Genomic DNA, 202,658 nt, shown 5'->3' with positions numbered 1-202,658 from the left:
ATGTGGGCTGGGTTTCTTAAGCATTCCCCATTGAATCAAAAGTCCCCGCCAATGGCGAGGACTTTGTCAGCAGTCTGACGCCCGCTGGAAACAGCGGGCGTTTTGCTTTGCCGGTCGATACGAAAAAGAAACGTTCAGCCCTTTGGCGGGATGACCTGTTCGGACGCCTGTTGGGCAGCGGCGGCAATCGCTTCTTTCTTCTGTTCCGGTGTGGCGTCGTCCGGCACATCGACCTTCACATTGCGCGATGCCATGTGGATGCCGTTTTCCTTGAACATCGCCAGAACGCTTTGATAGACGGTTTTGCGGATGGTGAATTGTTCGCCGGGTTTGGCGGTATATTTAAGCCCGATCACCATGTTGAATTCTTCCATCCGGCGCACGCCCTGAGATTTCAGTGGCTCGATAAAGCTGTCACCGATCAACGGGTCTTCAAGCAGTTCGGCAGACAGCCTTTTGACCAGCTTCTTGATCTTGTTGACGTCGGTTTCAAACGGCACACGGAATTCAAGTTTGACGATCACCCAGTCGCGGCTGTGATTGATGATCGATTTGATTGCGCCAAAGGGCACGGTTTGCAGGGGGCCACGATGATGGCGCAACTGCATCGACCGGATCGAGATATTTTCAACCCGTCCGCGCAGATTATCGACTTCGATATATTCGCCAAGCCGGAAGGCATCATCAAGCAGGAAGAAAACCCCTGCGACAACGTCGCGTACGAGCGCCTGACTGCCAAAGCCGATGGCAAGGCCAACAACGCCAGCACCGGCAATCAGCGGGCCGATATCAACCCCAAGGGCGGACAATGTCACCATCACCACCATGATGACGATGACGGTCAGCGCGAAGTTTTTCAAAAGCGGTAACAGGGTTTCAATCCGCGATAACCCGGTGCCGCCCCCTTCGCCGTCGCTATGTCCGCCGCCCGCGCCGCTTTGGCTCATGCGCTCGTCAAGGAACGCCTTGATCAGGGACCAGACCAGATCGGCGATCAGCAGGATCATGATGATCTCGGTCGAGGCATCAAGCGCTCGCGCGATGATCCCGGCATCTTCGGCAAGCGCAAGTCGATCAAATCCCCAGATACGCCAGAAACTGGCAAGAACAAAGACGATGGCCAGAAGCCGCACACCGCGTTTCAGAACCGGGGTAAAGACCGGAAGGTCCGGCTGAACAGGTTTGAATTCTTCCCCGGCTTCAATTGTCGCTGCTTCGGCGCGGGCATTGATGGCATCTGCTTTGGCCTCGGCCATTCTGGATTTTTTGCGATGCTGGCTTTCGATGATGTTGCGGAAAATTACATCAAACAGGCAGGCAATGCCAATCGCCAGCAGGCACTTCATGAAACGGTCTGCCGCCAGAATGGTCGTCGCGCCGAGTGCCATCAGATAGGCGCAAACAATGACGGGCCATAAGCGGGAAAGCGATACGGGCAGGGCAATCTTTTCAACTGCGCCCATGAGCCGGTGAGTAGCGAAATAACGCGTCAGCGAAACCGTCGCGATGCAAAACGTCAGAACACTGATCACGACCGCGATATCAAAAAGAATGATGTCGCTATGGACCATTGCCGGTGACTGCCGGAAAACCCCGGCCAGCGCAAAGGCAAATAACGACACGCCACTTGCGATGGTGATGGTACGTGCCAGTGTCGCTGCGGTCTGCGGATCGACATCGATCATCCGAAGGCCTTCAGCCTGCGGCGCAAACAGGAATTGCAGCACGATCATGACAAGACGCAGAGCAAAGAACGCGGCGAGCATCGACAGAAGCGCTCCCTTCATCAGGGGCGGCCAGTCAAAAATCATGAAGGCACCGATTGAGCCGATGGCAAAGACCGTCAAAGACAGTAGCGACAGGACGGATAAAAGCGCCATCTGACGCAGTCGGTCGAAAAATCGGGTGGGGTGTTGTGCTTCAAGATAACTACAGAGTGGGGCAGCAGCCCGGCGATACAGGAATTCGACGATCAATCCGACACCGACAAAGATCACGGTAAACAGCGCAAGGCGCATCAGCCCCCTGCGGCCGATATCTGATGACAGAAAATCGCCGGTTTGTGCCATTTCATCGGGAAAGGTTTCAAGGCCGGTAATCGTATCTGCAATCTGTTCGCGGGTGCGCGCCACCCCGGCATCAAGGAAGTCGTAATAGCTGAAGGTCGTTTCAGCCGTATCGGAGAAGGCATCATCGGATGGATCGGTTTTTTCCGTGGTCTGTTCTTCGTTTTGAGCGGCCATTGTAGCCAAGGCAGGCTGTGCATGTGCCCAGTCTGGCATGCCCGCCACAAGCAGCCAGAGGCCGAAACACATCAGGATTTTTGTTGTGATTTTCATAATGTCCCGCCCAACGTCCTGTTCGTAAAAACGAATTCCTTTTGGCAAGATGATACAGCCAAACAGGGGTATTAAGGAATGGTTTTACAGCATCGGCCCATATGCACGCAGGGCTTGGGGCAATAAAAAACGCGCCGGGCATCTGCGCGGCGCGTTTTAAATCATCGGGTGTCAGACCGGTTCGGGTCTGCGCCATCCGCCTTGATCAGGCAGCGACAGCAACGCCCTTGTCTTTGAGGTGCTGGGCCAGTTCGCCCGAGGCATACATTTCACGAACGATGTCGCAACCGCCAACGAATTCGCCTTTGACGTAAAGCTGCGGAATGGTCGGCCAGTTCGAGAAGTCCTTGATGCCCTGACGGATTGCCGGGTCGACCAGAACGTTGATGTCCTTGAACGGCGCGCCGAGTTCGGCAAGGACCTGAACGACGGCGGCCGAGAAACCGCATTGCGGGAACATCGAGGTGCCCTTCATGAACAGAACGACGTCGTTATCGTTGATGTCTTTCTGGATGCGATCAAAAACCGGATTGTCGGTCATGTTGGTTGTCCTTGGCTGCAAAGGCGGCGATCTCTCTGCCGCGATATTTCGGGTTATGGTTTTATGGCCGAAGATATGGCTGGAAGGGGCGGTTCTGTCAACTCTTGCGGCGTAATTGCCGTGCAGTCCGCAGATTATCCCAGGTGAAAATGCCAAGTCCGATCCAGACCAGCGCGTAAGTTATCATATGCGCCTGGGTAAAAGTTTCGCCGAGCAACAGAACCGCGACAAAGAACTGGATCGTCGGATTCAGATACTGCATCAGGCCAAGCGCGGAAAATTTCATGTTCCGGGCGGCAAAGGCAAACAGCACCAACGGAATGGTTGTGACAGCACCCAGCGACACCAGCAGGGCATCATGGCCGATTCCCAGATTGGTGAAGGCCATGGTGCCCGATGCATTCAGCCAGACCAGATAGCCAAATGCCATCGGCGACAGGAGCAGACATTCGACAAACAGACCGGCAATCGGATCGGCCGGAACAAATTTGCGGATGACGCCATAAAAGCCGAACAGCAACGACAGACTAAGCGCAATCCACGGCAGTGATCCGAAAAACACCAGAAGGTTCAGAACCCCGGCAAAGCAGATCAGTACCGAGACGATCTGAATGCGATTAAGCTTCTCGCCAAAGAAGATGCGACCAAGGATCAGCATGATCAGCGGCATGATGTAATAGCCAAGGCTGGCTTCAAGCGCATGTCCGATATGGACCGACCAGATATAGATCACCCAGTTCCCGGCGATCAGCAGGCTGCTTATGAATAACAATCCCATGGTGCGCTTGGACGACAGCAGGTCCCACAATCGCGCACGACGTTTCAGGACAAAAACCAGTGTCAATGTCAGGATCGCCGACCATAGGATGCGATGGGCGAGAATTTCAAACGGGCTCGCGAAATCGATGATTTTGAAATAGAAGCCCAGAAAGCCCCAGATGACAAAGGCACCAAGCCCCGCCAGCGGTCCGGCACCGATCAAAGCCGGTTTTTGGGATGAGGACATCGTTATTGAACCATGGTCATTTTGTGGGGCCAAACGGCAGGTGCCCGATGGGCAGAACGATATTCAAGCCTGAACCGGAGCGGAAGCCCGGATATTGATCCGGGTTCGAATACGGGTAGTCATTCTGGTCTAGGTCGGGAATTATCAAGGGCACCGAAGCTGATCGGTGCCCGTAATTTTCTGGCGGCCTTGCAAGGATGGTGGCAAACGCAAGGCGGCCCCGTGCGTGCGGCCGGAACTTATTCCGGTGCGGAAGTCTGAAGCGCAAGGGCGTGCAGGTCACCGCCCATTTTGCCTTTGAGGGCCGAATAGATCATCTGGTGCTGCATCACGCGGGTTTTACCGCGGAAGGACTCGGACACAACGATTGCCGCATAATGATCGCCATCACCGCGAAGGTCCTCGATGCGGACCTGTGCATCGGGAAGGGCTTCCTTGATCATCGTTTCGATTTCGTGGGCTTCCATGGCCATGGCGCTAATTCCTTATAATTGGTCGAATACCCTTGCGCCCTGTTTGGCGCATTCATCCGGGTGCCCGGCGATATTTGTTAATTCTGGTATATGTTGTCCCTGTAGGGGCTGTCAATTTCTGCAAGCGGTAATGCGCTTCGCGCGGTCAAAGATATGGTGGTGCTTGTGTTTTGCGGCACATTGCGCTACGAAATGCGCGGTTGCACACACCGGCCGTTCGCGGGGCTTTGGCTCATGGTAAAGTGATGCAGACGATTTTATCGGTTCCCCGTCTTCTTGTGACGTCGGACCGGCAATGCGGACACCCGGCCTCCTGTCAGGAGACGAAAATGACCCAACCCGTTCATAACCCGCCCGAAAAGTCTGAACAGACACCGGTCGAGCTTGCCGATTTTGCGAAAATCGCATCGGGCGATCCGGCGGAAATGCTTAAGCAGCAGGCAAAACGCCTGCGCAAGGCACTGGCCAGCCGTAAGATGACGGTTTCCCACACCGGAAGCCTGGAGCTTCTGGCGCAAAGCCATGGATTTCGTGACTGGAACACCGCGATTGCCATGACGCGCAAACGCGAACCGGTCCGGATCGCCGATCTTGGTATCGGCAAACGCTTTGCCGGGTCCTATCTCGGCCATGCGGTGTGCGGCCAAATCCGCGGTGTCACCAGAACCCCGGTTGGCGGTGTTTACCGGATCGAGGTTCATCTGGATCAGCCTGTTGATGTCGTGACGTCGGAACGTTTCAGTGCCTTGCGACAGCGCATCGCGTCACGGATCAACGAGGATTGTGAACCCGTGCTTGCCAATGGCACGCGCGGCCCCGGTCTTTCGGTTGATCTGCTGCTGTGACTTTGACGCGGCTTGTTGCTGACATAAATGATGAAACCCTCCGGCTGCTTCCCAAAGTTGCCGGAGCCTACATTCTCGTGATTGATCTTTCTGCTGATCTGGTTTTACGGAACAAACGCTTCGCCGGGGCCATCCTGCGCCGGGGCACTTATCTTTATTGCGGTTCTGCCAACGGATCGGGTGGCATTGCGGCCCGTGTCAAACGTCATTGCCGGACGGAGAAAAAACAGCATTGGCATGTCGATGAACTGACCAACGGCACCGGGCAATTGGTTGCGATGCTTGTCATGCCCGATGGGTGTGAATGCGATTTGCGTGCTGCTTTGGGTATGGTACCGGGCATTTCCATTCCGATTGCCGGGTTTGGCAGTTCGGATTGCGCGCGTTGCCCTGCACATCTGCTGGCGGCGGAAAGCCATGCCGTTGCGATGACGGCAATCGAGCAGGTCCGAAAGGCTTTCACCTAGTCCTTGCGGTTGCCTGCCATACCGTCAATCAGCGGACGGAAGCCCGATGCAACAATCTTCGGGCCGATCCTGCGCATAAGGGTATTGCGCAACCAGACACCGGTCTTGCCGCGGATTTTGGCGAAACCCATGCGTTGCAGGGATTGTTGCTGGACCCAGTGTGCTTCGGGCAGTCGGCCAGCCTGCCAGTCGGCAAGCGCGATTGTGATGTCGGGTTGTTTGCGAAGGGCATTGGCCAGTGCCAAGCCATCCTTGATCGATTGCGTCGCCCCCTGTGCCATGGTCGGAAGGGTGCCATGTGCTGCATCCCCGATCAGTACCACACGCCCCGCAACCCATTCGGGCATGACCATTTGCTGAAGACGGCCTTCGTGAATGATGGTGTCCGTTCCGATTGTGCCTAGCATATCGCGCACAGGACCATCAAACCGGGCAAAATGGGCGGCAAGCTCGCTTGTCGGCAAGTCGTGTATTCTTTCGCCCGGATCATAGGTGCTGGCATAGATATAAAATCGGCTATCCCCCACCGGCATCACCAGAATAACCTGCCCGTGACCGATGATGAATTTGGGCGCGGTCAGGCCAAAGGGATAATCCGTGATCCAGCGCCAGCAGATATAGTCGGTCGGCTGTGGGACATGTTCCGGGCCAAAAACCAGGCGTCGAACGGCTGAATTGATCCCGTCCGCACCGATCGCAAGATCAAAGCTGCCGGTCGTGCCGTCGGTAAAACGAACCTGTGCCTGATCGGGTGCGTTACTGATGTTGGATACGGAAAGACCAAACCGGATGGTCGGTGTTGTCAGTCTGGCGCACAGGATTTCGTGAAAGTCGCTGCGGGTCAGGGCCTGAAATGTCGGCCAGCCGAGCTGTTCGGTTTCAAGTGCAAACAGTTTCCGGTCACGATGATCGAAATAATCCAGTCGTGGAAAGGCACAGGATTTGTCGGCAACATCCTGATCAATGCCAAGGTCCCGAAGGGCCGTCACCGCATTGCCGGGCAGGTGCAACCCCGCCCCGGCCGGTTTCCAGCCATCAAGGGTTTCGGCAATCGCAATGTCATGTCCGTCGCCTTGCAGGGCAATGGCCGCAGACAAACCGGCGATGCCGCCGCCGACAATCAGAATGTTCATTTTATGCCTGTAACTGGAATGGAGTGATGTTCGGATCAGCCGCCCGTCATGCTCATATGGCGGCCGACTGCGGGTTTCTGGCCCTTGCGGTCGATGACGAAATCATGGCCCTTGGGTTTCAGCAGCATGGCTTCGTCAAGTAGACGGTCAAGGGTTTCGGGTGCGCCCGAGCGGAGGGCCGCGCGCAGATCAACGTGGTCTTCCTGCCCAAGGCACATGTAAAGCGTACCGGTACAGGTCACGCGCACGCGGTTGCAGCCCTCACAGAAATTATGGGTAAGCGGTGTTATGAAACCAAGACGCCCGCCGGTTTCGGCAACCGTGACATAGCGTGCCGGGCCGGGGGTGACATATTCGGACGGGATCAGAGTATATTCCTGTTCCAGCCGTTCACGAACGGCGGTCAGCGGCAGATATTGATCTGTGCGATCCCCGTCAATATCGCCAAGCGGCATGGTTTCAATCAGGCAAAGATCAAAGCCTTCCTTGCCGCACCAGGCGACAAGACGGGAAATTTCGTCTTCGTTGAAATTGCGAAGGGCGACCGTGTTGATCTTGATCTTGAGTCCTGCCTGTTTGGCAGCCTCAAGCCCGCTTAGCACCTGTTCAAGGCGGCCACGGCGGGTGATTTCGGCGAATTTCTGATGATCAAGACTATCAAGCGAGATGTTGAGCCGTTTGACGCCAAGACGTGCCAGATCATCGGCGTAGGTCGCAAGCTGGCTGCCATTGGTCGTCATGGTCAGTTCGTCAAGCCCACCGGATCTAAGATGACGCGACAAATCCCTGATCAGGTCCATGATGCCACGGCGCACCAGTGGCTCGCCCCCGGTCAAGCGCAGTTTGCGTACACCGCGCGCAATGAAGGCCGAACAGAGCTGATCGAGTTCTTCAAGTGTCAGGACTTCGGATTTTGGCAGAAAGATCATGCTTTCGGCCATGCAATAGGTGCAGCGGAAGTCACAGCGATCCGTCACCGATACCCGAAGGTACGATACATGGCGGCCATATTTGTCAATCAGCGGTCTGGTCATGGCGGCGGCGCTTGTTTCTGTTTATTGGTCTGGAAACGCTATGTAGTGCGCAAGTTCGACTTTCGCACAGGGGGGATTGATTTGGCCACCCCGATTTGTGATGAAATCATCACCTTTCCGTCAGATGACATCAGAAAAACCGCGGGAAATATCCGCCGCGGTGTTTCTATCTGTCAGGAAATTCAGGAATTATCGAATGCCTATTCCCAGTTTTCGGCTTCGCGGATGTGGAGGGTCGCGACGTCGCGATCAAGCGATGCCATGACATTGCGTAGCGTCTCGACATTCTCGCTGCCAAGCTTGGCAACCAGTTCGGCCGAACGTTCCGGCTTGGACAGGGCGGAACGTACATCGCGGAACAGGGCGCGCAGCAATCGTACACAATGTTCCTCGGTAAAGGTCCATGCATGATCGCCATGTGGCATGTTGTCATTGACCAACTGGATCATCCAGTTTTTACGCCGCTCGTAATCCTTGAAATGCAGGGCCATGCGTGAGAAGACCAGATTAAGCCGGTTGGCGACCTGTGGCTCTTCGGCAAGGTGATCCCAGTAATCTGTCGGATCACGCAATTCATCTTCTTCGTCGGCATGCTGTTCAATGATGGTCTGTATTTCGCCATCAATTTCCTGCAGCATATCCATGCCAACCATCATGCGGATGACCTTGAAGAAGGGTTGCAGGATTTCGCGCGACAGTGCCCCATGTTCCAGATCGCCCGCTTCGCGGCCTTCAAGCTGATGGGCAAAACGGCTGACCAGAAGGCGGCCCAGCGGATCGTGGCGGACAGCGGCATTCTGGCGGGTCTTGACGGTATCAAGATCGGCTTCAAGCGTCATCCATGCCGCGTCAAACAGCTTATTCTGCCCGCGCAATGTTTCCAGCGCGCTTGAAATCTGTTCGGCGCTGAGGGTGCCGCCATGCGCCTTGGCCTGTTCGATGAGGCCGGCGGCAAATTGTTCGAGTACGGCGAATGCGGCGGAGTGGTGACGCTGTTTGAAGCTGTCCCGCGGTGGTTTGACGATTGCAATCATTTACCCGTTCCGACCTTGTTATCATTTAAATCAGATCACCGGATTGATTCGCCCGGTAGCCGATGGATGCGATCTTGCGTATCAAATTCCGTCAAGACGCCGAATTATTCAATCTTTTCATTTCAGCAAGTTCCGTGCCATCGCAGGCGGTTACGTGCTGTTATTCATAGCCGACGGCAGCCTCGACAATTTCAAGCACGACATGGCGTGGGCGGATGATCTGGCGTCCGGCTTCTTCGAAATTGACGGCGATCCTGTCGCCGTCTACCGCCTGAATGCGACCAAGGCCCCAGTCGGGCTGGCCAGGATGGCGGACAATGGTGCCAGGTGTGAGCAGAAAATCCATGATCAAGCTCTTTTGTCTGATGTTGGTCTTTTTAATATAGTCAGGCAATAGGCCCGGAACAAATAATGCACAATGATGATAGTCACATCTTTTGAGGCCCGTCGATGATGGGCAAAATTTGCCGGTCTGCAAATGCGGCAAAAATCCGCAGGTTAAAGAAGGTTTTAACACATCAGGCTGCAATCTGGGCGCGGTTTACACCGACCGTGATCCGATCATGTCCCAAATATCGACCGGGCGACCAGATGTGAGCCACGTATTGTTTTGGGGAAGCAGTGCGGACCTGTTGAACAGAATTCTTGGAGATACCCGTTACATGGAACAGGACAGAGCAGTGGAACTGATCCTGATCGAGCTGATCAGCTCGCGCATTTGCCACGACCTTGTCGGGCCTGTGGGGGCTGTGAATGCCGGTGCCGAACTGATGGGTGAGGCCGGTGTTGCCGATGACGAGGCACTTGCGCTGATGCGCAAAAGCGGGCTTGAGGCCGCGCGCCGGTTGCAATTGTTCCGTCTGGCATTCGGGCGCGCAGGCAACAGCGTTGACACAAAATCGATGCGCGATGCGGTTGCCCAGAGTTTCGAGGCCGAAGGCAAGGTGACCCTTCTGTGGGATCAAACTGGAATTGGAATTGATCCAGCTCATGGAAGGCTTGTGCTCAATATGGTGATGTTGGCCCGTGAAGCTTTGCCGTTTGGTGGGGATATTGTTGTTACATGCGAATCCGGGGGGCGGATTTCGGTCAATGCAACCGGAAAACGTGCCGCGTTTCGCCCCGATGTGGAAAATGTCATGAAAAATGAAGTGGCCCCGGAACAGCTTGATCCCCGGACCGTACATGGCTTTTTCCTGCGAAATCTTGCGCATCGGACTGGTGGTGCGCTTTCAGTCTTGCAAGAGGACGGAAATGTTGCATTGATCTATGATTAAAAAAAACACATGCGGGTCTGGTAATACGGTGTGCTAGGTTCTACGTAAGTAACGGATTGAACGTGTGTTTCGCGCACTGGTCGTGGGGATGGGCGTTCCGGTTCCGGCAAACAGTATGATTGTCGGAGATGTGGAGGGGGTTTATGGACGATCTTTTAAGTGAATTTCTGACAGAGACTTCGGAGAGCCTTTCGACGCTTGACGTCGAGCTGGTCAAACTGGAGCAGAATCCGAACGATCCGGATATTCTGTCGAATATTTTCCGCCTGGTGCATACCATCAAGGGGACATGCGGATTTCTTGGGTTGCCGCGACTGGAAGCAGTTGCGCATGCCGGTGAAAACGTGCTTGGCAAGATCCGTGATGGCGAACTGGTTGTAACACCGGATGCGGTGACGCTTGTTCTTGAATCCATTGATACGATCAAATATCTGCTGAGCGAGCTTGAGCAGAATGAAACCGAACCGGATGGCAACGATGCAGATCTGATCGCGCGTCTTAACCTTTTTGCCGATACCGGTACGATTATGGGCGGAAGCGCCGCACCGGCAGCCGCCGCCCCGGTCGAGGAAGAAGTCGCCGAAGAAGTGCCGATGACCGATGATGAGCGGTTGCAGGCAATTTTCGATGCAACCGAAGTCGACCCGGATATTCAGGAGCCGGAACCTGCTCCTGCGCCCAAGAAACCCGCACCGGCAGCCGCCCCGCCCGCAGCAGCAAAGTCGCAGGCAGTTGCCCCGGCCAAGGCCGCTGCGTCCGAGGGGCCAAAGGCCGAAGCGCAGCGTGGCGAGGCCAAGGAAAGTTCTGTCGCGGCTCAGACGATCCGTGTGAACGTCGAGCTGCTTGAAAACCTTATGACCTTGGTTTCCGAGCTTGTTCTGACCCGTAACCAGCTGTTGCAGATGGTTCGCGGCAAGGATGACAGCGAATTTACCGTTCCCTTGCAGCGCCTGTCGCACATCACTACCGACCTTCAGGAAGGTGTGATGAAAACGCGTATGCAGCCGATTGGCAACGCTTGGGCGAAACTGCCGCGTATTGTTCGCGACCTTGCGCTTGAGATGAACAAGAAAATCGATCTGCAGATGATCGGTGCCGATACGGAACTTGACCGTCAGGTGCTTGAACTCATCAAGGATCCGCTGACCCACATGGTCCGTAACTCTGCCGACCATGGTCTTGAAGATATTCCGGGGCGTCGTGAAGCTGGCAAGCCGGAAACCGGTACGGTTACGCTGAATGCCTATCACGAAGGCGGCCACATCATCATCGAGATTTCCGACGATGGCCGCGGTCTCAATATTGAACGGATCAAGGCCAAGGCGATTGCCAATGGTCTTGCAACCGAAAGCGATCTTGACGGCATGGCGGATTCGCAAATCCACCAGTTCATCTTCAAGGCCGGTTTCTCGACCGCCGAAAAGGTGACCTCGGTTTCGGGGCGTGGTGTCGGCATGGACGTGGTCCGTACCAACATCGAAAAAATCGGTGGTACGGTTGAACTGAAATCGGTCGAAGGCCGTGGTTCGACCTTTATCATCAAAATCCCGCTCACCCTTGCCATCGTTTCGGCACTGATCGTTGAAAGTGGCGGCGAACGTTTCGCCATTCCGCAGATCAGCGTTCTGGAATTGGTCCGGGCTTCAAGCAATTCCGATCATTCGATCGAACGCATCCACGATACGCCTGTCCTGCGTCTGCGCAACCGTCTGCTGCCGCTTGTCACGCTCAAGAAAATTCTTGGTCTTGATGACGGCGAAACAACGGTCGATGACGTGGATGAAGAAGCCTTCATCGTCGTCACCCAGGTTGGGACCTATTCCTTCGGTATCATCGTTGACCGAGTGTTCGACACCGAGGAAATCGTGGTTAAACCGGTCGCACCGATCCTGCGTGACCTGTCTCTGTTCTCGGGGAACACCATCCTTGGTGACGGTAGCGTGATCATGATCCTGGATCCGAACGGCATTGCGACCCGCACCGGCGAAATCACCGTTGGTGGTTCGCAGGGTGTCGAAAGCAAGGCGCGCTCCGATACCGGTGATCGCGAAACGACGTCCATGCTGGTCTTCCGGGCTGGCGGTGCAGAAGTTCGTGCCGTACCGCTGGCACTGGTTGCCCGCCTCGAAGAAATCGATGTCGAAAACATCGAATATTCGAACGGTCGTCCGCTGGTTCAGTATCGTGGTAAGCTGATGCCGCTGGTCTTCATTGATGGTTCCTATCAGATGAAAGCCGAAGGCCGTCAGCCGACCCTGGTCTTCCAGGATCGCGAACGGACCATGGGCCTTGTGGTTGACGAAATTGTCGATATCGTCGATGACGTCCTTAATGTCGAACTGACAGCCGATCAGGATGGTCTGGTCGGGTCTGCGGTGATCGACGGCAAGGCAACCGATCTGATTGATGCTGGCTACTATCTTGAACTGGCGTTCTCGGACTGGTTTGGTCATGAGGATACCGGCGGCGAGAAAAAACGTGTGCTTCTGGTCGATGACAGCCCGTTCTTCCGTAACCTTCTCACACCGATGCTGTCGGTGTCCGGTTTCCGTGTCATTGCGGTCGAGAATGCCGAGCAGGCGCTTGATCTTAAAAATCGCGGTGAAATGTTCGACGCGATCATCAGTGATATCGAAATGCCGGGCATGAACGGCTTCGAATTTGCCGAAAGCCTGCAGAATGATGAACATTGGGGGGATACCCCGATCATCGCGCTGTCCTCGCACACCAGCGAGGAAGACTTCGAACGGGGTCGTCAGGTTGGCTTTAGCGACTATGTCGCGAAATTCGATCGAGATGCGCTGGTATCAACGCTGATCCAGACGCTGAGCGCAGTGTAAATCGGGGAAAAGTCCAATGAGCGATAAAAAGGCACTCGTCCCGAGCAAAGAACAGAGCACGGCCCTTGACCTTGGCGGGGCGACGAAGGATTTCGTTACCGCCTATATCGGCAAGCAGTTGTTCGGTATTCCGGTTCTGACGGTTCAGGATGTTCTTGGTCCGCAGCGCATCACGCGCATTCCGCTGGCTCCGCCCGAAGTGGCAGGGTCGCTGAACCTGCGTGGGCGCATTGTCACGGCGATTGATGTTCGCAAACGTCTGGGTCTTCGTGAACGCGAAGACGACGTGCCGGGCATGAGCATAGTGGTCGATCAGGGTGGTGAACTATACAGCCTGATGGTCGATCAGGTCGGAGAAGTTCTGAGCGTTCCGCAAAAAGCGTTCGAGCAGAACCCTGCGACGCTCGATCCGCGCTGGCGCGAATTTTCCGATGGCATTTTCCGGCTCGACAAGAAGCTTCTTGTCATTCTGGATGTGACCCGTCTGCTTGATTTCACGGTTTCTGTGAAACAGGCTGGCTAGCTATGTTAGTCTGTACCGGGTGCAAAATGCATCCGGTACAATGCCGGTTTTGGCTTAACGATCTAATTTGCGAGAAGGAAGTCGATGAAGAGTTGTCTCGTCGTCGATGATTCGAAAGTCATCAGAATGGTGGCACGCCGTATCCTGGAAGAAATAGGATTTGCGGTCATTGAGGCTGTGGATGGGCAGGAGGCAATTGATCGATGCCTTGAAGCCATGCCAGACGCGGTGTTGCTTGATTGGAACATGCCGGTGAAAAGCGGGATTGATTTCCTGCGGGAACTGCGCGCAGCCCCTGGTGGTGATGAGCCCGTTGTCGTGTTCTGCACTACAGAAAACGATCTCGAGCATATCCAGGAGGCCATTACGGCCGGTGCGAACGAGTACATCATGAAACCGTTCGACAGCGAGATCATCCAGGCAAAATTTGAGCAGGTGGGTCTGATTTAAGGTTCCTGTCAGCGTCGCTGTGCATTTGCCTTGGTTTTTGGTCCGGTTGCTCTAACGGGAACGTCGGTACGTGGAAGACACGCCAATTCATCCACCCTATAAAGTCCTGATTGTCGACGATTCCGCAATCGTGCGTGGTCTGGTAACCCGCATGTTGCAGGAAGACGACGATATCGAGGTCGTCGGTTCTGTTGCCAATGGCGAAGACGCGCTTGGCGTCATGCGTCAGGAGATCGGAATCGAAGCGGTCGTTCTCGACATTGAAATGCCGGTCATGGATGGTCTGACGGCATTACCCAAGCTGCTTGAAATCGATCCGACGGTTCGCGTGATCATGGCATCGACCCTGACCAAGCGAAACGCCGATATCAGTTTTCAGGCCATGACACTGGGTGCTGTGGACTACATTCCCAAACCGTCTTCGGCCAAGGACCTTAATGTTGGCGAAGGCTTCCGGGCCGAGTTGCTCGACAAGGTCAAGGCCTGGGCTGAACAGCGTCGCAAGATGCTGGGGGCGGATCAGGCACGGCTTGAAGAAATCCATGAAGAACAGGTCGTCGTTGACGATGTGGATACCGCCGAACGGCATGAAGAGTTGCCGGAATCTGCTGCACCGGAAGATGACGCCTCCGCAACAGAAAAGCCCGCTGGCGATGCTCCGGCACCGTTCCGGGCCGAACTGTCTGCGGAGCATCAGATATTGCAAAAGCCCGGCCGGGTTCAGCGCAAACGATTCACCGCTGAACTGCGTCCGCGTCCGACGCACCAGCCCGGTCGTCTTGGCCCGATGTCGACCCGCCCGATGCCTCAGCCCCAACATCCTCAGCACGTGCAGCCGGTATCCCCGGCACAGGGGCAGGGCAAAGAAGGCGGGGCCACGACCATTAACCGTGATGCGGCTACACAAACAACCAACATGCCTGCGCGCGATCCGGGTCGTCTGATCCGCGAGGCGGCAATTGCAGCCGGTGATGCCAAGGCGACAGGCGCGAATGTCAAACCGTCAACCCGCCAGACATCGGGCGGTGCTGTTGGTGGTGGGGCAGTGGCGCGAAATGCGCCGGTCAAACAGGCACCACAACGTGCCGCCCCGGCCGCACGCAGCCCAGCCGCCGCGGCGGCAGCGCGCGCCAAGGCGCCGACCGGTGCCGCTGCACCGGCACCTGCAAAACGGGTGATCACGGGCGGACAGATCAGTCTGCTTCCCGAAAAACGGCTTAATGTCGAAGCGATTGCCATCGGAAGTTCGACCGGTGGTCCGCAGGCCCTGTTCGAGGTTCTGCGTGGTCTTGCCGGAGTGCGTCAGCCGATTTTCATTACCCAGCATATGCCTGCGACTTTTACCACGATCCTTGCCGAACACATCACCCGCCTGACCGGGCTTAAATGTCAGGAAGGCCAGACGGGCATGCAAATTCAGGGCGGACAGGTTTACCTTGCCCCCGGGGATTACCACATGGTGATAGAGGGCCGTGGCAACAGCAGGAAAATTGTTCTGAACCAGAACCCGCCAGAAAACTTCTGTCGTCCGTCGGTTGATCCGATGCTCCGCAGCCTTGTGGAAAGCTACGGTGGTAATATACTCACGGCTATCCTTACAGGTATGGGACAGGATGGTATGCTGGGTGGGCGTGCTGTCGTGGGTGCCGGGGGGATGGTTGTTGCACAGGACGAGCAGACAAGCGTTGTATGGGGAATGCCCGGTGCCGCGGCACATGCAGGCATTTGTTCGGCGGTTCTCCCCGTGGGTGGCATCGCGGCCTATATCAAAAAATTTGCAGGGGGTCGTTAAGCCGAGATGATGAGGCCGGAAGACTTCGATTTCGTCAGCAGACTTATAAAGTCAAAATCCGGGCTCGTTCTGAGCCAGGATAAGACATATCTGCTCGAAAGCCGGCTGATGCCGATTGCACGCAAGCGCGGGCTTAAGGACCTGACCGAGCTGATCGCGGCATTGCGCGGCGGTGACCGCGTGCTTGTCGAGGAAGTCGTCGATGCGATGACAACCAATGAAAGTTTCTTCTTCCGCGATACCAAGCCGTTTGACCAGTTCCGGCATGTCGTTCTGCCGCACATGATCAAGGAGCGCGCGTCAAAGCGCCATCTGCGCATCTGGTGTGCGGCGGCATCTTCGGGGCAGGAACCCTATTCGCTGGCGATGATCCTTGAAGATTTCAAATCCCAGCTTTCCGGCTGGCGGGTTGAAATTATCGGAACCGACATTTCGCGCGAAATCCTGACCAAGGCGCGTGCTGGTTTGTATTCCCAGTTTGAAGTTCAAAGGGGGCTTCCGATCCAGCTTCTGGTCAAATATTTCCAGAAGAAAGAAGACCAGTGGCAAATCTCGCAGGAAATCCGCTCCAAGGTTCAATACAAGGAATTCAACCTGCTTGAGGATTTCCGGCCGCTGGGTCAGTTCGATATCGTCTATTGCCGCAACGTTCTGATTTATTTTGATCAGCCAACCAAGACAGATGTGCTGGCGCGTATATCGGCATTGATGCCCGATGATGGCTTCCTGTTCCTTGGCGGGGCGGAAACGGTTCTTGGGATTTCCGACAAGTTCAAACCGCTTGCGCGTCAACGCGGCATCTATCAGTTGAACCGTCCGGGGGCACCGGATGTCGATGTTTCAGCACTTGAGAAAATTCAGGCGGGTGCCAGTGCGGCGGCTGGGGCGGCGAGTGGTACCGCGACAGGCGGTTTTGCGTTTCCCAAGCCGAAACATATGCAAACTGCCACTGGTGGTGCGACCGCCAGTGCAGGTGCCGGAGCCACAACCCCGCCACGTCCCGGGCTTTCGACCGGAACCACGGCACGCCCCACGACCCCAACGGGCACCGGCACAGCAACCCGTCCGTCAACAACGGGAACAACCGGTACTTCCGGCAGCACATATTCACGTCCTTCAACCGGCACTACCGGGACGGCAGGATCAACTGGGACGGCTGGATCGACATATCGCCGTCCCCTGGGCACAACAGGCACCGCCGGTTCAAGCGGCACGGGCAGCAGTCCGCCCGCAAGGCCTTCAACCGGAACCGGAAGCACGGGCAGCGGAACAACCCGCCCGTCCACGACCTTTGATCGGTCGCGCTTTGGCAAGCCGGAAGACAAGAAATAGAAATCAGGATGGTTGCCGTGTAACGCGCACCCGCCAAAAGCAAAACGCCCCGACGATCCATCGGGGCGTTTTTGACTTCGTGCGCAGCGGAACGCGATAAAGTTGCGTTGCGTTCAGGCGGCAGCACTACTGTTTACATCCGGATCGCGCAGGACATAGCCCCGGCCCCAGACTGTATGGATGTAATTGTCGCCCTTGGTGGCGGACTGGATTTTCTTGCGCAGCTTGCAGACGAAAACGTCGATGATCTTGAGCTCCGGCTCGTCCATACCGCCATAGAGATGGTTCAGGAACATTTCCTTGGTCAATGTCGTGCCCTTGCGCAGCGACAGCAATTCAAGGATGCCATATTCCTTGCCGGTCAGATGCAGCGGTGATCCATCAACATCAACCGTGCGTGCATCAAGGTTCACATTCAGTCTGCCGGTGGCAATCATCGATTGTGCGTGGCCGCGCGACCGGCGAACGATCGCCTGAATGCGTGCCAGCAGTTCAACCTTGTCAAACGGCTTGGTCAGATAGTCATCCGCGCCAAAACCAAGGCCTTTGACCTTGTCTTCGGTTTCGGTCAACCCCGACAGGATAAGCACCGGGGTTTCAACGCGTGCGTCGCGCAAACGTCTGAGAACTTCATAGCCGTCGATGTCCGGCAGCATGAGATCCAGAAGAATAATATCGTAGTCATACAATTTACCGATCTCGAGGCCATCTTCCCCAAGATCCGTGGTGTCGACAACCATGCCCTCCGATTTCAGCATCAACTCGATGCTGTCAGCAGTGGCGTTGTCATCTTCGACAAGCAGCACCCGCATGTTCCGCTCCGTTACCGTGTTCCGCAAAAAATCCGTGTTAATCCGGCTAATTTCGACAAGCGCCCCAACGATTGCCGTGTGGAATTTTATTCCATTCCGTTAACGATACGTTGCTTTGCGACTCGTGGCAAGCAGGCGAGTCGCATGTTGTTAACTTTTTTTCATCGATAAAGGCAGATGGTGCGGGGAATGTGAAGTTTCCCAACGGTTTGCGCCGTTAACGACCATGATTGCCGATACCGGATTTTTAATGGTAATTCCGCATATACGGGTTTTTAATACCGTTTATGCCACTTATATCTGGTGCGACGCGGTCGAATTTGCCACCCTTTGACATGGGACTGCGATAAAATTCCTGATCGCATCACATATCGGAACCCATCAAACAGAAAAGCGCAAACGTGTTCCAGATTGGCCGAAATATTGTCGCCGAACTTCGCCGCATTCCGGATTACCGGACTGTCGGGCGGGTAACGGCTGTTCTTGGCCTGCTGGTTGAAATTGGCGGGGTCGAAGGGGCGCTTTCGGTGGGGGATCGTTGCAAGGTCAAACGCCGTGATGGTGTGGCCGTAATTTGCGAAGTTGTCGGTTTCCGGAATGAACGAGCACTTTTGATGCCGTTCGGGATGCTTGATGGCATCGGGATTGGCTGTGAAGTCGAACTGGCCGACACCCAACCACAGGTCTATCCCGATGAAAGCTGGCTGGGGCGTGTGGTCAATGCGTTCGGCCAGCCGGTCGATGGCAAGGGCCCGCTTACCGAAGGACCGACACCATACCCGATCCGCAATGCACCGCCATCGGCCCATTCGCGCCAGCGTGTGGCGGGGAAGATTGATCTGGGTGTGCGGGCGATGAATACCTTTCTCACCTGCTGCCGGGGGCAGCGTATGGGCATCTTTGCCGGGTCCGGGGTTGGTAAATCCAGTTTGCTGTCGATGATGACCCGCCATACGACATCCGATGTTTCGGTTGTCGGCCTGATCGGTGAACGTGGCCGCGAAGCCCGCGAATTCATCGAAGACGATCTGGGCGAAGAAGGCCTTCGCAGGTCTGTTGTCGTGGTTGCCACTTCGGACGAGCCGCCACTGATGCGACGTCAGGCTGCCTATATGACCATGGCGCTGTCCGAATTCTTCCGCGATACCGGGCGTGACGTGCTGTGCATGATGGATTCTGTGACCCGTTTTGCCATGGCGCAACGCGAAATCAGCCTTTCGGTCGGCGAACCACCCGCGTCAAAGGGCTATACCCCGACGGTGTTTGCCGAATTGCCGCGCCTTCTGGAACGTGCCGGGCCGGGCGGGCCGGGGCAGGGATCGGTGACCGGCCTGTTTACCGTTCTGGTCGACGGGGATGATCATAACGAACCGATTTCCGATGCGGTGCGTGGTATTCTTGATGGCCACGTCGTGCTGGACCGCGCAATCGCCGAACAGGGTCGGTATCCGGCGATCAATATCCTGCGCAGTGTTTCGCGTACCATGCCCGGATGTAATAGCGAGTATGAAAACCAGATCGTTTCGCGCGCCCGTCAGCTGCTGGCAACCTATGAAGACATGGCGGAACTGATCCGTCTGGGGGCCTATCGTCTGGGAACGGATCCCAAGGTGGACGAAGCCATTCATTACTTCCCGCTGATCGAGGAATTCCTCAAACAGCGTAAAACCGAATGTACCCGGCTGGCCGATGGTTATGCAGAATTGGCACGTCGTCTTGATCTGACACCCGCCCAACAGGAAGTCCCGGATGCAGGTGGCCAACCGGCAGCCAACCCGCAGGGCGCAACCGTTATGGAACGCAACCGGCTTCGCCCGCAGGTCAATAGCCGTTCAACCGCGACGAATGCGGGTAATGATCTGAATGCGGCCAAACGTGCGCTTCGCCGCGATCAGCAGTAATCACATGATCATGCTGATGCCGCATCCGCCATATTTCAGGTAACTGACCGCGATGGCCAAGGATTTCAAAACACTGATCCGTATGCGCAAATGGGCGCTGGATGATAAACGCCGCGAACTTGGCGAAATGCAGGGCATACTGACCAATCTTCTGGCGGAAAAGGATGCGCTTGAAAAGGCCGTGATAGCCGAGCAGAAGGTTGCCGCCGAAAACCCCGAACTGGCCGGTTTTGCCTATGGCCCCTTTGCCAGTGCCGTCGTGTTCGAGCGCGAAGCACTGGTAAAGCGGATCGCAGAACAGGAAGCCAAAATCGACGCGTTCCGCGATGAGGTCGCGGATGCGTTCAAGGCCGTCAAGACCGCGGAAATCGCCGAACGCAACCGTGTCGAAGCAGAACGCGCCGAAGAAGATCGCAAGGAACAGGCCGAACTTGATGAAATCGGTGCACGTTCGGCAACGCGTGATGACGGTCTGATCTAAGCCTGATCAGGCTGAAATATCCACACCCGTGTCAACACCCGTCACCGCGCGAAGTTCATCTGGCATCAGGGAAAACACGGTTTTGGGTGTGCCCGCGGCCAGCCAGATTATCTTTTTCGCAAGCAGCTTTTCATCAATCATGGTCTCGACCGGGCCGACATGTCCAAAGGGCGGAACACCGCCGATGGCGTAACCGGTATGGGTACGGACTTCGTTGGCATCTGCCTTGCGGATATCAAGGCCAAGCAGATGGGCAACCTTGGTTTCATCTACCCGGTCGGCACCGTTCATGATGATCAGTACCGGTTTGTTGCCTTCGGTCATGAAAACCAGTGATTTGCCGATATCACTGACATCGCAACCAATAGCCGCCGCGGCATCCGCGGCCGACCGTGTGCCATCAGGGAATTCGAGAACCTTGACATGGCCAAGGTGGTGATTGTTGAAGGCGTTCTGCAGGCACGAGGGCGGTGAAACCTGTTTCATTTGGCTGCTCCCAGCTCTTTGGCTTTGCGTTTACGTTTCTGATTGATCAGATTGAGCGTCTCGACACCCAGGCTGAATGCCATGGCGAAGTAAATGTAACCTTTTGGAACATGGATTTCGACACCGTCAAGCAGCAGCACAAACCCCACCAGAATCAGGAAGGCCAGCGCCAGAATTTTGACCGACGGGTGCTTTTCGACAAAATCGCTGATGGTGCCGGCTGCTGCCAGCATGACGAGAACCGACAGGACAACCGCGATCATCATGATCGAAAGATGATCAACCAGTCCAACCGCCGTAATCACGCTGTCGAGCGAGAATATCATATCAAGCAGCATGATCTGGGTGATGGTCATCGCAAAACTCGACATGATCTTGCCGGGGCCGTGTTCTTCGGGTTCGTCAATTGTATGGTGAATTTCCTTGGACGCCTTGGCGATCAGGAACAGGCCACCGATAATCAGAATAAGGTCACGTCCGCTGACTTCCTGCCCGAAGGCGGCAAACAGCGGGGCGGTCAATTCCATCACCCAGGCGATACAGGCCAGAAGCACAAGCCGCATGCCCATCGCCCCGATAAGGCCGATGCGGCGAGCCGATTTCTGTTGATTTTTCGGGAGTTTGGAAACAATCACCGACAAGAAAACGATGTTATCGATGCCCAGTACGATCTCAAGCGCGGTCAAAGTCGCAAGCCCCATCCACATATGCGGATCTGTGACCCATTCAAACATGATCTTTTCGTTCCTATGTCACGGGTGCCAAAACCATCGGCAGAGATTAAGCCCAGACACCTGCCATCTAACGCAAGCGTGAATTGATTTTAGACTGCCAAGATTGGAAAAATGATGGCAACAAAAACAGACAGGTATCGCCGATGGTGCCAGATTGCTTCAATCAGGTAGTATTGACCGGCCCTTCAGCAACAAGGATTTCCAGTATGCGCGCTTTTTTCGCCGGTCTGAGCATCGTCACAGGCCTTGCAATGGCCATGGTATCGATGCCCGCAAAAGCCGACCCGGCCCCCGATATCGGCAATTGGCAGTCCGTTCTTGATCAGGCGCGCGGCCAGACCGTGTATTTTCATGCCTGGGGTGGGGAGCCGCGCATCAATGATTATATCGCGTGGGCGGGTGCCCAGGTGCAGGAGCGATACGGTGTGAATGTGGTACAGGTGAAACTTTCCGACACGGCCGATGCAGTGGCAAAGGTGTTGTCGGAAAAGACGGCTGGCGTCGATGATGGCGGGGCGGTCGATATGATCTGGCTGAATGGTGAAAACTTTGCCGCCATGAAACGCAATGACCTTCTGTTTGGGCCGTGGGCCGAACAGACGCCGAATTTTGCCTATGTCGATGTCGAAGGCAAGCCAACCGTAATCAACGATTTCACGGTTCCGACCATGGGCTTTGAAGCGCCGTGGGGTATGGCGCAGGTCAGCTTCTATTATGACACCGCACGCCTTGATAGCGTACCGAAGTCAGCCCAAGCCTTGCTTGAATGGCTGGTCAAACATCCGGGACGCTTCACCTATCCCCAGCCGCCGAATTATATGGGCTCGACCTTTCTGAAACAAATCCTGACCGAGCTGGTTGAGGATCCGAAAGTTCTGCAACAGCCCGCCAATGAAACGGACGCCAAAAAGGTTCTGGCACCTCTTTGGGGATATCTCGAAGACTTGCAACCGCTATTGTGGCGCAACGGGCAGGCCTATCCGCAAAATGGTGCCTCGCTACGTACGATGATGGCCGATAACCAGATCGATATCGCGTTTTCGTTTAGCTCGGGCGAAGTCTCATCGGCAATCGAGGCGATGGAACTGCCCGATACAGTGCGATCCTATGTGTTTGACAAGGGTACGCTTGGCAACACCAACTTCGTTGCCATCCCCTATAACGCATCGGCCAAGGCCGGGGCGGTCGTGCTGGCCGATTTCCTGATGTCACCCGAAGCCCAACTGCGCAAACAGGACCCGCAATACTGGGGAGCTGATACGGTACTGGCGATGGATAAATTGCCAGAAGACATGCAAAAGGCCTTTGCCGATCTGGATCTTGGCATTGCGTCTCTGTCGCCTTCCGAACGTGGCACGGTTCTGCCGGAACCGCATCCAAGCTGGATGGAACTGGTTGAAACAGAATGGCAGAAGCGCTACGGCGTGGTGCAATAAGCCCAAATGCTCCGGCTTTTCCCGGCTTTTACCCTTATCCTGATGATCGGCCCGGTCTGTGCCGGGCTGATCGGGACGATATTACCGGCATTCGGGTATCTTCCGGCGCTTGGCGGCGATGTAATATCGATTGATCCTTGGCGGGATTTGATCAATCAGCCGGGGCTTGGCATTTCGATCCGGTTGTCATTGATCAATGGTTTGATCGCAACACTGATCTCGTTTCTGGTTGTCATACTATTTTGCGCCGCATGGCAGGGAACGCGGATTTTTGGTGTGATGCAGCGATTGCTGTCCCCGATCCTCTCAGTGCCACATGCAGCCGCGGCCTTTGGGCTGGCTTTTCTGATTGCACCAACCGGCTGGATCGTTCGGGCGATCGCGCCGCTTGCCGGATGGGAACGTCCACCCGATATTGTGACCTTGCAGGATCCGTTGGGGATTGCCCTGATTGCCGGGCTGGTTGCCAAGGAAATTCCGTTTTTATTGTTGATGACGCTGGCGGCCCTGCCGCAGGCAGATGCCGACCGGACGCGGCAGGTGGCCTTGACACTTGGATATGGTCGCGTGGTTGGCTGGCTTAAAGCCGTTCTGCCACGGGTCTATCCGCAAATCCGTTTGCCGATATTGGCGGTGCTGGCCTATTCGACCTCGGTCGTTGATGTCGCGATGATCCTTGGCCCAACAACACCCGCACCGCTGGCGGTGCGCATTCTTGGTTGGCTATCCGATCCGGACCTGTCGCGTCGTTTTCTGGCCTCTGCCGGGGCCATGTTGCAATTTGTCCTTGTAATGATCGCGATGGCGATCTGGTGGGGAGGGGAAAAGCTTGTGGCGTGGTGGGGGCATGTCTGGGCCGAAGGCGGCATGCGCGGGCGACGCGATGATACCGTTCGAAGCTTTGCCGCCGGGACGGCAATCCTCTCGGCGGCTGCCGTGTTTCTGGGTTTGGCAAGTCTTCTGGTCTGGAGCTTTGCCGGGTACTGGTCCTTTCCGGAGTTTCTGCCGCGCAGTTTCAGTCTGCGTCTTTGGATGCGCGAATATGCCATGTTAGGTGCGGCACTTTGGACCACACTGATGATTGCGGTTCTCTCGGTCGGGGTTGCGATTACCCTGGTTCTGGGATGTCTTGAAAACGAAACCCGACGGTTTCAAAAACCGGGACAGGGGGCGATGTTATTGATTTATCTGCCGCTTTTGATGCCGCAAATCAGCTTCATGTTCGGGCTTCAGGTGTTTTTTACCGGTATCGGGCTGGAACGAACGTTGATTTCCGTGGTGATCGTTCATTTGATCTTTGTGCTGCCCTATATCTTTCTATCGCTTGCCGATCCGTTTCGCGCCCTTGATCCGCGATATTTGCAAACTGCCTTATGCCTTGGTGCATCACCGGCGCGGGTATTCTGGTTGGTGCGCCTACCATTATTGACCCGCGCGGTTCTGACCGCCTTTGCCGTCGGCATTGCGGTCAGTGTCGGGCAGTATCTGCCAACCCTTCTGATCGGTGCGGGGCGGTTTGCCACCGTCACGACCGAGGCGGTGGCACTGGCATCGGGCGGCGACCAGCGGATGATCGGAATTTACGGGCTGTTGCAAATGATCCTGCCCTTTGCCGGTTTTACCCTGGCCCTTCTGATCCCGGCGGTTTTATTCCGCCACCGGCGCGGCATGGAAAACCGAAACAGGATATGATCAGCCGATGAACAGCACACAAACCAATAACAGCACCCTCGCCCCCGCCACTGCCACAGTGCTTGAATTACGCCGGGTTTCCATTCGCCTCAATGGGCGTGTGCTGGTTGATATCGATACCATCATCAAATCGGGCGAGATCGTGACGCTGATGGGGCCGAGCGGCTCGGGAAAATCCAGTCTGCTGGCCTATATTTGCGGAACGTTGTCGGTGGGCGGAACCGCCGGATTTGAGGTCAGCGGGCAGGTTGTCCTGAATGGACGGGGGCTGGATTGTCTGGCACCACAGGATCGCCATGTCGGTATCCTGTTTCAGGATGATCTTCTGTTTCCGCATTTATCGGTTGGCGGCAATCTGGCGTTTGCCCTGCCATCAAGTGTTCAGGGGCGGGTAGAACGCAGAACGCGTATCGAGGACGCGCTGGAAAGTGCGGGGCTTGGTGGTTTTGCCGATGGTGATCCGGCGACGTTATCCGGCGGGCAGCGTGCGCGTGTCGCCCTGATGCGGGTGTTGCTGTCCGAGCCCGGCGCACTTTTGCTCGATGAACCTTTTTCAAAGCTTGATGCCGAGTTACGGGATCAGATCAGGACATTTGTTTTTGAACAGGCACGGTTGCGTGGTTTGCCAACCCTGATGGTGACCCATGATCCCGATGATGGGGCGGCAGCCAGCGGCAGGATCGTAAATCCGGTATAGCATGCACGCGGTTCTTGCATGATTTTCGCGCTGGTCAATCGGTGCGTTTGGTCCTAAGAGAAGCGCACCGCAAAGAATTGTCTTGGGCCCGCAACACGAAATCAAAGGCCCATGCGGCATTGGAGAATGTCGTGAATGTTTCCAGAAGAAATGTATGCGATCGTCCCGGATGCGCTTGATCGTGCAACCTGTGATCGACTGATTGACGGATTTTCGCAAAAACTTGACGATGGCGGCCTTGTTCAGGGCCAGTCGGCAAGCCATATCCGCCGGTCACAGATCACCTGGTTTAACGAGACACAGGAACCGACCGTCATGCGCCGGATCGTTGACATGGTTGCGGATGTAAACCGCAATGTGTTTGATTTTTCTTTGTCGGAATTCGCCGAAGACGCACAGATTGCCTGCTATGCTGGGGATCAGCGCGGTCACTATGACTGGCACAGCGACGTTGGCGCATCCGATATTGCACGCCGTCGCAAACTGACCATGGTGATCCAGCTATCCGAACCCGACCAGTATGAAGGCGGTTTGTTGCAGCTAAACCCGGCGGGGCATGTTTTTGATGCGCCGATGGAACGTGGCACGGCGATCTTTTTCCCGAGCTTCGTTCTGCACCGCGTCGCCCCGACGACAGCGGGCCTGCGTTATTCCCTTACCCAATGGGTGCATGGAACGCCGTTTCGTTAAGGCCACAAAAATAGGCTTTCCCGAAGTTCTTGCATGGCATCCGATTGTTATTCGGGCGGTATTGTTATTTCAGACCAGTCCTGGGTGACTTCTGCCTGTATCGTGCGTTCCAGATATGTAGATAAAACCACATAGCTGCGCGTGGTTTTAACTCCTCGAAGAATATAAAGCTGTGAAAGCAAAACCTCCAGTGCATGGGCGTCTGTAGTGCGCACTTTCAAGATCACGCTGGTATCGCCCGCAACGGAATGAATTTCTTCAACTTCCGGGAAGTTGGCTATTTTCATCATCCGCTCGCTTTTTCCCCAGCCATCGGTATCTACATGTACAAAGGAAACCATAGGTTTGCCGATGGCCGGGCCGTTTAAAATTGCCGACATACGCTCAATGATGCCGTGACGGCGGAGGCGTTTGACCCGTTCATGCACAGCAGGAGCCGATAAGCCGACGATTCTTCCTAGTTCGGCATAGGTTTGTGACGAGTCTTCGACAAGCGCGCCTAATATTCTTCGGTCAAATGTATCGAGCTGCTGCCCCGGTAAATTATTTTGCTGAAGATTATTCATAATTAACCATGTTCCGTAATTTGTCTCTTTTGCCAAATTAAATACTGCATATTCTTCAATTTCTGAACATTAGAAAGGACAAGCAAATGCAGATGCAACAGTGTAACCCGTCAGGGAAAATTTATCCGGCAACATCAGATTATGTTCATGCGATGAAGATTAACGGACTGAACAGTATTTTGTTTGTCAGTGGAACAATGGGGCTTCGTCTTGATGGCGTGCCCGGCGCTGATATCGACGAGCAACTCGTTCTAGTATGGAAAAATATCAAGGCTATTCTCGCCGATGCGGGAATGTCGATTAATAATGTTGTAAGAACGACCAGCTATCTGCGTGATCCTGCTTATACGCATGCCAATCAGGAGGCACGCGTTAAGGCCCTTAACGGTCGTGTTGTTCCAACCACAACAATCGTAGCACAAACATTAAGTGCGGGCTGGTTGGTGGAAATTGAGGTGATCGCCTGTGTGTGAAGTCTGGATCAATACCGTTCCAACCGGTCCAGAAGGCGTGGGTTGTGCCATTTCGGCTGCCGGTCTTCGAGTGCGGCTTCGTGGTGCTGGACGCTGGCATTGTCGGCCTTTTGCTTGTCAAGGCGCAGATTGATCCAGCGCGGAATGATTTCGTTGTTGAAATCTTCCATGAGAAGCACGGCTGCGGTTTCGAAATTATCAAACGGGATACGCGCGATTTCGGCGAAATATTCCGCAAGGCAATCGGGTTTTATGATCAGGCGGTCCGGGACATAACGCAGGGTCATACGGGCCGGAAACACGGTTTCGCATCCGCTCAGTTCGCTTTGCAACGTCACGACATAATCAAGCTGTGCACCGGGATTATGTTCTGTCAGCAACAGGTTTCGACGTTCAAATATTTCCAGCATCAGGCCTACCTGCGTTTATTCGTTTGATAATCAAGATTACCCCCGCCTTTCGGGAACGAAAAGGCTTCTTTTCCGGGGCAGGTGGGGCGAATGGCCGCTTATGCGTCAATCCCGCGATGCCGGTTGACAACTGCTTCGTTGACCGGCGGGGCAATTTCAACAAAGCGCGAGCCATCCTGAAAAATCAGATGCCCCTTGTAGCCGGAGATTTGCAAAGCCTCGCGGAAGATGCCGCGAATATCGTCGCGATTATCAGATTGCAGTGGATTTTCAGTGCGCACGATCAAATCGAACTTGCTGTCTTCGCCTTTGACCAGACCGTCAAGCTGGGTGTGGCCGACTTCGCTGAAAGACAGGTCGAGCAGAAAGCGCGTGCCGGGTTCTTCCCTTTCGCCTTTCTCGTTTTCGTCGTCGCCATGTCGCCATGCCAGACGAACCTGTTCGATGCGTTCCCCCATCTGAAATGGCATCGGCATCACACGCCAGCCATCCGGGCGTTCGTCGGCGGCCATGCCCCGCAATCTGCTGAAATCGCCTTCGAGCTTTTTAAGGATATCGTCGCCGTTCCCGTCAATCGATGACAGGCTGTTGCTGGCGCGATCCCCCAACCAGCCGCGTGCTGTTCCCCCGGGGCCGGTCATGGCGGCAAAAAAGAACATCATCGTGGTGGTCAGTTTCGGTCCGGCCTGCGGAATATTGTTCAACAGAGCCGCTGCCGCGCCCGGATCGTGTTGTGCCAGTGCGGTCACCGCCTGCTGCAAACTGCCCCAGTCTCGTGACAGGGCTGCGTTCTGCCCGCGTGCAATCAATTCTGCCTCTGTCATCGGAGGGGCTTGAGTGCCGCGTCCGGCGGCGGTATTGGCATCGACACTAAACGACAGGGTCGCACCAACCGGGGCTGGAACCGGCAATTTGATGCCGACAACACCGGCAGATATGCGAAGGGCGGTAAAGCCGTTCGGCAACATCCGGGCTTCGGCGCTATCGGGTGGCAGAACCGTCCCGGTCAGCACCAGCGGGGTTGCTGTTCCGGCCGCACCTGTACCGCCTGCGACAACCTGACCTGAGATACCCGCACCCGATGGCGTTCCCAGCGCGCCGCCGGTTGTTATAGCGGGTGTCATGGTGCCCGTTGCATTCATGTTGGCAATCTGGGCGGCCTTGCCGGCACTGACGGCACCCTGACCGACAAAGATAACCTGTGTCTGGCTTCCGGCGGGCAACTGACTGCCATTGGGCAGGGTCAGGCTGCTTGTTGTGATGGCGTTAAAGGCCTGGCCGGGGATCAGAACGTTGCCATTGATCCCGGTGGTCGGCAATCCGCCGCCAGTTCCGGTTGTGCCCGGTGTCAGCGTTTGCGGCAGCACCTGAAGGCGAAGGGCGGCTGCGGGATCGCTGCCCTGCTGCGGCTGTCCCTGGGGCATGATCCGCACCCAAAGAAAGTCCCCCAGATTGGTTGGAAGGGGTGTTGGCAGTTTTATATTAACCTGCCCCAGACTGGTCAGAAGAGTCAGTTCATTACCCGAACGCGACTGAACAGACGCCTGAAGCAGGCTTTCGACCGGCAGTTTTGCAATGGCATTGGCGACCTGCTGGGCAGCACTGACCTGAGAAGGCGGCTGTGGACTACCCGATGCCCCGCCGGCCGTCGCACCGCCCTGACCGCCAACGGCAGTGCCTGGTGTTACGGCTTGTGGCGGGAGAGTCATGGCGTCAGCCCTCCAGCAGCTTTTGCGTGATCGCTTCCATATCGTGGGCGGCATCGCAATTGGGATGGCGCATCAGAAGCGGGGTCTGTGACCGAATGCATTCGGAAACACGCGGATCGGCACGTACAACACCCAGAAGTGGCGGGCTGATTTTCAGGAAACCTTCGCAGGCTTTAAGAAGCTTGTTGTAGATCGCCTCGCCTTCCTTGCGGTCCTTGGCCATATTCACCACCACCCGGATATCGGTTTTGGGTCGCGCCATATGTGTGACCTTGATAAAGGCATAGGCATCGGTCAGCGATGTCGGATCACCGTTGGTGATGACAATCACCGTATTGGCAAGGCTGGTCATCTGACGCACACCCTGATCAACACCCGCGCCAAGGTCGATCAGGACCTTGTCGTAACTTTTACCGGTCTGGATCAAATCATCGGATAGGGCCTGAAGACGGGTCACGGGCAGATTGGCAAGACTGCCCGATCCGCTGCGCCCGGCAATGATGTCAAAGCCGCCATCGGGGAAGGGGGTTACGGCATCGCGCAAACCGATCCGTCCGGAAATCACCCCGCCCAGATCATGTTTGGGCATCAGGCCAAGCTGGATGTCGATGTTGGCAAGGCCAAGATCACCATCAAACAACAGGGCTTTTTTGCCTTCGCGCACCAGCGAATGGGTCAGGGTAATGGCAAACCAGGTCTTGCCCACGCCCCCCTTGCCAGATGCGATGGCAAGGACGTTGCGGCCTTTGGCGCGCGGAGCAGTTTTGGATACTTCATCAGACTTGGCAGTCATTTCACGACCTCGGAGAAACTCGGTTTCGCGTTCTCGGCGCGATGGGACGGTATCAGAAGTTTGGCCAGGGCGACGGGGCTTATTGCGGTTAGACCGTCTGCGACCTGGGCCGTCATACTGACATTGCAAAGGGAAAGATTTCCTGAATCTGCACCTTATAACGCGCCGCCAAGGCGCGATGCAACATCCAGTCGGGAAATCACCATGCGCGCAACGCCGCAATCGGCAAAGGCATTGGCGATATCGGCACATTCGTCGGCATCAATCCCGGCGGGATTGACCAGTACGGGTTCGCTTGGCACAACGGACATGAAATCGCCCAGTGCCTTGATGTCGGCATCGACATAGGGATTGCAGCTTGCCGTGTCGACCAGAACCATGTCGGCATCCCGCATACGGGCAAACTGGGCTTTGAATTCTTCGGGTGTTTTGACCAGTGACAGATTGATGTTCAGGATACGGGTGAATGCCTCAAGCTGGGCCACACCGCCTGCGCGTTTGTAATCGGTGGTCAGAACCGCGACTTTTCGCTTTTTCATCACTGCACGGGCAGCAGTTTTGGCAACCGCCAGCGTTTTGCCGCAACCGGGCGGGCCGACAAAGGCCAAGGCACGCGGCGTGTTTTTTTCCGGCAACGGCGAAAAATCAAAAATCTCGTCCAGTGCCGATGCCAGTAATTGCTGTGCGGTAGTGGCACCGCTTTCGCGGCCCATAAGATCACAAAGCCGCAAACGCAGCCGTTCGGGCAGATTATGACGGAGAAGGGCCTCTTGTGCGTGATCAAACAGTTCCTGATGACCCGGAGGGCCTTGATCCGCGATATCGAAATCCATATCCGGATCACGATCAAGGGCCGCGGTCAGCCGCACGCCCGTGCCCGGGATATCCTGGGTCGATACGATAATGGCATCCGATCCCATATGCTCTTTGACCAGTGCCATCGCCTCGGTCATGGTCGGGGCGCTGAACGTCTTAAGGCGCATATGCTGTCCCCTCGCAACGGATCATCATATCTGCCCCATGGTTTTGAGTTGGGCCTTGGGATGGATTTCGTTTTGCGACATGACAACCGTGGTGGGCCGGAACCGTTCGACAATGGATCGGACATAGGGACGAATGCCGGGACTGGTCAAAAGAACCGGGCTTTCGCCCATCATGCCAAGTCGCTCGAACGTGGTGCGAACCTTGTTGATGAATTCCTGAAGCTGGCTTGGCGGGATCGACAGTTGCTTTTCCTCGCCAGAACCAACCAGACTTTCGGCAAATATCTGTTCCCACTGCGGTGACAGGGTCACCAGCGGAATCACGCCATCATGGTTGGTATTCACATCAGACAACTGTCGTGCCAGGCGGGATCGCACATGTTCGGTCATGAAGGTCGGATTGCGCGTAAAGGCGGTGGATTCCGCAATCCCTTCAAGAATGGTCGGCAGATCGCGGATCGATATGCGTTCGGTCAGAAGGTTTTGCAGAACGCGCTGAACCCCGCCCACGGAAACCTGACCCGGTACGATGTCCTCGACCAGTTTTTTCTGGTCGTCGTCGAGCTCGTCCAGAAGCTTCTGGGTTTCGGCATAGGACAGAAGTTCGGGCATGTGGTCCTTGATCACCTCGGTAATATGGGTGGTGATCACGGTTTGCGGATCAACAACGGTATAGCCACGGAACATGGCTTCTTCCTTCATGCCCTGTTCGATCCACATGGCCGGCAGGTTGAAGGTCGGTTCCATGGTTTTTTCACCGGCAAGGGTGATTTCCTCGCCGCGCGGGTCCATGACCAGCAGCATGTTGGGACGAAGGTCGCCACGACCTGCCTCGATTTCCTTGACGCGCAGAACATAGGTGTTGGCGGGAAGCTGCATATTGTCCTGAATACGGACACTGGGCATGACAAAGCCCATATCGGTCGCCAGCTGACGGCGTAGTGCCTTGATCTGATCGGTCAGTTTCTGGCCGCGTTCGGTGCTGATCAGCGACAGCAGGCCATATCCCAGTTCAAGCCGCACATAATCCATGCGAAGCGCATTGGCGATCGGTTCTTCTGGCGGCGGGCCTGCGGCATCGGCGGCGGTCTGGGCTTCTTCCATCTGGGCGTTGGCGGCGGCTTCTTTCTGCTTTCGGCCCAAATGCCAAGCAAGATAGCCCAGCACAATCGCCAGACCAAGGAACCAGACCATCGGAATGCCTGGCAAAAGCGACATGCCGGCCATCATCGCCGAGGCAACACCAAGAGCTGCGGGGTAATTGCTTACCTGTCCGAAAACGGCCTTTTCAGTTGCGCCGTCAAGGCCGCCCTTGGTGACCAGAAGACCAGCGGCCGTCGAGACGATCAGGGCGGGAATCTGCGACACCAGACCATCGCCAACAGTCAGGATTGTGTAAGTTTCAGTGGCTTCGGCCAGTGATAGGCCCATCTGGGCGGTGCCAATAATAATGCCGCCGATCACGTTGATGAAGGTAATCAGGATACCTGCAACCGCATCACCGCGGACGAATTTGGATGCACCATCCATGGAACCGAAGAACGAGCTTTCATCTTCCAGTTCCTTGCGGCGTGCCTTGGCCTGCGCTTCGTTGATCAGACCCGATGACAGATCGGCGTCAATCGCCATCTGTTTACCGGGCATGGCATCAAGGGTGAAACGTGCAGCGACTTCGGCGATACGACCGGAACCCTTGGTGATAACCACAAAGTTGATGATCACAAGGATGGCAAAAACAATAATCCCGATCACGAAATTGCCCGAGATCAGGAAACTGCCGAATGCCTCGATCACCGCACCGGCAGCATGGGTGCCTTCGTGTCCGTGGCCCAGAATCAGACGCGTGGTTGCAATGTTTAGCGCCAGTCGAAGCGACGTCGCGACCAGCAGGATCATCGGAAAAGAGTTGAATTCCAACGGTTTCTGGATGAATAGCGACGTCATCAGGATCAGCACCGAGAAGCTGATCGACAGGGCGAGCAGGAAGTCGAGTAGCCAGGGCGGCATCGGGAACATCATGACCACAAGGATCAGGATGAAGCCAAGCGCCATGGCGATATCGCCACGTTTCATGGCCGACCGGACGCGTGACTGGATACCAGCCATATTCAGGCCGCCCGCACTTTGGGGGCCTTGTGACCCGTCAGATCCTGCCGGTGTGATGTCTCGACCGTCGGCCATGTTGACTTCTGGTTACCCTATGTTGCGCGATCCCGGGAATGCATCCCTTGTTCTGATATGGGGTGCACCGGTCGTTTTGTAATAATCAGTCCTGACCATTGCCAGGTTGCGGCACGGCAAGGCCTTCGTCGGTATATTGACGAAGCTTGTTGCGCAGTGTGCGGATCGAAATGCCGAGAATGTTTGCCGCATGGGTGCGGTTGCCAAAGCAATGTTTCAGCGTATCGATGATCAGATCGCGTTCGACATCTGCAACCGTGCGACCGACCAGGGCTGCCGTGACCGATGAATCCGCGTTGGTTTGATCGGCGCTATCCGCATCATGGTCGATCGGTGCTGCCGGGCAGGGTGCTGCATAATCGTCGTGATGATCAGGCAGCGGGGCAGGTGCGTATGGTGCCTGCTGTGCCGGGGGAACCGGACGATAGGCCGCACCACCATAAGCCGCATTGGCATTGGCATAGGCCGAACTTGCGCGGGACGGCGCACTGGGGGCTGGCTGCGAAGGAGCCGGGGCAGGTGCCGCTGTTTCGGGGGGCGGAGCAGACTGCCAGCCCGGTTCGCTACTTCCGGCACCCGAAAGCATGATGGCTTCAGGGCCGATTTCCGTCGGACCGGCAATCAGGACGGCGCGGTGCATGGTATTTTCAAGTTCGCGAACATTGCCACGCCAATGATGGCTACGCAAACGCGTGATTGCCAGCGGACTGATCGGGCGGATCGGTACATCGTTGGCTTCGGAATATTTTTTAACAAAAAATTCCGCCAGAACTGGAATATCGTCAGGCCGTTCGCGCAACGAAGGAATATCGAGATTGACGACGTTCAGGCGGAAATAAAGATCTTCACGGAAGTTGCCCGCATTGACTTCGGCCTCAAGATTGCGGTTCGAGGTCGCAAGAATACGGACATCAACCTTGACCGGGCTTTTACCGCCCAGACGGTCGATTTCCTTTTCCTGAATGGCGCGCAGCAGCTTTGCCTGAAGGCGGACATCCATTTCGCTGATTTCATCAAGCAAAAGGGTACCGCCATTGGCTTCTTCAAACTTTCCGATGCGTCGGGCCTGTGCGCCGGTAAATGCACCTTTTTCATGGCCAAACAGTTCGGATTCAAGAAGGTTGTCGGGAATCGCGGCACAGTTCACGGCAACGAATGGTTTGTCCGCCCGGTTGGATTTACGATGAACAAAGCGCGAGATGATTTCCTTGCCGGTACCGCTTTCGCCCGTAATCAGGATGGAGGCGGAACTGTTGGCGACCTGGGTTGCGAGACGAAGGGTTTCCGCCATGCGGGCATCGCGATGGATCAGGGCATGGCTTTCTTCGGTGACGGCCTCGAAGATGGCGGCAATCAGGTCGGCTTCGGGGGGCAGGGGGATGAATTCCTGGGCACCGGCCTTGATGGCATTGACCGCACCATTGACGTCATTGCCGATGCCACACGCGACAACCGGGACATTGATCCGTTCACGATGCATGGCTTCGATCAAGGCTGCAACATCAAGGGTGATGTCAGCCATAACCAGATCGATCCGGTTGCCTGCGCGCAGGATATTCAGCGATGTCGTGACACTTTCGGCCAACTGGACTGTTGCGCCGCGTGCCATCGCGATCTTGCTGGCTGCGCCGATCTGACCGCCCAGTCCACCAACGATCAATACCTGCATAGTCTCATCTCTTTCCGCTTCGTTCCCAATGGCAATTTCAATTGGTGGGTTTCACCGATCAATCGAAATAGCTGACCCGTTTTGACGGGGGCAGGATGGAGTTGATCAGCATTTCCAGACGACGGGGGTTTTCCTGTCGCCCGATGGAGACGGCCCCCACCATATAGACCGAATTCAAAAGTTCTTCTTCGCCCGAGTTGCGTTCAAGTTTGGCAGCAAGCGGCATAAAAACCATGTTTGCCAGAACAGCACCATAGAAAGTCGTCAGAAGTGCAACTGCCATGGACGGCCCGATCGAGGACGGATCATCAAGGTTGCCAAGCATCTGCACCAGACCGATCAATGTCCCGATCAGCCCCATGGCCGGCGCGATATCCCCAGCCTTTTTCATGATGTTCGCACCTTTCTGGTGGCGACCGATGGTGGCGTTCATGTCCTTGCGCATGATGGCTTCGACTTCTTCGGGTGGTGTGCCATCGACGACAAGCGACAGTCCCTTCCAAAGATATTCCTCGCTTTGCAGACTGTCGAGATGCCCCTGAAGCGACAGGACCCCGCCCTTGCGGGCGATTTCAGCCAGTTGCAGGATTTGCAGGGCAGCATCGGCAGGGTTGCGCGATTTGTGGAAAATCGTGCGCATCAGAACCTTGCCAGCCCCCAGGAATTCGCCCAGCGCAAAACACACAGCGGTAATCGCAGCCGTGCCGCCGATCACGATCAGAACGGATGGAATATCAATAAATGCCCCGGGCGATCCCCCCAATACGATCGCCGCGATAATAAGTGCGAAGCCAATAGCCAGCCCCGCAACCGTCGCGATATCAAACGACGTTTTAGTCCCCCCGTCCGCCATACCCGCTCATCCTCTCAAAAGACTAGTTTTTCTCGGACTTGATGATTTCCGTCATGGTTACCCCCAGACGGTCTTCGACAACCACCACTTCGCCGCGTGCGACCAGACGGTTGTTTACATAAATATCAATAGCTTCCCCAACCTTGCGGTCAAGCTCTACGACTGCACCACGCCCCAGTTTTAGCAACTGGCTTACCTGCATGGTTGCTTTTCCAAGGACTGCCGAAACCTGAACGGGAATGTCGTAAACCGCTTCGAGATCCTTGGATGTCTTCATGGCATCGCTGCCGATCTCGGCGGCGGCCAGAAGTTCGGTACCTTCGCCCTCTAGCTCGATATCATCATTATCGAGTTCCGAGAGTTCAAGATCGTCATCATCGGCCATTTTCGTCTCCTGATCCTTGAGCTTCCTGCGTCACATCGGCTTCTGTTTCGTCCCGGGTATCGGGTTTACGATCTTCCTGCAACGGGTTCCCATCCTGTTGTCGCGGATCGCTTTTCTCCTCATCCCGGATCTGAGTGTGCGACGCATCATCCTGGGGGGATGTTGGCATATTAACCTGTTCTGTGCCATGACCTTCTTCGATCTGGCCTGTCGGTTGACCGGCTTGGTGTGATCCGGTTCCACCATCCCCGATATGATTATCACCTGTCGGGGCGGCCTGCATTTCGGAAGTATCAGGTTCTGTCGCATCGGTTGGTGTCAAATCATGCCCCGAAACGGTTGTTTCCGGTTTCGTCGACGGGGTTTCTGGACTTGCCGGGCGGGGGGCGGGCGGAAGGTCGGCAAGCCGGGTGTTCTGGACATCAGGATCGCCCATGTCATTTTCTTCAAACTCATGCTCGTCGCTATGATTTTGAAGAACACGTTCGACGATATCGTTGATTTCGGCCCAGATGCGTTTGGTTTCCCGCACAGCCGTTCCGTCACCCCACGATACATGGCAGTCACCCAGATCAATATCGGGCTCGCCAACAACCGCGACCTTACCCGAGAAACCCCGCGACTGTGCGATTTTTTCAACACTTTCGGAAACCATGTCGCTGATATCGGGGTGGACCTGAACGATCACCTTGGGAACATCGAACAGATTGGCAAGGCACTGACGGACTATGCTTTCGATTTCAGTCAGTTCGAACTGTTTTGACCAGGCTGGGGCGATTTTGCGCATGATGCCGACGGCAACATGAATGGCATCCTCGTTGATGCGGGCATTGGCGCGTTTCTGCTGCTCGTCAATTTGCGCAAGTTTTTCGGCAAGTCGTGCGGACGTATCTGTCAAAGCTTGTTGCAGGGATGACTGGATTTCCGCGCGGCCTTGCTCGACACCGCGCGCAAAGCCTTCTGCGTCGGCGGCCTCGCGCGCAGCTGCCTCGGCCTCTGCAATCATCTGGGCGGCCTGTTCTTCGGTATAAACCGCCGGAGGCGGAGGCGGGGCTTCGTCCTCTTTCTTCTTTTTCTTTTTGCCCAGAGAATAATGTTCATCATCCGAACCGGACGAACGAATGACGTTATCGGCATCATCGAAACTGAGCGAGAATTTGAATTTTTCAATGGCCGTCATATCGAACCGCTGGTTTGATTTGTGCGACAAGCAGGCCGGTGGCCTTATGCCAACCTGCCCATGAATGAACCTTCAGGCATATCAGGTTTCCTGATAAAGCCAGTTGCGAATGATCGACAGGGCCTCTTCCGGGTGCTTTTCGACAATTTCACCAATTTTCTTGACCGAAGATGCTTTAACCCGGCCCTCGACCATCGACAGGTTGATCAGTTCTTCGCCTTCATCACTCATCCCCGGCGCCATCGGTACGGGGGATGGGCCTGTCAATGCGGGGGTGCCGTCTGCGGACATGTCTTCAGACAGCAACTGGCGCTGTGCCATGTCGGCAGCACTTGGTAGTGTTTCGAACGCACGGGTCAGCAGCGGTCGAACCACCAGCAGGATCACGAGGATCGCGACAATCGCCAGCACCAGCATTTCTGCGATGCGGAAGATTTCAGCCTTATCAAGACCAAGGAATGTTTCGACAGCTTCATCCGCGAAGAGGTCTGCTGTATCGGCAAATCTCATATTGATCACTTCGACCTGATCACTGCGCGCCGGGTCATAACCGATTGCGCTACGAACGAGGGCCGCAATCTTTTCCAGATCTTCAGGCGAGCGCTCCTGATAAAGCCGTTCGCCGTTTTCATCTGTTGTGTAGGTGCCATCGACCAGAACCGCCACAGTCACACGCGAAATTTCGCCGATTTCCTTGACCTTGGTGGTCGTGGTTTTGGAAATCTCGTAATTGACAGTTTCCTCGGAACGGGTTTCCTGACTGTTGGTGCCTGCACCCTGTGCTCCACCAAGATTGGGATCCGGAAGATTGTTTTGCAGCGTAACCGGGTCTGCACCCTCTGTCTCGCTGTTGGTCGAGTTTTCATCAATCGTCTGGCTAGAGCGCACCACCCGTTCGTCGGGATTAAATCGCTCGTCCGCTGTCGTCACCTTGTTGAAGTCCATTTCGACCGACACCTCGGCACGAACTTCGCCATAGCCAAGGGACCGGGAAAGAAGATCTTCGATCGTGTTGCGCAGACGCGTTTCGTTGCGGATGCGCATCTCATCTGCGGTCTGGGTCAGGAAGGTTGAAGATTGTTCTTCACCCTGACCACGCGCCAGAAGACGACCGCGTTCATCAATGATGGAAACCTTGCTTGGTGTCAGCTGGGGAATAGCCGCAGCAACAAGATGCTGGATCGCTATAACCTGTTCGGGTTTAAGTTCCCCACCGGCCATTTTAACTGCAATTGATGCGCTGGCTTCCTGGGTCTCGCGCGAGAACATCTGACGTTTGGGCAAAACCAGATGTACACGGGCCTGTTGAACGGACTGTATGGAGGCTATGGTACGGGCCAATTCGCCCTCAAGGGCGCGAACATGGTTAATGTTCTGTTCGAAACTTGTTGCACCAAGGCCGCTGCCACTATCGAACACTTCGTACCCGACGGAGCCGCCGGTCGGCAACCCGCTTTCCGCCATTGACAGGCGCATGCGATTGACCTGATCGGCGGGAACAAGAATTTCGGTGCCGTTATTCAGAAGCTGGTAGGAAACCTGCTGTTCTTCGAGACGGTTGACGATCTGGCTCGCATCCGCCGGGTTCAGATCACGATATAGCAACTCCATATTCGGTGCCGAAACACGCAGAATAAGGAATGCAAAAAACACAAGCAGCAACACCCCGACGCCACTGATTGCCATCAGGCGTGTCGGTCCAAGACCTTTAAGCGTTTGCAATAAACCGCCCACGTTCGACTGCTCCGGATCGATTGTTACCACTGTCCCCAATACCGGCAGATGTCCGCACAATAGCTACCAGTATCATCAACGAATAGAAGCGCATATTGAAGAACAGGTTAACAACCGGCAATTATTGCCCAGTAATGTGTTCAAAATTCGCCAGCGATTTGAATCATTTGAATCTTTGGCGCGTTCAATCTGCTGCCCCCTATGTAGGTATTCTGTTCCCAAAAAAGAAGCCCGGCTGAAAAAAGCCGGGCGAGTCCCTGTAAACATGCAGTGCATCGGGGCAGGAAAACCGCCCCGATGGCCTCAATCAATTACTGTTTGATACGGATCAGCTCGCTGAGCATTTCATCGGTCGTGGTGATCGTCTTGGTGTTTGCCGAGTAGGCGCGCTGGGTCACGATCATGTTTGTGAACTCCTCGGCAAGGTCGACGTTCGACGATTCAAGCGCGGATGCCACAACGTTACCTGCACCATTCAGACCCGGCTCACGCAGCAGATAGTCACCCGATTCACGTGTCTGGCGATAAACGTTGCCAGTATGGTTTTCCATCTCGTCAGGTGCCTCGAAGGTGGCGATCGCCAGTTTGTAAATCGGGCGTTTTACGCCGTTGGCAAATTCGACCTGAAGGAAGCCATCTTCGGTAAAGCCATAGTTAACCATCGAACCTGCCTGCGCACCGTTCTGGTTAATGAAGCGGGTGTCATACTCCACGAGGTTACCGTTCGAGTCCGAACCTGCACCAAACTGCGTGATACCGTTCGTCAGGCCAACTGTACCGAGATCAATTGTGATCTGGTTCGCATTTGAACCATTGCTCCAGTTAACAGCAATATCCTGATCCACTAGATTTGTTGTTCCGGCATTATCGGTAAAGGTCCGCAGGCTACCATCACCGTTAAAGGTAATGATACCGGACTGGATCAATCCGTTAGGATGAAGGGTCGGATCAAGTTCGTCCGCACCAGTGCTGCCTGTCAGTTCAAACCCCCAGCGGTTTTGGCCGAGTTTGATAACCTGCAATTCGACAACATGTGCCGAGCCAAGGGAATCATAGATTGTCACGGGCATCCTGTTGTTTTCAGCAACAGCTCCTGACGCCAGATTACCTCCTGTATAGGTTGCTGCCAGTGTCGCCGGGAACGGGCCTGTAAAGCCAAGGGCGGTCAGAGGGGTGTTGTTGTTGTTGGTAATCACAACATCCTGATCGGCAAACGAACCGTTAATGGTCAGGGTATCGTTGGCACCGGTTGTGGTGGCCGTCGCACTGACGCCCGTCACCGCGCTGATTTTTGTCGCGATGTCTGCCAGCGTATCCGTGCCGGTTATCGTTATTGTCGTGGTGGTACCGTTATAGGTGATATCAAAAGAGTCACCGGCGGCAATACCGGCCTGACCGGCAAGGGCAGCCGTCCCGTTGATGCCCAACGTTGTCGAAACATTCGACCCACCGGTCAGCGGTGTTTCGTTGGCATTGAGGTTTGCCCCGAACTCGATGGTTGTGGTTGACGCCGCTGCTGTCAGGATCGAGTTGATATCAAGAACCTGCAAATCAGAGATCGCCGAACTGTTCGACGTCGTTGCCGTTCCGGTCGGGTCAAGAAGACCACCGTTACGATCCGTCGCCCAACCCTGAACGTAATATCCGGCGGTATTGCGCAGATAGCCGTCATCATCCGGTTTGAAATCACCTGCACGTGTGAAGAAAATCTCGTTGTCTGAACCGGGAGTATTCGTATCACGGACAACAAAGAAACCATCACCGGAAATTGCTGCGGCTGTATTTGACGAGGTCGCCTGCAACAGGCCCTGTTTGCTGATCAGGGCCGTCGGATGGAACCGCACACCACCAGGGGTGTAACGGGTGTTGGTCGCAGATTCCGTGACAAGCGTTGAAAAACGCCCGACGGTACCCTTGTAACCAACCGTGTTGAGGTTCGAGATGTTATCCGAAATGACGCCCAGGTTTTGCGACTGGGCATTCAGGCCGGATACACCGGAAATCATAGCACCAAAAAGGCTCATTGTATTTCTCCTGCACCTACAGGGTGTTGATCAAAATCCGGATGAAAGCCCTCAGGCTGCTTCGTCCTGTTCGTCTGTTCCGGCATTATTGTTGTCGCCGGTTTCGGTTCCGGTATCCGTGCTGTTCGCGCCAAGTTTGACGTTGGTCAGCGTTCCGAACGGTACAGAAACGTCACCGATACGCAGATAAATATCGTCATCACCAATATCGACGCTGTCGACATTGCCAATGATGCCAATCGCCATCGAGGCCGGTTTACCTTTTTCGTCCTTGAACGTATCACCGTTGGCTGCCATCGGTTTAAGCACGAGGGTATAAGCACCTTCGGCCTGCGCGACGCCGCTATTGTTTTTGCCATCCCAGGTAAAGTTCTGGAGGCCGGAAATGTCGGTGAGATCTTCGGAATAAACCGTCTTGCCGTCTTGATCCTGAACCTGCAATTGCAGGCGCGGAACTTCTGGCGAGATGTTGTATTTGTATTTGAGCTCGCCACCCTCTTCGAGCCAGTTGGTATCACCAACAGCCTCGATTTCTGCCCCGACATAGGACAGGGCGGAAAGCTGACGCTGCTGGCTTTGCATCGCAAGCAGGTTTTCAAGGTTCTTGTTGCTCTGGATTCCTTGCTCCACCTGGGCGAACTGGCTGAGCTGGTCGGTGAATTTGTCACTTTCCATCGGCGAGGTCGGATCCTGGTTCTTGAGCTGGGTAGTCAACAGCGTCAGGAACGTGTCGAAGTTCTGGGCCAACTGGCTGGCGGAGCTGCTTGAGGCAGCATTTGTATTGTTTCCTGCCACGCCAATATTGGTAGTTGATGAAACGGTCATGGTCCTGTTCCCCTACCTTTCCTAAATCCGGATATCAACGAGGCCGTTGGGATTTATCCCATAGCCAATCGCGACATGCTCAGCGAGCTCGGCACCACTCATGACATCGCCTTCATCAGGCATGCTGCCAGAATTGTTTGCCATTCTGGATTGGCCGTTGCCTTCTTGGCTTTGGCCGCCTTCGTTCCTGTGCTCGAAGGTGAAACTTTGGCTGTCTGCGTTCAGGCCAGCATCCTTGAGCGCCTGTTGCAGAGCACGTGAATCCTGACGGAGCATGTCGAGTGTTTCGCGTGTATCGGCCTGAATGACGCCCTGAACACGGCCATCATGGCTGATTTCAAGTTTCACATCGACCCGCCCCAAATGTTCGGGGCGCAGTTGAACCGAAATTTTGTCCACACCCTCGCTGGCGGCATTGCGGATATGAACCGCGACCTGCTGTTGCACCTGCTGGGCGGGGGCGCTGCGCGCCGTATGCGCGGTTTGCCCGGCAGAATTGCCTTGGGTCAGGTTGCTGTTGCCGGTAAGCGTTCCATTGGCTGTCTGACTTGTACTTTCGCCTGATCCGGTTGCATTGATGGTTGTTGCTGCATTACCGGTCGTTGCGGTCTGTGCCTGTACGCCTGGTTGCATATTCGGCACATTTGCCGCAGCAGCCATTGCCTGCTGAGCGGCCTGACTGGTGCCGTTCGCAGCCGTCGCATTACCCGTCGAAGCAGGGTTTTGCTGAGCCGCGCTGCTGTTTGCGTTCGCAGCACTGGTGCTGGTGCCCGAGTTCTCTGTTTTTGTGCCGGATTTTCTATTACCTTCGCCGCTCATGGCATCAACGACCTTGGCGATAAAGCTGTCATTGTCGTCGGCAGCGGAGCCGGTTCCATCCAGACCGTTAAGAGCAGATTTTGCCGTCGCACCCGCTGCGGGTTGCGACAGGGCGGTGGAATTCATCAATCCGTCGGTGGTGCCCTCGGCATTCTGCGCCGGATTTGCTGAAACAGGCTGAGCCGTTGTTTCTGCGACTCCCGTCGCTGTTCGCGTAACCGTACTTCCAGATGTTTGCGGGGGAGCAGCCGGATTGATAGCGGGTACCGCGACCATATTCGGATCAATCGTCTGCTCATCTTGCGAAGCAGGATCTGCAGAAGCGACGGTTTCGTCTTTCACCTTCGCAGGCTGATCGGCATTGGCCGCTTCTTCATTCTGCCCGCCAGAAGCTTCTTTGGGATCATTCGTTGGTGCCGTTTTGGTTTCATCCAGATCGTCGCGTGTGTTGTCACCCTTTTTATCGGCTACATCACGTGCCGGGTTGGCATCATCACCGGTGTCCGCTGCGTTGACATCGTCATAACGATCACGGTCATCATTATTGACAGGGGTATTGGTCCGCGGTGCATCGGGTTTGGTATAATCATCGCGCGACTTGCTGTTTGCGGTGTCGCTGCGTCTTGCCTCTATATTCTCGCGGATTTGTGCCTGGGCATTTTTTGCCGTGTCATGTTGGACCTGGGCGTTGCGTTCTGCCCAGTTGTCAGTGATCTGCTCCATCACGTCGCCAAAGGATACGTCGCTGCTGGCAGACGCAGTTTGGCCCGGAATGGATACGGTTGGAGATGCCGATCTGATAATCGCAGAGCTGTTCATGACATGGTCCTTCTTAAAACAGTGTCACAACATCTGCAAAAGACGGGCCAGTTTTGAGCGTTAAGAAACTGTATATAAAACAGCTACTTGGTCTATGGCTCAATCAGAAGGTATTTTTTGCCGGGCTTTCTTTTCCTTAAACGTCATCAACAAAAAAGCCCCCGAGTGGGGGCTTGAAATGGTACGCGGACACGGTACTACGCCAAGTAAATCTAGGCAGAAATTGACAAACCGGAAGGCCGCGGCCGATTCTGATTCTCGTCAGTAGATGCGTGGGAACGCTGATGCGGAACAGGTTGCGTTTGTGGACGAGGCTGGCTTTGCTGAACTGCCATAATAGCCTGGCGCATATCGTCTTCACTTTTGTCTGCAAGAGCGGCCCAGGAATCACGCAAAGGCGTCAAAAGGCGGATAACTTCATTTGCCGCGTCGGCGCTATTGTGGCGATCAACATCAATCAACCGGATCATACAGTGGGTATATAAACGTTCAAGGTTGGCAGCGATTTCACCACCTTGATCCATATCCAGTGTGTTCGACAGATGTGCAATAAGTTCCTGTGCCTTGCAATTGGCATTGCAGCGTCTTTGGATATCTTTGTCTTCGATCGCGCGAAGAGCTTCCTGCAAGCACGACAGCGTCTTCTCAAACAGCATGAAAACCATCTTGGCGGGGGATGCTGTATTGACTTGCTGATTCTTGTACGTCTGTGCTGCACGTTCGTTCATGCTACACTCCTTGGTCTGCTAGGCGTCCTGTCAGTGTGCATGTATGTCAGCAAAAAGTTAATTATTATCTTTGCCCGCTGCCATCAATTCATCGAGAGAACTCTGGATGTTCTTCATGCGGGCCAAGGCAGTTTCCATGTTGATGAACCGGTCCATCAGGTTTTCACGCTGGCTTGCCAGACGCTCATCAATCCGATCAATCTTGTCTTGATAGGATGTGTTCTGGGTTTCGAGTGCAGTGATTTCCTGGCTTAGGGTGCCGGATTCATCTTTCAACAGCGAATCGAGTTCGAAAAATATCTGAGCCCCGATGCCTTTGGTTGTGTTCACTGTTGCGGTGCTTGCGGCATTGCCATCACCGCTATAGATCAGTCGTAAACCATCGACTGTTGTGATGGTATTCCCGTTAATCGTGGCGCTCTTTCCTGTGGTTGTAACACCGTCAACGGTAATATCATATGTAACACTATTCAGTGTGCCACCGGATGCATCTATATTGAAGCTGTATTCCGCAGCATTAGTTTTCCCACTGAAGCCTGTCATGGTCAAATCCGAATTGTCGGATTTGCTGCGGAACAGGAAGAGCTCCATGACTTCATCGGGCTCTTTAAGAAGAGCATCGTTCAGTTTGGTTTCGTCAATCTGCAGTGTGTTATTGAGCAATGGATCCTGGTTCGTGCCATACGCAATAAAATCAATGCCGATTTCAGCCAGAACCGAATAATCATCCTTGTCGGCCCTGTCGGTCACGCCCTGGGCAAATGAACCTGCAATTTGCTGTAACGCGGATTCAATGGTTTTAACTGTCGAATTGCCCAGCAGAGTAGCATCTTCGGATGCCTCGCCTGTGGTCGGATCAACAAATGTTTTTTCGTTGATAAAGGATTGCACGGCATTATATGCGTCAACAAAACCCACGATGGCCGTTTTGGCCTGATTCAAGTCCTGTTCAACATCTATTTTGATCTTTGTTCCGGGTTCCGCATCATAAAGGCTGATGCTCAGCCCGTCGACAAGATCCGAAAACTCGTTTGAAGAACGGCTAACTGTAACCCCGTCAAGTTTGATCAGGGCATTGTTTCCACCATCAATCACGTTTGCCGCGTTGATGGTAGTTGGATCACTTAGAACGCCAAGATTTTGCAGAACTGCACCAGTGTCATCGCTAAAGGAAATCCGATTGTCTTCGCCTTCTGATGTCGAAGTAAAGATCAGTGTGCTTTCCGTCGGCGAGACTTTGATTACAGAGGCCTGAACGCCTGTGCTGTCCTTGAGGTTGTTAATCTTGTCGCGAATATCCTGCAAGGTATCACCAGCATTCACGGTAATTTGCGAGCTTCCTGTGCCGCCGGTAATCGTAAATTGGCCTGTACCGGATATTCCTGTCGCATCTGCGCCAGCTGCGACACCAATCGTGTCACTTGAAAGCTTGTGTTTGGTCGCGATTTGATCGACTTCAAAAGAGTAGGAGCCGGTTGCCGCAGCATTGGATGCGGTGATACCGATCAACTCGCCTGCAGTGGTCGAACTGTCGGTCGATGCATATATCTGTTTTGACTCGAAAATATTCTTCGATTTGTCAAAGCTGGTCGCCCCATAAAGATTCGCCATGGAATCCTTGAGCGTCCCCATCAATTTCTGAAGATCTTTCAGAGCTTTCAGTTTGTCGTCATTGGACTCAATCCGTTTTTCCAGAGAGTCCGCAGGAATGCGACGTGCAGCGATCATCTTGTCGACAACATCAACGAAGTCGATGTTCGAAGATCCGCCCGAAAGTTGGATTCGGCCGTTGTCGCCAACATAGATGTTATTCAGGTTTACGCTGCTCATTTGGTTAGCTCCCTGGGCACGTCGGTAGGCAACTATTGCACTTCTTGCCTTAACACGGTTTTCTACGCAAGAAGCGTGCCTTTTCCGGAAAGCCCGATCGCTGAATTAAATTTCTTCGTCAATGATACTGCCAAGATATTCCCGGATTTGCGAGAATAAATGCTGCAACTCTTTTGACGGAATTTCACGAAGAACTTCGCCGTTTGACCGATCCGTAACTTTGGCGATGACACGTCCGGTATCCTGATTGAAGTTCAGTTCGATACGGGCATTGGCATCGGCAAGTTCAGGGATATCAAGTGACGACAAAGCTTTTTGAAGTCTGTGTCCGGCATCTGCCTGAGCGGGGCCTTTGGTGTCGAATGAAGGCTTTGCTGAAATCGAAACAGACTGGCCAGCTGCATTGTTTGACGCAGTAGGTGCTGAACCAGAAACTGATCCTGCAGAACGTTGGTTTTGATATGCGCTTACAATTTCCATCTGACCCTCCTATGCCGCCTTTGCGACAAAGGATAATCCGGATGAAGGATGGGAGGTAAACTCCCATCCTTCCTCGGATATCCGGATTACTGCAGCAGACGCAGCAGGTTCTGCGGCATCTGGTTTGCCTGAGCCAACATCGCAACACCAGACTGAACCAGAATCTGTTTCGAGGTGAACGCAGTCATCTCGGCAGCAACATCAAGGTCCATCAGGGTGGAACGAGCCGATTCAGTGTTTTCCTGCGTAGAAGCAAGGTTCTGACCGGCGAAGTCCAGACGGTTCTGGTAGGTACCAATCGCAGCACGTGCGCGCTGCAGATCGTCGATCGCGGTTGTGACAACTTCAACAGTCGCCTGGGCACGTGCGGCCGTGGTGATGTCCACAGTAGCAGCATTCAGGGCCGTACTGGTACCAGCGGCACCCGTGCCCAAGGTTGCAGTGTCAACTGCCGTCAGGGTAATTCCAAGACGGTCGTTTGCTGTGTTACCACCGCCGACCTGGAAGTCGATGCTTGCGGGCAACTGCTGACCACTATTGGCAGCCATGTTGACCGTGCTAGCCGTTGTATTAATAACCGCACCACCAATGGTAAAGCCGGTTGCTGTGCCGAAGTCATTCGCCCCGCCAACGCCAGCCCCAACAACGTCAACGTTATCGGTGAAGTTATCGTTGATGTCGATGGTCAGGCCAAGCTGGTCGAAGTTCAGGGTGCCGGTATCACCTGCGGTCATGGCTTTGCTGCCACCGGTCAGGTAATCGGTCACATCAATCGACTGGGTCAGCGGCGCATCAGCACCGGCAGTCAAGTCGATATTTGCGGTAACGGTCATGATGATCTGGGTGCCACCACCGCCGACGGTAACTTCGTTGATCGAAACCGAGAAGTTGTTGTCGGTTACACCGTCCTGTTCACCGTCCGATGCCCACAGATTGTTATCGGTAATGCCAAAGCCGCTGAAACCGGTTGCCGGGGTCAGTGCCGCACCAGAGCCACCGGTATCAAGATCGGCATAGTTAAGGGCAACATCGCCACCATCGCCAAGCAGCTGAATGCCGTTGAAGTTGGTCGAGGACGAAATACGATCAATCTCGTCACGGAGCTGGGTGAATTCGTCGTTGAGGAAGCCGCGTTCGGTATCGGACAGGTTGCCCGAGGAAGACTGAACAGCGAGCGTTTTCATGCGAACGAGAATGTCATCAATGGTTGCCATGCCGCCATCGGCGATCTGCAACATCGAGTTGGCCTGGCCAACGTTGGTGGATGCTGTTTTGAGTGCCTGAGTGGTTGCATTCAGACGGGCACCGATAGCCATGGAAGCCGCATCGTCACGTGCGGAAACAACACGCGTACCAGACGACAGTTTCGACAGCGAACGGGTCGCCATTTCATCAGAAGCCGAAAGGTTACGGTGAGCAACGTTGGCAGCATAGTTGGAAATAATATTAAGAGCCATGGTGTAATCTCCTACTTGGATAGCTCGGAACGGCATCTTGCCATTCTTGAACCTGGCAACAGCGCCAGATAGTTCCCAAGGATCTTCCTGATCAATGAAAACTGGACTTCTTGTATTTCGAAATATACCTATGGATGGGGCGCCTGTCCAGAGAAATTTTTCTTTGTGATTCGTCTTTTAAAATCAGTTGCTTGCGGGTTTTTGGGGAAGGTGTTTACCGGATATTCTCTCAACGAGAAGGCGTATTTTGCTGTGGATAGTGGCGTCGTTTTGTGTGGTTTTGCGAATCGTGACCAATGCCTATGTATAGGGTCGCTTGGTGTTGTCGCCGATTGCTAATGAAAAAGAGCGACAGCATTTGCCATCGCTCTTTGTTGGTTCCAGTTTTTAATCCGGTATTAATTAACCTTGCAGCAGACGCAGCAGGTTCTGCGGCATCTGGTTTGCCTGGGCCAACATTGCGACACCGGACTGGACCAGAATCTGTTTTGATGTGAACGAAGTCATTTCCGATGCTACATCAAGGTCAAGCAGGGTAGAACGAGCCGATTCAGTATTTTCCTGCGTAGAAGCAAGGTTCTGACCAGCAAAGTCCAAGCGGTTCTGATAGGTGCCGATACCTGCCCGTGCGCGCTGCAGATCATCGATTGCTACGGTTACGACTTCAACAGCTGCCTGGGCGCGTGCGGCTGTGGTGATGTCCACAGTAGCAGCATTCAGGGCCGTACCTGTACCGGCGGCACCCGTACCGAGCGTCCCGGAATCAACAGCTGTCAGTGTAATTGCCAAGCGATCATTTGCGGTATTGCCCGCACCAACCTGGAAGTCGATGCTTGCAGGCAGTTGCTGGCCATTGTCGGCGGCGATATTGACCGTGCTGGCCGTCGTATCAATAACCGCACCGCCAATGGTAAAGGCGGTTGCTGTGCCGAAGTCATTCGCCCCGCCAGTGCCAGCGCCAACAACGTCAACGTTATCGGTGAAGTTATCGTTGATGTCGATGGTCAGGCCAAGCTGGTCGAAGTTCAGGGTGCCGGTATCACCCGGGCCCATGGCTTTGCTGCCACCGGTCAGGTAATCGGTCACATCAATCGACTGGGTCAGCGGCGCATCAGCACCGGCAGTCAAGTCGACATTTGCGGTAACGGTCATGATGATCTGGGTGCCACCACCGCCAACAGTAACTTCGTTGATCGAAACCGAGAAGTTGTTGTCGGTTACGCCGTCCTGTTCACCGTCCGATGCCCACAGATTGTTATCGGTAATGCCAAAGCCGCTGAAACCGGTTGCCGGGGTCAGTGCCGCACCAGAGCCACCGGTATCAAGATCGGCATAGTTAAGGGCAACATCGCCACCATCGCCAAGCAGCTGAATGCCGTTGAAGTTGGTCGAGGACGAAATACGATCAATCTCGTCACGGAGCTGGGTGAATTCGTCGTTGAGGAAGCCGCGTTCGGTATCGGACAGGTTGCCCGAGGAAGACTGAACAGCGAGCGTTTTCATGCGAACGAGAATGTCATCAATGGTTGCCATGCCGCCATCGGCGATCTGCAGCATCGAGTTGGCCTGGCCAACGTTGACGGTTGCTGTTTTGAGTGCCTGGGTGGTTGCATTCAGACGGGCACCGATAGCCATGGAAGCCGCATCGTCACGTGCGGAAACAACGCGCGTACCGGATGACAGTTTGGACAGCGAACGGGTCGCCATTTCATCAGAAGCTGACAAGTTACGATGCGCAACGTTGGCAGCATAGTTGGAAATAATATTAAGAGCCATTTTTCCCTCCTACATGGATCCAAAAGAATGGCTCCAAGCCATCCGATCCGTCGGCGTCATTGCCTTGCATTCTTGTCAGCAAAGATCGTGCCAGTTGAGCTAGGCAAAAATTACAGGTCGTGTTGTACCGAGTATTTGTCGTTAGGCATGATGTGCTGCCATGCCACCTGTCGAACGGTGTCAATCAGGATTGGTGCGCGCAGATTGGTCGACATTGTTATGCCTTTGCCATCCGTCGCACTTCTCACTGTCACAACCATAATAATTGCAACATCTTTATGCTCTATCGCCAAGCTCTTCAGCGCGATCTCCAAGTCCTTGTCCGAATAGACACCGCTTTCCATATTATAGGGGGCTACGATAAAGGATAGATTGGCGTCTGTGAGGCTTTGGTAAAGTTTGAATTGATCCAGCGACGTGTTGGGGATGTTGGCGATGCCAAACACATGATGTTCGGGAAAACCAAGCAATCCGACGGGCATATAAATGCCCTTGTCCCAACTGAATTCGATATTGCCAAAGCGTGTTTCAACAATCACGGACTCAGGTATTTCTTTTTCGGCGACTTTTTCGGAATCCATAACCGATTTTACTCCGGCGTTTAGAAGTTTCGGCCTCGCATGGCCGTGAAGTTAATAGCCCACGATAATCCGATTATGGATCATTAGCGCAAATAGTTGGCCAAGGACAATTCTGAAGCACGCGAGATTGCGATGAAGCTGGCGTTCAACGCCGTAGAGTATTGGGCTGATTCGGCCACCACTAACGGTACATCGACACCTTCAATGTCACTTATTGCCTGTGATGCAAACACTTTGTAATCTTGGTGCCGTGTTTCAACACGTTCAATATTTGCGATGTTAAGGCCAATTTTTCCCTGAACATTTGGCAGATTATCGATAGCGTCGGTGATATGACCCAGTGCAACATTAATCGCATTCTGGTCGGTTGTGCCTGCCGCAATCCCCAAGCCCTGGATCAGGCTTTGGAATGCGGGGTCATCGGCAAGTACGCCATAAGAGACATTATAACCATCATCAACGCGTGACGAGAGGATCTGTTGGTCGCCAGCATAATAAGAAGTATCCGGGCGCGGGTTGGGGATTTTCGTCATGCCCAGCACGTCAAGCAGGTCGCCACCGGCAATTTCGGTGATTGTGATTGACCCGTTGCCCACATTTTCGATGTTCAGCCGCGGGCCTTCATGTTCGTCGAGGCCGCGTAACGTTGCAATTGCACCATCGGTTGTGTTGCCATTGATCGCTGCGCGCAAGTCGCCGATTGTCCATGTAGCCGGATCATAGTCAACAGTTGATGTGACGCTGTTGCCGTCGATATCCGTACTGACAATCTGGAGTTCGCCATCCGTAACGCCGAGGGAGGCAAGAGTAAGGCCATCTGTGATGGTGGTGCCGGACTTGCTCATGTAATTGTCTGGAGCGTACATCTTGTCGATATCGACAGCCGGTAATTCCGAGCGTCCGCCGGCGAATAAATATCGCCCATCAAGGTTGGTATTGAGAAGGCTTGCAATCTGCTCCATCGCCTGCTTGGCTTCGTTGTCAAGGTTGACGTCCGCAGCCTGATTGGCGTTAAGCGACTGGACAAGCAATGTCTTCATCTTGACTGCAATGTCCATCATTGTGTCAACGGCGCTCTCCATATTCTGAAGGCGAAGCTTGGTCTGCGTGGTGTTACGCAAATATTGCTCTGTACGGGTATATTCCGCTTCGAGGTTCAGAAGGCGCTGGGAGCTATCGGCAATTCCGGAATAATTGCGTGATTTTTGCCCGCTGGATTGCTGGGTATTAAGGTCAGCAACCTTGGCTGCGTTTCTCAGCGCCAAGTCGGACAGTAGCGTATGGTTTGTATATGTAGCTACGCGCGTTACCATTTTGCCCTCACAAATCCTTGTCGCAGTTTAAACTGCATTCAGCAGCGTATCAAACAATTCATCAACCGTGGATATGACCCGGGCAGATGCACTGTAGGCGCGTTGGAAAATAATCAGATCCGACATTTCTTCGTCCAGGTTGACGCCCGCTTCATTCTGGATGCGGTTGCCCAAATCTGTAACGAGATTGGACTGAAACTCGTAGCTGTTGCTGGCAACCGATGCCTTGGTTGCGGCAGTTGCGATGATGCCAGCGGCAAAGTCGGTCAAAGAAGTTCGTTCTGCCGATAGCCCGCCCGCAGATTCAAAATCAATGTCGGTACGTTCAAAGGTTTGGCTCAGCGCAAGTGCAGCACTGTTGTCGCCCTCGTGCACGCCATGCTGAATGCCCAATCCCAGAATTTCTGTCAGACTGTCGCCTGCTCCTGCGCCACTGTCCTGGAAGAAGAATGGGTCGCCATCGGCATCGGTGACACGCAACTTGTATCCACCCAATGCACTGTCGAAAACGACCTGTGCATTAATGTTGTTGTCTGTCAGTGTGGCGCTGTTGTTGATGGCATTTGCGATGTCTTCGAGCGACGAGTTGCTGTCGTAATTGATATTCACACTCGTGAAATCGCCAGCAACCGTAAGTGTATAGTTGACGGGTGGGGGGACAAGTGGCCCCAGCCCCGGAATAGCGGTTGCTGTATCGACAACCGCTGTAGATGTTTCATACGTGTCGGCATTCAATTGACCGCGGACAATACGCGCCGGATCATTTTTTATGCTGGAGGCGACGTCCATATTCCCGGCAAGGACAGGCATGTCCTCGGTCATGCCAATCGTCTTGGACATGTTGCCGGAGTCAGTGATTGTCATGTTGGATGTATAACTGATCACGAGACGATAGCGATCGCCATCCTCAACCAGATACGCGGTTTCGGCGGCGTCGGCGGCGGTCATGCCGGCACCCTGAAGGGCAGTCCGGATCGCGTCACGTACATCCGTGAGGCTGTCATTCGCGGTGTAGTTCACCGTAATGCCGGGTGTGGTCAGAACCCCGCTGCCAGCACTGATAACCATGGAGCTCGCCGTGACGCCAAGAGTCGCGGTTGCACTGTCTTGTGCCGAAGAGGTCATTGTATCGGAACGTTTTACCGTCGCCACGAAGTCGTTCAGGCCAAAATAGTGTGACATACCCTGGCTGCGGCCATCGCTCGTGGTGATTGAGCTGGTCATTTCATTGATAGAAATGCGGTTGCCGTCCAGTCCTTCGATAACCATCCGGCCATCGACCAGAGATGCGGTAAGATAAGTACCTGCGGTGGAGCCGTTTATCGCGTCGATCATTCCCTGAACCGTAGCGGGAGCAGTCGGCAGACTGATATCGGCCCAGCTGTCTGTCGCGGTCAGGTTACCATCTGCGTCAAGTGCGGCAATACGGAAGGTTCCCGTTGCCGTCAGTGGATCGTTCGCAGCAACCATCCGGGTGCCCGACAAGTTGGCCGGAGGCGGGAAGGCGGTGCCTTTATTGTGTTCTTCGTTAATGGCGTCCCGCAATTCACCGGCCAGTTCGTTTATCTGGTCGTTCAGGCGCGGCAATTCCGTGTCGCGCATTTCAAGCAAACCCTTGATTGTGCCATTCTGGATGACATCGGTTACATCCTCTCCGTTCAGCATGATACCGGACCCGCCAGTGCCAGGTTCGAAACCGGCGGTGGGGCTGAAGGAAATGGTGGCAGGGGTTCTATCGAGAAGTGTGCGATTGCCATTGGCCGTAAACAGAACCATGGATCCGTCACCACGGTTATACGTGGTCACGTTCATGATTTTGGACAGCTGGTTAATTTTCAGGTCGCGCTGGTCCTCAAGTTCGGTGGTCGGCTGCCCAAGGTTCTTCTGGCGTACCACGTCCGTATTGAGTTCGGCGATTTCATTGAGCAAAGTATTCGCGCGGTCGACTTCGTCAGAGATATTTTTGTCAATATCGCCACGCATATGCTGGATCTGTTCGGACAGGTTCTCGAACGCGTCCATAACCTGAATGGCGCTTTCGATAACTTCCACTTTTGGGGAATTCTGCTCGGGCGTATTGCCAAGTTGCTCGAAAGCGTCGGCAAGGTCACTGATGCGTTGGCTTATCGCACCGTTGGACTGAGGTGTTCCGAACAGAGTCTGAATGCGTTGAAAGAATTCAAAGCGTACTTCTTCCCGGCCAGCTTTGCCAAGCTCGCCGCGCATTTCACGCACAAGGCCTTCGTTGACGTTGCGATAAAATGTCACCGATCTGCGAACCTGCGCCAACCCCGTCTAGCACCAGGGTTTCCTGTCCGGCTATCTTTTTCGAATAGCCGGGGGTATTCACGTTCGAGATGTTCGAGGACGCGATGGAAATCCGGGCCTGGGCAGTGTTGAGGCCAGAAATTGCGCTATTGAGTGCCTGAGTCAGTGACATGATCTTCGCCTTTACCCTTAGAGCGTTTCGTTAACGCTGTAAGACGTGCCGGGTTTGCTGGTCGGGCGGCCGTAACCGCCAATGGATGCCTTGCCGGTCTGGCCAGAACGGTTATAGGTTGTGCACTCTTCCTTGGCTTTGTCATTCACCGCGCGCACGATGGCATTGACCATGCGTTCATTCGTGGCCTTGGCGGCCTGAAGGGCGGTCATGTTACGGCGGGCGGCCTGCTGGAATTCAGCCTGAAGGTCGCGAAGTTCGGCTTTGTCGTCTTCGGGAAGCTGGCGCAGTTCGGGACCGCGCGCGCGCAACTTGACGACCAGCTGTTCATACTGCATCGACAGGGCAGATTTTTCCGACACGAACTGCTCATACTCGGCAATTTCGAGCTTGCGCAATCCCTGGGTCTCACGCTCCAGCAGGGAAATCAGGTCATAAGTGACGCTTTTGAGTTCGATAACCATCTGTTCGGTGGTCATGGTCATTATCCTTCCTGCACCTTGAGGATTTCGCGTGTAACGGCATCTGCAATTCCGATGCCACCCGCGCGCGTCATTTCTTTGGCATATTCATCAACAAGCAGGGACCGCATCATGGTTTCGCCATGACCGCCGCCAAAGGTTTCGTTGGTTTCGATACCTGCAAACATGTGGCTCAGCATCTGGCCTAGAAACATTGATTCAAATTCCTGGCCTGCTTTACGCGCCTGGGCCTCGGTTTTGATATGTCCGTCTGTCAACTGGCTTGCGCGGTTCGAGACATTGTTCTGACTGCCGTACTGGGCAGATGCCTGCGCCTGCGCCATCAATGCATTGGTGCTGTCGATCATCATCACATCACCTCGATTTCGGCTTGAAGTGCGCCGGACGTTTTGATCGCCTGAAGGATGGTGATCATGTCGCGCGGTCCGACGCCAAGGCTGTTCAGGCCATTAACCAGTTCCTGCAGGCTGACGCCGCTTTCAAGAACGCCGAGCTGGTTATCCTCGCCTTCATCCACTTCGATATTGGTTCGGTCGACGGTTTCGGTCGTGCCGGTTTGCGAGAAGGGAGAAGGCTGAGAGACTTGCGGAGTTTCAGTTACGCGGATGGTCAGGTTGCCCTGCGCGATAGCCACGCGGTTGATGCGAACATTTTCGCCCATCACGATCGTGCCGGTGTTTTCATCAATGACGACACGTGCGATCTGATCAGGTTCAACGCGAAGCTGTTCTATGTCCGTCAATAAAGCCACGACATTCTGATTGTAGCGTTCCGGAATGTTGATGCGAACTGTGCCGGGGTCGCTTGGGCGCGCAGCGATTTCTCCAAGATAGGCATTGACGGCTTCGGCAATGCGGCTGGCTGTGGTGAAGTCCGGGTTGCGCAAGACAACCGACATGTTCTGCATGGAATTGAGATTGAAATCGATTTCACGTTCAACGATACCGCCATTGGCGATACGCGCGGAAGTCGGAACACCCTTGACCACGGTTTGAGCATTGCCGCCAGCAGAGAACCCGCCGACTGCAAGGTTGCCCTGGGCAACGGCGTAAACTTCACCGTCAGCACCGACCATGGGTGTAACCAGAAGGGTCCCGCCCTGGAGGCTTTCGGCAGTGCCGATTGCGCTGATGGAGACATCAAGGCGCGACCCCTGACGCGAGAAAGGCGGTAGGGTGGCGGTGACCATCACGGCTGCGATATTGTCGGAATCAATGTCATCGATCTGGCTGCGCACGTTGATGCCGAGCCGTTCAAGCATGGCCACAAGGCTTTGGCGGGTAAAGTCGGCATCACCAAGATCGTCACCCGTGCCGTTCAAACCGACAACCAGACCGTAACCGACCAGCATGTTGTCACGTACGCCTTCAAAATCGGCGATATCCTTGATGCGCGACTGGGCGTTTGCCGGAGCAACCTGCGTCAGGGCGATCATGCCGAGCACTGCTGCCTTTAGTGCATATTTGCCTAGACCTTTGATCATATTCTTTGTTCCGCTTCCGGGGATGGGGTTGCCACCCGATACAATTTGCAGACACTTCTGCGAAAACCGTGCCAGATGGCAGAAAGCCAAAGCTTTGGATCACTGATTGCGCAAGTTGCCGGAAAATCGGTGTGTTTTTGACGAGCAGACGAACTGCACGGCAATAGTGGAGTGCAGACCCGGCATTTTTTTCCCGTTGCGTCAGGCAACGCTTTGGGGGAGACTCGGCCTAACGGGATCACTGTCAAAGGGCTGTGCGGATTGAGCCGACAGGCTTTACACAGCTGATTGACGTAGTGATGGCTGCATGTTCGATCCCGGCAAGCTTACCACATAGCAGGCGGAAGTGAAAAATGAAGGTCAGCGGATCCAAAGCGACAGGCACGAATAGCACGACACGCAAGAAAACATCTGGCGGTGGCGGTGCGGGCGGTTTTGCTGATGCAATTCGTTCACTCGATTCCGCAGGCGGAGCAAGCGGGGCAGGTGGTGTGCATAGTGCGGGAACGGTCAGTGCGCTTGATGCATTGCTGGCGTTACAGCAAAGTGGTGATGCACTTGATTCCCCGAAAAAGCACGCCGTCCTGCGGGCCGAAAGCTTGCTTGAGCAGCTTGAAGGTGTGCGGGATGCTCTGTTGAGCGGGACTTTGCCTGCCAGCCGACTGCGCCAGCTTGTCGGGCTGTTGGATCAGCAGCGCGAAAATATCTCCGATCCAGCCCTTTCTTCTGTGCTGGACGAGATTGATCTGCGGGCACAGGTCGAGCTTGCAAAGCTTGAAGTTTCGGGTCTGGCCTGAAAATTTAAGGTTTGGGCAATAGCTTTGGTCGCAAAACCCAAGGTTATGAAGGCTTTCAGGCTAATTCAGATTTATTTACTCAATCAGCTTGCACCCATTGCGCGCGCCCTCTATATTGCCGCGCGTTCGATGAGTCCTGTATAGAGGGCGTACATGACTATCACGCTACCACCAGACTATCGTCCCGCTGAGGACGAAGAGTTCATGAACCCGCGCCAGCGGGAATATTTCCGGCAGAAGCTTTTGGCCTGGCGGGCTGAACTGCTGCAAGAATCTTCGGAAACATTAGCGAGCCTGCAGGATGGCGGGGGACTTCAGGAACCGGATTTGACCGATCGTGCATCGGCCGAAACAGACCGGGCCTTGGAACTCCGCACTCGTGATAGGGCGCGTAAGCTGATTTCAAAAATTGATGCTGCTTTGCGTCGAATTGAAGACGGATCATATGGTTACTGCGAAGAAACCGACGAGCCGATCAGCCTTAAAAGACTTGAAGCTCGTCCGATTGCGACCCTGAGCATTGAAGCTCAGGAGCGCCACGAACGGATGGAGCGTACTCGCCGCGACGACTGATCGCGTCGGGAATAAACACGGGTCGCGCCTGCGCGGATCCGGTCAAATGGCAAAAGCCAAGGCTCTGTTGGGGAATACCGGTTAGGGATAACCAAAATCAAAGGTCCGGCTGTAATTTGCAGCTGGACCTTTTTTTGTTTTGGCCTGGTTCAGGCGAAACAAAACCGGCCTGTGGCAGGCCGGTTTTGGTCAATCGTGATTGCCCACGGGAATCCAGGAAGGCGCAGGCGATCAGGATTAATCAGAACGGTAGAATGACATCCATGATTTCGCTGCCGTAACGCGGCTGCTGTACATCGGAAATCGTACCGCGACCACCATAAGAAATACGGGCTTCCGCGATTTTGTCATATTCGACTTCGTTGGACGAACTGATGTCCGCGGCACGTATGACGCCCGCGATCTGAACTTCACGGACTTCGCTGTTTACCCTGATTTCCTGACGACCATGAATGACATAATTTCCATTCGGAAGGACCTGAATGACGATGGCCGCCACACGCAGGTCAATCGCTTCATTACGGTCAAGCGTGCCACTGCCTCTGTTGGACGTCGCGCTGTCCATATCGAACATCGATGACGGGTTGATCGTTTCCGGCAGTACTTTGGTGAGTTCGGACTCGAGGCCAAAAAGGTTTGGTACCGCCAGATCCTCGCTATTGGTGCGGGAACGTGCGGTGGTGTTGGCCAGTGCCGCACTGTCCTGCATATCGACAACAACCGTCAGAATATCACCAACCTGATTGGCGCGCTGGTCCTTGAAGAATGAACGTGCTCCGGACCGCCATAGCGAGTTCGGATTGCTTTCTGCGACCTGCGGTGCAGGCATTGGCAAGCTTACCGGTCGATAGGTTTCTGACTGCGTGGGATTGTCGATTGCCGAGAGCCTCGGTGCCTCGCCGACTTCGGAAAGGCGTTTCATCGCGTTGCAGCCTGAAAGCAGTGCCGTAGCGCCGATCAGGCCGGTTACAATTGCCAAGCGGCGCATTGAAATCTGCATGTGATTAACGGGCATTTATTCCTCCTGGAATTCCTGCCTGTATCTACGCAATCCTCATGCCAGATTGCGGCTCCTGAGCGGGCAAAGCTTGCCGGGTCAGCAAGCCTTTGTCTTTCATCGTGAATTGCGCGAAATCGCAGTGTTATTGCGACATTGCGGGCAAAGCGCGAACTTCGTTCTCGGCAACAACTTCCACTTGGATGGTTTTGTTGCTGGTCATGTTCATGACGCGAATGATCGCGCCTTTTGCGCCGTCTTCAAGCGCTTTGCCGCGCGCGGTTAGCGACATGTTGGCGGTGAACAATCGGATCGTAACCAGTGCGCCGCGCCGAACAAGGATCGGATTGGAAAAGTCGCGGAACATCAGGGGTTCGTCTGATTTGATCGGGCGCAAAGCTTCTTTGCCGATAACATCGTTGATGTCGCGAATGGCCCCCGCTGGAAGGCGTTCCGAGCGGACATTTCGGTATTCAACCTGATCCGGGCGCACGATCTCGCCACGCCGGACGGGCTCGATCACAACGGGAACCTGTGCCAGAGGGAAATATCTGCCGCTCATGCGGTAAGTGCGGCGCTGGGCTGTTTGCGTGCCGGTGGTGACACTGGCAATAAACCGGTTTGTCCGTTGGTTGACGTCAAGACCTGTGATCTCGACTTCGGCCGGTACATCGACAGGCAAATGGATTTGAAATGTCTCGCCGGAAAGGTCGACAGTAAAGGGCGGCTTTATTCCATGGTCGACAAGCGCATCTTTGATCGCTTCGGAAATTTCGTCGATGGAAATTGTCTGGCTTGCGCGGGTGATGACGATCTGGTCCGCCGTCGTTCGGGGGCGCCATGCAATTTTGTTTCGCTGCGCGATGCCATAAAGCCAGCGGTAATCAAGAACGGTTTGCCGTCCGGGCTGCGGGGAATGGGAAACCGGAATATCAGCCTGTTCAACGTCGATGCCGCTGAAAATGTCTCCCAATGTCACATATTGCCCTTCGACAACCGCATCAGGGCGCAGCAGGATATTGGTATCCAGTTCTTGGGAACTGGACGACGATTGCGCGTGCGACGGTTCCGGGTTGCTCAGCAGTACCGGAAGCAAAAGGGCAAGGACAAGAAATATTTTCTGCATTTTCATCCGCCAACCATAGCACGGAACTGTATAAATCGCGTAAACGCAGTTAACGCGGGAAACCACTTTTTCCAAGGCTGCCCGCGCATTCATTTTCCAAGAAATTTTATCAGTTCGGAACCGTATCGAATTAACGCAGGTTGCTGACGGAGCTCATCATTTCATCCGTGGTCGAGATCGATTTGGAATTCATCTCGTATGCGCGCTGTGCCTTGATCAGGTTGGTGATTTCCTGCACCACGTTGACGTTTGAGGATTCCAGATACCCTTGCTGCACCGTGCCAAAGCCAACGGCCCCCGGGACGCCGGTCGTGGCATCGCCTGATGCCTCGGTTTCAAGGAACAGGTTATCGCCAAGCGCATCAAGCCCGGCCGGGTTGATGAAGGTTGCAAGCTGGATCTGTCCCAGGTTCTGCAGCGCAACCTGACCATCGATTTCCGCAAACACCTCGCCTGAGGTGTTGATCGTGACCGATGTCGCGTTGTTTGGTACGGTGATGCCCGGCTGAACGGCAAAGCCATCCTTGGTCACAATCTGCCCGTTGGCATCAAGTTTCAGGGTGCCGTCGCGGGTGTAGGCCGTTTCGCCGCTGGGCAAATCAATCTGAAGGTAGCCGCGTCCCTGGATGGCGACATCAAGCTCGTTTTCGGTCAGAGATAGGGTACCTTGCCCCATATAGCGCCCGATGGCGGCGGTTTTTACACCAAGGCCGACCTGCACGCCGACAGGAACAATTGTCCCAGTATCGGATGACGGGGACCCTGCGCGACGCAGATCCTGATATAGCAGGTCCTGGAATTCGGCGCGCTGGCGTTTATAGCCGGTGGTGGTCATGTTGGCGATGTTGTGCGAGGTCACATCCACGTTGGTGGATTGTGCCTGCATGCCAAGAGCTCCAATATCAAGTGACCGCATCTTCTGTCTCCTTGGTCTGCGCCACGGGCGCATATGAATTCTTTAGGGCGGGCGCCCGTTTAATCAGGCGCGAACATCGCCCAGTTTGCTAATCATGTTACGTTGACGCTCGTTCTCGCTTTCCAGCGACCGCGTCACGGACTGATAGGTGCGCAACACATCAATCATCTGTGTCATTGAACTGATCGGGTTGACGTTGGATTTTTCAAGGGCACCCTGAACAACGCCGGGATTCTCAACCGGCTGGGCGCCATCGGGATCGTTCGGGTTTTCTTTTACGACGCTGTAAAGCGAGCTTCCAGTCGTGTTCATTGCCTGGACATTGTCAAACGTGACGACCTTGAGTTTCCCGATCTGACCGATATCGGTTGTCACCGCGCCATCACCCTTGATTTCGATCTGGCCGTCGGCTTCGTTAAAGAAGATAGGCTGGTCGGCATCACTTAGAACGGGATAACCTTCGTTTGTGATCAGTTGTCCGCCGGGATCTAGGCTGAAGTTACCATTTCGGGTATATTGGGTGCCGCTTGGGGTTTCGACGGCAAAAAACATGTCCGGTTGGCTCAGAGCCACATCAAGCGGACGCTCGGTATGTTCAATGTTGCCTACGCGTGTGTCGCGAAACTGAGCGATGTCCTGAACAAGCGATATTTCACGCTCGCCGCGGAAAGGCGCGTCCTTGTTCTTCGCAACCCAATCGGTGAACATCATCTTTTCTTCCTTGTACCCGGTCGTGTTCATGTTCGCCAGGTTCTGGGAGATATTGTTCATCATGCTACGGAGCGTCTTTTGACGCGACAAAGCGATGTAGGTAACGTTTTCCATAATTTTGCTTTCCCAAATCGGGTCGGTGTTCTGAACAGGCTAGTAGCGAAAGTTATGCCAGTTGTATTAAGTTAATGAAATTAAACGATAAAATTTTGATCGGCATTTGTTGCCGCGCATCTTCTGAGCCTGCTTTGGCAGAACCTGCCGTGCATTATTGCCGGGTCATCTATGCCGCGGGTGATAATCGGTGGTTCCTGAACTAATGTACTTTACAGAGTCGCTTGCATGGAAAGAGGCGGGAAACGGAATTTTAACGTCGAGGTATTATGTCTCATCATTCCGGCATAGTGTTTGCTGGATAGACAGGGTAACGGTTTTGAACGCAGGGTAACGCAGGCCGATGGGTGATGATGTCGACGAAATAGAAATGGATGGTGGCGGGGGACGCAGCAAGAAATTGCTGGTCGTGGTTATCCTGCTGGTACTCCTGCTATTGGGTGGTGCTGCGGCGGCCTATTTCACGGGGCTTCTTCAGCCTGTGATTGACATGGTGACCGGCGGCGGAGGGGATCACACCGAAGAAGTGATTTCCGAAAGCGCCATCGAAGAGGCGCCGGGGGTTCCGCAAAATGTCGGGTTTGTCGATTTGCCGGAAATTCTGGTGAACCTGAACGCCGGAGGCGGTAAGCAAAGCTATCTTAAAATACGCGTCAGTCTGGAAGTTGCAGACCAGAGCATGTTGCCCCAGATCGAGCAAATGATGCCGCGTATTGTTGATAACTTTCAGGTTTACCTGCGTGAACTGCGACCGGAAGACTTGGCTGGCTCCGAGGGGATGTTCCGCCTTCGTGAAGAATTGCTGATCCGTGTCAGTGCTGCAGCAAAGCCTGCAAAAATCAACGACGTTCTGTTCAAGGAAATGCTGGTACAATAAGGTGCTGGCGGCAATGCCAGAGACACCATACAAGAAAGTATATGGGCAAGAAAGTAGTGGGCCAGAAGGGCCAGGGACAAATCGCCGATGGCAGATGAAGATGATGATGACGCACTTGCCGCTGAATGGGAAGCCATGGCAGGCGGTGACGAGGATGGAGACGACGGTGGCGAGGATATGGCCGCCGAATGGGAATCCATGCTTGGCGATGAAGATGGCGGTGGCGAAGATGAGGATGTTGGCCCCGGATCTGCGCGTGTTCTGAACCAGGATGAAATTGACAGTCTGCTTGGTTTTGATGATGGATCGGGCGCGGGTGACCAATCCGGCATTCAGGCGATCATCAACTCGTCGATGGTGGCGTATGAACGTCTGCCGATGCTCGAAGTTGTTTTCGACCGGCTGGTGCGCATGATGTCCACCTCGTTGCGTAACTTCACATCCGACAACGTTGAAGTATCGCTTGATAACATCCTGTCGCTGCGTTTCGGGGATTATCTGAACTCGATCCCCTTGCCCGCCATGCTGGGTGTTTTCAAGGCCGAGGAATGGGACAACTATGGGCTGCTGACGGTTGATTCTGCGCTGATTTATTCCATCGTGGATGTGTTACTGGGCGGGCGTCGCGGTACGGCGGCAATGCGTATTGAAGGTCGTCCCTACACCACGATTGAACGCAATCTTGTCGAACGCATGATCCATGTGGTTCTCGGGGATTTGTCGGCGGCATTTGATCCATTAAGCCCGGTGACCTTCCGGTTCGAGCGCCTTGAAACCAACCCGCGTTTTGCGACCATTGCCCGTCATGCCAATGCTGCCATCGTCGCAAAGCTGCGCATTGACATGGAAGATCGCGGTGGTCGTCTGGAACTGCTGATCCCATATGCAACACTGGAGCCGGTTCGTGAACTGCTGCTTCAGATGTTCATGGGGGAAAAATTCGGTCGAGACTCGATCTGGGAAAACCACCTGGCGAACGAGTTGTGGCAAACCCATGTGAATCTTCTTGCGGTACTCGACGAGCAGATCATGTCGCTTGGCGATGTGATTAATCTGGAAGTTGGCAACCGTTTGGTTCTTAATACCAGTCCGACCTCGCCTGTCGAGGTTCGGTGCGGCGATGTGCCCCTGTTCAAGGGGATGATGGGGCGCAAGGGGGACAGGATCGCGATTCAGGTTCGTGACCGGGCGCGGCATAACGAGGACGACAGTTGATGGACTATGCCATCTATCTTGATCTGGTAATGATTGTGTTGCTAATTGCGACGATCATCTACGCCATGATCCTGAGCCGTCGTTTGGCGGCGTTTCGTCGCAATCGCGAAGAAATGCAGAACTTTCTGACGGCTTTCAATGCGGCAAACGAACGAGCCGAAGTTTCAATCCGCGCGCTGAAGGAAATGGCCGAGCAATCCGGCGAAAAATTGCGTGAAGATATCGAAAAGGCCAGTGGGCTGCACGAAGATCTGTCCTTTATGGTAGATCGGGGTGAGAGCATTGCCAACCGACTGGAAAAGGCGGCAAGTGATGTCAATGCCACCCGCCGCGGTGCCGGCGGGGCAAAGTTTGCCGATGCCGGAAATGTTACCGGTAACGAGCGAAACAACGTTGTTGATGACAGGCAGGGTGTTGAAACCCGAGCAGAGGAACTGGCTGCCCGGTTGATGCGTGATGTTGAACGCGGCGCAATGCCTGGCGCATCGACGTCTTCTTCGACCGAACCGTCTGGTGGTGGATATGGTTCGGGCATGCGATCTGGTGGATCGCCCGTACACGAACCTGCTTCTGATCCTTATGAACAAGATGAAGATGCCGGGCGCTCCGAAGCCGAACGTGAACTTCTTGCCGCTTTGCGGTCTGTCCGTTAGTGGCGTTGCGGATAGGATCAATCAGATAAAATCGCCATGATTGCTAAAAATCAGGTAGGGCGTCTTTTTTCGACAAATTTGGTACCTACCTGTTAGTATATGATTTGAAATTCAATATGGGCGTGCAAGCGTCCCATTTGCCGGGTGAATGAATGTCTGCTGTGCGTATCCTGCCGTTGGTGGTCGTGGTTGGTTTTGTCGTTTTAACGGTCAAGATCGTCGGACTGTTTTCGGATGAGCCCAAAGGCGATGAAGCTGCTGATGCATCGGGTATCAGTGTGGTTCAGGTTGCGCGTGCCCAGGCCCCTGATCCGGCGGCGGCTCCGGATCAACCTGCGGAAACAGGTGCGCCCGGGCTTGATGACCCGATGGGGATGATGGAAGGTGACGGCACTGGTGGTATTGATGGCGCAGGTGATGCGCCGCCGATGCTGGGCGGTGATCCGACCCTTTTCACACAGGAAGAAATCGATCTTTTGCAGAACCTTTCGGTGCGGCGCTCGGAACTTGATCGCAAGGAACAGCGCCTTGATGAGCGCGAGAGCCTCCTTGCTGCTGCCGAAGCCCGGATTGACGCCAAGATCGAAGAAATGAAATCGCTTAAAACTGCGATCGAGGATTTGGTGGCAACCAAGGAAGAGCAGGAAAGTGATCGGATCAAGAAGCTGATCAGTGTCTATGAGAAAATGAAACCGAAGGATGCCGCCCGCATCTGGAACGATCTAGATATGGAAATCCTGTTGCAGGTTGCACTTGGTATGCGCGAGGCAAATACTGCTGCTGTTTTGGCGGAGATGTCGCCAGACCGCGCACGTGCTCTGACAACAGAGTTGGCTTATAAACAGGATATAAACATGTTGCCGCTTCAATAATCTCAAATGGTGCTGATCCGAGGCGCTGACCGTTATCTGGAAGGGCATCAACCAGACGATTATTACAGTGTGTTCAACATGATGGGTGTTATTAGGGAATTGTGAAAAGCCTTGATTAACCATTGTTAAATAGGTACATCACGATTATAGGGGCCTTACCCTTATGCACAGGGAATACAGGGGTAAGGGTGAGAGATTTGATAGCATGATGGAGTGGTGAATGGCCGTCGATCCGAATATGCCGATCCTGATTGTGGATGACTACAAAACCATGTTGCGTATCATCCGCAATCTCCTGCGGCAGTTGAACTTTACGAACATCGAAGAAGCGACGGATGGCAGCATGGCTTTGCGCAAACTGCGCGAAAAGTCGTTCAGCCTTGTGATTTCTGACTGGAATATGGAGCCGATGACCGGTCTTCAGCTTCTGAAAGAAGTTCGCGCTGATACAAAGCTGAAGGATCTGCCCTTCATCATGATCACCGCAGAGGCGAAAACCGAAAACGTTGTCATGGCAAAAAAAGCCGGCGTTTCGAATTATATCGTCAAGCCGTTCAACGCAGAGACGTTGAAGGGCAAACTCACCACCGTGATCGGTGAGTTTTGATTAGGGGCGCGGGGCTTTAGTCCCGCGATACCGTAGATGTCCAAAACGTCCAAAGACGAATTGCGGCAGCTGTTGCTGGACCTTAAAGCGCGCCTTGATGGCGATGAGCTTAAGGTCGAGCAACTGTCTGACCTGATGGATCAGCTTTCCCGCTTTGTTTCGGAAGGTGACAAGCCATCAGACGACCAGAAACGCCTGTTTGGTGAACTGGATGAACTTTCGGGCATCATTCGCAAGATGAAATCCGAAATAGCATCTTTGCGGCCGGACGATATCAAGGCGGAATATATTCCCAACGCAACGGACGAGCTCGACGCGATTGTCGATGCAACCGCCGGTGCGACGCATGAAATCCTTGATGCGATGGATACGCTTGAGGAATTTGCTGCAAGTCTTCCCCCTGAGCAGGCTGAAATCGTAACCAGCGCGACCATGCGCGTTTATGAAGCCTGCAACTTCCAGGATATCACCGGTCAACGTACGACCAAGGTGATCAAGGCCCTGAAATCAATCGAAGAAAGGGTCGAGGGACTGGTCAAGGCATTTGGTGATGAAATTGCCAAATATGCTGCGTCCAATCCGCGGAAGAAAAAGGAACCTGAAGGCGAAGAAGCCTTGCTGAACGGGCCGCAGCTCGACGGCAAGGGGGTTTCGCAGGCTGACATCGACGCGATGTTTAGCTAAATGGGACGGTTATGGCGGAAATAGAGGACGACGGACCAAGACCACCAAGCCCGCCCGCAAACGGTGCCGTAGCACTGTTCCTCGCCCTCTATCTCCTGCTTCTGGCGTTCTTCATCCTTCTGAATACGATTTCGACATTCGAAGAAGTCAAAACCCGCGAAGTACAGGAAAGTCTGTCTTCCGCGTTTGCGGCCATTCTGCCGCCAACCACCAGTCTGCAAACGGTAACCTCGATTGAGGGGCCGGTGGTTTCGGCCGAAGATACCCAGGACAAGCTGGGATCATTATTTCAGACAGCGATCAAGGTCGTGCGCGTCCAGGTGATACAGCCGGGCACGCTGATGGAAGTCATCATGCATGTCGACCAGTTGTTTGAACCCAACTCGATTCTAATCAGGGACCGTCAAGGCGAATTCATGGATCAGCTCGCGGAAGTGCTGGCCGATGACAGTGGTTATGCGTCCTACGAGATGGAAATGGTCATGGGCAGCGAGGTCGGTTCAAAAGGCACTGTCGAGATTGCAAACAACCTTCAGATCGGTCGGGCAGGTGCATTCGCCCGCGACCTTATTGATCGCGGGGCCCCAGATAAAAATCTTTATGTTGGCATCGATCCGGGGGCTGATCCTTTTATCGTTACTTTCCGTTTCTTCTGGAATTTCGGGCCCAAAGAGCCACCAGCAACGGTAACGACACCAGCCAACGCAGGCGGCACCAGCAATGGTGCGATACCGGCACCTGCGTCGAATGGTTCGGGTAACGCTGGCGGTGGAAAAATGCTTATTCCATTGCCTGGCGCAGGCCAGCCAGGGATAAACGCACCGATTCCCTTGGCTCCGCAATCCGGGGGGAACGGCTGATGGATGAACCAAAGCGCGATGATGGCCCTAAAGGGCCGCCGCCATGGATGCTCAGCCTTGCGGATCTTATTTCGCTTCTGCTGACGTTCTTCGTGATGCTGTTTGCAATGTCAAAGGTCAAGATTGACCGTTGGGACGAGGTTGTTGATTCTTTGTCCCAGTCAATAAAACCGTCACCGGTTGAAGAAAGCGATGAGCCCGTTGCGCAGCTTAATATCCCGCGTGTGTATCGCAAGCCCGCGATGAATCTTGATTACCTGAGCGCTGTGATCGATGACGCCATCGATGACAACGATGTACTGGGTGATGCCACGCTGAGCCGTGAAGCAGATAAGCTTGTGATTTCGTTACCCGGGGATATCCTGTTTATCAGTGGCAGTTCCGAGATGACGGATCAGGCCCGCAAGGCGCTGTTTGTCCTTGGCGGAGTACTTGGGAACATTGGGAACCGGATTGGTGTGCAGGGGCATACTGACCCGCGCCCGGTCAGCGGCCGCGGACTTTATGCTTCAAACTGGGAGCTTTCCCTTGCTCGTGCTGCTGCCGTTGCCAATGAACTTAAAAGATCGGGCTATACAGATTACATAAATATTTACGGATTTGCGGCATCAAGATACGACCAGCTTCCGGTTATGGCAGACGAGCAGACACGTTTCACAATGGCTCGTCGGGTCGATATTGTTATTGAACCCCATAGCGGAAGCGGGATCGGAGGTTCGTAAGAATGCTTTTGGTCGTAGCGCGTTTCCTGCTGGCTGCCGTGATTGTGGTAGCCAGTCTGGCAGTATTGCCAGTTGCCGGAATGCGCCCCGCACTCGCTCAGGCGGCAGATCCCGTGATCATCCGCTCGGGCGCACATAGTGGCTATGGACGTATCGTTCTGCAATGGAACAAGCCCGTCAATTACACCGCTGAAATCATCGGTGACCAACTTGTTGTGCGTTTTGACCAGCCGCTGGTTGCTTCCATGCGCGGTGTTCTTGGCCCCGTATCCGATTATGTCAGCGATGGTTTTTTTGATCCGGACGGACGTACGGTCGCCTTCGTCCTACGAGACGATTTCGAAGCCCGTGTTTTCAATGTCGGCACTAATGTCGTCCTTGATATTCTGGATAAACCGGCTCTCGCACCTGCTCCTGTGCAATCTGCGTCACCCGCGCCAACGCCGCCGCGTCCTGCACCAAACCCACAGGGGGAAGTTGCGTCCGAACCATTCCCAACACCGCAAACCCGGCCGGATACTGCGTCTGTACCTGCAGTTGTTACACCTGCCGCCACCGCGCCGGAGCTTGAAATTCGGGTTGGGCGGCACCCGACATTCTACCGTCTGGTTTTTGATTGGCCCACCCGCACGGATTATGTGTTGAATGGCGATCAGGGTAATCAGATATTGGCCTTCACCAGCCCTGCCCGCATCGATGCTACTGGTGTAACGCGTCGGTTGCCGGAAGGTGTCACCTTGCGCCAAAGTGCAACAGATCCTTTATCTGTTGAAATCGCGACAAATCCGCCGCGCGCGTTGCGTCATTTCCGTTCAGGCAACAAGGTTGTTGTTGATCTGATGGGAGTCCAGGGAGACCCTGCCGACTCCAGTGCATCGACAGCCGCTGCGCCGCCGGCCACGGCAGCCAGACGCACGTCATCCCCAAGCCCCGCACCTGCTGCGCCTGCCGCACCAGAAGTGCCGTCGCAAACAACTGCGGAAACGCCCGGTGCTGCTGAGGCAGCGGGGGGAAGCCCGTCGTCCCCTGCGAATGATCCGATTGCACGTGGTTTGGCGGAACAACCCGATATTCCGATTTCGCCAGATGCTGTTGCGCCAACGCGCGAAAGCATTGGCAATCTTGCGGTGACGGTCGCCCAGGATGCAACCAAACTGACACTGGGCTTCCCGTTCAACCGTCCGGGGGGGGCTGCAATATGGTCGCGTGCCGGCTTCCTTTGGATGGTTTTTGATGTTCGCGCGAACCTTGATCTGGATGCCGTACGTCAGAATGCCGCCCAGATCATCGGAGTGATCGAACAGATCGACAGTCCTTATGCGACGGTATTGCGCATGACCATTCCTGACGGCGTGGGGCTTTACAGCACACCATCAGAAAATGGTGACTGGGATGTAACCCTGCAGCAGGGCTCCATGCAGCCGATCGAACGGCTGGGACCTTCTATTGAGCTCGATAATCAAACTCGCGCCCGCCTTGTTGTGCCGTTGATCAATATCAGCCCGACAATTCCGATTGAAGACCCGGAAGTCGGTGATTCGCTTCGCGTCGTGCCAACACGGGAAATGGGGTATGGCATCGAGACAGCGTTGCGGTATCCGGATTTTGAAGTTCTTCCGTCGGTGCAGGGCGTTGTCGTCGCACCGGTTAACGAAAGTGTACAGGTCACGAACCGGGATGATGGAAAGGCGGTTGTGGTGACGGCTGCCGACGGTTTGAATATCTCGCCCGAGGGGGCACGCCTTCTGGCATCGGCAACCGGGGTGCGCGCACGTGCGGGGGATGGCCGCGAAGGTCTGATTTTCGAACTGGATGATTGGCGCCGCGGTGGGCTTGATAACTATAACAAGGCAATTCATCAGTTGCGTCGCGATCTGGCCGAAAGCGGTGATGAGCATCGGAACAAGGCACGTCTTGAACTGGCGCAATATTACCTGGCAAACGGGCTTGGCCCCGAAGCAGACGCGGTTGCCTCTACAATGGAAGACGACGACCCGCTGATTGCCCAGAAACTGCAGTTCCGTGCACTTAAGGCAGCAATCAAGTTTCTTGATCGCGAATATGACGAGGCGGCCCGCCTTCTGGAGGATGAGCGCCTGCGTGCCATTCCCGAAATGCAGTTGTGGCGTGCGGTGACGTTTGCTGCGCGTGGTCGTCCGAATGACGGGGCGCGGGATCTGCTTGAAAGCGTTCATATCCTTGATAACTATCCGCCAGAATTATTGTCGCGGCTGGGGCCACTTGCCGCGGAGCAGGCCCTGATTGTTGGTAATCCGGACGCGGGTATGGACCTGATCGAGAAGATGCTTGTGACCAAGGGGATCAACCCGAGCAAGATCAAGGATGTCGGGTATCTGAAGGGCATTTTCGAAGAAGAAGCAGGCGAGTTTGAACAGGCTATCGCAACCTGGGACGAGGTTGCCGAGGGCAGTAATCGCAAAGCGCGGGCGCACGCAATATTTGATCGCACCGAGCTTTTGATGCGGCTTGAACGGCTGACACTTGATGATGCGATCGAGCAGCTTGAAAAACTGCGTTTTGCATGGCGTGGCGACGGGTTTGAGATGGCATTGCTGCGCAGACTTGGCGAATTGCAGATCAAGAACAAGCAATATCGTGAAGGCCTTAATACCCTGCGTCAGGCGGCGATCTTCTTCCCCAACAGCCCGTCGGCGACCGAAGTCACCGATCTGATGCATAACACGTTCGAATCAATTTACCTGGGCGACGAGATCAACAACATCTCGGCTATCAAGGCTGTCGCGCTGTATGACGAGTTCCGCGAACTGACCCCGGCCGGAGAAAAGGGCGATGAGCTTATTCGTCGTTTGGCTGACCGCATGGTTGACGTTGAATTGTTCGATCGTGCCGAAACTCTTCTGGAACATCAGGTCGATTTCCGCCTGACAGGAACGGAAAAGGCACGCGTCGGTGCACGTCTGGCGTTGGTGTATCTGCTTGATAACAAGCCCGAAGAATCCATCCGCGTGCTTGATAACAGCGACGTTCCCGGGGTATCCAGTGAATTGGAAACCCAGCGCCGTCACCTGCGTGCACGCGCGCTCCTCGATACCGACCGCGGGGCCGAAGCCATGGCATCGCTTGAAGGTGATCTGTCCAAGGATGCCGAGCTTTTGCGTGTCGAATATTACCGGGATACCCGTGACTATCTCTCTGCTGCCGAAACCTTCCAGCGCCTTGTGGGCGAGGATCAGGGCAATGTCATTGAGAATTTTGGTGACGAACGGGCCCGCTATGTCCTGAACTGGGCTGTCAATCTGGCGATGGGGGGGCAGGAACGCACGCTTAATATGTTGAAGCGTCGCTATGGAATTGTTATGGCGCAAAGTCCGTATGCCGAAGCCTTCAGCCTGATCACTTCCAGTCCGTCTCAGGGCTTGATCGACTATCGCACGTTGGCAAACAAGGTTGATGAAGTCGAGAGTTTCCAAGGATTTCTGGGCAATTATCGTGATCAGTTGGAAAAGTCACAGCTTAGTGCTATAAACTAATAGTGATATTAATGTTTTGATTGGTTTTCTGTGCCTGTAAGGTTCGGAAGCCGGGTCTTGTCCTATTTGGTGGAAGCAGTGCTGTGATGGATCGTGCACTTAAAAATGGTCTATTACGATGACGCGAAGGTTGAGCGTGATATTTTCGCGCAGCTTTCGCTTGCGCTGAGGCATTTTCGCGGCGTTGGTATGCCGCGCGACGAGGGTGCCACCCGCAAAATTCTTGATCAGATTCACCGTCAAAGCCGTGCCTTTGCTGCCATTTGCTATGGCTTCATGCGTTCCAAGGGAATCGGTGTGGCCGAGGATCAGGGTGAAGGCGAACAGTGGTACCGCGAAGCGGCATACTGGTTCCGCGAAGAGGCACTGGGTGGTGAAGGTATTTCGGCCAACAATCTTGGTTATCTTTATGCCAAGGGGCTTGGGGTTCCTGAAAACCCGGAAACAGCTGCCGAGTGGTTTGAACAGGCTTCGGAAAACGGTTCGATCGCTGCCCTTTATAACCTTGGGGTCTGCTACCTCAATGGATGGGGGGTTGATCAGAGTGACGAGATGGCGGTTGAATATCTCTACCGCGCGAGCGAGCAGAATGATCCCTCCGCGGCCAGTGTTCTGGCCTATCTCTATCTTGAAGGGCGCGGGGTAAAACGCGATCCGTCGAAATCGTTTGAATATAACCTGCGCGCGGCACGTGCCGGCAGCGTGGAGGCGGCATCAGCACTTGGTTATGCGCTTGGCGTTGGGCTGGGTGCGGAGCGCAATATTGCCGAAAGCATCAGCTGGTTTGAAATGGCCGCGAATGAGGGCGATACCTATGCCCAGGCCAATCTCGCCATGTATTTCTGTCATTCGTCGGATCTAAAGCTGTTTAATCGTGGCTGGACCATGTTGATGAACGCGTGTGATCAGGGCGATATTTCTGCCAAATACCAGATGACGCAGATATTGATCTTTGGCGTCGCCCATCGTGAGCCGGATTATGCCGCGGCACTTGATCTTGCCATGGACCTTGCTGAACTTAGCCACCCGGGCGGTTATCACCTGATCGGTGTGATGTATGAACATGGTCTTGGTGTGCCGGTTGATATGGCCCGTTCGGCAAGCTGGTATGAGCGGGCCGCACGTAAAGGCTCGGCTAACGGGCAGGCGGCCTTGGGGCGGCTTTATGCGATTGGTAGCGGTGTCGATCAGGACAACATCATGGCTTATTACTGGCTGCGGATGTCAGCACCCTCGGCAGGAAGCCAGGCTTACCGTGAAATGGAAGCGGTGCGTGCGCGCATGAATGAGCGTGAACGCCAGCAGGCGGACCGCTACGTTGCGGATAACCCTGCACCGCGCCGTGGCAGCTTTGGTCTGAAGCCACTTGAAAAGAACGTTTTCAAGACGGGTAAGCGCTCTGCCTGACGCAGGTCCAAGTCATAATCAAAAAGCCGCCTGCTTCTGCAAGGCGGCTTTTATTTTGTTGTTCTCGTAAATGCTGGCTACCCGCCGAAACTTTCGACCAGTGACCCCGATATCAGATACCATCCATCGACCATCACAAAGAATATCAGCTTGAAGGGTAACGAGATGATGACCGGCGGCAGCATCATCATACCCATCGACATCAGGATACTGGCAACCACCATGTCGATGATCAGGAACGGGATAAACAGCAGGAAGCCGATTTCAAACGCACGGCGCAGTTCACTGATCATGAAAGCCGGGATCAGAGCCCGCAACGGAATGGTTTCTGGTGCGGTGACTTCGACATTTGCAAGATTGACGAACAGTTCAAGGTCGCGGTCGCGGACCTGCGTCATCATGAAGTCATGAACCGGTCGCACCGATCTTTCCATGCCTTCAAATTCGTCGATATCGCCGTTGATCATCGGTTGCAGGCCTTCGTCCCAGACCCGCTCCATCGTTGGCATCATGATGAATAACGTCAGAAACAGCGCCAGACTCACCATGACCTGATTGGGCGGCGATTGCTGAATGCCAAGGGCAGTACGCAGCAGGCTGAGAACCACCACGATCCGGGTAAAGGATGTCACCATCATCAGGATAGCGGGTGCAAGGCTAAGCACCGTGAGCAGACCGATAAGCTGGATCATCCGGCCAGACGACGTTACACCCGGACCATCCCCAAGGTCGAAATTGAATGTCTGCGCGTGAACGGTATCACCACCAAATCCGATGGCAATCAATGGCACCAGCGACCAGATCGCGATCAGAACCAGCCAGCGCGGCACGTAACCGTTACGCGCTTGATGCTTCTGTTTGGTTTGATCCTGTCGGGAATGCGAAATGGGCGCGATGGTCATGCGGGTTGTTTCCCGTTGGTCTTTGTCGGCGGGGTATCGATTGGTGATGCATCCGGCAGGCCGTCGTCACTGTGAATGCGGATATCGTCGCTGAGAACTTCGGAAAAATGGGTGCCGATATTGCGTTCGATCACGCAATCGCCGGACGGCCCCAGCAGGACCAGATGTTCCGTGTCGTCGCGTTTAAAAAGAACCAGACGTCTTTTTGTATCAACAGGAACGACTTCCACGATGGAAAGTCGGCGCTCCTTGCTGCGGCGGTTGATGTTGCGCGCACCGGGGATAAAACGCCGTGCCACCAGCGCCAAAACCCCGATCATGCCCAGCACAAAAACCAGAGCAGCCACAAATCGGAAATAAGCGCTAAATTCCATCAGGTTACCTTCCCCGCGACGGACCTGTTGCATTGTCCGGTTCTACAATCCCGAACCTTTTCTGTTTACCGTGCACAGGCCATGCAGGCAAGTAACCATCGGGCGCTTTGCGATCTGGCACCGCATCGCAAAACATTTTGTTTAGCTTTGCTCAGCGGGTGGTCCGGGCTGCATGCGCATAGGCATTGGTTGCCTGTGCGTTATTGCTAAGGCCGCGCAACTGGCGTTGCAGTTCGGAATATTCCTTGTGCATCGTGGTTTCGAGACGTGCCAGATCGTCGGTCAGAGCCGCCAGAAGTGGTGCGATCTCGCGGCGCTGTTCACTATTCATGGCACGTGCCTGCACACACAGATCGGAAATTTTGGTTTCCAGTGTGTTCAGCTCGACCACTTTGCCGTCATCGACAAATCGCTGACTGGCCGTGATCAGGGACAAAACACGCTTGAGATCTTTTTTGAACTGATCGGGTTTGAATTGTTCAGGGCTCATTTGGATCTTCCCGGTTGCGATCTGCAAAACTGTTTGCCGACACTTGGTCGATATTCGACGTTGTCGGTCGTTTCTTCGCCGGATCACCGTAAATCCGGTTGATACGGTATATATAGTTCAGAATCTCGGCGACGGCAGCGAACGCTTCGAGCGGTATCTCGCTATCGACGTCCACAGCCATCAGAATTTCTGCAAGATCGCTGTCTTTGCGGACTTTGATCCCGTTGGCAAAAGCGAGTTGCAATATCTGTTCCGCAACACTGCCTTCGCCCTTCGCACTTAATATCGGCGCGTTATCCCGGCCATGGGCATAGCTTAGCGCCACGGCTTTTTGGTCGTTGGAACCGGGCGCGGCAAGATTTTCCGTGCGGATTTCGCGCGGATCGGTGATGTCGACCTTGGGTCGGTTACCGGTCATTCTTGCCCATCTCGTCAAGTTCCCGCATTTTGCGCGGCTCTATCGCCCTTCACAAGCCTCGACCATAGCCAGAAGATGGTCAACAAATCGTTGCCGTCATATGCAACCGGTCAGAATGTTGATGATGCTGTAACGGAGCAGGTAGGGGACGGCATAGGCAAATCCGACAGATGGGGTCAATATCCCGGCTACCTGCCAGGAGGATGACGAGATTGCCTGTCGTATGTCGGTAGTCTTGCATCCCCGGCCCATGCCGGTGATTGCGCGACCGGAAAATCAGTCTTTACCGTCGTCTTTGTCGGCGTCAGGACTGTTTTTCATATTGTCGGCAACCGCATTGGCCACCTGCCCCAACTGACGCACAAGATCCGCACTGGCCGCAGCCGAACGGTTTTCTTCCTGAATGCGATCATAAAGTTCGCGCCGCAGGACCTGCACATCTTCGGGAAAGGTGAAGCCCAGCTTCACGGTTTTGCCGCGAACCTCAACGACGGTAACTTCGATGTTGTCGTCAATAACAACGGAGTCGCCAACTTTTCGTGTGAGATAGAGCATGAAATGTCCCGGTTTCGATAGATGGCGAAAGAAATTCGCCAGACGCGACACAATATGCCCGCTTTGTCCGTCGCGGTCCAGTGCCACCGATAGTAACCCGGCCCGGCATTGTAATTTAACGCTTTTCCGGCTTTTGGCACGCCTCATGCAAAGTAGTTTTCAGGATCGAGCCGGGCGGCAAAAATCACCTTTCGCAAGATCCGGGGCCCGATCCGGGCACGGCGTTAACTTCGACTTTACCGGCCCGCCCAATACTGGGGGAGCGATAACAGGAGCAGGCAATGGATATCGGCAAACTTGGCATGTTCGCCAATCTGAAAGAAAAGATGGACTGGCTGACGCAGCGTCAGGAAGTCATCGCGCAGAATATTGCCAACTCCGATACGCCGAATTACCGCGCCAACGACCTTAAAGAATTCGACCCGAAGACCATCGGTCGCGACCGCCAGTTCATTCTGGCGATGCAGGCGACTGCGCCGGGTCACAGCCAGGGCCTGCACAAACCGCAGAACTTCAAGGACGAGGAAGTGCGCAAGAACTATGAGGTCGCGCCCGGCAAAAACGCAGTCATCCTTGAAGAGCAGATGGTCAAGATGAACGAAAACCAGGTCGATTATCAGACCATGACCCGACTTTATGCCAAGCATAAGTCAATGATGATTTCGGCTTTGGGCCGCGCATAAGCAGCGTTGAAGGAATAAGCGATCATGGAACTTTACAAAGCTTTTAAAATTTCCGCTGCCGGCATGCGCGCACAGGGTACCCGACTTCGTATCGCGGCTGAAAACGTTGCCAACGCAGACAGCCTTCCGACCGCACAGGGGCAGGACCCGTATCGCCGCAAGCTGCTGACTTTCAAGAATGTGATGGATCGCGAAATCGGCGTCGAGCTGGTCAAGGTCAATAAAGTCATGACGGACAAGTCCGATTTTGGTATGAAATACGAACCGAGCCATCCGGCCGCCAATGATCAGGGTTATGTTCAGACCCCGAATGTTGAAACGCTGGTCGAAATGATGGATTTGCGCGAAGCACAGAGAAGTTATGAAGCCAACCTCAATGTGATACAGTCTTCGCGCAGCATGCTGCTCAAGACCCTTGATATTCTGCAGTAAGTCACAAAATATCAGGTCTGCGAACGCCGCTTTAAGGATACGAACCGATGGTTGCCAGTTTCAACGATGCCATTTCTGCCTACCGTAACGCTGCAAGCGGTAAAACCGCGAGCGTGGCCGAGCGTGTTGGCGGTAACGGTCAGACCGTCAACCCGGGGGAAAGTTTTGCCGACATGGTGAAGGGGGCGGCAATTGATGCCCGTGCAACCATGGTGAACAGCGAACAGATGACCCAGAAGGCCATCGTTGGTGACGCAGAACTACATGAAGTGGTGACCGCTGTTTCGGCTGCCGAAGTCACGCTTCGTACTGTGGTTAGTGTTCGTGACAAGGCCGTTGAAGCCTATCAGAGTGTATTGAGCATGCCGATCTGACGGTTGATTGAATTGTCAGATGGATGTTTTGGACAAGCCGCACGATATTCGTGCGGTTTTTTGTTTTTGCGGCGACCGAATTGAAATTGCAGGAAATCATGGCCCATCATCGGTCTTATCCTGTATGAATGATGTAACGTGACGGAAGACGAGGCAAGAAGACCAGATGGATCAAGCGGAAATCATGGACGTGGCCTATGATGCCGTATGGACGTTGATAAAGGTTACCGGGCCTTTGATGCTTATTGCATTGGGGGTTGGCCTGATCATTGCCTTGTTTCAGGCGCTTACACAGATTCAGGAAATGACCCTGACTTTCGTCCCCAAGATTCTGGTGATCTTTGTTGCGTTGCTCGTCTTGCTGCCGTTCATGATGACAGAGCTGACGGAATTCATGGGGCGCATGGTGGATCACTTTATCGGGCTTCCGAATTAGTTTTACGAACCCAACACAGGACATCCTGAAAGAAGATGGATCTCGAAGGTCTTCTGACACTTAATGTCTATGTGGTCCTGATGAGTTTCGCCAGGGTCGGGGCGGCGTTCGCCTTTATGCCGGGCATCGGGGCACGGGTTGTTCCGGCGCGCGCGCGGCTGATTTTTGCCTTTTGGGTTGCTGTGGTGATTTCGCCTCTGGCTGGGCCTCTTATCCCCGCACAACCCGCAGATGCTCCGACGCTTTTTGTGCATTTGGCTTACGAGTTAACCGTCGGGGCGTTTTTTGGCCTGTTTGCCCAGGTCATGATGGCTGGCTTGCAGACCGCAGGATCAATCATTGCCTATAGTTCGTCGATGGCAAACGCCTTTAGCGGTGATGCCTTGTCCGGGGCACAAAGTGCGGTAACGGGTAATTTCATTACGCAAATCGGTATGGTGCTGATTTTCGCCACCGGGCTCGATCATCTGATGATACAGGCCGTATTTGAAAGCTATTCCCTGTTTCCGCCGGGTGGCGTTTTACCGGTTGCCGATATGAGCGAATTTTTTGCGCGTGCGATCAATGAAAGCTTCGTCATCGCGATGAAAATCTCCGCGCCGTTTCTGATTGTAGCGATTGTGTTGCAGGTGGCCTTGGGACTGTTGAATAAGCTGATGCCTCAGTTACCGGTATTCTTTGTGGCGATGCCGATCCAGATCGGATTGGCTTTTATTCTGCTGGCACTGGCATTGCCAACCATGATGATGGTATTTTTGGAATATTACGAAACCGGTTTGGAAAGTTTCGTCAATCCCTAGACGCGTATCGGGCCTGTTCCGGCAATGGTGTCGGGCCGCCCTGACATGGTGTGGAAATGTCAGAAGAAGACGACAGTCAAAAGACAGAAGACCCCACAGGCAAAAAGCTTGAAGATGCCCGAAAGAAGGGACAGGTGCCGGTTTCCAAGGAAGTCGGCAGCTTCATGCTGTTGTTTGGTGGTGGTCTGGTGGTGGTCATGATGGCGCCCGATATGGCGCGATCTGTTCGTGACCTGTCCTTGGGATTTATCGAACATCCACATATGTATGACGTCAGTCGCGCAGGGTTACCCAAGCTGATGCAGGATGTGATGCTTGGTATGCTTTATGTGCTGGGCATTCCGTTTGTGCTTCTGATGTTTTTTGCGGCCGCCGGGCATCTGATGCAGAACGGTATTGTCGTGGCGGTCGAACGTATTTCGCCAAAGCCTGATAAACTCAATCCCCTGAACGGCTTAAAAAACCTGTTCTCTATGAAGAACATGGTCGAGTTTGTCAAAAACGTTTTCAAAATTGTTCTGGTCGGGGCGGTATTGGGGTTCGTCATCGTTCCCGAGCTGATGGATGTCGAACTTTATCCGCAGATTCCGATCGAGCTGATGCTCGAACGGCTTTACGATATGATCATTATTCTGATGATCGCAGCCATTTCGCTGACAGCCGTGATTGCAGGGCTCGATTTTGCCTATCAGCGCTATGAATTCACCAAGCAGATGAAAATGTCCAAGCAGGAGATCAAGGACGAATACAAACAGACCGAGGGCAGCCCGGAAATCAAGGCCAAGGTCCGCCAGATCAGGATGCAGCGCGCCCAGCAGCGCATGATGCAAAATGTGCCCAGTGCCGACGTCGTGATCACCAACCCGACGCACTATGCGGTGGCGCTGAAATATGATGTCGGTGTAATGGAAGCCCCGATGTGCGTTGCCAAGGGGCAGGACAATATCGCGCTTAAAATCCGTGAAGTAGCCGAAGAAAACAACGTCACCATTATGGAAAATCCACCAGTTGCGCGTGCCCTGTTTGCAACAGTGGAAGTCGATCAGGAAATCCCGCCCGAACATTACAAGGCGGTTGCCGAAATCATCTCGTTCGTTTTCCGCCAGCGCGGCAAGAAGCTGGGTTGAGTGCAGGCCCAGATGGCCACTCGCAAGTTCGACCTTTCGACATTATTGCGCCAAAATTCGGCCGTTAATCCCGGTAACAAGCAGCCTGCCTCGTTATCTGTTTGTTTTTGTTTCCGGGAAGTCTGCAAAATATGTCTGCGTTTAAAAAAGCCGTTCTGGTATCTGCTACTGTTCTATCGTTGCTGGTGCCGTTCGGGATGCCGATGGCTGCATCGGCTAATGATCGCCTGACGGATGCCATTCACGCGGTTGAAACCCGGCTTGATGCGAGGGTTGGCGTAAGTATTCTGAATGTAGAAAACGGCCGGGAATGGCAATATCGTGCAGATGAACGTTTCCCGCTGACAAGCACGTTCAAACTTCTTGCCTGTGCGGCGATACTCCACAAGGTCGACCTTGGAACAGAAACGCTTGATCGCCGGATTATCTACGGCGTCGAAGATCTGGTGACTTATTCACCGACAACCGAAAAGCACGTTAATGGCGGGATGACGATCGGGGAATTGTGCGAAGCCACCCTGCATCTGAGCGACAACACAGCCGCCAACCTTATCCTTGATACTTTGGGCGGGCCGGATGAACTGACTGCCTATTTGCGGGATATTGGTGATGATGTGACCCGACTTGACCGGATCGAACCCGATCTGAATACCGCAAAACCGGGCGATCCGCGCGATACCACAACACCCGATGCCATGCGCGCTTCGCTTGCCTATCTATTGCTTGGCGATGCCCTGTCCGCAGATTCCCGCCAGCTTCTTGAAGACTGGCTAACGGGTAATCAGGTCGGTGGTCCGTTGCTGCGGGCTGGTTTGCCCGACGACTGGAAGATTGCGGACCGAACGGGGGCAGGCGGGTTTGGATCGCGTGCGATTGTGGCAGTGATCTGGCCGCCGGAACAAAAGCCGGTGATTGTTGCGATCTATATAACCCAAACATCTGCATCAATGGATGAACGCAATGCTGCGATTGCCGATTTGGGGCAGGAAATTGCTGCTGCGATCATGCGCTAGGTCTGAGGTCCGGGCAGAGTACATTATGTCTTCCGACTAATGTAAAACTTGCCGGTAGCCAGTCAGCCCAATAGCAGCTAAAAGTATAGAGCAATATTGTAAGTTATTGGCGTTAAAGGCGGTCGCGTGCTGTTTCGGGGAATTATCCTTGCTGTAAGTGTCGCATTTGTCGCTTTTGTTTATGTCCTGTTGCAGGTCATGGCAAAGGCTGGCCTTGATGTGCGTATCATGTGGATCATCGGGTCCATGGTAACGGGGGTGGCGATCGTTGCGGTGGCCGCCCTGTCACTGTCTGCACGCTGGCGATCAGCCGGTGATCGTGATCTGGCACCATTACTGAATGGTCTGGCGCATTCCGATATTGGTGTTGCTCTGATCGATGCCTATGGCCGCACGCTTTATGCCAATCCTGCCTTTCCCCGCAAACTCGGTATCGAACCGGGCGAAGACATGCTTGCCGCACTTGAGGCACGCCTGAGCTATCTGGATGTCGGCAGTTCCGAACTGGCCGATTTGCGTACGCGTGCAATGCGCGGCGAGGCCGGCGAGATTTATGTCGATTTTTCCCAGTCCAAAAAGCCCGAGCAACTGGCCCTTGCGGCTCCTGCCGAGCCTGCGGACAGTGACGCAATCGGGAATGATACCGGTAACGACGACGCATCGTCAGAAGACATTGCTGAAGAAACCTACGAAGCCGGAACGGCCTGTCTTCGCATTTCAGTAACGGCGGCAAATGCCCGTGCGGGTCAGATGCTTTGGACTGTTGACGGTATTGATCCCTCTACCATGCCAGAACCGGGTCGTTCACTTGTTATTGCAGAACAGTCTGCTGCTTTTGGTGCGTTTGTTACCGGTTCGGATGATGAAATGACCGTCGGCGGAGTGGCCTCGAGAATGGCTGATGGTGCCGGAAGCGAACAGGCCGACCAGATGATTGAACGTCTGCCTGTCGGTGTCTGCGGTCTGGATGAAGAAGGGCGCATTCTTTACCTGAACCGGCGTCTGGCAAGCTGGCTTGGCGGTGAACCCGAAGATTTTGCCAGCGGCACGCTGGAACTGGCTGATCTTATTGTCGGCGATGGCATGAATGGCGAGGTAAAGCTCAAGGTCAAGGGCGGCGAGCCCATCAAATGCTTTGTCACCCATTCGATCAATGCATCTGGCACCGGCCCGATCCGAAGTCAGGCGGTGGTCTTCCCTGATCCGATGCCGGCTCATGAATGGGAACATGCGCTTGCGGAAACTGAACGGCGGGTGCGCTGGTTCTTTGATGACAGCCCGCTTTCGATTGTTCTGGCCGATATGTCCGGTACCGTCACCGACGCCAACCGCGCCTTTATCGAGACGGCGGGGCAGCGTCATGAACGGGTGATCGGTCGATCCATTCTTGAACTGATCGTTCCCGAGGATCGTGACGAGGTCGCCCGTTATCTGTCCAAGGCCGTCATGGGTATGGGCAAGGGCGGTCAGATCGAAGCACGTCTGCAGGGTTCGCGTGGGGTGGCCGCACAGATTTACCTGCAGCGTGTGGCCGGACGCTCGGGCGAAGCAGGTGCGCTTCTGCTGAACTTCCTTGATACGACCGAACAAAAGAACCTTGAGGAACAATTTGCCCAGTCGCAGAAAATGCAGGCCGTCGGCCAGCTTGCGGGCGGGGTTGCGCATGATTTCAATAATCTGCTGACTGCGATGATCGGTTTCTGCGATCTGTTGCTGTCGCGGCACGGGCCAGGTGACCCAAGCTTCGCCGACATCATGCAGATCAAACAGAATGCCAATCGTGCTGCCAATCTCGTCCGGCAGCTTTTGGCGTTTTCGCGCCGTCAGACATTGCAGCCGAAAATCATCAATATTACCGATGCGCTGGCAGAAATGTCGAACCTGTTGCGCCGCCTGATCGGTGAAAAGATTGATCTGAAGGTCAGTCACGGGCGCGATATCGGGTTGGTAAAGGTTGACCCGGGGCAGCTTGACCAGGTGATTATCAACCTTGTTGTCAATGCGCGCGATGCCATGGCTGCCAATGGCGGGACATTGACGGTTCAGACCGGTACCGAGATTGTCGACGAGGCGCGTAATACCGGCACCGAACTGATCCCGCCGGGGGATTACATCCGGATCGAGGTTTCCGATACTGGAATCGGTATTCCCAAGGATAACCTGACGCGTATTTTCGAACCCTTCTTCTCGACCAAACAGCGCGGCGAAGGAACGGGGCTTGGTCTTTCGACCGTTTACGGGATCGTCAAACAGACCGGTGGTTTCGTGGCCGTCCAGTCGGAACCCGGTGTTGGCACGACCTTTACGATCTATCTGCCGCGTTACGAAGCGACGGAGGAAGAACTGGCCGAAACCCGTGCGGTGGCCGAAGAAGCCCCCTCACGCGATCTGACCGGTACCGGCGCGATTCTTCTGGTCGAAGACGAGGACGCGGTGCGGACATTCGGTGCGCGTGCGCTTCGCGGCAAAGGCTATGACGTGCTTGAAGCTAATAATGGCGATAACGCGCTTGAGGTTCTGGCCAAAACCGACAAGACCATTGATCTGGTCATTTCCGATGTGGTGATGCCGGGGATCGATGGCCCGACATTGATCCGGATGCTGCGCGAAAAGCGTCCGGATTTGCGGGTCATCTTTATTTCGGGCTATGCCGAAGATACCTATCGTGACGAACTTGACGAAGAAAACGGTGTTCACTTCCTACCCAAACCCTTTTCGCTCAAGGATCTTGCGACCAAGGTCAAGGAAGTCCTGTAATCGATATTCCGTTGGCTTGTTTACACAGTCTTTTGGTCTCAGAAGTGAACAGCTGAGTATTCCTCGGCGACCATATCGGTGAACAGGCGTACTTTTGATGAAAGGTGCCGGGTAGGGGGATAGATGACCTGCAGGCAAAGCTTCGGCAGTTCGTAATCCTCAAGCAGCTTGACCAATCTTTTGTATTTGAAAGCCTCGCGAAGGGCATATTCCGGAAGCACGGATATGCCCAGACCGTTTTCGACCCAGACCATCAATGCTTCCATATTGTTGGTCTTCATCGCAGATTCTGCTTTGATTTCGACCCGGCCATTGGCTGTCTGATAGACCCAGTTCCGCATGCGATTGCGGTTTGCGTAGACAATCAGCTTGTGATTGCGCAGATCGGCTGGCGTTTGTGGCATTCCGTATTTTCGAACATACATCGGCGCCGCACAGGTGACATATTTCAGCGTCGCAATGCGGTGATCAACAAGATTGGTTTCTTCATCCGGGCGGGCGATTCGCACGATCAGGTCATAGCCTTCCGATACCGGGTCGACCAGTCGGGTTTCCAAATCCATTGAAACCGTCATATCCGGATAGACTTTTACAAAATTCGCCACGGTTTGGGCGAAGTTGATACCCTGAAAGGGCAGGGGCGCACTAATGCGCAAATGTCCTGACGGTGTCGAAGACGTTGTCGTAACGGCAAGGTCAATCTCGTCAAGATCATCAAGTACCTGCCGGGCACGTTCATAATAAACCTGCCCCGTACTGGTGGTTGCAACGCTTCGCGTCGATCGCTGAAGAAGCTGTGTATTCAACCTTTCTTCAAGACCCATGACCAATCGGCTTACCGTAGACCGGGGCAGGCGTGATGCCCGTGCCGCTGCGGTAAAGCCGGAATTCTCAACCACTGCGACAAAAGCGCGCAGTTCAGCAAAACGATCCATCGTTAATTTGTCTCAAATTTGGGATAATTTGTCTCAAAATAGCAGAATTGTTCCATTTTTGAAAGATGTCATTATCTCCTCATCACCCGAGCACAGATGAAAACGGGTGGGGATCAACAGACAAGACTTACGTCATTCACAGGAGAATTATCATGTCGCAGCTCGAACTTCTTACCCCGAAAAATTCGCAGATCATCTTCATCGATCATCAGCCGCAAATGGCATTCGGCGTTCAGTCGATTGACCGCCAGGTTCTGAAAAACAACACCGTTGGTCTGGCGAAGGCTGCCAAGATTTTCAACATCCCGACCACGATCACGACCGTCGAAACAGAGAGCTTTTCGGGCCATACCTATCCGGAACTTCTGGCAGTATTTCCTGAAAATCCGCTTCTTGAACGTACCTCAATGAATTCCTGGGACGATCAGAAAGTACGCGATGCACTGGCTGCAAACGGCCGCAAAAAAGTGATCGTTTCCGGCCTGTGGACCGAAGTCTGTAACAACTCCTTCGCGTTCTGTGCAATGCTTGAAGGCGGTTATGAAATCTATATGGTCGCCGATGCATCCGGCGGTACGTCGGTCGATGCGCATAATTATGCGATGGATCGTATGGTGCAGGCCGGTGTCGTACCGGTCACCTGGCAGCAGGTTCTGCTGGAATGGCAGCGCGACTGGGCACACCGTGAAACCTACAACGATGTAATGGCACTCGTGAAAGAACATTCCGGCGCATATGGCATGGGCGTCGATTATGCCTACACCATGGTTCACAAGGCACCGGAACGTGTCGAACACGGTCCGCGCCTCGCACCGCAGGCTGCTTCCTGATGTGAGGGCACGACGGAAAGGGGATCTCCGTCGTGCCTTTTCTTTTTGGCAGTGGACCGGTCAATCGCTTGTCTCAGGCTGCCTTTTTTGCAGGGATCAAATCAATGAAACGCCGGACTTTCGTGAAAGGTGTTGCCGCCACGGCCGCCTTGTCGACTTTGCCGATTACAGGGATCAGGAGCCAGCAAATGAAAGACACCGCCGACACCATCATTTACAACGCCAAGGTCACGACACTCGACCCAAAGACTCCGGAAGCAGAAGCCATCGCGATTGCCGATGGCAAGGTTCTTGCGGTCGGTGACGAAGCCGGGATACGCAAACTGGCCGATCGCAAAACCAAAATGATCAATGGCGGCGGCCGTCGCATCATTCCGGGGCTGAATGACAGCCATACCCACCTTATTCGCGGTGGTCTTAACTTCAACATGGAATTGCGCTGGGAAAACGTGCCGTCCGTTGCTGACGCGCTACGCATGCTTAAAACGCAGGCGGCTGTCACGCCAGCCCCGCAATGGGTGCGTGTTGTTGGCGGCTGGTCGGAATTCCAGTTTGCCGAACGCCGGATGCCAACCCTTGATGAAATCAATGCTGCCGCACCAGATACGCCGGTTTTCATCCTGCACCTTTATGGGCAGGCCCTGCTTAATCAGGCCGCCATCAAGGTTCTTGGTTTTGATAAGAACACGCCAAACCCGCCCGGTGGCGTGATTGAAAAGGATGCCAAGGGCAATCCGACCGGACTCCTGGTCGCCAAGCCATCCGCGCTGATCCTTTACTCCACGCTGGCCAAGGGACCGAAGCTGCCGATCGACGATCAGATCAATTCCACCCGTCACTATATGCGTGAAATGAACCGGCTTGGCATCACCAGCGTCATTGATGCGGGCGGCGGCGGACAGAATTATCCCGAAGACTACGATGTCATTCGCCGTCTGCATGATGACGGGCAGATGACCGTCCGCATCGCCTATAACCTGTTTGCGCAAAACGCCGGGAACGAGCTTAGCGATTATGAACGCTGGGTCGGAATGACCGAACCGGGTGCTGGCGATGATATGTTGCGGATGAACGGCGCCGGTGAAAACCTTGCCTGGTCGGCAGCAGATTTTGAAAACTTCCTTGAACCGCGCCCCGATCTGGCGCCGGTCATGGAAAGCGAACTGGAACCCATCGTCGAATTGCTGGCCGAACGGGAATGGCCGTTCCGTATTCATGCGACCTATGACGAAACCATCGACCGTTTCCTTGGGGTATTCGAACGGGTGAATGGCAAGCAGCCGTTCAAGACACGCTTCATCATCGATCATGCCGAAACCGTTTCCGAACGCAATATTGAACGAATCAAGGCACTGGGCGGGGGGATTGCGATCCAGCATCGCATGGCATTCCAGGGCGAATATTTCATCGACCGTTACGGCAAGGATGCCGCCATGGCGACCCCGCCGGTCAGCAAAATGCTGGAATATGGTCTTCCGGTCGGGGCGGGAACGGATGCGACCCGTGTTGCATCCTATGATCCCTGGGTCGGGCTTTACTGGCTGACCACCGGCAAGACGGTTGGCGGTATGTCGCTTTACGACAACGACAATGTCCTTGATCGTGAAACCGCACTTATGCTGTGGACAAAGGGGTCGGCATGGTTCTCGGGCGAGGCGGATGTCAAAGGAACGCTTGCACCCGGACAATATGCCGATCTGGCAATCCTGTCCGCTGACTATCTGAGCGTTCCGCCCGAAGAAATTCGCCGGATCAATTCGGTCCTGACCATGGTGGGCGGTGACGTAGTCTATGGCGAAGACGGTTATCAGTCCCTGTCGCCGGAAATACCACCAGCATCTCCTTCCTGGAGCCCGGTTTTGCATCACGAAAGCCCCGGTCAGCGCCCGGAATTCCATGCTCGTCACGAGGAGCGCGCATGTCATGACGCTTGTAATCATGGCTGCGGTGTCCATGGACATGATCACGGGATTGCCTGGAATAATCCTGTACCTGTCGCGGACGCGAAATCGTTCTGGGGAGCACTTGGCTGCTCTTGCTTTGCAGTCTAGTGCCGTCATGAACCGGGCGGGACAATATAACTCGCCCGGTTCCCACCGGCAGAGCCGTTGATGGACGGATGCCGAAGCGGATTGAAAATCATGAAAATCGTATTTGGACTTTTACTGGCAATCCTGATCGGTATCGGGTGCCGGGTGATCCATATCCCGGTTCCAGCACCACCGGCTATGACAGGGGCCCTTCTGGTGCTTGCCATGACGATCGGCTATCTGGCGGTGGATCGGTGGTTTCCGCATCGGCGCTGTGACAACCGCAAAAATTGCGCCGGGCCGACCGGTCATACTCCAAAAGCAGGAGAATAGGATCATGATACAGCTTTTGACGGGTATTGGATTGGGGCTTGCGATTGGCGGCGGATGTCGATGGCTTGATCTGCCGCTGCCAGCACCCCCCAAAATTGTCGGGGCACTTTTGGTTGTGGCGATGACGGCGGGATTTGTGATCACCGATCACATTCTGGCTGGGCAATAGGGAACGGATAAGATGAACACACAAAATTCAGAAAACGCGACCGCGACCAAAATCGTAGCAGGCCCATGGTCGCCTTTCCGCCATCGTGCTTTTGCCTTCCTATGGGTTGCAACAGTTGTTTCCAATATTGGCACATGGATGCATGACGTTGGTGCCGGTTGGCTGATGACCGAACTTTCGCCATCGCCATTGTCCGTGGCACTAGTACAGGCCGCAACTACGCTGCCGGTGTTCCTGTTTGCCATCTTTGCCGGGGCGGTCGCGGATCTGATGGATCGTCGCAAATTGCTGCTTGCCGTCAATCTGGTAATGGCAGGGCTGGCAGCAGCTTTGTCGGCACTTGTTTACCTCCAGCAGGTAACGCCGTCGATCCTGATCGCCTTTACCTTCATGATGGGGACATGCGCGGCACTGATGGCACCCGCATGGCAGGCTATTGTCCCGTCTCTGGTTGATAAGTCCCGTCTGGCACCGGCGATTGCTCTCAACTCGATGGGGATCAATGTCAGTCGCGCAATTGGTCCGGCATTGGCCGGGTTCCTGATTGTTGCTGTCGGGCTGGTCGCGCCCTTTGCACTTAACGCGATCAGTTTCGTCGGTATTCTGGTTGTTCTGTTCTTCTGGAAACCGACAAAGACCGAACAGATCATGCCGCGCGAAAAGGTCTTTGGGGCCATGCGTGCCGGGCTTCGTTATGTGTTCAACAGCCCACCGGTAATTGCAACGCTGGTACGGGCGGTGGCGTTCTTTGCCTTTGCCAGTGCCTATTGGGCGATGTTGCCACTGATCGCGCGCGAGGTACTGGCAGGCGGCCCGCAGCTTTATGGTATTTTGCTTGCCAGTGTCGGAACTGGGGCGGTTATCGGCGCTGTTGTGTTGCCAAGGATCAAGGGCCGTCTGGGCGCGGATAAAACCGTGATGGTCGGAACGATTGGCACAGCATTGGTTCTTGTTGTCTTTGCCCTGATCCAGCAACCGGTTGTTGCCGTGATTGCGTCCTTTGTTGCCGGGGCATCGTGGATTGCGGTTCTGTCATCCTTCAACGTTTCTGCACAAACGGCATTGCCCGATTGGGTTCGGGCACGCGGCCTGTCCGTCTTTCTGACACTGTTTTTCGGGGCGATGTCGGGGGGCAGTATTCTTTGGGGCTGGGTTGCCGAACAGTTTTCGATTGAAACGGCTTTGCTGTGTGCAGCGGCCGGGGCGATTGTCATGATGTTTGTCACCATGCGATTCGCCCTTAATCAGGGGGCAGACCTTGATCTTGCGCCGTCCATGCATTGGCCCGAGCCAATAATCGGTGAGGATGTCGGGCATGATCGCGGTCCTGTCATGATCCGCATTTCCTATCGCATTGCCGATACGGACCGCGGGATTTTTAGTGACCTGATGAAAGCCATGCGCAAGGCGCGTCTGCGTCATGGTGCCTATCACTGGAACCTGTATCAGGACAGCAATCAGGCTGATCTGTTTACCGAGGTCTGGTCGGAAGGCTCATGGATCGAGCATCTTCGCCATCACAAACGGGTAACCGGTACTGATCGCGTCCTTCAGGAACAGGTCAACAAACTGCATCAGGGGGAAGGCAAGCCGTTGGTTGAACATCTGATCGCTGCGCGGTGAAACCAATACGATTTGTGCTTTTTCTCAATCTAGAATTCCCCCACGCCCTGAATTTGAAGTAAGTATGATGATTACAGGCCGGGGCCCGTATTATTGGGTGCCCGGTCTGTTTGATTTGGACGCCATTGGTGTCCCGGGGTGCTTTGGGAAAGTGGCGATGACGTTTTACGAAAAGTTCAGGACAGGTTCATTCGGCCTGACCGTTTTGGTTTTGATTTCGATCCTGAGCCTTTCGACATTAGTCCGCGCCGGTGAACCGTGCCTGTTGATTGCCATGCCCGAAGTCCGGATGACCGGGGATGGCATCGAGCCATATCGTTCTGCCATGCAACAGGGAGGGCTATGTGTCAAACCGGCGCGCATGCCTCTTGCACGGGTTGCTCAGGCTTTGTCCCATGGCGAAGTCGACGGTGTTTTTGCCGAGCTTGAGGGATTTCAGCAAAATGTTGACCGGCCGATCCTAAGGGGAAATATACGTGTTGGTTTGGTGGACGGAATGCTGGTTGTACCGTTGGGAAAGATATCGGGAATTGACGATTTAAAGGATGAAACCGTTGGTGTTTGGCTGGGGGCGAAGTGGTCTAACGCACTTTTGGCTGATTATCCCAATGTCGTGCATGTTCCGCGCGGTCCCGAAATGATGCAGAAGATGCTGCGATACGGGCGATTGGATGCCATTCTGCTTGATAACTATTCGTTGTCGGTCACCGGCGGTGTCCCCGACGGATTTCAGGCTGTTCCTGTCATGAGCCTTTCAGTTTACAGCTGGCTTGCTGCGGACCATGCCGATTTGCTCCCAGCTTTTGATAAGGGCACGGAACTGTTTTTACAGACGATCATCGAGTGGCGCCAAAAGGGAAAATAACCTGCGGACATTATCCGTTGGCCTATCCCGAAAGATAAAATATCGACATGCCATAAAGGCACAGGATTGAAACGCTTTCCCAGCCGATATTGGCAATTCCCCTGCGTTCGCGGTTAAGCATGCCCAACAGAAGGATACCGGTCATCAGGATGACAAGGGCAATGGTAAACAGATGTTGCGGGTTGAAGGCTGCGTAAATCGATCCGTCGCGATAAGCAAAGTCTGATGCCGCCAGAAACAGAACATCAAACGCATTGCCGCCGATGATATCTCCAACTGCCAGATTGACCGCACCCATGCGGACAGCCGCAATTGCCGAAACAAGTTCGGGAAGTGATGTAGCTATCGCAGTCAGGAAAGTACCCACGGCGGTTTCGCTGATGCCGGTTTTCTCGACGATTGCCAGTCCGCTTTCACCAATAGTGTAACCCGCGATTGCTGTTATCGCGGCAAAGCTAAGAAACTCCGTCCAAAGGCGAAGTGTGCTTTCGGGATGGTAGTCTGCATCGTCTTCCTTGGCGTCCTCGTCGGTCAGGTCGGTCCTGCGAGGTCGCCACATCGGTTGATGGCGGATTTCGGCAAGCAATGACAGGCCAAAGCCATACAGAATGAACAACAGGATCGATACCGGGTGGATGTGAAACACCATCCAGTCCGGTCCGCCATAGGCCAGAAGCGGCAGGGCAAGCATACTGACCAGAAGGGTCGCCTGCGCCAATCCCGTGGCGCTGGCGGCGGCATGTTCCAGATTGCCCTTGCGATACAGAAAATCAGCGATTGCCAGAAAGGTCGTCTGGGCCGCAATGCCACCCAGCGCATTGCCGATGGCAAGATCGGTGTGTCCTTGCCACGCCGTCGTTACCGAAAGCACACTTCCGGGCAGGCTGGTCGACATGCCGACAAAAACAGCACCGGCTATGATTTGTCCCATGCCGGTCCGTTCGGCGAGTTTGAGGGCAACCGTTGCCAACCGAGTTCCGGCGAAGCCGATCACCACTGCACAGATTGAAAACAGTCCGATAATGGACCAAAGCGGAAGGGTTGCAATTGCAGGCAGCATCAAAACGTCTTTTGTTCGGATCTGGCCGCATTTGCATCGGGGCGGCTTTACCTGAACTTTAAGACGCGTCGGGTGCTGTCATGTTCCATGATTGTGTAAAGTTAAAACACTTCGCCTTCCGGGCGTGCCAGCGGTTTGTTTTCTGAGTGTTCTATCGCTTCTTCGCGGGCGCGATGCGTGATGTCAATCGGCTCGCCCTGCCGGTTATCGGGGCGAACGCGTCCAAAGAAATCGGAAAGTTCCTTGGCAACGGTTTCCGGTGACGTGACCTGACGCAGTGTAAAGCTGTGCCCCAGCCGGTCGGTAACATGCAGATCGCCATAATCAAAGATATTGCCGATTACGCTTTTGCTGATCTGGGTGCTTTTGATCGACTCAAATCCGCGGTCATCCTGATCCTTGCGCAACACACCGCTTCGCGTGACGATGCGGTTGTTGGTGATAACGCGTTCAAAGAAAAACAGATCGCGAATGGCGGTCAGGGGCAAAAGGATGCTGTCGCGCGCCGCGCGCGTTGAAACGCCAAGGGCCCGTTTCAACAGCTTCCAGATAATCGAAATCAGCGCGATGAACACACCAAACAAGGCAATCGAAAAGACGAATTCATATTCTTCCCAGACCCGGTCAAGTGCGGCAAAGGCTTCTGGCCCAGTCAGAAGTGCGCGGGCCTGTGGCATCAGAAAATCGTAAATTGCGCGCCAGTGGTAGGATGCGTAAATCAGCACCGCAATCCAGATGATCTTGATGAGACCGGGGACAAGGATCGATACAGGAGAAATCGGCAAATCCATGATGACCACCTCGCCGTCATGTAGATGGCGGCGAATGCCCTTGAACGGTTTGCTTTCCGCGGTGCTGTCGTTTTTCCGGCTCATGCAGTCTGTCCTGTTTTATGCAATCGGTCCAACATAGGCCGCGATCCGAAGTTGGCAAGATACAGAAGGATTTACCCGGTCAAAAGGCACTGTCTGTTGCAAAATATTCGGCCATGAAAGCATCGCGCGCATCAAAACCGGGCGATTTTGCCGGGCGCGTGCTGTCATGGGTCAATCTGGCGAAGGCGACAGTCTGGTCGCCGCGTGTTGCCCAGCCCACGAACCAGCCCCACGGTCGCCCCTTGATCGGGCGGCCATCGGCATTTTGCGACAGGCCTGCGCCGGTTTTACCAAACACGTGCCAGCCATTTGCCTGAACACCCATGTCAAACAGCCCCATTGCCATTTCGCGGGCTTGTTTGCTAACGGGCAATTCGCCCCGGATCATTTTTGAAACGAATTCGATCTGTTCGGCAGGTGAGATTTGCAAGGACGAGCTTAGCCATGATCGCATCAGGCCGTTCTGTTTTGCAACGTCCCCTGATACATCGGCATTCCCGTAATCAAAAGACGTGACATAGTCACGAAACTTTGCCTCTCCCAGCCTGATATTGATTTGCTGCGAATACCAGACCACGGATTGTTCGATCCAGTATTGCGGATCAGTATCCTTGCGCCATGCCGCGCGCCAGTCGGGATAGCTTTCCTTGAACGACCATACGGGATGATGGGCATCGGTGAGGATTCCGCTATCGAACCCCATCAGGCTGATGGCGATCTTGAAGGTCGAGGCCGCCGTTGCGCGGGTTTCACATTTGCCTTCCTGAATAATGGTCTTGCCGGTTTTTGCATCCGAAATCAGGGTGCAAACCGTCGTGGTTTCCGCCGTGGCATTGAGGGGAACGAACAAGACACCAAGAAGCAAAGTCAGGCCGGTACGTTTCAAAACGCGATCCTTATGGACGGGTAAAATTCGAAGAGTAGGGGCGAATGCTGAAGGTTCATTTAATCGCTTAATCCATCCTGTTCCGGCTGTTATCTGCTGGTGGAAATTCAGATTGCCAAAATGCGGCAAAGCGGGTTTATGTTCCCGGTCCGGTTGCGCCACAATCCGGCAGCCAAAAAACAACAACGTCCAAGCAAGAGCCCCGCATGATCCCGTTCTTCGGTGAAGCAGCCGCCTTTACTGCCGCGATGGCCTGGGCGACGTCGAGCATGATTTTTTCCAACATTGGCGGCAAGGTCGGCGCGCAGACGGTCAATCGCGGGCGTCTGGCCTGCTCGATTACCTGTCTGACGGTGTTGCACTGGCTATTGGAAGGCCAGCCTTGGCCGAACGCGGTAACGTGGGAGCAGCTTGGCTGGTTGTCACTGTCGTCGGTTCTTGGCCTTGTGATTGGCGATGCCATGCTGTTTCAGGCCTTTGTGACCCTGGGGGCGCGGTTATCGATGCTGATGATGTCGACCGTGCCGATCATGGGGGCGGTGTTGGGCTGGTTTCTGTTTGACGAAGTCCTAAGCCTTCAGGAAATGTCGGGTATTGCGCTTGGCATTGGTGGCATTCTTTTGGTCATCATGATGAAAAAGGGGCGTCCTGTCGGGTTGGAAGGACGCAATTATCTGGTTGGTATCTTGTTTGGACTTGGCGGTGCCATTGGTCAGGTCGCGAATCTGGTGACGGCGAAATATGCACTGATCAGCGGTTATTCTGCGCTGTCGGCCACATGGATCAGAACCTTTGTCGCGGTTGTGATCATGTGGGGAATTGCGATTGCCATGGGGCGTGCTCGGCGCACGATTGTGGCGTGCAGCGCACCTGATGTCGGGCGGTGGCTGTTCCTGGGGGCTTTTATCGGCCCGGCGCTTGGCGTGTGGCTTTCGATGGTGGCGGTTCAGAATGCCAATGTCGGTATCGCATCAACGCTGATGGCGTTGCCACCGGTTTTGCTGATTGTCTATGAAGGTGTGGTTCTGCGCCGCCCCGTTGGCCTGCAGGCCATCGTCGGGACCTGCATGGCCTTTGGGGGGGTTGCGCTTTTATTCCTGCATTAAGTGCGATTTTCTCTGCCTTTTGATCCTGGTGATCCAGCCCGGCAGAAATGCAAGATTGGTTATCAGGCTGAAACCGAACAGGATTGCAGCCCAGACCGGCAGGTCAAGCAAGGCGCTGTTTCCCTGCAATCCGGGGGTTGGGGCCGAGGATTGTGTTCCCGGTGGCGGTATTTTTTCCGATGAGTGGATCAGGACAACCTGATGACCCATGCCGTCTGATACCATTATTTTCCAATGCGCATCGGTATCATCTTCAGGGCGTAATGCCGGAACCACGACGGCAAGGCGTCCGTCACGATCAGTTCTTCCTTTTTGCCAGGTTTTCCCGTCCGGTGACGTCACCATGGCTTCGGCAAATATCATTGGTGTGCCATCTGTATAGCCGAACTGATAGATGGTGGCGGTCCGGTTCTGGTCAATCTGCCATCCCGCCCCGTGGGCAATCGCCGGGAGCGATCCTGCATAAAGCAGGATCGCGCAGGCAATTGCCGCGATCATCAAACGTCCAAACGATTGCAGCATGTGGCGGCCTATTGGCTGACATCGAAAGTCAGGGTTGCCCGCAGGTTATGTACCCGGACAGATGCATCAGAGTCCGGGACATCGGCCGCAACCCGAACTATCCAAAGACCCGGTTTCGTAATCCGGATTTTGGCAATGCCGCTGCCACGATCATCGCTGAAAGTTTCGGTGTAATAGGCATAAGACGATGGCGTGTCGGTAAATCCGGCATAGGTTGCCAGGACACTGGTCGAATAAGGTTGCCCGTCCAGCAGGATTTGAACCGCAACGTCTTGGCCGATTGCCGTCATGCGCGGATCGGAAAGCGGCACGATTTCAAGTTTGTGCCCCAGAGGGGAAGAAATAAAATCCGCGTTTTGGGAGCCTCCAGTCAGGTTTTTGGAAAATTTTTCAAATCGGGATGACGCAACCGCATCGGGATGTGCGTCCGGCCCGCCTTCTTTCCAGCCATCGGGCGTTTGTGACCAGATCACCGGCAGGCGATGCCCGACAAGCCATGCGGGTTCTTCTTCGGAAAGGGTGAATGTGCCAGTCAGATTGGGGGCATCCGCATTTTCAGTGACATCAAGTTCGGTGGTGGCCGAGGGGGTGATCAATTGTGCACGGACATGCTTTGGCGCTTCGGCTTCTTCCGGGGTGCCGAAAACATGGGTCGAATCGAGGATGAAGGCAGCAGTGTCCTTGCCATTCGCGGGGGTGGTTTTGCTGCTGGCGACAAATTCATGGGCCACTGCGCCAAAGCCGATCAGGCACCCCAGTGCGGCAATTGCAAGCGGGGTTGTGAACTTTGATTGAAACATCTGCTATCCTTTGGGAGATTAGGGAAGTTGAAAGGCAGTATGAATTTTTCAAAAATGTTCATACGAGTCAAGCTGATGATTATGAAAGGGAATTCGTATGACCCGCGTGACCGTATCAATCGAAGACGATTTGATGGAGGCGTTCGATGCTTTCCTTGAGCATCGCGGCTACACCAACCGGTCAGAAGGTTTTCGTGACCTGATCCGGGAAAAGCTCCAGAATACCAAGCTCGACGAAGACACCGGCGGCGTTGGCATAGCGGTTCTGAATTATGTCTATGATCATGAAGAACGCATGCTGGCATCACGGCTGATGAGTGCGCAGCACGAACATCATGACCTGACCGTTTCGACCGTGCATTTCCATATTGATCACGATACGTGCCTTGAAAGCGTAACCTTGCGCGGCAAGCTTTCCGATATTCGCAAATTCGCCGATCAGGTTCTGGCACAACCTGGCGTGCGCCATGGGCAGCTTTATTCGGTTCCGGGTGAATTGCATGTCGAAACCCATCATCACGGCGATGACGATCATGGACATGCACATCGGCACGAACATCTGAAAATCACGACCTGAACCGGGCTTCTCCGAATTGTTTTAAAAATCCCGGCACAAGCCCGGCGACAATTTTATTTATCCGGGTTTGAATTCTTACCCACCAAAATGAGAACAAACTTGCAACATCCATTTTTTTGTGCAAGTGTTCACATTATGTTCTCAATGCGTTTGCCGGAAAATGGTTGGCGTGATGTCAGTTATCCGGCGGGGCACCTAGCGGTGGCGTTCCGCATTTAGGACCGGGGAACCGCCTGCGTTGCATCCTACCCGGCCCTGTGGAATAAGAGAGTTCGAAAAATGATTCAGACCGCGCTGCATTTGGTGGATAAAGATACGATGGATAAGCAGAAGGCACTCGAAGCCGCTCTTGGGCAGATCGAACGCGCATTTGGCAAGGGCTCGATCATGAAGCTCGGCCAGCGCGATAGTGCGGTGGATATTTCAGCCATTTCGACCGGGTCGCTTGGGCTTGATATCGGGCTCGGGATTGGCGGCCTGCCGCGTGGCCGTATCGTCGAAATTTACGGGCCGGAAAGCTCGGGTAAAACCACACTGGCTTTGCACACCATTGCGGAGGCCCAGAAACTTGGCGGGACCTGTGCCTTTGTCGATGCCGAACATGCGCTTGATCCGGGTTATGCCCGCAAGCTCGGGGTGAATACCGACGAACTCCTGATTTCGCAGCCTGATGCGGGTGAACAGGCGCTTGAAATCGCCGATACGCTGGTGCGTTCCGGTGCGATTGATGTGCTGGTCGTCGATTCGGTTGCCGCCCTTGTGCCACGTGCCGAACTTGAAGGCGAAATGGGTGACACCCACGTCGGCCTGCAGGCCCGCCTGATGAGCCAGGCATTGCGTAAACTGACCAGCTCGGTCTCGCGTTCGAACTGCATGGTCATCTTCATCAACCAGATCCGTATGAAGATCGGTGTGATGTTTGGCAGCCCGGAAACCACCACGGGTGGTAACGCGCTTAAATTCTATGCGTCTGTTCGTCTTGATATTCGCCGGATCGGTCAGATCAAGGACCGTGACGAAGTCGTTGGCAACCAGACTCGTGTGAAGGTCGTCAAAAACAAGATGGCCCCGCCGTTCAAGCAGGTCGAATTCGACATCATGTATGGCGAAGGCATTTCCAAGATGGGTGAAATCCTTGATCTTGGTGTCAAGGCGGGCATCGTTGAAAAATCCGGTTCCTGGTTCTCGTATAATTCGACACGTATCGGTCAGGGCCGCGAGAATGCCAAAACCTTCCTGCGTGAAAATCAGGAAATGACCGCCGAAATCGAACGCAGCATCCGCGAAAGTGCAGGTCTGATCGCCGAGGCGATGACCAGCATGAGCGAAGATGAACCGTCAAACGATGACGACGCGTAATTAAAAGCGGACTGAATAATCAAACGGGCGCTTTGGGCGCCCGTTTTTGTGTCTGATCCGTTTTGTTGGCGGCGTGTGTAACGCAGGCAGGTATGGATTTCGCGATATGGCGCGAAGCGGGAGTCAGGGTTGCTGTGCTTCCTGTTGCCATTGGCTGGGCGTTTTGCCCGTTATCCTTAAGAATTCCCGATTGAAATTCGACTTGGTGTTAAAGCCGCTTGTCAGCATGGTTGTTGTGACAGTCTCGCCCTTGTCCAGTTCGCGGCAAGCATGTTCAATCCGGTATTTGTTGATAAAGCGCGAGACATTTTCACCGGTCGTGGCGTTGATCGCGGTCGAAATCTGTTTCAGCGGGACGCCCATACGCCGTGATATGCGTGCAAGCGTCAGATCCGGGTCAAGATAAAGCTGTTCGCGTATCTGCAAATCTTCAAGCCGGGTCATTATGGTCCGATGTTCCGGGGTGCTGGGTGTTGCCGGCACGTGATCGGAAGGCTGATTTTGATCCACTGATTGGACATCCACATCAACATCAATTGCAATGTCGGGCGACAGAGACAGAAAGCCGATGGTCAAGAGTGCCAAGGATGATGTGATGCTCAGGATCAGGCCGACAATCTGATCGTTTCCATCGATCTTGGCGACGATGATCAGCATGTCGCTGATGGCCGACGCGATCAGGGCGAAGGCGATGAAGCGCCAAACCAGTGCCGGGATATGGCCCGAGGTCAGAGGCATATGGGCAAAATCACCGCCCTGACGATGAAGCATCACCAGAATTGCCGCCCCGTATCCGACAAAAAGGCTGCAAAGCACAACATCAATGATCGCCGGTAAAACAAACACGCATAGGGCAACGATCGCTGGTACCGAGAAATGCACCCAATCCCGTATTTGCAGGCGCGCACGAAGACTTGCTTCCAGAAAGGCCATCCAGGCCAGAGCCGGGATAATGGATGCGGTGATGGGTTGAAGCCATCGCAGGCTAGCAAAGCCATAATACTGAACAATCCCGACCAGAACGCTTTGTCCGGCCGCGGCAAGCAGCAGCGCCATAAGCATCCTGGGTGTTCTTCCGCCCACAACCGCGCGGACAAAGATAAAGCCTAAAACCAGTGCAACTATAATTGGGACGGGGAGGACAAGCATCGGACAGTTAGTTCCCGACAAAAGGTATCAAAACCGGTTTTGGGACGTTCACAAACCCGTTTGAGGACGCAGGAAATCCTGTTTTGGGCAAAAACGTTCCGGCACGCTTAACTTAGGACAAGGATCCTGATGATGAAACCGATATATCTTGCCGTCGCCTTCTTTCTGGCCGCGGGCCTGAAGACATCGCCTGTCTTAGCGGAACCGCAAACCGATTATGCCGGATATGACCGTTTTGATGTGCGCGCAGTCCATCGTTCCATGCCAATCGCGGCCTCGGTCTGGTATCCGGCAGATACCTTTATCTATCGTGCGCCGGTCGGCCGCAATATCATCTGGAAGGGAACAGACGCGTATGTCGGTGCGGCAATTGCGCCGGGGCAACATCCGCTGGTTCTTCTTTCCCATGGCTCGGGCGGCAATATGGATGGACTTGGCTGGCTGTCCTCGCAACTGGCGTTGCGCGGGGCGATTGTTGTTGCGGTCAACCATCCCGGTACGACATCGGGGGATTCGTCACCGCGACGCACACCGCTTATCGGCGAACGTGCCGCAGATATCAGTGCCACCCTTGATCAGGTCCTCTCCAATACGGCTTTTGCCCCTTACATCGATCGTCAGAATATTTCCGCGATCGGGTTTTCATTGGGGGGTACGACGGTTTTAAACCTTGCGGGGGTACGGTTTGATCAAACGCTTTATGCGCAATATTGCGACAAATTCGGCAATGCGGCCCAAGATTGCGATTTTTTGCGCAAAGGGGGTGTTGATCCTGATCATCTTCCCGATGACTTTGCTGCTTCCAGCCGGGACGACCGGATTGTTCGCTCTGTCGCGATAGAGCCAGGCATGGGGTTTGCCGCGACACAAACCAGTCTGGCGGAGGTAACTTCTGCCATGCTCTTTATCGGCCTTGGCGAAGAAAACAAATGGGTGGCTGCTGATTTTGGGCCGAACGGCAGTAATCTCGTCGCGCGGATCAAAAACGCATCTTCAGCAACGTTTGCGCCAGCATATCATTTGACGTTTCTTGGCGAATGTATGCCGGGGGCTGCCGAGATACTTAAAGAAGAAGGCAGCGAGCCAATCTGCTCCGACCCTCCCGGTACGGATCGCGCCCAGATTCATCAAAAGATTGTTTTGGCGATTGCGGAATTCCTGAACTTGGCCGGTTCCTGAGCGGAGAATAAAGCTTAGGAAATGGGAAAAGAGGGCCTGAAACGTCCTCTTTCTCAATTTGCCCCAAAATGATCACGATTGGCTACAACCCGCAAAAATAAAGGCGTTTGATCTGCCTTAATTGCGTCAGATCAGCAGCTTGGCAGTAGCGCAAGGAACTTTGTCTTTCCGGCTCCGTTATGGATGGTGTGAACAAAATCACGTCGAGCAAACTAGGAGAAACCGAAATGTCCGACTTTTGGAAAAAGATTTTCGCCGTTGCTATGATTTCCGGCATGGGCCTTGGCCTTGCCGCTTGTGAAACCGCCGAAGGGTTTGGCCAGGATATGGAAAATGCTGGTGAAGCCATTCAGGATGAAGCCAGCGAGTAAGGCATCATCGCGGATTTTTCGTTCGCTGACGGGACTTTTGGATCAACTCCATCACCCGCAAGCAGCCAAAGCCTAAATAAGGAGATAACATCATGTTGGGTTGGGCAGTCTTTTGTCTCATTCTGGCGCTTGTCGCCGCCGTCCTTGGTTTTGGCGGCTTGGCAGGGACGTTTGTCGGGATCGCCAAGATCCTGTTCTTCGTCTTCCTCGTCCTGTTCGTGGTTTCGCTTCTGGTCAACGCGCTGCGTGGCCGTCGCCCACCGGTCTGATAAAGTACGCTAACGCTTTTTGATCCGGGTTTTAGCCAATCACAGCACCTTAACCCGAGACGAACACGACAAACTGTTAAAACAGGGCTTTCATGAACGCCCTGTTTTTTTGCGTTTTACTGATCTGAATTATGGTCGAACCGGTATCTTGGGGGTTTAATGTTTGCTGCTCAAAAACGGTCCGGATTTTGGCGATGGCCTGATTAACTGCCCGAAAACCCCTGCTTCTTTCTGTACGGGTCAAAGTTCATATTCTTTCTGGCAGTTCACGCAGCATAGTGTTGATCGAATTGATCCCGTTTGTTTGAGCAAACAGGAGAAGACCATGTCTGACATCTGCAAGAAGATTTTTGCGATTGCCCTGATATCATTTATCGGATTTGGCATTGCGGCGTGCGAGACGGCAAACGGCTTTGGCCGCGATGTCGAGGATGCCGGAGAAGCGATCCAGAAAGGGACCGACTAGGAGCAGGTTGATCTACTGCGCGGTCGCGGTCTGACGATCTGATCGTCGTCAAAAGACATGATGCGGGTAAATGGGAACGGGTATGTGAATACATGCCCGTTTTTGTTTGGCATTTGAATTCACGCTGAAGGAAAGAGTTGCCAGCAGCACGTGACCCCGACAAGATAGCGACTGATTTCGGAAGCCACATGCCTTGCGTCAGAAGCAGGCCGCGGCCACCTTCAAAATCAACATGTCGTTAAAGGCAGGAGCATTCAAACAATGGCTATTCTTGTAAAACGTATTCTGGCACTGGCCCTGATTGCGGGCTTTGGCATGTCGCTTGCGGCGTGTGAAACTGCCGCCGGATTTGGTCGCGATGTTGAAAAACTGGGCGAACAGATTCAGGAAGGCGTCGAAAAGTAACCCATCCTCAAGTTCTGGAAAGTTCCCGCCGTGATCACCTGCTATCTGAAATACGTTATCGACATGCATAAAATCCCTGAATTCGAGGATTATGCCCGTCGCTGGATTCCCATCGTCAATCGGATGGGCGGGACGCATCACGGCTATTTCCTGCCGCATGAAGGCGCCAGCAGCATCGCCTATGCCCTGTTCAGTTTCCCGAGCCTTGCGGCATACGAAGATTACCGCAATCGCATGGCCGATGATGACGAATGTGTTGCAACACTCGAACTTGAAAAACGCAACCGCAGCATCATCAGTTACGAACGCAGTTTCATGCGCCCGGTTCTTGATTAGGTCGGCATATCTGATCAGGGCGTTGTGGCGTGCCGGTGCGGTGCCGGATGCATAAATCGTCACTTAAACACCGCAAAGCCTTTCCCCGACTGGACAGCACAGGGCCGAGCCGCTAAATAGGGCAGTCGCGCCGCAAGTTTGCGGCAGCGTTTGTTCCGCGTTTTCCGGGTTGGAGAGAGATGCAGACCGTTAACGATATCCGCACCACGTTTCTGGAATTCTTCCGCAAGAATGGCCACGAGGTCGTATCTTCCAGCCCGCTGGTGCCGCGCAATGACCCGACCCTGATGTTCACCAACGCAGGGATGGTCCAGTTCAAGAACGTTTTCACCGGTCAGGAACACCGCGATTATTCGCGCGCGACCACCTCGCAGAAATGCGTGCGTGCCGGTGGCAAGCATAACGATCTTGAAAATGTCGGTCATACCGCCCGTCACCACACCTTCTTTGAAATGCTCGGCAACTTTTCGTTTGGCGACTATTTCAAGGAAAACGCGATTGAATTCGCCTGGAACCTGATCACCAGGGAATATGGCCTCCCGGCGGACAAGCTGCTGGTTACCGTTTATCACACCGATGACGAGGCCCATGGTCTATGGAAAAAGATCGCCGGTCTTTCCGATGACCGCATCATTCGCATTCCGACCTCGGATAACTTCTGGTCGATGGGCGATACTGGTCCGTGCGGCCCTTGTTCGGAAATCTTCTTTGACCATGGTGATAAAATCTGGGGCGGTCCCCCCGGCAGCCCTGAAGAAGACGGCGACCGGTTCATCGAAATCTGGAACCTCGTCTTCATGCAGTACGAGCAGATGGCGAATGGCGAACGCGTCAATCTTCCAAAGCCGTCGATTGATACGGGCATGGGCCTTGAGCGTATCGCAGCCGTCCTTCAGGGCAAGCACGATAACTATGATATCGACCTGATGCGCGCCCTGATCGAAGCATCGGCCGATGCCACCAGCACCGATCCCGATGGACCGCACAATGTGTCGCACCGCGTGGTTGCCGACCATCTGCGTTCGACCAGCTTCCTGATTGCTGATGGTGTTCTGCCGTCCAATGCCGGGCGTGGTAACGTTCTGCGCCGTATCATGCGCCGCGCAATGCGTCACCTGCACATGATCGGCACCCAGGACCCGGTGATGTATAAACTGGTCCCGGCGCTGGTGCGCAAAATGGGCGGTGCCTTCCCGGAACTGGTCCGTGCCCAGGCATTGATCGAAGAAACCCTTAAGCTCGAAGAGCAGGGCTTTAAAACCATGCTTGATCGCGGCCTCAAGATGCTTGATGACGCGACTGATGGCATGGGCGAGGGTGCGACCCTTTCGGGTGATGTTGCCTTCAAGCTTTATGACACCTACGGCTTCCCGCTTGATCTGACGGCGGATGCGCTTAAACCGCGTAAGATCGGCATTGATGAAAGCGGTTTTACCTCCGCCATGGAAGAACAGAAAGCCAAGGCCCGTGCCGCATGGTCGGGTTCGGGCGAAGCTGCAACCGAGGAAGTCTGGTTTGACATCAATGATCGCGATGGCGCGACCGAATTCCTGGGCTACGAAACCGAAAATGCCGAAGGCGTTGTCACAGCCATGATCAAGGATGGTGCGGAAACCAAAACCGCGACCAAGGGCGATAACGTTGCCATCGTTGCCAACCAGACCCCGTTCTTCGGGGAATCCGGTGGTCAGCAGGGCGATGCCGGTGTGATCAAAACCGAAAAGGGTGCCGTGATTGAAATCACCGACACCCAGAAGAAACTTGGCGCATTGCATGTGCATCTTGGCAAGGTTGTCGAAGGTGATGTTTCGGTTGGCGATGCCGCCGAATTCCGCGTCGATCATACCCGCCGTTCGGCCTTGCGCGCCAACCATTCGGCGACCCATCTTCTGCATGCGGTCATGCGCAAGCATCTGGGCGATCACGTCACCCAGAAGGGATCGCTGGTGGCCAAGGATCGCCTGCGGTTCGACGTATCGCATCCCAAGCCGATCACCGCCGAAGAAGCCGCTGTGATCGAATTCGACGTCAACCGTCTGATTCGCGAAAACAGTGAAGTCACCACCCGTCTGATGACCCCGGACGAGGCGATTGAACTGGGTGCGATGGCGCTGTTTGGCGAAAAATACGGTGATGAAGTCCGCGTTGTTTCGATGGGCCTGCCCGAAGCGAACGAACATGCTTATTCGCTTGAACTTTGCGGTGGTACGCATGTCAAACGGACCGGCGATATCGGTATGTTCAAGATCGTATCCGAAGGTGCGGTTTCAAGCGGTGTCCGCCGTATCGAAGCCCTGACCGGTTCGGATGCTGCAAGCTATATGGCGGCCCGCGATCAGCTTCTGCAAACCATCTCGGCCGATCTGAAAGCCGTTCCCGAGGATGTTCCGGCGCGTGTCAAAGCCTTGCAGGAAGAGCGCCGCAAGCTTGAACGTGAGGTTTCCGACCTGCGCAAGAAACTGGCGACCGCCGGTTCGGGCGGGGCATCGGGTGCGGATGCGTTCAAGGAAGCCAACGGTGTCAAACTGGCCCTGCGTGTTCTGGACGGTATCCCGGCCAAGGAACTCAAAGGGATGGTTGACGAATTGCGCGATCAGATGGGATCGGGCATTGTTGCCCTGATCTCGACGGACGGCGGCAAGGCGTCCATCGTTGTCGGCCTGACCGAGGACCTTGCGGGTAAATTCAGCGCGGTCGATCTGGTGCGTGTCGGTGTCGAAAAACTCGGCGGCAAAGGCGGCGGTGGCCGCCCGGATATGGCGCAGGGTGGTGGCCCCAACGCCGATCAGGCCGAAGCGGCACTTGCCGCGATTGAGGCAACGGTTGCTGCCTGATCCGGTACGTTCGGATATGGAAACGAGAAAAGGGGACCTTCGGGTCTCCTTTTTGCGTCTGGCGTCGTGTTCTGAATTATCCGGCTGTATGATGGACTGGCTTGGTTTTGATCAGTTCCCAGCCAAGGTTCAGGCCGCTGAATAATCATCTTTGGCCTGTTGCTGTCGCAGGACGCGGTTAACGGCGCGTTCAACCGCCCTGCGGTCCGTCGCATCGGGGACATCGCGCGCAGCTGCGCGTTCGATGAGACGGGCATGTTCGCGCAGGATTTCCTGCTGTCCCGGGTGGCGGGCAAGCCCGACGAGGCTTTCAAGGACTTCTGCCATTGGCAGAAGCACATCGGGCTTGGCAGCAGCCGATTGGCGGATCTGATCGAATGCTGCGTCCAGCATGCCACCGAAATCCGAAAGATGGGCGCATATGCGTTCCTTACCCTGATCATCCTGCCAAAGTCCAAGTGGATAATGAAAGCGCATCGCCTGTGGCAGCGCCCGGCCCAGACGATAGATCACCGCAATGGCGGTAAACGGGTCGTTGATCCCCGGCGACAGGGCGCGTAAGGCAATCTCGACCAGCTGGCGCAGGGCGAATTCGATATCAAGCAGGGCCGTGCGCTGATTGCCGATCATGATTTCGGTGTCAATGTCTTCGCGGAGTTTGTCGGTGTCGATATTGCTGTCGCGGGCCGTCGGGTGGGGGCTGATTTCACCGATAATGTCACCGGCAATAACATGCTGCCCGGCGCGGATCGTCAGGGCGATTTTGATGTCGGCCCGGATGGCAAGTTCAAGCAGATCGTCATAGGCAATTCCCTGAACATATCCCGATTTGGTGGCTCGGATGATCCGTTCGGATTGGATCGAAGCCGCGTCGGGTAGCGCGCATTTAATTTTTGCTGCCCGTTCAATGGGGGATTTCAGGGTCTCAAGCGACGAGGAAATAGTGGTTTCCAGATTTGCGCCGACATTGTGGATCACCTGATCGGCAACGATGGATCGGCCAAGATGATGCACAAACAGGATCAACACAAACAGGCTGACGACAAAAAGCGTAATGCCCGCCATCGCGGCAATTTGGGGTATCTGATCGCCTTCGCCCTGTTCGCCCATGATGACAAGGGTGGTGATCAGAAACAGGATCGATCCGACAAAACTGCCAAGTGAGTTCTGGGTTTTCGGGTCCCCCATGAAATTGCGGATGGTGCGTGGTCCAAGCGACCCGGCAGCCAATGTCAGAACCACCATGGTCACCGAAAGAGCAAAGGTGGTCATCGTCACCAATGTTGCCAGCAGTGTCGATGTCAGGTCCTGCACGGTTTCAATCGTGCCAAAACGCGGCCAGAAATCCGGAAGGCTTCTGATCAAATCCTCGCCCGGTAACCGAATGGATAATAGGGCAAGAATAGCACCGCCAATCGCATACAGAAGCGGGGTAAACCACAGGCTGTGGCTGATCATTTCCCAGAGCCGGATAAAGCGATGAAACATTTTTAAAGGAACCCCGTTCTTGTCATGTGCTTTGCGTGGCGACATATGCCGCCCGTCGGCAAAGCCGGCACCGGGACAGCGATCATCATATTAACGTCTGACGTACAAAGCCGGTTCCCGACCGATGACGGGAATTCATGTCATAGCATATTACGGGAATTTCAGCGCCTTCATCACTGCTGGATGTCACCCATGCAAATTTCGCGGTTGCCGGTTGTTTAAAAATGAACAAAATTCGATTTTGCGTCATTTAATTAAACAGGCATTGCCATGACCCGGCAGGACATCCCGGAAAACCCACCCGTAACGCCACGGGTGAACCGCATAGAAAAGCGCCAGCAGCGCGAAGAACTGATTGTTCAGCGCGCGGGTGAACTGATTGCGCAATACGGATTTTTCGAATTGAAAATGTCCGATCTGGCACAGGCCTGTGATATTTCGGTCGGTACGCTTTATGCCCATTTCGCCAGCAAGGAAGACCTTTTGCTGGGGCTTGCCATTACAGCCGGGCAGAAACGTGCGCGGTTTTTTGGTCATGCGCGCGCCCATGATGGCAGTGCGATGGAGAAGTTCATTGTCGCCAGTTTGCTCGATATCCGCTTTTCCCTTGAACATCCCGAATGGTTTGAGGCGGAATATCTTGCGCTGGCGCCTTCGATCTGGACGCGCGCAACACCATCCCATCATCAAAGCCAGTTGGCCGAGGTTGGCCGGATTACCGAAATGTTCCAAAGCTTCCTGTCGGCGGCGGCCGATGAACTTGGCATTTCGCATGATGTGATTGCGCGAACACGCAACCTCAATCTTGGCAGTTGGGGGCTTTCATTTGGCATGAATGCCCTTGCAATGTCGGAAATTACCGACCGCCATTACGGCGCGGAGCTTCGCAACAATGCGATTGATATTTTCTGTGACAGTCTGGCCGATCTTCTGGCCGGGGCAGGATGGCATGTTGATGATGCCCGCCAGATCGTGCGCGACCTTGCCGCACGTTATGCCGAACTGCCCGAAGATGCGACATAGCTGCCAACCACGATTTCCATAAACCGCTGCCACCAAAAACGCCCACGGAGTATTCGCCCCATGCCCCAGGAAACCAAAACCATGACTGCGGTCTTTTTGACCGTGCTGTTCGGTTTTGCCGGGTTCAGCCTGCCTTATCCTGTTTTCAGCCCGATGTTCCTGAAACCCGAACTGGGGTTTCTTGATCCATCGGTGCCGACGGAATACCGCACGATGCTTTTGGGTGTCGCCATGGCGCTTTATCCCATCGGGCAGTTTATAGGCGCGCCGTGGCTTGGTCGGGTGTCGGACAAGCTTGGTCGTCGTCCGGTTCTGATGGCGTCGCTTTTGGGAGCGGCCCTTGGCTATCTTGTGACGGCCTATGGGGTGGCTGATGCCAATCTTCCGCTGGTTCTGGTCGGCCGGTTCGTGTCGGGCCTGTGCGAGGGCAATATGGCCATCGCCCAATCGATTGCATCGGATATCAGCCGCCCGGAAACCAAGGTGCGCAATTTTGGCCTGATCACGGTTGCGATCAATGTTGGCTGGATCATCGGCCCGTTGATGGGCGGCTTTTTCTCCGACCCGACCATTCATCCGGCCTTTAACGTGTCCTGGCCGTTCTACTTTGCTGCGGGCATGTATGCCTTTAACCTGCTGGTGGTGTTCGTGATCCTGCGCATCCCCGAATATGCGCGCCGTCGCGGCACGCCAAAGGGCATGACGCCACCCGCCACCCGCACCGTATGGGCCACGATCAAGGACCCGGACCTTTTGCCGGGTTATGTGATTTCGTTCTTCAGCTATATCGCGGTTTATATCTTCTTTGCCTTTTTCGGGGTCTATCTGGTGCAGAATTACGACGTCACCAGCAGCTTCCTTGGCATGTGTTCGGCCATCATTTCGATCCCGCTGATCCTTGCCGGATTGACGGTTGATCGCGCGCAGAAGATTTGCGGCCTGATCGGTGTCGGGACCCTTGGTCATCTGTTCTTGGGGATCGGCCTGATCACGTTCCTGATCCCCGATGGGCTGGTGTGGATATTTGTCCCGATGTGTCTGGCGGCGTTTGGCATTGCCTGGTGCGAGGTCACGACCAGCCTGTTTATTTCCAACGCTGCCGGATCGCATGAACAGGGGCAGGCGCTTGGCGTTTATCGGTCCGCCCACGTTCTGGCCGAAGCCACCGCTGTCCTGATCGGTGGGGTTCTGGCCGGGATCGCCAGCTATGCGCCGTTCTTCCTTGGCTTTATCGCGGCGATGCTATGCGTAATTGGTATTCTGGGCTGGCTGCGCATCCGTCAGACAACCGCGGACGTTCCGGCGGCATAAGTTCGCAATACAGACTCAGACATCAACCGGTGCATAGGCGGCGCAGGCAATCAGTTTGGCCGCCTTTTCGCTGTCTTTGCGGTCCTTGTCCGGCAGTTTCGCAAGGTCATCGGCAAGCGCGCGGGTTTCGTCGATCCCGTCGAGATCGGCACTGATTTCCATCACCCGATCCCAGATCGCCTGATCATCCATACCGCCCATCACCGTCAGGGTGATCGCCCGGTTAAGGGTGGCTTCGGGGTTTTCGGCATCTTGGCTCAGGATCAGTTCGAACGCCTCAAACGCCGAAATCAGATGACCTTCGCGCAGATGGATAACGCCCAGATCATTTTTTGCCGCAAGTGACGCTGGATCAATGCGTAAAAGCTGCTCGATTGCGCGTTTTTCACCTTCCGGATCGTCGTTGGCGCGATGTGCTGCGGCAATCAACTGATGTATTTTTGTATCACCCGGCCGGTTGTGGGCCGCGCTCTGAAAAGCACTCAGCGCATATTCGGGCTGTTCAAGGTCCAGCAATGCCTGCCCGCGCAGTACCAGCAAATCCGGGTCGGTCGGATGATGGCGCAAAACGATATCGACATGATTAAGTGCCGAACGGGCATCACCATTTTCAAGCAGGGCGCGTGCAATGTGATGCAGGCATTCTTCGTGGCCTTCATCAGATTGCAGCACAGTGCGATATTCGCCAAGTGCTTCGGTCAGCGAACCTTTTTCATGAAGGGCGCGCGCCAGTCCGAACCGTGCTTCAAGATTATCCTCATCCTCGCCAAGTGCCTGACGCAACATATTGATCGCGGCGTCATATTGGCGGCGTTTAAGCGCGGCAAGACCCATATCCGCAAAGGACATAGTGGTCATGCAAATTCTCCCAACCTTGTGGTTATCCCGTTGCCCGGAACATCAAATTTATCGAATTTCGATGGGATTATAGGCGGTGGTGCGATCATTTCCACCCCCGATCTGCATAAATTGAAACCTGCCCGTGACAACAGGTGATGGTCAAAGATTATTGTCGTTTGCGTAAGGTTTCGGAAGGCAAAACACCGAACTGTTTTGAATAAATCCGGGCAAACCGGCCGGAATGGGCAAAGCCCCACTTCATGGCAATCTCGGCAACCCCTGCTCCATCTTCGTCATTAAGAAGGTCGTTATAGGCGTTGTTCAGGCGCACCGATCTGAGATACGCCATTGGCGACATACCATAAGCGGCGTTAAAGGCCATTTGTAACGTCCGATAACCGCAACCCGCATGTTGTACTAGGGTTTCAAGTGTGATCGCTGTATGGGCGTAGGCATGAATGTAATCGCGCGCCCGTTTGACATAATGAGGAACCGCGTTCGATTTCGGTTTTCCATTTAGTTGCTCCGAACAGGAATTCGGAAGCATCATCAGGATATTTGTCAAAAGCAGATCCTGAAGACCGTTCAGGACAATGGCATTGTCGAGATTGTGAAGCGGACCATCAAGTGCTTGTGCGACGTAATTCAGGGTATTGCAGACATGCCGACCCGGCGCAGTGTCCAGATCAATGCTGATCTCGAACCCCGGGTCGATGTTTGGCATGTCATTGCCCAAAAGCACCCGGCAATGCCTTGCGACGACGTCTCTCGGCAAACGGACGCCAAAGCAGGCAAACCGGTCTTCGTCGGCGAAAAGCGGAACGCGCATGTCGCGGATTATTCCGCGTCTGGCCGAAATTGTGTAATTCTGCCCTTGATGCTGCACCGATCCCCCCCCTTCGGTCGGGATGATCATGAATAGGGCATCGTTATCGCTTTCTGGTGTTCGAAGCTGAATGCGACAATCCCCAAAGGACGAATGCAAAACTTGCAAATCGCCCAAGGCAACGCCATGGATCGAGACATCGAAAGATGCGGGGCGTTCGATCAGGTCCAGTGTATCAATGGAATTCAGTTCGGCCAGAAGAGCGCGGGTTTCATAAAGATCACGCGATGATAGAACCTGATAATTCTGAAGATACGTCACACAAGCTTCCCCCAGACGCATTGCACAATCGCAATCGCGCAGCTTTGTAACTCCCCCGTCACCAAGACTTTAATATAGTCTGGAATTTGTATGATTTTCACTAACCTTAGGCTATCAGCTTGAACTCTACAAGAACGTTGAAGTTGGCGGGTTGTTAAACTCGTCTCTTGCCGCCCGGCCCGCAACGCCCTAGGTTAACGTAAACGTCAACTTATGTTGCAGGGCAAAAATGAAGTTTCAGGGCACGGAAAATTACGTCGCGACCGAGGATCTGATGGTGGCGGTCAATGCCGCGATTACTTTGCAACGGCCGCTTCTGGTCAAGGGCGAGCCGGGAACCGGCAAAACCGTTCTGGCTGAGGAAATTGCAAAATCGCTTGGTAAGAAGCTGATTACCTGGTCGATCAAATCAACCACACGCGCCCAGCAGGGGTTGTATGAATATGATGCGGTTTCGCGCCTGCGCGATAGCCAGCTTGGTGACGCGCGCGTGCACGACATTGCCAATTACATCGTCAAAGGCAAGCTTTGGGAAGCGTTCGAGGATGAAAGTGCGCCGGTTCTGCTGATTGACGAAATCGACAAGGCCGATATCGAATTCCCCAATGATCTGCTTCAGGAACTCGACCGGATGGAATTCTTTGTTTACGAGACACAGGAAACCATCAAGGCGACCAATCGCCCGATCGTGATCATCACATCGAATAATGAAAAGGAACTGCCCGACGCTTTCCTGCGCCGCTGTTTCTTCCATTACATCCGTTTCCCGGATGCCGAAACCATGGCGGAAATCGTTGCGGTCCATTTCCCCGATATCCAGAAACGTCTGGTGTCCGAGGCTTTGAATCTGTTTTACGACATGCGTGATGTCGGAGGGCTTAAGAAAAAGCCGTCAACCTCGGAACTGCTGGATTGGTTGAAGCTTCTGATGGCCGAAGACCTGCCGCCCGAAGCCCTGCGTGCTAAGGATGCCAAAACCGCCGTACCGCCCCTGCATGGGGCATTGTTGAAGAACGAGCAGGACGTCCATCTGTTCGAACGGCTCGCCTTCATGGCCCGGCGCGAAGGGCGTTAGACCATCATGTTCACCGGCTTTTTCTATAAGCTGAAAGAGGCCCGAGTTCCGGTCAGTTTGCGCGAATATCTGACGCTGCTGGAGGCCGTCGAAAAGGGCCTTGCGAACTATGCGGTCGAGGATTTCTATTACCTGGCGCGCGCAGCACTGGTGAAAGACGAACGCCATCTTGATCGGTTCGATCAGGTCTTTGGCGCCCATTTCAAGGGTGTGATTGATCTGGCTGACGGCATGGATGAAGTTGCCAAGGCTGACATTCCCGAAGAATGGCTGCGCAAGCTTGCCGAAAAATTCCTGACCGACTCGGAAAAGGCCGAGATCGAGGCGCTTGGCGGTTGGGAAAAGCTGATGGAAACCCTTAAACAGCGGCTTGAGGAACAGAAAGGCCGTCACCAGGGTGGCAATAAATGGATCGGCACCGCCGGGACATCGCCCTTTGGCGCCTATGGCTATAACCCCGAAGGGGTGCGGATCGGGCAGGATAAATCCCGCCATCGGCGCGCGGTCAAGGTTTGGGACAAACGCGAGTTTAAAAACCTTGATGACAGTGTCGAAATCGGCACGCGCAATATCAAGGTGGCCCTGCGGCGTTTGCGCAAATGGGCGCGGACCGGGGCGGCAGATGAGCTTGATCTGCCTGGTACCATTTCATCCACTGCCCGTCAGGGGTGGCTTGATGTTCAAATGCGGCCCGAACGGCATAATGCGGTCAAGGTCCTGATGCTGTTTGATATTGGCGGGTCGATGGATGACCATATCAAGGTCTGCGAGGAACTGTTTTCCGCGGTCAAAACCGAATTCAAGCATCTGGAATATTATTACTTCCACAACTGCCCCTATGAGGGGCTTTGGAAGGACAATGCGCGCCGCCGCACCGATCAGGTTTCAACATGGGATGTAATCCGGACCTATGGTGCGGATTACAAGCTGGTGATTGTTGGCGATGCCACCATGAGTCCCTATGAAATCACCTATCCCGGTGGTTCGGTCGAACATTGGAATGCCGAAGCCGGGGCGGTCTGGATGCAACGTCTTCTTGATCATTTCCAACATGCCGCCTGGATCAATCCGCAGGCGGAAAACTGGTGGCAATATCACGGCTCGATCCAGATCATGCACAAGCTGATGGAAGGCCGGATGTATCCGCTAACCCTTGAGGGACTTGATCGGATGACCGGTGCGCTAAACCGTTAAATGCCTGTCGGCCTTTGCTTATCCGATATTTCAGGCAGGCCCCAGAAACAGATAGCTTTGGGTTTTGGCAATGCCTTCCATGGCGCGCACGGTCGTGACAACCTGATGAAAATCCGAAAGGGCGGGGACTTGAATTTCCGCGATCAGGTCCCATTCGCCATTGGTGGTGTGAAGGGCGGCAAAGCCAAGATTTTTGCGTAGGCTCGCGACCAGCGTTTTTACATTCTTGCCCGATAACTCGATCATCATCACGCCCCGGACGGTCCCATCGGCTGCGTCATCACGCAGACGTACTGTGAACCCGGCAATCACCCCCTGATCGATCAGGCGGTCCATGCGGGTTTTAACCGTTCCGGCGGCAACCCCTAAAAGCTGCGCCAGTTTCGGGACGGATGCACGCGCATTGATGCGCAATTCGGCAAGAAGGCGGCGGTCAAGATCATCCATAATTTCTTTCCGGTTTAATGATTTCGTCAATTATCCTGATGAAATCATCAATTTCCAATCGAAAATTGTATCAAACTGGCATTTTAACTGATTTCGGCAAAGCTTATTCTGCTGCCAAGTCATCAGGGAGCAAACAAATGACCATGCCGGAAGAACGATGGGCACCTTATGCCCGTACTGCTGAAATCGCCGACCGTCTGACCCGTTTTGGCAGTGTTACCGGCAGTGCCGGGGAAGCCGATATCGCAGGGCTGATCATCGATATTTTGCATGAAATTCCTTATTTTCAGGATAACCCCGACAATATCGCCGTGATCGACAGCCATCCGGTAGCGGGGGGCAGCCGGATGGCAAAAAGTGTTGTCGCACTGGTGCGGGGAACCGGGCGCAAGACAATGGCAATGGCCGGGCATTTTGATGTGGTTTCGATTGAAAATTATCATGATCTGAAACATCTGGCTTTTGAACCCGATGCGCTGTGCGAGGCCCTGATTGCCGATCTGTCCAGTCGGGAAAATCTTAGCGATGCCGAGGCACTTGCTCTTCGCGATTTTCAGACAGGAGATTTCATCCCGGGGCGCGGATTGCTTGATATGAAAAGCGGCGATGCGGCGGGCATTGCATTTCTGGAACATTTCAGCCAGCAACCGGATCGGCAGGGCAATGTCGTCCTATTCCTGACCCCGGATGAAGAACGCAATTCATGCGGTATGCGCAGCCTGCGCAATGCGTTGCCGGAATTGGCCGGGCGATGGAACCTCGACATTGTCGGCGGGATCAATCTGGACGCCAGCAGTGACCTTGGAAATGGCGAGGCAGGGCGCGCAATTTTCCATGGCTCGGTCGGGAAGCTTTTGCCCTTTGCCCTGGTGGCGGGTTTGCCAACCCATGTCGGTTATCCGTTTGATGGTGTTTCCGCCCATGTGATCGCATCGGAAATCATGCAGGCGATCGAGGCCAATAGTAACCTGTGTGATCGCGGCATGCATGAAACCGCACCACCCCCGGTCTGTCTTGAGGCCCGGGATGTGCGCGATATCTACGAAGTCACCACGCCTGAACATGTCTGGATGGCGTTTAACTGGCTGGTGATGGGGAAAAGCTGTGCCGAGCTGATGGGCGATTTCACCTCCATCGTAAAGGATGCCGGAAAACGCGCACTTGAACGATTTGCCAGCAACGCAGCCCGCTATGCCAAATCCAACGGGCAGGCTGCCCCGGCAGCTTTACCACCCTTGCGCATGGTAACGGTTGCCCAATTGCGTGATATGGCCTTTGCATCCGGCGGCAGCGATGCGCTTGACCGGATCGATGCGGTGGCCCTTGAAACGGCACAGGATAACAATCCGCTGAACCGCACCCGCATTCTGGTCCGTGCCATGCTGGCCGAGGCACATCTGCGCGGCCCTGCCGTGGTAACCGGTATGGCCGGTTTGCATTATCCGGCTGTTCATGTTGATCGCGCAAAGGATATGGACCGGCAGTTTCTGGATGCGATCAGCCGTGCCCGCGCCACGATAGAGGCCCGTCACGAAACGCAAATTTGTGACCGCGGTTATTTCATGGGTATATCGGATATGAGCTTTTTCGGTCATGCGACCGATGCCGGCGATACCGAAGTCATTGCCGCCAGCACCCCGATTGCCGAACTGGTGGATCGCCCGGTTGCAAATGCACTGAGCTATCCGGTGGTCAATATCGGCCCATGGGGCCGGGAATATCATCAACGTCATGAACGGCTTTATGCGCCTTATGCCTATCATGTGCTGCCCGATTTTCTTGCCGAAATCGCGGGCGAGCTTTTGGACTGATCAACCCGTTGCAAAGCAATCCACAGAAGGCAATCAAGCGTAACAGTTGCGTGAAACTTTGCGCTATCGCCTTCTGCCTTGTTCCTGCCGCATCGTTTCGTCACTATGCTGGGCAAAACTTATGCGGAAATAAGGAGTTATGGGATGCTGATGAAATCTGCGCGCGCGGCCATTCTGGGAGCTGCACTTGCCGTTCTGCCATTGTCGATTACACCGGCAATGGCACAGGACAGTACCCTTGAAAGGGTTGTGATCGCCCATCGCGGCGCTTCGGGCTATCTGCCTGAACATACCCTTCCGGCAAAGGCGCTGGCATATGGCATGGGGGCGGATTTCATCGAACAGGATGTGGTGATGTCCAAGGACGGCGTGCCGGTTGTCCTGCATGACATCCATATCGATACCACGACTGACGTTGCCAAGAAATTCCCCGACCGCAAACGTGAAGATGGCCGTTATTACGCGATTGATTTCACGCTGGAAGAACTCAAAAGTCTGAACGTTACCGAACGGTTCAAAGCCGAGACCGGTGAGCAGGTTTATCCGAACCGTTTCCCCGGCGAATACGCCATCTTCAAAATCCCGACCTTTGAAGAAGAAATCGCCATGATCCGGGGACTTAACAAATCAACCGGGCGCGATGTCGGCATCTATCCGGAAATCAAGGACCCGGCCTGGCACAAGTCCGAAGGGCAGGATGTGACTGCTGCGGTCATCAAGATCATGGAACATTGGGGTTATGGCACGCCGGAATCCAATTCCTTTGTTCAGAGCTTCGACTGGGCCGAAACCAAGCGTATCCGGAATGATCTGAAATATCAGGGCAAGCTGGTTCAGTTGCTGGGTGAAAACAAATGGGGTGCGCCCGACGGCACGGACTACGATTATCTGAAAACCGATGATGGTGTGGCCGAAATGGCAACTGTGGTGGATGGTCTTGGCCCTTGGTTGCCACAGGTCATCGAAGGGCTTAGTGCCGATGGCACAGCGATCATGACGCCAACGCTGATAGCCGCCCAGCGTGCGCAGTTGAAAGTCCATCCCTATACCCTGCGGGCTGACCAGTTGCCGAAATGGGCGGGCGATATGGATATCGCGCTTAAGGCGATCTTTGACGATGCCGGGATTGATGGCATCTTTACCGATTTCCCCGATCAGGTTGTCGAATATCTGGCGGTGCGACCGCAGCAGGACTGACTACGCTGGTATGTCGCGGTCTGGAACAGTTCCGGAATGCGCGCGTTCTGATCCGGGTAGGTTAAGCGAAATAGACTGTTTCCAATCTGACTGTTTCCGTCAGGCGGCAGTTGTCGCATGCTGATGGCGACGGATTTTCAACTCAAGGAGGCAAAATTGGCCAAGGTTCTGGTTCTTTATTATTCGATGTACGGACATATCGAAACCATGGCAAATGCCGTGGCCGAAGGCGCACGTGGTGTTGCCGGTACGCATGTTGACGTCATGCGCGTTCCTGAAACCATGCCCGAAGATGTCGCCAAAGGTGCTGGTGCCAAGCTTGACCAGGTGGCTCCGGTGGCGAAAGTTGACGATCTTCCGGAATATGATGCGATCATCTTTGGCGTTCCGACACGGTTTGGCAATATGCCCGGCCAGATGCGCACCTTCCTTGATCAGACCGGTGGTTTGTGGGCCAAAGGCAAACTGATCGGCAAAATCGGTTCGGTCTTTACCTCGACCGGGACCCAGCATGGCGGTCAGGAAACCACGATTGTCACGACCCATACGACATTGCTTCATCATGGCATGGTGATTGTCGGTGTGCCCTATAGCTGTTCGGGGCTGACCAATATGGACGAAATTACTGGTGGTTCGCCCTATGGCGCGGGAACGCTTGCCGGGGCGGATGGTTCGCGCACGCCTTCGACCAACGAGCTTGATATTGCAAAATTCCAGGGCAAACACGTTGCTGAACTGGCGGCAAAGCTGGCTGGATAATCATTGATTGCGTTCGATATCAGGGCCGTGCGGGTTATCTGCGCGGCCCCGATACATTTAGAGGCACGAACATTTGCTATGATGTTCGTGCCTTTTTGATTGATTGGGGTGTTATGGGAAACAATTCGATGCTTGATTGGCCATTGTTTCGCGACAGTTTTCTGCCAAATTGGGGGATATGAAGTTTCACAGATCGCAGCCCGATAGATTCCCGGCTGCTGACAGGAGGACCTGATGTCTGAACAGGGCAAAAAACCGCGTGGTGTTGCGCGCGTACTTCGCGCGATGGACACATCCGACGGGGCAGGCGTATCGCTTAAACGGTCGGTTGGATCGCCGCAGCTTGATATGCTTGATCCGTTTCTGATGCTCGATTCCATTTCAACCGACAATGCTGACGAATATATTGCCGGTTTCCCCGAACACCCGCATCGTGGTTTTGAAACCGTGACCTATATGGTCGAAGGTGCCATGCGTCATAAGGACAGCATGGGTAATGAAGGTGTTCTGCGTTCGGGTGGTGTGCAGTGGATGACCGCCGGCAGCGGGATTTTGCATTCCGAAAGCCCGGAACAGGAAAACGGTCTTTTGCAGGGGTTCCAGCTTTGGATCAATCTGCCGGCCAAGGACAAGATGGTTACCCCGCGTTACCAGAATATTGAAGGCCGCGACGTTGCCGAATTCAGCCCCGAAGACGGTGTTGATCTGCGCCTTGTCGCGGGTGAATTCATGGACAAAACCGGCCCGGTTAACGGGATTGCCACCAAACCGGTCTTTATTGATGCCAAACTGGCGGCTGGTCGCGAGGTGACCCTGCCGGTGCCTGAAGGCCACGCGGCCATGGTTTATGTCTTTATCGGGGATGCGATTGTTGCAGATAAAGCCATCACCACGCATCATCTGGCCGTGCTTGAAGACGGTGACAGCATCACCCTTAAAGGCGGCCCCGAAGGCGGGCGAATGCTTCTGATTGCGGCCCGTCCGCTGCACGAACCGGTTGTTCGCTATGGCCCGTTCGTCATGAGCAGCAAACAGGAACTGATGCAGGCCTTCGACGATTATCAGCGTGGCCGTTTCGTCCGTGCGGCGGCGGCTTCCTGAAAAAAAAACATCCATAAAATGCGACAAACCCCGCCAGTTCGCACCGACGGGGTTTCATCATTCTGGTAAGATGCCGGGCAATCAGCCCATGGCAACTTTCAGGCCTTCGTCAAGTTTGTCGAGGAACTGCGTGGTGGTCAGCCATTTCTGGTTCGGACCGATCAGCAGCGCCAGATCCTTGGTCATGAAGCCGGCTTCGACGGTGTCGACGCAGACTTTTTCAAGGGTTTCGGCAAATTTCACGACTTCCGGCGTATCATCGAACTCGCCACGGTATTTCAGGCCCTGCGTCCAGGCAAAGATCGACGCGATCGGGTTGGTCGAGGTTTCTTTGCCCTGCTGGTGCTGACGATAGTGGCGGGTGACGGTGCCGTGTGCTGCTTCTGCTTCTACGGTCTGCCCATCCGGCGTCATCAGAACAGAGGTCATCAGACCAAGCGAGCCAAAGCCCTGTGCGACGGTGTCAGACTGAACGTCGCCGTCATAGTTCTTACAAGCCCAGACGAAACCACCATTCCACTTCATCGCGCATGCAACCATGTCATCGATCAGGCGGTGTTCATAGGTGATGCCAGCAGCCTTGAATTTGTCGGCAAATTCGTTCTGGAAGACTTCCTCGAACAGATCCTTGAAGCGGCCGTCATAGGCTTTCATGATCGTGTTCTTGGTCGACAGGTAAACCGGCCAGCCAAGAGCAAGACCATAGTTCATGCAGGCGCGTGCGAAACCGATGATGCTGTCATCAAGGTTGTACATCGACATGGCAACGCCCGAAGACGGGAAGTCGAAGACTTCGTGTTCGATAGGCTCGCCGCCGTCTGCCGGCTGGAACTTGATGGTCAGTTTGCCTGCACCCGGAACCTTGAAGTCGGTCGCACGGTACTGATCACCAAAAGCATGACGACCGATAACAATCGGCTGGGTCCAGCCCGGAACCAGACGCGGAACGTTCGAGCAGATGATCGGCTGGCGGAAAACTGTACCGCCGATGATGTTGCGGATGGTGCCGTTCGGCGACTTCCACATTTTCTTCAGGCCGAATTCCTCGACGCGCTGCTCGTCAGGCGTGATGGTCGCGCATTTGACGCCAACACGATGTTCCTTGATGGCATTTGCTGCATCAATGGTGATCTGGTCGTTGGTTTCGTCACGTTTCTGAACCGACAGATCGTAATATTTAAGATCGATGTCGAGATACGGCAGGATAAGTTTGGTTTTAATGAAGTCCCAGATGATCCGGGTCATTTCGTCGCCGTCGAGCTCGACGACGGGATTCTTCACTTGAATCTTGCTCATGGAATACTCCCTTTCTGGCCGCGGCCAGGATACAGCGCGGCTGCCATTTGACATTTCATCCGGCGCGCGAGGGAGCGCCCTGGCCGCGTCGGGAGAGCGCAACATACAGGATGAAATCAGAAAATCAAAGAGGGCGGCGCAACATCCTTGTTAAGACTTTCGCGCAAGGCCGAAATTGTTGGGTTTTTGTGCCTTGGCCGATGTTGATGCTACTCTAGAAAACGCTGGTTTGCCCGATATTTACACCATTCCCTGAATTAATGCGCATCCCACGGGCAGGGGACATGGCATGTGACGGCATATGATCCTGATCAAAGAAAAAGGTTATGGAATGGGTCAAACTCGCATTTGTCGGGTTCAGGGGGAAGACTCCGGCACCGTCAAACCGGAACCATATGGGGGCTGCCATGAACCTGCCTTATGAAACCAACATCATCATCGCGCTCTGCATTGTCGGCTTCTGCCTTTTGGGCGTTGGATACAGCTTCCGCGACAGGGGATGGGGCCTTGCGCTTGTCTGGATCGGGGTGATCACGATGATGGGGCCGATTGCCTATCGCCTGCTGGTCATGTTCTGAACCGGAAGTCGTTCGGTGCGCAGGCTTATGCCTGCGCCGGGGTTTTCTGGTCAACCGTGGCCGGGTCTATTCCGTATCCGCGCAAGAACATATCGACCGCCGCAATTACATGGGTGTGCAAATCCTTTGCGTGTGGTTCCCAGCCGACATAGGTCATCTGCCGGAAATCGTAATCGGCCTTAAGCAGGCTTGTGAAAAACACGGCGGCCTGTTTCGGATCGCTTTTGGGGAAGTTGTCTTCTTCCATCTGGCGTTCGAAGTAGGATGTGATGATCCGGCGGCCGCTCATCAAGCCGCTTTCATAAAACACCTTGCCCAGATGCGGGAACCGCGGAACTTCGGACAGGAACAGCCGCATATAGCGAATGGTTTCCGGCGTGGTCAGAAGCGTCATCAGCGTTTCGCCAAAATGGATCAGGGCCGCCCGCAGCGGCATCTGTGACAATTCCAGATCGGCCATGACAGCAACCACACGTCCCGTGCAATTGCGAATCACCGCTTCGAATACACCGTCCTTGTTGCCGAACAATTCGTAAATTGTTCGCCGGGAGCCGCCAGCTTCGGCGGTGATCATTTCAAGTGTCGTGCCCGAAAGGCCATGTTCGCAAAAAAGTTCACGGGCCGCATCAATCAGCGCTTCGCGACGTTTCAGGGTTCTCGGGTCGATATTTCGCGTTTCGGACAAGCAACTGTTCCAATTCTGCACTTGACGTTTGGTACTGTTTGGTACCATAAGGGTTCAAATGGTACTAATCAATACCAAAAGGATCAAACAGACGATGAGTGTGAAAAAAGTCATACTGCCCCTGGTCGCTGTGGCGATTATCGGTGGCGGTGGGTATTACGGGTTCTACTGGGTGACTGAGGGTCAGTACCACGAATCGACCGATAATGCCTATTTACAGGCTGACGAAGTCGCAATTTCGCCAAAGGTTTCAGGATATGTCGGCGACCTTCGGGTTGCCGAAAACCAGCCTGTGCGCAAGGGCGAACTGATGTTGTCCATCAAGGACGAAGATTATCGTGCCGAACTGAAACAGGCCGAGGCTGCCCTTGATGCGCGCCGTGCCGCGGTTCGGACCATGGACGAGCAGATCACCCTTCAGATGGCCGCCATCGATCAGGCGGCGGCCAATGTCCGCATTGCAAAGGTCGAACTCGATCGCACGTCCGAGGATTATACGCGTTACGAGGATCTGGTGAAAAAGGGGGCGGCCAGCCGCCAGAAATTCGATTACGCCAAGGCCGACCGTCAAACAGCACAGGCACAGGTGGCCGCCGCCAATGCGACCCTTGCGGTCGAGCAGGGGCGGATCGGCGTTCTGCGTGCGCAGAAGGTCGAAGCCGAACGTGCCGTCTCACAGGCCGAAGCCGCGCGCGATATCGCGCAGCAGGCGTTGGACGATACCCGCATCTATGCGCCCTTTGACGGTGTGATCGGCAATCGGTCGGTTCAGACCGGCGCACTGGTTCAGCCCGGCGAGCAGTTGCTCGTGCTTGTGCCGCTTCCGGGTGTTTATGTTGTGGCCAATTTCAAGGAAACCCAGATCGGCCATATGGCACCTGGCCAGAAGGTCCGGATAGAAGTCGATGCCTTTCCCGATGCCGATATCACCGGCCGGATCGAAAGCTTTGCCCCTGCCACCGGTGCGCAGTTCAGCTTGCTGCCGCCGGAAAATGCCACCGGCAACTTCACCAAAATCACGCAGCGTGTCCCGGTGCGTATTGCCCTTGATAACAGCGACCTTGCCAAGGCCATGCGCCCCGGCCTGTCGGTTGTTGTGAATGTCGATGTGCGTGATGGCGACGGTGCTGAGCATGCGGCGGGTTCCGGCCTTGCAAGTGTTGTAACGCCGACCCCGGAACTCTCGGAGCGCAACTGAAATGAGCAGTGCCGCCACCAGCCCCGGTTCCATAGCCCGGCCCGATGATCCGGTGCAGCATGTCGATACCATCAAGTTTATTGGCTGGGTTGCGATGGTGGTTGGCATGTTTCTGGCGATCCTTGACATCCAGATCGTCGCAAGCTCGCTTGAAAACATTCAGGCCGGTCTGTCAGCAAGCCCCGATGAAATCGGCTGGGTCCAGACCAGTTACCTGATTGCAGAAGTCGTCATGATCCCGCTTTCGGGTTTCCTGTCACGCCTGATCTCAACCCGCTGGCTTTTTGTTGCCTCTGCAATCGGTTTTACGATTTTCAGCATCGCCTCGGCCTGTGCCTGGTCAATCGAAAGCATGATCTGGTTCCGTGCCGCGCAGGGTTTTCTTGGCGGGGCGATGATCCCGACCGTGTTTGCCACGACCTATATCATTTTCCCGGCGGATAAACGGAATACCGCCTCGGTGATGATTGGCCTGATTGCCACTATGGCGCCGACTGTGGGGCCGACTTTGGGCGGTTATCTGACGCAGTCGTTTTCTTGGCACTGGCTGTTTCTGATCAATGTTGTGCCGGGCATGCTGATCGCGCTTGTCGTCGCGGTAACGCTTGATGTTGATCGTGGCGATCGGTCGCTGCTCCGTGGCTTTGATCTGCGCGGATTGCTTGCGATGGCAGCCTTTCTCGGCAGTCTGGAATATGTGCTGGACGAGGGCCCAAAAGATGACTGGTTTGATGAACGCGCCATTGTTTATGGTGCCGTGATCTGCGTGATTTCGGGACTCTACTTCTTCCGGCGGATGTTCACCTATGATCATCCGATTGTCGATCTGCGCTCGTTCAGGGATCGCAACTTTGCCATGGGCTGCATCTTCAGTTTCACTCTTGGCATCGGGCTTTATGGCAGTGTCTATATCCTGCCGCTGTTGCTAAGCCGTGTGCGCGGCTATGACAGTCTGGAAATCGGCACCATCATGGCGGTCACCGGCATTTGCCAGTTCATTTCTGCCCCGATTGCCGGGAAACTGACGGCCAGATTGCCTGCGCGTGTCGTGCTGGGCTTTGGTCTGGCGTTGTTTGCGGTGGGGGTTGCCCTGAACGGTTTTCAGAACAGTCAGGTATCGTTTCACGAACTGATCCTGCCGCAGGCTGTGCGTGGTTTTGCCCTGATGTTCTGCATGCTGCCGATCACCAATCTGGCACTTGGCACCCTGCCAGCGGAAAAGATCAAAAACGCCAGCGGCCTTTATAACCTGATGCGCAACCTTGGCGGGGCGATTGGCTTGGCTGCGATCAACACCATGCTTGATAAACGCACCGACCTGCATTTCGCCCATCTGGCCGAACATATCAATACATCAAGCACGGCCTTCCAGAATTATCTGGCGACAATGACGGCACGATACGGTGCCATGGGGCTGCCCGACCCACAGGCTAGTGCGATGAAATCCATCGTCAATATCGTCACGCGCGAAGCCAGCATGATTTCGTTCAACGACGTGCAGCTTGCCATGGCGGGCATCTTCATTCTGGCTTTGCTGCTTCTGCCGCTCGCACGTCCGGCAGGATCGGGCAAACCATCCGTCGACTCACACTGAAAACAGGATATTCCCCAACCAGACAGAAAAGGCCGCACATCGTTCCCCCGACCCCGCAAGCGAAAGCTTGAGTGCGGCCTGACCGGTCCCCGTTCCCCCGGGGACCGGTTTTTTCTAGCCAACCAGCTTGATCACCTTCTGTGTGACACTTTCCGATCCGGGTTCGGCCCAGTAAAGGGTGGCGCTTATTTTGAGGTCACCATCCCGGCAATCGGCATTGATCAGCGCGAAATTGTTTTCCCCGGCAAAACGGAACATCTGTTCAAACCGACCGCCATCGAACCCGTCTATATCGGCCGATTTTTGCATGGCGGCGGTGGCAATGCCCGGTGCCGGTTTGCGTGAAATCGCACTTGACGTTACATTGAACAACCGTGCCCCGGGATAGGTTTTGCCATGCGTGATCTGAAATGCGCTGGCGCAATGGACATCCCCGCTCAGGATCACAATCGGGATGCTGCTTTCAGCGGATCGCGCCAGCAGCAATTCAAGCATCGCATTGCGTTCCTTGTGGTTGGTTTCATGGCCCCATTCATCCATGAAATCATCCTTTTGACCGCCAAAATCGAGCGTGTTTACGGCACTTTCCGTCCAGTGCACGACGGGCACGGGCGAACAGATAAAGATCGCCTTTTTCTTTTTGGTTGCGGCCGAATTGATCCAGCTTTTGAAGCGTTCGAACTGTTCCGCCCCCAATAATCGCTGTCCGTCGGGTAATTCACAATCGTGATGGCCGCGCACGTCAAGCATGTAAAAGCCATAGGCTCCCTGATCGAATTTATAATCCCAGTGGCTGGCATCGGGATCGCCATTGACGATCATGCTGTCAGGGTTATGCGCATGCTGATATTCAAGATAGGCCCGCGCTGCGGCCTTGAACATCAGCATTACAAGCGCGTAATTGGCGTCCTCGTCATCATCCTGAAAGAAATTGGCGAGCTTGGCCTTGCGCTCATCCGCGGTCAGCGAGCCCCAGCCGTCCATGATCTCGTGATCGTCCCATATCATGTATTGCGGGAAACGCCGGTAAACAGACAGCAGATGTTCGAACTGCCAGTAAATCCGGTAATAGGTGCGATAAAGCTTGGTGAAATAATCGATGATCGCGGGTTCGTCGAGGTTGCCATCAGGTGTGCTATAGGCGGCCAGCAAGGCGTTTTTGTTATTCTTTAGCCACACCCAGACGTCTTGCATGCGCGATGCGTGATTGGTATCACAATAAACCTGATCGCCGCCGCCAATGACAAAATCCGCACGGCGTTCGTTCAGGACATCATAAAACTTGTCCCATGCGCCTTCGCTGTTGGGTTTGACACTAAACGGGTCGTGGCAGGAATAAAACCCGAACTGCAATGACTGCGGGTTTTTGGGCAATGTCCGGAACCAGTAATCATGTTCGCCGCCCATCTCGATGCAGCGCTCAAGATCAAGCTTGTCCGATGCAAGGTAATAGTAATAGCGGGTATCTGGTTCAAGGTTGTCTACCTCGAACGTCATGGTCAGGTCGGTTTCACGGGTGAATTCGCGTTCTTCCATAAAAACGATATCACTGTTTGCGGCCTTCATAGCAGCAAGGCTTTTGCCTGACAGATCATAGGCATCCTCGGGTAGTTTTTGCACACTGACAATCAGTGTCCAGCGCCCGGTCATATAGGCCCTTACCCAGATTTTCGCCGTGTTGTCGGTGGTATGGCCGACGATGGCGGCCGTATCGATTTTGGATTTGAGTGTTTCGTAATTGTCCGGCTGTTGCAGACTTGCCATTGGAAATCCCCGCTCTGTTTGCGCCCCTTTTTTGGGTGCTTGCTTGGCCCGTTATTGCCCGGTCTTGGTGCAGACAGTTTAGGCCAATTTACGGCGGTATCAATTTCAAGTTTCAGGTGCTTGTTTGGGGCAATCTTATCGGGAAGTATCCGTTGCCATTAAACAGGAAACGCCCGGGCGGGGAACCCGGGCGTTTCGGTCCATCCGGAAGGGAGACCACCGGATGGAAACAGGGTCGGACGGCCAATTTTTTGGGAGGCTGGCCGTTTGGGGATGCGGTCAGAAGAAAGGGGCTCCTGACCGCCGGGCGACCCTGCATTGGTGGCGCAAGGGGGGCTTATTGTTCTTTTCGTTCTCAGGCCGGGGCAGTGGGGGCTGCCCCGGCCGGGGTGGTTGCACCAAGCGCCTTCAGGCGTCTGGAATGGCGACGTTTCGAATAGGTGATCTGAATAATGCCCAGCATCACCAGAAGGGCCGAAATCCAGAAAACGCTGTCATGGGTGGGGGCTGGCGTCAGGTCAAATCGCGCGGCCAGCATTTCAAGGCCCAGAAGGATGAAGGGCAGGATACTGGTCGCAAGAATGTATTTTTCGATCCCGGCGGTCTTGATCGACCGCAATGTCAAGACCATCGCCGGTCCGCGCAACAAGGTGCCAAGGATCAGGCCGGCCAGTATGGTTTCTGTCCCAAGGAACCCCTCAAGCGAGGTATAGGGGATCGGAACCGGGCTGATAAAGCCGATCAGCGGCGGGAAGATCAGAAATACCGATGCGGTAATCAGCAACAAAACCCCGGTAAATCGTAGATGGGACCACGCATCTTTGATCTGGTTGTCCGGGTGTTTTTCCGCCAGAACCGACGATAAAATCGCTGTGACCTCGGATGCCAGCATCAACCACACCGCAGGGTTGGCAAGGCCGTCGGGCAGATGCCACGCCAGAAAACCGGCACCGGCAAGCAGAATCGTGTGCCCGAACCATTCCGCCTTGCCCGGTGCGCGGCCAAGGATAAAGGCCGCGGCAAGGGCCGCCATCGGCATGCCGGTTTGTGATAAAATTCCGCTTTCAGGCGCGCTGATATAGACCAGTGCCGCGGTCCAGCTGACCCCGGTCAGAACGCGCAAAACCCCATATGCCCAGTTGATCGGCAAGGTGAATTGCCGCCACGGAATGAGCCTTCCTGGTGCCATCAGCACAAGTGCCAGCCCGCCGAAAACCAGCTGCCAGCAGGTCATGGCATAAACATCGACATCAAACGCTGTCAATGCAATCCGGTTGCACACCAGAAGCATCGCCCAGACGACTGTTGTGCTGACAAGCAGGATCAGAACCGGCATATGAAAAAACTTCAAAAGTTATGAACGCTGCCAGTCTGTTGGATTCAGGAATGAATAGCCATGCCCGATATTTAAGTGGCGTTATTCAAATTTGTATCGCCGGGTAAACGGGACAGCTTGCGGTTCATCTGATCCCGGCACGCAGAAATGCCTGAATGAACTGGCGCTGGAAAATCAGGAAGGCGATCAGAAGCGGCAAAATGGTCAGGATGGTGGCAGCACTGATCACCGAAATATCAACGCCGGTTTCTGGCGCACCGAACAATGAAAGCCCCACGGTCAAGGGCCGGGTTTCCGGTGAATTTGTCACGATAAGCGGCCACAGGAAATTGTTCCAGTGGGTCGCCACCGACACCAGCGCATACGCCAGATAAACCGGCTTGGCCGCAGGGACATAAACCTTCCACAAAACGCCCATCCAGCTGCATCCCTCGATACGTGCGGCTTCTTCAAGTTCAAGCGGTACGGATTTGAAGGCCTGACGCAGCAGGAAAATGCCAAATGCGCTGGCCATATAGGGCAAGCCGATGCCAAGGGCGGTATCAAACAGGCCCAGTTTGGCGACTATGGCATAGTTTTCGACAATCAGAACTTCTGGCAGGATGAACAACTGCAACAGTACCAGCATGAAAAGGGCATCACGGCCGCGGAACGGAAACCGGGCAAAGGCAAAACCGGCCAATGTGCACAAAACAAGCTGACCCATCAGGATCAGGGACACAAGCGTAAGCGTATTGACGAAATAGCCTATCCAAGGCACGGCATTCCAGACATCAATGAAATTTTGCAAGGTCAGTGGTGCACTGAAATCAAGTGCCAGTGCACTGCCCGACGGTTGCAGTGCCGCCCAAAGGGCAAATAACAGCGGCGCAATCCAGACAAGAGCAAGAACCCATGCGCCCAGTGTATCGAGAATCCTGGCAAGATCGGGGAACCGAATATGTGGTTGGGCGATGTGTGATGGGCGGGTGCCGAGATGTACGTTCATCGGTAATGGGTCCGTTTTTCAACCAGTCGGAATTGCACGATTGCGACGATACCAAGTACTAGCAAAACCATCATGGTCATTGCCGCTGCATGCGGGCGGTCGAAATAGGCGAATGCCATTTCCCAGATCCAGTAAAGGATCAGTTTTGACGCATTGTTCGGCCCGCCTTTGGTGAGGATGAACAGATGATCGATCAGTTTGATCGAATTGATCAGCGCATTGACAAAGACGAATATCGTGGTTGGCATCAAAAGCGGCAAAAGCACCCGTCGTGTATAGGTCCAGCGACCGGCCCCTTCAATGCTGGCCGCTTCGCGGAGGTCCGGCGGAATGGTCTGAAGGGCTGCCAGATAGAAGATCATGAAGAACCCGGCTTCTTTCCAGATCGTCACGATGATGACCGCGGCCAGTGCCGTTTCGGGCTGCCCTAGCCAGTTGGTCGGTTCCGCGCCGAAAAATCCGGTAATACGATCAATGATGCCAAGATCGGGGGTATAGAAAAACAACCATAAATTCGCCGCGGCAATCATCGGCAGGATTGTCGGCGTGAAATAGGCGCTGCGCACAAAGCTTCGTGCGGGAATATGCGCGTTGGCCCAAAGCGCCATGATCAGGGCAAAGATGATCGAAACCGGAATTGTAACCCCGGCATAAATCAGATTGTTGCCTGCCACGGTCCAGAATGTCGGATCGGCAAACAGATCAAGATAGTTTTCAAATCCCGCAAAGCTGCTGGGGCGGCGTGTTGTGCCACGGGTAAACAGACTGCCAAAGAAGGTCGCGATGGCCGGGTAAAATGCAAACAGGCTAAGCAACGCCAACGACGGTGCCATCAGCATCCAACCGTAAAGAGCAAGTTTGCGTCTTTGTATTGCTGCCAGATCGTTTCGAGGCTGATCACCCATCGAGGCCACGTCCTGAATTCAAGAGGATTTCAAATGAAGAAAGCAAAAGGGCCGGGACGGGGGGAAACCGTCCCGGCAGCAGATCGGCTTAGTTGAACGCCTTAAGAAGACGGTTGGCATCTTCCTGGGCGTCGATCAGGGCCTGTTTCGGCGATTTTTCTCCGGTCAGGGCCGCCTGAATGGCGTTGTTAAGAGATTCACGAACACGGGCCGTTTCATAGGTCGAGAATTCCGGGATCGCGACGTTAAGCTGATCGCGGGCAACCACAGCCTGCGGGAATTCGCTGGCATAGGATTTCAGCGCGTCGGTTTCGTAGGATGCCGGGGTAACGCCGACATAACCGGTTGCAATTGACCATTCTGCGGCACGTTCCGGCGCGGTCATGTATTTGATCAGGTCAAGCGACGCGGCCTGCTGTTCCGGGCTGGAACCCTTGAACATATAGAAGTTGCCGCCCCCGGTCGGTGAACCGGGCTTTTTGTGCGCCGGAAGCATGGCAACACCGAAGTCAAACTTGGCTTCTTTTTTGACAGCAGACAGGTTGCCTGTCGAATGCCACATCATGCCGGTCTGACCCTGCACGAAAGCCTGACGAAGTGTGCCCCACTCAATCGTGCCCTCAGGCATGATCTTTTCTTTTGTGGCGAGGCCGCGCCAATATTCAAGAGCCTCGATGACGGCAGGATCATCGAAATAGGTTTCCGTTCCGTCGGCATTCATCAGTTCCTTGCCATTCTGAATGGCGAAGCACTGGAACATCCAATAAGGATATCCGGTGGACGGAACCATCAGACCCCATTTGCCGTCTTTGGAAAGCGCCTTGCCCGCGGCAACCATTTCTTCCCAGGTCTGGGGTGGAGTTTCAGGATCAAGACCGGCTTCGCGGAACATGTCCTTGTTGTAGTACATGACGATGGTTGAACGCTGGAACGGGATGCCCCAGGTTTTGTTGTCGACTTTGCCATTGGCCATCAGCGCCGGATAGAAGCCGTTAAGCCATTCCTTGTCTTCTGCGGTTTTGACAACATCATCAAACGGAATGATCAAATCCTGTTCGATCAGGTCATAGACATCGATCGAAAACATCACCGAAAGCTGCGCCGGATCGCCGCTTTTGATTGCAGAAACCGCACGCAGTCGGGTGTCGTCATAGTTTCCGGCATAAATCGCATTGACCTTGACGTCGGGATGTTCGGCTTCAAAACCGTCAATCATGCCGTCGATTACTTCGGTCAACGCACCGCCAACGGCGATGGGGTAATACATTGTCAGTTCGGTTGCGGCAAAGGCCGGGGTTGCCGCCGAAGCAAGCAGACCGGCAGCAAAAGCGGCACTGGTAATGGAATTACGCATCGGTTTCTGTCCTTTTACGATGTCGGAATTGCTGAGTGATTGGTCGTCGTAACAAAAGATTTTTGCGTTGCATGGTCGTTCATCGCCGCCGAAAGACGATGACCGTGTTCGCGATCAAACCAGTGGGCAGCAACGCCAGCCCAACTGAGCGAGACTTGTGTCCCGGGCGAAAGATGCACACGACCGGGCAGGCGGGCCGTTGTCCCGTCGGTTCCGTCTATTGACAGATAGACAAAGGTTTCCGGTCCCAGGAACTCGCTGGATATGACCGTCGCGGAGAGGCCCGAAGCACTGTTTTGCTGGTCGGTATCAAGTTTGATGTCTTCGGGTCTGATGCCGACAATCAGATTGTCGGGTCGTGCACCGCTTGGTAGGGCGTCGGACGGGATTGCGGTTGCTGGCAATAGCCCCATTGGCGGGCTGCCGACAAAGCTTGCAGCAAAGGCGGTGGCGGGTTTCAGATAAAGGTCTGCCGGGGTTCCAGCCTGCTCGATACGGCCATTCTTCATCAGGATGACGATATCTGCCATGCTCATCGCTTCGGTTTGATCGTGGGTGACATACACCACCGTGATGCCAAGGCGTTGCTGCAGGTCGCGAATATCCTTGCGCACGGAATGCCTCAGTTTTGCGTCCAGATTGGATAGTGGTTCATCCATCAGGCACAGCGGATGCCCGGCAACGATGGCGCGTGCCAGTGCAACCCGTTGACGTTGTCCGCCCGAAAGTTCGGCAGGCTTGCGTTTCTCCAACCCTTCCAGTCCGGTCACACCGAGCGCATCGGCTAGGCGTTTCGCCATTTCAGCCTTGGCGCATTTGCGAACCTTCAGGCCAAAAACAATGTTTTCTGCGACGCTAAGGTGAGGAAACAGCGCATAGGATTGAAACACCATGGATAGCTGTCGTTTTGACGGCGGGACTGCGGTGACGTCCTGATCTTCAATCAGAATGCGACCCTGATCGGCGGTTTCAAGACCTGCAATCAGACGCAGCGTGGTTGACTTTCCGCAGCCGGAGGGCCCCAGCAGAACAACAAAGCTGCCGCGCGGTATATCAACGGAAAGGTCATGAACACCGTTTCCACCGTCAAAAATGCGTGAAACATTTTCGATCCTGATAAAGGGTCTTTGGGTGTCGGGGGTCTGAGACGTCATTTGAGAGTTTCGCCTTTTGCTATTTGCAGCCGGTCGAGGATGTCCTGGCGCTGGAACAGGGCGTTAAAATCACCACCGGGTTTTTGATCAATGACGATCATGTCGGGATCGGTGAGGTGCCCGCCCTTGGCCGGGGCCGGGCGACCGAATTTCGATTGATCGGCAACCAGAATGGAATTTCGGCAGTTTCCAATGATCGCCTGACGCAAGGCGACTTCGCGATGGTCGAAGTCGGTCAACGTTCCGTCGGTTTCAATTCCACCAACACCGAAAATACCGAAATCAGCTTTGTAGTTATGGAACATCTCTTCGGCGTCCGGTGTGATCAGGTCTCGATCAGGCAGACGCACAGTGCCGCCGGGAATAACGATCCGATTGCTGGTATTTGTGCCCAGCGCCATCGCGACATTCAGATTGTTGGTGATGACGGTCAGGTTGCGATGATCCGCCAGATTAAGCGCCAGCAATTCAAGTGTGCTGCCGATCCCGATCAGGATTGATGCCCCGTCGGGAATTTTCCCGGCAACATGCAGCGAAATGGCATGTTTGGCGGCAATGTTGGTCACCTGGCGATTGTCATATGACAGGTTCATGCCCGGCTCGCCGGCGTATTCGGCCCCACCATGGCGTCGGCGCACCAGATTGGCGTCGCTTAAAATATTGACGTCGCGACGCACGGTTTGTGGTGTGACTTCAAACTGGTCCGCCAATGCATCAATGGATGCAAAGCCATCACGGCGCAGAATATCGATAATATGGCGTTGCCGGATTGAGATGTTCATCTGATCGCTTGATTTGTTGTTTTGAACATAGCCGCGATCATAGAGAGCTTCGTTGTCACTAAGATTTCAGAAGAGTGACATTCGTATGAATGTTGTTTTCGGTCCTTCTCCAGTATGATTGCGGCCACCGGGATGCCCCGATGGCCGGGTGAAAATCATGTCGCGAGATTGCTGTGATTGCGTTTCAACTATGTAAAAATCAACGACTGATGCACCCCAACCCCGGCCAGAACGCCCGCGGCCGAGGCCAGTGTGGCATTGTGGCGCGCGGTGGCGGCATCACCAGCGGCAAAGACGCCGGGGATGCTGGTTTCCTGTGATGCGTCGACCTTGATGAACGGTCCGGCAAGGCCTTCTTCGAACCTGCAACCCAGCATTTCCGCAAGTGGATTGGTCATTGAAACAGTTGGCCCGGCAAACAGGGCCTGAATGGGTTTGGTGCGCCCGTCGGCCAGTTTAACGGCATCAAGTTCGGGGGCGGTGCCGATCAGTTCGACTATCGGGCTTTGTTCAATCGTGATGCCGCGCGTATCCATCTGTGTGCGGATTTCAGGTTCCGGTTCGTATTTCCCTTGGGTGAAGAAGGTCGTTGGGCCCCAGTCCGGGATCATCATTGCCTGATGGGTGGACATCGGGCCGGTTGCCAGCACGCCAAGTTCCCGGTCACGAACTTCGTAACCATGGCAATAGGGACAATGCAGCACGGTTTTGCCCCAACGCGGCATCAGACCGGGAATGTCGGGCAGGGTGTCAACCACGCCGGTAGCAAGGATCAGGCGGCGGGCCTGAAAGCGGCGGCCATCTTCCAGCGATACCTTGAAACGGTTGCTGTCTTCGTCCCCGGTTCCGGCGGTGTCCGGTTCCAGTCGGGTCGCGGTTTTTGCCATGCCATGCGCAATGCTGACGGTGGGATAGGCGCGAATTTGCCCCATCGCCAGACGGGCAATTTCATCCGGGCTTTTGCCATCCATCCCGAAAAAGCCATGCGATGCCGCGGCGAAACGGTTGCGCGGCAATCCGGCATCAATGATGCAAATCTCTTTGCGGGCACGGGCCAACTGCATGGCAGCGGATAAACCGGCAAAACCGGCACCGATGATGATCGCGTCATAAAGTTTTTGCGAGTTCGGCATCGAAACTGAATGGCCAGATGATGAGGGTGCGGATGTATCGGACATATCGGGGCTCCGTACGGTAACTGAAAATGAATCATGTAACTTTATAAGTATCGTGATTTTGCAATGTCAAGGGTCTTGAAACTTTTGGTGTTGCGAATATGCGCCAAAGCCCGATAGTCTGGCCGTGATATTGCCAGACCAAGGAAACCATCAATGCGCCGTGACAGTCGCCTTTCCCGCATGTTGCACGTCCTGATCCATATGGATCGGTTTGGCGGGGCGATGACGTCCGACATGATTGCCCGGATGCTTGATACCAATCCGGTTGTGGTTCGGCGTACGATGGCAGGGTTGCGCGATGCCGGTTATGTGCGATCCGAAAAGGGGCATGGCGGCGGATGGGTGATTATTCGCCCGCTTTCGGAAATCACGTTTCTTGATATCCATAACGCGCTTGGCAATCCGTCGATCTTTGCCGTGGGGGTTGCGGTCGAACATCCCGAGTGTCTGGTTGAACAGGCGGTAAATGCCGCCCTTGGCAGTTCGTTTGACGCTGCCGAGAAACTTTTGCTTGAACGGTTTGCGTCGGTCACGCTGGCCGATCTTGCCACTGACGTCGATCAGCGATGGCCGACTGAGCCCGATGGCAAATGGACCGGACCGGGCAGCATTTTTGAACATCTGCCTCAGTCCGGCGATACCGAATAACCATACCTTGCAAATACTTGTGGCTCTATGTCTGTGCCCGCGCAACCATGGCTTGCGGGATCGGTGGTGATCCAATAATGAATAACAACGGGATTTTTTGATGATCCGTTATTCAATCCTGTATCGCGCCCCACCACCAACCGAGGCCCCCGATGACAACCAAAAAACCGGACTGGGATCATATACGCGTGTTTCTTGCACTTGCGCGCACCGGCAGCCTCAGGGCGGCCTCTCAGGAGCTTGGCGTCAGCCAGCCGACATTGGGGCGGCATTTGTCCGCCCTTGAAGATGTTGTTGGTGTGGTGCTGTTTGATCGCCTGCCAGAAGGATTGCGCATGACCGAAGCCGGGCGCGATTTACGCCCGCGCGCCGAGGCGATGGAAGAAGCCGCCTTTGCCTTCCATCGGCAGGGTGATGCGATATCGGGCATTCGCGACCGGCAGGTCCGCCTGACCGCCAGTGCGTGGTCGGCCCTGTTTCTGGCAGGTCAGATTGATAGCAAACCCGATGGGCTTTACCTTGAAATCCGGCAATCCGATGATACACAATTGCTGACCAAGCGCGAGGCGGACTTTGCCGTCCGGCATGGTTTGCCTTTGACCGGGGATTTCATCACCAAGCGGCTTGGCACGATTTCATGTGCGATCTATGCGACCGAAAGATTGGCGTACGATATGCGGGGTATGGGACCGGATCGGGTATTTGCCAATGCACCGTGGATCTGTTTTTCGGAAGAATTCGACCTTTATGAAAGCCAGCGCTGGTTGCTGGCCCATATTGACGGCAATAAACCGTTATTTCGCGCGGGCAATACCGCGATGCTGCAAAATGCATTGCGCACCGGGATCGGGGCGGGAATTTTGCCGTGCTTTTTGGGGGACAGCGACCCGGCACTGGCCCGGGTTTCGCGCCCGATCGAGACGCTGGATTCTGATATCTGGCTGATTGTTCATCGCGATCTGCGTGCGGCCGAAGGTATCAAACAGGCGACCAACTGGGTTGCCGATATGTATAAACGCCGGGTGATGCAGTTATCAGGTGCACGGGCCTCTGGCGGCGAGGGAATGGAACTGAAATAGGCAAAAGAAATGCCGCCCGGGTTGTGTCGGGCGGCAGGTTCGCAAAGAGCGTGTCGGGGTTCGCACCTTTGCGGCTACTTTCTGCTTTTCCACACCCCTGTGGGATCAGTTTGCGACCATTGCGGCCGGTTTGGGTGTGGTTTTGCTGCTGACCGGCAGGATTGGATATTCCACCCGCGGCGCTTCCCCGGTCAGGGTCATGAGGAAGGCGGTAATCGCCTTGATCTGGCTGTTGTCAAGTTCAGCACCAAGCTGGCTTGATCCCATGATCGCAACCGCCTGCTCCAGGTCCCAGACCTTGCCGGAATGGAAATAGGGTGCGGTCAGTTCGATATTGCGGAGTGGTCCGGCGCGGAACACATAGTCATCCGTTGCCGTCTGGGTCACGGCAAAGCGGCCCTTGTCATCGGGCGGCAGGATTTCCGCACCCGGCTGTTCGACAACACCGAACGGATAATAACCGGTGCCACCGACATTCACTCCGTTATGGCAGGATGCGCAACCGGTATCGATGAACAGTTCAAGTCCGGCCATTTCGGTTTTGGTCAGGATGGCGTCATTGCCTTCCAGAAACTGGTCAAACCGTGATGCCGGGGTGATCAGGGTTGCTTCGAACGCCTCGATCGCCTTGGCCATGTTGTCAAACGTTACCGGGTCGCTTTCACCCGGGAAGGCGTGGACGAATTTCTGGACGTAATCGCCCATGCTTTTCAGTACCTCGACAACGCGTTCGGGGGTGCTTGCCATTTCAACTCCGGCCTGAACCGGGCCCTTGGCCTGTGCCTTCAGGTCTTCCGCACGTCCGTCCCAAAACTGTGCTTCGTTAAACACGGCATTCAGAACGGTCGGGGCGTTACGCGGGCCTTTCTGCCAGCCATGACCGATGGATGTTTCAAGGTTGTCATCCCCGCCCATGCCCAGATTGTGGCATGTATTGCACGAAATCAGCGCACTGGCCGACAGACGCGGATCAAAGAACAGCATCTTGCCCAGTTCGACCTTTTCGCGTGTGACCGCGTTGCCTTTGACGGCTGGTACCATTGACGGAATGACTTCGAAATGCTCAAGGGCCGTCTTGCGCAAGTCAGAAGGTGATGGTGGTTCTGCTGCAAGGACGTTCCCGGCGACCCCCAGCATGGCAGCAATGGAAACAAGGCTGCCGACCAGACCACGATACGATTTCATTTGCTCTCTCCCAAATGATGGTGGTTCGGGAAGTAAAACAGGCGGCAAATGCAATCACGATGATATATGTCAAGTACCTAAAATAAATGTAATATCAGTATGTTGATTAGAATTTTACAAAGAAAAATCCGCAAGAATCGATATCTTGCGGATTGGAGATCATGGCCGTTTAATCGGGCTTAAAGAAGCTTTTCACGCGGATCGAATTTTGGGGCGGGCTCGGCTTCAAGCTGTTCAAACACTTCATCCAGCGTTTCGGCCACCGTAAACAGGTTGCGGTTGCTTTCACGTGCAAAGCCGTCTTCGATAATGCCATCAATCATATCAAGGCATTTGTCCCAATATCCAAGGGCGTTCATGAACACCAGCGGCTTGTCATGGATGCCAAGCTGGCGCAGCGTTAGCGCCTCGAAGGCTTCGTCAAGGCTGCCAAGGCCACCGGCAAGGGTGACGAACGCATCCGAACGTTTGAACATTTCGACCTTGCGTTCATACATGGATTTGCAGACGATCAGTTCGCTAAGCCCCTTATGGCCGACTTCGATGTCATCCAGATGGGCCGGGATGATGCCGACCACCTTGCCGCCATTTTTCATGACCGCATCGGCAACTGCGCCCATCAATCCGATACGGCCGCCACCATACACCAGTGTTATGCCGCGTTCGGCCATCATTTTGCCAAACGCAATCGCGTTTTCCATGTGCTGGGGGTTTTTGCCGTTCGAAGCGCCGCAAAAAACACAGATCGATTTAACTCTTGTCATGGCAACCTGCCTCTTTGTTGTTATCTCGCAGGTAACTCTCGCCTGAACATCGCGCCATGTGGATGGTGCGTTTGTCGCCTGGCGACGTGGCCCGTCTATCTGCCGAGCATAGCCTATTGCGCGGTCACCCGGTCAATAGTTTCCTTTGCGAAGTTCCCGTGACATCGGGTTATCGATATCATGTGATCCTTGCCGCATTTTTGCCTTGGCAATCGCCATGATCGGGCGCGATAAGCCGAGGTGATTTTTTCGCCGATGGTTAACAGGTTCTGAACCTGATTGTGGGAAGGCTATTCGCATCTGCGCGCAGGCCATGTTCGCGCAGGTTGAAATGAAACAACAAGAAGGCAGGATCGCCCAACGTGTTTGTCGACAGTCCCTTTTGGCTCGCCATTCTGGTGTCCGGTGTTATTACCACGGTCTTGATGCTTGCCCTTTGGCTGGGCCTTGACCGGGCCCTTGCGCGGCGCATGGTGCTGGCTGCGGTTATTCCGGCAGTGGTGGTTGCCGTCCCGGCGGCCATCGGTTTGCCTGCAACCGCCCGGGGCGGTGTGGGGGCAGCACTTCTGATGCTGGTGCTGGGCGGCGTTTGCGGCGCTATCCTTGATTTCGCACATTTGCGTGCGCGCGCTTGCGCGATTGTCGCAATTTTGTTGATGCTGCTTGGCGGCTGGCTGGTTCTGGCGGCCCCGGTTACCGGGCTTTTGTATCATCCGGGCGGCTTGGTGACGCTGATGTGGATCACCTATATCCTGATCGGTGCATCCTTTTTGTGGGTGACGCGCCCCAATTTTGAAGAGGACGAAGACCCGGCTGTGACCAAGGGCAGGGGCAAAAAGAACGGCAAATCGGCAAAATCCGCCAAAACATCGACAAAATCTGTTGTTACAAGCGACGAGGATGCGGCGAAACCGGCCCCGGTTGCGACCTTTGTCGCGCTTGCCATCGGGCAGGGGATTATCGCCGCCCAGTTTGGTCTGCACGATCATGTGGTGTTTCAGGCCGGTCTTTCGGTGGCCCTGTTGGTGGCGCTGATTTCCGAAAAGGCCGCCCCGCAATATCGCGCCGCCTTGTGGTTGGCGATCAGTGCCGCCCTGATGGCAAGCGCATCGGGTGTGATGCTGGCGGTGCCGGGGGCGACATTTGCAATGGCGGTTCTGGTTCTGGTGGTGTTTGCCGGGTCGGGGGCGGCGCGGATTGCCGCCCATTTTCCTGCCGATATGGGCGCTAATGCTGGTGCGGGCGGTGCGGTTCTGGCGATGCTGGTGCGGGTATCGGTTCTGGCGCTACCAGTGCTTGTGGCGGCACTTGTGGCCTATATCGGGGCGACAATGCAGGCCATTCCGTAAGGAATTCGGCACAAGGCTTGACCAACAGCGCTGATTCTATTCATCTTTGCCTAACTGTTGCACTGTAATCTCGGTTTGTTACGTTATGGAAACTGTGTGCTGAAAGTAGTACAAGGTTCTAATTAACGCGTCGGGCGGGGCGTTTGGGGGACTTAATGACTGATAGTTATAAGGTTTCGACGCCGCCCGTAATAATCATAACCACCGTTCAAGGATATTACCGGTGAAAAGACCTTATATCCTCGTCATCATTGGCGTCCTGCTGATTGTCGCTGCGATCTCGTTGAATTATATGCTGACACAGTCGGCAGATGAAGCCGATACACCGGCAAGAACAACAGCACCGCCCGCCGTGACACCGGATGCCGCAAATACGCCGCAGGTCGCGCCGGAACAAACCGAAGCCGCACCCGAAGTTCGCACGCCGAGCTTTGACGTTGTGCGCATTGGACCGGATGGCAATGCCGTGATTGCCGGTCGCGCCGCTCCCAACAGCACCGTGCGCATCCGCGAGGGTGATGAAGTCATCGGGCAGGCAACCGCTGATGAACGCGGGGAATGGGTGGTTTTGCCTGATAAGCCGCTGGCAAGTGGTGACCGGGAATTGTCGCTTGAATCCGAAGACAGCACTGGCGAAGTCTATAAGGGCGATGACAATGTCGTGGTTCTGATTCCTGAAAAACCGGCATCAGGCGAAGCCGTAACGGCCGAACAGTCCGGTGACGCGGCAAAAGACGATGACAAGGCAGAACAGCCGATCATCGCCATGCGCGTCCCCAAGAAAGGTGGTGCCGCGAGCGTCATGCAGGGCCCGGCCCCCGAAGATATGAGCGAAGAAACCGCGCGCGAACTGGCCCAGGCGATGCCGGAAGGGGCGGAAGTTCCCGCAGCAGCGATGCCGCGCCTGTCGATTGATGTTGTCGACTATGACGAACAGGGCCGGGTTGCCATGTCTGGCAAGGCCGATGACGACACCAGCATTCGCGTTTACCTTGACAACAAATTTGTCGGCAGTGCCTCGACCGGGGATGACGGCAACTGGGCCCTGACAATTGGCGAACCGATTGAGCCGGGCCAGTATCAGTTGCGCGCCGATCAGCTTGATGCGTCCGACAAGGTGACGGCACGTGTTGAACTGCCGTTTGAACGTGCCCGCCCGGATCAGATTCTGGAGCCGGGGACACGTTATGTCGTTCAACCGGGCAACAGCCTGTGGCGGATCGCGCGCCGGACCTATGGTGATGGCCTGCAATATTGGGTGATTTACAACCAGAACCGCAAACAGATCCGTGATCCCGACCTGATTTATCCGGGCCAGATTTTTGCGCTTCCGGAAAATGGAACCGCCAAGCAGTAATTGCTGTTCTTTGCGAGGGGCAAAACACATGATAATGGTGTTTTGCCCCTTTTTTTATTCAGGGCCTTTCGGGTTGCGTTGCCCTTTGTCATCACTAGATGCTAAGAACGCGACCAACCGGTAGTATCGATACCGTCATTGTTATGCCCATACCCATGGCAACCAGGGAATAAAGACTTTGAAATCCGTTCTTGTGCCGATCAATCCCGAAGGCTGGAAATTCGTTGCGATTTTTGCAGCGATCACCGTGGTTCTGTTTCTGATTGCCGAACCGCTGGGCTGGATCGGTGTGATCCTGACACTCTGGTGTGCTTATTTCTTCCGCGATCCGGATCGTATTACCCCGGTTGACGAAAATCTTGTCATTTCCCCGGCGGATGGCCGCGTCTGCATGATTTCCAAGGCACCACTGCCCAAGGAACTTGAACTGGACGACAAAACGCCGCGTACCCGCGTTTCGATTTTCATGAATGTGTTCAACGTTCATGTGAACCGTTGCCCGGTCAATGGTGAAGTCGTCGGCGAGGCCTATGTCCCCGGCAAATTCGTTAATGCCGAACTCGACAAGGCATCGGAAAACAACGAACGCCAGATCCTTCTGGTGCGTGACAGGGAAGGTCGCGAGTTCGGTGTTGTCCAGATCGCGGGTCTGGTAGCACGTCGTATCCTTTGCGATGTCGGTCGTGGTTCGCAGCTTAAGGCGGGCGAACGTTTCGGCCTGATCCGTTTCGGATCGCGGGTTGACGTTTATCTGCCCGAAGGTGTCGAACCCAAGGTCATCGTTGGCCAGACCACGATTGCGGGTGAAACCATCCTTGCCGATATTGCGGCCAAGGGGGTTGAAGCGGCCGTCGGGGAGATTCGCTAATGGCAGGCGGCATCCGGCAAGATCATCGCCCCCGTCGGTTCAAGGCATTATCGCTCAGCCGTCTGGCGCCGAATGTCGCGACCCTGATGGGGATGTGTGCGGGGCTGACGTCGATCCGTTTTGCGATGCAGGATCGATGGGAAGCCGCGGTTGCCGCCATCCTGATCGCCGGGATCATTGATGGCCTTGACGGTCGTCTGGCCCGGATGCTGAACGCATCAAGCCGTTTTGGGGCCGAACTTGACAGTCTTTCGGACTTTGTCTGCTTTGGCGTTGCGCCAGCGATGATGCTGTATTTCTGGTCGCTGCATGAATTCGGACCGGTCGGCTGGGCCTTGTCGCTTCTGTTTGCGGTGTGCATGGCATTGCGTCTGGCACGGTTTAATACCCAGATGCTGGGTGAACCGGAATTACCGACATGGGCTTATCGCTTTTTCACCGGCGTTCCGGCCCCGGCGGCAGCCGCCCTTGCGATGTGGCCGATTGTTCTGACCTTCCAGTTCGGGCGGGGCGTTTTTGACAGCCCCTATATCGTCGCACCATATGGTGTTCTGATTGCCGGACTGATGGTTTCGCGCATGCCGACCTTTTCTTTCAAAAAGGTCAAAATTCCGCGGGCGTGGGTTTTGCCACTGATGCTGGCATTCGGGGCGTCTGTGGCGTTTCTGGTGTCCTCGCCTTGGTTGACCCTGTCGGTGATTGCCGCGGTCTATTTCGCAACCTTCCCGCTGTCCTATCGGTCCTATCGCCGGATGGGTGTTGAAAACCAGCAGGAAGAAGTCCGAGCCGAGGAAGAAGACGATGACGGTGAACCCGACGACGATCCCGACGAGGGACTTAACAGGGTCCACCAGAACTGATCACACCCGATCAAGACTTTCCCAGGCACCGTTTTTACGGTGCCTGTTTTGTTTTGCGGATGTCATTGCATCGCGGATGCAGGGACATCACGCGTTGTTTTGAAATCACGCAGTGTTTCCTTGAAACGGGCACGGTCGGCGTGACCGAGATAATCGACATAATATTCAAGCCACGGCATGTCAGGATTGCTGGCAAGGATGTCATTGATCTTGGTGATCGCACCGATCCCGGTTGATGACCGGTTGCACGCAATGGCAAGATCAAGCAATCGCGGCATTCCCCCGATAGGCAGTGCAACCGTATCGGATGCTTTACCCTGTGCCCGGCGATGGAACTCGATTTCCACCGGAAAGGCCAGCATCCAGTCGATCCTCCCCATTTCCAGCATCAGAGGAAAACTTGATTGATTGTCGGTGCGCAGAACATTGGGGGAATCAATCGCCTCTGCCAGGATGCGATCTATATCGGGTCCATAAGACCGCGATTTTGCCAGCGCGGTATAGCGCGACGTGTCTCCCAGCAGGGCTTCAAGGTCAATCGTGCCGTCCCCGAACATATAGGGCTTGAATGACACCAGCGCGCTGTCGGGGACGACAACCGACAACGGCAGAAGGGGGGCGACGGTGTTGCTCAGGATGAATTCGCGCGCCCTTTCCGGGGTATTTTGCGTTCCGGGAATACAGACCGTCTGGCCTGTATCGTCGGTCATGCGCATGGCGTCATATGCACTGCGGCGTGGCAGGATTTTCATCAAATGATGATATTCGGGCATACGCACGATAAACCAGTCCAGCATCTGCGCGCCATAACCATTCAAGCGGTTTTCGACCTTGATGAAGCCGGGCATGTCTGCATCAATCGCCCAAACGATATCGGTTTTGGTTTCAGGGGCTGATGGTCGCACGTCCTGCGCCATCACGCCCGATGGCTTCAAGGCCAGCAATGCCAATAATGCTGCAATCATCAGAGAACTGAAAAGTCGTCTGCCCATGCCAATTCTTCCGATCGCCAAGATGCGCGGTTCGATGTTTCGATTTGTGCTTATCCAAAGGTGGTGGGTTGGCGGTAAGGATCAATAGCCACACGACAGAAAATTGCGCCATAAATCCCATTGTTATGGAATAATTGCCGGTTTTTTTGGGGTTTTGATGATCGGAATGCGCATGGTTTTTCCAGCCCCATTTATGTCATGTCGGTCACTTTAGGATAGGATGTGCGCGCATTCTGTCACCGGCTAACGCGACGCTGATGCTATTTGGTTGGTTGCAGTAACGCTTCGAACTGTTTGGGATCAATGTATTGCGCGCAGGCCGAAAGGAACCATTCGCGGTCCTGGGGGGAAAGCCACGCGGCATAGAAATTTGTCCAGGGCATATCAGGATTGGCATCGACAATCTGGTTGATCCGGGTGATGGCCTGTTGTCCGACCGGTGTTTTGGCGCAACCGATTGTGGCTTCAAGCAGATTGGTGTTACCGCGGATTGGCAATGATTTGATCTGCTGGTGTGGTGTGACATCGCGGCGGTAAAATTCAGCTTCGGACGGAAAATAGAATATCCAGTCGATCCGCCCCATTGCCAGCAACTTTAAAAGTTTGCTGTCGTCGGCCACCGGCATGATTTGCGGGGCTTTGCGATATCGTTCGACATAATTGTCAATCAGCGCCCCGTAGGAGCGCCCGATCCGAAGGGCGGTGGCCATCTCCGGGTTTGCCATCAGCTGTGCAAGCTGAATATGACCATCTTCATCCATGAACGGTTTGAAATTCTGCTCGTCCCCGGCGCGGATAACGACCGAAATCGGCAAGTGCAAAAGAATGGTCTTGGCAAAGCTGATATAGTTGCGGCGTTCGTCGTTCGGGATCAGGGTGGTGCTGCATCGGGCATTGTTGTGCTCGTTTTCCGGGTTGCTGCTATCACGCATTTCTGCCAGAAGCCGTGCTAGGGGGACTTCCTGAATTCTGTGCTGATAATCCCCCAGTCGCGCAATAAACCAGTTCTGGGTATCTGCGGCATATCCCGTCAGTTTACCATCTTCGGAGATGAAGGCGGGCGCAAATGGCGGCACTGTCCAGATCAGTGTACCTGGCACATCGGCATTGGCCGTTGCTGCCATAAAGGGCAGGGCTAAAAGCCCAGTCAGGCCGGAAATTGCACCACATCCAAGCCGGAACTTCATCCGCAATCCCATTTTCAGTTCCCGAGTTTACAAGGATCTTTATTGTTTTGTCGTCAGGATAGTACCCAACTCATTATCAAATTATGTAAGGGGTCCTATCCGAACGAAGGATTTATCCTATCACTTGGGGCGGTCTTGAAATGCGGTGAGTGCTCCATCGAACTATGTCCTGACGCTCTGGATTTTATGGTGTGCCGTCCCCCCAAAAAAAAGCGACCGGCCCCCGGTGCGTAGCTGGGGGCCGGTCAAACCGCGCGGCGGGGTCGGGGGGAATGTCGCGCGGTTTTTACTGTTATGTCTGGCGTGGCCGGGATTATGACCTATGGTCGGCAGATTGTGGCGTGCCGCCCTTGCCAAATTTATCCGCCATCCGTGCCTTTAGCTTCCGCCAACCGATCCCCGACTTGTGGCGCATCATCAGTGCGCAGGGGGTAAAGACCAGTGTCAGCACGGTGGCAAAGGCCAGACCAAACGCGATGGATGTCGAAAGTTGTACCCACCACTGGGTCGAAGGGGCACCAATCGACATGGAACGTTCGGCAAAGTCGATATTGATCTGTAACACCATCGGCACCAGTCCAAGGATGGTGGTAACTGTGGTCAGCATCACTGGGCGCAAACGCTGCGCGCCGGTTTGCAGGATCGCGGTTTCGATACTGTCCGCACTGTGTTTGAGCCGGTCGAAAGTATCGATCAGAACGATATTGTTGTTCACCACGATCCCGGCCAGTGCCACAACCCCGATCCCGTTCATAACGATGGAGAACGCTTGTCCCGTGATCATCAGCCCCAGGAAAACACCCGCCGTTGACATGATGATGGCCACCATGATCAGAAGCGAACTTGAGATGCTGTTGAACTGGGTGACCAGAATGACAAACATGATGAACAGCGCAACCGAGAAGGCATTTTTCAGGAAGTCCGCCGACTTTTGCTGTTCTTCATCCTGTCCCTTGAATTCGACCGAAACGCGCGGATCGATATCAAGGTTTTTCATCCATGCCTTGACCTCCTGCACCTTGGTGTCGACCAGGATGCCTTCGGCAACGTCGGCCTTGACGGTCAGGGCGCGGCGGCTGTCAACGCGTGACAATGTCCCGGTTTTGGGTTTTGCGGTGCGTTTGACGAAGTTGGCCAGCGGCACCAGCCCCTTGTCGGTCACGATCTGAAGGCTTTGCAGTTCTTCAAGGGACCTGTGTTCGGCCGGGTAACGACCGACAATGTCGATTTCCTCGGTCGAATCATCCGGGCGATAGGTTGAAAAATTGATCCCGTTGGTCACCAGCTTGATCACATTGCCGATCTGGTTGATGTCCGCCCCGAATTTCAAGGCCTGCGCACGGTCAACCGTGTATTCCCAATCAATTCCCGGAGGCGATTTGCCGTCTTCGAAATTGTAAAGACCGCCCATCTCCTGCAATCCGGTCATGATTTTGGTCGCGGTTTCATCAAGTGCATCGGGATAAAGCGACCGCAACTGAATCTGGACATCCTTGCCTTGCGGAGGGCCTGCTTCGGCGGCACGAATTTCGATCTGCAAGCCGGCCAGATCGGCGGTTTCTTCAAGGATGCGATGTTCGATCTCGGTCGCCTTCGGGCGTTTCTGCCAGTCGGCATATTCAAGCTGGATGACACCGATCACGTCTTCGGGGGTGTCGTTGCCGCCGCTGCTTGCACTGCGGCCCGAACGGGCATAGACGGTATCGAACCAGTGTTCGCCTTCATGCTTGGCGTCAAGGCCAAGAATGCGATCCTCAACTTCCTTTAACAACGCATCCTGTTCATAGTAGGACATATTGCCGCGCGCACGGACCTGAACGGCGGCGACTTCGGGCTCGACTGCCGGGAAGAACTCCACCCCGCGACCAAATATACCAAATGCCGCCCAAACCCCGATCAGGATGACAAATGCCATCGGTACAACCAGCCAGTGGAACCGCAACGAGCCTTTAAGCAGACGGACATAAAAACCTGTTCCGCCCTTAAGATCGCGCAAACGATCCATCCGGCCCGCGGCAACCGCGTCCAATGCCTCGCTTGAGGCAGAGCCGGGCTTGCCAAACCATGCGCCAACCGTGGGCACAAAGATCAGCGCCATTACAAGCGACGCGGACAGGGTAAACAGAACCGTGATCGGCAGGAATTTCATGAATTCGCCGACGATATCCGGCCAGAATGCCAGCGGCAGGAAGGCGGCAAGTGTTGTTGCCGTCGATGCAATGATCGGCATCGCCATGCGTTTGGCTGCTAGCGGATAGGCCTGCTTGCGCGGCAATCCGTCAAGCATCTTGCGATCGGCATATTCGGTAACCACTATCGCGCCATCCACCAGCATCCCGACCGCCAGGATCAGACTGAACAGAACCACGATATTGACCGTCATGCCCAGTGCCCAAAGCACAAGGATTGCTGTCAGGAAGGAACCCGGAATGGCAAGGCCCACCAGAAGCCCCGACCGCCAGCCCAGCGACCAGATCACCACCACCATGACTAGCAGTATCGCAAGGATAACACTGTTCTGAAGGTCGGTCAGCATGGTGCGGATATCTGATGATTTATCTTGCGAATAGCTGACCGTGATATTGGGTGGGAAGGATTGAGCCGCTTCGGCGGTGACCGACTTTATGTGGTCAATCACATCAATGATGTTTTCGCCAACACGTTTGGAAACCTCGATCGCGATGGCCGATTGGCCGTTCAGACGGGCAAAGCTTTCGGCATCCTTGAAGGTCCGGCGGACTTCGCCGATATCGCGGAAACGGATGACCGAATCACCGTCAACGATAAGCGGCATGTCAAGGATGTCATTGACCGTTTCAAACAGGCCGGGAACCTTGATGTTGAAGCGGCCCGATCCGGTATCGATGGCCCCCGCGGCCACCAGCGCGTTCGAATTGCGCACCAGCGATACGATATCAACCCCGTTCAGGCGATAGCTTTCCACCTTCATCGGATCGATGACAAACTCGACCAGTTCTTCGCGGTTGCCGGCAAGATTGGCTTCGAGAACCGCAGGTATACCTTCGATATTGTCTTTCAGGTCGCGTGCCAGACGCAGCAAGGTCCGTTCAGGGACATCACCGGCAAGGGTGACAACCAGAACCGGGAATAGCGACAGGTTGACCTCGTGAACTTCGGGATCGTCGGTATCGGTGGGCAATTCTGACTTGGCAATGTCGACGCGTTCGCGCACATCGGCAAGGGCGTCGTCGATATCAACATCGGAATAGAATTCAAGCGTGACCGAGGCACCGTCCTGATAGGATTGCGATGTCATTTCCTTCACACCTTCGATGGTGCGAAGTTCCTGTTCCATCGGACGTAGCAAAAGCCGTTCGGCATCTTCGGGCGAAATGCCATCATGATGCATCGACACATAAAGGACCGGGATCTGCACATCCGGGTCGGCTTCCTTGGGGATCGCGTTGTAACCCACCCAACCGGCTGCCAACAGCAGGATCAGGGTCAGGATAACGGTGCGCGAACGGTCAAGCGCAATATCAATGAGGGACATCTTTCTGTCTCCAGTTCCTCAATGCCACGCTTAACGCGCGACCGTTTCCTTGGGGGCGGGGGCCATGTTTTGTAAACCTTCGGGGGTATCGCCGGTTTCAATCCGGCTGACTTCGACCGTTGCGCCTTCCTTGACCCAGTCATGGCCGACCACGATCAGGTCGATCTTTTCCGGAAGGCCGCCAATCCAGATGCCATCTCGGTTTCCTCCCTGAAGTTCGATCGGGTAAAACGCAACCTTGTTGTCATCGACAACGACGCGCACGCCGACCTGACCTTCGTCATTCAGCGTCAGGACCGACGGGGCAACGCGATGCGCCATCTTGGTGCCGATTGGAATTTGCAATTCGGATGTCATGCCATCGGGGATGCCAAGGTCGGTATTATCTATTTCGACTTCGACCCGATAGGTACGTGTCGAATTGTCCGATGCCTGCGACACATAGCGCACGACACCATCGGCCTCGCGCCCATCAAACAGGGTGATATGCGCCAACTGGCCGGTCTGGACGCTGCCGATCGAATGTTCGGGGACATGGGCAACCACCAGCATCGGGTCGGCCTGGATCAGGGTCGCGACAGGATCGTTTACCGACAGAAGATCACCGATTTCAGCCGGGCGGTTTTCCACCACGCCGTCAAACGGGGCGCGAATTTCGGTATGGTTCAGTTCGATCTGTGCCAGTTTCAGGTCCGCCCGCGCTTCTTCCAGCAGGGCCTTGGTTTCTGCGACACCGGTTTTCGAACGGTAATTCTTTTCGGCAAGGCTTTTGGCCGCGCTGTTTTCAAGTTCGCGCTGGGCGACAAGGGCACGCGCCTTTTCCACGCGCGCGGCACGGTCTTCAACCGCCAGCTTGACCAGAAGATCACCCTTTTTCACGCGCTGGCCCTTGATTGCGCCGATTTCTTCGACCATGGCATCAATCTGGGCACGGATTTCAACGGAAACCACGGCTTCGGTGCGTCCGGAAATGCGCAGGACATCGACATGTTCGACGGCTTCGCTGGTTCTGACGCGGACCGATGCATGTGGGGCGTGCCCGGCCGAAGGTGACGTGGTCGGCACAGGCGCATCGCCATTTTTCGCGACTTGCGCACCGTCTGCGTTCTCGACCACTGACGTCGGCCCTGTTTCGGCGGAATCGTCCCCGCCCAGTAATCCGGACCCAACCCAAAGTACCGCCCCGACGGCAAGTACGATGGCGATAAGGCGTGAAGCATTCATGGTTCTATTCCCTCAGATATGCCCAAACGGAATGCGTGTGGCACTTGATAAAGTGGCGCTTTGTGGTGAACCTTGCGGTTCTTGTTATTCTTGGTTCTGTTGTTATTGTTGTCGGCGGATCAGGCTTTACTGTCTTTGCGGGTTCGCAATTCCTCGATCAAACCTGATTTGTTTTCGCGGATGAATTTCAGTGTCGCCTCGCACATTGCCTGCCCAAGTCCGGCGACGAAACGGCAACCGGGGGTCGGCTGTCCGTCTTCATCGCGGCCATGGGTAAGTGGACATTTATCCTTTTGCGGATTGTCGGGATCGATATCGAATTTCATCATTTCGTGGCGGGCGGCGAATTCATCGATCAATGCCTCGGTCAGCTCGATGGGCAGTTCCTCGGCAAAGGTCAACATGAACAGAATATCGGACCGGTAACGATCCTCGCCCGGGCGGGTTTGCAACAATGTGCGCAGAAACGTTCGGCGGCCTTCGCTGGTCAGTTGGTAAACCTTTTTGTCGGGGCGATTTTCCTGTTCGCGTTCAACAAAGGTCACCATCCCGTCCTGGGTCAGCTTGGTCAGTGCCGGATAGATCGAACCCAGAGACGCGATCTGGAAATGGCTGAAAGTGCCATCTTCAAACATTTTGCGTATCTCGTATCCGGTTGATTCACCACCCATCAGGGCGCCAAGGCACAATGTGCGTACATCCATATTCTGTTCGGTATCCATCCTGTTATGCGTCTCGATCCGATCATCGTTCCGGCGGGGGAAGAGGCCAGAACAACTATATCATTTCGATATATATCGATTCTTAGTATATCGGACTGATATAGTCAATTTATTGCACGTTTCGGTTTAATGACGACTGATAAGGGTGGTTTGTTACAAAATCGGGCGAGTGGTTTGATTTGGTTGGGGTTAACCGCGCTTATCATTGAAACAAACTGGCTTAATTTGTCCGGCCGGGCGTCCGGTTGTGCATCGTCGGACGCCGATTGTGTTTGTTCGTGCATATTGAAACGATATAGGACGACATTTCCTCACCCCGGTAAGGGGACAATGCCGGGCACCGATCAAACGGGATAAAGCGCGTTTATGAACGATATATATGACTATCTTGATCTGTTTGTGGCTGTCGCTGGCATCGCGCAGGCAGCATTCCTTTGTCTGCTGTTGCGGTCCGAAGGTGCGCGTGCGCTTCGTGCCAATCGCTGGATGATGCTTTTCCTTGCTGCTGTGGCGTTCAACCTGTTCGAAGATGTCGCAGAGGTTTTCTTTTCACAGCAAGGCTATCAGGTTGTCGAAATGATATTCATTCCTGCCAATTTCCTGATTGCCCCTGCTGTTTATCTTTACTTCCGCGAAGTTTCGGGCGTGCCGTCACGTCAGCCTTGGGTGCATTTTGTGTTGGCTGGGGTGGTCCTGAATCTCATGGCATGGTCGATCACCAATGGCATGCCCATTTCCGATGATTTTCAACATAGTTTTACTGTTCCTGCCGCCATCAGCAGTTTCTGCTGGTTTGCGATTTTCGCGCAGGCGGGAACTTATGTTTTGCTGATCTGGAAGGTGGCGCATCGGTATTTCCGTCAGGCACAGGAACAGCTCGGCGTGGATCGCAACGCGATGCGCCGCTGGATGGGCGTCATTCTTGGTGGTGTCAGCCTGATCTTCCTGACGGCCCTGATCGGTAAGATTGCCGCATTTTTCTTTGTTGAAGACCTGGCGATGTCGGGAACCGGGGTTGCATTTGTGCTGCTGCTGTTCGCACTCAGTTATGAAATCGCGACCCAGCCGGTTTTGTTTGTCATGCCCGATTGGCCGGGCGAAGGTGAGGTGGATGAAGAGGACCTGACCCAGCCAGTACAAGGTTCGGCAAACAGTGCTGTTGTTTCGGTGGCTCCTGCTGCGTCTTCTGCAAGGGGTTCCGACGCGGAGCCGATCTCGCGGCCGCTTCTTGACGGTGACGGTGTGGCATCCGCGCTCAGGCGGCTTGACGATATCCGTAAACGCGGTGACTTGCTGCTGGATCCTTTGGTTTCGCTGCCAAAACTCGCCCGTGCGGTGGGGCTTTCGCCCAATCAGTTATCCTATGTTTTAAACCATCATGTCGGGCAGAATTTCTTTGATTATGTCAATGGGGCCAGGATTGAGGAGGCGCGTGCGGTGCTGATTGCCGAGCCGGAGCGGACCATCCTTGATGTGGCGCTCAGTGTTGGTTTCAATTCGAAATCGACCTTCAATCTGGCGTTCAAGAAACTGACCGGGGATACGCCAAGTGCGGTGCGGGCAAATGCGCGAGCAGCGGCAGAAAACAGGCCGTCCGGAGTGACACCGGCTGGGCCGGCAGGGCCGGATGAGCAGGCCCGGACGCCGGACGTCGCACAATAGTGCAGGGTCGGCAGGATTTCACAACAGGAACCTGCCGACATGATCCGCCCCAGAAACCAGCAAAGCAACCATCAAAGAAACCTTTTCAAGCCCAGCACAAAGACCAGCCATAATACCAGTACCAAACCCAGCGATAATAATAATGGCCGAAGCACGGTTGCCCGAAAGGGCATCGTCACAAACGCCATCGATGGCCATGATGATGGCCTTCGGAATGTGCAGTGTATCCGCAAGCGGACCTTTCGGATCGGCGGCCTTATGATGCTTTTTCTGGTGATGACCGGACCTTAGCCCAGAATGGTCCAGAACAGGAATACCGTCACGGTCAGAAATGAAAGCGACCCGGCGGCCATTTTCATAAACTCGATCATCTTGAAGGACATTGATGGCTCCTTTTTTGGGGGCGCGAGATCAGGCGATATCAAAGGGGCTATCGCGGATTGGTCGGGGTGAAACGGGCCTGATAAAGCTCGTTCCCCAAATCATCAAACAGGGCGAAGGCATCTGGTTTTTGAGGCATGCCCGCCCCTTTCAAAAGGTCTTCGGCCTGCGCAATCGCAGCCTCGATATCGGGGGTGACGCAGTCAATCCGGTTTAACCGTGCACGGGCGTCAGAGCCGTCATGCACGCGGAAAAACTCGATCCTGATCTGCATGATTTCATGGCGTCCTGTGATCGGGCTGCGAGGGACGGAAGGCAGGGCCGGGACCGGTCGTCGCGTGGCCGGGGTGATCGTCTTCCCCTGCGTCATCTGCGTCGCCGTGATCGTCATCTTTGCCAGTTGCACCGATCATCCGGGCGCGTTCTTCCTCGCGCAGGGGGTCGGCATCCAGGACCAGGGCGCTATCAAGAATGACGGGATCAAGAACCAGCACGCGTTCAAAGGTCGTTTTGCCATCGCGTGACCAGACATGCAGGTTGCTCTGAACCTTTTTATAGCTGCGCGTCGCGGCCATCAGATCAAGTTCTTCAAGGGTTTCGACCTCGTAAGTGCCAGCCTGAAACAGCTCGTCATATCCTTCCAGCCGGAACGGATGGAAAAAGGTGACGGTCCGATGCGTGTTGCGGGTGATGGTCATGATCAAGCTCCTTGCGCCTTCGACACAGGAACCAAAACCGACGGAGGGGGCAATCCCCCGCCTGTTTGTGAAACCGGTTATTGCGGTGGCGCGGATGGCGCGGGGTTGGCGACCGGATTTTCTGCCTGTTTGACGGTTGGCGGACCTTCAAGCGGCGAATGTTCCGGCTGGGCCAATGGCGTATCGACCGGGCGGCCTTCCAGCGGTTCTGCGGGCTTTTGCTTCCCGGACTTCACATGGTTCAGTGAAAAGCTGCGAAAAGACATTTTGTCCTGCTTTCTGTTCAGGAGGGCAAAATAGACCTCCCTATTAGAAATGGTCAGAATGGCGCGCAAAAGCAAATCGCGGGTGGTCGCAACGCCTCGGAAAACCGGCTAATTATCTGATATTGCTTGTCGTCTACTGGATGATTTATTTTCAATTCATGGTTTATTTTCCATAAATATATGCCCGCATAACGAATGTGGCGCGGGCTTTGCTGTGCTAGGGGCAGCGGAGAATCACACTCCGCGCAGGTTGCCCCAGACATGGACGTGCCATTGCGGCAGGACGCGGATGTTAAACCAGCCGCGTTCTGACACCTGATCAACCAGCCAGCGGTAGCGTTCCGTAAGGCCGTCGATATCAACGCCGTTAAGGCCGTCCGGGTGCGGTTCGGCGGGGGTGATGTTGACCGGTTGCAGGCAGACCGGAATATCGGGATGCAGGTTGCGGACATGGTCGGCGAACATCAGGTCGGCATCGTCGCGGACCGGGAATTTAAGCGTGATCGCCGGGCCGTCAAACACACCATTGGCACGCGCCGCAGTGATACAGGCGGCAAGAGCATCGGGGGCGAAATCGGTGCTGCTGCTTGGCGGTTTGGGGCTGAGAGTCAGGTAATCAAGATCGGCAAACCAGTCGCGTGCGATGCTGCCCTGGGTTTCGATGGCAAAGGTAAAGCCATCGCGTTTACCAAGCGCAATCAGGCCGCCCAACGGCTGGATCGCCGGGTTGCCGCCCGACAGGGTCACAAGGATCGGCTTGCCACCCGAAAGGGCGCGGACCCGATCCATGACTTCGGCCGCCGTATTCGGTTTCCAGTCGGCGCGAAAGGCCGGATCGACGGCATAAAGCGTATCGCACCATGAACAGCGATAATCACAGCCGCCGGTGCGGACAAATACCGTCGGCATGCCGATCAGCGCACCTTCGCCCTGTACGGTCGGGCCGAAAATTTCCGATATGCGGATTTTATCGTGTGCCAGTTCTGATTCAATTTCCGGCTCAAGTTCCGTTCCGCTCATGGCCGGTATTCCGCCCAGGTTTTCGGCGTTTCGGAAACGCGCACAGCACTTACTTCGGGCCAGCGGTCATGCGCCCATTCGTAAAAGAACAGCGCCAGCCGTTCGGCAGTGGCGTGATCATGGCCAAGGACCTCGTTCAGATGGCGGTGATCAAACTCGTCATCGATCATTTTCTTGAGCGGGGCGAGTTCGCGGTAATCGCGGACAAAGCCGCGCGCATCAAGCTCCGCACCGCGAAGCTCGACCTCGACAATGTAATTATGCCCGTGCAGGCGCGCGCATGGGTGATCGGCATCAAGCCCGGCGAGCTGGTGGCTGGCGGAAAAGGCGAATTGTTTGGTGATGGTGAACATCATGATTGCTTTCGATACGGCGCGCCCGTGCCCGCGATGTGGCGGAGGGCTTGCGGCCGGGTTGGGTTGTGTCTGTGAGTCTGCGGTTCGAAAGACTGGACTCCTGCCTTCGCGGGAGTGACGGTTTTGGGGGTTATTACCTTACCTTCGTCATGCCCGCGAAAGCGGGCATCCATGTTGCCCCATGCTCGGTCCTGCGGTTTCAATCCCTGGAAGTCTGGGCTCCCGCCCGTGCGGAAGGGGTGGGTGAAGCGCCAAGGCTACGCGCCATATGTTCGGCCCGTGCCTGTTTCCAGTAATCGCGATCCACATAAACCGTTGGATCGGGCACACGGGCAAGTTCAAGCGCCTCGCGCCGCTCGACACAGGTGCCGCACCGCCCGCAATGGGTTTCACCACCCTTGTAACACGACCATGTGCGATCAATTGGCACGCCAAGCCGCCCGGCCTCGGCGGCGATATCGGCCTTCGACCCGTGGAGGAACGGCGTATAAAGCGACACGTCGCGCACACCCTCAAGGGCGTGGTTCTGCATGATCTGGAACGATTTGATAAAGTCGGGGCGGCAATCGGGATAGATGAAATGATCCCCACCATGAACAGCGGCCGCCACCGCATCCGCCCCGGCCGATGCCGCAGCCCCGAATGCCACGGCAAGCATGATGGCATTGCGGTTGGGAACCACGGTGATGCGCATGGTTTCCTCGGCATAATGGCCGTCGGGTACAGCGATATCATCGCTTGTCAATGACGACCCGGTGAGGAGTGCGCCAACCGGCGTCAGATCGACAATGTGATGTTTGACGCCAAGATCGCGTGCGGCACGCGCGGCGTAATCAAGTTCCTTTTTATGGCGTTGGCCATAATCGAACGAAATCAGGGAATGCAGGTTGTGCTCGGCCGCAACCTTATGGGCCAGCGTGACGGAATCCAGCCCGCCAGAACAGACGACAATCGTCTTCATATGTCATGTCTTTCGTGTTTTTAACCTGGTGCTACGACAGGGGAAGGAAACATCCCTTCCAAGGCGCGCGGTTTGACACGAAGATTTGTGGAAATCAAGGGAAAAACGCCGCTTTTGGGGGTGTTCTTACCCCTTCACCCCGGCAAGTACATGAAAACAAATCGGAACCTGAAAATGCCCATCCGCTACATAAGGACGGAGCGCTTCGAACATCGCGGCGTCAATCGCCCCGCGTTCCGCATCCGTGGCGGCGCGTAATTGCGGCCCAAACAGCATTTCCATCTGCGGCTTCCAGAATGCCGCGCGTTCCGGGATGCGCCCGGCGGGATTATGGGTGGTGATTGTGACATCACCAAACCCGGCGCGGATCATGCGCGAAGTCGCCAACGTGGGATCGGCAAAACCAAACAGGTCAAGCCCCGCATCGGCAAACCCGGTCCCCAGCATATTGCCTAGAACCCCATCCATGGCGGCAAATAACGGATTATCGACCAGCGGCGCCCAGAGCATGAAAGCCGCCCGGCCACCGGCACGCAAAACCCGGCTGGCATCATGAAGCGCGGCATCGGGATCATGGCAGAACATCACGCCAAACCGGCACGAAACCGCATCCATCGTGCCCGTTCCAAAGGGCAGCTTTTCCATGTCGGCGGCAACCACCGACAGATTGCCAATCCCCTCCGCCCCGGAGCGTTCGGCCAGACCGGCACACATGTCCGGCACGATGTCGGATGCGATCACTTGGCCGTGCAGGCCTAGCTCGTCCTCACCTGCCAGCATCCGCGCAATCCCGAATGCTGGCTCCCCGACCCCGGACGCCAGATCAAGCACGGCCAGTCCCCGCTCATCGGCGGCATGCGCCAAAACCGGCAGATCAAGTGCTTCGATCAGATGCCGGTTGATCTTCTGTGCTGCGGGGGCGAGTTGATCCGCCCAGTTCAGCCAGTCTGAGGAGAGGTGGTGCCAGGTTTCACTTGCAACCTCAATAGTCAGTGCTGTCAAGCTCTCCTCCTATCAGTGGCAAGAATTTGGTTTTGATTTTGTTCTATAGTTGTTTTTTTGAACGGAGGCAGCCTATAGTTGAGTTTGTAGATTGTAATATAGAATTCATTGAGGGCGGTATGGAATTTAACTACGAAGTTTTGGGCGATGATGGCTTTCAAAAACTAGCTCAATCACTGTTAGTTAAAGAGTTTCCAAATGTTCAATGCTTCCCTGTTGGTGAGCAGGATGGTGGGCGTGATGCCTTGCAATGGATTTGGCTAGATGAAGACCAAGAGTTTATTGTTTACCAAGTAAAATTTAACAAGAACTATCATTCAAAGGCCTCTCGCTCAGTGATTGTTGACACAATAAAAACTGAGCTTAGTAAAATCAAAAAACTAAGTGACCTAGGGGCAATACGTTACGTTCTGATTACGAATGTTGCCGGCACCGGTGCTCTTGGTGTTGGTGCTATTGATAAAGCCAACAAGGAGTTTTCGCAGGCTTTGGGGATGCCAGCTCAAGTCTGGTGGCGTGATGACATCGATGCTCGCATTCGTTCTGATGTCGACATGAAGTGGTCTTTCCCCCAAATGCTTAAGGCCACAGATTTGCTTCCGATACTACTTTCTGGGTTTGACGAAGAAAACGTATCGATAGCTATAAAGGGGTACATGAATACCCAGTATGCCGCTGAGAAAGATGTCAAATTCAAGCAAGTAGAGATGAGGCATGGTCTACTTGATCTATATGTAGACCTCCCAATTGGCCAGAAGTCTTCCCCAAAGTTCCGTCTTTCTCACAAGAGAGTTACAAGTAAAATATATAATATCAGAGCCTTTCAGAAGGAATATAGTTTTGAAAATACCATTTTAGATGGAGATTCTGAAGGTAATCAAGATCAAGACCGGATACCGGGCGATGTGGCCGCCGCTAAAATACTCTCTTGGGATGTCCCAAACAAAGGAGGATTTCTGGTGCTTGAGGGCGCCCCGGGTCAAGGAAAATCGACTGTAACTCAATATATTAGCCAAGTTAACCGTTTAAGCCTTCTGAGCAAGGCTGATGATCTGAGAAAACTTAGTGCTGATCACGTGAACATGCCCATTCGGGTGCCCTTTCGTATCGATTTAAGGGACTTCGCGACTTGGGTGAATGGGTCGCATCCGTATGCAAAAAATAAGGAGCACTTACAAAGTGAAGTTTCCTTAAATGGATCGCTAGAAACATTCTTGGCGATGCAAATATCATGGTTCTCAGGAGGTCATAGTGTCGATGTAAGTCAATTGCATCGTTTTTTGCGGCGATCTCATTGTTTGTTCGTGTTGGATGGTTTTGATGAGATCGCTGATATCCCAACAAGAGCATTGGTCGTTGAAAGAATCTGTGAGGCCGCAGAGAGATTGGGGGATTTGTGTCTCACTGCTTTGGTGATTGTTACCAGTCGTCCTGCTGCATTCGCCAATTCACCGGGGTTTCCGGAAGACAGTTGGACGCATCTGGAGTTACGTGACCTGCGGTCTTCGGATGTTGAGAAATATCGGGATAAATGGAGCCGCGCACAGCGACTATCGCCTGATGAGTATTCCGCTCTAACCGAGACTTTGGCGGAGAAGCTTCAGTATTCGCATCTTCAAGAACTTGCACGAAATCCGATGCAATTGGCGATACTATTACATCTTATCCATATTCAGGGGCCTGCATTACCAGACAAAAGAACAAGTCTGTATGACAAATATATTGAATTGTTTTTTAATAGAGAGGCTGAGAAGTCAGGTGTTATTAGAACGCACCGAGATCTTATATTGGGTATACATGGATTTGTTGCGTGGACAATACAAGTTCAGACAGAGAGGGGAGAAAGTTCTGGTAGTGTGAGTGCTAAAGAACTGAGAAGTATAGTTGATAGGTATCTAAAGGAAGGAGAGCATGAAGACTGTTCCCTAGATGATCTTCTTATCGGAATGGTTGAACGGGTGGTCGCTCTTGTATCCCGTGTCGAAGGGACGTATGAATTCGAAGTTCAACCAATTCGCGAGTATTTTGCTGCGAAATTCCTTTATTCAACCGCAGCTTATTCTCCTGTTGGCGAAGTTAAAAGGGGTACAAGGCCAGAGCGACTTGATGCTTTGGCTAGAAGTTTCTATTGGACAAACGTAACACGATTCTTTTGTGGGTTCTATGATATTGGTGAACTTCCCGCGTTAGTTCAGGGGCTGGTCCAGCTTTCAGAGGACGCTGATTATTCTCTAATAAACCACTCACGTTCTCTGGCTCTTATGCTTCTTTCTGATTGGGTATTTTCTCAATCCCCTCGCAGCACTCGCCAAATAATAGAATTTATAACTGAGTGTCCTGGGTTTTATCGTTTAGGTGATTATGGGCGTATTACTAGGCGTGGGAGGTCGCGATATAGTTTTAACCTTCCTGATGCTTCTGGCCAAAAGAGGATGGTTGAGAAGTGTTTGGAATTGTTAAGAAATGAAAGAAATTTTGAAAAGAGAAACTTTATCTGTTCTGCCATATCCAAATCATCTGTGGATAATGATGTTATAGATTCTTGGATGTGTACTTTGTATAGTAGCGATTTTGTGAATTTTGTTCCTGAATCTAATAGTATTGGTGTCGAAGGTAATCTAAGTATTGAAAATGTTTTATCTGTATTTGAATTTAATAAAGAGGCGGCAATAAGGTATTTGTCTTTTTATGGAAGATTTGGTGATATTTTAAATAGAGAAATTCTTTTTAATGCTTATTTTGATATGTGCATGTCGGCATCTTATGGTGGAATCAGAGATAAGAAAGGTTCGGGTAATTTATACTTTGACGTGATTTCTGATATATTTGATATTAGATTGTATTATTACAGGATTTCTGGTGATAAAGATGGGTTTATGCTGGGACGGTTTAGATTCCCAGAATCTGTTAGTAGTTTTATTTCTGATTCTGTCGATACTTCATCGCCTGAATATGTTGTAAGGACGAAAGGTTTTCTAAAGTCCTGCGCATCTTTATCAGTAGATCAAAATTTAGATTGGCAACACAGTCTCTCACCTTGGAGAGAATTGGTTGATATTGGACTTTCTCATTACCCGAATGCAAGCTTTTTCAAGCATCTCGCATTGATGTCTTCGGGCGTAAGATCGACAAAAGAAAAGGGATTTTGGGGTCGAAAAGGTTGGAGGTTTGATGAAGGAATAGTGGATCGGTTACGATATGCACGTCTAAAGTCATCTGCTTCCAAATGGTGGGCTGAGGAAATTTCTAAAGAGCTTGATACCGAAGAAGCATATTTGTGTTTGGTGACTTGTTTAATTTGGTCAAGTGGCCGTGTCTTGTCTGAGATACATAAGCTAATCGAAGAAAAGATTGATTCGATGGGGCCTTCTTTCTGGCACCTAATACGAACAAAAATGCATCGAGCTATCCATAACGCTGGGCCAGCCGTTTCTAAGCTATTAGCTAAGGACGTTCTCAATTTCGCCAAATCAGGATCTCATAAGGTAAGTTTTCTTCTGGTTGGCAGAATTAGGCGCGGTTCATCAGTAGATAGCGTGTATAAATATTTATCTACAACAGGTTTGGATTGTGGTGGCTCAGTTTTGAGGTTGGCAATTCGGTGCGAATTATATGGTGCATCAGATTTGCAAGGATTGTCGACAGTCAGCAAGAACCCAAATTGGGATAACGTCCTTCTTTTATCGAAAAGGCTTGTAGATATCGGCTTTTATGGTCGTGTTCTATTCCCTGTGGGGGGAGGACTTAAAATTCCGGATCCTATCGCTACAATTTTGTTGCGTGATTCGGGCGAACATCTACCCGAACTAGTTGAAGCTGCTGAAAGAAGTTTATCATTAGTGATTGCATCTAAGGCAAAATTGGTTGCCGAAGTTGCCGATGAGGATAATTGGTCATGGTTTTGACGCATAGGAGCTATCCAGATCGAGATAGAATTTTATCTGTCATCATGACTTATTGAATCACCGCACAAGCAATCCGGTCTCCGGCATCGCCTGAGGGCTGGGATTTATAGTCGTCCGCACCGGCATGGATGACGACGGCCCTGCCGTGGATGTCGGTTTCGCTGCTGCCGTCAAAGCGCACGGCGTTATTGAGGATCTGGGCGTAAAGTTCGCCCTTGTCATTGACATACTGGTTCATCATGTCGCCCGCATGCGGGCCGTCGGCAAATTCGTGGCCGTGGGATTTTTGCATCGGGTTGAAATGGCCACCAGCCGATTTAAAGCCGCGCTGCGCATCGCATTCGCCGTTTTCATGGATATGAAACGCCACCCACTGACCGGGCGGGAGGTCGGTAAGTGCGATCTTCAGGATCGCAGCATCCGGCACGCCATTGACCGACAGCGTCCCGATTTCCTTACCATCCGTATTGATAAAGTTTGATTTGGCTTCCTCGCCCGCCTTGGCATGGCCGGGGACAAGCGCCATCGCAGCACCAAGGGCAAGCAGGGCCGCCGTGGTGGCCGCAGTTGCCAGTGCCGTGCGGCGGGTGTCGCTGGCATCGGTGGCTGCGGCGGGGATGGCGGCAGTACGTGATTTGGAGCGGCAGATGTTTTCGCGATGGAACATGGGAAATCCTCTGCTGTTGCGGGCGGGTCAGTGGGCGGCATGGTGCAGGTTTGGCCGTTCTTTGAAAACCTGTCTTTGTAAAACCGGTGGGACCGGGTTTTGTTCCGTAAATCTTTGACCTGTTGGTTGAATTGCGGCCGGAGTATTGGCGGGGTTTGAGGCTATTTTGTGGGACGATGGGGTCGATCCCGCGTGGGAGCGCGGGGCGGCATGGACTCCCGCCTTCGCGGGAGTGACGAAAGGGGAGCGGGGAGTTCGGGAGTGATTGTGACGACGGCAAGTGCATGAGGGAAAGGCCGCCGTCACAAGGGCGGGTCTGGGAGCGTCAGGTTTGAGGCGGCGCGGGCCGCCGTATCACGGCATAACCAGACGGAGTGCAGGCGCAGACCATGGCAGAGGAGAATGACCGGCAATCTTCGGGGGCTCCGGCACGGCCGCCGTTATCTGGTGCATCTGGCAGCGGCGTAGGCGCAAAAGGATTGGGAGATCTGATCCGGCGTGCTCTGTTTGGCCGGGTTTTATATGTTCGCGGGGCGGCGATTTTGGGCTCTGTCATGCTAATCGGGTTGGTGGTGGTTTTGTATGTCGGGTTTGTCGTGACCCTGTTCGCCGGATTTACCGCCGATATCCAGCGTGAGCTTCTGAGCCGCGAGCTTGAGCTAAGCTCGCCCGGCGATCTGGAGCGGCTGGTGTTTCAGGGCTATCACGAGGCGCAGCTTAAGGGCGATATCCATGCGATGCGCACCGAAATCAGGATGCTTGACGCAAGCGCGCTTGCCGCCGCCCGGCACGGATTGGCCCTGCGCCAGGATGCGATTGCCGCGTGGCGGGCGGCGTTTGATCTTTATGCCGGATTGGGGGCGGTGGTGGCCGAACAACCGGGCAGGTTCGACCCGGACTTTCGCATGGCTTATCTTGGGGCGCTTAATCAGGCGTTCGCCTTTCTGGCGCAAAGCGATTTCAGTGCCGAGGACGGGCGACCATCGCCCGATAATGCGCGCACCGACGAGGGCAAGGAGGTGATTGCCAACCTGGATAATGCCCTGTCGCAGATGGCGCTGGCCCCCGGGGTAAACGAGGACTTTGCGACCGATATCCGCACCCGGATTGAGGCGATCAAAAATGCGGTGATGAGCTTTGGCGAGAAGGCGGCGCGCGCCCAGGTGGCCTGGGCCAATATCACCGCCGAACAGGCGCAGGCCGACCGGCTGCGCGCCAGCCTGAGTGCGGAGCTTGCCGATCTTAGAGAAGAACATGCCGCCCTTTGGGCGGACGAGGATGCGACAGATGAGGGCGGACGACGGTCGCTGGTCGCCCTGTTTCAGCAGCCGCTTGGCGGGGTATTGTCGCTTTTGCTTCAGATGCCTGGGATCGTGCTTACGCTTTTGGTGACGGTGGCGGCGGGCGGCCTTGGCTCCGTCGTCAGCTTTACGCGTCGCTATCGCCGGGTTGGGGTGGCGGATGTGGCGGACAGGGATGAGGATGGGGCAGAGGTGGCGGTGGTGGCACCCGAAACCGGCTTTGCCGCCGCAGGCCACCTGATGGTGATGACGGGGGAGGGGATTGCGGCCGCCATCGCGATTTTCCTGTTTACCGAGGCCGGGATGCTGATGGTGACCCAAGGTGGCCCGGACGGATCGGGCAATATCGAAATCAGCGCGTTCCTTGTGACCTTCATGGCGTTTGTCTCGGGCTTCATGGCCGAGGATGCGTTTAACAAGATACAGGATGCCGGACGGAAGCTGTTTCGCGTTGGCGGCGATGACGGGCCGGGGGCGGCGGGGATGTGAGGGCGCAAAACAAAACCGGCAGGGGATGTGCCTGCCGGTTTGGATGGGTGAGGCTATGATCGCGAAGATCAGATCGCGGAAGTGCCGTAACGCGGGGCGTTACGCTGCGCATTGGTGCCAGCCTCGGCATAGGCCTGACTTGCCTGTGCGGTCTGGGTGATCTGCGACTGGAGCACCTGCTCATCGCGTTCCGGCGTTGTATCGGCCGCTTCCTTGGCCGGGCTGCTTTCAAACAGTTCGGTCAGGCGGGCTTCGATGGATTTCAAGCCTTCATTCAGGCGGTCTTCGGTTTCGTTGATATTGCCATTGATCGTGTCATTGAGCGCGCCAAGACCGTCAAGGAAGTCGCGGGCCTGTTCCAGACCCTTGGCGATGCCCTCGCTGGCCTGATCAAAAATCTCGCGGGCTTCTTCGGGGCTGCTGGCGTTCGAAGCGATCAGATCACCGACACGGGCCAGAATACGATCAGCAACCGCTTCGGGGGTGTAATCGGTGGGATCGACGCCCTGGATCGACAGGCCGGTCGAAGACAGGCTTTCATTGATTGCCGAAACGATCTGATCGGCCGAAAGAAGATTGCCTGACTCAGAGGACAGCGAAACCGAGGTCGCGCTGGAGAAGGCGGAGGCAATAGAATTGTTCGACCCGGATTTCGAGTCGTCATTACCGGGCAGGTAAGACTGCGCGCTGCGGCTTGAGCCGTTTGCTGCCTGCGATGTCAGTCCGCCGATGGTGATATCCATGCCGTCCTCCCTGGACGCGGGTTGTAGGTGTATAAGTCCTTGATCGGGCTTGATACACGGTGATTTCCTGATGGCCTGCGCGGGCACCTTCTTGGTGCGGATCGCGCGCCGGAAGTCTTTACGTGCTGTTAATATCGCACAATCAGGGCGAAAAGGCCATAGCCAGTTATATAGGTCCGGTTGGGCGATGTGCAAACCCGCCATGCGTGATACGCGGGTTTTCGGGCTTGCATCCGGGCCGGTTGTGGCGGTTATCCTGCACTCTGATATTGCAACAGGGGCCAAGCCCGATTATTGAACAGGGTTTGGTTAATCAGAATTGATGATCCGGATCGTGTCGAGGTTTACTCCGCATCCGGTATTTTGAGCTTAGGAGCTGTTTGACGGTGGCGAACTATCAGGAAAGTGCGCGCGAATTTGAAAAGCGCTGGCAGGATTACTGGCGGGAAAACGATACCTATCGTACCCCCAATCCGGGCGATGCCGATTTCGACGCCGCCAAAAAGAAAAAAGTCATCCTCGATATGTTTCCCTATCCAAGCGGTGTCGGCCTTCATATCGGTCATCCGCTGGGCTATATCGCCACCGACGTCAAGGCACGGTTTGAACGCATGCGCGGCTTTAACGTGCTGCATTCCATGGGATTTGATGCGTTTGGCCTGCCGGCCGAACAGTTCGCGATCCAGACCGGCCAGCATCCGCGCATCACCACCGAAGCCAATATCGAAAACATGCTGCGCCAGTTGCAGGTGATCGGCCTTGGCCATGATCCGCATCGTCGCTTTGCCTCGACCGATGTCGATTATTACAAATGGACGCAGTGGATTTTCCTTCAGCTTTTCAACAGCTTCTATGATCCGACCGTCGAATGGAAAGGCCCGCAGGGGCAGACCATCACCGGGCGGGCCCGCCCGATTGCCGAGCTTCGCGGGCTGCTTGAAAGCGGGGAATGGCTGTTGGACGAGGACGGCGTGCCACAGCCGAAATCCGTCATTGGTGAGGGCACGAAGGCAGAAGGCAAAGAGATCGCCCGCGCGATTGATCGTGGGCGTCTGGCCTATGTCGATGAGGTTCCGGTCAACTGGTGCCCGATGCTGGGTACGGTCCTGTCGAACGAGGAAGTCACCAACGAAGGCAAGTCCGAACGCGGTGATTACCCGGTTTACAAGCGCCCGCTGAAACAGTGGATGTTGCGGATTACCGATTATGCCGATCGTCTGGTGGGCGACCTTGAAGGGCTTGACTGGCCCAACGGCGTTGTCGAGATGCAGAAAGGCTGGATCGGTCGTTCGGTCGGCGCGCGGGTCAATTTCCCGGTGGCACTTGCCGGTGGCGGCAAGAACAAGATCGCGGTTTATACCACGCGTCCCGATACGATTTTTGGCGCGACCTATATGGTGCTCGCCCCCGAACATCCATTGGTCGATGCGCTGACCTCAGCCGATCAGAAGGATGCGGTTGCTGCCTATCGCGCCGAGGTCAAATTGGCCGGTCCGGTATCGTCCAAGGACGAAGCCAACCGCGAAAAGACCGGCGTGTTTATCGGGGCTTATGCGACCAATCCGGCCAATGGGCAGCAGATCCCGGTCTGGATTGCCGACTATGTCCTGATGGGATATGGCACCGGTGCGATCATGGCGGTCCCGGCGGGTGATCAGCGCGATTTCGAATTTGCCCATAAATTCGGCCTGCCGATTGTCGCCACCACCAAACCGTCGGAAAGCTGGCTTCGGGCCAATGCACCGGATGATGCGGCCGATCTTGACGATGCGGCATTGCTGGCGCGCTATGAAACCGCACCGGGCGATTTCAAAATCGCGCAGACCGATGTGGGTGATACGATCAATTCCGCCAATGACGAGGTCAGCCTGAACGGGCTTTCGACCCCGGATGCCAAGGCGAAAATCATTGAATGGTTGGAAACCAAGAACATTGGCCGTGGTCGGGTGCAGTATAAGCTGCGTGACTGGCTGTTCTCGCGCCAGCGTTATTGGGGCGAACCGTTCCCCGTGCTGTTTGATCAGGAAACCGGACAGGTGCATGGCGTGGCCGAGGCAGCCCTGCCCGTCGTCCTGCCGGAAATGACCGATTTCAAACCGCAATCGAACGAAGACCCGAATTCCGAACCAGAACCGCCGCTGGCGCGTGCCAAGGAATGGATGGAAGTCACAGGGATCGTGCTTTCCGATGGTTCGGTCCTGCCGGTGGATGCGGCGGTGGGGTCGACCCACAGCCATGCCGGTGCGGATTACGAAGTGCGTTCGTTCCGTCGTGATGCGAACTCGATGCCGAACTGGGCCGGGTCGTGCTGGTATTATCTGCGTTATTTCGATGCCAATAATGATCAGGCCTTTGCATCGGATGCGACAGCGGCCTATTGGGCCAATACTACCGATGACAATGGCAATGCCAAGCCCGGCGCGGTTGACCTTTATGTCGGCGGGGCGGAACATGCGGTGCTGCATCTGTTGTATTCGCGTTTCTGGCACAAGGTGCTGTTTGACCTTGGCTATGTCGCCACACCCGAACCGTTCCAGAAGCTGTTCAACCAGGGCATGATCACGGCCGATGCCTATACCGACGCGCGCGGCGTTTATGTCGACATCCATGATGTTGAAATGCGCGATGTTGACGGCAAAAAGCAGCCGTTCAATGCCAAGACGGACGAGGCACTGATCACCGTTCCGGGCAAAATGGGCAAGCGGTATAAAAACGGCATCCCGCCGGAAGAAATTTGCGATCAGTATACGATTGATACCTTCCGGACGTACGAGATGTATATGGGGCCGCTTGACAGCTCCAAACCGTGGCAGTCCGATGCGATTGTCGGCATGATGCGTTTCCTGTCCAATGTCTGGAAGGTCGCAACCCAGATGGAACGCACAAGCGACGTCGATGGCAAGATCGAAACGCTTTTGCATAAAACCATCGCCAAGGTGACCAACGACATCGCTGAATTGCGGCTGAATACTGCGATTGCGGCATTGATCGAACTGACCAACGCCATGACCCGCCAGAATGCGGTGCATGACGATCATGTTCGTGCGCTTGCCCTGATGGTCGCGCCCTTTGCGCCGCATCTGGGCGAAGAGCTTATGAGCCGTATGGCAGAGGCCGAATTTGGTTCCAAAAAATCGGTGATCAAGTTTGACTGGCCGGTATTTGATGCAGAAAAGGCCAAGGACGACGAATTTGAAGTCCCGGTTCAGGTCAATGGCAAAAAACGCGGCTCGATCATGGTGGCGGCGGATGCCGATCAGGCAACGGTCGAGGCAATGGCAAAGACCGATGAAAATGTCGCCCGCCATCTTGAAGGCATGCAGATCGTCAAGGTGATCTATATCGCCAAGCCAACCCCGAAACTGATCAATATCGTGGTCAAGGGGTAAGCCCAGCCTTAAGCGACAATGATGATGAAACGGGGTGCGTCAGATATGGCGCACCCCGTTTGGCATGCGGGGATCGTTGGCTGTTTAGCGGGTGGAACCCGGAAGTGAGGGGAGGCAGTCGTTACGCCAGCTTTCAGGTGGCAGATCACGTTCGAGCACGGAAATATCGGGTAAAACGTCGCTTCGTCCGAAAATTCCCGCCAGCGTTCCGTCACACAGCATGTCGTAAACAGCCCGGTTAAATATGGCGCGATTTTCAATACCTTCGCGGTTGGCCTGAAACAGGGAAAAGACATTTTCCGTTGTGAGCGGGATGTCGAGAGTATCGATAACCCCGGCAAGTCCGAGCTGATCGCGAATGTGAAACCCCGAAGACCTCTCGATGATGGCAGCATCAAGCCGGTTGTTGGCAATCATGCTCAGTAAGGAATGGTCGCTGGGAACCCGTTCGAAATCGACATCCTGACGATTGGTGATGGCGGGTGGATAATGATAGGCCGAAAGCCCGACCCGCAATCCGGCCAGACCGTCGGGTGAGGTGATCGCGTTCTGACCAAATTGGCCCGGTTTGTAGAAAATCAGATTCTCGCGCAGGTAATACGGCACGGATGCCAGCGAAACCGGTAATTCGCTAAGCGACGGGAAGGCACCCAAGGCATCGTATTCGCCGACAATAAAGGACTGTACCGCTCGGCGGGGTGGTAGAATATCAATGATGATTTCCTGACCGGTTCGCGCGGCCACTTCTTCATACATGCGAATGAATGTCCCACGCGCCGGACTTTCGGCCATCATCGGGATATAAGGCATTACAACGCTTATGCGCGCAGCTCCTGCCCGGCCTGTGGCGGGCATTCCAGCAACAAGACAAAACAGGAAAAGGCAAATCAGATAGGGGATTTTATGCATGGATAACAGTCTGATTTCGGATGCTTGCAGGGTAGCACATATTTTTTGATTGCCTAAACCGGATGCTGTTCCGTCTTTTATTGACGATTGTATGTGTGCTGGCTAGAAGTCAGGCAGAATTCAATTTCAAGGGTTGAGCAATGAGCCACGGTCGCAAGATTTCGGTTATCGGTCTGGGATATGTCGGTTTGCCTGTAGCGGTGGCCTTCGGGACGGAGATCGGCGGAACAGTCGCGTTTGATATCAACAAGTCGCGCATTTCGCAGCTTAAGGCAGGGCATGACGCAACCGGCGAGGTTGATGATCCTGAACTGGCAGCCGCCGATTTGCTGCTGAGTGATAATCCCGAAGATTTGCGTCAGGCCGATTTCCATATCGTGACTGTGCCGACCCCGATTGACAAATCAAACCGTCCTGACCTGTCGCCGTTGCGATCTGCATCGAAAACGGTTGGTGCAATCCTTAAGAAGGGCGACATCGTTGTTTATGAAAGCACGGTTTATCCGGGCGCGACCGAGGAAGAATGCGTGCCGATCCTGGAGCAGCTTTCGGGGTTGAAGGCGGGGATCGATTTCACGGTGGGTTATTCGCCTGAACGCATCAATCCTGGAGACCGCGAACATCGCTTTACCACCATAACCAAGGTTGTGTCGGGGCAGACGCCCGAAACGCTTGAAATCGTTGCGGCGGTTTATGGATCTGTCGTCAAGGCTGGGGTCCACAAGGCACCGACGATCAAGGCCGCGGAGGCCGCCAAGGTGATTGAAAATACCCAGCGCGATCTGAATATTGCGTTGATGAACGAACTGTCGCTGATCTTTGATCGGGCGGGTATCGATACCCGTGATGTTCTGGATGCCGCGGGCACCAAATGGAACTTCCTGCGCTTTACGCCCGGCCTTGTCGGCGGGCATTGCATCGGGGTTGATCCCTATTACCTGACCCACAAATCAGAGGAACTTGGTTATTACCCGCAGGTGGTTCTGGCCGGTCGTCGGGTTAATGACGGCATGGGCGAGGTTGTCGCAAATAAGGTCATTCGGGCGTTGTTGCGCGAAGGAGCGACCAAGAACCCGACTGTGACGGTGCTTGGCCTGACCTTTAAGGAAAACGTGCCCGACATTCGAAATACGCGCGTGATCGATATCATCCGCTCGCTCGAAGATGCCGGGATAAATGTTCAGGTCCATGATCATCATGCCGATACCGAGGAAGTTCTGCATGAATTCGATGGTCTGAAATTGTGTGGTGATGCCGACCTGAAACCGGCGGATGCCGTCGTGCTGGCGGTGTCACACCGGGAATATGTTGCCAAGGGTTGGCCGCTAGTGGAGGGGCTTTTGAAGGATGGCACCGGCTTCGTTGCCGATGTGCGCGCCATTCTGCCGCGTGACGACGTGCCCGCAGGCATCGACCTTTGGCGGTTGTAAAAGCCGCGCCGTTTATTCCTGATACAGATTAAGCTCGCGCTGCATCTTTTTGGTCAGGCCGCGCGAGACGATTTTGTGGGATTCTGCCAAATGGTCACGCAGGTTCGCATCATCAAGTCCCGGTGCGTCATAATGCTGGATCCATTTCATCCCGCGCGAGGCAAGATACGGGGCAGGGCGCAAACCGGGTTGTTCCTTTAAAACCTCGTAGGCGATGTCGGATACCTTGAAGGTAATGCCAAGCGTATGGCCCTTGGTCCAGCCGCCAATCGCAAAAACCTTGCCGCCGACTTTCCAGACATCCGCCCCGCCCCATTGCACGACATGCGTTGTCACGGGCAGCGATTGGCAAAATGCGTTGAATTCATCGCGGGTCATGACGGTATCTTTCACGATTGAGGCTTGCTGGATATTTGGGCAGACGTGGTTAAAGAGATCAAGAAATGATTTCCTTGATCAGTTGTTGAAGTTCCTTCTCAAACCGATCTGCCCGGAAGTGCTGGTTGCAAAAGGCCTTTGCAGCCCGCGCCATTTCGTGGGTTTCGGTTGGTTGGGTCAGGGCATCTGAAACAATATTTGCCAGCATTTCCGGATTGCCGGGCTGGCAGATGCGGCCGGTTTCGCCATCGTGAACGATATCAACCAAAGTTCCGATGGTGGAGCTGACGATGGGAACTCCTGCGGCCATGGCTTCGAGCACGACAAGAGGTTGTGCTTCGTTCGGGTAGCTTGACGGAAACAGAAAGAGGTTGGCATTGGATAGAAGTTTGGTGCGGATATCCGCATCGACCGGACCGTGATAATGGCAGTGATCCGAAAGATTCAAATTGTGGATCAATTGTGAAAGTTCGCAGGTTGAGAGGTCGCCTTCGGCGCCGGCGGTATCAAGCGCGAAATCGATATTACGCTGTTTGAGAATTGCACAGGCCGCCAGCACATCATCGATACCTTTGCTGCGAAAAAGGTTTGATAGATAAAGCAGACGCGGCGTTGTGGTGCTGATCGGGTCGTGATTGATCTTGAAGGCCGTATCGGGCAGGCAATTGGCGATGATTTTTGATCGGCATTGAAGACCATCAATTTCATTGCGCAACGCCTTGCCCAGAATAATGGCGGTTTGCCCGGCAAATGCATGGCGTTGCAAAAATGCGGTTAACCAGTGGCCGCGCCCGGCTTGCAATCCACGGCCATGCAGATGCAGTATGGTTGCGATGCCAAGGATTTTGGCTGTCATCACATAAAGACAATCCCGATAAAACGCGCCCCCAGTTGGGGCAAAGCAGATATAAAGTGCATCGGGTTTTCGCCGGAGTGCGAGCAATAGTTTTAGCCAAAGTCCCAGAGCCATAACCAGTTTACCCAATCTCATCCTGGCAATATCGCGGGGATTTTTGGCAAAGCGCATTTCAAGCACTGTCACATCACAGATTTTGCGAAGCGCGACCAAAGCCCGTTCATTCATGGTTGCCGCCCCGTGCATCGGCGGGGGCAGTTGCACCAAGGCAATGATCCGCGGTGGTTTCGTCATCGGCCAATCCCCGACAAACGTTTCAGATCGAAAATGCGCATCCAATGTGGTGGCGCGATAGCCCGGCGATGTCGGGCCAGAACAATGCGCAAAGTTTCTTGATAGACAGAGTCGGGGATGGAGGCAAAATGGCGTGTCTCGGGATTAGTGTTTCGCGTAATCAATTGTCGGCGAAACTGCCAGATGGAGGTCATGGGCAGGCTTGCGACGCGCAGATAAAAATCAAGATCGATGCAGCACGGCAGTACCGGATCATAGCCACAGGCCATTTCCCAGATATCGCGATGAAACGCCAATGACGAGTGATGCAGCGGGTTGCTGCGATAAAGCCGTGTGGCCGGGATTTGTTGCCACGGGTTGCGGGCGTTTGGCGTTGCTGTTTCTTGTCCTGCGGCGAAGGCAAGGGCGTTTGGACGATCCATGAGAAAGGCCGCCTGTATCGACAGGCGATCCGGGTTAGACGTATCATCGATATCCTGAATGGCAATCAGGCGGGTTGTCGCATTGGAAATGGCAATATTAAGGGCGGCTCCCCTGCCAATCGGGGGGCAGCGGATCAGTTTGACCTTTGTTGGTTGGCCGGGAAGCATGACCGGGTTTACCGAACCATCATCGACAAGGATGGCACCATCCTGCGGGCGGAGAATTTTGTAAAGATTGGCAAAATAGCGTTCCAGAAAGGCATCGCCATCCCGAACCGTAGTGATCACGGTGATCGCATCATCCTTGGTCATGAGGGGCTCCAGACGATGCGAAGTGTTGCGTTGCTTTGGTTCGGGACAAAGATCGTTCTGACTGGGCCGGTCACGGCAAACAAGCCATCATCGATGATATGGAGCGGATGGTCCGCGATCAGGTGGAGGTTCAAATCGGGGAAATCAATCCGGTTTTCGCCGGGTTTTTCGAAGGCCAAACCGGCGGGGATCAGCAGGCGGAACAGATGCAGGTCGGATAGGCTGTCTGTATCGACATGATCATGGATGACAACTTCGTTCTCGTTGAATGTGATGTCGCGCTGGCCCCGGCGGCCTGCGAGTCTGAATGAGATCTTTGCGGTGCTATCACTTATTGTGCCGGATGTGAAGGTGCTGCACGCCTGTTGATCGGCAAAGGCTGGAAGTGGCAGTGATGCCGGGCCATAAAGGCTTGAAAAGTCTTCTTCGCCGCCGGTGGGAGGCAGGAACACATGACCGTTTGTGATCAACACCGGCGCGGTCGTGATATCATAGGACGACTTTCCGCGCAGGCACATGCGGGCGTGATAATGGTCGGTGTCGCGGATCAGCAGGAAATCGGCATTGGTGCGAATTGTTGGTGCACGTTCGGGCGAGCTATCGATTGCTGCGCGCAGCAGCCAGAAGCCGGTGAAAGCCAGATAATCGTAATGCCGGTTATAGCTGTACCAGCCCGGTGTTTGTCTATTGTCCGGGCCGGGATCATCTGGCAAAGGATTGGGGGCAAGCAGGTTGAGTGGCAGTGTTTCGGTTTGCAGCAAGGTCAGTTCAAGGCGAAACAGGATTGCTTCTGCCTCAGCCCAATAGCCGTGTTTGAGTAGGGCATAAAGGGCGGTCATTGCGCCAAAGCTCTGTCCGGCACCGCGCCCGACAAGGTTGGGGATGCCTGTTGTTGCGCAAAGTCGGGCAATCAGATCAGTGGCCTTCGCCGCAATTTTGCGTTGGGCTGGCATAGGGCTATCGGTCAGCAAGGCGGCGCAGAAGGCATGATATTGCGCGGAAAAACAGCCGGGGCGGTCCATGAAGACTGGTGCGCGCCAGAAGCGGGTACGAGTATAAAGCCAGTCCAGTTTTGCACGCAGTTTATCCCGCCATGAACCGGATTGGCGGATGCGCATTGCAAGGATGTGCCAGTTTGCGACATTGGGCGATTGGTATGGGGCGTTTCGCAAGATGGCATTACGGGTTTCGGCGTTTATGTCCGGGCAGTTTTCCAGTGCGTATTCGATGAATTCGCGATGATAACTGTGGTCCTGGATTTCGGTTTTCAGCGCATTGACGGCCGCCCTAATTTTCGCAGTGTAGTGATCGTCACTAAGGCTTTGCCAAAGGGCGACGGCATAGGCCTTGGCGTAAAAGCTGTGCTGGGGGAAATCGCCATTTTCGAACTGCTGATTGGCCAGTTGATCGGCAATCAAACGCGCAAGGCGAAGGCAGCGTTCGTGCAAATCAGATTGCACTAAGCGAAGCGACATGTGACCTCCAGCATCAGGGACTGACATGATTTCAGCCTGTTAAGCGGGACTGCCTGTATTTCGGGACAGCGTCGGCCAAGTCGTTCGCGCAAGCGCCAGAAAGCAGCTTTACCACCCGGAAAATTCCAGACCAGATGCGCCAGCCAATCCGGGGCGGACAGGGTGAAAAATCGGTTGGCCCAGCGCAACCAGACGTGATCAACCGGATCGATTGGCAGCAGGCGGGCATGAATGATCCAGTGATCGCCGCGATCACGCAGATAAATGTAAGGCGTAAAGCGACCGGCCCCGTCATAACGATCAAGCGTGACGGAAATGATTGTGCCATCGGTTCCCATCAGTCGGACGGTGCGGACGGGATGCAGGCGGTATCTGTCACTGTCGGTGTGGTCATATTTGCGACCGGCAATTTCGCCGGATTGAATGGTGGGTTTGTCAAAGATCAGCCGGATGACGGCATCCTGTAACAGCCCATCGCGGCGGGCGGAGAGTGTTGCACGGATGCGAAGCGTTGCGGGATCAATCCGGCTTGTCTGGTAATCAAGTGCCCAGTCGCCTTCGGCCAGTTGCCAGTGATCGCCAACCTGGCGTGTGTTGCGGCATTGATCGCTGAGTGTGACGAAAGAGTGCCGATCAGAGCATTCAAAACCCCATGGTCCAAAACGGATATCACCATACTGGCCGGTGATGAGGCGGTTACTGATGATTTCGGCCTGCAATTTCTTCATGCCGGTTTGTTCCGCAAAATGGGATTGCGGTGACATATCGCGATCAGGAGCAGGCAGAGGCTCAGGCGAAGCTGCATAATGATCACAGCATCGGTTTCATGAGGGGAAGCCGGAAGAAGCACGCCTGTGACAACCATAAGAGCAAGGCAAATCCAGCCGGGGAAGAACTGGTTTTCGGTTTCCTGTGATATCAGGATTTGACGCGAGACCATCGCAAGCAGCACGGGCCAGAAGGCCCCTGTGCGCAACAAGGCGACGAGGTTGACATTGACAGTGCTGTAAAAAAGCAGGGCAAGCGTTTCGGGCAGCATCAGAAGTATTGCAGTCATGGCAAGTGGTGGAGCGATCAGCCAGATATCGCGGAGCAGCCCGGCCTGCTTTTTGGCAAATAATGCCGCCGAAGTGCTGGCGATGATCGCTGCCGTGATCAGGAAGATGCGTTGGGCCAGCATCAGATTGGCGTGCGCTGTGTTGGGCAGATTTTGGCCGAGCAGCACGAAATCAAGATTGGGGAGTGAGCCAGCCAGCAGGGTGAAGCCGATCAGATTGATCATCTGGCTGTGGGTGATTTTTGTTATGGCAGTTGGGTGAGAGGCATGATCGCGAAGGGCAAGCAAGGCACCCGCGATCAGGCTTGCCAGTGAGATTGCTGGTGCTATGGCAAAGAGGGCCAGATTGCTTTGGGTGACGATGGCAACGAAAGCGACGGTGATTCCGGCGATTTGTCCTAGAACGGCGATCAGGGCGATTTTGGAAAGTTGACCGCGTGCCGTGATGATCCAGTCCGGGGCGAGAGCCGCGACCGTGGGCATCAGAAGGATCGGCGATGGGGCGATGTCTGTCATGATGACGACAAACGCGGTTGCGGCGATAGCGAGTGTGGGGCGAAGCGAGCAAAGGGCGAAGGCGGCGCGGCGCTGGTTTGCCTGATAGAGCCGGATCAGAAGCAGGCCGCATCCGGCCTGCGCGATGGTTACGGCAAGGCCGATGGTGGCAACGGCCGCGAAATAGGCCCCTAACTGATCGGGGGCGAAATGATGGCCGATCAAAAGTAGAATGATCATACCGCCAAGGCGTGTGATCAGATTGGCTGAGAGCATCCAGAGCGGATAAATATACGTGCGGAACCTATGCATGGTGGGCAAGAACCCTTTCATAGGCGGCTTCGGATCGGGTGCCGTAATCCATGGTGATATTGGTTGCGATCAGGTCGCGGGCGGCGACGCCAAGTGCCTGAACACGTGCCGGTGCGGCATGCAGGGCCTGGATGGCGTCAATCAGAGCGTTGTTATCGCGGGGCCGGATCAGGAGCCCATTTTTTTGATGGGTAATTGGGCTTCCGGCATCTGGGGTCGTGATCACGGCACAGCCAGCCGCCATGGCTTCAAGCACGGCAAGACTGCTGCCTTCGGACAGGCTGGGGAAGACGAATATATCGTCGGAGAGCAAGTGCTCGGCAAGCTTCGCCTGTGGCATTGCACCGTGCCAGACGCAACCCTGCGGCAGTTTGGAAAGATAGGCGAACGCACAGGGCTGTGCCGCACCGATCAGATCAAGCGTGATGGAAGGCCCATGACGGGTGCGCAGCGCACGGAAGGCTTCGATCAAAATTCGGATGCCCTTGGCAATCGAGATATTGCCGACATAGAGAAGGCGGGTGATGCCGGGATTTTGTGTTGGTCGTTCGGCCTTGACCAATTGAGAACACAGGCCGGACGCAAAGGGAACCAGATGAATGCGTGCCGGATCAATGCCGCATTCTTCAAGTCCGGCGGCAACCACGTCGGAGGGGGCAAAAACGCCATCGGCAAATCGGGCTTCTGCGATGCGGCGGCGGGCAAGGAAGTTTGATATCTCGCGATAACGCAAACCGTGATGGTGATACTCGTCGGCGAGCTGGCGATAGCGGACCGGGGCAAGCTGGCCGGTGACATCCGAAATGATCGTCATGCCATGTGCACGGGCAGCTTGCATGGCGGGAAGGCTGTAATTTCCCTGACCGTGGAGGATACGGGCATCGGGCATATGGAGAAGCGCCAGCCATGACAGAGGCAGATCGGAATAGAGGTTTCGCGCGGGAAGGTGAAGCTTTTGTGCGAGCTTTCCCATAATATCGGGCAAGAGGTGTCGGCCGGGAACAGTGGAAAGATGTGGTTCCACCCGCCGGGCCGGCGGGGTGAGAAAACCGCTACCGTCATGACGCCAGAAACTGTCCCAGCGGACCAGCCGGTTATGGTGTGCTAGATGGGCTGCGAGAATGCGGAGCTGGTCATTGCGGCCAATCATCCAGACCGGGGCATCACGGACCAAAACGCGGTTATGCATCAGGCACCTCTGCGCTGTTTGCCATCTTGCAAGCCCGCAAGATGGTTTCGGCGTGATGGGCGGGGGTGTTGTTGGCGATGCGGGAATGCTGCCGGGCTTGGGTTTTCTGCCATGCGGCGCGATCACTTAGCAATCGCGCGCAGGCCGTCATCCATGCGGGCACGATGTTGCAAGGCAGAATTTCGGCGGTGCCGAGAATATCGGGAACGCAGCCGACCCGGTTGCTTGCGAGGGCGACGGTGCCGCATGCAATGGCCTCGATCACGGTGACGCCATAGGCATCATTGCGGCTGGGCAGGAGGCAGAGTTTGGCCTGCTGATAGATGCGGGGCAATTTCGCCGGAGGTATTTCGGGCATATGGTCGGTGGCCTTGTTCAGACCTAGTCCCGCAAGCCGGTTTGCAAGGTCATTCTGGTCGCAGGCCCCGACGATTTGTATACGCTTTGCGTGGCCTTGGCGGTGTAGTCCGGCTGCAATTTCAAGGAAGGTTTCGAAGCCCTTGGATAATGTTGGTCTTCCGCACCATAAAAGATCGACAGGACGGTCATCAAAGCCGTGAAGATGATTGGGAGCCTTGAAGGAAGGCGGGATGGGGGCGATCAGGATATTATTTCTGACCTTGCCGGATTTGACAAACCAGTCTTGGCCATTTTCCCCGGCGGCAATGCAGATTTTGGCATGCGCGATCATCGTTTTCCGGATGCAATCGCGAAGACGGTTTTGATAGGTGGCGTCCGATCCGGCCCAACCATCAAACTGTAAAATGGTTGGGATATTGTGTCGGCGGGCATAAAGATGTGCCTGCCATTGTGCCAGTCCGAAACCGGCAATGATCAGGACATCAGGCCGGGCGGCGTCAAGGGCGCGGATTAAGCCGAAATTAATCGGGATCACGCGATTTTCACCAAGCGGGATTTTGATGCCGGGCAGGATTGATTGGGCGAAATCGCCGGTCAGCATCGGCCACGCGCGTTGGGGTTCTTGACGCTGGGTGCAGATGACGTGGAAGTCGCCATCTGGATTTCGGGCCGGGTTGCAGGCATGAACAAGGCTGGCCAACATGCCATAGGCGCGTTGCCGGTAGGGCGGAACGATATTCGTAAGCAGAATGATCTTCACGCGCCATCACTCTTTGGTGTTTGTCTTGATGACAAAACAATCATAAGTTACTTTGAATTTCAATGCTTTGTCAGATGGTTGTCGGGGTGCGAACAATTGCAGCCATCATATAAAGGGACATTGGGGAGAGATCGGCGGGGATGACCAGCGACCGGGGGGACTTTTTCGGCCTGACGCTTGATTTGCGCAGGCAGGCGTCATTGGCCGATCACATCTGTTCCAATATCCATCAAGAAGGCTGTTTCCGCCATTTGTCGTTAAATGCGGTCAAATTCGCACAAGCGTGTCGGGATGGCGGCCTTTGGCGTGTTTTGGCACAGGCCGATTGCCTGTCGGCGGATGGGATGGGGATTGTCTGGGCGGCGCGATTGCTGGGCCTTGCGGTGCCCGAACGGGTGACAGGCATTGATTTGATGGAAAGCCTTTTGCCAAGGTTTGAGGCGGCGGGATATTCGGTCTTTTTGCTAGGCGCACGCGATGATGTTCTGCATCGCGTGCAAGCACGCCTTCGCCGCGATTTTCCCAAACTGATCATTGCCGGGGTCCATCACGGTTACGACCCCGATGATGCCAAACTGGCCGAAAAGGTTCGGGCCAGCGGTGCGGACGTGGTGTTTGTTGCCCTTCCCAGTCCGCGCAAGGATGCGTTTGTGGTGAATTACGGGCCGAAAACCGGATGCCGTTTTATCATGGGGGTTGGGGGGGCTTTTGATGTGCTGGCCGGTGATATCAGGCGGGCACCAGCGATGATGCAGCGATGCGGGCTGGAATTTGCATGGCGCATTGCCATGGCGCCGCGCACGATGGGGCCACGATATGGTCGCGGGCTTTGGCGGTTTGCCGGGGCTGTCATTCCGGCAATCTTGCGGGCATGGGCTGGACGATTTTACCACGCGGCAGGTTGGGTCGTGATTGTCGGATTTGCGATCTGGCTTGTGTTGACACCCGCCGATGCAAGCGGACAGGTAGTTTTACCCCCACCTGAAATCGAAGCGGCCGAGGCAAATGCAAGCCAGATCATGCAATTCCTGACCGATCAGCTATCCGAAAACGACACTGTGGAAATTGACGATACGGTCGATGCCCTGATTGCAAGATTGTTGGGGCGGGATGTGGTGACAAGCGAAGGCAATCTGAGGCCAGAGGATTTCAGGATGGTCTTGCTGGTTCTGGATCGGGTTCTGGCATTGACGCAGATGCTCATGCCCGGCGGAACAGGCAGTTTTCTGATGGAATTGATCGTTATTAAGGCGGTGCTTCGGGTGGTGGCAATGTATCCCGAACCCATGATGCGTGACGCGATGGCAGCAGGAACGATGCCTGAAATCTCAAGGCGGTTTTTTGATGCGGGATATCGCGCGCAAGCCGTTGCGTCAGAGACAACCGACAATACCAGTCCCGGATCAATATCAAAGCCACCCCAGCCCTTTTTGCCAATTCGTTTCAGCACGTATTACAGGCAATGGGACCCGGCGGCGACGCAAAGCTGGAACACGAGCCTCACGGAAGAAAGGGCAGATACCGATCAGTCGTACTGGATTGAACAGCCATCGGTCAGCCCGCGATGAGGCATTCGGATCAACTGCAAACCGACAAGGATACAGACTTGACGTTGATCGATCTGTTCGCGGTGCTGTGGCAGCGCCGCGGGATTGTGATGCTTGTTTTTGTTGCGGTGTTGATGGTGGCCGCGGCTCTTATTCCCCGACTGATGCCAACCTATCGTTCGGTGGCCGAAATTGCCTTTGTGATCGATCGCGAAGATGCCCCGGTAGACGGGGGCGGGGTTGCGCAGCATCTGGAAACCGCAATGGCGGAGCTTCGCGGGAATGAAGTATTGGCAACCGCACTTTCGGTCCTGCGCGGCGAGGGCGTTCAGATCGTGCCCGCGATTGACGGAAGTGAGGGAAATGAAGCAGGCGATAACCGCGTACTTGGTGCCCTGCGATCACGGATCGAGGTGGTGCGCATTGGCAATGCGTCCGTGATCGAGGTTAGTGTGACCGATCATGATTCGGCGCAAAGCCAGAAAATCCTGAATGCCGTTATCGACAGTTACCTTTGGCAGCGCGAAAGTACACGTAAACAGGTACTTCGTGCGAGGTTGATGGAAACGTCCGAACAGCTTTTGGCCGCGAACGCAAAGCTGGCGCAGGCCGAAACCGATCTTTCGGTGTGGCAGCAGCAGGCAGGCTTTATCGAACCCGATGAAAGCCGTTTGATGCTGGACCGGATTTATCAATTGAGTGGCGCACTGGAGGTTGCGCGGCGTGATCTGGAACGGGCACGCCTGATGGCAGATGCGCGCAAGAATGCGCAGTCGATTGATGCCCTTCTGGCCCTGCCACCGATTGCCAATAATGAAACGGTTCGACGGCTTTCTGGGCAATATGACGAGGTGCGTCGAAATCATGCGGGATTGGATCAGCGATACGGACCCAAGCATCCGGCGATGATTGCTGTTCATCGCGAACTTGAAACCGTGCAGCGGCATCTGCGCGACGCCGTGTTGGTGGCAGCAGAGAAGATCGTGCTTGATCTGCGAGATGCGCAAAAACAATATGATGTGATCAGAAGCCAGCGTGATGACTGGCAGGAAAAATTGACTGTCCGCCATGAAAAGGCACAGGGGCAGGCCGCCCTTTTGCGCGCGGTGGAACTGATGCGCAGCGAAGCCGACACGCTTGGCACAACGGAGCAGGAACTTCGTATCGCATTGGCTGCATTTCAAAGTGATGTGACGGTGATGCAGGCCGCAAGCCTGCCTGAAACGGCGGAGTTTCCGACCAAGCGCGATTTGTGGATGGCGGCAGTTCTGGTCGCGCTTTTTGCCGCCGTTGTTGCGGGGATGCTAAGACACTATTTCGATCAGGCGATCCATGATGACGGGAAGTTGGAAGACCGGTTTGGTATTCCGCTTTATGCCCGGACTCCGCAAGTTGATGACCCCTTTGCCAGTGCGGTTTCGATGGAGGAAGCGGTTGGCCATCTGGCGGTTTTGATCAATATCCTTGCCAAAACGCGCGTACATGCGGGCCGCGCCCATGTCAGTTGCATCGGGTCGGCTGTGCCGGGCGAAGGCAAAAGCAGACTGGCGCGTGATCTTGCGACAAGCTTTGCGACTGCGGGGATGAAGACGATTCTGCTTGATGGCGATCTGCGCCACCCAGCGGGATTTGCGCGTGTCGGCAACGTGTCGGATTTGACGGCGGCTCTGGCCGGTGAAGGGATGTTGGAGGACGCCATTCAAAGCGGGGAAGATCGCGAATCCTTTGACTATATCGGTGCGCGGGCATCCGTACCGGGAAGTTTTGCGACCGGCTTGCTTCAGAATGGATTACGGGATGTTCTGGATCTTCTGCGCGGTCGTTATGACCGGATCGTGATTGATACTCCGCCGGTTTTATCAGTGGCCGATGCGATACTGCTGATGGGGGCGGCGGATGCACGGTTGCTGGTGCTGCGCCGTGGTTACAGCAAACGCCGTGATGTGCGCGATGCCATCAATCAGTTGAACGCCGCCGGGTTGGTGCCCGATGGCCTTGTCCTGGCTGCCACACGGGGCAGACCGGCGTATGGTCGGGACAATGCCGACAGGGCGGAGGACGCCTGATGCGTTTTCGCCGGACCCCTATATTTGCCGGGCTGGTTTTGATCGGGATCGGTTTGGGCCGCCTTGGGGCTGAGATGGCGGCATTGCGGAATGTGCCGGATATCGAGGCTGCTTTGCGTGATGGGGATGGAGTTGCCGATTACGCAAAGCAGCACGCGGTCAAGGCAGCTTTTAAATCAGGCGATTGGATGGCTTTGGAGATATTGACGAGTGCGGGGCTTATAGATGCGCCTTTTGATCCGGTTTTGATGTCGCTTCGGGCTTTGGCACGGGCGCAGCAACAAGACTTTAATCCGCAGGCGATTGGCGAAGAACTGGATCGGGCCGCACGGATTGCCGGGGATCGTTCCGATATTGTGATGCTACGCGGCTTTGTACTTTCGGCCTTGCTTCAAGCGCGGCCAGAAGGGACAGGAAGGGCAGAATGAGTGCAGGCATCGACGCGACCCAGCCGATGCTGGACATGATACCGATCAGAGCCGCAAGGCTGATCAGAAGCGTTCGATCCAGATGGTTTTCGGCTGCTCGGAAAGTGCGTGTCAGCCGATACAGGATAAAGCCAGCCATTGCCAGCGTTGCGGGAATGCCAAAGATGAGGGCGGCATCAAGCCATAAATTATGGCTGCTGAACCATGCGGCTTTGCGGTTAAGGCCAAGGGTTGCGAAATGATCCATCACCAGCGCAATCGCGTTCGGGCCAAAGCCACTAAATGGGCGATGGGATATGGCGATGATGGCAGTGTGCCATGCGTCATCGCGCTGGATCAGATCGGGGCGGGCCAGTTCGCCAAAGCGATTGCCAAGATCGGGAATGAGCATGGCGATGACGATCAGGGCAGTTGTAACGCAGGCTACGACCATAACGGGATAGGTGATGCGCGGCAGCAGGCGGTCTGCTTTTGGGCGAAGCATGATTGCAAAGGTGATGAGGGCAATTGCCAGTGCAAGAACCGCACTTCGCGAATGGCTGGCGAACAGGGCGGATGTGAAAGTCAGTGCAAGTGCGATCCAGCCAGCCGCGTGATCAATCCGGCTTCCGATTGTGGCCGTGCCCTTGGCGCAGAAAAGGTAAAGGGCGTAGATCGCCGCAATCGTCATCAGGCCGCCAAAGGCGTTGCGATTGGCAAAGCTTCCAGTCCAGTCACCAAGATGGGCCTGCTTGGCAAACCAATAGGTGCTTTCAAACGAGAAGATATCGGCAAGACAGGCAAGTGCGACTTGCAGAATTGCCGTAATTATCACGGCCCATGCGATTATACGGGTGAATTTATCACCTTGCATTTGCGCGCATCCAGCGGCCAGCACATAGATACCGACCAGCCACAAAACACTGCCGATCATCGGCAGGAAGGCGGTTGGGTAAAGGGCAAGGTGCGATCCGTTGAACGGGGCAGGCAGCGTTGGCCAGATCGGTGCGGCCTGCACGACCAGCCATACAGACAGGAGTGCGCCGGCAATGCCAACCTGTTTGATCGGTCGGGTCAGTTTCAAGTGGCCGAACCATCCCGCCGCCAGCAACCCGATGCCGGTCAGGATGGTCAGAACCGCTATCGCCCAAGGTCGTGCGCCGCCCAGCATGATCGGGGCCAGAACGATCTGGGATGTCAGGCAAAATGGCACCAGTCGCTGCATCAGCGTTCCGAAAATATCCATGATTTCAAGCTGATCACGATAGCGGAGTTTTTCGGATTTGTCCCGCAGCGTGGTGTGGCGGGGTGTCGCAGGGGCAACTCATGGCCGAAATGAACGAGAAGCCGGACACGGTCGGGGATGCGGCCGGCTCAAACATGCCGGTTCTTTTGCTGGGCATTGTGGCAATGCTGGCATCGCTTTGGCTGACCGGGTTTGGCGGGATGCTGGCGAAGCTGATCCTGATCGGGTTTTGGGGGATTTGGGTTGGGCCTGCGATTTTGCAGGGGCGATTGACGGGAGATGGATTGGTCGCCGTGCTTTTGCTGGCGGGGTTGGTCGGGGTTGTTGGGCTTGGCGATGGTGGGACGGATGAGAAAGTCCGGCTGATCGGCAATCTTCTGATCCTGCCGCTTGGCCTGATATGCGGCCTATGGCTGGGGCGGGATTGTTTGCGGGTGATGGTGCCGGCATTGATTTTGTATCTGCCGATGGCAAGCGTTTTTCGGATCACCCATGAAGGGTGGCGGCTTAATCATCCGTTTCTGTTTCTGGGGTTGTTTGCATTGACGTGCGCGATGCGGGGGCGTGCACGCGGATGGATTGGCGGGGTTGCGGCGGTTGCCGTGGTCCTGAGCCAGACACGGATTGCGGTTTTGGCGCTGATGATCGCCTTTGTCGGGCGGGTTCGGTTTTCGCGAGCGATGACGTGGCTTTTCGGATTGCCGACTTTGATTGCGGTGGGGGTGATGATGACGATCTGGCTGCCGCGCCTTTTGATGACGCATGGCAGTGGGCGATTGGCATTCTGGCGGATGTTCTGGGATGATTGGCAAACGGCATCCGCCGCGCGTCAATGGCTTGGCTTTGGAGCGGGCAGTGTCGAGGCGATTTTGCAGGATTTGCCGTCTGCGGCGGCATTCGGCGCGCTGCATAATGATCATTTCCGCATCCTGTTCGAGACGGGGTTGATCGGCGCATTATTTTGGTTGGTCGGTTGGGGGATGCTGATCTGGTTTGCGCGGGGATCGCGGTTGGCGATCTGTATTCTGGCATCAGTCGCGGTGACGATGGTAACGGACAATACATTGTCATACGGGCATTACCTGATTTGTTGCGGGATGGCGGCGGGGATTGCCATGCGGGAGAATGCCGATGCAAGACAATGATCTGATTGCGGTGCGTGACCGTGTTCTTGCGGGGATTGTTCACGCCGACTTTGCCGGGGCCGATCCGTTTGACGGGCTCGAAAGCGGGGTGTTCCGTTTAAGCGGCTTGGGGCGGTTTCGGATGGCGCGGCTGACTTGGTTGCAGGCGATTAAGCGTGGCCCGCGGTCATTACGCCATATTGCGATCATCCCGGCATTGCAAAACCCGAAAACGTTGGCGTTGCTTTTGGGTGCGGCTGATGGGGTACGGCTTTGTGATGTAGCGGGTAGGCTTTGCCGGATGCAAAACGAGGACGGTGGTTGGGGATATCCGTTTGCGTGGCAGGCGCGCGCCTTTTATGTGCCGCGCGGTGCGTCCAATGCGATTGTCACGAGCTTTGCGGTTGATGCGTTGATGACTGGCGGTATAGCACCAAGCGACCCGGTATTACATCGGGCGGCGGGATTTTTGCGTGGGCTTTGGCGGGATGGATATTTTGCCTATGTCGGGCAGGGGGATGGCGAAATCCATAATGCCAGCCTTTGGACCGCCTGGGCATTGCATCGCATTGATCCGGGTAATGAAATAAGCCGGAAGGCGGTTGCGCGGGTTCTGGCCGCGCAGCGTTCCGATGGAGAGTGGGAATATGGCACGCGGTTGCATCATCGCTTTGTTGATGGCTTTCATACCGGTTACATCCTTGATGTGTTGGATCGGTTCCGGGCATCGGGGATGGTCGGGTTGGATGAAGCGATCATGCGTGGCTATGCGTTTTACCGTGCGGAATGTTTTGACACTAATGGCCGCCCGCGCAGCTTTGCCAGGCGGGACGGGTATGTTGATTGTCATGCGGTGGCACAAGCCATCGGGACACTTTGCCGGTTTGGCGAGCTTGCAGCGGTAAAGAAGATTGCAGATTGGGCGTGTGAAGCATTGTTTGATGCAAAGCGCGGTGTTTTTTATGCCGGTCTTGGGCGGTTTGGCGTGGATCGGTGCAATTATATGCGCTGGACACAGGCATGGATGGTCTGGGCCCTATCGATTGTGATAGAAAAGACCACGATGACAGAAGCACTCAAACCTGCCCAACCCTTGGTTTTCGAACATCCCGATCCGGCCCGGCCGGAGAAGGAAGAAGCCCTTCGTGCGCTTTCCGAGGGTGCATTTCGCGACCTGTTTAAAGTGACCCGGATCGAAGCGCAGAAAATGCGGGTAAGCGGCGATATGGATGCGCTTTATAGGCTGACGCGCGGGCTTAAAACCCTGCAACGGATTGGTGGGGAGCGGGGGATTGTTTTGAGGACAGGGCCGGTGCAATTCTTGCACGAGCAGGAGTAATTCACTTTTTGCTGCGAATTCGATAAATATAAGATAGACTAAGTTAACTTAGTCATATTTGAGGTGCGCGATGGGAACCGTTAATATTCATGAGGCCAAAACACACCTGTCCCGGTTGATTGCAAGGGTAATGAGCGGCGAGGATCTTGTGATTGCTAAGGCAGGAAAACCGGTCGTTCAGATGTCTGCGTTTGATCCCGAGAAGTCCCTTGCCAAACGGACGGGATTCCTTCGCGGTGAAATTCTGGTTCCGGACAATTTCGACAGAATGGGATCGGACGAGATCGAAGAAATGTTTGGTCTGCGCTGATGAAGCTTTTGCTCGATACGCACTTGATCCTTTGGGCTGCAGGAGAACCTGAAAAGCTTCCATCTGGCGCAGTTGATCTGATCGAAAACGCTGAGAGCGAATTGCTTTTCAGCGCGGCCAGTCTTTGGGAAATCGCAATCAAGTCCGGGCTGGGGCGAGATGATTTTCGGGTGAATGCCCGGCTATTGCGTCGAGGGTTAATTGATAATGGATACTCCGAATTGCCGATCACTGGCGAACATACACTTATGATCGATACTTTACCGTCTATTCACAAGGATCCGTTTGATCGGCTTCTGGTTGCTCAGGCGATATCGGAAGGGATAATGCTTCTGACATCGGATGAACTGGTCGCGAAATATGCGGGGCCGGTACGTTTGGCCTGATTTTGTTGCGCTTTTGATGAAATCCTTCAGTAATGTCCGGCCCTTGCCGTAGTTGTTAGTCCAGTTCATGCCCAAAGCCTTCCCCATCCTTCCGATTGATGCGGTTCTGCCCGACCTTTGTACCGTGCTGGAAACTGGCACCAACGCGGTTTTGCAGGCCCCGCCGGGGGCCGGGAAAACGACCAAGGTGCCGTTGGCGTTACTGGAAAGGGCATGGCGGAATGACCAGAAGATCGTGATGCTGGAGCCCCGGCGGCTGGCCGCGCGGGCAGCGGCGCGCCGGATGGCGCAGTTACTGGGCGAAAGCGTTGGCGAAACAATCGGTTATCGTGTGCGGTTTGACAGCAAGGTTTCCACCAGAACCCGGATCGAGGTCGTGACCGAAGGTATTCTGGTGCGCATGATCCAGGATGATCCGGAACTGTCAGGCATTGGGTGCGTGATTTTTGATGAATTTCACGAACGGTCGCTTGATGCCGATCTGGGATTGGCATTGGCGCGGGAAACGCAGACCGTCCTTCGCGATGATTTGCGTATTGTCGTGATGTCGGCCACCCTTGATGGCGGTCCTATTGCGGCCCTGATGGGCGACTGCCCGGTGATCACCAGCGAAGGCCGAGCCTTTCCGGTCGAGACAAAATATATCCCGATCCCACCCGATGCATGGATTGATCGGGAAATGACGGCGGCGATCAGGCAGGCACTTCGCGAGGAAAGCGGGTCGATCTTGGCCTTTCTGCCGGGACAGAGCGAAATCACGCGGGTTGAGGCGGCGTTGAAAGACGGGCTTGATCCATCGGTGATTATTGCACCGCTTTATGGTGCGATGGAAACCAGGGCGCAGGACATTGCGATTGAGTCGGCCCCAGATGGCATGCGCAAGGTGGTGCTGGCAACCGCGATTGCCGAAACGTCATTGACGATAGATGGCATTCGGGTGGTGGTGGATTGCGGGTTGCAGCGTTTGCCGAGGTTTGACCCGGCATCGGGCATGACGCGGCTGGTGACGATCAAATCATCGCAGGCCAGTGCCGAACAACGCCGTGGCCGCGCCGGGCGATTAGAGCCCGGTGTGTGTTATCGCCTATGGGCGGAGGCCGAACATCGCGCGCGCCCGCCCTTTACCGCGCCGGAAATTGCCGATGCCGATCTTGCCCCTCTGACGTTGGAACTCGCGCGGTGGGGCGTGTCTGATCCGGCAAGCTTGCCCTGGCTGGATCAGCCCGACGGGGCAAAGATCGATCAGGCGCGTGATGTGTTACGGCGGCTTGAGGCGATTGACGATGCCAACCGGATCACGCCGATCGGCACCGCGATGGCTGGATTGCCGGTGCATCCACGCTTGGCGCATATGATGTTGCGTGGGGCGCGCCTTGGACTGGGCGAGGTTGCCTGTGCGCTGGCAGCATTGTTATCGGATCGCGATTTCATGCGCGGTCGCGGCGCGGATTTACGGCTTAGGGTCGAGGCGATTCTGGCTCGCAAGGCCCCGAAAATGATCACCGAGGCCGCAAGGCAGCTTTCGCGGCGATTGGGTGATGCCGCGAAGAAAGAGGCCAGCAAAACGGGCAGTCATAACCCCGCTGATCCTGTTGATCATGCCGATCAGGTCGGGCTGCTTCTGGCCTTTGCCTATCCCGACCGGATTGGCGAGCGACGCAAGGGTACGGATGCGCGTTATCGCCTGTCTGGCGGGCGTGGCGGGATTCTGGCCAACGATGATGGGTTGGCGAGCGAACCCTATATCGCGGTGGCGGAGCTTGACGGACAGGCACGAGAGGCAAGGATTTACCTTGCCGCACCGTTATCGCGCGCGAGCCTTGAAACCCATTTCGCCGATCAGATTTCCGAAGGGACAGAGGTCTTCTGGGATGCGCAAAGCGATGCGGTGCAGGCGCGCTGGCAACGGCGGATCGGGGCGCTGGTGCTTGACGAAAAGACCACCCGTGACGAAGCCGGACCTGATGCCATTGCGGCCGCGATGATCGAAGGCATTCGTCGTCTTGGCCTGCATTGCCTGCCTTGGGACAAGGCGGCCGAGGGACTGCGCGAACGGATCGCGTTCCTGCACCGGGTTGATCCGGAAAACTGGCCCGACATGAGCGACGATGCGCTTTTGGCATCGCTTGAGGATTGGCTGATGCCATATCTTGGCGGGATCAATAAGCGCAACCAGCTCAGGCAGATCAATCTGGCGGAGGCTTTGATATCAGGCATTGACTGGAACAGGCGCCAAGAGATTGACCGGCAGGCCCCGACCCATTGGACCGTGCCGACCGGATCCCATATCCGCATTGATTATAGCGGTGAAACACCCGCCCTTCCGGTCCGGTTGCAGGAAATGTTCGGTGCGACCGAAACACCGAAAATCGCCGGTGGCAAGGTGGCGGTAACGTTGCATCTGCTGTCGCCAGCGCAAAGGCCGCTTCAGGTGACGTCTGATCTGGTGGGGTTCTGGAACGGCTCCTATGCGCAGGTCAAGGCCGAGATGAAGGGACGTTATCCCAAACATTACTGGCCCGACGACCCGTTGCAGGTCGAACCGACCAGGCGGGTTAAAAGCCGGATGTAAGGATAAGGCCCGGTCGCGTGCGGCGGGGCTGTACGCGTTTGATGCCGCCGGGCATAATCGTGCCTCGATTTTGCGTTTAACAGGATCATGATGATCACAGCCGCCACACCGCTTTTAAACGTTGCCGAGATCAACCGCAGCATCGGGTTTTACCGTTTGCTGGGGTTTGAGGTGGTGGCTCGTACCCTGTCCGATCAGGATGACGAGCCGGTCTGGGCGATGCTGGAAGCGGTTGATGCAGGGGCCAAAATCCGTTTGATGCTGGCCGCCCACGGTGGGGTTTCACATGAAGAACGCCGGATGCGGCCATCCTTTGCCGGGCTGGTCTGGTATTTGGAATGCAATGATGTTGATTTCATGTTTGACGCGTTAAACGATGCAGGGTTCAAACCCGAACCGGTGACGGAGCTTGAAGACGGCACGCATCAGTTTTTTATCCGTGATCCGGATGGGTATGAAATTGCGGTCACAGAACCGACGGGTTATGCAGTCGGATAGCTGATTTTTAGGACTTCAAGCTCGTCCTCGCCCGCCGGGGTGCGCAACGTGACGACGTCGCCGACACCGGCCTTCATCAGGGCGCGGGCGACAGGGGAAATCCAGCTTATTCTGCCTTTGAGGCTTTCGGCCTCGTCCTCGCCAACGATGCGGATGGTGACTTCTTCGTCCCGCGCATTCACATATGTAACCGTGGCGCCAAAGAAAACCCGGCTGTGGTCGGGTTGTTCGTGCGGTTCGACAACAACCGCGTCCTCGATCCGTTTGCGCAGATAGCGCACCCGGCGATCAATTTCGCGCAGGCGCTTCTTGCCATAGATGTAATCGCCATTTTCCGACCGGTCGCCATTACCTGCCGCCCATGAAACCACTGCAACGGTTTCGGGCCGTTCCTTTTTCCACAGGTGATCAAGTTCGGTGCGAAGGGCTGCGAGCCCTTCGAGGGTCATGTAAATCGGTCTGTCCATTAGCGGGTTTTAGCTTAACGCTGCGCCGCGGGAAAGAGGCGATTTGGGTCGGCGGTGTAGCAGATACCGGGCGTCTTGTTATCCATCAAGCGGCAGGCCCGCGACAAAATCACGCAGCCAGCGTTGTGCGGGATGGACATCATTGCGGCGATGCCAGGACATGGTGAAGCCGATCGGATCAAGATCGAAGGGAAGCGGGCGGATGGCAAGAGCATCGGCCTGGCCAGACGCTGGAATGATGCCCGCCATCAGAGTCGCGATCAGATCGGAGCGCGCAATCACAAGCGGGGCGGCGTACATCGTTGGCAGGGTCACGGCAAGGCGGCGTTTATGGCCCATTTTTGCCAGTGCCGCATCTACCAGACCAAAACGGTCATTTTCCGGTGATACCAGCAAATGCGATAGCGAAAGGAAAGCCGGAAGATCCAGCGGTGCCTTGGTTGCTGGGTGGTCACGGCGCAGAACGCAAACGAAGTCTTCCGAAAACAGTGGTCGGGTCAGTATGCGCCCGCTTGCCGTGGGGGAGACGCCAATCGTTAGGTCGGCTTCCCCCGCGTCAAGCAGGGTAATGGCGTCATCCCGCGCGGTGAAGTTACCGATCCGCAGCGTGATGCCCGGTGCCTTCTGACGCAGCGCATCAAGCAACACCGGTAGGACTTTGAAGGTCGGATGATCCGAAAGTGCTATGGAAAAAGTCGCGGTTGACGTCGTCGGATCAAACGTCTGGGTGAATTCAAGCGTGCGCTGAATTTCGGCCAGCGCATGGCCAATTGGTTCGGCAAGATCAAGGGCACGCGGGGTTGGCTGCAAGCCCGCAGGGCTTCGGATGAAAAGTTCATTATTAAGCAACCCACGTAGTCGCGATAGTGCGGCACTCATGGCCGGTTGGGTGCGGCCAATACGAATGCCCGCGCGCGTGACGCTGCGTTCTTTCATCAGCGCGTCGAAGGCCACCAGAAGGTTAAGGTCGATACCATGTAAATCCATGAAATGGATGTTGTCATATATTTTATATCGATTTCAAGTATGTCGAGAGGATCGATAGCATTTCCCATATCCAACAATCCTGAATGGGAAATGAAAATGACGGAGCAAATCAATAAGCCTGTGATTACCGGGGTATCAGACCCGGATCGCAAGGCCATCGAGGTACTCTATCGGGCTTTTAGCGAAGGTGCCGACCTTTTGGATGAGGCGGTTTGCAGCGACTGGCAGGATATCCCGCTTGCCCCCGGGCAGGCACCGGGACGCGATGGCATGAAGCCCCTGATCAGGGCGTTTCAGGCTGCCTTTCCAGACGGGAAAATCATCGTCCACGAAATGATTGGCGGACCGGGCCGGGTTGCCGTGCGGGCCGAAATCACCGGCACGCATTTAGGCGAATGGTTCGGGATTGCCCCGACCGGCAAGCCATTTCGCATGCCGATCCACGAATTCCATTATGTCGAAAACGGCAAAGTGACCCATACATGGCATCTGGAAGACTGGCTTGGCTGGTTATATCAGGTGGGCGCATGGCCAATCACTGATCAGGAGGCCGCGCAATGAAAGCCGTTAGACTTGATGATTACAATACCGCACCTGTCATCCGCGATATTGCCACACCGGAAATCGGCCCGGAGGACGTGCTGGTCCGGGTGGGAGCAGCAGCTCTTAATCCGCTTGATATTAAATTGCAAAGCGGCGTGTTGCAGGGCTATTTCCCGCTGGAGTTCCGATACACGGTGGGGTCCGACCTTGCAGGGATGATCGAGGAGGTCGGGGCAAATGTGAGTGGCTGGCAGAAGGGTGACAAGGTTATTGCCCGGCTTGATCCGGTTGCGGGCGGGGCGTTTGCCGGCTTTGCCTGTGTTCCGGCGAATTACCTTGTGACGGTACCCGAAGACATGTCGCTTGAAGTGGCCGCAGGCATTCCGACGGCGGCGGGAACGGCGTGGCAGGCATTGTTTGAGCTGGGTGATCTTGGTGTCGGGCAGACGGTTCTGATCCATGCCGGGGCAGGAGGGGTGGGTAGCTTTGCCATCCAGTTCGCCCGCGCGGCAGGTGCACGCGTGATTGCAACCGCATCCGGGGACGGGATCGACATTGCGCGGACATTGGGTGCAGATCAGATGATCGATTATCGCCACGCTGATTTTGCAGAAATGCTTTCGGATATCGATCTGGTGATTGACACCATCGGCGGTGAAACACAGCAAAAATCGTTTGGTGTTCTGCGAAGCGGCGGCAGGCTGCTATCGCTTGTTGCCCCGCCGGATGAGGCCTTGGCACATGCCCACAATGTCAATGCGCAGTTTGTGTTTCACATGTCTGACGGGAATCGGCTGGCACGGGTCGTTTCGGCGATGACCGAGAACAATGTGCGTGTTCTGATCGACCGGACCGTGCCGCTTGATCAGTTTGCCGATGCCTTTGCCCGACAATCATCGGGCCGGGCACGCGGCAAGATCATTGCTACGATGGTCTGATAGGAGAAAGCCGTGACACAGAAAATATGTGTCACGGTTTTGTTTGGATGATCAACGGTCAGGCGTTGGCTTCGACGCGCAGGGCCTTGTCGTCAATCGGCATATGGACAAGGGCTGCAAAGATGCCCAGCGCAATCGACGTGATCCAGACGCCATCGAAACTGCCGGTCATATCAAAGATGATCCCGCCCATCCATGCGCCAAAGAATGCGCCGATCTGATGGGACAGCATCACAATGCCAAACAGGGTCGCCATATAGCGCGGGCCGAAAACCTGTACGATGATGCCACTGGTTAGCGGCACGGTCGACAGCCAAAGCGCTCCCATCAGGGCAGAAAACAGCCAGATGGTTTCGGCGGTTTTGGGGGCAAGCATGAACAGCAGAATGACCAGTGCTCGCATACCGTAAATAAACGACAGGCCCCATTTTTTACGCCATTTCCCACCAGCCCAACCGGCGGTCAGGGTGCCGATGATGTTAAACAGGCCAACAATGGCAAGGCCCTGTGCCGCGACCGAACCGGGCAGGCCGCAAAGCTGGGTAAAGGTTGGCAGGTGGGTTGCGATCACCGCGATATGGAAGCCGCAGACAAAGAACCCGGCATTGAGCAGCAGAAAACCGCGATGCTTGCGGGCTTCGTGAAAGGCCGCGACCAGCCCGGTCGGTCCAAGATCGGCACCACCTGAATTGGGGCCATAGGCCTCGGCCTTGCCGGTAAGCGCAAAGGCAAAGGGCACGATGATCATCGACATGACGGCAAGAATTGCAAGGGCGGTGACATAGCCATAACCGTCATTAAGAAACTGGGTTGTCGGGGCCATGACAAACTGGCCGACCGATCCCCCGGCGGATGCCAAACCAAGTGCGAAGCTGCGTTTGTTCGGCGGAAAGGCGCGGCTGATAGCGGCCAGAATGACCGGGAAGCTGGTCGCGCCGACCCCCGCTCCGATCAGGAATCCCGATGTCAGATGCAGTTCCATTGGCGAGGTCGAAGTCCCCATGAGATACAGACCCAGCGCATAAAACAGCGCCCCGCCAATCAGTGTGCGCGTGGTGCCATAGCGATCAGCAAGGGCGCCGGCAATCGGAGCGGCAACACCCCACATCAGGTTCTGAATGGCAAAGGCCAGACCAAAGGTCGAGGCACTCCAGCCCGTGGCGGTCAGCATATCGGGGATGAACAGGCCAAGCGACGGGCGAATGCCAAGATTGACTGCCAGGACAAGACAGCCAGCGACAAGAACAAGCCAAGGAAACCACTTGGCGGTGCGAAGAGTGGGGCTCATCGGTTTACTCCGGAGCGGATTTCAATAATTGTTCCGATTTTGAACGCGATGGTGTAATGCGTCCAATTCATTCGGATTATTATGCTGATAACATTTGCGCATTATTATCTGGCAGCGGATCGGACATAGCCCCGGCTTCGACGACAATTTTGCCAACGGTATCAATGATATCATCAAGATCGGTGTTGGACTGACGACGGATCAGCATGATCCCCATATCCCAGTTCATGCCGGGAATATCAAGGATGCGAATGCGGTTTGCCGCCGGACTGTGCATGCAGAACCGCCGTGCCATGATGCCGTATCCTGCCCCGGCGGCGACCATTTCGATCTGCAATTCAAGAGCGGAAACTTCAAGGACGGATTTGAACTGCACCCCGTTCTGGCGCGCCCATGCATTGCCAAGTGCCCGGAAAGTACAGCCATCCGGCATCAGGACCATGGGATGTTCTGCCAGCTCGGCAATGTTTTTCGGGTGATGTTTGGCTGACCGGGGGCCGATGGCAACGATTTGATCATCAAGAAGTTTTTGGGCACGCAGACTTGGCGGAATATCGCGGACATCAATGCCGCCAATTGTGCCATGCGGACCATCCAGCGACAGCATGGCATCAATTTCGCCCCGCCGCATCAGCGGCAACAGCTCGCTTGACCAGCCACTTTTGATTGTAAGCGAAATGTCGGGAAAACGTGCGTGCAGATCACGCAGTTCGTGTGCCGCCAGAAGCGGTGCCGCCCCATGACTGACACCAAGTCGGAACGGACCGGTCACGGCATTGTTGCCGGTGATGCTTTCGGTGAAACTATCAAGGCGGCGTAAAAGGTCTCGGGCTTCGGCCAATGCCCGGTGCCCGGCGGGGGTGGGTTGTAACGGCTTTAACGACCGGTCAAAAAGCTGTGCGCCAATGCGCTCTTCAAGGCGCTGGATACGGCGCGTGATGGCAGGTTGCGTAAGGCCAAGGCGGGCGGCGGCCCCATGAAAGGATTTTTCATCGGCAACGGCGATCAATGCCTGAAGTTCGCGGGTATCCATGACGGTCACCTGTTGTCACAAAAGATGGTTCAGGATCGCGCAAACCGGTTACTGATGCAAGAAAAGCATCAGTGTCGTTAAGTTGATGCGAGTTCTGCATGATCTGGTTGTGTCGGGAGCTTTTTCATCTTTGCTTTGCAGATGCTGGCCGCCGCGGTGTAACCGCCATCGGCTCCATCTAGGAAATGCAGGTGGGAGTCCTTTGCAATATCGGGAACGATGCAGGTCATCAGTGCTTCGTCCTGCTGTTTTATCCCAAACCAGATATCACCATTGTTTTCGGCATCCGACAGCAACGTTTCGATTTGTTCTGTTTGTGGTGCGGTGCAATTGACAGTCAGCCAGATACCATCGCCAAAGCGTCGGAAATCAGTATTGAGTTTGGTTTGTTCCCGATAATGCACCGGATCGAAATCGCCAAGATTCCGGCCAGTTTTAAACAGAAAAAGAGCAACGCAGGAGACGAAAAGCGCCTTGCACCATGCGCGCAGTTTTGATCCTTCGGTTCCCTGTGTTGCCAGTGCTTCGAGGCGCAGGCTTTGCCAGCCAATCCGGAAATCGGGGCCGGATTCCGGAACCGGATTGCTGTCGCGACGGTCCTGTTCAAGGATGCCAAACAGGGCGGTTGCGCAACGGTCAAAACGGGCTCGATCATCGCGGGGCAGCATGATTAGTGACAGGATTTTGCATCCATCCTCGGCCCGGATCGGCGACCATCGGCACGAAAGTCCGGTCAGATCGGGCTGCGTGCCAGACGGTGCCGGGGTAATCAGGTTATGGCCCTGTTTCATCTGTTCTTCGGCCCAGGAAATGCCGCGCCCGGAAAATACCGCATAGGCCAGCTTTTTTGATGCGAGAAAACGGGCAACCCGGACATTGTGACCACTTTTTCGGATTTCGTCGATGCGGACCAAGGCAACCCGCAAATCAAAACCCAGTTCTTCGCTTGCCCAGATGGCGGTCGCGGCAAGGGCATCGCGGACGGCGGGAACTTTGTCGGGTGGGCAGGCAATCGCGGCACCGTCCCCGCCAAAGATGAATGGAAAATCCGAATGTCCGATGGCATTGGTGGCTGCGGCAATGACCGACGCGCCGACCATATTGACTTCCTTGTAACGGCCTGCTTCGACCGCCTTGGTCGACCCGACGATATCGGATGTGCCAACCCACCAGTCATCGGGCAGTTCGCGATAAATTGACGGGTCAAGAACCTTGGCGAAATCGTCGAACACCGGGATGTCGAGATAGGGATTGGTCAACGGCATCTCTGGGGTTGGCGGGGCCAGTTCATGGCACCATTAATAATGAGGCGGAGGTGCATCATCTTCTGGTGATGTACGCAGAAAATCGACAAGCCGTTTTATATCTTCGGCCATTAATTTGTTGCGCCGTTCCAGCAGGTCGATCCGGTCCCACTGCGATTTGATCATGTCGGACATGTCATGTATCGAGCTTTCGAGATGGGCGATGTGGATTTCGAGTTCGTCGATACGGTTGCTTGCGTCTTGGCTCATGGCGCGATGGTTGTCCCGCTTGGATGGGTGAAAACTTGCCGGGGACAATGCCCTGTGGCAGGAGTAAGACACCAACCTAGCACAGATCAGAAAGATTGGTTAGCAGGCCCATGAGCGAATTATCCATCCTTGTCATTCTTGGCGTCGTTACAGCACTGATCGTGGTCTATGCCATCCGGTTGCGTGCGGTGCCGATGCCAAGTGGTCGCAAGGCACGCAACGAAATCATATCCTATCTTCCCAAGGAACCATGCCGGGTGACGGATTTCGGATCGGGATGGGGCGATCTGGCGATCAATATCGCGCGTGCTCGACCCGATATAACGGTGACCGGGATTGAGTTATCGCCGCTACCCTATGCGGTCAGCCGCATTCGCGCGCGGCTGGCACAGCTTGAAAACCTGTCGCTGGTGCGCGCGGACTTCAGAAAGCACGATCAGAATCCGGGGGATGTTGTGGTGTGTTTTCTTGACCCGCGGGTGATGGCCGATGTCGGCGATGTGTTAAACCAGCGCATGGCACCGGGCGGGATTGTGATTTCACGCGCTTTTGCCATTCCAGGCTGGCAGGCCTTTGGCGAAGTCCCGATGCAGTCGGGATCGGATATGCTTTACCTGTACCGAATGGGATCGCATCTGCCAGGATGAGGCGCTGTCTGGCTTGGAAAAAGCAGGATCGCCCAAGGACACCCTGCTTTTTGCGTGTCATTCTTCTTCGTAAATCTTGATCAGGGCGGAATGGTCAAGATCGCCGCCGCCCATTTCGATCAGTTCTTCGTAAAGTTCAAGGGCGAGCCGCGAGAAGGGCAGTTCAAGGCCCAGTTCGCCTTCGGAAAATTCAAGCGCCTGATACAGGTCCTTGCGCTGGGTCATGACCTTGCCACCTGGTTCGAAATTGCGTTCGATCATGCGTTCGCCGTGCTTTTGCAGGATCGCGGAATCCGCAAATCCGCCGGTCAGTGCGGAGCGCAATTTGCCCAGATCTACACCGGCTTCGTCGGCCATGGAAAAGGCTTCGGCAATCGCACCGATGGTGATGCCAACGATCATCTGGTTGGCGGCCTTGGCGATCTGGCCGGATCCGATTTCACCGACATGGGTGACGCGTGATCCAAGCACGCCAAAGACTCGCTGGACACGTTGAAAATCTTCTTCTTCGGCACCGACCATGATGGTGAGCGTACCGTTTTCAGCCCCGTGTGTTCCGCCTGATACCGGGGCATCGATCCAGTGACCGCCAGCTTCTTCGACGGCATCGGCAAAGCGCCGTGTGGCGTCGATGGCGGTCGTGCCCATGTCGACAACGATGGTGCCTTCTTCCATGCCGTCAATCACGCCATCCTCGCCAAGCAGCACGTTTTCAAGGGCTTCGGTATTGGCGACACAGATGATGACGATATCTGCATTCGCCGCCGCATCGGCCGGGGTGGGCGCGGTGGCAACGCCCAGATCGTCAAAGGCATTGAGCGTTTCGGGATTGCGCGTATTGACGGTCAGGATCGCCCCTGCTTTTTCGAGATTGAGCGCCATAGGACGGCCCATCAGTCCCAAACCGATGAATGCGATGTTTTCCCCGGCAAGTGCGGTCATAACGGTGTTCCTTCGTTTTGGCCAACGCGTGGGCCTTCGATGTGACGATCAAAAAGCGATCAGACGATCAAAATCATCCCGGCTGGTTGAACCGGGTGGGCGGCAGTCAAATCGCAAGTGCGGCCATAACATGGCGGTCTGACAAAGAAAGCAGCAATTCAGGGCGTTGCCCGGTTTTATGCGCGTTTCGTTCGGTTTCCGTCGTTATCGGCCGACGCTATGACGCTATGTCGTCGGAATGGAAATTATGTGGTCGTTCTGTGCCGTCTTTGCGCGATTGACTAAAACTCGCCGGGGCGGACATATCGCGCGGCCATGGCGCGTTCAATCGCGGCACTCACAAGGCGGTCAATATCGAGCCGATGACGTATCAGTTCGAGAATACGAAGTTCTTCCTGACTGATTTCGCTGTCCGACAGGACAATTTCGCAGGCAAAGACATAAGCGGTTTCGCGCAATTTGCGCGGCAGGGCTTCGCGGATCATGTCCAGCGTGCTGTCCAGGCCGTCTTCTTCGGCAAGCAGTTTGGCGCAATCGCGCGCAACCGCGGTGACACCGTCATTGTCAAAGCCGGCAAAAATCGGAAGATAGCGAACTCGACGCCCCATTGCGGACAGTTCCGCATCGGTGATGTCGTTATCCGAGGCCGAAACCATAACCATTGTGTAAATCAAGGCGTCCTGATGTGAGATCACGATGATTACTCCTTTTCCGGATGACTGACCGTTAACGGGTATTCCCGCGAAACGTCGACGCACCGGTTGATGGCGTGTGACAACTCCGATGGACATAGAACCTAAGACGGTATTTGATCTCCGGCAACAGTTAACCGCTTAAATATTCATGATTTTAATGATTACGTAGTGAAATGTGGAGCATCCTTTGGGTGTCGGAACACAGGGGGGCTTGCTGCGCGTGCATGTGCAGGGGCTGTGAACCGAAGGGGATGCTTAAAAAATTACAACATGTTAGCGTCAAGAACGCATCGCATTCTCTCTTGGGAATAAAATAGGCCTTTGCAGCGCATGGGGTAAAAGTTATGGTCTCGCAGCGATAACAAGAATGACGAATAAGCCGGGTATGGGAGTTATCATTTCAAGCAATGCTGCGGGGACTCTTGCGGCGTTGATTGGGCATCTTCGTGTCCCGTCGGGGGTTTATGACCCCATCGGCGAAAGCCTTCTTGTGAATGCGCCATGGGCGCAGACGATTTCACCCGACCTTGCCGATGATACCTGGCACAAGATTGATACCCATCCCCAAATCGCCCAAAATATCCGTGAAATCAGTGCCGAGGCCCTAAATGCCGTCGGATATTTTTCGCGTGTCGATAAAATTGATGGCCGCGATGTCCAATTCTTTGCCTGGCAGCTTTCACTCTCCGGGCAGGTTTTCATCCGGATCATCGCCCTTCAGGACGCAGATGCGACGACTGGCACCGGGGTTTTGATTTCGCCGCAGCCTGTTCTGGTGGTGGAGCGTGACGGCGGTTTGCGATTCTCCAACAAGGCAGCCGAGCAGGCCGCCCTTGAAATGGGGCTGCCTGGTGCATTGTCGCTGACTAAACCATCTGGCCAGCGTGCTCTGATCGAAGACGGCGAAAACATTGCCGACTGGGATGACATCCGAACCGTGCATTACGGGCAGCGGATTTATCAGTGGCAACGCATGCCGTTGCCGACACAGGATGCGATTGCACTTTTCGGGCAGGAACGCACCCGCGAGGAAAGCTATCGCCGTGCCCTTGAACATGCTGTGCACGGTATTATCGATCTGGCCGCCGATGGCACATTGACCAGTGTGAACGAAGAAGCCGCGACATTGTTTGGCTATGACAATGCCCGCGAATTGCGACAGGCCTATATTGCCAATAGCGAAAAGTTTTATGCCCGGGCCGAGGATTTGCGGGATTTGCGTCGTGACCTCGTATCGGGGGCAGGTATTCAGGCGCGCGATATCGAAATGCGCCGTCAGGATGGCAGCCAGCTTTGGGTGCGGATCAATGCCACCGAAATTCGTGGCGAAGGTGGATCGCTTCTGGGTTATAGCGTCACGGTTACCGACATCACCAAAAGCCGTCAGGCGGAATATGATCTGCGCCGCCGTCAGGAACGTTATCGCGCGCTGGTCCAGACCGCAGGCAGCGTGATCCTGTTCCTTGATAGCGAAGGTCGCATTCTGGAATATAACCGTGAATGCGAATGGACATTCGGCTTTTCCTGGATGGAAGCCGCCGGGCAGAATTTCTTTGATTTCCTGTTGCTTGACGGTGAACGCGATCTGGTGCGTCAGGGCATCAAACGCCTGATTTCCGGCGAGATCATCAAGGACGAAGTCATTTCATTCCGGCGCCGCGATGGCGAGGTTCGCCTGTTGCAATGGAATGCACGTGCGCATTTCGGCGAGGATGGCGACGTATCGGGCGTGATCTGCATCGGGCAGGATGTGACCGAAAAGCTGTCGGTCGAACGTGCCCTTCGCCGGGCCGAAGAAAAATATCGCGGCATTTTCGAAAATTCCGCCGAAGGTCTTTATCAGAGCCGCCCGCTTGGCGATATCCTGTCTGCCAATCCGGCCTTCGTATCGATCCTTGGCTATGACAGTGCCGATGAATTGCTGGTGTCCCAAGCCGGGTTTTCGCAATGTTACCTGAACCCGACCAATCGTTTGCGCCTGACGGGAAAGCTTATGCGCGATGGCGTGGTTCAGGGGTTTGAGGCCGAGATGCGCCGACGCGACGGCAAGATCATCTGGGTCGAAGAAAATGCACGACTGGTACGCGATGACAAAGGTGTTCCGGTTCTGATCGAAGGATCGATCACCGACATCACCGACCGCAAACGCAGCGAAGCACGTATCCAGTTTCTGGCCCATCATGACGGATTGACCGGACTTCCGAACCGCACCCTGTTTCAGGAACGCCTTGCAGCCGCGGTCAAGCGTGGCAAGCATGAAAAGCGCAGTTTCGTGCTGATGCTGTTTGATCTGGATAACTTCAAAGACATCAATGATACGCTTGGGCATCCCATCGGCGACCTGCTCTTACAGGGGGTTGGGGAACGCATGCGGGTTTGTCTGCGCAACGAGGATGTTGTCGCACGCCTTGGCGGGGATGAGTTTGCCGTCCTGATCCATGATCCGGGTACGGTCGAGGAAGTGACCCTTGTTGCACAGCGCCTGATTGAAAGGGTTTCGGAACGCTTCATGCTGGACGGGAACGAGGTGCAGGCATCGACATCGGTCGGTATCTGCATGTTCCCGCAGGACGGGCGCGATGAAAAGGACCTGTTCCGCAATGTTGATCTGGCGCTTTATTGTTCCAAGGCCGAAGGACGTAACCGGTATCATTTCTTCGAACCGCGTTTGCAGGTCGAAGTGCAGGAACGCAAGGCGCTTGAACGCGACCTTAGTCATGCGATTGAAAATGACGAGCTGGAGCTGTTCTATCAGCCGATTATTGATATCGCGAACCACAAGATCATCGGAATGGAGGCGCTGGTGCGCTGGTTCCATCCGTCCCGCGGGCAGGTCAGCCCGGTCGATTTCATTCCTGTGGCCGAACGCATGGGCATCATTGCCGATGTTGGCCATTGGGTGCTTAATCAGGCTTGCAAACAGACCCGGCAATGGGTCGATGCCGGATATGGTGAACTGACGATTTCGGTCAATCTGTCGCCGCTGGAGCTTGCCCGGCACGAAGACCTGATTGAAAGTGTCGGCGATGTTCTGGAACGGTCGCGTTTGAACCCGACCCAGCTGCAGTTTGAAGTCACTGAAAGTGCGGTGATGGATAACCCGCGCGAAGCGGCGATCACGCTTGGCATTTTGCGAAATCAGGGCATCCGGATTGCAATTGATGATTTCGGCACAGGTTATTCATCGCTGGCCTATCTGAAACGATTCCCGGTCGACAAGATCAAGATAGACCGGTCGTTTATCATCGACCTCGACAGCCGCGATGGCAATGCCGCGATTGTGCGCGCGGTGGTGTTCCTGGCGCGGTCGTTTGGCATGGCGGTCAATGTCGAAGGGATCGAAACCGAAATGCAACTGGAACGCATCGTCTCTGAAGGCGTTGATGAGGTACAGGGCTTCTATTTCAGCAAGCCGATCCCTGCCAGCGATTTTGAAATGCTGTTGAAATCGAATGTGACCATGCCGTTCGATGTGTCCTTTGGCGGGAACACGCGGCCGCACTGATCATGCAGGCGACCGCATTCCCGGTTTTCAACAGGTTTCGTCCGTTATCACGCGGCGCGGTGGTCCCAGAAATCACCGGCCTTCTGGCGCACGCGATCCCGGTCGATCACGACCGTTGACGGGCGTGACCGGCTTTTGCGCAAAACACCCTGACGGCGAAGATCGGCAATCATGCGGCTTGCGGTTTCGGTGGTTGTGGCAATGATGCTGCCCAGCTTGTCGCGTGTCGGCAGCGGGCAGTGATCATCCTTGGCACTCCAGAGCAGGAAACGGCAAATCCGGCGCATCGCCGATCCGGTCCCCAGATTGACCTTCCAGTTATAGCCATCGACAACCTCGCGTGCGAGCAGCCGCAGGATCGCCTGTTGCAGTTCGGGATTGGTCGCCTGTGCCATTCGGATGCGCGCAACCGGAATGCGCATCAGGACCGTCGGCGTCAGGGTTTCGCTGATCAGTGAAAGACCCGGTTCGACAACCGTTTCAAGCCCGATCAGATCACCGGGGCGGAACACGCGGCAGACCTGACGTTCGCCATCTTCGGCATAATGACATTGCATCACAAGGCCCGACAGGATGCGATAGATATATTCGCCTTCCTCTTCGTGGTGCCCGATGGCGGCATTGGCCCCCATATCAAGGGCCGGGTTTTCAGCAAGTTTCTCAAGATGTTTCAAGGCGTCTTCGTTGTTCATGGGGAACTCCCGATGGCACAAGGGAGATACGCGGCACGTTGCGGGGTGCCGCGTATCGACACCAGATCTTTTGTCCAGCCGGACGGCTGGTTTGCATTGTCGAACCTTCAGGCCACGCGCAATGACCGGGCGGGGCGGGCCACAAACAGCCAGTCCAGGAACCAGATCACCAGCATGGATACACCGACGACCGGGTAAATGATTCCGCCAATCGCAAGGATCGCCGTCACCCCGACCAGGCTTTTTGTCCGGCGCGGCAAGGGCGGTATGCCCAGCGATCCGGTCGGGCGGCGTTTCCACCACATCACCCCGCCAGATACAGCCATAAAGACAATCGCGGCACAGACAATCATCAGGACAATCTGGTTGATCACCCCGTATTCCTGACCCATATGGACATTGATCGCCCATTCCATGATCCGGCCAAAGATGCCGTAATCCTGATATCCCATATCAATCAAAGGCCGACCTGAATATTGGTCCAGATGAATGACGCGCTGCTGGGACAGGTCATCGGGATAGATTGATGCGCTGTAAACACCGGTTTCACTGCTTGGCAATGAAATCGCATAGCCGGGTGCAATCCCAAGTTCTGCGAACTTTGCCACGGCGGCATCGATGCCAAACGGAGTTGGTGTGCCACCATTGGCAGTTGACGTGCCATCAACCGATAACGGGATCTGGGCGTTTTCGGTGGTCCAGCCGGTTTCACCAAAAGCCTTGATCATCGGGACGGTCGAAAGGGGCACATCGACGCGAACACCCGATGGATAGCCGCTCGGCGTACCATTGGCGAATTCGTTGGCATATTTACCCCAGAATACTGACCAGAACATGCCGGTCGCGGCCAGAAACACGATAAAGAAGCCAACGAAAATGCCGGTAACTGCATGGGCATCGCGCCACCAGCGCCGACGCGCCGGGATATCGCGCACGGTTAGAACGCCGCCGCTTTGATTGCCACGCGGCCACCAAAGATAGGTGCCTGTCGCGACCAGAAGGATGCTCCATCCCGCGGCGATTTCGATCAGGTAATTGGTAACGATACCAAATTCGGCCAGGCTGTGAATGCGGCGCACCAGCCACATGATCGTGCCGCGATCTGGCATCGATCCCAGTACCAGCCCGGTATAGGGATCGACATAAACCGACCGGCGATCACCCGCCGATGTGGCAATGACGATTTCGGTGCTTCGGTCCGGCGAGGTCGGCGTGATGATTTTGACCGGTTTGTCCCCGACGAAATAGCGCACGGCATCAACCTGTGTGCTGATCGGAAGTGGCGGTACATCCAGAACATTGACGAATTTCAGGTCGGAATAGACCCAGTCATCGATTTCGTCACGGAAAAGATAGGCTGCACCAGTGACGGCCAGAAGAATCATAAAAGGCAGAACAAAAAGTCCGGCATAGAAATGCCAGCGCCAGACAGCGCGATAAAGGCTGCTTGTCCCTTTGGGCGCATTTTTGGCATGTGCCGATGCGTTTGGCATCACGATATCCCCAATTCGGTCGCGGGTCTGTCGGGATACGGGCGCATTGGCCCGATGATCCCTACCCGGAACTCAATTAATCTGAAGTTGACCACGCTGGGCGGTCCGGGGCCAGTAAGGGCAACGGACATCATCCATCGGGCCGGGAGACAGTCAGACGGGAAAGGGCGGGGCGCGGGGCGATGCCGCAATCGGACAGAAATCATGCAGGCGTGCCGTGATATGAAGGGCGGTGACCGCATTGGACATCCGCACGCGATGGATCAATGGCAATTCCGGTTCGACGGGCAGGCCGACCGCATGATTGCCAAGGCCGCAAATCGCGCATTGGAATCCTTCATAGGCACTGGAATGAGGGGAAGAACCGCCTTCTTCTGTTGCACCAGCCGGGACAGATATCGTCTTGATGCCATTGGCGGTACAGATGATCAGCGGGATAAAGTTCTGATCGGCGTTGCCCCCGACAGCGGCCGGGGTATTGGCAAGCGCGACCGGCGCATGCATAAAGCCGAACATCAGGGCGTTTGCCAGCAAAAAGCACGCGACAGCAACCGACAGGCTGCGTCTGAGTGCCGAATATATCTGGCGGGTTCTGATCACGGCTTTCAATCCATTCCGGAAAGATACTTGCCTTCAATAATCCCTTGAAGGCAGGGTGTCAAAACCTCTTGGTGTGAACCACTTATCAGCAATTTTTTATAATCGTTCCTATAACAATTGAAATTCGCTGATTTGACTTGGTTACGACGAATTGCACCAACAGTGTTTTGGCATTCTGAAAGCCAAAAAATTTTGTCTCAGATTTCGAAACGCCGGTTGTGACGAAGGCTGTCAAAGCTTCCAGCATGCGGTTTGCAAATAGTTTTCGGTAAAACTCCTGTTTGGGGCTAGGCTTCATTACCTGCTTTGGTCATTTGCGGAGAACCTCCTATGCATGCCTATCAGCACGGTGGTGTGCCAGAACAGAAAACGCCCATATGGTCTGCGGTTCGTCTTAACCGGGCGGTTCTGATTTTGACCGTTGTCGGCATTGTCACCCATTTTGCCTTGATACCGGTTTCGATCTCTGTACCGGTTTTCGGGCATGCCGCGATGGATTGGCCACTTTTTGCAGTGATTGCACTGGGCGGTGGGGTTTTGATTTTTGAAATCGTGCAAAAGGCGCTTGCCCGGGATTTCGGTGCGGATTTTCTGGCGGTGCTTGCCTTTGTCACCGGTGTGGTGTTGGGTGAATATCTGGCAGCGGCGCTGATTATCCTGATGCTGAGCGGTGGGCAGGTTCTTGAAGCATTTGCCATGCGCAAGGCATCTTCGGCGTTAAATGCGCTTGCCGATCGGATGCCGCGTGTGGCGCATCGCAAAGACGGCGAAAACATTACCGACAT

The 202,658-nt window shown here is 54.9% G+C and carries 189 protein-coding genes and 2 pseudogenes (1 of these 191 only partly in view); 86 read left to right on the top strand and 105 right to left on the bottom strand.

From position 1 onward, the window contains the following. Positions 1-134: 134 nt before the first annotated feature. The 4 genes from BC440_RS19965 to BC440_RS19950 all read right to left on the bottom strand — a co-directional run bounded on the left by BC440_RS19965 (position 135) and on the right by BC440_RS19950 (position 4,359). Positions 135-2,339, bottom strand: a complete 2,205-nt coding sequence (locus BC440_RS19965) for a mechanosensitive ion channel family protein (RefSeq protein ID WP_071241109.1) — start codon at positions 2,337-2,339, stop codon at positions 135-137. A gap of 205 nt (positions 2,340-2,544) precedes the next feature. After that, positions 2,545-2,880, bottom strand: a complete 336-nt coding sequence (grxD, locus tag BC440_RS19960) for a Grx4 family monothiol glutaredoxin (protein ID WP_007091305.1) — start codon at positions 2,878-2,880, stop codon at positions 2,545-2,547. A gap of 97 nt (positions 2,881-2,977) precedes the next feature. Further along, entirely contained in the window at positions 2,978-3,886 is a 909-nt protein-coding gene (gene rarD, locus BC440_RS19955; protein ID WP_071241108.1) for an EamA family transporter RarD, read from the bottom strand. Positions 3,887-4,125: 239 nt separating this feature from the next. Then, the gene (locus tag BC440_RS19950) at positions 4,126-4,359 is read right to left on the bottom strand and encodes a BolA family transcriptional regulator (RefSeq protein ID WP_007091307.1); all 234 of its coding nucleotides are present in this window, start codon (positions 4,357-4,359) and stop codon (positions 4,126-4,128) included. Positions 4,360-4,688: 329 nt separating this feature from the next. Here BC440_RS19950 and BC440_RS19945 point away from each other — a divergent pair, with 329 nt between their 5' ends. Next, a complete protein-coding gene (locus tag BC440_RS19945) occupies positions 4,689-5,204 on the top strand; it encodes a glyoxalase superfamily protein (protein ID WP_071241107.1) in 516 nt (171 codons plus the stop codon). Between the two features lie 77 nt (positions 5,205-5,281). Continuing rightward, a complete protein-coding gene (locus tag BC440_RS19940) occupies positions 5,282-5,671 on the top strand; it encodes a GIY-YIG nuclease family protein (protein ID WP_247643618.1) in 390 nt (129 codons plus the stop codon). Here the strand turns inward: BC440_RS19940 and BC440_RS19935 are convergent. The 4 genes from BC440_RS19935 to BC440_RS19920 form a co-directional block, all read right to left on the bottom strand. After that, positions 5,668-6,804: an FAD-dependent monooxygenase gene (locus BC440_RS19935; RefSeq protein ID WP_071241106.1), complete on the bottom strand. Its 1,137-nt coding sequence runs from the start codon at positions 6,802-6,804 to the stop codon at positions 5,668-5,670. The genes BC440_RS19940 and BC440_RS19935 overlap by 4 nt on opposite strands. A 35-nt stretch (positions 6,805-6,839) precedes the next feature. Next, complete coding sequence (gene moaA, locus BC440_RS19930) at positions 6,840-7,838, bottom strand: GTP 3',8-cyclase MoaA (protein WP_071241105.1); 999 nt, start codon at positions 7,836-7,838, stop codon at positions 6,840-6,842. A gap of 200 nt (positions 7,839-8,038) precedes the next feature. Next, positions 8,039-8,872, bottom strand: a complete 834-nt coding sequence (locus tag BC440_RS19925; RefSeq protein WP_071241104.1) for a hypothetical protein — start codon at positions 8,870-8,872, stop codon at positions 8,039-8,041. A gap of 160 nt (positions 8,873-9,032) precedes the next feature. Continuing rightward, positions 9,033-9,218: a DUF3553 domain-containing protein gene (locus tag BC440_RS19920; RefSeq protein WP_007091313.1), complete on the bottom strand. Its 186-nt coding sequence runs from the start codon at positions 9,216-9,218 to the stop codon at positions 9,033-9,035. Between the two features lie 316 nt (positions 9,219-9,534). Between BC440_RS19920 and BC440_RS19915 the strand changes: the two genes are divergently transcribed. The 6 genes from BC440_RS19915 to BC440_RS23685 all read left to right on the top strand — a co-directional run bounded on the left by BC440_RS19915 (position 9,535) and on the right by BC440_RS23685 (position 17,086). Next, positions 9,535-10,149 carry a histidine phosphotransferase family protein gene (locus BC440_RS19915; protein ID WP_110252634.1) on the top strand — a complete coding sequence of 205 codons (615 nt, stop codon included), beginning with the start codon at positions 9,535-9,537 and terminating at the stop codon, positions 10,147-10,149. 143 nt (positions 10,150-10,292) lie between these two features. Next, positions 10,293-12,989, top strand: coding sequence for a chemotaxis protein CheW (locus BC440_RS19910; RefSeq protein ID WP_071241103.1), 2,697 nt, complete (start codon positions 10,293-10,295; stop codon positions 12,987-12,989). 16 nt (positions 12,990-13,005) lie between these two features. Then, on the top strand, positions 13,006-13,512 hold the full coding sequence (locus BC440_RS19905; RefSeq protein ID WP_007091316.1) for a chemotaxis protein CheW: 507 nt from the start codon (positions 13,006-13,008) through the stop codon (positions 13,510-13,512). An 84-nt stretch (positions 13,513-13,596) separates the two neighbouring features. Next, entirely contained in the window at positions 13,597-13,962 is a 366-nt protein-coding gene (locus BC440_RS19900; RefSeq protein WP_007091317.1) for a response regulator, read from the top strand. Positions 13,963-14,032: 70 nt separating this feature from the next. After that, positions 14,033-15,754, top strand: coding sequence for a chemotaxis protein CheB (locus BC440_RS19895; protein ID WP_007091318.1), 1,722 nt, complete (start codon positions 14,033-14,035; stop codon positions 15,752-15,754). 6 nt (positions 15,755-15,760) lie between these two features. Beyond that, positions 15,761-17,086 carry a protein-glutamate O-methyltransferase CheR gene (locus BC440_RS23685; protein WP_071241102.1) on the top strand — a complete coding sequence of 442 codons (1,326 nt, stop codon included), beginning with the start codon at positions 15,761-15,763 and terminating at the stop codon, positions 17,084-17,086. A gap of 113 nt (positions 17,087-17,199) precedes the next feature. Here BC440_RS23685 and BC440_RS19885 read toward each other — a convergent pair whose 3' ends face one another. Beyond that, positions 17,200-17,898 carry a response regulator transcription factor CtrA gene (locus tag BC440_RS19885; protein WP_007091320.1) on the bottom strand — a complete coding sequence of 233 codons (699 nt, stop codon included), beginning with the start codon at positions 17,896-17,898 and terminating at the stop codon, positions 17,200-17,202. 401 nt (positions 17,899-18,299) lie between these two features. Here BC440_RS19885 and fliI point away from each other — a divergent pair, with 401 nt between their 5' ends. Further along, the gene (gene fliI / locus BC440_RS19880) at positions 18,300-19,799 is read left to right on the top strand and encodes a flagellar protein export ATPase FliI (RefSeq protein ID WP_071241101.1); all 1,500 of its coding nucleotides are present in this window, start codon (positions 18,300-18,302) and stop codon (positions 19,797-19,799) included. Between the two features lie 52 nt (positions 19,800-19,851). Next, complete coding sequence (locus BC440_RS19875) at positions 19,852-20,280, top strand: flagellar FliJ family protein (protein ID WP_037989518.1); 429 nt, start codon at positions 19,852-19,854, stop codon at positions 20,278-20,280. A 6-nt stretch (positions 20,281-20,286) separates the two neighbouring features. Here the strand turns inward: BC440_RS19875 and BC440_RS19870 are convergent, their stop codons facing one another. Together BC440_RS19870 and BC440_RS19865 are read right to left on the bottom strand one after the other, a co-directional pair. Further along, entirely contained in the window at positions 20,287-20,766 is a 480-nt protein-coding gene (locus BC440_RS19870; protein WP_071241100.1) for a YbaK/EbsC family protein, read from the bottom strand. Then, the gene (locus BC440_RS19865; protein ID WP_071241099.1) at positions 20,763-21,500 is read right to left on the bottom strand and encodes a TerC family protein; all 738 of its coding nucleotides are present in this window, start codon (positions 21,498-21,500) and stop codon (positions 20,763-20,765) included. The genes BC440_RS19870 and BC440_RS19865 overlap by 4 nt, the downstream gene beginning before the upstream one ends. 206 nt (positions 21,501-21,706) lie before the next feature. Here BC440_RS19865 and BC440_RS19860 point away from each other — a divergent pair, with 206 nt between their 5' ends. From BC440_RS19860 to BC440_RS19845, 4 genes are all read left to right on the top strand, one after another. Further along, entirely contained in the window at positions 21,707-22,936 is a 1,230-nt protein-coding gene (locus BC440_RS19860; RefSeq protein ID WP_071241098.1) for an ABC transporter substrate-binding protein, read from the top strand. Between the two features lie 6 nt (positions 22,937-22,942). After that, complete coding sequence (locus BC440_RS19855) at positions 22,943-24,628, top strand: ABC transporter permease subunit (protein WP_071241097.1); 1,686 nt, start codon at positions 22,943-22,945, stop codon at positions 24,626-24,628. Between the two features lie 7 nt (positions 24,629-24,635). Then, positions 24,636-25,325, top strand: a complete 690-nt coding sequence (locus BC440_RS19850; RefSeq protein WP_083379451.1) for an ATP-binding cassette domain-containing protein — start codon at positions 24,636-24,638, stop codon at positions 25,323-25,325. 135 nt (positions 25,326-25,460) lie between these two features. Then, entirely contained in the window at positions 25,461-26,015 is a 555-nt protein-coding gene (locus BC440_RS19845) for a 2OG-Fe(II) oxygenase (protein ID WP_071241096.1), read from the top strand. Between the two features lie 47 nt (positions 26,016-26,062). Here the strand turns inward: BC440_RS19845 and BC440_RS19840 are convergent, their stop codons facing one another. Continuing rightward, positions 26,063-26,581 (bottom strand): Lrp/AsnC family transcriptional regulator, encoded by a 519-nt coding sequence (locus BC440_RS19840; protein ID WP_071241095.1) that lies wholly within the window; start codon positions 26,579-26,581, stop codon positions 26,063-26,065. Between the two features lie 86 nt (positions 26,582-26,667). Between BC440_RS19840 and BC440_RS19835 the strand changes: the two genes are divergently transcribed. Then, positions 26,668-27,054, top strand: a complete 387-nt coding sequence (locus BC440_RS19835) for a RidA family protein (protein ID WP_007091330.1) — start codon at positions 26,668-26,670, stop codon at positions 27,052-27,054. A gap of 8 nt (positions 27,055-27,062) precedes the next feature. On the opposite strand, the gene BC440_RS19830 is transcribed toward BC440_RS19835, so the two are convergent. From BC440_RS19830 to BC440_RS19715, 24 genes are all read right to left on the bottom strand, one after another. After that, positions 27,063-27,464, bottom strand: a complete 402-nt coding sequence (locus BC440_RS19830) for a hypothetical protein (RefSeq protein WP_007091331.1) — start codon at positions 27,462-27,464, stop codon at positions 27,063-27,065. Positions 27,465-27,562: 98 nt separating this feature from the next. Further along, positions 27,563-29,173: a hypothetical protein gene (locus BC440_RS19825; RefSeq protein ID WP_071241094.1), complete on the bottom strand. Its 1,611-nt coding sequence runs from the start codon at positions 29,171-29,173 to the stop codon at positions 27,563-27,565. A gap of 4 nt (positions 29,174-29,177) precedes the next feature. Beyond that, positions 29,178-29,966: a MinD/ParA family protein gene (locus BC440_RS19820; protein WP_037989531.1), complete on the bottom strand. Its 789-nt coding sequence runs from the start codon at positions 29,964-29,966 to the stop codon at positions 29,178-29,180. 155 nt (positions 29,967-30,121) lie between these two features. After that, positions 30,122-30,949: a GTP-binding protein gene (locus tag BC440_RS19815; protein WP_247643617.1), complete on the bottom strand. Its 828-nt coding sequence runs from the start codon at positions 30,947-30,949 to the stop codon at positions 30,122-30,124. A 24-nt stretch (positions 30,950-30,973) separates the two neighbouring features. After that, a complete protein-coding gene (gene flhA, locus BC440_RS19810; RefSeq protein WP_007091335.1) occupies positions 30,974-33,130 on the bottom strand; it encodes a flagellar biosynthesis protein FlhA in 2,157 nt (718 codons plus the stop codon). A gap of 85 nt (positions 33,131-33,215) precedes the next feature. Then, entirely contained in the window at positions 33,216-34,799 is a 1,584-nt protein-coding gene (locus BC440_RS19805; protein ID WP_007091336.1) for a sigma-54 dependent transcriptional regulator, read from the bottom strand. 58 nt (positions 34,800-34,857) lie between these two features. Then, entirely contained in the window at positions 34,858-35,652 is a 795-nt protein-coding gene (locus tag BC440_RS19800) for a MotA/TolQ/ExbB proton channel family protein (protein WP_007091337.1), read from the bottom strand. A 22-nt stretch (positions 35,653-35,674) separates the two neighbouring features. Next, a complete protein-coding gene (fliN, locus tag BC440_RS19795; protein ID WP_007091338.1) occupies positions 35,675-36,037 on the bottom strand; it encodes a flagellar motor switch protein FliN in 363 nt (120 codons plus the stop codon). Then, positions 36,027-37,217 carry a FliH/SctL family protein gene (locus BC440_RS19790; RefSeq protein WP_071241093.1) on the bottom strand — a complete coding sequence of 397 codons (1,191 nt, stop codon included), beginning with the start codon at positions 37,215-37,217 and terminating at the stop codon, positions 36,027-36,029. Before BC440_RS19790 ends, fliN begins: the two co-directional genes overlap by 11 nt. Before the next feature lie 81 nt (positions 37,218-37,298). Beyond that, positions 37,299-38,951, bottom strand: a complete 1,653-nt coding sequence (gene fliF / locus BC440_RS19785) for a flagellar basal-body MS-ring/collar protein FliF (protein WP_083379450.1) — start codon at positions 38,949-38,951, stop codon at positions 37,299-37,301. Between the two features lie 311 nt (positions 38,952-39,262). Continuing rightward, positions 39,263-40,975 carry a flagellar hook-basal body complex protein gene (locus BC440_RS19780; RefSeq protein WP_071241092.1) on the bottom strand — a complete coding sequence of 571 codons (1,713 nt, stop codon included), beginning with the start codon at positions 40,973-40,975 and terminating at the stop codon, positions 39,263-39,265. Between the two features lie 51 nt (positions 40,976-41,026). Further along, positions 41,027-41,800 carry a flagellar hook capping FlgD N-terminal domain-containing protein gene (locus BC440_RS19775; RefSeq protein ID WP_063095162.1) on the bottom strand — a complete coding sequence of 258 codons (774 nt, stop codon included), beginning with the start codon at positions 41,798-41,800 and terminating at the stop codon, positions 41,027-41,029. Between the two features lie 21 nt (positions 41,801-41,821). Next, on the bottom strand, positions 41,822-43,438 hold the full coding sequence (locus BC440_RS19770; RefSeq protein ID WP_071241091.1) for a flagellar hook-length control protein FliK: 1,617 nt from the start codon (positions 43,436-43,438) through the stop codon (positions 41,822-41,824). Positions 43,439-43,650: 212 nt separating this feature from the next. Further along, a complete protein-coding gene (gene fliS / locus BC440_RS19765; RefSeq protein ID WP_071241090.1) occupies positions 43,651-44,166 on the bottom strand; it encodes a flagellar export chaperone FliS in 516 nt (171 codons plus the stop codon). Between the two features lie 57 nt (positions 44,167-44,223). Continuing rightward, positions 44,224-45,996, bottom strand: a complete 1,773-nt coding sequence (fliD, locus tag BC440_RS19760) for a flagellar filament capping protein FliD (RefSeq protein WP_071241089.1) — start codon at positions 45,994-45,996, stop codon at positions 44,224-44,226. 105 nt (positions 45,997-46,101) lie between these two features. Further along, the gene (locus tag BC440_RS19755) at positions 46,102-46,476 is read right to left on the bottom strand and encodes a flagellar protein FlaG (protein WP_071241088.1); all 375 of its coding nucleotides are present in this window, start codon (positions 46,474-46,476) and stop codon (positions 46,102-46,104) included. 86 nt (positions 46,477-46,562) lie between these two features. Beyond that, complete coding sequence (locus BC440_RS19750; RefSeq protein WP_071241087.1) at positions 46,563-47,933, bottom strand: flagellin; 1,371 nt, start codon at positions 47,931-47,933, stop codon at positions 46,563-46,565. A 402-nt stretch (positions 47,934-48,335) separates the two neighbouring features. Continuing rightward, complete coding sequence (locus BC440_RS19745; protein WP_071241086.1) at positions 48,336-49,709, bottom strand: flagellin; 1,374 nt, start codon at positions 49,707-49,709, stop codon at positions 48,336-48,338. A 110-nt stretch (positions 49,710-49,819) separates the two neighbouring features. Next, on the bottom strand, positions 49,820-50,290 hold the full coding sequence (gene fliW / locus BC440_RS19740) for a flagellar assembly protein FliW (protein WP_071241085.1): 471 nt from the start codon (positions 50,288-50,290) through the stop codon (positions 49,820-49,822). An 83-nt stretch (positions 50,291-50,373) separates the two neighbouring features. Beyond that, positions 50,374-51,603 carry a flagellin gene (locus BC440_RS19735; protein WP_063092727.1) on the bottom strand — a complete coding sequence of 410 codons (1,230 nt, stop codon included), beginning with the start codon at positions 51,601-51,603 and terminating at the stop codon, positions 50,374-50,376. 27 nt (positions 51,604-51,630) lie between these two features. Continuing rightward, positions 51,631-53,871 (bottom strand): flagellar basal body rod C-terminal domain-containing protein, encoded by a 2,241-nt coding sequence (locus BC440_RS19730; RefSeq protein ID WP_139192155.1) that lies wholly within the window; start codon positions 53,869-53,871, stop codon positions 51,631-51,633. Between the two features lie 189 nt (positions 53,872-54,060). Then, entirely contained in the window at positions 54,061-54,522 is a 462-nt protein-coding gene (locus BC440_RS19725; protein WP_139190000.1) for a flagellar protein FlgN, read from the bottom strand. A 5-nt stretch (positions 54,523-54,527) separates the two neighbouring features. Next, positions 54,528-54,875 (bottom strand): rod-binding protein, encoded by a 348-nt coding sequence (locus tag BC440_RS19720; RefSeq protein WP_063092730.1) that lies wholly within the window; start codon positions 54,873-54,875, stop codon positions 54,528-54,530. Next, positions 54,875-56,008 carry a flagellar basal body P-ring protein FlgI gene (locus tag BC440_RS19715; RefSeq protein WP_071241082.1) on the bottom strand — a complete coding sequence of 378 codons (1,134 nt, stop codon included), beginning with the start codon at positions 56,006-56,008 and terminating at the stop codon, positions 54,875-54,877. Before BC440_RS19715 ends, BC440_RS19720 begins: the two co-directional genes overlap by 1 nt. A 353-nt stretch (positions 56,009-56,361) precedes the next feature. Here BC440_RS19715 and BC440_RS19710 point away from each other — a divergent pair, with 353 nt between their 5' ends. Continuing rightward, a complete protein-coding gene (locus BC440_RS19710; RefSeq protein WP_007092331.1) occupies positions 56,362-56,805 on the top strand; it encodes a flagellar assembly protein FliX in 444 nt (147 codons plus the stop codon). 153 nt (positions 56,806-56,958) lie between these two features. Then, positions 56,959-57,378 (top strand): RNA polymerase-binding protein DksA, encoded by a 420-nt coding sequence (gene dksA / locus BC440_RS19705; RefSeq protein ID WP_007092332.1) that lies wholly within the window; start codon positions 56,959-56,961, stop codon positions 57,376-57,378. Between the two features lie 241 nt (positions 57,379-57,619). Here dksA and flgH read toward each other — a convergent pair whose 3' ends face one another. The 4 genes from flgH to flgF all read right to left on the bottom strand — a co-directional run bounded on the left by flgH (position 57,620) and on the right by flgF (position 61,242). Then, positions 57,620-58,393, bottom strand: coding sequence for a flagellar basal body L-ring protein FlgH (gene flgH, locus BC440_RS19700; protein ID WP_223304999.1), 774 nt, complete (start codon positions 58,391-58,393; stop codon positions 57,620-57,622). A gap of 127 nt (positions 58,394-58,520) precedes the next feature. Further along, the gene (gene flgA / locus BC440_RS19695) at positions 58,521-59,501 is read right to left on the bottom strand and encodes a flagellar basal body P-ring formation chaperone FlgA (RefSeq protein ID WP_247643616.1); all 981 of its coding nucleotides are present in this window, start codon (positions 59,499-59,501) and stop codon (positions 58,521-58,523) included. 130 nt (positions 59,502-59,631) lie between these two features. Continuing rightward, the gene (gene flgG, locus BC440_RS19690) at positions 59,632-60,417 is read right to left on the bottom strand and encodes a flagellar basal-body rod protein FlgG (RefSeq protein WP_063092732.1); all 786 of its coding nucleotides are present in this window, start codon (positions 60,415-60,417) and stop codon (positions 59,632-59,634) included. Positions 60,418-60,480: 63 nt separating this feature from the next. Next, complete coding sequence (flgF, locus tag BC440_RS19685; RefSeq protein WP_071241073.1) at positions 60,481-61,242, bottom strand: flagellar basal-body rod protein FlgF; 762 nt, start codon at positions 61,240-61,242, stop codon at positions 60,481-60,483. Between the two features lie 343 nt (positions 61,243-61,585). Between flgF and BC440_RS19680 the strand changes: the two genes are divergently transcribed. From BC440_RS19680 to BC440_RS19635, 10 genes are all read left to right on the top strand, one after another. Then, on the top strand, positions 61,586-62,119 hold the full coding sequence (locus BC440_RS19680; protein ID WP_007092337.1) for a flagellar basal body-associated FliL family protein: 534 nt from the start codon (positions 61,586-61,588) through the stop codon (positions 62,117-62,119). 87 nt (positions 62,120-62,206) lie between these two features. Next, positions 62,207-63,334, top strand: a complete 1,128-nt coding sequence (gene fliM, locus BC440_RS19675; protein WP_007092338.1) for a flagellar motor switch protein FliM — start codon at positions 62,207-62,209, stop codon at positions 63,332-63,334. Next, positions 63,334-63,987, top strand: a complete 654-nt coding sequence (locus BC440_RS19670; RefSeq protein ID WP_071241071.1) for a DUF6468 domain-containing protein — start codon at positions 63,334-63,336, stop codon at positions 63,985-63,987. The genes fliM and BC440_RS19670 overlap by 1 nt, the downstream gene beginning before the upstream one ends. A gap of 152 nt (positions 63,988-64,139) precedes the next feature. Then, positions 64,140-64,859, top strand: a complete 720-nt coding sequence (locus tag BC440_RS19665; protein WP_037990307.1) for a hypothetical protein — start codon at positions 64,140-64,142, stop codon at positions 64,857-64,859. A gap of 220 nt (positions 64,860-65,079) precedes the next feature. Continuing rightward, positions 65,080-65,466 carry a response regulator gene (locus tag BC440_RS19660; RefSeq protein WP_007092341.1) on the top strand — a complete coding sequence of 129 codons (387 nt, stop codon included), beginning with the start codon at positions 65,080-65,082 and terminating at the stop codon, positions 65,464-65,466. Between the two features lie 36 nt (positions 65,467-65,502). Beyond that, positions 65,503-66,150 (top strand): protein phosphatase CheZ, encoded by a 648-nt coding sequence (locus BC440_RS19655; RefSeq protein ID WP_007092342.1) that lies wholly within the window; start codon positions 65,503-65,505, stop codon positions 66,148-66,150. An 11-nt stretch (positions 66,151-66,161) separates the two neighbouring features. Further along, on the top strand, positions 66,162-67,010 hold the full coding sequence (locus BC440_RS19650) for a flagellar motor protein MotB (protein WP_071241069.1): 849 nt from the start codon (positions 66,162-66,164) through the stop codon (positions 67,008-67,010). Continuing rightward, on the top strand, positions 67,010-67,732 hold the full coding sequence (locus BC440_RS19645; protein ID WP_063092735.1) for a flagellar motor protein MotB: 723 nt from the start codon (positions 67,010-67,012) through the stop codon (positions 67,730-67,732). Before BC440_RS19650 ends, BC440_RS19645 begins: the two co-directional genes overlap by 1 nt. A 2-nt stretch (positions 67,733-67,734) precedes the next feature. After that, entirely contained in the window at positions 67,735-71,244 is a 3,510-nt protein-coding gene (locus BC440_RS19640) for a hypothetical protein (RefSeq protein ID WP_071241066.1), read from the top strand. 105 nt (positions 71,245-71,349) lie between these two features. After that, positions 71,350-72,651 (top strand): tetratricopeptide repeat protein, encoded by a 1,302-nt coding sequence (locus BC440_RS19635; RefSeq protein WP_071241063.1) that lies wholly within the window; start codon positions 71,350-71,352, stop codon positions 72,649-72,651. 77 nt (positions 72,652-72,728) lie between these two features. On the opposite strand, the gene fliP is transcribed toward BC440_RS19635, so the two are convergent. From fliP to csrA, 5 genes are all read right to left on the bottom strand, one after another. Continuing rightward, positions 72,729-73,553, bottom strand: a complete 825-nt coding sequence (fliP, locus tag BC440_RS19630) for a flagellar type III secretion system pore protein FliP (RefSeq protein WP_071241059.1) — start codon at positions 73,551-73,553, stop codon at positions 72,729-72,731. Beyond that, positions 73,550-73,927, bottom strand: coding sequence for a flagellar biosynthetic protein FliO (locus BC440_RS19625; RefSeq protein WP_037990338.1), 378 nt, complete (start codon positions 73,925-73,927; stop codon positions 73,550-73,552). The genes fliP and BC440_RS19625 overlap by 4 nt, the downstream gene beginning before the upstream one ends. Before the next feature lie 151 nt (positions 73,928-74,078). Further along, on the bottom strand, positions 74,079-74,417 hold the full coding sequence (locus BC440_RS19620; protein ID WP_071241057.1) for a hypothetical protein: 339 nt from the start codon (positions 74,415-74,417) through the stop codon (positions 74,079-74,081). Next, entirely contained in the window at positions 74,407-74,835 is a 429-nt protein-coding gene (locus BC440_RS19615) for an EscU/YscU/HrcU family type III secretion system export apparatus switch protein (RefSeq protein WP_062952874.1), read from the bottom strand. Before BC440_RS19615 ends, BC440_RS19620 begins: the two co-directional genes overlap by 11 nt. 276 nt (positions 74,836-75,111) lie before the next feature. Beyond that, entirely contained in the window at positions 75,112-75,390 is a 279-nt protein-coding gene (csrA, locus tag BC440_RS19610) for a carbon storage regulator CsrA (protein ID WP_062953011.1), read from the bottom strand. 281 nt (positions 75,391-75,671) lie between these two features. Here csrA and flgB point away from each other — a divergent pair, with 281 nt between their 5' ends. The 8 genes from flgB to BC440_RS19570 all read left to right on the top strand — a co-directional run bounded on the left by flgB (position 75,672) and on the right by BC440_RS19570 (position 83,012). Further along, positions 75,672-76,073, top strand: a complete 402-nt coding sequence (gene flgB / locus BC440_RS19605; protein ID WP_062952873.1) for a flagellar basal body rod protein FlgB — start codon at positions 75,672-75,674, stop codon at positions 76,071-76,073. A gap of 24 nt (positions 76,074-76,097) precedes the next feature. Beyond that, on the top strand, positions 76,098-76,505 hold the full coding sequence (flgC, locus tag BC440_RS19600; protein ID WP_062952872.1) for a flagellar basal body rod protein FlgC: 408 nt from the start codon (positions 76,098-76,100) through the stop codon (positions 76,503-76,505). Positions 76,506-76,552: 47 nt separating this feature from the next. Continuing rightward, complete coding sequence (fliE, locus tag BC440_RS19595) at positions 76,553-76,879, top strand: flagellar hook-basal body complex protein FliE (protein WP_062952871.1); 327 nt, start codon at positions 76,553-76,555, stop codon at positions 76,877-76,879. Positions 76,880-77,045: 166 nt separating this feature from the next. Then, entirely contained in the window at positions 77,046-77,315 is a 270-nt protein-coding gene (gene fliQ / locus BC440_RS19590; protein ID WP_071241055.1) for a flagellar biosynthesis protein FliQ, read from the top strand. 35 nt (positions 77,316-77,350) lie between these two features. Then, on the top strand, positions 77,351-78,115 hold the full coding sequence (gene fliR, locus BC440_RS19585) for a flagellar biosynthetic protein FliR (RefSeq protein WP_071241053.1): 765 nt from the start codon (positions 77,351-77,353) through the stop codon (positions 78,113-78,115). A 56-nt stretch (positions 78,116-78,171) separates the two neighbouring features. Then, entirely contained in the window at positions 78,172-79,242 is a 1,071-nt protein-coding gene (gene flhB, locus BC440_RS19580; RefSeq protein WP_071241052.1) for a flagellar biosynthesis protein FlhB, read from the top strand. Positions 79,243-79,373: 131 nt separating this feature from the next. Further along, the gene (gene bla, locus BC440_RS19575; RefSeq protein WP_071241051.1) at positions 79,374-80,255 is read left to right on the top strand and encodes a class A beta-lactamase; all 882 of its coding nucleotides are present in this window, start codon (positions 79,374-79,376) and stop codon (positions 80,253-80,255) included. Positions 80,256-80,381: 126 nt separating this feature from the next. Beyond that, positions 80,382-83,012 (top strand): PAS domain-containing sensor histidine kinase, encoded by a 2,631-nt coding sequence (locus tag BC440_RS19570; RefSeq protein ID WP_071241050.1) that lies wholly within the window; start codon positions 80,382-80,384, stop codon positions 83,010-83,012. Positions 83,013-83,050: 38 nt separating this feature from the next. Here the strand turns inward: BC440_RS19570 and BC440_RS19565 are convergent, their stop codons facing one another. After that, positions 83,051-83,947 carry a LysR family transcriptional regulator gene (locus BC440_RS19565; protein WP_071241049.1) on the bottom strand — a complete coding sequence of 299 codons (897 nt, stop codon included), beginning with the start codon at positions 83,945-83,947 and terminating at the stop codon, positions 83,051-83,053. Between the two features lie 152 nt (positions 83,948-84,099). Here BC440_RS19565 and BC440_RS19560 point away from each other — a divergent pair, with 152 nt between their 5' ends. The 6 genes from BC440_RS19560 to BC440_RS19535 all read left to right on the top strand — a co-directional run bounded on the left by BC440_RS19560 (position 84,100) and on the right by BC440_RS19535 (position 89,797). Next, a complete protein-coding gene (locus tag BC440_RS19560) occupies positions 84,100-84,777 on the top strand; it encodes a hydrolase (protein WP_071241048.1) in 678 nt (225 codons plus the stop codon). 188 nt (positions 84,778-84,965) lie between these two features. Continuing rightward, positions 84,966-86,828, top strand: coding sequence for an amidohydrolase (locus tag BC440_RS19555; protein WP_071241047.1), 1,863 nt, complete (start codon positions 84,966-84,968; stop codon positions 86,826-86,828). Between the two features lie 90 nt (positions 86,829-86,918). Next, a complete protein-coding gene (locus BC440_RS19550; RefSeq protein WP_071241127.1) occupies positions 86,919-87,140 on the top strand; it encodes a DUF1427 family protein in 222 nt (73 codons plus the stop codon). Positions 87,141-87,144: 4 nt separating this feature from the next. Beyond that, positions 87,145-87,309: a DUF1427 family protein gene (locus tag BC440_RS19545; protein WP_071241046.1), complete on the top strand. Its 165-nt coding sequence runs from the start codon at positions 87,145-87,147 to the stop codon at positions 87,307-87,309. A 12-nt stretch (positions 87,310-87,321) separates the two neighbouring features. Next, a complete protein-coding gene (locus BC440_RS19540; protein WP_071241045.1) occupies positions 87,322-88,932 on the top strand; it encodes an MFS transporter in 1,611 nt (536 codons plus the stop codon). Between the two features lie 157 nt (positions 88,933-89,089). Continuing rightward, complete coding sequence (locus tag BC440_RS19535; protein WP_139192153.1) at positions 89,090-89,797, top strand: hypothetical protein; 708 nt, start codon at positions 89,090-89,092, stop codon at positions 89,795-89,797. 22 nt (positions 89,798-89,819) lie between these two features. Here the strand turns inward: BC440_RS19535 and BC440_RS19530 are convergent, their stop codons facing one another. From BC440_RS19530 to blaOXA, 3 genes are all read right to left on the bottom strand, one after another. Beyond that, positions 89,820-90,857, bottom strand: a complete 1,038-nt coding sequence (locus tag BC440_RS19530; RefSeq protein WP_071241043.1) for a sodium:calcium antiporter — start codon at positions 90,855-90,857, stop codon at positions 89,820-89,822. 101 nt (positions 90,858-90,958) lie between these two features. Next, entirely contained in the window at positions 90,959-91,732 is a 774-nt protein-coding gene (locus BC440_RS19525; RefSeq protein ID WP_071241042.1) for a PH domain-containing protein, read from the bottom strand. Positions 91,733-91,811: 79 nt separating this feature from the next. Next, a complete protein-coding gene (gene blaOXA, locus BC440_RS19520; RefSeq protein ID WP_071241041.1) occupies positions 91,812-92,618 on the bottom strand; it encodes a class D beta-lactamase in 807 nt (268 codons plus the stop codon). A gap of 206 nt (positions 92,619-92,824) precedes the next feature. Between blaOXA and BC440_RS19515 the strand changes: the two genes are divergently transcribed. Beyond that, a complete protein-coding gene (locus BC440_RS19515; protein ID WP_071241040.1) occupies positions 92,825-93,724 on the top strand; it encodes a DMT family transporter in 900 nt (299 codons plus the stop codon). Here BC440_RS19515 and BC440_RS19510 read toward each other — a convergent pair. Both BC440_RS19510 and BC440_RS19505 read right to left on the bottom strand, forming a co-directional pair. Further along, complete coding sequence (locus BC440_RS19510) at positions 93,710-94,246, bottom strand: hypothetical protein (protein WP_071241039.1); 537 nt, start codon at positions 94,244-94,246, stop codon at positions 93,710-93,712. The two genes, BC440_RS19515 and BC440_RS19510, sit on opposite strands and share 15 nt — an antisense overlap. A gap of 8 nt (positions 94,247-94,254) precedes the next feature. Then, entirely contained in the window at positions 94,255-95,046 is a 792-nt protein-coding gene (locus tag BC440_RS19505; protein WP_071241038.1) for a DUF4198 domain-containing protein, read from the bottom strand. Positions 95,047-95,143: 97 nt separating this feature from the next. Here BC440_RS19505 and nikR point away from each other — a divergent pair, with 97 nt between their 5' ends. Both nikR and recA read left to right on the top strand, forming a co-directional pair. Next, on the top strand, positions 95,144-95,623 hold the full coding sequence (gene nikR / locus BC440_RS19500) for a nickel-responsive transcriptional regulator NikR (protein WP_007090566.1): 480 nt from the start codon (positions 95,144-95,146) through the stop codon (positions 95,621-95,623). A gap of 279 nt (positions 95,624-95,902) precedes the next feature. After that, positions 95,903-96,982, top strand: coding sequence for a recombinase RecA (recA, locus tag BC440_RS19495; RefSeq protein WP_007090565.1), 1,080 nt, complete (start codon positions 95,903-95,905; stop codon positions 96,980-96,982). Between the two features lie 123 nt (positions 96,983-97,105). Here recA and BC440_RS19490 read toward each other — a convergent pair whose 3' ends face one another. After that, positions 97,106-98,044 carry a helix-turn-helix domain-containing protein gene (locus BC440_RS19490; RefSeq protein ID WP_083379447.1) on the bottom strand — a complete coding sequence of 313 codons (939 nt, stop codon included), beginning with the start codon at positions 98,042-98,044 and terminating at the stop codon, positions 97,106-97,108. 216 nt (positions 98,045-98,260) lie between these two features. Between BC440_RS19490 and BC440_RS19485 the strand changes: the two genes are divergently transcribed. The 7 genes from BC440_RS19485 to alaS all read left to right on the top strand — a co-directional run bounded on the left by BC440_RS19485 (position 98,261) and on the right by alaS (position 103,991). Next, positions 98,261-99,310: a hypothetical protein gene (locus tag BC440_RS19485; protein ID WP_247643615.1), complete on the top strand. Its 1,050-nt coding sequence runs from the start codon at positions 98,261-98,263 to the stop codon at positions 99,308-99,310. Positions 99,311-99,537: 227 nt separating this feature from the next. Beyond that, complete coding sequence (locus BC440_RS19480) at positions 99,538-99,681, top strand: entericidin A/B family lipoprotein (RefSeq protein WP_062952851.1); 144 nt, start codon at positions 99,538-99,540, stop codon at positions 99,679-99,681. 92 nt (positions 99,682-99,773) lie between these two features. Continuing rightward, positions 99,774-99,950 carry a DUF1328 domain-containing protein gene (locus tag BC440_RS19475; RefSeq protein WP_007090561.1) on the top strand — a complete coding sequence of 59 codons (177 nt, stop codon included), beginning with the start codon at positions 99,774-99,776 and terminating at the stop codon, positions 99,948-99,950. Between the two features lie 325 nt (positions 99,951-100,275). Continuing rightward, a complete protein-coding gene (locus BC440_RS19470) occupies positions 100,276-100,416 on the top strand; it encodes an entericidin A/B family lipoprotein (RefSeq protein WP_007090560.1) in 141 nt (46 codons plus the stop codon). 261 nt (positions 100,417-100,677) lie between these two features. After that, entirely contained in the window at positions 100,678-100,821 is a 144-nt protein-coding gene (locus BC440_RS19465; protein ID WP_007090559.1) for a hypothetical protein, read from the top strand. 30 nt (positions 100,822-100,851) lie between these two features. After that, the gene (locus tag BC440_RS19460; protein ID WP_007090558.1) at positions 100,852-101,157 is read left to right on the top strand and encodes an NIPSNAP family protein; all 306 of its coding nucleotides are present in this window, start codon (positions 100,852-100,854) and stop codon (positions 101,155-101,157) included. A 179-nt stretch (positions 101,158-101,336) separates the two neighbouring features. Further along, positions 101,337-103,991, top strand: a complete 2,655-nt coding sequence (gene alaS, locus BC440_RS19455) for an alanine--tRNA ligase (protein ID WP_071241035.1) — start codon at positions 101,337-101,339, stop codon at positions 103,989-103,991. A gap of 129 nt (positions 103,992-104,120) precedes the next feature. On the opposite strand, the gene BC440_RS19450 is transcribed toward alaS, so the two are convergent. After that, the gene (locus tag BC440_RS19450) at positions 104,121-105,524 is read right to left on the bottom strand and encodes a DUF2254 family protein (RefSeq protein ID WP_247643614.1); all 1,404 of its coding nucleotides are present in this window, start codon (positions 105,522-105,524) and stop codon (positions 104,121-104,123) included. 225 nt (positions 105,525-105,749) lie between these two features. Here BC440_RS19450 and BC440_RS19445 point away from each other — a divergent pair, with 225 nt between their 5' ends. Then, positions 105,750-106,502 carry a TetR/AcrR family transcriptional regulator gene (locus BC440_RS19445; RefSeq protein WP_063092755.1) on the top strand — a complete coding sequence of 251 codons (753 nt, stop codon included), beginning with the start codon at positions 105,750-105,752 and terminating at the stop codon, positions 106,500-106,502. 60 nt (positions 106,503-106,562) lie between these two features. Next, positions 106,563-107,813: an MFS transporter gene (locus BC440_RS19440; RefSeq protein ID WP_071241033.1), complete on the top strand. Its 1,251-nt coding sequence runs from the start codon at positions 106,563-106,565 to the stop codon at positions 107,811-107,813. A 15-nt stretch (positions 107,814-107,828) separates the two neighbouring features. On the opposite strand, the gene BC440_RS19435 is transcribed toward BC440_RS19440, so the two are convergent. Both BC440_RS19435 and BC440_RS19430 read right to left on the bottom strand, forming a co-directional pair. After that, positions 107,829-108,671 carry a tetratricopeptide repeat protein gene (locus tag BC440_RS19435; protein WP_071241032.1) on the bottom strand — a complete coding sequence of 281 codons (843 nt, stop codon included), beginning with the start codon at positions 108,669-108,671 and terminating at the stop codon, positions 107,829-107,831. Positions 108,672-108,819: 148 nt separating this feature from the next. Next, the gene (locus tag BC440_RS19430) at positions 108,820-109,800 is read right to left on the bottom strand and encodes a helix-turn-helix domain-containing protein (RefSeq protein WP_175484511.1); all 981 of its coding nucleotides are present in this window, start codon (positions 109,798-109,800) and stop codon (positions 108,820-108,822) included. Between the two features lie 229 nt (positions 109,801-110,029). Between BC440_RS19430 and BC440_RS19425 the strand changes: the two genes are divergently transcribed. Both BC440_RS19425 and BC440_RS19420 read left to right on the top strand, forming a co-directional pair. Beyond that, positions 110,030-110,875 carry a MoxR family ATPase gene (locus tag BC440_RS19425; protein ID WP_071241030.1) on the top strand — a complete coding sequence of 282 codons (846 nt, stop codon included), beginning with the start codon at positions 110,030-110,032 and terminating at the stop codon, positions 110,873-110,875. A 6-nt stretch (positions 110,876-110,881) separates the two neighbouring features. Continuing rightward, on the top strand, positions 110,882-112,069 hold the full coding sequence (locus BC440_RS19420) for a VWA domain-containing protein (protein ID WP_071241029.1): 1,188 nt from the start codon (positions 110,882-110,884) through the stop codon (positions 112,067-112,069). 30 nt (positions 112,070-112,099) lie between these two features. Here the strand turns inward: BC440_RS19420 and BC440_RS19415 are convergent, their stop codons facing one another. Then, the gene (locus BC440_RS19415; RefSeq protein WP_071241028.1) at positions 112,100-112,516 is read right to left on the bottom strand and encodes an Lrp/AsnC family transcriptional regulator; all 417 of its coding nucleotides are present in this window, start codon (positions 112,514-112,516) and stop codon (positions 112,100-112,102) included. Between the two features lie 137 nt (positions 112,517-112,653). Between BC440_RS19415 and BC440_RS19410 the strand changes: the two genes are divergently transcribed. From BC440_RS19410 to BC440_RS19395, 4 genes are all read left to right on the top strand, one after another. Then, on the top strand, positions 112,654-114,327 hold the full coding sequence (locus BC440_RS19410; protein WP_071241027.1) for a M20/M25/M40 family metallo-hydrolase: 1,674 nt from the start codon (positions 112,654-112,656) through the stop codon (positions 114,325-114,327). 144 nt (positions 114,328-114,471) lie between these two features. Further along, on the top strand, positions 114,472-115,524 hold the full coding sequence (gene glpQ / locus BC440_RS19405) for a glycerophosphodiester phosphodiesterase (protein WP_083379446.1): 1,053 nt from the start codon (positions 114,472-114,474) through the stop codon (positions 115,522-115,524). Positions 115,525-115,680: 156 nt separating this feature from the next. Next, positions 115,681-116,283, top strand: coding sequence for an NAD(P)H:quinone oxidoreductase (gene wrbA, locus BC440_RS19400; protein WP_007090544.1), 603 nt, complete (start codon positions 115,681-115,683; stop codon positions 116,281-116,283). A 234-nt stretch (positions 116,284-116,517) separates the two neighbouring features. After that, a complete protein-coding gene (locus BC440_RS19395) occupies positions 116,518-117,384 on the top strand; it encodes a pirin family protein (RefSeq protein WP_037990255.1) in 867 nt (288 codons plus the stop codon). Positions 117,385-117,465: 81 nt separating this feature from the next. Here the strand turns inward: BC440_RS19395 and BC440_RS19390 are convergent, their stop codons facing one another. Then, on the bottom strand, positions 117,466-118,680 hold the full coding sequence (locus tag BC440_RS19390; protein WP_071241026.1) for an NADP-dependent isocitrate dehydrogenase: 1,215 nt from the start codon (positions 118,678-118,680) through the stop codon (positions 117,466-117,468). A 326-nt stretch (positions 118,681-119,006) separates the two neighbouring features. Here BC440_RS19390 and BC440_RS23005 point away from each other — a divergent pair, with 326 nt between their 5' ends. Next, on the top strand, positions 119,007-119,258 hold the full coding sequence (locus tag BC440_RS23005) for a hypothetical protein (RefSeq protein ID WP_139192151.1): 252 nt from the start codon (positions 119,007-119,009) through the stop codon (positions 119,256-119,258). Between the two features lie 25 nt (positions 119,259-119,283). Here the strand turns inward: BC440_RS23005 and BC440_RS19380 are convergent, their stop codons facing one another. Then, on the bottom strand, positions 119,284-119,943 hold the full coding sequence (locus tag BC440_RS19380; RefSeq protein WP_071241024.1) for a TetR/AcrR family transcriptional regulator: 660 nt from the start codon (positions 119,941-119,943) through the stop codon (positions 119,284-119,286). 94 nt (positions 119,944-120,037) lie between these two features. Between BC440_RS19380 and BC440_RS19375 the strand changes: the two genes are divergently transcribed. Beyond that, positions 120,038-121,141 carry an HlyD family secretion protein gene (locus tag BC440_RS19375; protein ID WP_247643613.1) on the top strand — a complete coding sequence of 368 codons (1,104 nt, stop codon included), beginning with the start codon at positions 120,038-120,040 and terminating at the stop codon, positions 121,139-121,141. Between the two features lies 1 nt (position 121,142). Beyond that, positions 121,143-122,735 (top strand): DHA2 family efflux MFS transporter permease subunit, encoded by a 1,593-nt coding sequence (locus BC440_RS19370; RefSeq protein WP_071241022.1) that lies wholly within the window; start codon positions 121,143-121,145, stop codon positions 122,733-122,735. A gap of 114 nt (positions 122,736-122,849) precedes the next feature. Here the strand turns inward: BC440_RS19370 and BC440_RS19365 are convergent, their stop codons facing one another. From BC440_RS19365 to BC440_RS19330, 8 genes are all read right to left on the bottom strand, one after another. Continuing rightward, on the bottom strand, positions 122,850-124,499 hold the full coding sequence (locus BC440_RS19365; protein WP_071241021.1) for an alkaline phosphatase D family protein: 1,650 nt from the start codon (positions 124,497-124,499) through the stop codon (positions 122,850-122,852). Positions 124,500-124,854: 355 nt separating this feature from the next. Then, positions 124,855-125,835 (bottom strand): EamA family transporter, encoded by a 981-nt coding sequence (locus tag BC440_RS19360; protein WP_071241020.1) that lies wholly within the window; start codon positions 125,833-125,835, stop codon positions 124,855-124,857. Between the two features lie 124 nt (positions 125,836-125,959). Continuing rightward, positions 125,960-126,823, bottom strand: a complete 864-nt coding sequence (locus BC440_RS19355) for a carbohydrate ABC transporter permease (protein WP_210766376.1) — start codon at positions 126,821-126,823, stop codon at positions 125,960-125,962. Continuing rightward, the gene (locus BC440_RS19350) at positions 126,820-127,728 is read right to left on the bottom strand and encodes a sugar ABC transporter permease (protein ID WP_071241019.1); all 909 of its coding nucleotides are present in this window, start codon (positions 127,726-127,728) and stop codon (positions 126,820-126,822) included. Before BC440_RS19350 ends, BC440_RS19355 begins: the two co-directional genes overlap by 4 nt. Before the next feature lie 88 nt (positions 127,729-127,816). Then, positions 127,817-129,082, bottom strand: a complete 1,266-nt coding sequence (locus BC440_RS19345; protein ID WP_063092773.1) for an ABC transporter substrate-binding protein — start codon at positions 129,080-129,082, stop codon at positions 127,817-127,819. Positions 129,083-129,096: 14 nt separating this feature from the next. Continuing rightward, positions 129,097-130,236, bottom strand: coding sequence for an ABC transporter ATP-binding protein (locus BC440_RS19340; protein ID WP_037990263.1), 1,140 nt, complete (start codon positions 130,234-130,236; stop codon positions 129,097-129,099). After that, positions 130,233-131,018 (bottom strand): DeoR/GlpR family DNA-binding transcription regulator, encoded by a 786-nt coding sequence (locus tag BC440_RS19335; protein ID WP_007090525.1) that lies wholly within the window; start codon positions 131,016-131,018, stop codon positions 130,233-130,235. Before BC440_RS19335 ends, BC440_RS19340 begins: the two co-directional genes overlap by 4 nt. Positions 131,019-131,206: 188 nt before the next feature. Further along, complete coding sequence (locus BC440_RS19330; protein ID WP_083379445.1) at positions 131,207-132,196, bottom strand: NAD(P)/FAD-dependent oxidoreductase; 990 nt, start codon at positions 132,194-132,196, stop codon at positions 131,207-131,209. A gap of 153 nt (positions 132,197-132,349) precedes the next feature. Here BC440_RS19330 and BC440_RS19325 point away from each other — a divergent pair, with 153 nt between their 5' ends. Beyond that, a complete protein-coding gene (locus BC440_RS19325) occupies positions 132,350-132,844 on the top strand; it encodes an Rrf2 family transcriptional regulator (protein WP_071241018.1) in 495 nt (164 codons plus the stop codon). A gap of 152 nt (positions 132,845-132,996) precedes the next feature. Then, positions 132,997-133,923: a LysR family transcriptional regulator gene (locus BC440_RS19320; RefSeq protein WP_071241017.1), complete on the top strand. Its 927-nt coding sequence runs from the start codon at positions 132,997-132,999 to the stop codon at positions 133,921-133,923. Between the two features lie 105 nt (positions 133,924-134,028). Here BC440_RS19320 and BC440_RS19315 read toward each other — a convergent pair whose 3' ends face one another. Both BC440_RS19315 and BC440_RS19310 read right to left on the bottom strand, forming a co-directional pair. Then, a complete protein-coding gene (locus tag BC440_RS19315) occupies positions 134,029-135,060 on the bottom strand; it encodes a cytochrome-c peroxidase (protein ID WP_114094658.1) in 1,032 nt (343 codons plus the stop codon). A 227-nt stretch (positions 135,061-135,287) separates the two neighbouring features. Further along, positions 135,288-135,872 (bottom strand): TIGR00730 family Rossman fold protein, encoded by a 585-nt coding sequence (locus tag BC440_RS19310; protein ID WP_063092776.1) that lies wholly within the window; start codon positions 135,870-135,872, stop codon positions 135,288-135,290. Between the two features lie 362 nt (positions 135,873-136,234). Here BC440_RS19310 and BC440_RS19305 point away from each other — a divergent pair, with 362 nt between their 5' ends. From BC440_RS19305 to pssA, 4 genes and pseudogenes are all read left to right on the top strand, one after another. Next, positions 136,235-137,221 (top strand): hypothetical protein, encoded by a 987-nt coding sequence (locus BC440_RS19305; protein ID WP_071241016.1) that lies wholly within the window; start codon positions 136,235-136,237, stop codon positions 137,219-137,221. A 223-nt stretch (positions 137,222-137,444) separates the two neighbouring features. Continuing rightward, positions 137,445-138,578, top strand: a complete 1,134-nt coding sequence (locus tag BC440_RS19300) for an Ig-like domain-containing protein (protein ID WP_071241015.1) — start codon at positions 137,445-137,447, stop codon at positions 138,576-138,578. Positions 138,579-138,732: 154 nt separating this feature from the next. Next, positions 138,733-139,446 (top strand): annotated as a pseudogene (locus BC440_RS19295) (phosphatidylserine decarboxylase); the annotation flags it as partial. Further along, a complete protein-coding gene (pssA, locus tag BC440_RS19290) occupies positions 139,446-140,306 on the top strand; it encodes a CDP-diacylglycerol--serine O-phosphatidyltransferase (RefSeq protein ID WP_007090516.1) in 861 nt (286 codons plus the stop codon). The pseudogene BC440_RS19295 and the gene pssA, both read left to right, overlap by 1 nt. 62 nt (positions 140,307-140,368) lie before the next feature. Here the strand turns inward: pssA and BC440_RS19285 are convergent, their stop codons facing one another. The 5 genes from BC440_RS19285 to BC440_RS19265 all read right to left on the bottom strand — a co-directional run bounded on the left by BC440_RS19285 (position 140,369) and on the right by BC440_RS19265 (position 147,945). Continuing rightward, positions 140,369-141,298: a hypothetical protein gene (locus BC440_RS19285; protein WP_071241014.1), complete on the bottom strand. Its 930-nt coding sequence runs from the start codon at positions 141,296-141,298 to the stop codon at positions 140,369-140,371. 260 nt (positions 141,299-141,558) lie between these two features. Beyond that, positions 141,559-142,497, bottom strand: coding sequence for a transporter substrate-binding domain-containing protein (locus BC440_RS19280; RefSeq protein ID WP_071241013.1), 939 nt, complete (start codon positions 142,495-142,497; stop codon positions 141,559-141,561). Between the two features lie 301 nt (positions 142,498-142,798). Then, positions 142,799-145,999 (bottom strand): efflux RND transporter permease subunit, encoded by a 3,201-nt coding sequence (locus tag BC440_RS19275; protein WP_071241012.1) that lies wholly within the window; start codon positions 145,997-145,999, stop codon positions 142,799-142,801. A 30-nt stretch (positions 146,000-146,029) separates the two neighbouring features. Further along, positions 146,030-147,223, bottom strand: a complete 1,194-nt coding sequence (locus BC440_RS19270; protein ID WP_071241011.1) for an efflux RND transporter periplasmic adaptor subunit — start codon at positions 147,221-147,223, stop codon at positions 146,030-146,032. 119 nt (positions 147,224-147,342) lie between these two features. Further along, positions 147,343-147,945, bottom strand: a complete 603-nt coding sequence (locus tag BC440_RS19265; protein ID WP_071241010.1) for a PadR family transcriptional regulator — start codon at positions 147,943-147,945, stop codon at positions 147,343-147,345. 366 nt (positions 147,946-148,311) lie between these two features. Between BC440_RS19265 and BC440_RS19260 the strand changes: the two genes are divergently transcribed. Then, complete coding sequence (locus BC440_RS19260) at positions 148,312-149,607, top strand: helix-turn-helix domain-containing protein (RefSeq protein ID WP_071241009.1); 1,296 nt, start codon at positions 148,312-148,314, stop codon at positions 149,605-149,607. A gap of 18 nt (positions 149,608-149,625) precedes the next feature. Here BC440_RS19260 and BC440_RS23000 read toward each other — a convergent pair whose 3' ends face one another. The 8 genes from BC440_RS23000 to BC440_RS19220 form a co-directional block, all read right to left on the bottom strand. Next, a complete protein-coding gene (locus BC440_RS23000) occupies positions 149,626-149,805 on the bottom strand; it encodes a hypothetical protein (RefSeq protein WP_139192150.1) in 180 nt (59 codons plus the stop codon). 232 nt (positions 149,806-150,037) lie between these two features. Next, entirely contained in the window at positions 150,038-150,262 is a 225-nt protein-coding gene (locus BC440_RS19250) for a hypothetical protein (RefSeq protein ID WP_007090508.1), read from the bottom strand. Positions 150,263-150,266: 4 nt separating this feature from the next. Then, a complete protein-coding gene (locus BC440_RS19245; RefSeq protein WP_071241007.1) occupies positions 150,267-150,686 on the bottom strand; it encodes a hypothetical protein in 420 nt (139 codons plus the stop codon). 77 nt (positions 150,687-150,763) lie between these two features. Beyond that, positions 150,764-150,952 carry a hypothetical protein gene (locus BC440_RS19240; RefSeq protein WP_071241006.1) on the bottom strand — a complete coding sequence of 63 codons (189 nt, stop codon included), beginning with the start codon at positions 150,950-150,952 and terminating at the stop codon, positions 150,764-150,766. A gap of 234 nt (positions 150,953-151,186) precedes the next feature. Continuing rightward, positions 151,187-151,972, bottom strand: a complete 786-nt coding sequence (gene queE / locus BC440_RS19235; protein ID WP_071241005.1) for a 7-carboxy-7-deazaguanine synthase QueE — start codon at positions 151,970-151,972, stop codon at positions 151,187-151,189. Then, complete coding sequence (gene queD, locus BC440_RS19230) at positions 151,969-152,328, bottom strand: 6-carboxytetrahydropterin synthase QueD (protein WP_247643612.1); 360 nt, start codon at positions 152,326-152,328, stop codon at positions 151,969-151,971. Before queD ends, queE begins: the two co-directional genes overlap by 4 nt. A 199-nt stretch (positions 152,329-152,527) precedes the next feature. After that, positions 152,528-153,289, bottom strand: a complete 762-nt coding sequence (gene queC / locus BC440_RS19225; RefSeq protein ID WP_071241003.1) for a 7-cyano-7-deazaguanine synthase QueC — start codon at positions 153,287-153,289, stop codon at positions 152,528-152,530. A gap of 126 nt (positions 153,290-153,415) precedes the next feature. Beyond that, positions 153,416-154,291 carry a methyltransferase domain-containing protein gene (locus tag BC440_RS19220; RefSeq protein WP_247643611.1) on the bottom strand — a complete coding sequence of 292 codons (876 nt, stop codon included), beginning with the start codon at positions 154,289-154,291 and terminating at the stop codon, positions 153,416-153,418. 119 nt (positions 154,292-154,410) lie between these two features. Between BC440_RS19220 and BC440_RS19215 the strand changes: the two genes are divergently transcribed. Further along, on the top strand, positions 154,411-158,196 hold the full coding sequence (locus tag BC440_RS19215; RefSeq protein ID WP_139192149.1) for an NACHT domain-containing protein: 3,786 nt from the start codon (positions 154,411-154,413) through the stop codon (positions 158,194-158,196). A gap of 49 nt (positions 158,197-158,245) precedes the next feature. On the opposite strand, the gene BC440_RS19210 is transcribed toward BC440_RS19215, so the two are convergent. After that, positions 158,246-158,863 (bottom strand): superoxide dismutase family protein, encoded by a 618-nt coding sequence (locus BC440_RS19210; protein WP_083379444.1) that lies wholly within the window; start codon positions 158,861-158,863, stop codon positions 158,246-158,248. A gap of 389 nt (positions 158,864-159,252) precedes the next feature. Here BC440_RS19210 and BC440_RS19205 point away from each other — a divergent pair, with 389 nt between their 5' ends. After that, positions 159,253-160,653, top strand: coding sequence for a hypothetical protein (locus BC440_RS19205; protein WP_071241001.1), 1,401 nt, complete (start codon positions 159,253-159,255; stop codon positions 160,651-160,653). A 68-nt stretch (positions 160,654-160,721) separates the two neighbouring features. Here BC440_RS19205 and BC440_RS19200 read toward each other — a convergent pair whose 3' ends face one another. Continuing rightward, the gene (locus tag BC440_RS19200) at positions 160,722-161,396 is read right to left on the bottom strand and encodes a DUF5610 domain-containing protein (RefSeq protein ID WP_071241000.1); all 675 of its coding nucleotides are present in this window, start codon (positions 161,394-161,396) and stop codon (positions 160,722-160,724) included. Between the two features lie 386 nt (positions 161,397-161,782). Here BC440_RS19200 and BC440_RS19195 point away from each other — a divergent pair, with 386 nt between their 5' ends. Continuing rightward, positions 161,783-164,785: a class I tRNA ligase family protein gene (locus tag BC440_RS19195; protein ID WP_071240999.1), complete on the top strand. Its 3,003-nt coding sequence runs from the start codon at positions 161,783-161,785 to the stop codon at positions 164,783-164,785. An 84-nt stretch (positions 164,786-164,869) separates the two neighbouring features. Here BC440_RS19195 and BC440_RS19190 read toward each other — a convergent pair whose 3' ends face one another. Further along, entirely contained in the window at positions 164,870-165,595 is a 726-nt protein-coding gene (locus tag BC440_RS19190) for a transporter substrate-binding domain-containing protein (RefSeq protein WP_071240998.1), read from the bottom strand. A gap of 239 nt (positions 165,596-165,834) precedes the next feature. Here BC440_RS19190 and BC440_RS19185 point away from each other — a divergent pair, with 239 nt between their 5' ends. Next, entirely contained in the window at positions 165,835-167,124 is a 1,290-nt protein-coding gene (locus BC440_RS19185; protein ID WP_071240997.1) for a nucleotide sugar dehydrogenase, read from the top strand. A gap of 12 nt (positions 167,125-167,136) precedes the next feature. On the opposite strand, the gene BC440_RS19180 is transcribed toward BC440_RS19185, so the two are convergent. From BC440_RS19180 to BC440_RS19145, 8 genes are read right to left on the bottom strand one after another with little or no spacing between them, the layout of a single operon-like run. Then, the gene (locus BC440_RS19180) at positions 167,137-167,502 is read right to left on the bottom strand and encodes an MmcQ/YjbR family DNA-binding protein (protein ID WP_071240996.1); all 366 of its coding nucleotides are present in this window, start codon (positions 167,500-167,502) and stop codon (positions 167,137-167,139) included. A 58-nt stretch (positions 167,503-167,560) separates the two neighbouring features. After that, entirely contained in the window at positions 167,561-168,652 is a 1,092-nt protein-coding gene (locus tag BC440_RS19175; RefSeq protein ID WP_071240995.1) for a glycosyltransferase, read from the bottom strand. Further along, positions 168,649-169,386 carry a glycosyltransferase family A protein gene (locus BC440_RS19170; protein ID WP_071240994.1) on the bottom strand — a complete coding sequence of 246 codons (738 nt, stop codon included), beginning with the start codon at positions 169,384-169,386 and terminating at the stop codon, positions 168,649-168,651. The genes BC440_RS19175 and BC440_RS19170 overlap by 4 nt, the downstream gene beginning before the upstream one ends. Beyond that, entirely contained in the window at positions 169,383-170,861 is a 1,479-nt protein-coding gene (locus BC440_RS19165) for a hypothetical protein (protein WP_071240993.1), read from the bottom strand. Before BC440_RS19165 ends, BC440_RS19170 begins: the two co-directional genes overlap by 4 nt. Continuing rightward, the gene (locus BC440_RS19160; RefSeq protein WP_071240992.1) at positions 170,846-171,589 is read right to left on the bottom strand and encodes a hypothetical protein; all 744 of its coding nucleotides are present in this window, start codon (positions 171,587-171,589) and stop codon (positions 170,846-170,848) included. Before BC440_RS19160 ends, BC440_RS19165 begins: the two co-directional genes overlap by 16 nt. Further along, positions 171,586-172,725, bottom strand: coding sequence for a hypothetical protein (locus tag BC440_RS19155; protein ID WP_071240991.1), 1,140 nt, complete (start codon positions 172,723-172,725; stop codon positions 171,586-171,588). Before BC440_RS19155 ends, BC440_RS19160 begins: the two co-directional genes overlap by 4 nt. Then, positions 172,718-173,914 (bottom strand): glycosyltransferase family 4 protein, encoded by a 1,197-nt coding sequence (locus BC440_RS19150; RefSeq protein WP_071240990.1) that lies wholly within the window; start codon positions 173,912-173,914, stop codon positions 172,718-172,720. The genes BC440_RS19155 and BC440_RS19150 overlap by 8 nt, the downstream gene beginning before the upstream one ends. After that, positions 173,907-175,034 carry a glycosyltransferase gene (locus tag BC440_RS19145; protein ID WP_071240989.1) on the bottom strand — a complete coding sequence of 376 codons (1,128 nt, stop codon included), beginning with the start codon at positions 175,032-175,034 and terminating at the stop codon, positions 173,907-173,909. Before BC440_RS19145 ends, BC440_RS19150 begins: the two co-directional genes overlap by 8 nt. 140 nt (positions 175,035-175,174) lie before the next feature. Between BC440_RS19145 and BC440_RS19140 the strand changes: the two genes are divergently transcribed. After that, positions 175,175-176,602, top strand: coding sequence for a WecB/TagA/CpsF family glycosyltransferase (locus BC440_RS19140; protein ID WP_071240988.1), 1,428 nt, complete (start codon positions 175,175-175,177; stop codon positions 176,600-176,602). Positions 176,603-176,640: 38 nt separating this feature from the next. Further along, complete coding sequence (locus tag BC440_RS19135) at positions 176,641-178,647, top strand: tyrosine-protein kinase domain-containing protein (protein ID WP_175484510.1); 2,007 nt, start codon at positions 176,641-176,643, stop codon at positions 178,645-178,647. 288 nt (positions 178,648-178,935) lie between these two features. Here BC440_RS19135 and BC440_RS19130 read toward each other — a convergent pair whose 3' ends face one another. Further along, positions 178,936-180,300 carry an O-antigen ligase family protein gene (locus BC440_RS19130; protein ID WP_071240986.1) on the bottom strand — a complete coding sequence of 455 codons (1,365 nt, stop codon included), beginning with the start codon at positions 180,298-180,300 and terminating at the stop codon, positions 178,936-178,938. Between the two features lie 80 nt (positions 180,301-180,380). Between BC440_RS19130 and BC440_RS19125 the strand changes: the two genes are divergently transcribed. From BC440_RS19125 to BC440_RS19100, 6 genes are all read left to right on the top strand, one after another. Continuing rightward, positions 180,381-181,445 carry an O-antigen ligase family protein gene (locus BC440_RS19125; RefSeq protein ID WP_071240985.1) on the top strand — a complete coding sequence of 355 codons (1,065 nt, stop codon included), beginning with the start codon at positions 180,381-180,383 and terminating at the stop codon, positions 181,443-181,445. Then, positions 181,432-182,763, top strand: coding sequence for a prenyltransferase/squalene oxidase repeat-containing protein (locus tag BC440_RS19120; RefSeq protein ID WP_071240984.1), 1,332 nt, complete (start codon positions 181,432-181,434; stop codon positions 182,761-182,763). Before BC440_RS19125 ends, BC440_RS19120 begins: the two co-directional genes overlap by 14 nt. Before the next feature lie 70 nt (positions 182,764-182,833). Beyond that, positions 182,834-183,073 carry a type II toxin-antitoxin system prevent-host-death family antitoxin gene (locus BC440_RS19115; RefSeq protein ID WP_071240983.1) on the top strand — a complete coding sequence of 80 codons (240 nt, stop codon included), beginning with the start codon at positions 182,834-182,836 and terminating at the stop codon, positions 183,071-183,073. Continuing rightward, positions 183,073-183,459, top strand: a complete 387-nt coding sequence (locus BC440_RS19110; protein WP_071240982.1) for a type II toxin-antitoxin system VapC family toxin — start codon at positions 183,073-183,075, stop codon at positions 183,457-183,459. Before BC440_RS19115 ends, BC440_RS19110 begins: the two co-directional genes overlap by 1 nt. A 67-nt stretch (positions 183,460-183,526) precedes the next feature. Then, complete coding sequence (hrpB, locus tag BC440_RS19105) at positions 183,527-186,031, top strand: ATP-dependent helicase HrpB (protein WP_071240981.1); 2,505 nt, start codon at positions 183,527-183,529, stop codon at positions 186,029-186,031. A gap of 87 nt (positions 186,032-186,118) precedes the next feature. After that, positions 186,119-186,529, top strand: coding sequence for a VOC family protein (locus tag BC440_RS19100; protein ID WP_071240980.1), 411 nt, complete (start codon positions 186,119-186,121; stop codon positions 186,527-186,529). Here BC440_RS19100 and greB read toward each other — a convergent pair. Together greB and BC440_RS19090 are read right to left on the bottom strand one after the other, a co-directional pair. Next, positions 186,514-186,996 carry a transcription elongation factor GreB gene (greB, locus tag BC440_RS19095; protein ID WP_247643610.1) on the bottom strand — a complete coding sequence of 161 codons (483 nt, stop codon included), beginning with the start codon at positions 186,994-186,996 and terminating at the stop codon, positions 186,514-186,516. The genes BC440_RS19100 and greB overlap by 16 nt on opposite strands. Positions 186,997-187,074: 78 nt before the next feature. Further along, positions 187,075-187,983: a LysR family transcriptional regulator gene (locus BC440_RS19090; RefSeq protein ID WP_071240978.1), complete on the bottom strand. Its 909-nt coding sequence runs from the start codon at positions 187,981-187,983 to the stop codon at positions 187,075-187,077. 96 nt (positions 187,984-188,079) lie between these two features. Between BC440_RS19090 and BC440_RS19085 the strand changes: the two genes are divergently transcribed. Both BC440_RS19085 and BC440_RS19080 read left to right on the top strand, forming a co-directional pair. Then, on the top strand, positions 188,080-188,544 hold the full coding sequence (locus BC440_RS19085) for an ester cyclase (protein WP_071240977.1): 465 nt from the start codon (positions 188,080-188,082) through the stop codon (positions 188,542-188,544). Next, positions 188,541-189,464, top strand: a complete 924-nt coding sequence (locus BC440_RS19080; RefSeq protein WP_071240976.1) for an NADP-dependent oxidoreductase — start codon at positions 188,541-188,543, stop codon at positions 189,462-189,464. The genes BC440_RS19085 and BC440_RS19080 overlap by 4 nt, the downstream gene beginning before the upstream one ends. 58 nt (positions 189,465-189,522) lie before the next feature. Here the strand turns inward: BC440_RS19080 and BC440_RS19075 are convergent, their stop codons facing one another. The 4 genes from BC440_RS19075 to BC440_RS19060 all read right to left on the bottom strand — a co-directional run bounded on the left by BC440_RS19075 (position 189,523) and on the right by BC440_RS19060 (position 193,299). After that, positions 189,523-190,752: an MFS transporter gene (locus BC440_RS19075; RefSeq protein ID WP_071240975.1), complete on the bottom strand. Its 1,230-nt coding sequence runs from the start codon at positions 190,750-190,752 to the stop codon at positions 189,523-189,525. 79 nt (positions 190,753-190,831) lie between these two features. After that, entirely contained in the window at positions 190,832-191,785 is a 954-nt protein-coding gene (locus BC440_RS19070; protein ID WP_071240974.1) for a LysR family transcriptional regulator, read from the bottom strand. 77 nt (positions 191,786-191,862) lie between these two features. Further along, a complete protein-coding gene (locus tag BC440_RS19065; RefSeq protein WP_071240973.1) occupies positions 191,863-193,050 on the bottom strand; it encodes a DUF3095 domain-containing protein in 1,188 nt (395 codons plus the stop codon). A gap of 33 nt (positions 193,051-193,083) precedes the next feature. After that, positions 193,084-193,299, bottom strand: a complete 216-nt coding sequence (locus tag BC440_RS19060) for a SlyX family protein (RefSeq protein WP_007090472.1) — start codon at positions 193,297-193,299, stop codon at positions 193,084-193,086. Positions 193,300-193,409: 110 nt separating this feature from the next. On the opposite strand from BC440_RS19060, the gene BC440_RS19055 reads away from it, so the two are divergent. Beyond that, the gene (locus tag BC440_RS19055; RefSeq protein ID WP_007090471.1) at positions 193,410-193,946 is read left to right on the top strand and encodes a class I SAM-dependent methyltransferase; all 537 of its coding nucleotides are present in this window, start codon (positions 193,410-193,412) and stop codon (positions 193,944-193,946) included. A gap of 57 nt (positions 193,947-194,003) precedes the next feature. Here the strand turns inward: BC440_RS19055 and BC440_RS23655 are convergent, their stop codons facing one another. From BC440_RS23655 to BC440_RS19040, 3 genes and pseudogenes are all read right to left on the bottom strand, one after another. Further along, positions 194,004-194,417 carry an NAD-binding protein gene (locus BC440_RS23655; RefSeq protein WP_278371480.1) on the bottom strand — a complete coding sequence of 138 codons (414 nt, stop codon included), beginning with the start codon at positions 194,415-194,417 and terminating at the stop codon, positions 194,004-194,006. Further along, positions 194,400-194,906 (bottom strand): annotated as a pseudogene (locus BC440_RS23650) (NAD(P)-binding domain-containing protein); the annotation flags it as partial. The pseudogene BC440_RS23650 and the gene BC440_RS23655, both read right to left, overlap by 18 nt. A 263-nt stretch (positions 194,907-195,169) precedes the next feature. After that, positions 195,170-195,583: a tellurite resistance TerB family protein gene (locus BC440_RS19040; RefSeq protein WP_007090469.1), complete on the bottom strand. Its 414-nt coding sequence runs from the start codon at positions 195,581-195,583 to the stop codon at positions 195,170-195,172. Positions 195,584-195,950: 367 nt separating this feature from the next. On the opposite strand from BC440_RS19040, the gene BC440_RS19035 reads away from it, so the two are divergent. After that, a complete protein-coding gene (locus BC440_RS19035) occupies positions 195,951-199,088 on the top strand; it encodes an EAL domain-containing protein (RefSeq protein ID WP_247643609.1) in 3,138 nt (1,045 codons plus the stop codon). A gap of 47 nt (positions 199,089-199,135) precedes the next feature. Here BC440_RS19035 and BC440_RS19030 read toward each other — a convergent pair whose 3' ends face one another. From BC440_RS19030 to BC440_RS19020, 3 genes are all read right to left on the bottom strand, one after another. Then, positions 199,136-199,780 (bottom strand): Crp/Fnr family transcriptional regulator, encoded by a 645-nt coding sequence (locus BC440_RS19030; RefSeq protein WP_007090467.1) that lies wholly within the window; start codon positions 199,778-199,780, stop codon positions 199,136-199,138. Between the two features lie 107 nt (positions 199,781-199,887). After that, a complete protein-coding gene (locus tag BC440_RS19025; RefSeq protein ID WP_071240969.1) occupies positions 199,888-201,273 on the bottom strand; it encodes a PepSY domain-containing protein in 1,386 nt (461 codons plus the stop codon). Between the two features lie 153 nt (positions 201,274-201,426). Continuing rightward, positions 201,427-201,873 carry a DUF2946 family protein gene (locus BC440_RS19020; RefSeq protein ID WP_139192148.1) on the bottom strand — a complete coding sequence of 149 codons (447 nt, stop codon included), beginning with the start codon at positions 201,871-201,873 and terminating at the stop codon, positions 201,427-201,429. Positions 201,874-202,203: 330 nt separating this feature from the next. Here BC440_RS19020 and BC440_RS19010 point away from each other — a divergent pair, with 330 nt between their 5' ends. Then, on the top strand, positions 202,204-202,658 hold the 5' portion of the coding sequence (locus BC440_RS19010; protein ID WP_071240967.1) for a heavy metal translocating P-type ATPase. The gene runs 1,474 nt beyond the window's last position; only the first 455 of its 1,929 coding nucleotides appear in the window; the start codon lies at positions 202,204-202,206; its stop codon lies off the right edge, out of view.

Origin of the sequence: Thalassospira sp. MIT1004 (genome assembly GCF_001858545.1) — a bacterium.
Lineage (GTDB): Bacteria > Pseudomonadota > Alphaproteobacteria > Rhodospirillales > Thalassospiraceae > Thalassospira > Thalassospira xiamenensis.
This window is presented reverse-complemented; position numbering and strand designations above follow the sequence as displayed.

Excerpts from the sequence above, each read along its gene's own strand:
- BC440_RS19965 (WP_071241109.1), bottom strand. The coding sequence starts at position 2,339 with ATGAAAATCACAACAAAAATCCTGATGTGTTTCGGCCTCTGGCTGCTT.
- grxD (WP_007091305.1), bottom strand. The coding sequence starts at position 2,880 with ATGACCGACAATCCGGTTTTTGATCGCATCCAGAAAGACATCAACGAT.
- rarD (WP_071241108.1), bottom strand. The coding sequence starts at position 3,886 with ATGTCCTCATCCCAAAAACCGGCTTTGATCGGTGCCGGACCGCTGGCG.
- BC440_RS19950 (WP_007091307.1), bottom strand. The coding sequence starts at position 4,359 with ATGGCCATGGAAGCCCACGAAATCGAAACGATGATCAAGGAAGCCCTT.
- BC440_RS19945 (WP_071241107.1), top strand. The coding sequence starts at position 4,689 with ATGACCCAACCCGTTCATAACCCGCCCGAAAAGTCTGAACAGACACCG.
- BC440_RS19935 (WP_071241106.1), bottom strand. The coding sequence starts at position 6,804 with ATGAACATTCTGATTGTCGGCGGCGGCATCGCCGGTTTGTCTGCGGCC.
- moaA (WP_071241105.1), bottom strand. The coding sequence starts at position 7,838 with ATGACCAGACCGCTGATTGACAAATATGGCCGCCATGTATCGTACCTT.
- BC440_RS19925 (WP_071241104.1), bottom strand. The coding sequence starts at position 8,872 with ATGATTGCAATCGTCAAACCACCGCGGGACAGCTTCAAACAGCGTCAC.
- BC440_RS19920 (WP_007091313.1), bottom strand. The coding sequence starts at position 9,218 with ATGGATTTTCTGCTCACACCTGGCACCATTGTCCGCCATCCTGGCCAG.
- BC440_RS19915 (WP_110252634.1), top strand. The coding sequence starts at position 9,535 with ATGGAACAGGACAGAGCAGTGGAACTGATCCTGATCGAGCTGATCAGC.
- BC440_RS19910 (WP_071241103.1), top strand. The coding sequence starts at position 10,293 with ATGGACGATCTTTTAAGTGAATTTCTGACAGAGACTTCGGAGAGCCTT.
- BC440_RS19905 (WP_007091316.1), top strand. The coding sequence starts at position 13,006 with ATGAGCGATAAAAAGGCACTCGTCCCGAGCAAAGAACAGAGCACGGCC.
- BC440_RS19900 (WP_007091317.1), top strand. The coding sequence starts at position 13,597 with ATGAAGAGTTGTCTCGTCGTCGATGATTCGAAAGTCATCAGAATGGTG.
- BC440_RS23685 (WP_071241102.1), top strand. The coding sequence starts at position 15,761 with ATGATGAGGCCGGAAGACTTCGATTTCGTCAGCAGACTTATAAAGTCA.
- BC440_RS19885 (WP_007091320.1), bottom strand. The coding sequence starts at position 17,898 with ATGCGGGTGCTGCTTGTCGAAGATGACAACGCCACTGCTGACAGCATC.
- BC440_RS19875 (WP_037989518.1), top strand. The coding sequence starts at position 19,852 with ATGGCCAAGGATTTCAAAACACTGATCCGTATGCGCAAATGGGCGCTG.
- BC440_RS19870 (WP_071241100.1), bottom strand. The coding sequence starts at position 20,766 with ATGAAACAGGTTTCACCGCCCTCGTGCCTGCAGAACGCCTTCAACAAT.
- BC440_RS19865 (WP_071241099.1), bottom strand. The coding sequence starts at position 21,500 with ATGTTTGAATGGGTCACAGATCCGCATATGTGGATGGGGCTTGCGACT.
- BC440_RS19860 (WP_071241098.1), top strand. The coding sequence starts at position 21,707 with ATGCGCGCTTTTTTCGCCGGTCTGAGCATCGTCACAGGCCTTGCAATG.
- BC440_RS19855 (WP_071241097.1), top strand. The coding sequence starts at position 22,943 with ATGCTCCGGCTTTTCCCGGCTTTTACCCTTATCCTGATGATCGGCCCG.
- BC440_RS19850 (WP_083379451.1), top strand. The coding sequence starts at position 24,636 with ATGAACAGCACACAAACCAATAACAGCACCCTCGCCCCCGCCACTGCC.
- BC440_RS19845 (WP_071241096.1), top strand. The coding sequence starts at position 25,461 with ATGTTTCCAGAAGAAATGTATGCGATCGTCCCGGATGCGCTTGATCGT.
- BC440_RS19840 (WP_071241095.1), bottom strand. The coding sequence starts at position 26,581 with ATGAATAATCTTCAGCAAAATAATTTACCGGGGCAGCAGCTCGATACA.
- BC440_RS19835 (WP_007091330.1), top strand. The coding sequence starts at position 26,668 with ATGCAGATGCAACAGTGTAACCCGTCAGGGAAAATTTATCCGGCAACA.
- BC440_RS19830 (WP_007091331.1), bottom strand. The coding sequence starts at position 27,464 with ATGCTGGAAATATTTGAACGTCGAAACCTGTTGCTGACAGAACATAAT.
- BC440_RS19825 (WP_071241094.1), bottom strand. The coding sequence starts at position 29,173 with ATGACTCTCCCGCCACAAGCCGTAACACCAGGCACTGCCGTTGGCGGT.
- BC440_RS19820 (WP_037989531.1), bottom strand. The coding sequence starts at position 29,966 with ATGACTGCCAAGTCTGATGAAGTATCCAAAACTGCTCCGCGCGCCAAA.
- BC440_RS19815 (WP_247643617.1), bottom strand. The coding sequence starts at position 30,949 with ATGCGCCTTAAGACGTTCAGCGCCCCGACCATGACCGAGGCGATGGCA.
- flhA (WP_007091335.1), bottom strand. The coding sequence starts at position 33,130 with ATGGCCGACGGTCGAGACATCACACCGGCAGGATCTGACGGGTCACAA.
- BC440_RS19805 (WP_007091336.1), bottom strand. The coding sequence starts at position 34,799 with ATGCAGGTATTGATCGTTGGTGGACTGGGCGGTCAGATCGGCGCAGCC.
- BC440_RS19800 (WP_007091337.1), bottom strand. The coding sequence starts at position 35,652 with ATGGCGGACGGGGGGACTAAAACGTCGTTTGATATCGCGACGGTTGCG.
- fliN (WP_007091338.1), bottom strand. The coding sequence starts at position 36,037 with ATGGCCGATGATGACGATCTTGAACTCTCGGAACTCGATAATGATGAT.
- BC440_RS19790 (WP_071241093.1), bottom strand. The coding sequence starts at position 37,217 with ATGACGGCCATTGAAAAATTCAAATTCTCGCTCAGTTTCGATGATGCC.
- BC440_RS19780 (WP_071241092.1), bottom strand. The coding sequence starts at position 40,975 with ATGAGCCTTTTTGGTGCTATGATTTCCGGTGTATCCGGCCTGAATGCC.
- BC440_RS19775 (WP_063095162.1), bottom strand. The coding sequence starts at position 41,800 with ATGACCGTTTCATCAACTACCAATATTGGCGTGGCAGGAAACAATACA.
- BC440_RS19770 (WP_071241091.1), bottom strand. The coding sequence starts at position 43,438 with ATGAACAGCTCTGCGATTATCAGATCGGCATCTCCAACCGTATCCATT.
- fliS (WP_071241090.1), bottom strand. The coding sequence starts at position 44,166 with ATGAACGAACGTGCAGCACAGACGTACAAGAATCAGCAAGTCAATACA.
- fliD (WP_071241089.1), bottom strand. The coding sequence starts at position 45,996 with ATGAGCAGCGTAAACCTGAATAACATCTATGTTGGCGACAACGGCCGA.
- BC440_RS19755 (WP_071241088.1), bottom strand. The coding sequence starts at position 46,476 with ATGGAAATTGTAAGCGCATATCAAAACCAACGTTCTGCAGGATCAGTT.
- BC440_RS19750 (WP_071241087.1), bottom strand. The coding sequence starts at position 47,933 with ATGGCTCTTAATATTATTTCCAACTATGCTGCCAACGTTGCTCACCGT.
- BC440_RS19745 (WP_071241086.1), bottom strand. The coding sequence starts at position 49,709 with ATGGCTCTTAATATTATTTCCAACTATGCTGCCAACGTTGCGCATCGT.
- fliW (WP_071241085.1), bottom strand. The coding sequence starts at position 50,290 with ATGGATTCCGAAAAAGTCGCCGAAAAAGAAATACCTGAGTCCGTGATT.
- BC440_RS19735 (WP_063092727.1), bottom strand. The coding sequence starts at position 51,603 with ATGGTAACGCGCGTAGCTACATATACAAACCATACGCTACTGTCCGAC.
- BC440_RS19725 (WP_139190000.1), bottom strand. The coding sequence starts at position 54,522 with ATGACCACCGAACAGATGGTTATCGAACTCAAAAGCGTCACTTATGAC.
- BC440_RS19720 (WP_063092730.1), bottom strand. The coding sequence starts at position 54,875 with ATGATGATCGACAGCACCAATGCATTGATGGCGCAGGCGCAGGCATCT.
- BC440_RS19715 (WP_071241082.1), bottom strand. The coding sequence starts at position 56,008 with ATGATCAAAGGTCTAGGCAAATATGCACTAAAGGCAGCAGTGCTCGGC.
- BC440_RS19710 (WP_007092331.1), top strand. The coding sequence starts at position 56,362 with ATGAAGGTCAGCGGATCCAAAGCGACAGGCACGAATAGCACGACACGC.
- dksA (WP_007092332.1), top strand. The coding sequence starts at position 56,959 with ATGACTATCACGCTACCACCAGACTATCGTCCCGCTGAGGACGAAGAG.
- flgH (WP_223304999.1), bottom strand. The coding sequence starts at position 58,393 with ATGCCCGTTAATCACATGCAGATTTCAATGCGCCGCTTGGCAATTGTA.
- flgA (WP_247643616.1), bottom strand. The coding sequence starts at position 59,501 with ATGCAGAAAATATTTCTTGTCCTTGCCCTTTTGCTTCCGGTACTGCTG.
- flgG (WP_063092732.1), bottom strand. The coding sequence starts at position 60,417 with ATGCGGTCACTTGATATTGGAGCTCTTGGCATGCAGGCACAATCCACC.
- flgF (WP_071241073.1), bottom strand. The coding sequence starts at position 61,242 with ATGGAAAACGTTACCTACATCGCTTTGTCGCGTCAAAAGACGCTCCGT.
- BC440_RS19680 (WP_007092337.1), top strand. The coding sequence starts at position 61,586 with ATGGGTGATGATGTCGACGAAATAGAAATGGATGGTGGCGGGGGACGC.
- fliM (WP_007092338.1), top strand. The coding sequence starts at position 62,207 with ATGGCAGATGAAGATGATGATGACGCACTTGCCGCTGAATGGGAAGCC.
- BC440_RS19670 (WP_071241071.1), top strand. The coding sequence starts at position 63,334 with ATGGACTATGCCATCTATCTTGATCTGGTAATGATTGTGTTGCTAATT.
- BC440_RS19665 (WP_037990307.1), top strand. The coding sequence starts at position 64,140 with ATGTCTGCTGTGCGTATCCTGCCGTTGGTGGTCGTGGTTGGTTTTGTC.
- BC440_RS19660 (WP_007092341.1), top strand. The coding sequence starts at position 65,080 with ATGGCCGTCGATCCGAATATGCCGATCCTGATTGTGGATGACTACAAA.
- BC440_RS19655 (WP_007092342.1), top strand. The coding sequence starts at position 65,503 with ATGTCCAAAACGTCCAAAGACGAATTGCGGCAGCTGTTGCTGGACCTT.
- BC440_RS19650 (WP_071241069.1), top strand. The coding sequence starts at position 66,162 with ATGGCGGAAATAGAGGACGACGGACCAAGACCACCAAGCCCGCCCGCA.
- BC440_RS19645 (WP_063092735.1), top strand. The coding sequence starts at position 67,010 with ATGGATGAACCAAAGCGCGATGATGGCCCTAAAGGGCCGCCGCCATGG.
- BC440_RS19640 (WP_071241066.1), top strand. The coding sequence starts at position 67,735 with ATGCTTTTGGTCGTAGCGCGTTTCCTGCTGGCTGCCGTGATTGTGGTA.
- BC440_RS19635 (WP_071241063.1), top strand. The coding sequence starts at position 71,350 with ATGGTCTATTACGATGACGCGAAGGTTGAGCGTGATATTTTCGCGCAG.
- fliP (WP_071241059.1), bottom strand. The coding sequence starts at position 73,553 with ATGACCATCGCGCCCATTTCGCATTCCCGACAGGATCAAACCAAACAG.
- BC440_RS19625 (WP_037990338.1), bottom strand. The coding sequence starts at position 73,927 with ATGGAATTTAGCGCTTATTTCCGATTTGTGGCTGCTCTGGTTTTTGTG.
- BC440_RS19620 (WP_071241057.1), bottom strand. The coding sequence starts at position 74,417 with ATGAGCCCTGAACAATTCAAACCCGATCAGTTCAAAAAAGATCTCAAG.
- BC440_RS19615 (WP_062952874.1), bottom strand. The coding sequence starts at position 74,835 with ATGACCGGTAACCGACCCAAGGTCGACATCACCGATCCGCGCGAAATC.
- csrA (WP_062953011.1), bottom strand. The coding sequence starts at position 75,390 with ATGCTCTATCTCACACGAAAAGTTGGCGACTCCGTTGTTATTGACGAC.
- flgB (WP_062952873.1), top strand. The coding sequence starts at position 75,672 with ATGGATATCGGCAAACTTGGCATGTTCGCCAATCTGAAAGAAAAGATG.
- flgC (WP_062952872.1), top strand. The coding sequence starts at position 76,098 with ATGGAACTTTACAAAGCTTTTAAAATTTCCGCTGCCGGCATGCGCGCA.
- fliE (WP_062952871.1), top strand. The coding sequence starts at position 76,553 with ATGGTTGCCAGTTTCAACGATGCCATTTCTGCCTACCGTAACGCTGCA.
- fliQ (WP_071241055.1), top strand. The coding sequence starts at position 77,046 with ATGGATCAAGCGGAAATCATGGACGTGGCCTATGATGCCGTATGGACG.
- fliR (WP_071241053.1), top strand. The coding sequence starts at position 77,351 with ATGGATCTCGAAGGTCTTCTGACACTTAATGTCTATGTGGTCCTGATG.
- flhB (WP_071241052.1), top strand. The coding sequence starts at position 78,172 with ATGTCAGAAGAAGACGACAGTCAAAAGACAGAAGACCCCACAGGCAAA.
- bla (WP_071241051.1), top strand. The coding sequence starts at position 79,374 with ATGTCTGCGTTTAAAAAAGCCGTTCTGGTATCTGCTACTGTTCTATCG.
- BC440_RS19565 (WP_071241049.1), bottom strand. The coding sequence starts at position 83,947 with ATGGATCGTTTTGCTGAACTGCGCGCTTTTGTCGCAGTGGTTGAGAAT.
- BC440_RS19560 (WP_071241048.1), top strand. The coding sequence starts at position 84,100 with ATGTCGCAGCTCGAACTTCTTACCCCGAAAAATTCGCAGATCATCTTC.
- BC440_RS19555 (WP_071241047.1), top strand. The coding sequence starts at position 84,966 with ATGAAAGACACCGCCGACACCATCATTTACAACGCCAAGGTCACGACA.
- BC440_RS19550 (WP_071241127.1), top strand. The coding sequence starts at position 86,919 with ATGAAAATCGTATTTGGACTTTTACTGGCAATCCTGATCGGTATCGGG.
- BC440_RS19545 (WP_071241046.1), top strand. The coding sequence starts at position 87,145 with ATGATACAGCTTTTGACGGGTATTGGATTGGGGCTTGCGATTGGCGGC.
- BC440_RS19540 (WP_071241045.1), top strand. The coding sequence starts at position 87,322 with ATGAACACACAAAATTCAGAAAACGCGACCGCGACCAAAATCGTAGCA.
- BC440_RS19535 (WP_139192153.1), top strand. The coding sequence starts at position 89,090 with ATGACGTTTTACGAAAAGTTCAGGACAGGTTCATTCGGCCTGACCGTT.
- BC440_RS19530 (WP_071241043.1), bottom strand. The coding sequence starts at position 90,857 with ATGCTGCCTGCAATTGCAACCCTTCCGCTTTGGTCCATTATCGGACTG.
- BC440_RS19525 (WP_071241042.1), bottom strand. The coding sequence starts at position 91,732 with ATGAGCCGGAAAAACGACAGCACCGCGGAAAGCAAACCGTTCAAGGGC.
- BC440_RS19515 (WP_071241040.1), top strand. The coding sequence starts at position 92,825 with ATGATCCCGTTCTTCGGTGAAGCAGCCGCCTTTACTGCCGCGATGGCC.
- BC440_RS19510 (WP_071241039.1), bottom strand. The coding sequence starts at position 94,246 with ATGCTGCAATCGTTTGGACGTTTGATGATCGCGGCAATTGCCTGCGCG.
- BC440_RS19505 (WP_071241038.1), bottom strand. The coding sequence starts at position 95,046 with ATGTTTCAATCAAAGTTCACAACCCCGCTTGCAATTGCCGCACTGGGG.
- nikR (WP_007090566.1), top strand. The coding sequence starts at position 95,144 with ATGACCCGCGTGACCGTATCAATCGAAGACGATTTGATGGAGGCGTTC.
- recA (WP_007090565.1), top strand. The coding sequence starts at position 95,903 with ATGATTCAGACCGCGCTGCATTTGGTGGATAAAGATACGATGGATAAG.
- BC440_RS19490 (WP_083379447.1), bottom strand. The coding sequence starts at position 98,044 with ATGCTTATGGCGCTGCTGCTTGCCGCGGCCGGACAAAGCGTTCTGGTC.
- BC440_RS19485 (WP_247643615.1), top strand. The coding sequence starts at position 98,261 with ATGATGAAACCGATATATCTTGCCGTCGCCTTCTTTCTGGCCGCGGGC.
- BC440_RS19480 (WP_062952851.1), top strand. The coding sequence starts at position 99,538 with ATGTCCGACTTTTGGAAAAAGATTTTCGCCGTTGCTATGATTTCCGGC.
- BC440_RS19475 (WP_007090561.1), top strand. The coding sequence starts at position 99,774 with ATGTTGGGTTGGGCAGTCTTTTGTCTCATTCTGGCGCTTGTCGCCGCC.
- BC440_RS19470 (WP_007090560.1), top strand. The coding sequence starts at position 100,276 with ATGTCTGACATCTGCAAGAAGATTTTTGCGATTGCCCTGATATCATTT.
- BC440_RS19465 (WP_007090559.1), top strand. The coding sequence starts at position 100,678 with ATGGCTATTCTTGTAAAACGTATTCTGGCACTGGCCCTGATTGCGGGC.
- alaS (WP_071241035.1), top strand. The coding sequence starts at position 101,337 with ATGCAGACCGTTAACGATATCCGCACCACGTTTCTGGAATTCTTCCGC.
- BC440_RS19450 (WP_247643614.1), bottom strand. The coding sequence starts at position 105,524 with ATGTCGCCACGCAAAGCACATGACAAGAACGGGGTTCCTTTAAAAATG.
- BC440_RS19445 (WP_063092755.1), top strand. The coding sequence starts at position 105,750 with ATGACCCGGCAGGACATCCCGGAAAACCCACCCGTAACGCCACGGGTG.
- BC440_RS19440 (WP_071241033.1), top strand. The coding sequence starts at position 106,563 with ATGCCCCAGGAAACCAAAACCATGACTGCGGTCTTTTTGACCGTGCTG.
- BC440_RS19435 (WP_071241032.1), bottom strand. The coding sequence starts at position 108,671 with ATGACCACTATGTCCTTTGCGGATATGGGTCTTGCCGCGCTTAAACGC.
- BC440_RS19425 (WP_071241030.1), top strand. The coding sequence starts at position 110,030 with ATGAAGTTTCAGGGCACGGAAAATTACGTCGCGACCGAGGATCTGATG.
- BC440_RS19420 (WP_071241029.1), top strand. The coding sequence starts at position 110,882 with ATGTTCACCGGCTTTTTCTATAAGCTGAAAGAGGCCCGAGTTCCGGTC.
- BC440_RS19415 (WP_071241028.1), bottom strand. The coding sequence starts at position 112,516 with ATGGATGATCTTGACCGCCGCCTTCTTGCCGAATTGCGCATCAATGCG.
- BC440_RS19410 (WP_071241027.1), top strand. The coding sequence starts at position 112,654 with ATGACCATGCCGGAAGAACGATGGGCACCTTATGCCCGTACTGCTGAA.
- glpQ (WP_083379446.1), top strand. The coding sequence starts at position 114,472 with ATGCTGATGAAATCTGCGCGCGCGGCCATTCTGGGAGCTGCACTTGCC.
- BC440_RS19395 (WP_037990255.1), top strand. The coding sequence starts at position 116,518 with ATGTCTGAACAGGGCAAAAAACCGCGTGGTGTTGCGCGCGTACTTCGC.
- BC440_RS19390 (WP_071241026.1), bottom strand. The coding sequence starts at position 118,680 with ATGAGCAAGATTCAAGTGAAGAATCCCGTCGTCGAGCTCGACGGCGAC.
- BC440_RS23005 (WP_139192151.1), top strand. The coding sequence starts at position 119,007 with ATGGAATGGGTCAAACTCGCATTTGTCGGGTTCAGGGGGAAGACTCCG.
- BC440_RS19375 (WP_247643613.1), top strand. The coding sequence starts at position 120,038 with ATGAGTGTGAAAAAAGTCATACTGCCCCTGGTCGCTGTGGCGATTATC.
- BC440_RS19370 (WP_071241022.1), top strand. The coding sequence starts at position 121,143 with ATGAGCAGTGCCGCCACCAGCCCCGGTTCCATAGCCCGGCCCGATGAT.
- BC440_RS19365 (WP_071241021.1), bottom strand. The coding sequence starts at position 124,499 with ATGGCAAGTCTGCAACAGCCGGACAATTACGAAACACTCAAATCCAAA.
- BC440_RS19360 (WP_071241020.1), bottom strand. The coding sequence starts at position 125,835 with ATGCCGGTTCTGATCCTGCTTGTCAGCACAACAGTCGTCTGGGCGATG.
- BC440_RS19355 (WP_210766376.1), bottom strand. The coding sequence starts at position 126,823 with ATGAACGTACATCTCGGCACCCGCCCATCACACATCGCCCAACCACAT.
- BC440_RS19350 (WP_071241019.1), bottom strand. The coding sequence starts at position 127,728 with ATGGGTGATCAGCCTCGAAACGATCTGGCAGCAATACAAAGACGCAAA.
- BC440_RS19345 (WP_063092773.1), bottom strand. The coding sequence starts at position 129,082 with ATGCGTAATTCCATTACCAGTGCCGCTTTTGCTGCCGGTCTGCTTGCT.
- BC440_RS19340 (WP_037990263.1), bottom strand. The coding sequence starts at position 130,236 with ATGACGTCTCAGACCCCCGACACCCAAAGACCCTTTATCAGGATCGAA.
- BC440_RS19335 (WP_007090525.1), bottom strand. The coding sequence starts at position 131,018 with ATGAACATCTCAATCCGGCAACGCCATATTATCGATATTCTGCGCCGT.
- BC440_RS19330 (WP_083379445.1), bottom strand. The coding sequence starts at position 132,196 with ATGTCCGATACATCCGCACCCTCATCATCTGGCCATTCAGTTTCGATG.
- BC440_RS19325 (WP_071241018.1), top strand. The coding sequence starts at position 132,350 with ATGCGCCGTGACAGTCGCCTTTCCCGCATGTTGCACGTCCTGATCCAT.
- BC440_RS19320 (WP_071241017.1), top strand. The coding sequence starts at position 132,997 with ATGACAACCAAAAAACCGGACTGGGATCATATACGCGTGTTTCTTGCA.
- BC440_RS19315 (WP_114094658.1), bottom strand. The coding sequence starts at position 135,060 with ATGCTGGGGGTCGCCGGGAACGTCCTTGCAGCAGAACCACCATCACCT.
- BC440_RS19310 (WP_063092776.1), bottom strand. The coding sequence starts at position 135,872 with ATGACAAGAGTTAAATCGATCTGTGTTTTTTGCGGCGCTTCGAACGGC.
- pssA (WP_007090516.1), top strand. The coding sequence starts at position 139,446 with ATGGCAGGCGGCATCCGGCAAGATCATCGCCCCCGTCGGTTCAAGGCA.
- BC440_RS19285 (WP_071241014.1), bottom strand. The coding sequence starts at position 141,298 with ATGGGCAGACGACTTTTCAGTTCTCTGATGATTGCAGCATTATTGGCA.
- BC440_RS19280 (WP_071241013.1), bottom strand. The coding sequence starts at position 142,497 with ATGGGATTGCGGATGAAGTTCCGGCTTGGATGTGGTGCAATTTCCGGC.
- BC440_RS19275 (WP_071241012.1), bottom strand. The coding sequence starts at position 145,999 with ATGTCCCTCATTGATATTGCGCTTGACCGTTCGCGCACCGTTATCCTG.
- BC440_RS19270 (WP_071241011.1), bottom strand. The coding sequence starts at position 147,223 with ATGAATGCTTCACGCCTTATCGCCATCGTACTTGCCGTCGGGGCGGTA.
- BC440_RS19265 (WP_071241010.1), bottom strand. The coding sequence starts at position 147,945 with ATGGATACCGAACAGAATATGGATGTACGCACATTGTGCCTTGGCGCC.
- BC440_RS19260 (WP_071241009.1), top strand. The coding sequence starts at position 148,312 with ATGAACGATATATATGACTATCTTGATCTGTTTGTGGCTGTCGCTGGC.
- BC440_RS23000 (WP_139192150.1), bottom strand. The coding sequence starts at position 149,805 with ATGGCCATCGATGGCGTTTGTGACGATGCCCTTTCGGGCAACCGTGCT.
- BC440_RS19250 (WP_007090508.1), bottom strand. The coding sequence starts at position 150,262 with ATGCAGATCAGGATCGAGTTTTTCCGCGTGCATGACGGCTCTGACGCC.
- BC440_RS19245 (WP_071241007.1), bottom strand. The coding sequence starts at position 150,686 with ATGACCATCACCCGCAACACGCATCGGACCGTCACCTTTTTCCATCCG.
- BC440_RS19240 (WP_071241006.1), bottom strand. The coding sequence starts at position 150,952 with ATGTCTTTTCGCAGCTTTTCACTGAACCATGTGAAGTCCGGGAAGCAA.
- queE (WP_071241005.1), bottom strand. The coding sequence starts at position 151,972 with ATGAGCGGAACGGAACTTGAGCCGGAAATTGAATCAGAACTGGCACAC.
- queD (WP_247643612.1), bottom strand. The coding sequence starts at position 152,328 with ATGATGTTCACCATCACCAAACAATTCGCCTTTTCCGCCAGCCACCAG.
- queC (WP_071241003.1), bottom strand. The coding sequence starts at position 153,289 with ATGAAGACGATTGTCGTCTGTTCTGGCGGGCTGGATTCCGTCACGCTG.
- BC440_RS19215 (WP_139192149.1), top strand. The coding sequence starts at position 154,411 with ATGGAATTTAACTACGAAGTTTTGGGCGATGATGGCTTTCAAAAACTA.
- BC440_RS19210 (WP_083379444.1), bottom strand. The coding sequence starts at position 158,863 with ATGTTCCATCGCGAAAACATCTGCCGCTCCAAATCACGTACTGCCGCC.
- BC440_RS19205 (WP_071241001.1), top strand. The coding sequence starts at position 159,253 with ATGGCAGAGGAGAATGACCGGCAATCTTCGGGGGCTCCGGCACGGCCG.
- BC440_RS19200 (WP_071241000.1), bottom strand. The coding sequence starts at position 161,396 with ATGGATATCACCATCGGCGGACTGACATCGCAGGCAGCAAACGGCTCA.
- BC440_RS19190 (WP_071240998.1), bottom strand. The coding sequence starts at position 165,595 with ATGCCTTATATCCCGATGATGGCCGAAAGTCCGGCGCGTGGGACATTC.
- BC440_RS19185 (WP_071240997.1), top strand. The coding sequence starts at position 165,835 with ATGAGCCACGGTCGCAAGATTTCGGTTATCGGTCTGGGATATGTCGGT.
- BC440_RS19180 (WP_071240996.1), bottom strand. The coding sequence starts at position 167,502 with ATGACCCGCGATGAATTCAACGCATTTTGCCAATCGCTGCCCGTGACA.
- BC440_RS19175 (WP_071240995.1), bottom strand. The coding sequence starts at position 168,652 with ATGACGAAACCACCGCGGATCATTGCCTTGGTGCAACTGCCCCCGCCG.
- BC440_RS19170 (WP_071240994.1), bottom strand. The coding sequence starts at position 169,386 with ATGACCAAGGATGATGCGATCACCGTGATCACTACGGTTCGGGATGGC.
- BC440_RS19165 (WP_071240993.1), bottom strand. The coding sequence starts at position 170,861 with ATGTCGCTTCGCTTAGTGCAATCTGATTTGCACGAACGCTGCCTTCGC.
- BC440_RS19160 (WP_071240992.1), bottom strand. The coding sequence starts at position 171,589 with ATGAAGAAATTGCAGGCCGAAATCATCAGTAACCGCCTCATCACCGGC.
- BC440_RS19155 (WP_071240991.1), bottom strand. The coding sequence starts at position 172,725 with ATGCATAGGTTCCGCACGTATATTTATCCGCTCTGGATGCTCTCAGCC.
- BC440_RS19150 (WP_071240990.1), bottom strand. The coding sequence starts at position 173,914 with ATGCATAACCGCGTTTTGGTCCGTGATGCCCCGGTCTGGATGATTGGC.
- BC440_RS19140 (WP_071240988.1), top strand. The coding sequence starts at position 175,175 with ATGACCAGCGACCGGGGGGACTTTTTCGGCCTGACGCTTGATTTGCGC.
- BC440_RS19130 (WP_071240986.1), bottom strand. The coding sequence starts at position 180,300 with ATGGATATTTTCGGAACGCTGATGCAGCGACTGGTGCCATTTTGCCTG.
- BC440_RS19125 (WP_071240985.1), top strand. The coding sequence starts at position 180,381 with ATGGCCGAAATGAACGAGAAGCCGGACACGGTCGGGGATGCGGCCGGC.
- BC440_RS19120 (WP_071240984.1), top strand. The coding sequence starts at position 181,432 with ATGCAAGACAATGATCTGATTGCGGTGCGTGACCGTGTTCTTGCGGGG.
- BC440_RS19115 (WP_071240983.1), top strand. The coding sequence starts at position 182,834 with ATGGGAACCGTTAATATTCATGAGGCCAAAACACACCTGTCCCGGTTG.
- BC440_RS19110 (WP_071240982.1), top strand. The coding sequence starts at position 183,073 with ATGAAGCTTTTGCTCGATACGCACTTGATCCTTTGGGCTGCAGGAGAA.
- hrpB (WP_071240981.1), top strand. The coding sequence starts at position 183,527 with ATGCCCAAAGCCTTCCCCATCCTTCCGATTGATGCGGTTCTGCCCGAC.
- BC440_RS19100 (WP_071240980.1), top strand. The coding sequence starts at position 186,119 with ATGATGATCACAGCCGCCACACCGCTTTTAAACGTTGCCGAGATCAAC.
- greB (WP_247643610.1), bottom strand. The coding sequence starts at position 186,996 with ATGGACAGACCGATTTACATGACCCTCGAAGGGCTCGCAGCCCTTCGC.
- BC440_RS19090 (WP_071240978.1), bottom strand. The coding sequence starts at position 187,983 with ATGGATTTACATGGTATCGACCTTAACCTTCTGGTGGCCTTCGACGCG.
- BC440_RS19085 (WP_071240977.1), top strand. The coding sequence starts at position 188,080 with ATGACGGAGCAAATCAATAAGCCTGTGATTACCGGGGTATCAGACCCG.
- BC440_RS19080 (WP_071240976.1), top strand. The coding sequence starts at position 188,541 with ATGAAAGCCGTTAGACTTGATGATTACAATACCGCACCTGTCATCCGC.
- BC440_RS19075 (WP_071240975.1), bottom strand. The coding sequence starts at position 190,752 with ATGAGCCCCACTCTTCGCACCGCCAAGTGGTTTCCTTGGCTTGTTCTT.
- BC440_RS19070 (WP_071240974.1), bottom strand. The coding sequence starts at position 191,785 with ATGGATACCCGCGAACTTCAGGCATTGATCGCCGTTGCCGATGAAAAA.
- BC440_RS19065 (WP_071240973.1), bottom strand. The coding sequence starts at position 193,050 with ATGCCGTTGACCAATCCCTATCTCGACATCCCGGTGTTCGACGATTTC.
- BC440_RS19060 (WP_007090472.1), bottom strand. The coding sequence starts at position 193,299 with ATGAGCCAAGACGCAAGCAACCGTATCGACGAACTCGAAATCCACATC.
- BC440_RS19055 (WP_007090471.1), top strand. The coding sequence starts at position 193,410 with ATGAGCGAATTATCCATCCTTGTCATTCTTGGCGTCGTTACAGCACTG.
- BC440_RS19035 (WP_247643609.1), top strand. The coding sequence starts at position 195,951 with ATGACGAATAAGCCGGGTATGGGAGTTATCATTTCAAGCAATGCTGCG.
- BC440_RS19030 (WP_007090467.1), bottom strand. The coding sequence starts at position 199,780 with ATGAACAACGAAGACGCCTTGAAACATCTTGAGAAACTTGCTGAAAAC.
- BC440_RS19025 (WP_071240969.1), bottom strand. The coding sequence starts at position 201,273 with ATGCCAAACGCATCGGCACATGCCAAAAATGCGCCCAAAGGGACAAGC.